Origin of the sequence: Rhizobium gallicum bv. gallicum R602sp, assembly GCF_000816845.1 — a bacterium.
Taxonomy (GTDB): Bacteria; Pseudomonadota; Alphaproteobacteria; order Rhizobiales; family Rhizobiaceae; genus Rhizobium; species Rhizobium gallicum.
On sequence record NZ_CP006877.1, the window covers coordinates 295,742 to 517,517 of the forward strand.

At 60.1% G+C, this 221,776-nt stretch carries 225 protein-coding genes, 1 tRNA gene and 6 pseudogenes (2 of these 232 cut by a window edge); 88 read left to right on the forward strand and 144 right to left on the reverse strand.

The window, feature by feature from the left end:
* The 3 genes in view from ybaK to RGR602_RS01480 are tightly spaced (at most 1 nt apart) and all read right to left on the reverse strand, a layout consistent with a single transcriptional unit that may run on beyond the window.
* Nucleotides 1–110, reverse strand: partial view of a Cys-tRNA(Pro) deacylase gene (gene ybaK / locus RGR602_RS01470; RefSeq protein ID WP_039843626.1) — the start only. It extends 364 nt beyond the left edge of the window; the window shows 110 of its 474 coding nt (coding positions 1–110); it begins with the start codon at nt 108–110; the stop codon falls past the left edge of the window.
* Between the two features lies 1 nt (nt 111).
* The gene (locus RGR602_RS01475) at nt 112–462 is read right to left on the reverse strand and encodes an ArsC family reductase (protein ID WP_039843627.1); all 351 of its coding nucleotides are present in this window, start codon (nt 460–462) and stop codon (nt 112–114) included.
* 1 nt (nt 463) lies between these two features.
* A complete protein-coding gene (locus RGR602_RS01480; protein ID WP_039843628.1) occupies nt 464–1,525 on the reverse strand; it encodes a M14 family metallopeptidase in 1,062 nt (353 codons plus the stop codon).
* Nucleotides 1,526–1,909: 384 nt separating this feature from the next.
* Between RGR602_RS01480 and RGR602_RS01485 the strand changes: the two genes are divergently transcribed.
* Nucleotides 1,910–2,473 (forward strand): methylated-DNA--[protein]-cysteine S-methyltransferase, encoded by a 564-nt coding sequence (locus tag RGR602_RS01485; RefSeq protein ID WP_039846582.1) that lies wholly within the window; start codon nt 1,910–1,912, stop codon nt 2,471–2,473.
* Between the two features lie 102 nt (nt 2,474–2,575).
* Here the strand turns inward: RGR602_RS01485 and RGR602_RS39340 are convergent, their stop codons facing one another.
* The 3 genes from RGR602_RS39340 to RGR602_RS01505 all read right to left on the reverse strand — a co-directional run bounded on the left by RGR602_RS39340 (nt 2,576) and on the right by RGR602_RS01505 (nt 4,350).
* A complete protein-coding gene (locus RGR602_RS39340; RefSeq protein WP_323808233.1) occupies nt 2,576–2,755 on the reverse strand; it encodes a hypothetical protein in 180 nt (59 codons plus the stop codon).
* 659 nt (nt 2,756–3,414) lie between these two features.
* A complete protein-coding gene (locus RGR602_RS01500) occupies nt 3,415–3,873 on the reverse strand; it encodes a nuclear transport factor 2 family protein (protein WP_039843629.1) in 459 nt (152 codons plus the stop codon).
* Between the two features lie 114 nt (nt 3,874–3,987).
* A complete protein-coding gene (locus tag RGR602_RS01505; RefSeq protein WP_052451470.1) occupies nt 3,988–4,350 on the reverse strand; it encodes a hypothetical protein in 363 nt (120 codons plus the stop codon).
* A gap of 79 nt (nt 4,351–4,429) precedes the next feature.
* Here RGR602_RS01505 and RGR602_RS01510 point away from each other — a divergent pair, with 79 nt between their 5' ends.
* From RGR602_RS01510 to RGR602_RS01525, 4 genes are all read left to right on the forward strand, one after another.
* Complete coding sequence (locus tag RGR602_RS01510) at nt 4,430–5,008, forward strand: TetR/AcrR family transcriptional regulator (RefSeq protein WP_039843630.1); 579 nt, start codon at nt 4,430–4,432, stop codon at nt 5,006–5,008.
* A gap of 47 nt (nt 5,009–5,055) precedes the next feature.
* Nucleotides 5,056–6,360 carry a beta-ketoacyl-ACP synthase II gene (gene fabF, locus RGR602_RS01515; RefSeq protein WP_039843631.1) on the forward strand — a complete coding sequence of 435 codons (1,305 nt, stop codon included), beginning with the start codon at nt 5,056–5,058 and terminating at the stop codon, nt 6,358–6,360.
* A gap of 459 nt (nt 6,361–6,819) precedes the next feature.
* On the forward strand, nt 6,820–7,515 hold the full coding sequence (locus tag RGR602_RS01520; protein ID WP_039843632.1) for an RNA polymerase sigma factor: 696 nt from the start codon (nt 6,820–6,822) through the stop codon (nt 7,513–7,515).
* Nucleotides 7,516–7,675: 160 nt separating this feature from the next.
* Nucleotides 7,676–8,539 (forward strand): ferritin-like domain-containing protein, encoded by an 864-nt coding sequence (locus RGR602_RS01525; RefSeq protein WP_039843633.1) that lies wholly within the window; start codon nt 7,676–7,678, stop codon nt 8,537–8,539.
* Nucleotides 8,540–8,691: 152 nt separating this feature from the next.
* On the opposite strand, the pseudogene RGR602_RS01530 reads toward RGR602_RS01525, so the two are convergent.
* From RGR602_RS01530 to RGR602_RS01600, 14 genes and pseudogenes are all read right to left on the reverse strand, one after another.
* Nucleotides 8,692–9,560 (reverse strand): annotated as a pseudogene (locus RGR602_RS01530) (nucleotidyl transferase AbiEii/AbiGii toxin family protein).
* Nucleotides 9,553–10,158 (reverse strand): type IV toxin-antitoxin system AbiEi family antitoxin domain-containing protein, encoded by a 606-nt coding sequence (locus tag RGR602_RS01535; RefSeq protein ID WP_039843634.1) that lies wholly within the window; start codon nt 10,156–10,158, stop codon nt 9,553–9,555. Before RGR602_RS01535 ends, RGR602_RS01530 begins: the two are co-directional and overlap by 8 nt.
* Before the next feature lie 722 nt (nt 10,159–10,880).
* Nucleotides 10,881–11,393 (reverse strand): GNAT family N-acetyltransferase, encoded by a 513-nt coding sequence (locus tag RGR602_RS01545; protein WP_039843636.1) that lies wholly within the window; start codon nt 11,391–11,393, stop codon nt 10,881–10,883.
* A 3-nt stretch (nt 11,394–11,396) separates the two neighbouring features.
* Entirely contained in the window at nt 11,397–11,699 is a 303-nt protein-coding gene (locus RGR602_RS01550) for a type II toxin-antitoxin system TacA family antitoxin (protein WP_039843637.1), read from the reverse strand.
* Nucleotides 11,700–12,219: 520 nt separating this feature from the next.
* Nucleotides 12,220–12,909 (reverse strand): annotated as a pseudogene (locus RGR602_RS01555) (tyrosine-type recombinase/integrase); the annotation flags it as partial.
* Between the two features lie 291 nt (nt 12,910–13,200).
* Complete coding sequence (gene guaA, locus RGR602_RS01560) at nt 13,201–14,763, reverse strand: glutamine-hydrolyzing GMP synthase (RefSeq protein ID WP_039843638.1); 1,563 nt, start codon at nt 14,761–14,763, stop codon at nt 13,201–13,203.
* A gap of 94 nt (nt 14,764–14,857) precedes the next feature.
* A complete protein-coding gene (locus tag RGR602_RS01565; protein ID WP_039843639.1) occupies nt 14,858–15,496 on the reverse strand; it encodes a 5'-methylthioadenosine/S-adenosylhomocysteine nucleosidase in 639 nt (212 codons plus the stop codon).
* Nucleotides 15,493–15,942: a PaaI family thioesterase gene (locus tag RGR602_RS01570; protein WP_039846585.1), complete on the reverse strand. Its 450-nt coding sequence runs from the start codon at nt 15,940–15,942 to the stop codon at nt 15,493–15,495. The genes RGR602_RS01565 and RGR602_RS01570 overlap by 4 nt, the downstream gene beginning before the upstream one ends.
* 131 nt (nt 15,943–16,073) lie before the next feature.
* On the reverse strand, nt 16,074–17,165 hold the full coding sequence (locus RGR602_RS01575; RefSeq protein ID WP_039843640.1) for a DUF1513 domain-containing protein: 1,092 nt from the start codon (nt 17,163–17,165) through the stop codon (nt 16,074–16,076).
* Nucleotides 17,166–17,169: 4 nt separating this feature from the next.
* Nucleotides 17,170–18,267, reverse strand: coding sequence for an imelysin family protein (locus tag RGR602_RS01580; protein WP_039843641.1), 1,098 nt, complete (start codon nt 18,265–18,267; stop codon nt 17,170–17,172).
* On the reverse strand, nt 18,267–19,805 hold the full coding sequence (locus tag RGR602_RS01585; RefSeq protein ID WP_039843642.1) for a di-heme oxidoreductase family protein: 1,539 nt from the start codon (nt 19,803–19,805) through the stop codon (nt 18,267–18,269). The genes RGR602_RS01580 and RGR602_RS01585 overlap by 1 nt, the downstream gene beginning before the upstream one ends.
* A 46-nt stretch (nt 19,806–19,851) precedes the next feature.
* On the reverse strand, nt 19,852–21,123 hold the full coding sequence (locus tag RGR602_RS01590; protein WP_039843643.1) for an imelysin family protein: 1,272 nt from the start codon (nt 21,121–21,123) through the stop codon (nt 19,852–19,854).
* 229 nt (nt 21,124–21,352) lie between these two features.
* On the reverse strand, nt 21,353–22,642 hold the full coding sequence (locus RGR602_RS01595; protein ID WP_039843644.1) for an RsmB/NOP family class I SAM-dependent RNA methyltransferase: 1,290 nt from the start codon (nt 22,640–22,642) through the stop codon (nt 21,353–21,355).
* 144 nt (nt 22,643–22,786) lie between these two features.
* Entirely contained in the window at nt 22,787–23,098 is a 312-nt protein-coding gene (locus tag RGR602_RS01600; RefSeq protein WP_223843996.1) for a septal ring lytic transglycosylase RlpA family protein, read from the reverse strand.
* Between RGR602_RS01600 and RGR602_RS38005 the strand changes: the two genes are divergently transcribed.
* Nucleotides 22,998–23,297 carry a hypothetical protein gene (locus tag RGR602_RS38005; RefSeq protein WP_223844033.1) on the forward strand — a complete coding sequence of 100 codons (300 nt, stop codon included), beginning with the start codon at nt 22,998–23,000 and terminating at the stop codon, nt 23,295–23,297. The two genes, RGR602_RS01600 and RGR602_RS38005, sit on opposite strands and share 101 nt — an antisense overlap.
* Before the next feature lie 256 nt (nt 23,298–23,553).
* Here the strand turns inward: RGR602_RS38005 and RGR602_RS01605 are convergent, their stop codons facing one another.
* The 3 genes from RGR602_RS01605 to RGR602_RS01615 are packed head-to-tail and all read right to left on the reverse strand — an operon-like array spanning nt 23,554 to nt 26,288.
* Complete coding sequence (locus tag RGR602_RS01605; protein ID WP_039843646.1) at nt 23,554–24,426, reverse strand: SDR family oxidoreductase; 873 nt, start codon at nt 24,424–24,426, stop codon at nt 23,554–23,556.
* A complete protein-coding gene (gene queG / locus RGR602_RS01610; protein ID WP_039843647.1) occupies nt 24,426–25,583 on the reverse strand; it encodes a tRNA epoxyqueuosine(34) reductase QueG in 1,158 nt (385 codons plus the stop codon). Before queG ends, RGR602_RS01605 begins: the two co-directional genes overlap by 1 nt.
* A 12-nt stretch (nt 25,584–25,595) precedes the next feature.
* The gene (locus RGR602_RS01615) at nt 25,596–26,288 is read right to left on the reverse strand and encodes a glutathione S-transferase family protein (protein WP_022713395.1); all 693 of its coding nucleotides are present in this window, start codon (nt 26,286–26,288) and stop codon (nt 25,596–25,598) included.
* Nucleotides 26,289–26,437: 149 nt separating this feature from the next.
* Here RGR602_RS01615 and RGR602_RS01620 point away from each other — a divergent pair, with 149 nt between their 5' ends.
* A complete protein-coding gene (locus RGR602_RS01620) occupies nt 26,438–27,238 on the forward strand; it encodes an undecaprenyl-diphosphate phosphatase (RefSeq protein WP_039843648.1) in 801 nt (266 codons plus the stop codon).
* 51 nt (nt 27,239–27,289) lie between these two features.
* On the opposite strand, the gene RGR602_RS36830 is transcribed toward RGR602_RS01620, so the two are convergent.
* The 7 genes from RGR602_RS36830 to dnaN all read right to left on the reverse strand — a co-directional run bounded on the left by RGR602_RS36830 (nt 27,290) and on the right by dnaN (nt 32,295).
* On the reverse strand, nt 27,290–27,442 hold the full coding sequence (locus RGR602_RS36830) for a hypothetical protein (protein WP_027510599.1): 153 nt from the start codon (nt 27,440–27,442) through the stop codon (nt 27,290–27,292).
* Between the two features lie 279 nt (nt 27,443–27,721).
* Nucleotides 27,722–28,702, reverse strand: a complete 981-nt coding sequence (locus RGR602_RS01630; protein ID WP_039846586.1) for a complex I NDUFA9 subunit family protein — start codon at nt 28,700–28,702, stop codon at nt 27,722–27,724.
* A gap of 111 nt (nt 28,703–28,813) precedes the next feature.
* Nucleotides 28,814–29,101: a DUF1330 domain-containing protein gene (locus RGR602_RS01635; RefSeq protein WP_039843649.1), complete on the reverse strand. Its 288-nt coding sequence runs from the start codon at nt 29,099–29,101 to the stop codon at nt 28,814–28,816.
* Nucleotides 29,102–29,181: 80 nt separating this feature from the next.
* The gene (gene pyrF, locus RGR602_RS01640; RefSeq protein WP_039843650.1) at nt 29,182–29,874 is read right to left on the reverse strand and encodes an orotidine-5'-phosphate decarboxylase; all 693 of its coding nucleotides are present in this window, start codon (nt 29,872–29,874) and stop codon (nt 29,182–29,184) included.
* Between the two features lies 1 nt (nt 29,875).
* Complete coding sequence (locus RGR602_RS01645; RefSeq protein ID WP_039843651.1) at nt 29,876–30,463, reverse strand: histidine phosphatase family protein; 588 nt, start codon at nt 30,461–30,463, stop codon at nt 29,876–29,878.
* Between the two features lies 1 nt (nt 30,464).
* The gene (pmtA, locus tag RGR602_RS01650) at nt 30,465–31,058 is read right to left on the reverse strand and encodes a phospholipid N-methyltransferase PmtA (RefSeq protein ID WP_039843652.1); all 594 of its coding nucleotides are present in this window, start codon (nt 31,056–31,058) and stop codon (nt 30,465–30,467) included.
* A 118-nt stretch (nt 31,059–31,176) separates the two neighbouring features.
* The gene (gene dnaN, locus RGR602_RS01655) at nt 31,177–32,295 is read right to left on the reverse strand and encodes a DNA polymerase III subunit beta (protein WP_039843653.1); all 1,119 of its coding nucleotides are present in this window, start codon (nt 32,293–32,295) and stop codon (nt 31,177–31,179) included.
* A 243-nt stretch (nt 32,296–32,538) separates the two neighbouring features.
* On the opposite strand from dnaN, the gene rsmI reads away from it, so the two are divergent.
* The 4 genes from rsmI to RGR602_RS39345 all read left to right on the forward strand — a co-directional run bounded on the left by rsmI (nt 32,539) and on the right by RGR602_RS39345 (nt 36,300).
* A complete protein-coding gene (gene rsmI / locus RGR602_RS01660) occupies nt 32,539–33,459 on the forward strand; it encodes a 16S rRNA (cytidine(1402)-2'-O)-methyltransferase (protein ID WP_039843654.1) in 921 nt (306 codons plus the stop codon).
* 390 nt (nt 33,460–33,849) lie between these two features.
* Entirely contained in the window at nt 33,850–34,353 is a 504-nt protein-coding gene (locus RGR602_RS01665) for a cupin domain-containing protein (protein ID WP_039843655.1), read from the forward strand.
* A gap of 94 nt (nt 34,354–34,447) precedes the next feature.
* On the forward strand, nt 34,448–35,395 hold the full coding sequence (gene gshB, locus RGR602_RS01670; protein ID WP_039843656.1) for a glutathione synthase: 948 nt from the start codon (nt 34,448–34,450) through the stop codon (nt 35,393–35,395).
* Nucleotides 35,396–35,886: 491 nt separating this feature from the next.
* The gene (locus RGR602_RS39345) at nt 35,887–36,300 is read left to right on the forward strand and encodes a hypothetical protein (RefSeq protein WP_318299793.1); all 414 of its coding nucleotides are present in this window, start codon (nt 35,887–35,889) and stop codon (nt 36,298–36,300) included.
* 228 nt (nt 36,301–36,528) lie between these two features.
* Here the strand turns inward: RGR602_RS39345 and cysK are convergent, their stop codons facing one another.
* Together cysK and RGR602_RS01685 are read right to left on the reverse strand one after the other, a co-directional pair.
* Nucleotides 36,529–37,491: a cysteine synthase A gene (gene cysK / locus RGR602_RS01680; RefSeq protein WP_039843657.1), complete on the reverse strand. Its 963-nt coding sequence runs from the start codon at nt 37,489–37,491 to the stop codon at nt 36,529–36,531.
* Nucleotides 37,492–37,624: 133 nt separating this feature from the next.
* A complete protein-coding gene (locus RGR602_RS01685) occupies nt 37,625–38,242 on the reverse strand; it encodes a LysE family translocator (protein ID WP_039843658.1) in 618 nt (205 codons plus the stop codon).
* A gap of 102 nt (nt 38,243–38,344) precedes the next feature.
* Here RGR602_RS01685 and RGR602_RS01690 point away from each other — a divergent pair, with 102 nt between their 5' ends.
* Nucleotides 38,345–38,905, forward strand: a complete 561-nt coding sequence (locus tag RGR602_RS01690) for a cysteine hydrolase family protein (RefSeq protein ID WP_039843659.1) — start codon at nt 38,345–38,347, stop codon at nt 38,903–38,905.
* Here RGR602_RS01690 and RGR602_RS01695 read toward each other — a convergent pair.
* Nucleotides 38,892–39,788 carry a DMT family transporter gene (locus RGR602_RS01695; protein WP_039843660.1) on the reverse strand — a complete coding sequence of 299 codons (897 nt, stop codon included), beginning with the start codon at nt 39,786–39,788 and terminating at the stop codon, nt 38,892–38,894. The genes RGR602_RS01690 and RGR602_RS01695 overlap by 14 nt on opposite strands.
* 107 nt (nt 39,789–39,895) lie before the next feature.
* Here RGR602_RS01695 and RGR602_RS01700 point away from each other — a divergent pair, with 107 nt between their 5' ends.
* Nucleotides 39,896–40,360 carry an Lrp/AsnC family transcriptional regulator gene (locus RGR602_RS01700; RefSeq protein WP_407692036.1) on the forward strand — a complete coding sequence of 155 codons (465 nt, stop codon included), beginning with the start codon at nt 39,896–39,898 and terminating at the stop codon, nt 40,358–40,360.
* Nucleotides 40,361–40,385: 25 nt separating this feature from the next.
* On the opposite strand, the gene RGR602_RS01705 is transcribed toward RGR602_RS01700, so the two are convergent.
* Complete coding sequence (locus RGR602_RS01705) at nt 40,386–41,285, reverse strand: GNAT family N-acetyltransferase (RefSeq protein ID WP_039843662.1); 900 nt, start codon at nt 41,283–41,285, stop codon at nt 40,386–40,388.
* Complete coding sequence (gene dut / locus RGR602_RS01710; RefSeq protein ID WP_039843663.1) at nt 41,282–41,752, reverse strand: dUTP diphosphatase; 471 nt, start codon at nt 41,750–41,752, stop codon at nt 41,282–41,284. Before dut ends, RGR602_RS01705 begins: the two co-directional genes overlap by 4 nt.
* A 90-nt stretch (nt 41,753–41,842) precedes the next feature.
* On the opposite strand from dut, the gene RGR602_RS01715 reads away from it, so the two are divergent.
* Entirely contained in the window at nt 41,843–43,426 is a 1,584-nt protein-coding gene (locus tag RGR602_RS01715) for a peptide chain release factor 3 (protein WP_039843664.1), read from the forward strand.
* Nucleotides 43,427–43,433: 7 nt separating this feature from the next.
* Here RGR602_RS01715 and RGR602_RS01720 read toward each other — a convergent pair whose 3' ends face one another.
* Entirely contained in the window at nt 43,434–43,820 is a 387-nt protein-coding gene (locus tag RGR602_RS01720; RefSeq protein WP_039843665.1) for a RidA family protein, read from the reverse strand.
* An 83-nt stretch (nt 43,821–43,903) separates the two neighbouring features.
* Between RGR602_RS01720 and RGR602_RS01725 the strand changes: the two genes are divergently transcribed.
* The gene (locus RGR602_RS01725; RefSeq protein ID WP_039843666.1) at nt 43,904–44,431 is read left to right on the forward strand and encodes an Lrp/AsnC family transcriptional regulator; all 528 of its coding nucleotides are present in this window, start codon (nt 43,904–43,906) and stop codon (nt 44,429–44,431) included.
* Here RGR602_RS01725 and RGR602_RS01730 read toward each other — a convergent pair whose 3' ends face one another.
* A complete protein-coding gene (locus tag RGR602_RS01730; RefSeq protein ID WP_039843667.1) occupies nt 44,432–45,370 on the reverse strand; it encodes a threonine/serine dehydratase in 939 nt (312 codons plus the stop codon).
* Between the two features lie 50 nt (nt 45,371–45,420).
* Here RGR602_RS01730 and RGR602_RS01735 point away from each other — a divergent pair, with 50 nt between their 5' ends.
* Nucleotides 45,421–45,723 carry an ArsR/SmtB family transcription factor gene (locus RGR602_RS01735; RefSeq protein WP_039843668.1) on the forward strand — a complete coding sequence of 101 codons (303 nt, stop codon included), beginning with the start codon at nt 45,421–45,423 and terminating at the stop codon, nt 45,721–45,723.
* Nucleotides 45,724–45,732: 9 nt separating this feature from the next.
* Here the strand turns inward: RGR602_RS01735 and RGR602_RS01740 are convergent, their stop codons facing one another.
* Nucleotides 45,733–46,629, reverse strand: coding sequence for a LysR substrate-binding domain-containing protein (locus RGR602_RS01740; protein WP_039843669.1), 897 nt, complete (start codon nt 46,627–46,629; stop codon nt 45,733–45,735).
* 113 nt (nt 46,630–46,742) lie between these two features.
* On the opposite strand from RGR602_RS01740, the gene RGR602_RS01745 reads away from it, so the two are divergent.
* Nucleotides 46,743–47,450, forward strand: coding sequence for a glutathione S-transferase family protein (locus RGR602_RS01745; RefSeq protein ID WP_039843670.1), 708 nt, complete (start codon nt 46,743–46,745; stop codon nt 47,448–47,450).
* Between the two features lie 25 nt (nt 47,451–47,475).
* Here RGR602_RS01745 and betC read toward each other — a convergent pair whose 3' ends face one another.
* On the reverse strand, nt 47,476–48,990 hold the full coding sequence (betC, locus tag RGR602_RS01750) for a choline-sulfatase (RefSeq protein ID WP_039843671.1): 1,515 nt from the start codon (nt 48,988–48,990) through the stop codon (nt 47,476–47,478).
* A 297-nt stretch (nt 48,991–49,287) separates the two neighbouring features.
* Here betC and RGR602_RS01760 point away from each other — a divergent pair, with 297 nt between their 5' ends.
* Complete coding sequence (locus tag RGR602_RS01760) at nt 49,288–50,208, forward strand: choline sulfate utilization transcriptional regulator (RefSeq protein ID WP_039843673.1); 921 nt, start codon at nt 49,288–49,290, stop codon at nt 50,206–50,208.
* Here the strand turns inward: RGR602_RS01760 and otsA are convergent.
* The 6 genes from otsA to RGR602_RS01790 all read right to left on the reverse strand — a co-directional run bounded on the left by otsA (nt 50,189) and on the right by RGR602_RS01790 (nt 56,410).
* Nucleotides 50,189–51,562 (reverse strand): alpha,alpha-trehalose-phosphate synthase (UDP-forming), encoded by a 1,374-nt coding sequence (gene otsA, locus RGR602_RS01765; RefSeq protein ID WP_039843674.1) that lies wholly within the window; start codon nt 51,560–51,562, stop codon nt 50,189–50,191. The genes RGR602_RS01760 and otsA overlap by 20 nt on opposite strands.
* Before the next feature lie 45 nt (nt 51,563–51,607).
* Complete coding sequence (gene otsB / locus RGR602_RS01770) at nt 51,608–52,405, reverse strand: trehalose-phosphatase (protein ID WP_039843675.1); 798 nt, start codon at nt 52,403–52,405, stop codon at nt 51,608–51,610.
* Between the two features lie 37 nt (nt 52,406–52,442).
* Nucleotides 52,443–52,844: a GFA family protein gene (locus RGR602_RS01775; protein WP_039843676.1), complete on the reverse strand. Its 402-nt coding sequence runs from the start codon at nt 52,842–52,844 to the stop codon at nt 52,443–52,445.
* Nucleotides 52,845–52,851: 7 nt separating this feature from the next.
* Nucleotides 52,852–54,348 carry a S10 family peptidase gene (locus tag RGR602_RS01780; RefSeq protein ID WP_039843677.1) on the reverse strand — a complete coding sequence of 499 codons (1,497 nt, stop codon included), beginning with the start codon at nt 54,346–54,348 and terminating at the stop codon, nt 52,852–52,854.
* Nucleotides 54,349–54,446: 98 nt separating this feature from the next.
* On the reverse strand, nt 54,447–55,736 hold the full coding sequence (locus RGR602_RS01785; RefSeq protein WP_039843678.1) for a CynX/NimT family MFS transporter: 1,290 nt from the start codon (nt 55,734–55,736) through the stop codon (nt 54,447–54,449).
* Nucleotides 55,733–56,410, reverse strand: a complete 678-nt coding sequence (locus RGR602_RS01790; RefSeq protein ID WP_039843679.1) for a FadR/GntR family transcriptional regulator — start codon at nt 56,408–56,410, stop codon at nt 55,733–55,735. The genes RGR602_RS01785 and RGR602_RS01790 overlap by 4 nt, the downstream gene beginning before the upstream one ends.
* A gap of 519 nt (nt 56,411–56,929) precedes the next feature.
* Between RGR602_RS01790 and RGR602_RS01795 the strand changes: the two genes are divergently transcribed.
* Nucleotides 56,930–57,739, forward strand: a complete 810-nt coding sequence (locus RGR602_RS01795; protein ID WP_039843680.1) for a class II glutamine amidotransferase — start codon at nt 56,930–56,932, stop codon at nt 57,737–57,739.
* On the opposite strand, the gene coaBC is transcribed toward RGR602_RS01795, so the two are convergent.
* Together coaBC and RGR602_RS01805 are read right to left on the reverse strand one after the other, a co-directional pair.
* Complete coding sequence (coaBC, locus tag RGR602_RS01800; RefSeq protein ID WP_039843681.1) at nt 57,726–58,937, reverse strand: bifunctional phosphopantothenoylcysteine decarboxylase/phosphopantothenate--cysteine ligase CoaBC; 1,212 nt, start codon at nt 58,935–58,937, stop codon at nt 57,726–57,728. The genes RGR602_RS01795 and coaBC overlap by 14 nt on opposite strands.
* A gap of 233 nt (nt 58,938–59,170) precedes the next feature.
* Nucleotides 59,171–59,935 (reverse strand): SDR family oxidoreductase, encoded by a 765-nt coding sequence (locus RGR602_RS01805; protein WP_039843682.1) that lies wholly within the window; start codon nt 59,933–59,935, stop codon nt 59,171–59,173.
* Between the two features lie 124 nt (nt 59,936–60,059).
* Between RGR602_RS01805 and RGR602_RS01810 the strand changes: the two genes are divergently transcribed.
* Entirely contained in the window at nt 60,060–60,965 is a 906-nt protein-coding gene (locus RGR602_RS01810; RefSeq protein WP_039843683.1) for a LysR family transcriptional regulator, read from the forward strand.
* A 1-nt stretch (nt 60,966) separates the two neighbouring features.
* Here the strand turns inward: RGR602_RS01810 and RGR602_RS01815 are convergent, their stop codons facing one another.
* Complete coding sequence (locus RGR602_RS01815) at nt 60,967–61,839, reverse strand: LysR family transcriptional regulator (RefSeq protein WP_039843684.1); 873 nt, start codon at nt 61,837–61,839, stop codon at nt 60,967–60,969.
* A 113-nt stretch (nt 61,840–61,952) separates the two neighbouring features.
* Here RGR602_RS01815 and RGR602_RS01820 point away from each other — a divergent pair, with 113 nt between their 5' ends.
* Together RGR602_RS01820 and RGR602_RS01825 are read left to right on the forward strand one after the other, a co-directional pair.
* A complete protein-coding gene (locus RGR602_RS01820; protein ID WP_052451472.1) occupies nt 61,953–63,191 on the forward strand; it encodes an MFS transporter in 1,239 nt (412 codons plus the stop codon).
* Entirely contained in the window at nt 63,188–63,571 is a 384-nt protein-coding gene (locus RGR602_RS01825) for a VOC family protein (RefSeq protein WP_039843685.1), read from the forward strand. Before RGR602_RS01820 ends, RGR602_RS01825 begins: the two co-directional genes overlap by 4 nt.
* A 34-nt stretch (nt 63,572–63,605) precedes the next feature.
* On the opposite strand, the gene RGR602_RS01830 is transcribed toward RGR602_RS01825, so the two are convergent.
* The 8 genes from RGR602_RS01830 to ubiE form a co-directional block, all read right to left on the reverse strand.
* Nucleotides 63,606–65,267, reverse strand: coding sequence for a urocanate hydratase (locus tag RGR602_RS01830; RefSeq protein ID WP_039843686.1), 1,662 nt, complete (start codon nt 65,265–65,267; stop codon nt 63,606–63,608).
* Between the two features lie 13 nt (nt 65,268–65,280).
* A complete protein-coding gene (locus RGR602_RS01835) occupies nt 65,281–65,625 on the reverse strand; it encodes a TfoX/Sxy family protein (protein WP_039843687.1) in 345 nt (114 codons plus the stop codon).
* Nucleotides 65,626–65,629: 4 nt separating this feature from the next.
* Entirely contained in the window at nt 65,630–66,727 is a 1,098-nt protein-coding gene (locus RGR602_RS01840; RefSeq protein ID WP_039843688.1) for a DUF917 domain-containing protein, read from the reverse strand.
* Nucleotides 66,708–67,988, reverse strand: a complete 1,281-nt coding sequence (locus RGR602_RS01845; protein WP_039843689.1) for a Zn-dependent hydrolase — start codon at nt 67,986–67,988, stop codon at nt 66,708–66,710. The genes RGR602_RS01840 and RGR602_RS01845 overlap by 20 nt, the downstream gene beginning before the upstream one ends.
* Nucleotides 67,985–69,367: a dihydroorotase gene (locus RGR602_RS01850; RefSeq protein WP_039843690.1), complete on the reverse strand. Its 1,383-nt coding sequence runs from the start codon at nt 69,365–69,367 to the stop codon at nt 67,985–67,987. The genes RGR602_RS01845 and RGR602_RS01850 overlap by 4 nt, the downstream gene beginning before the upstream one ends.
* A gap of 27 nt (nt 69,368–69,394) precedes the next feature.
* Complete coding sequence (locus RGR602_RS01855) at nt 69,395–70,978, reverse strand: aromatic amino acid lyase (protein WP_039843691.1); 1,584 nt, start codon at nt 70,976–70,978, stop codon at nt 69,395–69,397.
* Between the two features lie 95 nt (nt 70,979–71,073).
* Nucleotides 71,074–72,648: a 2-polyprenylphenol 6-hydroxylase gene (gene ubiB / locus RGR602_RS01860; RefSeq protein ID WP_039843692.1), complete on the reverse strand. Its 1,575-nt coding sequence runs from the start codon at nt 72,646–72,648 to the stop codon at nt 71,074–71,076.
* A 5-nt stretch (nt 72,649–72,653) separates the two neighbouring features.
* Nucleotides 72,654–73,430: a bifunctional demethylmenaquinone methyltransferase/2-methoxy-6-polyprenyl-1,4-benzoquinol methylase UbiE gene (gene ubiE / locus RGR602_RS01865; protein WP_039843693.1), complete on the reverse strand. Its 777-nt coding sequence runs from the start codon at nt 73,428–73,430 to the stop codon at nt 72,654–72,656.
* A gap of 151 nt (nt 73,431–73,581) precedes the next feature.
* Between ubiE and mutM the strand changes: the two genes are divergently transcribed.
* From mutM to RGR602_RS01895, 6 genes and pseudogenes are all read left to right on the forward strand, one after another.
* Nucleotides 73,582–74,472, forward strand: a complete 891-nt coding sequence (mutM, locus tag RGR602_RS01870; RefSeq protein ID WP_039843694.1) for a bifunctional DNA-formamidopyrimidine glycosylase/DNA-(apurinic or apyrimidinic site) lyase — start codon at nt 73,582–73,584, stop codon at nt 74,470–74,472.
* 139 nt (nt 74,473–74,611) lie between these two features.
* Nucleotides 74,612–74,857 (forward strand): annotated as a pseudogene (locus RGR602_RS35255) (IS110 family transposase); the annotation flags it as partial.
* 242 nt (nt 74,858–75,099) lie between these two features.
* Nucleotides 75,100–75,873 carry an enoyl-CoA hydratase gene (locus RGR602_RS01880; protein WP_039843696.1) on the forward strand — a complete coding sequence of 258 codons (774 nt, stop codon included), beginning with the start codon at nt 75,100–75,102 and terminating at the stop codon, nt 75,871–75,873.
* Nucleotides 75,874–76,066: 193 nt separating this feature from the next.
* Nucleotides 76,067–76,345, forward strand: a complete 279-nt coding sequence (rpsT, locus tag RGR602_RS01885; RefSeq protein WP_039843697.1) for a 30S ribosomal protein S20 — start codon at nt 76,067–76,069, stop codon at nt 76,343–76,345.
* 870 nt (nt 76,346–77,215) lie between these two features.
* Nucleotides 77,216–78,769 carry a chromosomal replication initiator protein DnaA gene (gene dnaA, locus RGR602_RS01890; RefSeq protein WP_039846589.1) on the forward strand — a complete coding sequence of 518 codons (1,554 nt, stop codon included), beginning with the start codon at nt 77,216–77,218 and terminating at the stop codon, nt 78,767–78,769.
* Nucleotides 78,770–78,892: 123 nt separating this feature from the next.
* Entirely contained in the window at nt 78,893–79,975 is a 1,083-nt protein-coding gene (locus RGR602_RS01895) for a saccharopine dehydrogenase family protein (RefSeq protein WP_039843698.1), read from the forward strand.
* On the opposite strand, the gene RGR602_RS01900 is transcribed toward RGR602_RS01895, so the two are convergent.
* The 4 genes from RGR602_RS01900 to gcvA form a co-directional block, all read right to left on the reverse strand.
* Nucleotides 79,972–81,093: an ABC transporter substrate-binding protein gene (locus RGR602_RS01900; protein WP_039843699.1), complete on the reverse strand. Its 1,122-nt coding sequence runs from the start codon at nt 81,091–81,093 to the stop codon at nt 79,972–79,974. The two genes, RGR602_RS01895 and RGR602_RS01900, sit on opposite strands and share 4 nt — an antisense overlap.
* Nucleotides 81,090–81,845 carry a siderophore-iron reductase FhuF gene (fhuF, locus tag RGR602_RS01905; RefSeq protein WP_039843700.1) on the reverse strand — a complete coding sequence of 252 codons (756 nt, stop codon included), beginning with the start codon at nt 81,843–81,845 and terminating at the stop codon, nt 81,090–81,092. The genes RGR602_RS01900 and fhuF overlap by 4 nt, the downstream gene beginning before the upstream one ends.
* A 4-nt stretch (nt 81,846–81,849) precedes the next feature.
* Nucleotides 81,850–84,036, reverse strand: a complete 2,187-nt coding sequence (locus tag RGR602_RS01910; RefSeq protein WP_082046588.1) for a TonB-dependent siderophore receptor — start codon at nt 84,034–84,036, stop codon at nt 81,850–81,852.
* Nucleotides 84,037–84,166: 130 nt separating this feature from the next.
* The gene (gene gcvA / locus RGR602_RS01915) at nt 84,167–85,051 is read right to left on the reverse strand and encodes a transcriptional regulator GcvA (RefSeq protein WP_039843701.1); all 885 of its coding nucleotides are present in this window, start codon (nt 85,049–85,051) and stop codon (nt 84,167–84,169) included.
* Nucleotides 85,052–85,262: 211 nt separating this feature from the next.
* Here gcvA and RGR602_RS01920 point away from each other — a divergent pair, with 211 nt between their 5' ends.
* Complete coding sequence (locus RGR602_RS01920) at nt 85,263–86,177, forward strand: DMT family transporter (protein WP_039843702.1); 915 nt, start codon at nt 85,263–85,265, stop codon at nt 86,175–86,177.
* Between the two features lie 3 nt (nt 86,178–86,180).
* Here the strand turns inward: RGR602_RS01920 and hemW are convergent, their stop codons facing one another.
* The 4 genes from hemW to rph are packed head-to-tail and all read right to left on the reverse strand — an operon-like array spanning nt 86,181 to nt 89,178.
* Complete coding sequence (gene hemW / locus RGR602_RS01925; protein WP_039843703.1) at nt 86,181–87,383, reverse strand: radical SAM family heme chaperone HemW; 1,203 nt, start codon at nt 87,381–87,383, stop codon at nt 86,181–86,183.
* 9 nt (nt 87,384–87,392) lie between these two features.
* On the reverse strand, nt 87,393–88,037 hold the full coding sequence (gene rdgB, locus RGR602_RS01930; RefSeq protein WP_039843704.1) for an RdgB/HAM1 family non-canonical purine NTP pyrophosphatase: 645 nt from the start codon (nt 88,035–88,037) through the stop codon (nt 87,393–87,395).
* A gap of 8 nt (nt 88,038–88,045) precedes the next feature.
* Nucleotides 88,046–88,462 carry a VOC family protein gene (locus tag RGR602_RS01935; protein ID WP_039843705.1) on the reverse strand — a complete coding sequence of 139 codons (417 nt, stop codon included), beginning with the start codon at nt 88,460–88,462 and terminating at the stop codon, nt 88,046–88,048.
* On the reverse strand, nt 88,459–89,178 hold the full coding sequence (gene rph, locus RGR602_RS01940) for a ribonuclease PH (protein ID WP_028739408.1): 720 nt from the start codon (nt 89,176–89,178) through the stop codon (nt 88,459–88,461). Before rph ends, RGR602_RS01935 begins: the two co-directional genes overlap by 4 nt.
* 184 nt (nt 89,179–89,362) lie before the next feature.
* On the opposite strand from rph, the gene hrcA reads away from it, so the two are divergent.
* Nucleotides 89,363–90,451, forward strand: coding sequence for a heat-inducible transcriptional repressor HrcA (gene hrcA / locus RGR602_RS01945; RefSeq protein WP_039846591.1), 1,089 nt, complete (start codon nt 89,363–89,365; stop codon nt 90,449–90,451).
* 101 nt (nt 90,452–90,552) lie between these two features.
* Nucleotides 90,553–91,185, forward strand: coding sequence for a nucleotide exchange factor GrpE (grpE, locus tag RGR602_RS01950; RefSeq protein ID WP_039843706.1), 633 nt, complete (start codon nt 90,553–90,555; stop codon nt 91,183–91,185).
* 37 nt (nt 91,186–91,222) lie between these two features.
* Here grpE and RGR602_RS01955 read toward each other — a convergent pair whose 3' ends face one another.
* Nucleotides 91,223–92,167, reverse strand: a complete 945-nt coding sequence (locus RGR602_RS01955; RefSeq protein ID WP_039843707.1) for a nucleoside hydrolase — start codon at nt 92,165–92,167, stop codon at nt 91,223–91,225.
* Between the two features lie 270 nt (nt 92,168–92,437).
* On the opposite strand from RGR602_RS01955, the gene RGR602_RS01960 reads away from it, so the two are divergent.
* Complete coding sequence (locus tag RGR602_RS01960; RefSeq protein WP_039843708.1) at nt 92,438–92,863, forward strand: Hsp20 family protein; 426 nt, start codon at nt 92,438–92,440, stop codon at nt 92,861–92,863.
* Between the two features lie 47 nt (nt 92,864–92,910).
* On the forward strand, nt 92,911–93,168 hold the full coding sequence (locus RGR602_RS01965; RefSeq protein WP_022713464.1) for a BQ00720 family protein: 258 nt from the start codon (nt 92,911–92,913) through the stop codon (nt 93,166–93,168).
* Between the two features lie 10 nt (nt 93,169–93,178).
* On the opposite strand, the gene trmB is transcribed toward RGR602_RS01965, so the two are convergent.
* The 16 genes from trmB to RGR602_RS02045 all read right to left on the reverse strand — a co-directional run bounded on the left by trmB (nt 93,179) and on the right by RGR602_RS02045 (nt 107,160).
* A complete protein-coding gene (gene trmB, locus RGR602_RS01970; RefSeq protein WP_039843709.1) occupies nt 93,179–93,880 on the reverse strand; it encodes a tRNA (guanine(46)-N(7))-methyltransferase TrmB in 702 nt (233 codons plus the stop codon).
* Nucleotides 93,877–95,130 carry a methionine adenosyltransferase gene (gene metK, locus RGR602_RS01975; RefSeq protein ID WP_039843710.1) on the reverse strand — a complete coding sequence of 418 codons (1,254 nt, stop codon included), beginning with the start codon at nt 95,128–95,130 and terminating at the stop codon, nt 93,877–93,879. The genes trmB and metK overlap by 4 nt, the downstream gene beginning before the upstream one ends.
* A gap of 183 nt (nt 95,131–95,313) precedes the next feature.
* Entirely contained in the window at nt 95,314–95,733 is a 420-nt protein-coding gene (locus RGR602_RS01980) for a helix-turn-helix domain-containing protein (protein WP_022713467.1), read from the reverse strand.
* 150 nt (nt 95,734–95,883) lie between these two features.
* Nucleotides 95,884–97,488 (reverse strand): apolipoprotein N-acyltransferase, encoded by a 1,605-nt coding sequence (gene lnt, locus RGR602_RS01985; RefSeq protein WP_039843711.1) that lies wholly within the window; start codon nt 97,486–97,488, stop codon nt 95,884–95,886.
* 78 nt (nt 97,489–97,566) lie between these two features.
* Nucleotides 97,567–98,700, reverse strand: a complete 1,134-nt coding sequence (locus RGR602_RS01990; RefSeq protein WP_039843712.1) for a hemolysin family protein — start codon at nt 98,698–98,700, stop codon at nt 97,567–97,569.
* Complete coding sequence (gene ybeY, locus RGR602_RS01995) at nt 98,697–99,212, reverse strand: rRNA maturation RNase YbeY (protein WP_039843713.1); 516 nt, start codon at nt 99,210–99,212, stop codon at nt 98,697–98,699. The genes RGR602_RS01990 and ybeY overlap by 4 nt, the downstream gene beginning before the upstream one ends.
* Complete coding sequence (locus RGR602_RS02000; RefSeq protein ID WP_039843714.1) at nt 99,212–100,264, reverse strand: PhoH family protein; 1,053 nt, start codon at nt 100,262–100,264, stop codon at nt 99,212–99,214. Before RGR602_RS02000 ends, ybeY begins: the two co-directional genes overlap by 1 nt.
* 18 nt (nt 100,265–100,282) lie before the next feature.
* Nucleotides 100,283–101,704: a tRNA (N6-isopentenyl adenosine(37)-C2)-methylthiotransferase MiaB gene (miaB, locus tag RGR602_RS02005; protein ID WP_039843715.1), complete on the reverse strand. Its 1,422-nt coding sequence runs from the start codon at nt 101,702–101,704 to the stop codon at nt 100,283–100,285.
* 49 nt (nt 101,705–101,753) lie between these two features.
* Nucleotides 101,754–102,551, reverse strand: a complete 798-nt coding sequence (locus RGR602_RS02010) for a lysophospholipid acyltransferase family protein (protein WP_039843716.1) — start codon at nt 102,549–102,551, stop codon at nt 101,754–101,756.
* A 30-nt stretch (nt 102,552–102,581) separates the two neighbouring features.
* Complete coding sequence (locus tag RGR602_RS02015) at nt 102,582–103,010, reverse strand: Fur family transcriptional regulator (RefSeq protein ID WP_022713474.1); 429 nt, start codon at nt 103,008–103,010, stop codon at nt 102,582–102,584.
* Between the two features lie 37 nt (nt 103,011–103,047).
* Entirely contained in the window at nt 103,048–103,542 is a 495-nt protein-coding gene (locus RGR602_RS02020) for a GNAT family N-acetyltransferase (RefSeq protein WP_039843717.1), read from the reverse strand.
* 2 nt (nt 103,543–103,544) lie between these two features.
* Nucleotides 103,545–104,204 (reverse strand): tRNA (adenosine(37)-N6)-threonylcarbamoyltransferase complex dimerization subunit type 1 TsaB, encoded by a 660-nt coding sequence (gene tsaB, locus RGR602_RS02025; protein WP_039843718.1) that lies wholly within the window; start codon nt 104,202–104,204, stop codon nt 103,545–103,547.
* Nucleotides 104,205–104,281: 77 nt separating this feature from the next.
* Complete coding sequence (locus tag RGR602_RS02030) at nt 104,282–104,848, reverse strand: NifU family protein (protein ID WP_022713477.1); 567 nt, start codon at nt 104,846–104,848, stop codon at nt 104,282–104,284.
* A gap of 127 nt (nt 104,849–104,975) precedes the next feature.
* Nucleotides 104,976–105,467, reverse strand: a complete 492-nt coding sequence (locus RGR602_RS02035) for a universal stress protein (protein ID WP_039843719.1) — start codon at nt 105,465–105,467, stop codon at nt 104,976–104,978.
* Nucleotides 105,468–105,601: 134 nt separating this feature from the next.
* On the reverse strand, nt 105,602–106,666 hold the full coding sequence (trpS, locus tag RGR602_RS02040; RefSeq protein ID WP_039843720.1) for a tryptophan--tRNA ligase: 1,065 nt from the start codon (nt 106,664–106,666) through the stop codon (nt 105,602–105,604).
* A gap of 89 nt (nt 106,667–106,755) precedes the next feature.
* Nucleotides 106,756–107,160: a VOC family protein gene (locus tag RGR602_RS02045; RefSeq protein WP_039843721.1), complete on the reverse strand. Its 405-nt coding sequence runs from the start codon at nt 107,158–107,160 to the stop codon at nt 106,756–106,758.
* Between the two features lie 384 nt (nt 107,161–107,544).
* Here RGR602_RS02045 and RGR602_RS02050 point away from each other — a divergent pair, with 384 nt between their 5' ends.
* Entirely contained in the window at nt 107,545–107,970 is a 426-nt protein-coding gene (locus RGR602_RS02050; RefSeq protein ID WP_039843722.1) for a YcbK family protein, read from the forward strand.
* Between the two features lie 15 nt (nt 107,971–107,985).
* On the opposite strand, the gene murJ is transcribed toward RGR602_RS02050, so the two are convergent.
* From murJ to mutS, 4 genes are all read right to left on the reverse strand, one after another.
* Nucleotides 107,986–109,566, reverse strand: coding sequence for a murein biosynthesis integral membrane protein MurJ (gene murJ / locus RGR602_RS02055; protein WP_039843723.1), 1,581 nt, complete (start codon nt 109,564–109,566; stop codon nt 107,986–107,988).
* Nucleotides 109,563–112,460, reverse strand: a complete 2,898-nt coding sequence (locus RGR602_RS02060; RefSeq protein WP_039843724.1) for a [protein-PII] uridylyltransferase — start codon at nt 112,458–112,460, stop codon at nt 109,563–109,565. The genes murJ and RGR602_RS02060 overlap by 4 nt, the downstream gene beginning before the upstream one ends.
* A gap of 111 nt (nt 112,461–112,571) precedes the next feature.
* Complete coding sequence (locus RGR602_RS02065; RefSeq protein ID WP_039843725.1) at nt 112,572–112,847, reverse strand: hypothetical protein; 276 nt, start codon at nt 112,845–112,847, stop codon at nt 112,572–112,574.
* Between the two features lie 9 nt (nt 112,848–112,856).
* Nucleotides 112,857–115,583 (reverse strand): DNA mismatch repair protein MutS, encoded by a 2,727-nt coding sequence (gene mutS, locus RGR602_RS02070; RefSeq protein ID WP_039843726.1) that lies wholly within the window; start codon nt 115,581–115,583, stop codon nt 112,857–112,859.
* Nucleotides 115,584–115,694: 111 nt separating this feature from the next.
* Here mutS and RGR602_RS02075 point away from each other — a divergent pair, with 111 nt between their 5' ends.
* Nucleotides 115,695–117,977 (forward strand): NADP-dependent malic enzyme, encoded by a 2,283-nt coding sequence (locus RGR602_RS02075; RefSeq protein ID WP_039843727.1) that lies wholly within the window; start codon nt 115,695–115,697, stop codon nt 117,975–117,977.
* A gap of 263 nt (nt 117,978–118,240) precedes the next feature.
* On the opposite strand, the gene RGR602_RS02080 is transcribed toward RGR602_RS02075, so the two are convergent.
* From RGR602_RS02080 to RGR602_RS02100, 5 genes are all read right to left on the reverse strand, one after another.
* Nucleotides 118,241–119,119: a GNAT family N-acetyltransferase gene (locus RGR602_RS02080; RefSeq protein ID WP_170250177.1), complete on the reverse strand. Its 879-nt coding sequence runs from the start codon at nt 119,117–119,119 to the stop codon at nt 118,241–118,243.
* A 99-nt stretch (nt 119,120–119,218) separates the two neighbouring features.
* Entirely contained in the window at nt 119,219–121,453 is a 2,235-nt protein-coding gene (locus tag RGR602_RS02085) for a hybrid sensor histidine kinase/response regulator (protein ID WP_039843729.1), read from the reverse strand.
* Nucleotides 121,454–121,508: 55 nt separating this feature from the next.
* Nucleotides 121,509–122,012, reverse strand: coding sequence for a signal peptidase II (gene lspA / locus RGR602_RS02090; protein ID WP_039843730.1), 504 nt, complete (start codon nt 122,010–122,012; stop codon nt 121,509–121,511).
* Nucleotides 122,009–122,869, reverse strand: a complete 861-nt coding sequence (locus tag RGR602_RS02095) for a TrmH family RNA methyltransferase (protein WP_039843731.1) — start codon at nt 122,867–122,869, stop codon at nt 122,009–122,011. Before RGR602_RS02095 ends, lspA begins: the two co-directional genes overlap by 4 nt.
* Complete coding sequence (locus tag RGR602_RS02100) at nt 122,866–123,963, reverse strand: class I SAM-dependent rRNA methyltransferase (RefSeq protein WP_039843732.1); 1,098 nt, start codon at nt 123,961–123,963, stop codon at nt 122,866–122,868. The genes RGR602_RS02095 and RGR602_RS02100 overlap by 4 nt, the downstream gene beginning before the upstream one ends.
* Before the next feature lie 116 nt (nt 123,964–124,079).
* On the opposite strand from RGR602_RS02100, the gene RGR602_RS02105 reads away from it, so the two are divergent.
* Nucleotides 124,080–124,532: an SRPBCC family protein gene (locus RGR602_RS02105; protein WP_039843733.1), complete on the forward strand. Its 453-nt coding sequence runs from the start codon at nt 124,080–124,082 to the stop codon at nt 124,530–124,532.
* A 44-nt stretch (nt 124,533–124,576) separates the two neighbouring features.
* On the forward strand, nt 124,577–125,011 hold the full coding sequence (locus RGR602_RS02110; protein WP_039843734.1) for a GNAT family N-acetyltransferase: 435 nt from the start codon (nt 124,577–124,579) through the stop codon (nt 125,009–125,011).
* Nucleotides 125,012–125,018: 7 nt separating this feature from the next.
* Here RGR602_RS02110 and RGR602_RS02115 read toward each other — a convergent pair whose 3' ends face one another.
* From RGR602_RS02115 to sppA, 3 genes are all read right to left on the reverse strand, one after another.
* On the reverse strand, nt 125,019–125,351 hold the full coding sequence (locus tag RGR602_RS02115) for a LapA family protein (RefSeq protein WP_039843735.1): 333 nt from the start codon (nt 125,349–125,351) through the stop codon (nt 125,019–125,021).
* 111 nt (nt 125,352–125,462) lie between these two features.
* Nucleotides 125,463–125,762, reverse strand: a complete 300-nt coding sequence (locus tag RGR602_RS02120; protein WP_039843736.1) for an integration host factor subunit beta — start codon at nt 125,760–125,762, stop codon at nt 125,463–125,465.
* A 29-nt stretch (nt 125,763–125,791) separates the two neighbouring features.
* Nucleotides 125,792–126,742 carry a signal peptide peptidase SppA gene (sppA, locus tag RGR602_RS02125; protein WP_039846592.1) on the reverse strand — a complete coding sequence of 317 codons (951 nt, stop codon included), beginning with the start codon at nt 126,740–126,742 and terminating at the stop codon, nt 125,792–125,794.
* Nucleotides 126,743–126,961: 219 nt separating this feature from the next.
* Between sppA and lptC the strand changes: the two genes are divergently transcribed.
* The 6 genes from lptC to ptsN all read left to right on the forward strand — a co-directional run bounded on the left by lptC (nt 126,962) and on the right by ptsN (nt 132,130).
* Nucleotides 126,962–127,627 carry an LPS export ABC transporter periplasmic protein LptC gene (lptC, locus tag RGR602_RS02130; protein ID WP_039843737.1) on the forward strand — a complete coding sequence of 222 codons (666 nt, stop codon included), beginning with the start codon at nt 126,962–126,964 and terminating at the stop codon, nt 127,625–127,627.
* A 14-nt stretch (nt 127,628–127,641) separates the two neighbouring features.
* The gene (locus tag RGR602_RS02135; protein WP_039843738.1) at nt 127,642–128,247 is read left to right on the forward strand and encodes an LptA/OstA family protein; all 606 of its coding nucleotides are present in this window, start codon (nt 127,642–127,644) and stop codon (nt 128,245–128,247) included.
* Nucleotides 128,248–128,286: 39 nt separating this feature from the next.
* On the forward strand, nt 128,287–129,075 hold the full coding sequence (gene lptB, locus RGR602_RS02140; RefSeq protein WP_039843739.1) for an LPS export ABC transporter ATP-binding protein: 789 nt from the start codon (nt 128,287–128,289) through the stop codon (nt 129,073–129,075).
* A 156-nt stretch (nt 129,076–129,231) separates the two neighbouring features.
* A complete protein-coding gene (rpoN, locus tag RGR602_RS02145; protein WP_039843740.1) occupies nt 129,232–130,767 on the forward strand; it encodes an RNA polymerase factor sigma-54 in 1,536 nt (511 codons plus the stop codon).
* Nucleotides 130,768–131,022: 255 nt separating this feature from the next.
* The gene (gene hpf, locus RGR602_RS02150; protein WP_039843741.1) at nt 131,023–131,595 is read left to right on the forward strand and encodes a ribosome hibernation-promoting factor, HPF/YfiA family; all 573 of its coding nucleotides are present in this window, start codon (nt 131,023–131,025) and stop codon (nt 131,593–131,595) included.
* Between the two features lie 70 nt (nt 131,596–131,665).
* A complete protein-coding gene (gene ptsN / locus RGR602_RS02155; RefSeq protein ID WP_022713502.1) occupies nt 131,666–132,130 on the forward strand; it encodes a PTS IIA-like nitrogen regulatory protein PtsN in 465 nt (154 codons plus the stop codon).
* A 135-nt stretch (nt 132,131–132,265) separates the two neighbouring features.
* On the opposite strand, the gene RGR602_RS02160 is transcribed toward ptsN, so the two are convergent.
* Nucleotides 132,266–133,165 carry a ribokinase gene (locus RGR602_RS02160; protein ID WP_039843742.1) on the reverse strand — a complete coding sequence of 300 codons (900 nt, stop codon included), beginning with the start codon at nt 133,163–133,165 and terminating at the stop codon, nt 132,266–132,268.
* 50 nt (nt 133,166–133,215) lie between these two features.
* The gene (locus RGR602_RS02165; protein ID WP_039843743.1) at nt 133,216–134,439 is read right to left on the reverse strand and encodes a DNA recombination protein RmuC; all 1,224 of its coding nucleotides are present in this window, start codon (nt 134,437–134,439) and stop codon (nt 133,216–133,218) included.
* A gap of 207 nt (nt 134,440–134,646) precedes the next feature.
* On the opposite strand from RGR602_RS02165, the pseudogene RGR602_RS35265 reads away from it, so the two are divergent.
* The 6 genes and pseudogenes from RGR602_RS35265 to truA all read left to right on the forward strand — a co-directional run.
* Nucleotides 134,647–135,139 (forward strand): annotated as a pseudogene (locus RGR602_RS35265) (protoglobin domain-containing protein); the annotation flags it as partial.
* An 89-nt stretch (nt 135,140–135,228) separates the two neighbouring features.
* Nucleotides 135,229–135,747 (forward strand): peptide deformylase, encoded by a 519-nt coding sequence (gene def, locus RGR602_RS02180; RefSeq protein WP_039843746.1) that lies wholly within the window; start codon nt 135,229–135,231, stop codon nt 135,745–135,747.
* Between the two features lie 61 nt (nt 135,748–135,808).
* Nucleotides 135,809–136,096 carry a hypothetical protein gene (locus RGR602_RS02185; protein WP_039843747.1) on the forward strand — a complete coding sequence of 96 codons (288 nt, stop codon included), beginning with the start codon at nt 135,809–135,811 and terminating at the stop codon, nt 136,094–136,096.
* Nucleotides 136,093–136,504 (forward strand): annotated as a pseudogene (locus RGR602_RS02190) (PIN domain-containing protein). The gene RGR602_RS02185 and the pseudogene RGR602_RS02190 overlap by 4 nt, the downstream one beginning before the upstream one ends.
* 23 nt (nt 136,505–136,527) lie before the next feature.
* Nucleotides 136,528–137,463 (forward strand): methionyl-tRNA formyltransferase, encoded by a 936-nt coding sequence (fmt, locus tag RGR602_RS02195; protein WP_039843748.1) that lies wholly within the window; start codon nt 136,528–136,530, stop codon nt 137,461–137,463.
* Nucleotides 137,463–138,266: a tRNA pseudouridine(38-40) synthase TruA gene (truA, locus tag RGR602_RS02200; RefSeq protein ID WP_039843749.1), complete on the forward strand. Its 804-nt coding sequence runs from the start codon at nt 137,463–137,465 to the stop codon at nt 138,264–138,266. Before fmt ends, truA begins: the two co-directional genes overlap by 1 nt.
* Before the next feature lie 24 nt (nt 138,267–138,290).
* Here the strand turns inward: truA and RGR602_RS02205 are convergent, their stop codons facing one another.
* From RGR602_RS02205 to dapD, 3 genes are all read right to left on the reverse strand, one after another.
* The gene (locus RGR602_RS02205; RefSeq protein ID WP_039843750.1) at nt 138,291–138,887 is read right to left on the reverse strand and encodes a hypothetical protein; all 597 of its coding nucleotides are present in this window, start codon (nt 138,885–138,887) and stop codon (nt 138,291–138,293) included.
* Nucleotides 138,874–140,067 (reverse strand): succinyl-diaminopimelate desuccinylase, encoded by a 1,194-nt coding sequence (gene dapE, locus RGR602_RS02210; protein WP_039843751.1) that lies wholly within the window; start codon nt 140,065–140,067, stop codon nt 138,874–138,876. Before dapE ends, RGR602_RS02205 begins: the two co-directional genes overlap by 14 nt.
* A gap of 111 nt (nt 140,068–140,178) precedes the next feature.
* Complete coding sequence (dapD, locus tag RGR602_RS02215; protein ID WP_039843752.1) at nt 140,179–141,039, reverse strand: 2,3,4,5-tetrahydropyridine-2,6-dicarboxylate N-succinyltransferase; 861 nt, start codon at nt 141,037–141,039, stop codon at nt 140,179–140,181.
* A gap of 192 nt (nt 141,040–141,231) precedes the next feature.
* Between dapD and RGR602_RS02220 the strand changes: the two genes are divergently transcribed.
* Entirely contained in the window at nt 141,232–142,098 is an 867-nt protein-coding gene (locus RGR602_RS02220; RefSeq protein WP_039843753.1) for an LOG family protein, read from the forward strand.
* Nucleotides 142,099–142,304: 206 nt separating this feature from the next.
* Here RGR602_RS02220 and RGR602_RS02225 read toward each other — a convergent pair whose 3' ends face one another.
* On the reverse strand, nt 142,305–143,012 hold the full coding sequence (locus tag RGR602_RS02225; protein ID WP_039846593.1) for a pyrimidine 5'-nucleotidase: 708 nt from the start codon (nt 143,010–143,012) through the stop codon (nt 142,305–142,307).
* Nucleotides 143,013–143,109: 97 nt separating this feature from the next.
* Between RGR602_RS02225 and RGR602_RS02230 the strand changes: the two genes are divergently transcribed.
* Entirely contained in the window at nt 143,110–144,174 is a 1,065-nt protein-coding gene (locus RGR602_RS02230; protein WP_039843754.1) for a bifunctional transcriptional activator/DNA repair enzyme AdaA, read from the forward strand.
* 12 nt (nt 144,175–144,186) lie between these two features.
* A complete protein-coding gene (locus RGR602_RS02235) occupies nt 144,187–144,966 on the forward strand; it encodes an isocitrate lyase/PEP mutase family protein (protein ID WP_039843755.1) in 780 nt (259 codons plus the stop codon).
* Nucleotide 144,967: 1 nt separating this feature from the next.
* On the opposite strand, the gene argB is transcribed toward RGR602_RS02235, so the two are convergent.
* On the reverse strand, nt 144,968–145,855 hold the full coding sequence (gene argB / locus RGR602_RS02240; RefSeq protein WP_039843756.1) for an acetylglutamate kinase: 888 nt from the start codon (nt 145,853–145,855) through the stop codon (nt 144,968–144,970).
* A gap of 145 nt (nt 145,856–146,000) precedes the next feature.
* Between argB and RGR602_RS02245 the strand changes: the two genes are divergently transcribed.
* The 3 genes from RGR602_RS02245 to RGR602_RS02255 all read left to right on the forward strand — a co-directional run bounded on the left by RGR602_RS02245 (nt 146,001) and on the right by RGR602_RS02255 (nt 147,925).
* A complete protein-coding gene (locus RGR602_RS02245) occupies nt 146,001–146,540 on the forward strand; it encodes a sigma-70 family RNA polymerase sigma factor (protein ID WP_039846594.1) in 540 nt (179 codons plus the stop codon).
* Entirely contained in the window at nt 146,537–147,259 is a 723-nt protein-coding gene (locus tag RGR602_RS02250; protein WP_039843757.1) for an anti-sigma factor, read from the forward strand. Before RGR602_RS02245 ends, RGR602_RS02250 begins: the two co-directional genes overlap by 4 nt.
* Nucleotides 147,260–147,367: 108 nt before the next feature.
* Nucleotides 147,368–147,925, forward strand: coding sequence for a fasciclin domain-containing protein (locus RGR602_RS02255; protein ID WP_039846595.1), 558 nt, complete (start codon nt 147,368–147,370; stop codon nt 147,923–147,925).
* 47 nt (nt 147,926–147,972) lie between these two features.
* Here RGR602_RS02255 and yihA read toward each other — a convergent pair whose 3' ends face one another.
* The 4 genes from yihA to rpmH all read right to left on the reverse strand — a co-directional run bounded on the left by yihA (nt 147,973) and on the right by rpmH (nt 151,116).
* On the reverse strand, nt 147,973–148,629 hold the full coding sequence (gene yihA, locus RGR602_RS02260; RefSeq protein WP_022713523.1) for a ribosome biogenesis GTP-binding protein YihA/YsxC: 657 nt from the start codon (nt 148,627–148,629) through the stop codon (nt 147,973–147,975).
* A gap of 142 nt (nt 148,630–148,771) precedes the next feature.
* Nucleotides 148,772–150,562, reverse strand: coding sequence for a membrane protein insertase YidC (gene yidC, locus RGR602_RS02265; RefSeq protein WP_039846596.1), 1,791 nt, complete (start codon nt 150,560–150,562; stop codon nt 148,772–148,774).
* Nucleotides 150,562–150,960, reverse strand: coding sequence for a ribonuclease P protein component (gene rnpA / locus RGR602_RS02270; protein WP_039843758.1), 399 nt, complete (start codon nt 150,958–150,960; stop codon nt 150,562–150,564). Before rnpA ends, yidC begins: the two co-directional genes overlap by 1 nt.
* 21 nt (nt 150,961–150,981) lie before the next feature.
* Nucleotides 150,982–151,116 carry a 50S ribosomal protein L34 gene (gene rpmH, locus RGR602_RS02275; RefSeq protein ID WP_016552555.1) on the reverse strand — a complete coding sequence of 45 codons (135 nt, stop codon included), beginning with the start codon at nt 151,114–151,116 and terminating at the stop codon, nt 150,982–150,984.
* Nucleotides 151,117–151,568: 452 nt separating this feature from the next.
* On the opposite strand from rpmH, the gene RGR602_RS02280 reads away from it, so the two are divergent.
* From RGR602_RS02280 to RGR602_RS02290, 3 genes are all read left to right on the forward strand, one after another.
* A complete protein-coding gene (locus tag RGR602_RS02280) occupies nt 151,569–153,566 on the forward strand; it encodes a methyl-accepting chemotaxis protein (RefSeq protein WP_039843759.1) in 1,998 nt (665 codons plus the stop codon).
* 144 nt (nt 153,567–153,710) lie between these two features.
* A complete protein-coding gene (locus RGR602_RS02285; protein ID WP_039843760.1) occupies nt 153,711–155,213 on the forward strand; it encodes an ATP-binding protein in 1,503 nt (500 codons plus the stop codon).
* A gap of 122 nt (nt 155,214–155,335) precedes the next feature.
* Nucleotides 155,336–155,412 (forward strand) — tRNA-Arg (locus tag RGR602_RS02290).
* Nucleotides 155,413–155,788: 376 nt separating this feature from the next.
* Here RGR602_RS02290 and RGR602_RS02295 read toward each other — a convergent pair.
* The 9 genes from RGR602_RS02295 to tssI all read right to left on the reverse strand — a co-directional run bounded on the left by RGR602_RS02295 (nt 155,789) and on the right by tssI (nt 163,074).
* Entirely contained in the window at nt 155,789–156,064 is a 276-nt protein-coding gene (locus tag RGR602_RS02295; RefSeq protein WP_039843761.1) for a UvrD-helicase domain-containing protein, read from the reverse strand.
* Between the two features lie 128 nt (nt 156,065–156,192).
* The gene (locus tag RGR602_RS02300; protein WP_039843762.1) at nt 156,193–156,732 is read right to left on the reverse strand and encodes a hypothetical protein; all 540 of its coding nucleotides are present in this window, start codon (nt 156,730–156,732) and stop codon (nt 156,193–156,195) included.
* Between the two features lie 120 nt (nt 156,733–156,852).
* Entirely contained in the window at nt 156,853–157,305 is a 453-nt protein-coding gene (locus tag RGR602_RS02305; RefSeq protein ID WP_039843763.1) for a hypothetical protein, read from the reverse strand.
* Between the two features lie 3 nt (nt 157,306–157,308).
* Nucleotides 157,309–157,704 carry a hypothetical protein gene (locus RGR602_RS02310; protein WP_223843966.1) on the reverse strand — a complete coding sequence of 132 codons (396 nt, stop codon included), beginning with the start codon at nt 157,702–157,704 and terminating at the stop codon, nt 157,309–157,311.
* Between the two features lie 110 nt (nt 157,705–157,814).
* Nucleotides 157,815–159,074, reverse strand: a complete 1,260-nt coding sequence (locus tag RGR602_RS02315) for a hypothetical protein (protein WP_170250750.1) — start codon at nt 159,072–159,074, stop codon at nt 157,815–157,817.
* Nucleotides 159,026–159,391: a PAAR domain-containing protein gene (locus RGR602_RS02320; RefSeq protein WP_039843765.1), complete on the reverse strand. Its 366-nt coding sequence runs from the start codon at nt 159,389–159,391 to the stop codon at nt 159,026–159,028. The genes RGR602_RS02315 and RGR602_RS02320 overlap by 49 nt, the downstream gene beginning before the upstream one ends.
* 56 nt (nt 159,392–159,447) lie before the next feature.
* Nucleotides 159,448–160,302, reverse strand: a complete 855-nt coding sequence (locus RGR602_RS02325; protein WP_039843766.1) for a hypothetical protein — start codon at nt 160,300–160,302, stop codon at nt 159,448–159,450.
* Nucleotides 160,299–160,829, reverse strand: coding sequence for a hypothetical protein (locus tag RGR602_RS02330; RefSeq protein ID WP_133937175.1), 531 nt, complete (start codon nt 160,827–160,829; stop codon nt 160,299–160,301). Before RGR602_RS02330 ends, RGR602_RS02325 begins: the two co-directional genes overlap by 4 nt.
* 103 nt (nt 160,830–160,932) lie before the next feature.
* Nucleotides 160,933–163,074: a type VI secretion system tip protein TssI/VgrG gene (gene tssI / locus RGR602_RS02335; RefSeq protein WP_039843768.1), complete on the reverse strand. Its 2,142-nt coding sequence runs from the start codon at nt 163,072–163,074 to the stop codon at nt 160,933–160,935.
* A 344-nt stretch (nt 163,075–163,418) separates the two neighbouring features.
* Between tssI and RGR602_RS34805 the strand changes: the two genes are divergently transcribed.
* Nucleotides 163,419–163,859 carry a hypothetical protein gene (locus RGR602_RS34805; RefSeq protein WP_052451473.1) on the forward strand — a complete coding sequence of 147 codons (441 nt, stop codon included), beginning with the start codon at nt 163,419–163,421 and terminating at the stop codon, nt 163,857–163,859.
* A 47-nt stretch (nt 163,860–163,906) separates the two neighbouring features.
* On the opposite strand, the gene RGR602_RS02345 is transcribed toward RGR602_RS34805, so the two are convergent.
* Nucleotides 163,907–164,602, reverse strand: coding sequence for a TetR/AcrR family transcriptional regulator (locus tag RGR602_RS02345; RefSeq protein ID WP_039843769.1), 696 nt, complete (start codon nt 164,600–164,602; stop codon nt 163,907–163,909).
* A gap of 196 nt (nt 164,603–164,798) precedes the next feature.
* Here RGR602_RS02345 and RGR602_RS02350 point away from each other — a divergent pair, with 196 nt between their 5' ends.
* Nucleotides 164,799–165,284 (forward strand): RidA family protein, encoded by a 486-nt coding sequence (locus RGR602_RS02350; RefSeq protein ID WP_039843770.1) that lies wholly within the window; start codon nt 164,799–164,801, stop codon nt 165,282–165,284.
* Between the two features lie 266 nt (nt 165,285–165,550).
* Here RGR602_RS02350 and RGR602_RS02355 read toward each other — a convergent pair whose 3' ends face one another.
* Nucleotides 165,551–166,021 carry an aminoacyl-tRNA deacylase gene (locus RGR602_RS02355; RefSeq protein ID WP_039843771.1) on the reverse strand — a complete coding sequence of 157 codons (471 nt, stop codon included), beginning with the start codon at nt 166,019–166,021 and terminating at the stop codon, nt 165,551–165,553.
* A gap of 211 nt (nt 166,022–166,232) precedes the next feature.
* Here RGR602_RS02355 and RGR602_RS02360 point away from each other — a divergent pair, with 211 nt between their 5' ends.
* From RGR602_RS02360 to RGR602_RS02390, 7 genes are all read left to right on the forward strand, one after another.
* Nucleotides 166,233–166,547, forward strand: coding sequence for a hypothetical protein (locus tag RGR602_RS02360; protein ID WP_039843772.1), 315 nt, complete (start codon nt 166,233–166,235; stop codon nt 166,545–166,547).
* Between the two features lie 272 nt (nt 166,548–166,819).
* Entirely contained in the window at nt 166,820–167,482 is a 663-nt protein-coding gene (locus RGR602_RS02365) for a class I SAM-dependent methyltransferase (RefSeq protein ID WP_039843773.1), read from the forward strand.
* Nucleotides 167,483–167,497: 15 nt separating this feature from the next.
* The gene (locus RGR602_RS02370) at nt 167,498–168,133 is read left to right on the forward strand and encodes a TetR family transcriptional regulator (protein WP_039843774.1); all 636 of its coding nucleotides are present in this window, start codon (nt 167,498–167,500) and stop codon (nt 168,131–168,133) included.
* Between the two features lie 436 nt (nt 168,134–168,569).
* The gene (locus RGR602_RS02375; RefSeq protein ID WP_170250239.1) at nt 168,570–169,823 is read left to right on the forward strand and encodes an alpha/beta hydrolase; all 1,254 of its coding nucleotides are present in this window, start codon (nt 168,570–168,572) and stop codon (nt 169,821–169,823) included.
* An 81-nt stretch (nt 169,824–169,904) separates the two neighbouring features.
* Nucleotides 169,905–171,155 (forward strand): NAD(P)/FAD-dependent oxidoreductase, encoded by a 1,251-nt coding sequence (locus RGR602_RS02380; RefSeq protein WP_039843776.1) that lies wholly within the window; start codon nt 169,905–169,907, stop codon nt 171,153–171,155.
* A 9-nt stretch (nt 171,156–171,164) separates the two neighbouring features.
* Complete coding sequence (locus RGR602_RS02385) at nt 171,165–171,875, forward strand: SDR family oxidoreductase (RefSeq protein WP_039843777.1); 711 nt, start codon at nt 171,165–171,167, stop codon at nt 171,873–171,875.
* A 12-nt stretch (nt 171,876–171,887) separates the two neighbouring features.
* A complete protein-coding gene (locus RGR602_RS02390) occupies nt 171,888–172,925 on the forward strand; it encodes a proline racemase family protein (RefSeq protein ID WP_039843778.1) in 1,038 nt (345 codons plus the stop codon).
* Between the two features lie 3 nt (nt 172,926–172,928).
* Here RGR602_RS02390 and RGR602_RS02395 read toward each other — a convergent pair whose 3' ends face one another.
* Both RGR602_RS02395 and RGR602_RS02400 read right to left on the reverse strand, forming a co-directional pair.
* The gene (locus tag RGR602_RS02395; protein ID WP_039843779.1) at nt 172,929–173,405 is read right to left on the reverse strand and encodes an RbsD/FucU family protein; all 477 of its coding nucleotides are present in this window, start codon (nt 173,403–173,405) and stop codon (nt 172,929–172,931) included.
* Nucleotides 173,389–174,636, reverse strand: coding sequence for an ROK family transcriptional regulator (locus RGR602_RS02400; RefSeq protein WP_039843780.1), 1,248 nt, complete (start codon nt 174,634–174,636; stop codon nt 173,389–173,391). The genes RGR602_RS02395 and RGR602_RS02400 overlap by 17 nt, the downstream gene beginning before the upstream one ends.
* Nucleotides 174,637–174,874: 238 nt before the next feature.
* Here RGR602_RS02400 and RGR602_RS02405 point away from each other — a divergent pair, with 238 nt between their 5' ends.
* The 6 genes and pseudogenes from RGR602_RS02405 to RGR602_RS38015 all read left to right on the forward strand — a co-directional run.
* On the forward strand, nt 174,875–175,894 hold the full coding sequence (locus RGR602_RS02405; RefSeq protein WP_039843781.1) for a sugar ABC transporter substrate-binding protein: 1,020 nt from the start codon (nt 174,875–174,877) through the stop codon (nt 175,892–175,894).
* A gap of 154 nt (nt 175,895–176,048) precedes the next feature.
* A complete protein-coding gene (locus tag RGR602_RS02410; RefSeq protein WP_039843782.1) occupies nt 176,049–177,113 on the forward strand; it encodes an ABC transporter permease in 1,065 nt (354 codons plus the stop codon).
* 2 nt (nt 177,114–177,115) lie between these two features.
* On the forward strand, nt 177,116–177,898 hold the full coding sequence (locus RGR602_RS02415) for an ATP-binding cassette domain-containing protein (protein ID WP_039843783.1): 783 nt from the start codon (nt 177,116–177,118) through the stop codon (nt 177,896–177,898).
* Entirely contained in the window at nt 177,895–178,521 is a 627-nt protein-coding gene (locus RGR602_RS02420; RefSeq protein ID WP_039843784.1) for a nucleoside triphosphate hydrolase, read from the forward strand. The genes RGR602_RS02415 and RGR602_RS02420 overlap by 4 nt, the downstream gene beginning before the upstream one ends.
* Nucleotides 178,522–178,614: 93 nt before the next feature.
* Entirely contained in the window at nt 178,615–179,658 is a 1,044-nt protein-coding gene (gene pyrC, locus RGR602_RS02425; RefSeq protein ID WP_039843785.1) for a dihydroorotase, read from the forward strand.
* A gap of 11 nt (nt 179,659–179,669) precedes the next feature.
* Nucleotides 179,670–179,834 (forward strand): annotated as a pseudogene (locus RGR602_RS38015) (glyoxalase superfamily protein); the annotation flags it as partial.
* A 36-nt stretch (nt 179,835–179,870) separates the two neighbouring features.
* Here the strand turns inward: RGR602_RS38015 and RGR602_RS02435 are convergent.
* Both RGR602_RS02435 and RGR602_RS02440 read right to left on the reverse strand, forming a co-directional pair.
* The gene (locus RGR602_RS02435) at nt 179,871–180,353 is read right to left on the reverse strand and encodes an anthrone oxygenase family protein (RefSeq protein ID WP_039843786.1); all 483 of its coding nucleotides are present in this window, start codon (nt 180,351–180,353) and stop codon (nt 179,871–179,873) included.
* Between the two features lie 2 nt (nt 180,354–180,355).
* Nucleotides 180,356–181,180 carry an NmrA family NAD(P)-binding protein gene (locus RGR602_RS02440; protein ID WP_039843787.1) on the reverse strand — a complete coding sequence of 275 codons (825 nt, stop codon included), beginning with the start codon at nt 181,178–181,180 and terminating at the stop codon, nt 180,356–180,358.
* Between the two features lie 96 nt (nt 181,181–181,276).
* Between RGR602_RS02440 and RGR602_RS02445 the strand changes: the two genes are divergently transcribed.
* Entirely contained in the window at nt 181,277–181,942 is a 666-nt protein-coding gene (locus RGR602_RS02445; RefSeq protein ID WP_039843788.1) for a TetR/AcrR family transcriptional regulator, read from the forward strand.
* Here RGR602_RS02445 and RGR602_RS02450 read toward each other — a convergent pair.
* The gene (locus RGR602_RS02450; protein ID WP_039843789.1) at nt 181,939–183,210 is read right to left on the reverse strand and encodes an MgtC/SapB family protein; all 1,272 of its coding nucleotides are present in this window, start codon (nt 183,208–183,210) and stop codon (nt 181,939–181,941) included. The genes RGR602_RS02445 and RGR602_RS02450 overlap by 4 nt on opposite strands.
* Nucleotides 183,211–183,364: 154 nt before the next feature.
* On the opposite strand from RGR602_RS02450, the gene RGR602_RS02455 reads away from it, so the two are divergent.
* On the forward strand, nt 183,365–184,054 hold the full coding sequence (locus RGR602_RS02455; protein WP_039846599.1) for an orotate phosphoribosyltransferase: 690 nt from the start codon (nt 183,365–183,367) through the stop codon (nt 184,052–184,054).
* A 91-nt stretch (nt 184,055–184,145) separates the two neighbouring features.
* Entirely contained in the window at nt 184,146–185,072 is a 927-nt protein-coding gene (locus RGR602_RS02460; RefSeq protein ID WP_039843790.1) for a carbohydrate kinase family protein, read from the forward strand.
* Nucleotide 185,073: 1 nt separating this feature from the next.
* Here the strand turns inward: RGR602_RS02460 and RGR602_RS02465 are convergent, their stop codons facing one another.
* Nucleotides 185,074–185,877 carry an alpha/beta fold hydrolase gene (locus RGR602_RS02465; RefSeq protein ID WP_039843791.1) on the reverse strand — a complete coding sequence of 268 codons (804 nt, stop codon included), beginning with the start codon at nt 185,875–185,877 and terminating at the stop codon, nt 185,074–185,076.
* A 375-nt stretch (nt 185,878–186,252) separates the two neighbouring features.
* Here RGR602_RS02465 and RGR602_RS02470 point away from each other — a divergent pair, with 375 nt between their 5' ends.
* Nucleotides 186,253–187,266, forward strand: coding sequence for a PQQ-dependent sugar dehydrogenase (locus tag RGR602_RS02470; RefSeq protein WP_052451475.1), 1,014 nt, complete (start codon nt 186,253–186,255; stop codon nt 187,264–187,266).
* 309 nt (nt 187,267–187,575) lie between these two features.
* On the opposite strand, the gene pgi is transcribed toward RGR602_RS02470, so the two are convergent.
* Nucleotides 187,576–189,201: a glucose-6-phosphate isomerase gene (gene pgi, locus RGR602_RS02475; RefSeq protein ID WP_039843792.1), complete on the reverse strand. Its 1,626-nt coding sequence runs from the start codon at nt 189,199–189,201 to the stop codon at nt 187,576–187,578.
* A gap of 138 nt (nt 189,202–189,339) precedes the next feature.
* Nucleotides 189,340–191,040 (reverse strand): long-chain fatty acid--CoA ligase, encoded by a 1,701-nt coding sequence (locus RGR602_RS02480; RefSeq protein ID WP_039843793.1) that lies wholly within the window; start codon nt 191,038–191,040, stop codon nt 189,340–189,342.
* Between the two features lie 230 nt (nt 191,041–191,270).
* Here RGR602_RS02480 and RGR602_RS02485 point away from each other — a divergent pair, with 230 nt between their 5' ends.
* The gene (locus tag RGR602_RS02485) at nt 191,271–191,663 is read left to right on the forward strand and encodes a PRC-barrel domain-containing protein (protein WP_039843794.1); all 393 of its coding nucleotides are present in this window, start codon (nt 191,271–191,273) and stop codon (nt 191,661–191,663) included.
* A gap of 58 nt (nt 191,664–191,721) precedes the next feature.
* On the opposite strand, the gene RGR602_RS02490 is transcribed toward RGR602_RS02485, so the two are convergent.
* The 7 genes from RGR602_RS02490 to RGR602_RS36840 all read right to left on the reverse strand — a co-directional run bounded on the left by RGR602_RS02490 (nt 191,722) and on the right by RGR602_RS36840 (nt 198,820).
* Nucleotides 191,722–194,169 carry a glycoside hydrolase family 2 protein gene (locus tag RGR602_RS02490; RefSeq protein ID WP_039843795.1) on the reverse strand — a complete coding sequence of 816 codons (2,448 nt, stop codon included), beginning with the start codon at nt 194,167–194,169 and terminating at the stop codon, nt 191,722–191,724.
* A gap of 10 nt (nt 194,170–194,179) precedes the next feature.
* Nucleotides 194,180–194,575, reverse strand: a complete 396-nt coding sequence (locus RGR602_RS02495) for a VOC family protein (protein WP_039843796.1) — start codon at nt 194,573–194,575, stop codon at nt 194,180–194,182.
* Nucleotides 194,576–194,622: 47 nt separating this feature from the next.
* Entirely contained in the window at nt 194,623–195,372 is a 750-nt protein-coding gene (locus RGR602_RS02500) for an ABC transporter permease (RefSeq protein WP_039843797.1), read from the reverse strand.
* Nucleotides 195,369–196,313, reverse strand: a complete 945-nt coding sequence (locus RGR602_RS02505) for an ABC transporter ATP-binding protein (protein ID WP_039843798.1) — start codon at nt 196,311–196,313, stop codon at nt 195,369–195,371. Before RGR602_RS02505 ends, RGR602_RS02500 begins: the two co-directional genes overlap by 4 nt.
* Nucleotides 196,310–197,476, reverse strand: coding sequence for an ABC transporter permease (locus tag RGR602_RS02510; protein ID WP_039843799.1), 1,167 nt, complete (start codon nt 197,474–197,476; stop codon nt 196,310–196,312). Before RGR602_RS02510 ends, RGR602_RS02505 begins: the two co-directional genes overlap by 4 nt.
* A 61-nt stretch (nt 197,477–197,537) precedes the next feature.
* Entirely contained in the window at nt 197,538–198,446 is a 909-nt protein-coding gene (osmF, locus tag RGR602_RS02515; protein ID WP_039843800.1) for a glycine betaine ABC transporter substrate-binding protein OsmF, read from the reverse strand.
* Between the two features lie 197 nt (nt 198,447–198,643).
* Nucleotides 198,644–198,820 (reverse strand): hypothetical protein, encoded by a 177-nt coding sequence (locus RGR602_RS36840; protein ID WP_223843967.1) that lies wholly within the window; start codon nt 198,818–198,820, stop codon nt 198,644–198,646.
* Nucleotides 198,821–198,860: 40 nt separating this feature from the next.
* On the opposite strand from RGR602_RS36840, the gene RGR602_RS02520 reads away from it, so the two are divergent.
* Complete coding sequence (locus tag RGR602_RS02520) at nt 198,861–200,102, forward strand: LysR family transcriptional regulator (RefSeq protein ID WP_039843801.1); 1,242 nt, start codon at nt 198,861–198,863, stop codon at nt 200,100–200,102.
* A 4-nt stretch (nt 200,103–200,106) separates the two neighbouring features.
* Nucleotides 200,107–200,826: a copper homeostasis protein CutC gene (locus RGR602_RS02525; RefSeq protein WP_039843802.1), complete on the forward strand. Its 720-nt coding sequence runs from the start codon at nt 200,107–200,109 to the stop codon at nt 200,824–200,826.
* On the opposite strand, the gene RGR602_RS02530 is transcribed toward RGR602_RS02525, so the two are convergent.
* From RGR602_RS02530 to RGR602_RS02560, 7 genes are all read right to left on the reverse strand, one after another.
* Nucleotides 200,823–201,842, reverse strand: coding sequence for a zinc-binding alcohol dehydrogenase family protein (locus RGR602_RS02530; protein ID WP_039843803.1), 1,020 nt, complete (start codon nt 201,840–201,842; stop codon nt 200,823–200,825). The two genes, RGR602_RS02525 and RGR602_RS02530, sit on opposite strands and share 4 nt — an antisense overlap.
* Nucleotides 201,843–201,909: 67 nt before the next feature.
* A complete protein-coding gene (locus RGR602_RS02535) occupies nt 201,910–202,884 on the reverse strand; it encodes an ABC transporter permease (RefSeq protein ID WP_039843804.1) in 975 nt (324 codons plus the stop codon).
* 27 nt (nt 202,885–202,911) lie between these two features.
* Nucleotides 202,912–204,462, reverse strand: coding sequence for a sugar ABC transporter ATP-binding protein (locus tag RGR602_RS02540; RefSeq protein WP_039843805.1), 1,551 nt, complete (start codon nt 204,460–204,462; stop codon nt 202,912–202,914).
* Between the two features lie 121 nt (nt 204,463–204,583).
* Nucleotides 204,584–205,570 (reverse strand): ABC transporter substrate-binding protein, encoded by a 987-nt coding sequence (locus tag RGR602_RS02545; RefSeq protein ID WP_039843806.1) that lies wholly within the window; start codon nt 205,568–205,570, stop codon nt 204,584–204,586.
* A 208-nt stretch (nt 205,571–205,778) separates the two neighbouring features.
* Complete coding sequence (locus tag RGR602_RS02550; protein WP_039843807.1) at nt 205,779–206,225, reverse strand: RbsD/FucU family protein; 447 nt, start codon at nt 206,223–206,225, stop codon at nt 205,779–205,781.
* 10 nt (nt 206,226–206,235) lie between these two features.
* Nucleotides 206,236–207,255, reverse strand: coding sequence for an aldo/keto reductase (locus RGR602_RS02555; protein WP_039843808.1), 1,020 nt, complete (start codon nt 207,253–207,255; stop codon nt 206,236–206,238).
* Nucleotides 207,256–207,284: 29 nt separating this feature from the next.
* Nucleotides 207,285–208,787, reverse strand: coding sequence for a UxaA family hydrolase (locus tag RGR602_RS02560; protein ID WP_039843809.1), 1,503 nt, complete (start codon nt 208,785–208,787; stop codon nt 207,285–207,287).
* 232 nt (nt 208,788–209,019) lie between these two features.
* On the opposite strand from RGR602_RS02560, the gene RGR602_RS02565 reads away from it, so the two are divergent.
* Nucleotides 209,020–209,925 (forward strand): GntR family transcriptional regulator, encoded by a 906-nt coding sequence (locus tag RGR602_RS02565; RefSeq protein WP_039843810.1) that lies wholly within the window; start codon nt 209,020–209,022, stop codon nt 209,923–209,925.
* Nucleotides 209,926–209,948: 23 nt separating this feature from the next.
* Here the strand turns inward: RGR602_RS02565 and RGR602_RS02570 are convergent, their stop codons facing one another.
* Nucleotides 209,949–210,707: an SDR family NAD(P)-dependent oxidoreductase gene (locus RGR602_RS02570; protein WP_039843811.1), complete on the reverse strand. Its 759-nt coding sequence runs from the start codon at nt 210,705–210,707 to the stop codon at nt 209,949–209,951.
* Between the two features lie 272 nt (nt 210,708–210,979).
* On the opposite strand from RGR602_RS02570, the gene RGR602_RS02575 reads away from it, so the two are divergent.
* From RGR602_RS02575 to RGR602_RS02595, 6 genes are all read left to right on the forward strand, one after another.
* The gene (locus tag RGR602_RS02575; RefSeq protein WP_039843812.1) at nt 210,980–211,567 is read left to right on the forward strand and encodes a L,D-transpeptidase; all 588 of its coding nucleotides are present in this window, start codon (nt 210,980–210,982) and stop codon (nt 211,565–211,567) included.
* 169 nt (nt 211,568–211,736) lie between these two features.
* Nucleotides 211,737–211,874, forward strand: coding sequence for an ABC transporter (locus tag RGR602_RS38020; RefSeq protein ID WP_074060058.1), 138 nt, complete (start codon nt 211,737–211,739; stop codon nt 211,872–211,874).
* A gap of 154 nt (nt 211,875–212,028) precedes the next feature.
* Nucleotides 212,029–212,610, forward strand: a complete 582-nt coding sequence (locus tag RGR602_RS02580) for a hypothetical protein (protein ID WP_039843813.1) — start codon at nt 212,029–212,031, stop codon at nt 212,608–212,610.
* Between the two features lie 76 nt (nt 212,611–212,686).
* Entirely contained in the window at nt 212,687–213,274 is a 588-nt protein-coding gene (locus RGR602_RS02585; protein WP_039843814.1) for a protein-S-isoprenylcysteine O-methyltransferase, read from the forward strand.
* Between the two features lie 9 nt (nt 213,275–213,283).
* Entirely contained in the window at nt 213,284–214,072 is a 789-nt protein-coding gene (locus RGR602_RS02590; RefSeq protein ID WP_039846600.1) for a hypothetical protein, read from the forward strand.
* Entirely contained in the window at nt 214,069–214,950 is an 882-nt protein-coding gene (locus tag RGR602_RS02595) for an SDR family NAD(P)-dependent oxidoreductase (RefSeq protein WP_039843815.1), read from the forward strand. The genes RGR602_RS02590 and RGR602_RS02595 overlap by 4 nt, the downstream gene beginning before the upstream one ends.
* Before the next feature lie 201 nt (nt 214,951–215,151).
* On the opposite strand, the gene RGR602_RS02600 is transcribed toward RGR602_RS02595, so the two are convergent.
* Nucleotides 215,152–215,673: a hypothetical protein gene (locus RGR602_RS02600; protein WP_039843816.1), complete on the reverse strand. Its 522-nt coding sequence runs from the start codon at nt 215,671–215,673 to the stop codon at nt 215,152–215,154.
* A 288-nt stretch (nt 215,674–215,961) separates the two neighbouring features.
* On the opposite strand from RGR602_RS02600, the gene RGR602_RS02605 reads away from it, so the two are divergent.
* Nucleotides 215,962–216,483 carry a tetratricopeptide repeat protein gene (locus tag RGR602_RS02605; protein ID WP_039843817.1) on the forward strand — a complete coding sequence of 174 codons (522 nt, stop codon included), beginning with the start codon at nt 215,962–215,964 and terminating at the stop codon, nt 216,481–216,483.
* A gap of 128 nt (nt 216,484–216,611) precedes the next feature.
* On the opposite strand, the gene RGR602_RS02610 is transcribed toward RGR602_RS02605, so the two are convergent.
* From RGR602_RS02610 to RGR602_RS02630, 5 genes are all read right to left on the reverse strand, one after another.
* A complete protein-coding gene (locus tag RGR602_RS02610; protein WP_039843818.1) occupies nt 216,612–217,190 on the reverse strand; it encodes a hypothetical protein in 579 nt (192 codons plus the stop codon).
* Between the two features lie 63 nt (nt 217,191–217,253).
* A complete protein-coding gene (locus RGR602_RS02615) occupies nt 217,254–218,558 on the reverse strand; it encodes an ATP-binding protein (RefSeq protein ID WP_039843819.1) in 1,305 nt (434 codons plus the stop codon).
* A gap of 16 nt (nt 218,559–218,574) precedes the next feature.
* A complete protein-coding gene (locus RGR602_RS02620; protein ID WP_039843820.1) occupies nt 218,575–219,519 on the reverse strand; it encodes a type II secretion system F family protein in 945 nt (314 codons plus the stop codon).
* A 7-nt stretch (nt 219,520–219,526) separates the two neighbouring features.
* Nucleotides 219,527–220,480 (reverse strand): type II secretion system F family protein, encoded by a 954-nt coding sequence (locus RGR602_RS02625; RefSeq protein WP_039843821.1) that lies wholly within the window; start codon nt 220,478–220,480, stop codon nt 219,527–219,529.
* Nucleotides 220,477–221,776, reverse strand: the 3' portion of a protein-coding gene (locus RGR602_RS02630; RefSeq protein WP_039843822.1) for a CpaF family protein. 155 nt of this gene lie beyond the right edge of the window; 1,300 of the gene's 1,455 nt are visible here — the last part of the coding sequence; its start codon lies off the right edge, out of view; its stop codon occupies nt 220,477–220,479. Before RGR602_RS02630 ends, RGR602_RS02625 begins: the two co-directional genes overlap by 4 nt.

The following is a 221,776-nucleotide window of genomic DNA, read 5'->3' on the forward strand; positions in this document are numbered from 1 at the left end:
GCGGCCTGGAGGCCGACGCGTTCGGCATTCGGATCATAGTCGTAGCTATGCACCGTGAAATTGACACCGGCTTTGGCAAGAACCTGCGTGGCGCGCGTCGTCTTGGACATTTTATTTTTCGAACTCCGCCCCGTAGCTCTCGGGCTTGAAGCCGACCAGCAGCTTGCCGCCTGCTTCCAGAACCGGCCGCTTGATCATCGACGGCTGGTCGAGCATCAGGGCGATCGCCTTTTCCCGGGTGAGGTTTTTTCGGTCGGCGTCCGGCAGCTTGCGGAAGGTGGTTCCGGCGCGGTTGAGTACGGTTTCCCATCCGGCTCTGTCGACCCATTGCTGCAGATGGACGCGGTCGATACCCATGGCCTTGTAGTCGTGAAAAACATAGGCAACGCCATGCTCTTCCAGCCAGGCGCGCGCCTTCTTCATCGTGTCGCAGTTCTTGATACCATAAATGATGGCGGTCATATTAATCCTCGAGGGTTCCGGCTTTGCGCACGACGCTGCTGGGCTGGCTGCAGGCGATCTTCATCAGGTTCGCCTGCCGGCGTACTAGGCGGTCTGAAACGCAGGTGACGACAAGGCCCGCTTGCGGTGCGCGAACTTGGATGCTGCCGTCCGCCATGCCGGGACGCGTGATGATCGTTGCCAGCAGATCGCCTTCGGCGACCATTTCACCGATGCTGCGATGAAAGAGGACCGTGCCGGACTCCGGCGAGCGGATCATCTCGATATTGTCAAGCGGCACGGCTGGACCGGCGAACGTGCTTGGCAATACCCTCTCGTCTCTGATGACCTTGCGTGCAGTGAGGAAGCGCCATAGCCCTTCTGCATCCGCTTTGGCCATATCCGGATAGACATCGCGTTTGCCGCGAAGTTCCAAGGTGACGGAAAGCTTGCCGGGCAGACGGGTGCGCTTTTCGCCAGGCACTTCATATTTCCAGGCAAAGCTGATTGCCTCCTCGAAGGCCGAGCTCTCGCCATCGGAAAGGAGCACCGCGTCCATCGCCAGGGCGGCGGCAAGGTCGCTCGCCTCCGGCCAGAAGGCCTCGTCGATGTAGGCATATTGCAGGGATTCGTCGTCGCAATGCAGATCGAGCACGAGATCGGCGCCAAGCGCCATATGCATCAGCTGCCGCTTTAGCCGGTCGATTGCCGGGCAACGATCGAGATCGTCGATCAGGTTGCCGCGGTCCCGCAGAGAAATCAGCGGGAAATCCCGGTTGAAATTGGTCCGCGAGCCGAGATCGAAACGGCCCTGAAGCTCGCCGAAATGCGACTGTGCTGCACCAATCGGATTGGCCTGGGGTACGATTGTGATGTCGCCCGCAATGCTGTCGGCACTTTCTGCATCACGCAGCGTCCCGCAGAGAAAATGCAGAAGTGCTGTGCCCGGGAGTTCGTCGGCATGGAGCGCCGCCTGGATATAAACCTTCGGTGCGGCGGGGTCGTTACCCTTGAACCGATAAACCGGCAGACGCCACTCGATGCCGGGTGTGTCGCCCGGAATGATGATCTCGGAAATGTCCACGCTACGTCACTCCGCAAATTCTCTTTAACGGAGCTTTATGCGAGTCCGGCGGGCAAGTGCAAGGCGGCAGATGACGCACTTCGTTTGAAGCAAGAACCGTTGCGCCATTTTCCTGGTATCCGATCAGTCGCCACTGGCCGATATGCTCATGTTCGCTTTCACCGGCAGGCGGTCAGGAGATCGCAGCGCTGAGCAGGGCCATTCAACCGCATCGCCACGCCGGAGTTCCAAGTCTTGCGGGCCGAAGCTAAAACGCACGAACAAAATTAGAACATTTGATCTTGGCCAGGGCTGTGCGAACTGGCAAACTGTTGCAAGAAACGGGTGGAATTCGAGGTCCGGCCGTACGATTTTAGGATGCAAGCGAAGCACGGAGGCGATGTCATGGCTGAGAAAGCGCACCAATATCTGATCTTCGAAACAGTTGGTGGTTTCTGCGGAATTGCCTGGAACGAGATCGGCATCACACGTTTCCAGCTGCCAACAAAAGCCGCTGACGCGACGGAGCGACTTCTGCTGCGCCGCCTTCCGGCAGCCGAATCCGGTACACCGACGCCTGAGGTTGCCGAGGCGATCGCTGCGGTAAAGCGTTACTTCAACGGCAAAGAAACAGATTTTTCAGGCGTAAAGCTCGACCTTGAGGGGCAGGATGCCTTCTTCCAGAGCATCTATGCTGCTGCGCGCCGCGTCGGCTGGGGCCGAACGACCACCTACGGCGCGTTGGCGAAGGAACTTGGCGCCGGCCCGGAAGCGGCGAAGGACGTGGGTCAGGCGATGGCAAAGAATCCGGTTGCCCTCATCATCCCGTGCCACCGGGTGCTCGCCGCAGGTGGCAAGATCGGCGGGTTTTCGGCGCCGGGCGGCTCGAATTCCAAGCTCAGGATGCTGGAACTGGAAGGCGTTCGACTTGCGCCGCCGCAGCCGGCGCAGCAATCCCTGGGATTTTGAAGATCACGCCGTCGTCGTCGACCGGCTGCGTGCAATTGGCATGGAAAGTCTCGGCGATGGCCCTCGGGCTGTTCTCGCCGTATCCCACCAACGGGACGGCGATCAGGTTTCGTACAGCACCGCACCGTTTGGGATGAAGCGGTCGCGATGCTCGGATAGGTTCAGCCGGTAGGGGGTCTTTGGCGCGTAGCGCGTCAGTAGGATCTGAAAGTCGGTGCGCTCTGCGCGAGACCGATCCAGCAGCCGGGCGCGCACCGATGGCCGTGCGTTTTCTGAGTTCACGCGCAGTCGCTTCGACATAGGGTCCCATGGTCGACCAGAGCCTGGGCTATTTCGCGTATGTCCAGAGGTCGTCGCTTGTGATCTCGCGCCGCCGGAGCCACTCCATCGCACCGTCGAGGCTGACTTTCGTCCGATAGCGGAAGTAAATCGACGATCGAACGCCGGATTCGTGATCTCAACGCCCTCGATGGGATGCCGTTCGACGCCCTCGCTGAGAGCGGCCCCCCTCGAGGCGTACGAACTGGATAGGCGGATAATCGATCTTGGGGCGCTAGGAGTGCGGTCGATCGCCATCCACACAGGCGAGGGCATCTGCAGCGTCAGTTCGTGATATTGGAGCGCCGAGGCCAGGCATATCAAGGCCTTTGGAACCACAGCCGCATCAGCGAGCGCATCGGCCGCCTCAATCTGAGTGTCCAGGAGTTGATACAGCCCGGTGATCGCGCTCCGTCGCCCTACGCACATTAACCGAAGACCCGGCCGGAGGCTCGCCATCGCTGGATCATGTGACGCCGGTTTTCAACACATTGCCACGCCCCACCCGAGCGGATTCATTATCAGAGAAGTACCGTCAGCGAGGCATTCTTTTGCGGTCGCGCAAACGGGCGCTGCGGTATCTATCCTCCTCTCAACACACAGGGTGTAGGGCTGCGCTTCTGCTAGCTTACGATCTGTTCGGCGACCGCTTCTTCGAGGCCAGCTGCCGCTTGGGCGGCAAGACCGCCGGCCGCTGCTTGTGAATCGTAAAATTCCTCGAGTGCATAGACTCTGCCCCACCGCAGGGTGAACACGTGCAGACCACGGTTGACATACGACGCGTCGCCGTTGAGCAGCGTTGCTTTGCCGTCCCACTGGGCAAACACGGTGGTATGCCACGGCCAGCCCTTCACCCAGATGTGGTTGACCGTGAGATGGAGCGTGGGCAGGACACGGCCCAGGCGCTCAAACCAGCGGCGCACGGCTTCTTTCCCGTGGCGTTCACCACCAAGCGCGTGGGCGCCGGAAACGCGGTGATGGACATGCGGCGCGAGTGCTTTCATCGCCGCATCCCAGCGATGGCTGTTGACGTGGTCGAAGCTCTGCCGGATCGATTTCTCGACAAAATAACTGTATAGCATTTGATCTTTCCTCCAGACTTGTTCGATGGCGTGATCGAAGACACCCGCGTGGCGAGCCGCGCCGACGCAAGAGCCCGCGGCCGGCAGCAGCCAGGCTGCGGTCTTAACGTCGGGTCAACGCATTGTCGCGTCGGCCCGCAGATGCGTGTCAGTCTCGGTCGAGACCGTCACCTCCTTGCCGGACCTTGAGAACGCGTAAAGCGAGTGCTGATGGCCTGGCATGGAAAATGCCACGGAGGCGCCGTCGGCGAGGCCCATGACGACCCGCAGCGGATCGCCCCCGGTCTTCGGCGCGAAGGTGGCGGTGACCTCCAGCAGGTCGCCGTCGACCGGGATGTAGTAGACCACCATGTCGAGGTGTCGCTCGTTAAGGCTGCCGCCTTCGATCGGGCGTCCGACGGTTGCTTCCTCGGCAAAAGCCGGGGTTGCAAGAAACAGCCCGGCCAGGAGCGATGCGCTCAGCGTTTTGCGGATCATCTCATATCTCCTTTTTAGATTGCGTTCGACCTCTATATAGGGTATAGATTACGAATGCAATCTAAAAAAGGAGATGACGATGCGCGTAAGTCGCAGTCAGGCCGCGGAAAACCGCGAAACCGTGATCAATGTCGCAAGTCGCCTCTTTCGGGAGCGAGGCTTTGACGGCATCGGCCTTAAGGATCTGATGAAGGGTGCCGGACTGACCCAAGGCGCCTTTTACAAGCAGTTCGTATCAAAGGAGGACCTGGCTGCGCAGGCGTCCAGGCGAGCGATGGAGAGCGCCACCCACCGATGGTCGGCCGCGACTGCGGCTAAAGACGAGGATCCGCTTGGCGCGGTGATCGCGTTCTATCTCAGTATGGACCATCGCGGAGAAAAGATGGACGGCTGCCCGATCGTGGCGCTCGGTTCGGATGCCGCCAGACAAGGCATGGACGTGAAAGCTTCGTTCGAAGCCGGGATTAAGGAGCATCTCGAGATCCTCGGCCGTTTCATTGCCGAGACCCATGGCGAGGATGCCGATGGCAAGGCCATGGCCATTCTTGCGACGATGGTCGGTGCGCTGATGTTATCGCGCGTCGTCAACGATCCCGACCTCGCGCGGGGCTTTTTGGATGCGGCGACCCATCAGATTAACCAAGCAGCCGGCGCCTGAACGGCATGGCAGCGCTGGCGGCGCACCCAAACTGAAAGGAAAAACAGATGCGACGGATTGTTGTTACGGGCATGGGAGCGGTCACGCCCCTTGCTGCCGATGTTGAAGCGTCCTGGTCGCGTCTCCTGGCCGGCCACTCGGGCATCCGGAGGCTTCCGGACGACGTAGTGGGCGACCTCCCTGCAAAGGTCGGAGGGGTGGTTTCGTCCCTCGAAGAAGACCCCGAAGCCGGCTTCGATCCGAATACGGTCCTGGCGCCGAAGGATCAGCGCAAGGTGGACCGGTTCATTCTCTTTGGGCTCACGGCTGCACAAGAGGCGCTTGCCCAAGCAAGATGGGCGCCCGTCTCGGAAGCGGATCGCTTGCGCACGGCCACGATCATCGCGTCCGGCATCGGCGGGTTTCCCGCCATCACCGAGGCGGTGCGCACGGTTGACCTGCGCGGTGTCCGCCGCCTGTCGCCGTTTACGATACCGTCTTTCCTGGTGAATCTCGCGGCGGGCCACATCTCGATCCGCCATAGCTTCAAAGGCCCACTGGGCGCGCCGGTGACGGCGTGCGCGGCCGGCATTCAGGCGATCGGCGATGCGGCCCGTCTTATCCGCGCCAATGAGGCCGACATCGCCGTGTGCGGTGGCACCGAAGCGTGCATGAACATCGTCAGCCTCGGTGGCTTTGCTGCCGCACGCTCTCTTTCCACTGGCTTCAATGACACGCCGGCCGAGGCCTCACGACCTTTCGACATGGCGCGGGACGGCTTTGTCATGGGGGAAGGAGCCGGCATCCTGGTCATCGAGGAATTGAGCCACGCGCTTGCCCGCGGTGCCAAACCGCTCGCCGAGCTCGTCGGCTACGGCACGACGGCGGATGCTCATCACGTCACCTCCGGTCCCACCGACGGCGAAGGGGCGCGCCGTGCCATGGAGATCGCGATTGCCCAAGCAGGGATTTCGCCGCGCGAGGTTCGTCATCTCAATGCGCATGCGACCTCCACGCCAGTAGGAGATCTTGGGGAAATCGCGGCGATAAAGAGGGTATTCGGGCGCGATTTCGCGATAGCTGTCAGTGCAACGAAATCGGCGACCGGACACCTGCTCGGCGCCGCCGGCGGGCTTGGTGCTATCTTCGCGATCCTGGCGCTCAGGGACCAGGTGGCGCCGCCGACACTCAATCTGAGCGCCCCGGATCCAGCCGCCGAAGGGATCGACTTCGTCGCAAGCCAAGCTCGGCCAATGGGGATGGATTACGCGATCTCCAGTGGCTTTGGCTTCGGAGGGGTCAACGCGAGTGCGCTGTTCCGACGCTGGACGAACGAGCTGACCGGCGCGAGCACCGGACGGGCCGGTGATTGAAATCCGGCCTCCAAACGTTCCTGTTTTTCCAACACCAGATCTACGGCCGGCGGGCCGAGCGACAGTCTTGAAACGCAAACCAGCCAAAATAAAGAAGTGATATCCGTGAATAAGACCAATCTTGGGATCGCCCTGGCGACGGGGCATCCACCGGCATCGGGCACGCAAAGGCCGAGGCCCTGCAGAGCGTCGGCTTTCGCGCGTTCGGAATGGCGATAGATTGGCCCTGCACGTCGTCCATCGGCAAGATAAGGCTGCCGCCTTTTCCAGTGTTCTTCATCACCGGAGCTTCATCTCGACGCCGGAACGTGAGAAACGAGCTTTGGCCCTTCCGTTGATGGAATCCTGCTGAACCGCTGTCGCGCCGCCGCTGGGTCCGCTAGAGTTCCAAGTCCCTACCAGGCAGATCGAAACCCTGAAACGCTAATCTCATAGTAAGCTGATGCATCTGGAGCGCCTATGATGAAGCCGACCCGGTCGCCCGTGGCAGTGAGGATCGAGGACCTCGACGACGCGAGGCTGGTTGAACACGCGCGACAGTGTGACCCCGCCGCATTTTGGGTGATCATCAAGCGTCACAATCAGCGGCTTCACCGGGTCGCCCGTGCCGTCCTGAATGACGACACCGAGGCGGAGGACGTACTTCAGGAGACCTATATCCACGCCTTCACCCATCTGGCCGAATTCCGCGCGGAGGCGCGGCTCTCGACCTGGCTCACCCGGATTGCGCTGAACGAGGCCCTGGGACGCCGCCGAAAAAGGCGACCTACCGTGGACGTAAAAGCCCTCGAAGGCATGGTCGCTCCGTTCAGTGCCCACAAGCCTGATCCCGAAGAGGCGGCCGCTCTCGCTGAAATCCGCAGCCTCCTGGAGCGAGCCGTCGGTGGCTTGCCAGAGCCCTTTCGCATCGTCTTTGTCATGCGGGACGTCGAGGAAATGAGCATTGAGGAAACGGCTGTTCTTTTGGCACTACGACCTCGGACAGTGAGCACCCGTCTTTATCGCGCGCGCCGACTGCTCCGCGAGGCCCTGCGGGACAAGCTCGCCACCGTGTTCACAGATACGTTTCTCTTCGCAGGCGACCGTTGTGACCGCCTCGCGCAATCAGTCCTCGATCGGCTCGCCATCCGCCTGGTTCGAAAGGATACTCATTAGTTGAGCGCGGCGACTGAGCGCACGCAGTCGCCGTCCACACCGAGATTGCGCCCGGGGACCCGGGAATATTTTGGCGGCCCGGACCATCTAATCGTTAGGCAAAAGCATTCGGCGCCGCGGTGCTGACAGCGGTGTTGATCAACAAATATAGGAGACCACCATGCAGGACGCACTTCACCTATCCCGGCGTCAGTCGCTTCAGGGACTTGTCGTACTCGGTGCCGGAGCGGCACTCGGCGGAATCGTGCGGCCTTCTCCGGTATGGGCACAGGACATATCGGACGAGGACATTTTCCGCTTTGCGCTCAACCTTGAGTATATGGAGGCCGAATACTACCTCCGCGGCACCACCGGGAAAGGCATCGACGCAGCCGATGCCGGTTCGAAACCCGGCGACGTCGTTGGCGGAAAGCAAGTCTCTTTCGAGACGCCCGCCATCGGCGAATTCATGCAGGAAGTCGCCGAAAACGAACTCGCGCATGTCCGCTTCTACCGCAAAACGCTCGGAACCAACGCCGTTGACCGGCCGGCCATCGATTTCGACGCAGGGTTCAAGGCCGTCGCGGAAGCGGCCGGTCTCGGTGCAGACTTCGATCCCTTCGGCAATGAAACGAACTTCGTTCTCGGCGGGATGCTGTTCGAGGATGTCGGCGTTACCGCCTATGCAGGAGCAGCGACAGTCCTGAAAGACAAGGACTTCCTCGCCGCCGCCGCAGGAATTCTGGCGGTCGAGGCGTATCACATGGGAATGGCCCGATCGACGCTGTACCGGAAGGGAGAGGAAGCCTGGAAGGCCGCGAACGCCGTTTCCGATGCCCGCGACAAGATCGACGGCTCGGAAGACGACGACCAGGGCATCCAGGTGGACGGGAAAGCCAACATCGTGCCGTCGACGCCGGACGCAATCGCCTTCACCAGAACGCCGCGAGAGGTGCTCCGGATCGTCTACCTCACCGACAAGGACGGAGTGAGCAAGGGCGGCTTTTATCCGGAAGGGATGAACGGCACGCTCAAAAGCACCTGAGCCAGCGTCTGGCCCGAACGTCAGGCTCGATACGCGTCCCGGGCAATGATATCTGGCGCGATCGGGCCTGGAAGATGTTGATGGGGCGTGTATCCGCCTCAACGCGACCGCCTTTTCCGTGCCCCACAGCCCAGCACTTGAAATCAAGCCGCTCATCGGCCCATCCTCGATGCTGAGGCGGCATGCGGCGTCAGGAATTCGGCTGGTTCTCTCACGACATCGGCGAGCTCGCCCGGATTGTGCGCAACGTCCGCAACGAAGGCGCGCCATTGCCGCTGCTTTTGTTCATCTGTTGCGAAGGCCGGCGTCAGCGCATCCGGCAGGTCATGAGGTATCCCTGTCCCGCGCCGCGCGAAGGTGGCGGCAATTGCCCGTGGCAGCCTGTCATGATCGAAAGCGAACGACCGGCTGAGAATCCAGATGTCGTAGAAGTCCTTCATCCGGCTGTTGGCGCGCCCCAGCGCCACCATCGCCTGAAACTTCTCGGCAATGACGGTTTCACGCGCATAGCCCCTCAGCCGGGGCATTGGGAAGTCCAGCATCGAAGGATAGTCCAGTTCTTCGGCACCAGGCTCCAGTGCATCGCCAAAGCCGATGTCGATCGTCAGGCCGATCCGGGCGCCGCTGATCGAGGCCGTCGTCCGCAGCCTGAGCCCCCCATATTCCAACTCCTCGCGAATGCGGTCGACGCGGAGCGCGTCGGCGTCGAACTCCACGCCATCGCCGGAATCCTGCGCCAAGATCTCCCGAAATGTCGCCAGCATCGGCTCAGCGCTCGGATCGCCGAAGCCCAGCAGATCAAGGTCGCGCGTGCCGCGGTGCGGATCATCGAACCAGCTCATCATTAGCATCGCGCCCTTTAGCACGAAGCCCTCGGCATGACGTGAACGGCTGAGTCAAAATAGCAGCCGCTCAAGAGCGAAACGGGTCAGAATCAGGTCGAAGCTCTGGCCACTTGCCTTGGCGAGTTGCAGCAGGCGTGCGCGCACCGAGGCGCCGATGTCCTGATCTCCTTAGCCATTGGCAGTCAGCGCCTCGATGTACGGCCGGATCACGGTGGAGACACCACCACGCTCGGCCTGCCTGACAATTTCGCCTGCCGTGGCTTTGCGCTGGCGAAGCGCTTCCTGAAGGCCCTCGATCGCCACCGACAGGCCGATCTTGTTGCGATATCGGAAGCAATCCGCAATTGTTTTGACGATCCCAAAGACCTTTACGGGAACACCCTCGACGACATGGGTCTCTACACCTTCATTGAGCAGTCTTTCGGTGAAACGCACGATCCGAATAGGCGTGCTGTCGGGCTTCGGGGACCAGTCCTTCTGACCCACGGCGAGCCAAACCTGGCTTGGAAGCTGATCGGTCAGACCGTGGAATGCCAGGGCCGAAACGAGGCAAACGACGCCCTTGGGAACCCGTTTGGCGGCCTCAGCCAGACTATGATTGGCGTCGAGGGGCGCATCGGAAAGTTGATAAAGCCCTCGCGCGAGTCGAAGCACTTCGCCATCGTGTTCCATGCGGCTCACGGTGGCGGCTGTTACGCCCGCCGCACGCAGTTCTGCCAAGCGCGAGATTCCGCGCGCGGTCAGCACGGCGTGGACGATCTGGCGTTGGGACATAGGTGACACGATACGGAAACTCGTAATATAGGATCTATTATCCGAGGATTTGTATCACTACCCATGTGGAGGGGCAAGGTACCAGCTCGAAGAGGCCACCACTCTAGCTCTAGGCTCAAAGCAACCATTCGGTAACGCGGCCCGTCGCTGCGGACACGTCCGATCTCGCTTCTCCGCGATGACCGGCACCGGCGGCGCGCCGTCACTCTGGCCGAGGCGATCGATGTCTGCGACGGCCGCTGACTCGAAGCTACCGGCATCCTGCTTGCCCGCCAGTGCCCCGGCTGCACCAAGGGAGTCCTGTGCGTTAACCGCGCCTCTGCGTTCAGGGCCGGAACACGCCACGGAGCACCACCAACCAGAGCCTGAGCGCAGCCGGGCAATACCCGATAAGTGGGAAGAGATGGTTTCGGCCATCTCTCCCCCCCCGCGACCGCCGCCTGCACATGGCAGGGCCGCGCGCTCGCAGGGCGGCAAATAGCCGCCATTGTTCCAGAACCCTGACCATCGGGAGCTGCCTCCTTTTAAACCGCCGCCGCGAAGCGATTTATGGCTTTGCGTAACAACCGGCCCACATCTCGCGGGAATGCAGCAATAGCCTTGCGCCGCTCGAGAATGGCGATCCTGACGTAAGGTCGCCAGGTCTTCGCAGTCTCAAACGACCGAATGTTCTCTTTTGCCGCGCCGCGCCCATCCCAAAATGCAATTTCCTTCCCCATTTCTTATTTGAAGAGCTGTTCGATGTCCGCCATCGGCCGGAACAGCTTCATTGGCTGGTCGGGAAACGGCAAAAAGCTTTCACGCTCGTAGAAGCGGCGCGCATTTTCATCCTTGGCGTCTACGACCACCGCGAAGGACGCGATCTCGCTCCTGACGGCCCGAAAGAGGGCATCCGCCAGCAGAAACCGGCCATAGCCCTTGCCTTGGTGGCGTCGGTCGATCGCAAGTCGACCGAGAAGAGTCGCTGGAACGAGCGGATAGCGCGGCAGTTTCCGCACTGCCTTTTCCGGCAGATCCCCGAGATTCACTGCCGTCGACGAAAGGGTGTAGTAGCCAGCGACCGCACCGTCCGACAGCACCAGCACGAAAGGCGCGGCCATGTTCTTGCGGGCATCCTGACCCGCCTGAACCCGGAAATACCGGTCAAGCGGCTCGACGCCACTTTCAAACGCAGACCTGTCGTGCTGAGCACCGAGGATCTCGACCCACGGGGCTTCTCCGATGTCGCCCGCCACCCGTCAGACGCCGGTCGTTTGGCGATAGCGACGCACCGTGTCACGCAGACGATCATTGACCGGCTGCGGGTTGAGTAATGCTTCTACGAAGGTCTCGCTGTCACGGACCGAGAGGTCCAGACGCTGATGTTCTTCGATTGCCCGGCGGGCGGCCTCCTGGACGCTGGACAACACAAAATCAGTCACCGTCCGGCCCTGGAGGGCCGCGGCGCGCTCAATAAGGCTTTTCTGGTCGGCTGTCACGCGCGTCTCAAGACGCTCGCCACGGACCCGACCACGAGGCGGATGTACTGCAGATTGGACCATCGATATTCTCCTTTCCAGCAGATGTACGGCCATTGGCCGGGAAAATCAAGTAGAACGACCAATTGTGCAACAACCTGCTGCACCGTCAGGGGAGAGATGGTTTCGGCCATCTCTCCCCCGCGACCGCCGCCTGCGCATGGCAGGGCAGCGCGCTCGCAAGACGGCAGATAGCCGTCACCGCTCCAATGGTTCCCATCCGCCCCGCTCGCGTCGCAACCCGGCCATGCTCGCCGGCAGCCGCCCCCCTCTCTGCCGAGCGCTCACGCGCCCCCGGGAGGCATGTCGGGGACATGCCTCCGGCATTGAACCAAGGAAAGGATTGGAACAATGGCAAGGACAGCGAAGAAGGCGAAGGCCGTCACGGTCGAGACGGCTGAGGATGCGACGGTGAATAGGGAAATCCGCAGCGTCGGAGAAGCGACGGCGGACGTGGTGGTGGCATTGCCCGCGCCGGATGTAGCTAGCACGGCTGCGCAAGCCGCAAGCAGCACGGAAACGGAACCCGCAGCGGAAACCGTGGCCGCATTCCCAGACGGATCGTGGGAAGCGTTGCGACATGTTCGAGCTGCTTCAGCATCACCCGAATTTCAGACGGCGAAAGCGAGCGGTCCTTCGGCACAAAGGTTGCGATCGATGCTGGACCGACTTCGTCGGCCGGATTGGCAACCTTCTCGCCATGCAAGATGGCGAAGCCGTAAATCTGCTTCAGGATGTCTCGCACATGAATGGCCGTCGCCGGAGCACCGCGTTCAACGATGCCGCCGCAATATGCTCTCAGATCGTCTGGCGTGATCTCCGTCAGGAGACGATTGCGCCAGACAGGTAACAGCTCTCGTTCGAAGATAGAACGCCGCATAGCACGCGTGCTGTCCGCCATCGGGGCCGCAGTGAGCCACTTCTCCCCGAACTCTCCAAAACTCTTCGCCTCTTTCAGGCGACGCTTGTCGCGCTGCTTCTCGATCGCAGGCGACCGTCCTTCGGCAACGGCGCGCCTCGCGTCGATGCACTTCTCTCGAGCCCGGGCAAGCGAGATACCATCGCGCCCGTACCTGCCTAGATAGACAGTCTCCCGGCGGCCGTTGAGCCTGTAGTCCAAGCGAAATGAGATCGCTCCACTGGGCATGACGCGGACATACATGCCATCGCGCTCGGCGACTTTGTACACCTTCTCTTTTGGTTTCAATGCCTTGAGGGTCGCGTCCGTCAGCATCCCTACTGCCTCCTGAAAAGTACCGTCAGCACAAATCCAGGCTCAGCGACAGATATTGACCATTGCATTCAATGGCTTAATACGAAAAAAGTACCGTCACGAGCCTCATTGCCGCTGACGGTACTTTCATAAATGCGGCTAAACAATATGCCCAAGGCCCGTCAGACGGGCCGCCAGGCTCAAACTATACCCGTCGATAGCTGCCGATAGTTATTGAATGGATTTATTTTTGTTTTCAGTCACTTACGTCGTGCAGTGGCGCAAAATCGGCGGCGTTTGGATGGGCCTGAATCATTCCCACTCGATCGTGCCAGGCGGCTTCGAAGTCACGTCATAAACCACCCGATTGATACCGCGCACTTCGTTGATAATGCGGGTTGCGGCGCGGCCGAGGAACTCCATGTCATAGTGATAGAAATCCGCCGTCATGCCGTCGACCGAGGTGACGGCGCGAAGCGCGCAGACGAACTCGTAGGTGCGCCCGTCGCCCATGACGCCGACGGTCTGGACCGGAAGCAGCACCGCGAAGGCCTGCCAGATCGCATCGTAGAGACCTGCTTTATGGATTTCGTCGAGATAGATGGCATCGGCTTCGCGCAGGATGTCGAGCTTTTCGCGAGTGATGCCGCCCGGGCAGCGAATTGCGAGCCCCGGGCCCGGGAAGGGATGGCGGCCGATGAAGCTATCGCGCAGTCCGAGCTCCTTGCCGAGGGCGCGCACTTCGTCCTTGAAGAGCTCACGCAGCGGCTCGACGAGCTGCATGTTCATGCGCTCCGGCAAGCCGCCGACATTGTGGTGCGACTTGATGGTAACCGATGGGCCACCGGTGAAAGATACGCTTTCGATCACATCCGGATAGAGAGTGCCCTGGCCCAGGAAGTCGGCGCCGCCGAGCTTCTTGGCTTCTTCCTCGAAGGTCTCGATGAACAAGCGCCCGATGATCTTGCGCTTGGTCTCCGGATCGCTGACGCCTTCGAGCTCGCCGATGAACCTGTCCGAGGCATCGACATGCAGCAAGTGGAGATTGTAATGCTCGCGGAACATCGCAACGACGCTCGCTGCCTCGTCTTTGCGCATCAGGCCATGATCGACCAGGATGCAGGTGAGTTGATCGCCGACGGCTTCATGGATTAGGAGAGCTGCGACCGAGCTGTCGACGCCGCCCGAAAGCGCGCAAATGACGCGCTTGTCGCCGACCTGCTGGCGGATTTGCTCGACCGCCTTCTGGCGATAGGCCGACATCGACCAGTCGCCCTTGATACCAGCGATGTTGTGAATGAAGTTGCCGATAAGCTTCGCGCCATCCGGGGTATGCACGACTTCCGGATGGAATTGCACGCCGTAATAATTGCGCTTTTCGTCGGCGATGAAAGCATATGGTGCGTTGGAGGAGGTCGCGACGACCTCGAAGCCATCCGGCAGCGCCGTGACGCGGTCGCCGTGACTCATCCAGACCTGATGGCGCGAACCCTTCGACCACAGCCCTTCGAACAGTGGGCAGTCCTTGTCGACGTCCAGGAAAGCGCGGCCGAATTCGCGGTGATGGCCGCTCTCGACCTTGCCGCCGAGCTGCATGCACATCGTCTGCTGTCCGTAGCAGATACCGAAGACCGGCAGGCCGCTGTCGAAGATGATCTGCGGCGCGCGGGGCGAACCTTCATCGACCGTCGAAGCCGGGCTGCCGGACAGGATTACAGCCCTCGGCTGAAGGCGCTTGAAGCCCTCTTCGGCAGACTGGAAGGGAACGATCTCGCAGTACACACCCGCCTCGCGCACGCGGCGTGCGATCAGCTGGGTCACCTGGCTGCCGAAATCGACGATGAGAACGCTGTCGGGATGTGCTGTCTGGGTCATGGCGAGCCTTTAATGAAAAGCACCCGTCCTGGCAATCCAGGAAATCGGGCGAGCCGGGATTTTATTGTCCGGATTGTCCCTGCCTTAGAGGCTTTCAGAACCAGAAAACACCATCCTCGAGCGCTGTGAACAGGCCATCGACGGCATAGGAGAGCTTGCGATCGATCACGTGCAGATACTCGGTCCAGCCGGAAATATGCTGCAGTTCTTCAGCGCCGTCGGAGATTCCGCGCAGGCCGATCAACGGCAGCTTATAGCCCTGGCAGGCGCGCAGAATCGCGAATGTTTCCATGTCCACCATGTCGGCAGCGATATCCGAGTAGGCCGCCCCCGAAATGACGTTGCCACCGGTGGAAAGGCTGGCCTCAGGAATACCGGGAATGCGGAGCGGCAGATCGATGACCGCTGGAAGATCGAGGAAGGGTGTGTGTCCCTTCTCGAAACCAAGCGGCGACGCATCCATGTCGCGGTAGGAAACGGAAGAAACCTGATAGACTTCTGTCTGCTCAAGCGTCGCGGAACCAGCCGAGCCGAGAGAGACGACAAGCTGCGGCAGGTCGTCGGCATGATCGAGGCGGGAAAGCGTCTTCGTCATCGCGACCGCCGCCTCGACTGGACCGACGCCCGTCATCAGCGGTTCGAAACGGGAGCGCAGGAAGGGGCCATATTCGGCTTCCGCCGCCATGACGAAGAGGATGGACTTGCCGGCGATCGGCTTCAGTTCGAATTTCATCCCGTAATTCCCTCTCTGCCGCGAACGACCATCATCGTTCCCGTCATGGAGGCGATCAGCTTGGCCGGTCCGTCGCCGATCGCATAGCCGCGCCCGTCGGCGACGATGATATTGGAGCCTGGTTTGGTGATCTCGCCGCGAAACAGGAAGCGCTCGCCGCGCCCAGGCGACATCAGGTTGACCTTGAATTCGATCGTCAGGATCGAGGCATCGGCGTTGATGACACTGTAGGCGGCAAAGCCGCAGGCGCTGTCGAGAGCTGCCGAAATGATGCCGGCGTGAAGAATGCCATGCTGTTGCGTGAGCTTGACGTCGAAGGGAAGTTCGATCTCCACCACGCCGTGCTCGACGCGCGTCAGCTCGGCGCCGATCGTTTCCATCGCCGCCTGGCGGGCAAAATTCTGACGGATCCGTTCGCGGAAGTCGCCGTTGTTCCTAACGCTCATGCATTTGTCCCCTTGCGACCGCGAAAGTGGCACGGCGCGCCGGTTTCGACAAGGATGAAAGGGAAGCACTTTCCGATATGCGATCGAGCCGAGTGCCGCAAAGACGGTCCGCAGCAAGCACTGGCTGAAGATCAAGCGCGCTCCCGGGCAATCCTGACGATATGCTGATCCCATGCCACACTGCTGCGCGTCGCAAGGAACGCACCGTCATAGGAAGAGACCGCAAATCCATGTTGGGCGGGTGCGATGCCGGCAGCGTCGGGGATGATGTCTTCGGCCAAGACCTTGCCGGAGTTGGCGTCGATGATCGCCGATGCACCCTTCGGCGACGTCACGCCGACCAGGGCGTCCTTGCGGTTGACGGCAATGGCACCGACATAGTTGCCGAGCTGGCGGGTCGTTTTCTCCGGCAGATCGATGAAGGTTACTTCCTCGCCTTTGGCGAAGTGGCCGACGAGCGGCGGCAGGTCGTGACGGTGGCCCTCGTACTGGCATGCAAACCACACGCGGCCATCGGCGTCGATATCGACGTGACGGGTCGAGACCTGCGACCATTGCCGCGGCAGCACATGTTTTTCGACGAGCGTGCCATTGGACGCATCGATCAGCGTCAGCGATGGCTGCATGTTGCTAAGGTTGAGCTTCGTGCGGCCGAAATCCGGATGGGTCTCGATGCCACCATTGGCGATGACAAGCCAGCGGCCGTCATCGGAGACGGTCATATCGTGCGGGCCGACCCCGTAGGTCTGGAACTCGCCGATGCGGGCGAAGCGGTTTGTCACGTCGTAAAGACCGATCATGCCGCGATTGCCGTCAAAATCGTTCTCACTGGCATAAAGCAACCGGCCGTCCGGCGAAAACGTACCGTGTCCGTAGAAGTGGCGGCCTTCGGCGGAGGTGATAACGACCGGCTCACCCCTGTTCCAGGGATCGAAGATCATTGCGTAGGTGCCGGGACGGCGAGCGAAGGCGACGGTCTTGCCGGTGGTTGGGCTGAAGGCCATGCCGTGGGCACGAGCGGGCAGGGCGACCTGATCGACGATTTCGCCGCGTTCGGTCACGGTCGCGACCGCGAAGGAGCCGTCGGCAGCGCGGATGCCCGAGGCATAAACCGCGTCCGCGCGCTCAAGTGCCTGCAGCCCGCGCGGCTGCAATGCGGCGATAAAGCTGAGGCCTGCTGCCTTGACGAAACTGCGCCGGTCGATCGCAGCGCTCCGCCACATCGGCTCAGTCCCCGTCGGAGAAGGAGAAGCCGGCCGAAAGGCCGATCGCGCCGCCATATTCGTCGCTGATGCGGGTGATCAATTCACGGCTCGTCGCCAGAAATGCGTCGAGCTTGGCTTTCTCCGCATCGCTGGTTGCCACGTCGATATCCGGATTGAGCTTCGGGACGGTATCAAGCAGGGTCTTGAAGTTCGCCTCGATTGCATCAGCAACGGGCTTCTTGTCGGCAGGCAGAAGTTCCGCCATTCCGGCCTTCTGCCAGAGCGTACGCAGTCCCTCGAGGTTTGCCGTCATCGATTTCCAGGTGTTTTTCGAGCGCCAGTAGATAGCCATGCGCGGGCGCGGAGCCGTGTCATCCCGGCCTTTGTAAAACAGCTCCAGCCGCTGATCGCGGACGGTTTCGACGCCGTGGACAAGAATACCGAGAAGCGCGGTCACCGCTTCCTTGTTATCCATGAAATCTTCGCTTTGGGGACCGGGACGTTTCCAGCTTGCCTGCACGCCGTCCGGCTTTTCCCAAGCCGCAACGACTTCGCCTGCCTCGCGCTGGATATTGCCCGCGACAGCAGCGCCGTATTGGCAGCGGAACCCGTTCTTTTGTTTGAGGAGATCGTCTGAGCCGTTGCCGTAAAGCACGTATTCAAGCGCCGTCAGACCCTGCAAGGCGACACTTTTTTCCCCGATCGCGTCGACCGTTGCATCCTTCGGGTCGGCCTTGGCGAGCAGTGCCTGTACCTGTCTAAGGCCGACGCCCTTTCGATCTGGGAAGAAGAGGATGTGTTCGAAGAGATTGTCGTGCATCACCGGGCCGGTTTGCACGATCTCGATGATCGACCAATAGCGGATCGTATCGTCGAAAGCAGATTTGGCCTTATCTAAAGTCTGCTGTGTGCCACCGTCGCAGAGGTCCTTCATCGCCGTCGTCAAGCGTGCGGTAGACTGTTGCATGTTGCGGTAGCCTGGACGGATCACCTCGTCGACGGCCCGCGCCATCACGCCAGGCACCGCTTCCTCGTTCAGCCCCGTCGGCGTCGACGCAGTCTGTGCAATTGCCGATGACACGAGCATGAATGAAAGCACGAGAGGTTGCCAAAGGCGCATTACAGGGACTCCAGGAATCTGATCAGGGCCTCTCTATCGTCTTTCGGCAGAGAGGAGAATGCATCGCGGGCTTTCTCGGCTTCGCCACCGTGCCAGAGGATCGCTTCGGTAAGGTTTCTGGCGCGGCCGTCGTGGAGGAAAAAGCTGTGTCCGCTGACAGTCCGGGTCAGTCCTATACCCCATAGCGTCGGCGTGCGCCATTCACGTCCGCTTGCGTGGCCTACTTGCTGGCCATCGGCAAGACCTTCGCCCATATCGTGCAGCAAGAAATCCGAATAAGGCCAGATAAGCTGAAAGGACTGAGCGTTTTCGGCAGCATCCCTACGTGTGACGAATTTGGGTACGTGGCAGGATATGCAGCCGGACTGATAGAAAAGTTCCTTACCCCTCAGCGTCTCGGGGAAGCTTGCCTTTCGCCGCGCCGGTACGGCTAGATTGGCCGAATAGAAGGTCACGAGATCGAGGACAGGCCCGGGTGCCTCTTCATTGCCCAGGCGCTTTTGAATGCCGGTCGGCATTTTTTGGCATTTTAACTCGGCCTGCATGCAATCCCCATGTGCATCCGGCCGGTCGGGCGTCGATATGCCGATGTCGCTGGAGAAGGCGGCAGCGCTCTGGTCGCGCACAGTTGCATTCTGTGCCTTCCACCCGAAGCGGCCAAGGGTGACCGCGCCTGTGCTATGATCACGCACGATGGCAGCCTTGCCTGAAATGCGGTTACCATCTTTGTCGTTGGGGTCGGCATGCGCGAGGATGTCGGCGGCTGGAATGGCTTCGATGAGGCCGAGCCCGATCATCGCCGGGGCGACGCGCGGCGATATCGTCGTCGATGGATCGAGCGGGCCGTAGGCAAGATCCTTCACTTCGTAGGTCGGCGCGCGCAATGAGACTGTTTCTCCGCCGGCAAGCGTAACGGTCTTTTCCGCATAGCGAATGGCCATCTTCCCTTCGGCGGCGAGGCCGGGCACGGCAAGGTCCTGCAACTGATGACCATAAGTAGGGTCCGGGAAATTGACGGCGCTCGCATTTGCGATCGTCGCTCCTTCTTCCGGTGTCGCCGCTGCTCGTCCAAGGCGAAAGAACATCGATGTGGCGCTGACGCCGCCTTCCGGTGGCCTGCCGCGTCCGTCGTTGACGTGGCAGCTCATGCAGGAGCGCGCATTGAAGAGCGGCCCGAGGCCATCCGACGCCTGTGTCGAGGATGGCGCGGAAACCCAGAGCTTCTTGAAGAGTGCATTGCCGAGCTTGAAGTTCTGCTCTTCCTCGAAGGGGATGTTTGCCGAGATATGCGAGAAGGAATCCTGCGTAACCGGATCGACCGATGTGGCGGCACCCGCCTGCATCGCCTCGTATGGCTCGGCTTTGGAAAAATCACTAGCCGGGCGCGTCACGGCCTCGACGCGCTTCAAATCGGCATCGGAAAGATCGGTGCGTTTGGTCGGGAGATTAAAACCGGCGGCAAAGGCCACCGGAAGGCCGGCAAGCGTGGCGCAGAAAGCAGCGCAGAGAAAAACGCGACGAGCCGGATTATGGATCATTTCAGAGTTCGGGCCGCTTGAGTTTGGAAGCGGCCCGCCTTTTTGCTTATTGGAAGACAGCGTCAGGCTTATCCAAGCTGTCGGAACCTTCAAGCTGAACCGTGCCAACATCGAGTGCGGCGATAACACGCTGGATCGACTTTGTTTGGTCAACGAGACCGTCGACAGCGGCTTGAACGGCGGCGTTGCCGTCCTTGTTGCCTTCGGCGATCATCTGATCGTACTTCTCGACCGTCTCGCCGCGTTTTGCCATGGCGTGCATTGCATCAAGCGTCGTCTTCAGCTTGCCCGCGACTTCGGTATCGAGTGCCTTGTCTTTCGCGGCAACGAGATCGTGCAGCGACGGGCCGGTCAGCTTCGTTCCATCGACGCGGGTATATTCCCCGGTGTAAGCGGCGGCGATGCCGATCGCATCGTTGAGATGCGAGTTATAGGTGTTGTCGGAGAAGCAATCATGCTCCTCTTCCGGATCGTGCAGCAACAAGCCGAGCTTCATGCGCTCGCCGGCGAGTTCGCCGTAGGAAAGCGAGCCCATGCCGGTCAGAATCGCGACGAGACCCGCCTTCGGATCGGCTTCGACGTTCTTCGTCGCAGCACCGTCAGCCACCCAATTGTCGGTCATTTCCTGCAGGTCGGAGACCAGCAGCGTGGAAACCGACTTCAGATATTGGGCGCGGCGATCGCAATTGCCATGCGTGCAATTCTTGAGGTCGTAATCGGTTGCCGGGCGGCTGCCTGCTCCCGGACCGGTGCCGTTCAGGTCCTGGCCCCAGAGGAGGAATTCGATGGCATGGTAGCCGGTCGCGACATTGGCTTCGACGCCGCCTGCTTCCTGCAGCGTGCCGGACAGGAACTCCGGCGTCAGCTTGGAAGCGTCGATATCCTTGCCGTCGATCTTGATCGTCTTGTTGGCGATGACGTTTGCAACATAGAGCGCGTTCTCGTCGCTCTCCGCGCCGTAGGAGGCATCGACATAATCGATCAGGCCTTCATCGAGCGGCCAAGCGTTGACCTTGCCTTCCCAGTCATCGACGATCGGATTGCCGAAGCGGTAGACTTCCGTCTGCTGATAAGGAACACGGGCCGCAAGCCACGCATCCTTGGCAGCCTTCAGCGTCTCGTCGTTCGGCGTTTTCAGGAAGGCGTCAATCGCCTTGTCGAGCGCCTTTGCGGTGATCAGTGAGTCCTCGTATTTCGCATGCGCCACTTCGGCATAATGCTTCACGACGGCCGCAGCATCGGTGTCGGCGAGAGCCGGGCTGGATAGGGGTGCTATCGCCAGCGCCAAAGCTGCGCAGAAATTCTTGTTGAGCTTCATGATCCTCTCCTATGACGGATATCCGTCTGAAATCGCCCGAATCTCTTCGCGCAAAAGAAAACCAGTGTCAAACACTCTAGTTTGGAATGATTTTAAGAATGGAACTTGTTTAAAAACGCCAGTTCAGAAAGGACTTTACTTGGAAAAGGGCGGAAAATTGAACTGGTAGCGTGCAATTGTTCGACTTCTGATCTGGAGGTCCGGCGCAGGCGCCGTCACATCAGGCGTCTTAAGCTTTACGCCGCATCCGGCAGAAGAAGAAGCCGTCCGTATCGGTCGATGCCGGTGTCAGCGTAACCGTTTCACCATCCGACGAACGCGGGCGCGGTGCATTCTTGCCGAAAAGCTCATCCCAGGCAGTCAGGGCGCTTTCGATGGAGAATGCCGGATTTTCGGCGGCGAAGCGTCGGACCTGTTGTTCATTCTCCTGCGGGAGCACGGAACAGGTGACGTAGATCAGCTCGCCGCCTGGGCGCACGAAGGCGCTCGCCTGCTTCAAAGCATCCTGTTGCTGGCTCGTGCGCTCGTCGAGGTTCTTTGCCGTCAGCCGCCATTTGGTATCGGGGCGGCGGCGCCACGTGCCCGTGCCCGTGCAGGGGGCGTCGACTAGCACCTTGTCGCAGCGAGCGCGCAGGCTCGAAAGCGCCTTTGCATCGTCATGCACTTGAACATTGCGCGTACCGGCGCGCTTCAGGCGTTCGATGATCGGCGCAAGGCGTTTGCGGTCGGCGTCATAGGCATGGATCTGGCCTTTGTTGTGCATCGCTGGCGCCATGGCAAGCGTCTTGCCGCCGCCTCCGGCGCAATAGTCGAGCACCTGTTCTCCATCCTTCGGCAACACCAGATCGGCAACGATCTGCGATCCCTCGTCCTGAACTTCGAACCAGCCTTTTTGAAAGGCAAGCTCGGCTGTGACGTTCGGAAGCCGTGAGGCGCCTTCGCCGGCGGCAATCCGGATGCCATATCGCGCGATCTTCGCTTCATGAGCGCCGGCTCTTTCAAGCGCTTTGACCGCCTTTTCGCGGCTGGCCTTCAAAATATTGGCACGCAGGTCGAGCGTCGGGCGGGAGGCGAGCGCCTGTGCTTCGGCAAGCCAGCTATCGCCGAATGCCGTCTCGAAGGAGGGTTGCACCCACTCGGGAATATCACCTTGGACGTGGACAGGCGCGGAGGAAAGAGCCCGGCTCTGGAAGGCTGTAAGCGCTGCATCGGGCAGCGAAGGCGGCGCGAACCTATCGTCGGAGAGTTCAGCGGCAAGCGCTTCCGGCGTGAAACCCCACTGTCGGAACATGACGGCATAGGCGATCGCCAGCGGGCTGTCGTCGTCCATCAGAAACCCGTGCGAAAGCCGCATGCGCAGCGCATCATAAACGATGTTGCCGATTGCAGCACGATCGCCAGAGCCGGCGAAACGATGCGCAAGGCCCCAATCCTTCAGCGCGTCGGCGACAGGTCTCTTGCGCTGATCGATATCAGCAAGAACCGAAATCGCCCCCTCGAGGCGGCCGCCCAAACGCATTCACGAAACTCCTGTTGCCACGGACGTGTGCACTATCCGCGGGAAGCGTGACTGACGCTGCGGATAATTTCACAAGTCTCAACCGCGTGGTAGCCGCGATTGACGGCAAGAGCAAGCGCCGTCCGGCGCAGGTAGCGGACGCCTTTAGCTGGCGGCGACGACTTCGTAGCAAACCTTGGCGGTACCGGAGCGGACCATGCCGATGTTCTGTGCGGCCGCGCGCGAAAGGTCGAGAACACGGCCGCGGATGAACGGGCCACGGTCATTGACGCGAACAATAACGCTGCGGCCATTGTTGCGGTTGGTGACTCTAAGCTTGGTGCCGAAGCGGAGCGAGCGGTGAGCGGCAGTCAAAATGGCAGGATTCATACGTTCGCCGGAAGCGGTTTTGGAATGCAGTGCGTACCACGAAGCACCACCACATCCGGCTGCAGCAAATCCTTCGGCAGGCAGCATGAAAGAACAAGCTGCAATAGCTACGGTACTAATTATAGAACGGCCGATATTCTTCAAAACGGATTACCCCTCAACTATTGAACTTGCGCCTTTACGGGCGGCGGGGCTTAAATCCGGCGAAAAGTGGCAAAAAAGTGCCGCCGATTATCACGGAATGTTACAGTATGTAATATTTGTGAATCTTATGAATTCGACTTGAAAAAGTGCAGTTGTCGAGAAAGTGGAAAAAAGATAAGAGAATCAGGTAAAATTAGAACGATTTTTTCTGCCGCAGCGCCCCGACCTGCTATGTTGCGAAAGTAACAAAAATAATTTTCCGATCTTGCCACAATTGATGCCTCATTTGCGCAAATTTAGAGGCCGTTAACCATAATACGGAGCGAAATTCAGATCGCGAGAATGCCAAAGTAGGAATTTTCTACTCATTTCGAATGCATCGGAATGGCCTGTTCGAGTTAACCGCGCCACCGTCCGCTCTGCCACAATTGCGCAAGCGACATCGGGTAATTCGGGAAGGAAAAGGTGTAGCCCGCGGCTTTCAATTTGGCGTTCGAGACACGTTTGTTCTCGCCGTAGAAGGAGCGTGCCATCGGCGTCAGCTCGGCGGTTTCGAAGGGCTGTTCAGCAGGCGGCTCGACATCCATCAACCTCGCTGCTTCGACAATGACATCCTGCGGCGGGCCGGGCAGATCATCCGTCACGTTATATATACCGCCAAGGCACCGGTCTGAGAGGTAGCGCGCCGACGCGCCGATATCCTCAACGCGGATGCGATTAAAAACCTGATCCTTCTTGATCAGGCGGCGGGCCGTGCCCCGGTTTAGATTGACGAAAGCATTCCGGCCCGGGCCGTAGATGCCCGCCAGCCGCAGTACGGCGGCCGGAATACCGAGGTCCTTGCCGAGCGCCAGCCACGCATCCTCTGCCTCGAGCCTTTCCTTCGATCGCCCGGAGACAGGAACGCAGACGGTCTCTTCGCTAACCCACTCACCCTTGTGGTCGCCGTAAACGCCAACGGTGGAAAGATAGCCGATCCACTGAAGCGCCGGCATCATCTTGCCGAGCTGGCCGCCTGCGAGATTGATCAACGGGTCTCCGACTTCCCGCGGCGCGATCGATTGGACGAGGTGTGTGACGCTTTCCATAGCGCCAAGCAAGGCGTCGCTGATTATCTCGCCGTCGAAAATGAAGGCGTCGATCCCTTGGCTGCGGAGGAGCTCTGCCTTGTCGGCCGATCTGGTAGTGCCGGAAATGCGGGCGCTTCCGGCTGAGAAAGCCTTGGCAATCGCGGTGCCGGAATAACCGCAGCCGAAAATCATCACATGCATCACACCACTCCCGCCAATTGCCATTCCGCAAGTACGCCGACATCAGTCTCATCCGGCCGTTGTGCCGCAAAGACGGCAAATTCGCCAGGCTCCATCAATCGCGAAAGCGCCCAGATTGCCATGCCGCGAACTACCGGAGAAGCGTCGGTGGCCAGCCATCGGCATTGATCGGCGAGGCTGCGATCACCGGAATTGCCGGCGGCGATCAATACATTGCGGATAAAGCGGGCTCTGCCGATGCGCTTGACCGGCGAGCCGCTGAAAAAAATCCGGAAAGCCGCGTCGTCCAGCGTCAGGAGAAAGGCGATCGACGGCTCTTTCAGGTCGTCGCGCGCCTGCAACTTCATTTCGGATGCCGAGACGGCAAACTTGTTCCACGGACAGGCGGCAAGGCAGTCGTCGCAACCATAGATCCGGTTGCCGATCAGCGGCCGGAATTCGAGATCGATCGGACCTTTGTGCTCGATCGTCAGGTACGAGATGCAGCGCCGGGCGTCGATCTGATAGGGCGCCGGGAATGCATTGGTCGGACAGGAATCGAGGCAGGCGCGGCAAGAGCCGCAGTGATCGATCTCAGCGTCGTCTATATTGAGATCGGCTGTCGTGAACATCGAGCCGAGAAAGAGCCAGGAGCCGTGGCTGCGGCTGACCAGATTGGTATGCTTGCCTTGCCAGCCGAGACCTGCTGCTGCGGCGAGCGGCTTTTCCATCACCGGTGCAGTGTCGACAAAAACTTTTACGTCGGCCCCGGCCCGTGCTGCAAAGCGGGTCGCGATCTCCTTGAGCCGTCCCTTGATGACGTCGTGATAGTCGCGATTGCGCGCATAGACGGAGATTGCCGCCTTGTCCGGCTTTTCAAGAATATAGCGTGGGTCTTCCCCCGGGCCGTAATTGAGGCCGAAGACGACGATGGATTTCACATCGCTCCACAGCGTGCGAGGATCGCCGCGGCGATCGCGCGTTTCAGCCATCCATTCCATCGTGCCGTGACGTCCGGCATCGATGAACTCGCCAAGCCGTTCCTTTGCTTCGGGTATCGAATCGGGCCGCGTGATACGACAGAGCTCAAAGCCGAACGTTGCCGCCTGGGCGCGAACAAAGGCGGTCAAATTGTCGCGGCGCTTGCGTTCTTTATCGTCTGCTATGCGTTCGGGCATCGAAAGCCCTCGTCAGAAATCCAGGTCTGCGTAGTGAGAGACCGGTGTCAGTCCACGCACCCGCTCTGTCAGCAGCGGGCGGAAGGACGGCCGTGATTTCATGCGCTGATACCAATCCTTGGCGATCGGCGATTCCGTCCAGTCGATCTCGCCCAGATAGTCGAGGATCGATAGCGAAGCGGCCGCAGCGAGGTCGGCATAGCTCATGCGATCTCCTGCCAGCCATTGCCGCGAACCGGCAAGCCAGGTCAGGTATTTCATATGCTGGCGGATGTTGGCGCGCGCCGTGCGCAGGATCTTCGAATCCGGTGCTCCGCCGCCCTGATCTGCGCTCATCTGCAGTTTATACACGCGCTCGCGCGCCAGGGGCCGCGTTACATCCGTCTCCATCTTCTGCATGAACCACTCACCGAGGCGGCGGATTTCCGCGCGTTGGAAGGGATCTTCCGCGAGAAGACGCCGGTCGCGCTTCAGCACCCCGTGCGTTTCATCGAGATATTCCGAAATGACAGTCGCGCCGCAAAGAGCGCGCATGCTGTCGTCCACGTAGACCGGCAAGGTACCGGCAGGATTGAGCGCCAGAAAATCGCGCCGCTTTTCCCAGGTCTGCTCTTCAATGAGATCTGCCTGAAAGCCATACTCGCTCAAAATCAGCCGGACGAAGCGTGAAGCGGATGACATAGGATGATGATAAAGCGTCGGCATCGATACCCGAATCGTTGATTTCTCGCGGCATGCTCTGGTGCACTCAAGTTCATAGCGCCCTAGTCATGACTCATTCGTTGCAGCTATAGGAGCTTGGCCCCTTCAATACAAGCAAATCGGGCCTGGCCCCGCCTCACAAGGGATAAAACATGGCTGATATCTTTAGTGCACTCATTCTAGGCCTTATTGAAGGCCTTACTGAATTCATACCGGTTTCCTCGACGGCCCATGTCCTGCTCGCAGGACATTTCCTGGGCTTTCGGTCGCCGGGCAATACATTTGTCGTTCTCATCCAGCTCGGCGCGATCCTTGCGATTCTTCTCGTCTATTTCAAGCGGCTGCTGAGCCTGGCGCTTGCGTTGCCCCGCAGCGCGCGGGCGCGGCATTTCGTCCTTGCCGTACTCTTCGGTTTTCTGCCTGCAGCCGTTATCGGCGCAATTGCGCACGACTTTATCAAGAACGTGCTCTTCGAAACGCCGATGCTGATCTGCGTCGTCCTCATCCTTGGCGGCCTGGTTCTCCTTGCCGTCGACAAGATCCAGTTCAAGCCGAAGTATCATGATGTGACGGAGTTTTCCTTGCCGATGGCGCTGAAGATAGGGTTCTTCCAGTGCCTGGCAATGATCCCGGGAACATCCCGCTCGGGCGCCACGATCGTGGGCGCGTTGCTGATGGGCGCCGACAAGCGCTCTGCAGCCGAATTCTCGTTCTTTCTCGCCATGCCGACGATGGTCGGCGCCTTTGCTTTGGATTTATACGAGAACCGCAATATGCTGAGCTTCGATGACGGCATGCTCATCGTCATCGGCTTCGTGGCGGCTTTCGTCTCGGCGCTCCTCGTTGTCCGAGCGCTGCTCGATTTCGTCTCGATCCGGGGCTACGCGCCCTTCGCCTGGTGGCGAATCTTCATTGGCGCGGCAGGCCTGATCGGCTTGACGTTGTTCGGCTGATTTTCAGATATTCGACATCCGGGGCGGCTCCGGAAAGAGCCGGCCCTTGCCTCAGTGGTTGAGAGAGGCTGTGGAGCAGGGATCGATGCCATAAGCCGGCGCGCAGCCGCCCTTCACCGCTGCGACCGAGCCGGGCGCAATGAAGGATCCTGCGAGGATAACCAGTGCCGCACACGCAAAAAGAAGCGCGATTGACTTGCCCATCGAATAAAGCCTTTCAAGTCGATTTGGCGCGCCGCAAATGACGCTGAGTCCGTTTCAGGACGCGCGGGGTGTGTAGTCAGTGGAATGGCAAATAGCAATAAACGTTGCTGCTAAATGTGGCGTTAATTTCACTAAATTTCTAATGCGTCTTTTATGCAACGCCGTTCCGGCTCGGCGCTATAGAAAGCACGCGAAACTTGCCCCGTTGCCTGAAAGAAGCAAAAAGAAAAACGCCGTCTGTGAGCAAACACAGCGGCGTTCAACCAATGCGATAATTTCTCAGGCTGCTTTTCCCGAACCCGTGTACTGACCATGCGGGCGGTAACGCACCAGGTACGATGGCAGTACGGACGTCAGCATTGTCGGCGTGACGCCCAAAGCCTTCAACGTGAGGCCATCCGTTTCGGCCTTCGTTGAAACGACATTGTCGCGCTTCAGCAGGCGAACCTGGTCGGCCGTGATCGGGGGCTTAACGAAGGGAACGAGCGAAGCGACGCTGCCGATCAGCGATGCGATGCTGAAAGGAATGGAAACCAGCCGGTTTTTGCGGGCGGTGATCTTCAGCATGACCTGAAGACATTCGCGGAAGGTGAGCACTTCCGGACCGCCGAGTTCATAGATCGTCCCGCCCGCAGCCTTGCCCTCGACGGCGCGTGCCACGGCTTCTGCCACGTCCTCTACGTAGACCGGCTGCAGCTTCGTCTTGCCGCCACCGATGAGGGGAAGCACTGGCGAAAGGCGAGCCATCTCCGCAAATTTGTTGAAGAAGCCGTCTTCCGGCCCGAAAACGATCGACGGACGGAAGATTATGGCATCCTTCTTCGTCGAAAGGATTGCCGCCTCCGCGCGGCCCTTGGTGCGGGCATAGCTGGAATCCGAATTGGCGTCGGCGCCGATTGCCGAAATATGGATGAGCTTCGCGCCGGATGCCCGGGTGGCTTCCGCCACGGCGCGCGCACCGAATTCCTGCACCGCATCGAAGGTGTTGCGGCCGGCCTCAAAGAGCACGCCGACACAATTGATGACGAAGTCGGCACCCTCGACGGCGCGATCGATCGAAGTGCGGTAGCGCAGGTTCGCTTGGACAAAAGAAATCTGGCCGACATTGCCGAGCGGCTGCAGAAAACCTGCGAGATCCGGCCGCCGCACCGCGACGCGGATGCGATAGCCGCGCTTTGCGAGGGCGCGCACGATATGCCTGCCGAGAAAGCCAGAACCTCCGAACACGGTCACGAGCGGCGGCAGGTTGGCAAGGGTCATGGCAGGCTCCTCGAAGGCTTGGATGGACGCGTTGATCGGCACTCGTATTAGCCGAAACACGGCGCGACGGAAAGGTCCATCTTGCCTGAGCTTCGCAGGTGCAAAGAGTGCTCAGACGCCTTCTACAACCACCATTTCCGCGTCGGCGACTTCCTGGCGGATCTTGGCGGCAATCTGGTATTCCGGGGAGTTGTAGCAATCGACCGCGGCCTGCATGGACGGGAATTCGATGACGACGTTTCGGGCTCGCGATTTACCTTCAAGTTCGGTGATTGCACCGCCGCGGGCGAGGAAGTTTGCGCCGTATTTTTCAAAGGCCGGCTTAGCTGCCGCAACGTAATCCTTGTAACGCTCGGGCTCGCGCACATCGACGCGTGCGATCCAGTATCCTTTTGCCATGGTTTTCTCTTCCTGTTGACGGTTGTCCACGTCATCCAAATCGCTGATATGTTCACCTCAGCCGCGTCCGTCGCAAAGCGTCAGAGCGCGGCTTCCATCTCTGCAAGAATGGCGCGTGCCGCTTCCTTCGGATCGGGCGCCTTGACGATCGGGCGGGCGACGACGAGGTGGCTTGAGCCGGCCTTCAGCGCATCGGCGGGGGTCATGACACGCTTCTGATCACCCCTTTCACTACCTGCCGGGCGGATGCCGGGGGTGACGATTGCCATTCCAGGTCCGACGATTTTCCGAACGGCGGCGGATTCTTCCGCGGAGCAGACGACGCCGCCCATCCCGGCGAGCAGCGCCTGTTCGGCGCGACGCAGCACCAGGGTATGCGGGTCGTATTCGTACCCAGCGGCGATCAGATCCTGTTCGTCCATCGAGGTAAGGACGGTCACGCCGAGCAGGCAGAGTTCGGAACCCTTTGCCGCTTCGACGGCAGCCTTCATCGCCTTGGGATAGGCATGTAGCGTCAGCATGGACATACCCATCTTCACGATGTTCTCGACGCCGGAAGCGACCGTGTTGTCGATATCGAGCAGCTTCATGTCGAGGAAGATCTTCTTGCCGCTCTGTGCGAGATCGCGTGCGAATTCCAGACCGCCGGCGAAGACGAGCTGATAGCCGATCTTGAAGAAGACAATGTCGTCGCCGAGCGTCGAGACGATCTGTTCCGCCTCGCCAAGTGTCGGAACATCCAGCCCGACGATCAGCCGCTCGCGTGCGTTCATCTCACATCAGTCCCTGCCAGTTTTCCATGGGCGTCCAGTCGCATGATAAGCGCCGGTCTGCAAGGCTGAAACAATAGAGATTGCCGCCGCCGGGCGGCTGATCGCGATCGCGCGCGATGACGCGGCTCTCAATATGGCATTTCAAGAGCGTGCCGACCCCGCCATGCCCGACAAAGGCGATCGGCTCGTTCGGATCGTGATCGGCGAGAACCGCTTCGACGGCCGAAACGATGCGCTGCTGAGCATCGGCGGCGCGCTCCCAGCCTCTGAAACTCTCTAGCGGATGCGCGAAGAACCAGTCGGCAGCTTTCTCGAATTCCGGAGGTGGCAGGAAGCCCGTTGCGGACCGGTCGTTCTCATGCATGCCATGTCGGATCTCGATTGCCACGCCTGCCGTCGCAGCCAGTATTTCCGCAGTCTCGATGGCCTTCGTCTCGTCGCTGGAAATAATACGGCGCAGTTTCCTCGCCCAGCGGCTTTCAGCCGCCTTGCGTGCGCGAGCCTCGCCGATCTCGGATAAACCCCATTTGGGCACCGCGACGTTCGGATCGATTCTCACTTGCGGGTGGGTGATATACAGCCCGTACATATCAGCTGCGTCGGTAGATCCAGAGCTGGGCCGGAGGGATATTGCGGACGATGAAATCGAAATGCTGGATGTGGTAGCGCTCCGGCCGCGCGATGATCGGCGAGACCGGACCATAGGAAATCTGCACGACCGGCCTGCCTGCCGGAATACGGTCGAGCAGGCTTTCCAGAAGCGCAATTCGCGCCTGCATCGGGAAATTCAGCAGCGGCACGGCCGAAACGACGGAATCGAACGTCTGATCCTTGAGGTCGCCGAGCGTCTTGTCGAGGGCGAAGGCGTCGCCATTGATGAAGCGGACACTGGGGTAAAGGCGGACGAGATGCTCGTAAAAATCCGTCGAATATTCGATGGCGACGAGATTTTCCGGCTTCACGCCGCGCCCGAGGATTGCCTTGGTGATCGCGCCGGTGCCGGGACCGAGTTCAAGAACCGGGAGGCCGGAATTCAGGTGGATGACGCTTGCCATCTTGCGGGCGGTGATCGAGGAGGTGGGAACGATGGAGCCGACAGTTTTCGGCCCCTGCATCATGCCCTTGAAGAAACGGATCTCTTCATCGAACTTCTTGCCGAGCCGTTCTTTCAGCCGCAACGCCATGCCGTCCTCCACCAATAATATACCAAAACCGCTAGCTATCTATTTGCCATCCTCTGGCGCAAAAACAAGCCCAAACGTCGCAATCGGCAAACTTTACCGCGGCAAATGCGACGTGCGTTTACACGCGCATCGGCATCAGAACGTAAAGTGCATCATCGCCGGCGGTATCGCGAATGAGCGTCGGCGAGCCTGCATCGGCAAGCAGAAAAATCGCCTGATCGCCGGAAAGCTGGGCCGTGATATCGAGCAGATATTTGGCATTGAAACCGATTTCCATGGAATCCGTGTCGTAACCGACGGCAACTTCTTCCGTCGCGCTGCCAGAATCCGGATTGTTGACGGTGAGCAGAAGCTGGCCGTCTGAAAGTGCGAGCTTCACGGCGCGACCGCGCTCGGAAGAAATCGTCGAAACGCGGTCGACAGCCTGGGCGAATGTCGTGCAATCGACGCGCATTTCCTTGTCGTTGCCGGTGGGGATCACACGCTGGTAGTCTGGAAATGTGCCATCGATGAGCTTGGAGGTCATGACGATCGAGTCGATGCCGAGGCGGATTTTGGCGTCTGAGACTTCGACGGTGACCATCGCATCGGGATTGTCGACGAGCTTTTGCAGTTCACCGACCGTCTTGCGCGGAATGATGATGCCAGGCATGCCTTCGGAGCCGGAGGGCGCCTTCACGTCGGCACGCGCGAGGCGGTGGCCGTCGGTCGCTACCGCGCGCAGCTTCAAGTCGCCGTCGCTTTCGATCGTGTGGAAAAATATGCCGTTTAGATAGTAGCGCGTTTCTTCGGTCGAGATCGCAAACTGCGTGCGGTCGATCAGCATCTTGAGATCGGCTGCCTTCAGCTTGAAGGAATGCGTGAACGTGCCGGCGGTCAGATCGGGGAAATCGGATTCCGGCAGGCACTGCAGCGAGAATTTCGAGCGGCCGGACTGGACAGCCATCGAGCCGCCGTCCGTCGATGTTGCCAAAAGAACTTCCGAACCATCCGGCAGTTTGCGCACAATGTCGTAAAGGAGATGCGCCGGAACCGTTGTGGCGCCGCCCTGCTCGACATTGGCAGGCGTGGCTTCGGTCACTTCGAGATCAAGGTCGGTCGCCTTCATGTCGAGGTTCTGGCCATCGGCGCGCAGCATGATATTGGACAGGATCGGGATCGTGTTGCGACGTTCGACCACCCGGTGAACGTGGTTCAGCGACTTCAAAAGGTTTGACCGCTCAATAGTTATACGCATGGGATGCTACCGCTTTCGACCGTTACTGCCCCAGCGCGCAAAACGCGCCGGAAGATGCTGTCCGGCTCCGGGCCGGAGGAGTGGACAGGCAAAATGGCAGAACTTTGCTGACGAATGCAAGGGGTGCGAGACGCAGCAGCGCTGCAATTGCCGTTTTCCGGGACAATGCGCACAGAAATCCGAACACTTGCTGCGGGCCAAACCCCCGCGCATAAAGGCAGAGAGCCAAAGGAGCCATCGAAATTGAATAATGAGGAAACAGCGGGCGAGGGCGGCAGGCAGCGCGGCTATCGCTTGCACAATGTCGCCATCCCGGCCCGCCCGCTGGAAGCGGCGCTTTATCTTGTCGCTACGCCGATCGGCAATCTGGGCGATATCACGTTGCGGGCACTGGAAACGCTGGCGGGTGCCGACGTGCTCGCCTGCGAGGATACGCGCGTGACCCGCGTTCTGCTCGACCGATACGGCATTCAGAACCGGCCCTTTGCCTATCATGAGCACAACGCCGATGAGGCGGGTCCGCGATTGCTGCAGGCTCTGGAGGCGGGAAGGTCTGTTGCACTTGTCTCCGATGCCGGGACGCCGCTTGTCTCTGACCCCGGCTATCGCCTTGCACAGTCGGCGATCGAAGCAGGTTACCGTGTCGTGCCCATTCCGGGAGCATCGGCGCCGCTCGCCGCGCTTGTCGGCTCGGGCCTGCCGAACGACGCCTTTTTGTTTGCGGGGTTCCTCCCGGCGAAGGACAAGGCGCGGCGCGACCGGCTGGCGGAATTTGTCGCCGCTCCAGCGACGCTCCTCTTCTTTGAATCGCCTCACCGGATCGGCGCGACGCTGGCTGCCGCGGCCGACGTGCTCGGGCCCACCCGTAGGGCGTCCGTTTGCCGCGAACTGACGAAGACATATGAGGAGTTCCGGCGCGGCACGCTCGCGGAGCTTGCCGCGCATTATGCTGAAAACGCCAATGTGAAGGGCGAGATCGTGCTCGTCGTCGGCCCACCGGAAGAGCGGCCGGCGGACGAAGCGGATGTAGGGGCCATCCTTGCCGACCTTGCGACTTCCATGTCGACGGCAAAGGCAGCCGCCGAAGCAGCACGCGTCACCGGATTGCCGCGCAAGGAACTCTACCAGCGCTTGCTTGATATGAAGGCGAAGGACGGGCGGTAGCTAGGACAATTAGCCGGCAAAAGATGGATTGGCCGTGTCTTTCCGGCGCTGTGACGCCGGCATTCGTACCGAGGATCTGCGGTTGGCAGGTTCAATATGTCGAAGAACACCGCTCGTAGCAGCTCGTGCATGGCCTTTCGGGCGAACAGCCACTGACGGCGGCCGTCTCCCGGAAACGGCGCTGGCATTGGAACTGCGTTTCGTAATCACGCCGTAAAAGCTGTATTTCTTCGCCCATGATACCGGCAAGCGCATCGGTGCCGGTGCTGCGATCACTGCTCATCATCCGGCACTCTGAATGGACTGCTAAAATTTTAGCGGCCGCTTGAACGCCTCCGTTACGACTCTCTGCTATTCCGCAATGATTGGGGTAGCAAATTTGGGGGTCTAATGGCCATGAAGCTCATGCTCGCAAGCGCAGTCGCAATGGCCGCGCGTTCGCTGCCGTACGCGGTCGCGCCAACACGCGGCAGGAATTTCGTCGCACACTCCAGCGACCACCTGCCGATGAAATCGACGCCGATCAATCCTGACTGGATCGTCGATGGCAACCCGCAGGCGCGCACGGCCGAACATTCCCGCGGTCATGACGACGCATCGCTCACGGCGATCTGGGATTGCACAGCCGGCGAGTTCCGCTGGTTCTTCGGCTGGGACGAGACGGTGATGATCCTCGAAGGCGAGGTGCACGTCACCGCCGAAGACGGAACGGAACGCACGCTGCGCGCCGGCGACGTTGCGTTCTTCGCGGGCGGCACATGGGCGAACTGGCGGGTTGACAACTACGTCCGGAAGGTCGCTTTTCTGCGCAAGCCCTTCCCCAGGCCTGTGGCAATCCTCTACCGGCTTCGCAACCTTTTGCGCAGCAGCGGCCAGCAGGGTCTCGCGGCCTGAAATCCTTGATGCCCACACCTGGAAGGTCCTGATTGGCCGTTGCGTTTGCTTTGCTTGCGACCTACATCTGTCCGGCACTCACTGAGGGACGGAAATGGCCAAGATCAAGAACGTAGCGGTCCAAATGGACCATGTCGCAGGCATCAACATTGCAGGCGATTCTACTTTCGCCATGGGTCTTGAGGCCCAAGCCCGGGGCTACGCGCTTTTCCATTATACGCCAGAGCGGCTGAGCCTCAGCGACGGCAAGCTTTACGCTTCCGTCGAACCGATGCTGCTGCGCGACGTGAAGGGCGATCATTTCGAGCTCGGTGCGCCCGAACGGGTCGATCTTTCGACCATGGATGTCGTGCTGCTCCGCCAGGATCCGCCCTTCGACATGGCCTACATCACCTCGACGCATCTCTTGGAACGCATTCACCCGAAGACGCTCGTTGTCAATGATCCGGCCTGGGTGCGCAATTCGCCGGAGAAGATCTTCGTCACCGAATTTGCCGATCTCATGCCGAAGACGCTGATCACCAAGGATGCGGCCGAGGTCCGCCGCTTCCGCGACGAGATGGGCGATATCATCTTGAAGCCGCTTTATGGAAACGGCGGTGCCGGCGTCTTCCACTCGACGAGGGACGACCGAAACCTGTCCTCGCTGCTCGAAATGTTCGGCCAGCTCTTCCGCGAACCCTTTATCGCCCAGCAGTATCTTCCCGATGTCCGCAAGGGCGACAAGCGCATCATTTTAGTTGACGGCGAGCCGGCAGGCGCGATCAACCGGGTTCCTGCCGACCACGACAGCCGCTCCAACATGCATGTCGGCGGTCGCGCGGAAGCGACCGAGCTCACGGCGCGTGAAAAGGAAATCTGCCAACGCATCGGCCCGGCGCTCAGGGAACGCGGCTTCCTGCTGGTCGGCATCGATGTGATCGGCGACTACATGACCGAAATCAACGTCACGTCGCCGACCGGGATACGCGAAGTCCGCAAGTTCGGCGGCGCTGATATCGCAAGCCTTCTCTGGGATGCGATTGAGCGTAAGCGCCCATAGGATGTTCCGGCTCCGGCTCGTGGCCCCCTTCGTCTACGCCCTACAACCCTTCGCAACCTGACTGCAGCTGAGACGTGAATTTGTTCCTTTATTGTGTTGCCGATCTCCGCTCGGCGAACTCAATCTGGACGGCACGATTGCACTCGTTGCCGGCGCGCCTCCGGCAGCAATCGGCGCAAATGCGGGGGAAGGGATTGATTTTCCCTGCCGATAGCGGCGGGCGCGGAAATGGTATTCATTGTGCTGAGGAGGTCGACACCTTTAAGGCTTGTCGGCGCAGGTGTGGCGAGCAATGCAGCGAGCCAAGCATCATTCGCAGTTTTGAAGAGATTTTATTGGTGTTTTTCAAACGGTTATCTTGAACCGTACGGCATATCGAAGCGGTGCCGGGGGGCGCCGCGCGTTCTGTATATTCGATGGGGTCTCGGGTATCTGCAACAAACACTCCGGGGTCGGCGTTTAGTGGTAATAAGGTAACCGAAGGCGAACCAATGCCCTACAAGCGGTACGGCTTAGAGGAGAACTCCGACGGCACTTGGCGTGTCATCGACTACCGCGAAGGAAAGGCTGCGGAAACGGACGGAGCGATTCTCGATCGGTTGCCGCACGATACCGCGAGCAACCTTGAATTTATCCTTAACGCCCAAGAGAAGGGAACCGAGACGCGGAAGGGGAAGAGGAAAGCCAAGGCCTCGCCACGCCCAAAGGAACACCTCATGGCAACGGTGCGGTATAGCCATCGCAAGAACCTAAACATCTACTGGACGGTAGTCGATGCAGTCACCGGACAGGCGGTCGTTATCGATGGGGTGGTCATGGATATGCTCTCCGAGGAGGATGCCGAGGAGTTGGTCGAGCGGCTGAACCGCAAGGATGAGGAAGGGAAACCGTTTAGTCGTCCTTAAGTCGGCCCCTGAATGGCTGCTGTAACGGGTCGATCATGCTCCACTCAACGATGCCGAACGGATGCCGGCGGTCCGCACTGCTGCGCCACGCCGCGGAGAAGATGCGGTTTTCGAGCCTGCGGCTATCACCGTACTCAAGGTGGCGCGGTCCGATCTTATCGCCGGCGAACGGCGTCGGCCTGACGAAGGAAGGGGCGGCGCCGAAGCACCCCGATTTCAGCCGGAAGTTCAGTTTCCGAGACCCTCAAAGAGGGCAGTCGAAAGATAGCGCTCGGCGAAGGATGGGATGATGACGACGATGTTCTTGCCGTCATTTTCCTCGCGGCTGCCGATCTTGATTGCCGCCGCCAGTGCCGCGCCTGAGGAAATGCCGACCGGAACGCCTTCAAGCCTGGCGACAAGACGCGCCGTTTCCATCGCCTGCGCGCTGTTGATGGTGACGACTTCATCATAAATCTTCGTATCGAGGATCGCCGGGGCAAAACCGGCGCCGATGCCCTGGATCTTGTGCGGCCCCGGCTGGCCGCCGGAAAGAACCGGAGATTCCTCGGGCTCCACGGCGATTACCCTGATGCCCGGCTTCTTCGACTTCAGAACCTGGCCGGCACCGGTAATCGTGCCGCCGGTGCCGATGCCGGAAACGAGGATGTCGACGGCACCTTCCGTATCGTTCCAGATTTCCTCGGCCGTTGTCTTGCGGTGGATTTCCGGGTTTGCCGGATTCTCGAACTGTTGCGGGATGATGGCGTCGGGAAGCGTTGCGGCAAGTTCTTCCGCCTTGGCGATTGCGCCCTTCATCCCCCGCGGCCCCTCGGTCAATACGAGTTCGGCGCCGAGCAGCGCCAACATCTTGCGTCGCTCGACCGACATGGTTTCCGGCATGGTGAGAATCAGCTTGTAGCCCTTGGCGGCGGCGGCAAAAGCGAGCGCGATGCCGGTATTGCCGGAGGTCGGCTCGATGAGCGTCGTCCTGCCAGGGGAAATTTTGCCTTGCGCTTCGAGGCTCTCGATCATCGCGACGCCGATGCGGTCCTTGACGGAAGCAATCGGATTGAAGAATTCGAGCTTGGCGAGCAGGTTGGCCTTCACGCCCTTTTCCTTGGCCAGCTTATCGAGGCGGACGATCGGCGTATCGCCGATGGTTTCCGTGATCGACGAGTAGATGCGGCCGCGGCCCGGTTTTCTCGACATGGTGCGCTCCCTTCATGATTGTTGGGCGAGAGAATAGGGTCAAAGGCCCAAGCAGGCCAGAGGGGCTTGATCCACGGAAGGGTCGTCCGGGAGAAAAAATCCTTTGAAAACGGTGCTTTGCCGAATGATTTTTTCAGGCTGCGCGTGCAGCGATAAAGGCTGCGGTTCCGGCCAGGATGCTCGCCGCAACCCGGTTGACCGCTTGCAGCGCGCGCGGCTGTTTCAGCATCGTGCGGGCGCGCGACGCAAGCAGCATGTAAGGGATCAAAACCAAAAGCAGCACAACGAAGGTTGCGACTAAAAGTATGCCATATTCTCGAGGGCCGATGTGGTTGATGTCGATTAGTGTCGGCACGAGGGCGACGTAAAAGAGCATCGTCTTCGGGTTGCCGAGCGTCACCAGAAGGCCGGACAGGAAGGATATGCCGATGCTGCTTGATCTGCGCGCGGTAATATCCTGCGGCAAAAGACCTGCCGTCCAGAGCTTGTAGGCAATGTAGCAGAGGTAAAGCACGCCGGCGAATTTGATGAGGAGGAATATTCCGGTGAAGGTCTGCGCCACGAATGCAAGGCCGAGGATCACCGCCGTCAGGTACGTGATGTCGCCGAGAACAAGGCCGAGACCCATGAAGAAGGTCTCGCGAAAATTCGAGCCGAGCGCGCGGGCAACGATCGCGGTGATGCCGGGTCCGGGAATGATCGCAGCGATAAAAAGGGCGCCGCTATAGGCAAGCAGGGCTGCAACGGTCATCTTTGCTCTCCTCAGAGCTTCTCTTACTGATGCTACGGCCCGCTTTCAAGATGAAGTCACACGCTCGAATCAGATAGAAGTGCGCCGAAGGGGAGAAAGCCGATGACAACCGGACTGCTGCTGATCGATGTTCAGAATGCTATCTTGAAAGGCCTCGGAAGCACCAGGCGCCAGCCTTTGATCGACAAGACGCTGGACGAAACGGTGGCGCGTCTCGCAGAGGTTCTCCAAAGGGCCCGCGCGGTGAATGCACCGGTCGTCATCGTCCAGCATGACGGACACGCATCCCACCGTCTTGCGGAAGGCAGCGAAGGCTGGCAGTTGCGCGACGAGATTGCGCCTCAAGATCGCGAGGTCGTCGTTCACAAGCGCAGCTGCGACTCGTTCTTCGAAACCGATCTCCAAGCGCGCCTCAGGGAGAACGGCATCACCAGGCTGGTGGTCGGCGGCTGCATGACCCAGTTCTGCGTCGATACCACCGCGCGGCGCGCCGTTTCGCTCGGCTACGATGTGACGCTGATGTCCGATGGACATATGACGGCCGACATGGGCGAACTCCGCTTCGAACAGATCATTGCCCACCACAACGCCGTGCTCGACGAGTTCGATGCCGGCAGCCATGAAATCCGGCTTGCACAGGCAGCGGCGATCAATTTCGGATAGGTCGCAGCCAACGCCCGGGCGTCCAGCCGAGATTCATTCCCGCTGCCGCAACAAGGATGATTGCCGCACCGAGGATCTGCAATGGCTGCAGTGCGCGACCAAAAGCGAGGCCGTCCACCGCGATCGCAACGATCGGGTAAATGAAGGAAAGTGCGCCGGTGAGATGTGTCGGCAGCTTCTGGATTGCGCCGTAGAGCAGTACATACATCAGGCCGGTATGGACGACGCCCATCGCCACAAGAATGCACCACGATCCGGCCGTTGTAGGCAGGTCCGAAAAGTCGGTCACGGGCGCCAGCATGAGAATGCCGGTCGAAACCTGAATGAGTGCGATCAGGTGCGGCGGCGTGCCCTTCAGCCACTTTGCGGCAAGTGCCGCCAGCGCATAGAAGAAGGCCGCCCCAAGTGCCAGCGCAATACCCAGCCCGTAGCTGCCTGAAATGCCGCCGGCATCAGGTTTGGCTTCGATAATCGCCACCATGCCGGCAAAGGCGAGCGCCAGCCAAAAGAGTTTCGCCAAAGTGATCTTCTCGCCGAGGAATGCGGCGCCGAGCGCCAGAAGCATGAAGGGTTGGGTATTGTAGACGGTGGTCGCGATCGAGATCGATGCGTGCGAATAGGAGGCGAAAAGCAGCAGCCAGTTCGCCACGATGGCGATCCCGCCGAGCACGGCGATGCCAAAGGTTCTCGGCGAGAGAATGCCGGGCCTCAAGAATCCGAGGGCGCCGCAGATGACAAGAAGGCTCGCAGCCCCAAACAGGCAACGCCAGAAAACAACTCCGCTCACAGGCTGGCCGGACATGACGACGAACCAGCCGATCGTCCCCGAAATTACCATTGCCGCCGTCATCTCAACCGTGCCTTTGCCTATATCGTTCTGCATCGCGATCTCCTTTTGTGCTTTAGAGATTATTGTGTTTGGATGCCAATCTCTATAATCTGCAATGCGCGATAATCGAATTTCTCCTAATAATGAAAGGTAAACTCGTATTGACGGCTAACGAAGCATCTCGCCTGGACAGCATCGACCAGCGTCTCCTCGATGCGCTGGCGCAGAACGCGCGCATCTCGCTAAAAGAGCTGGCGCAGGTGGCCAACCTCTCCTCGCCAAGCGCGGCGGAACGGTTGCGAAGGCTGGAGGAGCGCGGCATCGTCACGGCCTTCACGATCGATATCGATCCGGCTGCGCTCGGCTATCCGCTACAGGCAATCGTCCGCGTCCGGCCGTTGCCGGGACAGTTGCATGTCGTCGAGCGCATCATCCAGGAGACACCGGAATTCATCGAATGCGACAAGGTAACCGGCGACGATTGCTTTATCGCCCGCCTCGTCGTCCGCTCGATGGGAGAACTCGACGGTATTCTGGACAAGGTGGCCGAAAGGGCTGAGACCAACACCTCGATGATCAAGGCTTCCCCCGTCAAACGGCGCCTGCCGCCGCTTTCGAGCCGCTGAATGGATGCCTCGCGAACCGTTCTGTCTAGAAGTCCGCCATCGGCGAGAGCATCGCCGGCGACGCGGGCGCGAGATCGGTCGTACTGCGGACCATGAAGGCCGTTCCGCTGTCGAAGGCGAGAGCCTCTCCGCGCCAGTCAAGCTTGTCCGGCGAAAAGAAGACGTCGACCTGTTCGGGCCCCTCGCCGAGCCTGCCGAGGATGACGGCAAGCGGCGGAATTTCCGTAGCGACGACGTCGAGCAGGCCGAAGCGGCCAGACTTCCCGGCTTTCCACGCGATGACGGCTTTCTCCGCGTCGAGCCAGCTCAAACGAACCTCGGGATCGAGTTGGGTATTTATGAGAAACATTGCCGCACTGCCCGAAACGGCCAGCACATCCGAAACCGGTGTCCGCGTCTTCAGCGCCTCCTGCAGCAAAGCGAGATCCGCCTTATTCAATGGATCGAGCTCTCGGGCAGGTTTTCCCGCGGAATATGGTTTCGGTGCTGCCCCGCAATAGCGGTGCATCGGCAGGCTGCGGAAGCCGTAAGGTTCGTAGAGCAAAGGCTTGTCGGTATAGAGCACGATAGCCTCGAACTGCCGACTCTCGCACCATTCAAGCGCCTTACACGTCACGTCGCGGTAAAGCCCGCGTCCGCGCCATGGCGGGCGAACGGCGCCGGATTGGAAGGCGGCCGCGTTGATCTGCCGGCCGTTGACGACGAGCGGCATGGCAAAGGCGGATAGATTGGCGGCAAGCGTGTTGCCGGCGGCAAACCAGCCGAAAGGCATGCTTGTCGGATCCGGGCCGCCGAGCTGCTGCAGCGGCCCGATATCGATGCCGAATGTATCGCCGAGGAGAGAGACGAGCGCTGCCCATGCTGCCCGATCGTCGAAATAGTCCTGACGAAAGGTCAGCCCGGCACTATCGAACGACTTGCTCAAACGCCGGTCGAGCCGAAGCCGCCGGCGCCGCGTGCCGTAGCGCTGCTTTCGGTGATCTCTGCAACGCGCACCTGAGTGACCGGCGCGATCACCATCTGCGCGATGCGCATGCCGCGCGTGATTTCGAACGCGGCATCGCCGAGATTGACGAGCAGCACCTTCACTTCGCCGCGATAGTCGCTGTCGATCGTGCCGGGAGTGTTGAGGCAGGTGATGCCGTGCTTGAAAGCGAGGCCGGAACGGGGCCGGACTTGCGCTTCGTAGCCATCCGGAATTTCGAAGATGAAGCCGGTCGGCACCAGCGCGCGCTTGCCGGGCGCGAGCGTCATCGGCTCGTTATCGGCAACGGCCGCCCGAAGGTCCATGCCCGCAGCACCGCTCGTCTCATAAGAGGGCAGGTCAAGACCTTCGCCATTGGGCAAACGGACAAGGTTGAGCTGCGGACGCATGTCGTTGTGAATGGTCATGCGACATTACTTTGCGCCGGGAGGCCCAAGGTCAATTGCATTGGCGGGCTTTAATCGCTAGATACGCCGCAATTCCACAGGATTCACATCATGGCCGAAAGTCTCGCCGAGGCGGTTTCTCGCCGCCGCACATTCGCTATTATCGCGCACCCGGATGCGGGCAAAACCACGCTCACCGAAAAGCTGCTTCTTTTCGGCGGCGCAATTCAGCTCGCCGGTGAAGTCAAGGCGAAGAAGGATCGCATCCAGACCCGGTCGGACTGGATGAAGATCGAGCGCGAGCGCGGCATCTCTGTGGTGACCTCCGTCATGACCTTCGAATATGACGACAACGTCTTCAACATTCTCGACACGCCCGGCCACGAAGACTTCGCGGACGATACCTATCGCACGCTGACAGCTGTCGACGCCGCCGTCATGGTGATCGACGCCGCCAAAGGCATCGAGCCGCGTACGCTGAAGCTCTTCGAAGTCTGCCGCATGCGCGATATCCCGATCATCACCTTCATCAACAAGATGGACCGCGAAAGCCGCGATCCGTTCGAGATCCTGGATGAGGTGGAGGAGAAACTGGCGCTCGACACCGCGCCGATTACCTGGCCAATCGGCCGCTCCAAAACTTTCTGTGGCTCATATCACCTGGCCACGAACACTGTGCGCGGTTCAGATACGGAAGTGGAAGCAACGCCGGTCAACGGACCTCAGAGCGTCGCTGATCGGTTGCCGGAAAACGAGCGGGTTGCCTTCATCGACGAGACGGAACTGGCGATGGAGGCTTGCCGTCCCTTCGACCGCAAGGCTTTCCTCGAGGGTCACATGACGCCGGTCTTCTTTGGCTCGGCGCTCCGCAATTACGGTGTCCGCGATCTCATCAACGCACTCGGTGAATTCGCCCCGCCGCCGCGCGACCAGGTAGCCGATACCCGCAAGGTGCATGCAAGCGAAGACAAGATGACGGCCTTCGTTTTCAAGATCCAGGCCAATATGGACCCCAACCACCGCGACCGCATTGCCTTCGCCCGCATCTGCTCCGGCAAGCTGGAACGCGGCATGAAGGCACGTCTTGCGCGCACGGGCAAGCAACTGGGTCTCACAGCGCCGCAGTTCTTCTTTGCCTCGCAAAGACAGCTCGCCGATACCGCCTATGCGGGCGACGTCGTCGGTATTCCGAACCACGGCACGCTGCGCATCGGCGATACGCTGACGGAAGGCGAAGCGCTGGTGTTCCAGGGCGTGCCTAACTTCTCGCCGGAAATTCTCCGTCGTGTCCGTCTTGAAGACGCGATGAAGGCGAAGAAGCTGAAGGAGGCCCTGCAGCAGATGGCCGAAGAAGGGGTCGTCCAGCTCTTTTCGCCGGAAGACGGTTCGCCGGCGATCGTCGGCGTTGTCGGTGCCCTGCAGCTCGATGTGTTGAAGGAGCGCCTGCAGGCGGAGTACGGCCTGCCGGTCTCTTTCGAAATGTCGCGCTTCTCCGTCTGCCGCTGGGTATCGGCCGAGCAGCCGGCGGAACTCGAAAAGTTCTTGACGGTCAAACGCGGGGATATCGCCCGCGATCTCGACGGCGACCCGGTGTTCCTGGCGCAGGACAGCTTCTCGCTGCGCTACGAGGCGGAGCGCTATCCGGCAATCAAGATGGTCGCAATCAAGGAGTATCACGTCGCCAAAGCGGCGTGATTTCCAATTACGCGGCGGCGATAATCTCGATTTCGACCAGCCAGTCCTCCCGCAGCGTTTCGACGACGATGGCTGTTGTCGGCACCCGACGCGCTCCGAGCGCCGCCACCCGCGCATTCTGGTTTGCCTCGGCAAAGGATGCATCGCGCAGATAGCTGGTCAGCCGCACGATGTTGTCTGCGGTCATTTGTGCCTCTGCCAAAATTCGCCTGAGGTTCGACCAGATCAGTTGGAGTTGGGAGTCTAGATCGACGCCGGCTGCACCAGCCTCATCAAGGCCCATCGTTCCGCTAACGAAGACAAGACGGTCAGGCTGGCGCACCTCCATGGCATGCACGTAGTCTGACGTGGCGGCGTAGATGCCGTCGTGGGGATTGCGCACGATCATTTCCATTTTCTGCTCCTGTGTAATTACATATGGCTTTGCAGCAATTTTGCCGAATAAAGTTCGGCCGGAAAATGCAGGAGTAGGAAGGGATGGAAAATACAGACGGCATTCGGCAAAAGCGGCGGGAAGGCGCCTGCCTCGATCCGTTCGACCGAAAGATATTAGCAGCTCTCGCCGCCGATGCGGGTCAGAGCTACGCCGTGCTGGGAGAAAAGGTAGGGCTTTCTCCGCCGGCGGTGCACGAACGGGTCAAGCGGCTGAAGCGGTCCGGTGTCATTCGGGATGTGGTCGCCCGGCTTGATGGCACAGCAGTCGGCAAGCCGCTGTTGGCCTTCGTGCATGTGGAGGCGGCGGGTTGGGGAAAGAGCGAACGGCTGCTGCAGATCAGCCGGTTTCCGGAGGTGGAGGAGATGCACTCGGTCGCCGGGGATACCAGCATGATCCTCAAGGTGCGGTTGGAAAATCCGCAAGCGCTCGAATTTCTCCTCGGCCAGATTCATTCCGTCCCGGGCGTCAGCGGCACGCGCAGCTACGTAGCGCTTTCCACGTATCTCGAGCGGCCGGTACAGGCGCAAGTCACGGCCGGGTGGCCCTCTGTGCCGTTGCCGCCGGAATAGTCAGTCGAATTTCACGGCCCCCGTGTTGGCGCCGCAGACCAAGACACAGACGCGTTCATTGCGTACCGGAACATATTTGCCGGAAAGCACCGCTGCGAATGCCGCCGCACCTCCGGGCTCGGCAACGACCCTCGCCCCTTCCCATAGGGCTTTCTGAGCAGCAAGGATTTCGTCGTCCGTTACCAGCACCGGCGGCTGCACGAATTGCTGCGCGAGAGGAAACATCAGTTCACCAACCCGTTTCGGGGCGAGCGAATCTGCCGCAATGCCACCTGCCGGAGCATCCACTGGTTTACCCGCCCTGAAGGCCTCGTAGAGGGTGGGCGCTCCATCGGATTCCACGGCGACGATCTTCACCCGGCCGCGAAACCAGGCGGCGATGCCGCCGACCAATCCGCCGCCGCCGACTGCGACCAGCAATGTGGTGATGTCCGGTATGTCCTCCTCGATTTCCTTGCCGAGCGTTCCTTGACCGAGCAGCGTCTCCGCCTGGTCATAGGCATGTATGGCAAGCGCGCCGCTTGCCTGCTCATGGGTCTCGCTCGCCGCGAGCGCATCGGCGTAACGCTCGCCGCCGATGACCAGATTGGCGCCGTAGGCGCGGATTTTCTCCGCCTTGGCAGGCGAGGTAACGCTCGGCACGAAGATGGTGGCCGGCACGCCAAGCCGCGATGCGGCATAGGCAACGGCTGCGCCGTGGTTGCCGCCGGAGGCTGCCACGATGCCGGCTGTGGGCACCTGCCGCGTAAGGAGGTGGGAAAAGGCGCCGCGTGCCTTGAAGGAGCCGGAATGTTGCAGGTATTCGAGCTTGAGATCGACCTTGAGCGGCGCTCCGCCGAAATCCTCGATGTCGACGCACATCACGGGTGTGCGACGGATATGGGGGCGGATCAGCCCTTCGATTTCGGCAATGCGTTCGGCAGAAAGGGCGATCGGCATGCAGGCTCTCCACGGATTGACAATATTTCGTTACTTGGCAAAATGACGAAATGCAAGATGTTGATATTCTGAAAGCCCTCGCCAATGAACGACGCTTCGTCATTCTCGAATGGTTGAAAGAGCCGCGGGAGCATTTCTTGCCTCAGGTGGATGGCGACCTGGAAGACGACGGTGTCTGCGCCGTGCTCATCGCCGAAAAGCTGGGCATAACTCCGGCAACGCTTAGCGAACATATGCGTATATTGGTGCAGGCGGAGCTGGTACACGCAAAACGTATAAAGCAATGGATCTTCTACCGGCGCAATGAAGACCGCATCGCGGCGCTGAAGCAGGGGCTTTTCGCACGCATATGATCGGTGGGGTCACTCCTGACCCAGCCGCTCGCTTATGAACTCCACCACGGCGCGCACTGATGGCAGTTGACCGCGTCGATGCGGGAGGAGAGCCGTTGTCGTGATATTGCCCGCCGTCCATTCTGGCAGGATACGGATCAATCGCCCTTGCCCTATGGCCTCTCGGCAGACGGAAGTCGGAAGAATGGTGATTCCCATTCCCGCCGCCGCGGCTCTTAGCAGGACGAAAGGTTCGTCGGCCGCCATCACCGGCGGTGGCTTGACCAGCGTTTCGTCTCCTGTGGCGGAAAAAAGCCGCCAGGCCGTCTCGGTGAGGCTGGGCATGACGGCAGCATGCGCCACGAGATCCTCCGGCCCTTGTGGAGCTCCGTGCCTGTCGACATAGGATGGCGCGGCGACCAGCAGAAATTCATGCTCTGCCAATTTACGCTGCACGAGGCTTGAATCGGCAAGCGGCAGCTGATGGCTGCGTACTGCGATATCGAAGCCCTCTTGTACGATATCGACGAAGCGATCGGTGACATGCAGAAAGACTTTAAGCTTCGGATATCGGAGCGCCAGGTCCGGCAGATGCTCGGCCAGCATGAACTGCGAGGTCGGCACCGAGGCCGTGATGCGCACGGTGCCGCTCGGCTCGGCGAGACGCGACCGGACAATGCTCTCCGCCATCTCCGCTTCGATGACGGACGCCTGCGCGTGCTCGAAGAAGTCGCGTCCCAAATCCGTAAGGGAAAAGCTGCGCGAGGTGCGCTGGATCAGTCGCGCGCCCAGCTTCGCCTCCAGTTCCGCAACCCGCTTGCTCACCGTCGATTTGGGAACGCCGAGGCGCCGTCCAGCAGCGGTGAAGCTGCCGCCTTCGACTGCGTGAACGAAAAGGTTGAGGTCGTTGAGGTTAAAGGAGCGCAATTCAATCTTCCAGATTTATAGACTTTGATGTGCATTTTGAGCAGCTGTTCGGCAATCGTCCACAAAACGATATTCTTGTCGTGAAATCAGTTCAATCCCGAAAGGAACGACGAATGTCTCCGATTTTGTTTTACGGCGTGCCGGAAGGCTGCTCTCTTGCCTCCATTGTCGCACTCGAATGGTCAGGCGAGCCCTATCATCTGTGCCGCATCGAGATGCCGGAGGTCGTCTCGAGCGAAGACTATGGGCGGATCAACGCGATCGGCGAAACACCTTCGCTCATGCTTGGCGATGGCCGTGTCATCAGCGAGAGCATGGCAATCCTCAACCACATCGCTTCCGGCCACATCCGCAAGGGTCTCGGCTTTCAACAGGGCAGCGCCGAGTTTGATAGGTTGAACCAGATGCTCGCCTATCTCAATACCAGCTTTTTCAACGCCTTCAGCCCGCTCTGGTACACGATCGAGCATGAGCTGGAGCCGGATGCCAGGAAGGCGCTGACCGCTTATGGCGTTGCCAAGGTCGAGAAGGTCCATAGGGAACTCGAGCAACTTCTTGCCGGCCGCAAGTGGCTGCTTGGCAAAGCACCCAGCCTTGCTGATGCCTATTTCGCCGGCATCGCACGTTGGAACGATTTCCACAATGTCGTGGATCGCAAGCAATTCCCGGCACTGAACAGCCTCTATGAGAGGCTGCAGGAAAATCAAGCCGTGCGCTTTGCCCTGGCGATCGAACACGAAGAACCGGCTGAAAGCACAGGTGGCTTTCGTGGCCATGTCACGCTGGAAGACGCGATAGGCTATCTGAAGCACGCAGCCTGATTTCCTGCAAAATTATCCGCGCGGGTCATTCCCCGCGCGGATATCGCTGGTTCTCTTCCAGAACGTTAAGGTCCATGTGGTTGCGCATATAGCGCTCCGAGGCCTTCTGCAGCGGCTGGTAGTCCCAGGGATAATAGGCGCCATTGCGCAGCGCTGCATAAACGACCCAGCGGCGTGCCTGGCTTTCGCGCACGGATTGGTCGTATTGTGCGAGGTTCCAGCGTCTATTTGCCTGTTCGGTCAATGCCTTGAGCGTCGCGGTATGGGCCGGGTCGGTAGCGAGGTTCTTGAGCTCGTGCGGATCGGCATCGAGGTCGAAGAGCATCGGCGGGTCTTTTTCGCAGAGCGACAGCTTGTAGCGCCTGTCGCGCAGGCACACGAGCGGCGCGATCGACCCTTCCGCAGCATATTCCATCGGCACCGGGCCACGACTGCCGGTGCCCATGGCGAGGGGGGCCAGATCCTCGCCGTCGGTCCATTTCTCGAGCGAGCTTATGTCGAGACCGGCAAGTCCGGCCAGCGTTGGCGTCACGTCCAGCGTTGAAACCGGCTGATCTATTCGTGTTGCCTTCCAGCCGGGTGCGGCAATCATCAGCGGTACCCGCGCCGAACCGTCGAAGAAGCACATCTTGAACCACAGCCCGCGTTCGCCGAGCATGTCGCCGTGGTCGGAGACAAACAGGATGATGGTGTTTTGCGCCATCCGTCCGCGCTCGAGCACGTCGAGGATCTCGCCGATTTTCTCGTCCACATAAGAGATGCTGGCGAAGTAGCCCCTTCGCGCGCGGCGGATGTGTTCGGGCGTAATGTCGAAAGCCTTGTAGTCGCAAGCCTCGAGCAGGCGCTGCGAATGCGGATCGAGCTCATCGAACGGGATTGGTCCGACCGTAGGGTCGAGCGCCGGGCAGTCTTCGTAGAGATCAAAGAATTTCCGCCGTGCCACGTAAGGGTCGTGCGGGTGCGTGAAGCTGACGGTCAGACACCATGGACGCTCGTCCTGCCGGCGCGAAAGATCGTAGAGTTTGCGGGTCGCGTGGTAGGCGACCTCGTCGTCATATTCCATTTGGTTGGTGATTTCGGCGGCGCCGGCGCCGGTGACCGAACCAAGGTTGTGATACCACCAGTCGATGCGCTCGCCGGGTTTCGTATAGTCGGGCGTCCAGCCGAAATCGGCGGGATAGATATCGGTCGTCAGCCGCTCTTCGAAGCCGTGAAGTTGATCTGGCCCGACGAAATGCATCTTGCCGCAAAGCGCTGTCTGATATCCGGTGGCCCGCAGATGGTGCGCGTAAGTCGGGATGTCGGAGGCAAATTCCGCGGCATTGTCATAGACGCGTGTCCGGCTGGGGAGCTGGCCCGACATGAAGGAGGCTCGCGCCGGAGCGCAGAGCGGGCTTGCCGTATAGGTGTTGGCAAAACGCACGGAACGCTCCGCCAATGCCTTCAGATGCGGCGCGTGAAGAAATTCGGCCGGTCCGTCCGGAAACAGCGTTCCGTTGAACTGGTCGACCATGAGGATGAGGATATTCGGGCGCGCCATGTGTCGTTTGTTCCTGGATATTAGAGGCCGAGCGAGCTTTTCGCCGTATCGGCAGCAGGCTTCCCGTCGAGCGTGGTGAGGCCGGAGAGCCACGGATCGATGGCCTTTGGATTTGCCTTTTGCCATGCAGCTTGAAGCGGCACCGCAGGGGAGGAAGAAGAGGAAGCTGGCAGAGAACCGGTTCGTGGGCGAATTCTTTCCATTGCAGTTCCCTTGTTATTCGAGCAATTTATTGAACATCAGGTTAGTTCCCCTTGTGAAGCAGGCTTTTTTCAATGGGTGATCAAAGGATTTCTTATGGCAGAGCGACCAATTGACCTTGGATGGGTTCGCGTCTTTGCCGCGGTGGGGAAAATGGGCAGTCTCTCGTCTGCGGCCGGAACTCTCGGCCTGACCCAGCCTGCTGTCAGCTATCAGATCCGCCGCCTGGAAGAGCACATGGGCGTCAGCCTGCTTCAGCGGCAGCACCGCGGTGTCGAATTGACGTCGGAAGGCCGCAGGCTTTTCGACGTCACCTCTCGTACGGTTGACGATATCGACATGTTGGTGCGCAGTTTTCGCAGCCAATCCGAACGTCCGGCGATCAGGCTGAGGACGGATTACGCCTTCTCATCGCTCTGGCTGATCCCACGTATGCATACCTTCCGCCTCCTTTATCCCGAAATGGATATCCAGATCGTCGCGACGCAGCGCATGGAGCACGGCCCTCCGGATGGCGACATTGCCGTCGTCTTCGGAACGCGGGACGACTTCGGCAGCAACGCGACGCTCCTTCTGCCGGAAAAGGTCGTCCCGATTTGCACCCAAGGTTTTCTGGATCGAAACGGCCCCTTCTTCGATCCGTTCGAGATTGCCAGGGCGCGTCTTCTGCATCTCGATACGCGCGCACCCTCGCCGTGGTTCGATTGGAAGAGCTACCTCGCCGAGCTCGGCATCAATCGTGATGCGGCCGTAGGGCAGGGCGAGCTCAGTTTCAACACATATTCGCTTGTCGTGCAGGCGGCGATCGGCGAGCAGGGGCTGGCGATCGGCTGGATGGGTCTGGTGGATTCGCTGCTTGCGTCACGTATGCTGGTTACAGCCGGACCGATGTTGGAGGCCACGGACCGTGGCTACTGGCTTGTGCCGCCCAAAGCGCAGAGCGCGGAGACCGATCGGCTTGCCGCCTGGCTGATCTCCGAGGCCGGCATAGACGCGCTCAAGGAGCAAGATCTTTGAGGAAATCCCGGCACCAGCGCGAAACATCGTGTTCGAGCAAATGGTCCATCATCATCTGCCAGCGCTCCTTCCGCTCTTCCAGCGGCATGCTGAGCGCCCTCGCCATCGCGTTTGCCGTACCCTCGATGTCGTAGGGGTTGACCAGCAGGGAGCCTTTGAGCTCGCGGGCAGCACCGGCAAAGCGCGAAAGCACGAGCACGCCCGGATCGTCCGGGTTTTGTGCGGCCACATATTCCTTGGCGACAAGGTTCATCCCGTCCCGCAGCGGCGTCACCAAGCCGACTTTGCCGAGCCGGTAGAGCCCCGCGAGAATGTGGCGTCCCACGGAGCGGTTGATATAGCGTATCGGCACCCAATCGACGGCGCTAAGAGCGCCATTCACCCTGCCGGCTTGCTCGGCCACGGTGCGTTGCATGGCTTCGTATTCAGGCACTTCGGAGCGGGACTTCGGAGTGATCTGCAGATAGGTGACACGCCCTTGCTGTGCCGGGTTGGCCAGGATGAAGCGCTCGAAAGCGTCGATGCGCTGCGTGATTCCCTTGGAATAATCTAGGCGGTCGACGCCGATGATCAGGCTGCGGCCTTCGATGCTTAGGCGCGCTTTTTTGACCATGCTGTTGGTCGCGGCCCTTTGGGCGAATTCGGCAAAGGCTGCAGTCTCGATGCTGATCGCATAGGCGCCGCCCTTGAAAGTCCGTCCGTGGGAGCTGTAGCGGCCTTCGCCGAGTTCGTCGCCGATGCCTTCACGTCTGAGACAGCCGGCGAAATTCTCAAGGTCGTGATCCGTCTGAAAACCGACAACATCGTAGTGCGAGAGGCCGCGCATGATCTGCTCGTGAACCGGCATTGTGAAGAGCACGTCCGCAGGCGGCCATGGAATATGGAGGAAGAAGCCGATGCGGTTCTTCAGGCCCATTTGACGCAGTTCCGCGGCGAGCGGGATCAGGTGGTAGTCGTGCACCCAGATGAGGTCATCGGGTTCGATCAGGGGTGCCAGCCGATGGGCGAAAAAACGGTTGACGCGGAAATAGCCGGCCATCTCCTTGCGGCCGTATTCCGCGAGATCCAGACGGTAGTGGCAGATCGGCCAGAGAACGCGGTTGGCAAAGCCGTGATAGTATTCTTCGACATCTGTATCGGTCAGATCCGTCAGTGCATAGGTGATGTTGCCTTGCTCCAGCCGTGCAAGCGGCTGCGGCTCATGCTCGCCGCTCGACTTTCCCGACCAGCCCATCCAAATGCCGCCGCGCTCTTCAAGGGCTGCCTTCAGGGCGACCGCCAGCCCGCCGGCGGGCGCAATGCCGCCCTTGTCGGGAACGGGCACGCGATTGGAAACAATGACGAGACGGCTCATGCCAGTTCCTTCCATGCAATGAAATACGTCGGGGCGCTCAAATCATCACGAGGCCAATGTCTCAATGATGCCGCGCAGGGCTTCGGCAGAGGGGATGGAGCCGCGCGCTTCGCTCGCAGGCGAAAGCGGCCCGACGCGGATCGAATGGCCGCCAAGCCGGTTGACCGTGCGAAACATCGCTTCGTCGGTCACGTCGTCCCCGATGGCAATGGCGCGTCTGCCGGCAAAGACCGGATGTGCGAGAAAGGCTTCGACCGCGTTGCCCTTGTCGGCGCTGGCCGGACGGATTTCGATCACCATCTTGCCGTGCTGGATCGTCCAGTTCGGTCCGGCTCGACGAAGCGCCTGTTCCATCAATGGTTCGAGTTCGAGCTCCCTGTCCGGCGCAAGCCGATAATGTGCGGCGACCGCCGCTCCCTTATCCTCGATCAGAACCCCCGCCCAACCGGCAGTCTCCGCGATGAGATCCGCCTTCAGCGTCTCGAATTGCGCTGTTACTTCGGCTTTGCGCACGCTTCCGTCCGGGTCGCGCCGCTCGGCACCGTGAAGTCCGGCGATCGGAAAGTGGAACGGCGAAAAAAGCTGGTCGGCATAGTCGAGCCCCCGGCCGGTCACGAGGGCCAGAGCACCTGCGAGCCTTGTCGCCAATGCATCGAGATTTGCAGGCAGCGACGGTGGAACGACGATGTCGTCCGGCGTATCGGCTAACTCGAGCAGGGTCCCGTCGATATCCATGAAAAGAGCCCATTTTTCCGGCTCGGCGGAGAGAACAGCGAGAATAGAGTCTTCCCCTGAAACCGCATCCGGTTTCGAGGCGCTGAGAGACTGCTTCTGGTATGACATGAGGCTCTATCTATGTCAGGCCCCGCTTCAGGCAACCCTAACTTTCCGTTTCGAAGCGCGGCAGGGCTTCGATATTGCCGGTCCAGGGCAGCGCAGAGCTGCACCAGATCTGCTTGCGCGGCGACAGCTCGGCCCGCTCATTGATGGTGCCGACGCGGATGCCGACGAAGGCGTTGTCCTGTCCGATGCGATAGAGATGCGAGCCGCAATCCGGGCAGAAGAATTGCCGGCTGATTGCTCCGCTTTCGCCATGCTTGACATAGGTTTTCGGCGTACCGCGGAGAAGCCGGAAATCCTCCTGTCGCGCAACCGTGCTGACGCGATAGGCCGTCCCCGTCAGCCGCTGGCAATCCGTGCAATGACAGATGCTGACGCGCTGCGGATCGATCTCGGCCTCATAGGCAATCGCGCCGCAATGGCATCCCCCGGAAACGTGCATCGGCTCCTCATTCGGCGATCTGCGCCGCCGGATGCTGGCCATAGAAGGCCTTGGCATCAGCGGTGAAAGCGGCCCGCGCCTGCGCATTTGTGTAGAACATATGGCCGCCGCGATAGACGTCCAGGGTTACACGGCCTTGGGTGAGGCTTTCAGGCAGATGGTCCACGACATAGCGGCTGACCCCATAGGGCGTGACGATATCGCTATATCCATGTGCGATCAGCAAATGAAAGCTTGGATTGGAACCCAGTAGCTCGCGGATGTCGTCCGTAATGCTCGCCTGCAGCCGTGATCCGCTGCCGTGTCCACCGCCCCATTCCCACTGACGGCTGACGTCGCTTTCGAGCAGCGTATAGGTCATCTCGGTCCTGAAGCCGAGTTCGTTGCGTGCGTAATCGGCAAAAGCGCCACCATAAGCGCGGGTAAATCCGTCGAGGACCGCATCATCGCCACGGTCGGAGTCTGACTCCGGATAAGGGTCTGGCGTTGCGAACGAGGCATCGTAGGGGCTCATCACCTCGCCCTGCTGCTTGGCGGAATTCTTGGCAAAGGCATTGCCCAGGAAGCCGCGGTTTCGGGTGACGACGTCTTGGGGAATGCCGGTCATCGTCGAGACCTTGCCATAGAATGCCTTCGCAGCGTCCCCCGCCGGTGCTGGTCCGGCCAAGGTCGTCAGATATTCGCCGAGCGCGAACTTCTCCGCGTCTCTTTGCGCTTCTTCGTCGAAGGTCTTGCGGCGCTCGGCTTCAGCGGCGGCGAGGGACGGAAACTCCAGAGCAGCCCCAAGCGCAAACCGGTCTGCATTGAACATCAGCTGGCCCTCAAGCAAGGGCGAGAGCATGACCGCGCCGGCGATGATGATGCCTTGGCTTTGCCGAAGGGCAGCGGCGACCTTGGCGGCACGGAAACCGCCATAGCTTTCGCCGAGAAGATATTTTGGTGAGCCAGAGCGATTGTTGTGCGCGACATAAAGCGCGATCGCCTTTGCAATGCTCTGCGCATCGGCGTTGACGCTGTAATAGTTCGAAGCGTCGTCGGCCTTCGCCGTGCGGCTCCATCCTGTGCCGATCGGATCGATCAGCACGAGATCGGTGAAATCGAGCCAGCTCTGCGGATTGTCGACGAGCTTCGCATTTGCGCCGTCCCGGGCCTGGGGACCGAAATCCAATATGCGCGGCCCGACGAGCCCAAGGTGCAAAAATGCGGAAGCCGCGCCCGGACCGCCGTTGAAAGCGAAGGTGATCGGCCGGTTGGCCGCACCCTCCTTGGCGGTATAGGCGGTGTAGAATATCGCACCGGTGCGAGCGCCGTCCTGCCCGAAGAGATCGAGCGTGCCCGCGCTCGCCGTATAGGCCAGCCTGCGCCCGGCGATGTTCTGTTCATGCTGGGTCACGGAATCGGGGGGCAACAGTTTTAAGACGCCGGGCCGCTCCTGGGCATTCGAGACAGCAGGTGCAGCGAGAGCCAGCAGCGCGAACAGGATGGCGGCAGATCGGAACGACACTCTTTCCTCCTGGGCGATGGAACGCGATCGTAGATAGCGTAACATCTGCCATCTAGCAGAGGTATCAAGAGATGGTGATGGGCAGGTGAGGAGAGCGCTTACGTCTTCTGGGTCGTGCGCGCATGGACGTGGAGTGCACGTCCTGCATTCCAGCCGTTGATCGCGGCTCCAAATCCGAGCAGAACGAAGAGTACTGCGGACCAGGCAAAGCTTCCGGTCGTGCCGCGAATGAGCCCGACGATCAGCGGACCGACAGCGGCCAGCAGATAGCCGACACATTGCGCCATGCCGGATAGGTGAGCGGCGACATGCGGATCGCGCGAGCGCAGCACGATCGTCGTCATTGCCACTGCAATCAGGCCGCCTTGTCCCATTCCCTGCAGCACTGCCCAAAGCCAGACCGTCGAAAGCGGCGCGAAGAGCAGGCCAAGCAGGGCCACCACGGCAATGACGCACAGCGCAGCGTTGATCAGCCGCTGGTCTTTGCCGCGTACGGCAATGTGCGGTGCCACGAGGCAGGCGGCGGCCTGCACCATGACTGATACCGAAACGATGGCGCCGGCAGTCACACCGTCGAGGCCGCGCTCGCGCAGGATCGGCACGAGCCAGCCGAAGACGCAATAGGCGAGCGCTGACTGAAGGCCCATGAAAAGGGTGACCTGCCAGGCAAGCCGGTCCCGCCAGAGGCCCTCGACCCTGAAGCCGCTTCGCCGCGTCTGCGCCGGTATCCTTAGAACCTGCGGAAGCCAGATCAAGGCGACGACGAAAGCGGGCAATGCCCAGGCGGCAAGAGCGCCCTCCAGCGATCCGTCGAGTGCGTGCTCGATCGGCAGTGTGAAACCGGCAGCGCTCGCTGCGCCGGCGCAGAGCGCCATCGTATAGCATCCGGTCATCAGCGCTGTGCGGTCGGCGAAGTCGCGCTTGACCAGGCCAGGAAGCAGGACGTTTCCGACGGCGATACAAGCGCCAGCAAGCGCGGTTCCGAAAAACAGAAGCGGAACCGAGGATAGCCCGCGCATGGCCGTGCCGAGTGCCAGCAGCACGAGCACGCCGAGGAGCGTTCGCTCGGCACCCAATCGCTGTGCCAGCTTTGGCGCGAGCGGCGAAAAAGCGCCCAGGCAAACGACGGGAAGCGTGGTCAACAGGCTCGCGCCGAGGGCCGAAAGGCCAAGCCCCGCGCGAATTTCCGGCAGCAGCGCGGATGCGCTGGAGAACACGGGGCGAAGGTTGAAGGCGATGAGTACGAGGCTGACACCGAGAATGATACGGCTTGCCACTGCCGACTGTGCCGGTGCTTGGGGTGCGGGAATACTGTCCGCCTCGGCATCGATCAACTGCTCGTCGATGGCCTCGAGTGGATCGGCTGCATCAGAAATGGAGGAGGTCACGAGAGAATCATCCGTTCAAGGGCTGCAATGACCGGCTTCATGAAGCGGCGCACGGCGGCATCCGCCTTCGCGGGGAGACCGGTCTCGATGGCATCGATGATATCGGCGTGCGCTTTCGCGTCGGGCTCGGGAATATCCTGCCCGAGCGTTGCCTCGATGGTTTCGGCAATCGAGGCCGAGAAGAAGTCATAGATCTCGATCATCGCCCGGTTACCGGAGGCAGCGATGATCGCTTTGTGAAAGGCAAGATCGCGCTCGACGAAGGCCGCCTTGTCGCCCCCTTCGTATTTGCCGCGCTTGGCCAGGAGGTCGCGCAGCAGAGTTATAATTTCGGGCGTCTGCCGCAGCGAGGCGAGGCGGGCTGCCTCGACGTCCAGGGCGCAGCGCGCTTCGAACTGGTCGCGCAGGCTTGCCCGCCTCGCCATCGTCAGTGGTCGACTGGCATCCCTCGTCGAAAGGACGTAGGTGCCAGAGCCTTGTCGCGTTTCGAGCAGGCCCTGAGAGACAAGCACGCGCACGGCCTCGCGGATCGTGCCCCGGCTAACTGCCAGCGCGGCGGAAAGAGCGGCTTCGTTCGGCAGCTTGGCGCCGACACTCCATCGCTTCGCGAGGATTTCGCCGCGGATCGCTTCAATCGCCGTCTCGGCCAGATTTGTCTTGTAGAGCGGTTGCATGGCATATTCATAAAGTCATCAGATGATTCTATGAATATGCCATGGCTCGGTCGTGGTCAAAGAAATTCTGCAAAATAAAAAAGGGCCGCCTCAGCGACCCTTTCCATGAGTTTGGCCTGTAGCTGGCCTGGACCGTCAAGGCGGCCCCAGGAAGGCGGGGATTAGAGCGAGGGCTGCCTCGCTTTCGTCACCTCTCCCATGCCCGTTACGAGGTCCGAAATCTCATTAGACATTGGATCACCTTCCTTTCGTTCTGTTGCTGATGCTTAAAAGGTAAGGAAAAATTTCGACGATGCAAGAGAAATCCTTGCGATGTCCGCTGTGACACAGCCAAGAGACAATGTTCACAAAAGAAGATGCGTGCTCAACGAATGTGATCGCCTGGCGTGTTTGAAACTCGCATGCCGCCTTGCAAAATTTGCAATCGTTAAGTTTTTATTCACCATCGCGCTCGACAATTAATCGGGCATTTCCAACCAGTCCCGTCGCCGGGACGGCGGGTTACGGAGTCAGAAAAGCATGTGTCGCTGGGCAGCCTATCGTGGAGACCCCCTCTATCTCGAGGAGCTGGTTTCCTCGCCCGCCCACTCGCTCATCGAGCAATCCCATTGCGCCACCCGCGCCAAGACCGCAACGAACGGCGATGGCTTCGGGATTGCCTGGTACGGCGACCGGCCGGAGCCCGGCCGCTACCGCGATATCCTTCCCGCATGGTCCGACTGCAATCTGAAGAGCCTGGCGCGCCAAATCCGCTCGCCGCTTTTCCTGGCCCATGTGCGCGCATCCACCGGCGGCGGTACACGGCGCGACAATTGCCATCCGTTCACGCATGGGAATTGGTCTTTCATGCACAACGGCCAGGTCGGCGGCTTCGAGCGCCTGCGCCGTTCCATGGAGGCGATGCTCGATGACGAGCTCTTCAGTGTCCGCAGTGGCACGACCGATTCCGAGCTGATGTTCCTGATCGCCCTGCAATTCGGTTTGTGCCGGGCGCCGCTTACTGCGATGGCGGAGATGGTGAGCTTCGTCGAAGGGCTTGCTGAAGACATCCTGGGCCACGCCCATGTGCGTTTCACCGCCGCGTTTTCCGACGGTCGGTCGCTCTACGGCATTCGTTATGCGACAGATCGAAAGGCGCCGACACTTTATGCCTCACCGATGCGCCAGGGACATTGCCTTGTTTCCGAGCCGTTGAACGACGACATCGATGCCTGGGCCGAGATACCGGACGGCAGCGCCGTCACGATTGGCGAGAACGGCATCGAGGTCGTGGCCTTCAAGCCGGAAAAGCGTACAAGCGCAGCGGCGGGTCTCGCTATCCCTGCCTGAAGCGTTCGGCAATCAGCGCCGCCAGCTTTTCCGCAACCTCTTCCTTGCCGAGATCGGGCCATTGCTCGACGCCGCTTCGGCTGATCAGCTTCACGCTGTTGCGCGTGCCGCCCATGACGCCCGTCGCCGGCGAGACATCGTTCGCAACGATCAGGTCGGCACCCTTGCGCTCGAGCTTCGCCTTGGCGTTGTTTTCGACATCCTGCGTCTCGGCCGCAAAGCCGATCACCAGCGTCGGCCGCATCGTGTGGTGGCCGACCGCCTTCAGGATGTCGGGGTTTTCGGTCAGCGCCAGCGTCGGGATGGATTCGCCCGGATGCTTCTTGATCTTCTGATCGGCGGCCGAGGCCACGCGCCAGTCGGCTACGGCTGCCACCATGACGGCAATATCGGCCGGCAGCGCAGCGAGGACCGCATCGCGCATTTCTTCGGCGCGCTCGACATGGATCGTCCTGACGCCGACGGGATCGGCAATTGACACCGGTCCGCAGATGAGTGCGACATCCGCACCGAGCTTCGCAAGTGCTGCGGCAATCGCATGCCCCTGCCTGCCGGAAGAACGATTGGCGATGTAGCGGACGGGGTCGATTGGTTCGTGGGTCGGTCCCGAGGTGACGATCGCCATGCGTCCGGCAAGCGGCTTCGGCCCATCGTCAAGTAACGCTTCGGCGGCGAAAACGATCTCCAGCGGTTCAGCCATGCGGCCGATGCCGGCCTCCTTGCTCTCGGCCATCTCGCCTGTCATCGGGCCGACGAAACGGATGCCGTCACCCTTCAGGACGTCGAAATTCCGTTTCGTCGCCGCGTGCGACCACATCTTGGGGTTCATCGCCGGCGCGGCAAGAACCGGCCGGTCCGTCGCGAGCAAAACGGTCGAGGCCAGGTCATCTGCGAAACCATTTGCCATCTTGGCCATCAGATCGGCCGTTGCTGGCGCGATCAGAACGAGGTCGCAGTCGCGAGCAAGCCGGATATGGCCCACATCCTGTTCGTCCTGCCTCGAAAAGAGGTCGGTGAACACGTGGTCTGCAGCAAGAGCGCCGACAGCAAGCGGCGTCACGAATTCCTGCGCGCCCTTCGTCATCACCGGACGCACCGAAGCACCGCACTCGCGCAGGCGCCGGATCAGATCGAGGCTCTTATAGGCGGCGATGCCGCCGGAAATGATGAGGAGGATGCGTTTGCCGCTGAGAGCCATGGCCTTCTATCCGTCGCCTTGTTGACCACTACCGACCCTAAGCCTTTGGCGGATAACATGCAATCACCACGGCGCTCCTATAAGGCCCATCACTAGCGATCAGAAAAGGCGCTGTTGAAAAGATCGAGACATTCACCCAGCCGATGGCGCCGTCGATCAAGATCAGCTGTATGGCGAGCAGCGGCCGGACGACGGAGCGGTCGGCGAAGTTGGCGACGATGATCGCGTTTTGGCTACGTGCGCGTGATTGATGCGCCGCCGTCGAGCAGCGAAGCCGTGCCTGTTACGAAGCTCGAGTCGTCGGAGGCGAGATAGAGGACGGAGCGGGCGATCTCTTTTGGCGTTGCGACGCGCTTCAGTGCGTGCAGGTTGGTCACAAAGCCCTGCTTGTCTGGCGTATCGTTCATCTCGCGATACATGTCGGTATCGACTGCACCGGGCAAGATGGCATTGACGCGGACATTCTGCGGGCCGAATTCGGCGGCAAGCGCCTGCGTCAGGCCGACCAGGCCGGACTTGCTGGCGGCATAGGCGGCGACGCCCGGGAAAGCGAAGCTGTAGCCGACGAATGTGGACGTGAAGATCACCGAACCGCCGCCGTTTTTCGCCATTTCCGCGATCTGGTGTTTGGCGGCGAGGAATGAGGCGGTGAGGTTGACCGCCAGAGCTTCGCTGAAGCCTGCCTCGGAAACGCCCGTGCTCGGACCAGCTTCGCCGAGCATGCCGGCGTTGTTGAAGGCAATGTCAAACTTGCCGTAATTTTCGATTGCGGCAGCGACGAGTGCCTTCTGATAGTCTTCCGAGCGCACGTCGCCAGCGACAGCAACGGCTTCGCCGCCGGCCTCCTTGATTTCCGCGGCGAGGCTGTCGAGTTCTGCCTGGCGGCGGGCGCCGACGACGACCTTGGCGCCTTCCGCGGCGAAAAGCTTTGCCGTCGAGCGGCCGATGCCGGAGCTTGCGCCGGTGACGACTGCGACTTTGTTGTTCAAGCGATTCATTGTTCCATCTCCTGGTTGGCAGGGGACAGCGTCTCCGGCCCTGTTCGATGCGTTGAAGATGGCATCTTCCATGCGTTCGGATTAGTCTCCATATGATGGAACTCGAATTCGGAAATGCCGAACGATGATCAAGATCGAAGGGATAGCGGCTTTCGTCGCAGTGGTGGAATCAGGTTCCGTGAGCGAGGCTGCCAGACGCCTGCGCATGTCGAAATCCGTTGTCAGCGAAAGACTGGCGGATCTGGAAAAGACACTCGGCGGCATGCTGCTTCACCGCACGACACGCAAGCTTACGCTGACGCAGGACGGCACGGCCTTTATGGAGCGTGCGCTTCGGATCGTGCATGAGATAGAAGAGGCCGCAGCCGATATGGCCGAGCGCCGCGGTACGCTCGCCGGTCCCTTGCGTATTGCAGCACCTGTCACCTTCGGTCGCATGCATCTTGGTCCGGCCCTCTATCCGTTTTTGGCACGGCATCCCGAAATCGCGCTGACGCTCGACATCGATGACCGCCGTGTGGACGCTTCGTCGGAAGGCTATGACGCCATCATCCGCCATGGGCCGATCGCCGATTCCCGCCTAGTGGCCTGGAAGCTCTCGCGCAGCCGCCGTCTGCTGACGGCTTCGCCAGCCTATCTCGACCGCCACGGGACGCCGGCGACATTATCCGATCTCGATGATCATCGAGGCCTCTTCTACACCAATCGCGGCATCGCGGACTGGCGCTTCCAGACCCCGACGGGTGCAATCGTCGTGCGTGCGAAGCTGGCGATGGGTATCAACAATGGCGACATGCTTCGCGATGCGGCAATTGCAGGTCTCGGGATCGCGCTGCTGCCGAGCTTCATTGCAGGTCCGGCAATCCGCGAAGGCAGACTCGTCGAGATTGATGTCGGTTACAGGCCAGAAGCGGAGTCCGTCTACATGGCCCATCCGCAAGGCCGCAACCCTTCCGCCAAACTCCGCGCCATAGCCGATCACCTGAAAAAAGCCTTCGGCGATCCGCCTTATTGGGATCCTGCAGGCTAAGTCAAAGCAGGCTCATCAGATTTTCCGTCACCGGCGAGCGCTGCGACTTCAAGACCGCTAGCGCCAGCCGCGCGACCGCAGGCGGCCCGTCGATCGGCCGGTAGGCGACGCCATCAAGCCTGATCTGTGCGATCGATGCCGGAACGATCGACACGCCGAGCTCTGCCGCAACCAGATTGACGACAGAGGAAATCTGCGGTGCTTCCTGTGTCACCGTCAGTTCGAAACCCGCCTTCCTGCAGGCGAGCACGACATCGTCGAAGAGGCTGAGGCCAACCAGCCGCGGAAAGAGAATGAACGGCTCATTTGACAGCAGTGCCAGGGACAGGCGTTCGTGCTTCGAAAGCGGATGGTTTGCGGGCAGGGCGACCACCATCGGTTCGTCATCGAGACGTTTCAGGCGCACGCCCGGCGGATCGTCGAGGCTCGGGCGCATGAAGGTCGCATCCAACTCGCCGCGATTGAGTTTTTCCATCAGTGCCAACGTATTCATCTCCGTCAGAGACAGCCGCACGTCCGGCCACTGCGCGCGAAACCGCCTGATCGTGGCGCTGACAACCGGATTGAACGCGGAGGAGGCCGTAAAGCCGAGCGCCAGCTTGCCCGTCTCGCCGCGATCGGCTCGCTGGGCGGCAAGTTTCGCCTTCTCGGCAGAAGCAAGTGACGCCTTGGCTTCGCCGAGAAACGCCTCGCCCGCCGCCGTCAATTCCGCGCCATGCGGCACCCGATGAAACAAGGCCGCGCCGATTTCCGCTTCGAGATCGCGGATCTGCTGGCTGAGCGGGGGTTGGCCGATGCCGAGTTTCACCGCGGCCCGCGTAAAATTGCCTTCCTCCGCGACCGCCAGAAAATAGCGGATATGCCGAAGCTCCATGCGGTATCTCCAAAACCTATCGAAAACATCAGTTCCATATATTGGACAGCTTATGCCCTTCTGACTAGATCAATGGAGAAAAGGCTTGAGCCATGCACAAGACTGCAGCCAGAATGAGCGATATTTCCCCGATCGAAACACCGGCGGCATCCCCGGCGAAAGAATACCTGCAGCGTGGCACGGCTTCTTACCGACGTGCCAGTCTTGCACTCTTCCTTTCAGGCTTTTCCACCTTCTCGCTGCTTTATTGTGTCCAGCCGCTGTTGCCGATCTTTGCGGACGAATTCTCCGTCAGCCCCGCGGAAAGCTCGCTTTCGCTTTCGCTGTCGACCGGCTTCCTCGCCATTGCCATTATATGCGCAGCCGCCATCTCGGAAGGTCTTGGACGCCGTAGCCTGATGTCGATCTCGCTCGTTGGTGCGGCGGTACTGACGATTGCAGCGGCCTTTGCGCCGGACTGGCACCTGCTGCTTGTCATCCGTGCCCTCCAGGGCTTTGTCCTTGGCGGCGTCCCGGCCGTTGCGATGGCGTATCTCGCCGAAGAAATCGACCCGCGCGGCCTTGGCGCTACAATGGGACTTTATGTCGGCGGCACTGCCTTCGGCGGCATGTCCGGCCGGGTGCTGACCGGAATCTTCGCGGAATACCTGACCTGGCGGCCGGCGATGTTTCTGATCGGCGCGATCGGCTTGGCTGCGGCAGCCGGCTTCATTGCGCTGCTGCCCGCCTCGCGCAATTTTATCCGCCGCCCGGGCTTCGATCCGAAGTTTCATCTGAAAGCCTGGCTCGCGCATATGCGCAATCCGGCGCTGCCGTTCATTTTCGCCATTGCCTTTCTGGCGATGGGCTCCTTCGTCACCATCTACAACTATGCCGGTTTCCGGCTTGTCGCAGCACCCTATGAGCTGACGCAGACCGAACTCGGCTTGATCTTCACCGTCTATCTCTTCGGCATCGGCGCCTCTTCGGTCGGTGGCATACTGGGTGATCGCTTCGGCCACTTCGCTGTCCTGCTGACGGGAATTGCAATTACCGCCGTTGGCAGCGCCCTGACGCTTTGCGCCTTCCTGCCGGTCATCATTTTCGGCGTTGTCGTGCTCACCAGCGGCTTCTTCATGAGCCATTCGATCGCAAGCGGCCTCGTCGGGAAGCTTGCCAGAGACACGAAGGGACACGCCTCGTCGCTCTATATGCTTGGCTATTACGTCGGTTCGAGCGTCGTGGGCTCGGCAGGCGGCTGGTTCTTCGCAATCGAAGGCTGGACGGCGGTCGTCTTCTTCACGCTCGCCCTGCTGGCCCTCGCCTTTGCGGCGGCCTGCGCCGCACGCAGCCTTTCGAGGAGAAAATTTTGATCCGCATCAGCCATCTCGATCACCTTGTCCTGACCGTCGCCGATATCGAGGCGACGTGCGAGTTCTACCGCCAAGTCCTCGGCATGTCGGTGGAAACATTCGCCCAAGGCCGCAAGGCGCTGAAATTCGGCAATCAGAAGATCAACCTTCACCAGGCCGGGCGCGAATTCGATCCCAAAGCCAACCAACCGGTACCTGGTTCGGCCGATCTCTGCTTTATCGCCGAAACAGCACTCGCCGAGGTCATCGCGCATCTGGAAGACGCAGATGTTGCAATCGAGGAAGGGCCCGTCGAACGCGCCGGCGCCAACGGCACTATCTGCTCCATCTATTTCCGCGATCCGGACGGCAATCTCATCGAGGTCTCCAATCCCATCTGAGGGATCCCCAGGCAAAGGCGCTCGGTCTTAAGTGCTAACTCAATCGAATATACGGCACATCCTTGTTTTGCACTTCGTCCAGCGCCTCCTCGTATCCGGCATCCGCATACCGCATGACGCCGAGCGCCGTGTCGTTGGTAAGCGCATGATCGAGCCGCTCGTCGCCGGCCTCGGTGCCGTCGGCAACGACAGTCACGCCGCAGCTCGTCATGTAGCCGGCATAGCCGCCTCCGCCGGAATGGACGACGACGAGGTCAGCCATCGAGGAGCAGAGCATCATCGCATCGATCAGCGGCCAGTCGGCAATCGCATCGGAGCCATCCTTCATGCGCTCGGTCATGATGTTTGGATGCGCCATGGCGCCGGCATCGAGATGGTCGCGGGAGAAGGCGACAGGACCGTTCAGCTCTCCGCTTGCGACCAATTCGTTGACGCGACGGGCAAGCGCCGTGCGCTCGCCGTGGCCCAGCCAGGCAATGCGCGCCGGCAGGCCCTCGAAAGGCACATGCTCGCGGGCAAGCCGGATCCAGTTGGTGATGATCTTGTTATCCGGAAACATTTCGAGCAGCAGATCGTCGATCCTTGCAATGTCGCTTGCTTCTCCAGACAGCGCCATCCAGCGGAAGGGACCGATAGCGCGGGCGAAGAGCGGGCGCAAATAGGCTTCGGTGAAGATCGGAATGTCGAAGGCATTGGCAACGCCGCCTTCTTTCGCTTGTGTGCGGATCAGGTTGCCGTTGTCGAAGACTTCGGAGCCCTTCTTCTGGAACTCCAGCATCGCCGTCACATGCTGGACGATCGAGGCGCGGCTTGCCGCCATCAACTGGCCCTGGCCGTCGTCGCGAAGTGCCTTGACCTGGGCAAGGCTCATGCCCTTCGGAACATAGCCGTAGACGAGATCGTGTGCCGAGGTCTGATCCGTCACGATATCGGGCACGATGCCGCGCCGGACGATCTCTGGGTAAACCTCGGCCGCATTGCCGACGAGGCCGACGGAGAGTGCGCGCCTTTCCTTCACGGCCGTGTCGATCATTTGCAGCGCGGCATCGAGATCAGGTGCAATCTCCTGCAGATAGCCGATTTGCTGGCGCTTCTTTGCTCGCTCCTGATCGATATCGATGCAGAGGATTGCAGCTCCCGCCATGCGGCCAGCCAGCGGTTGAGCCCCTCCCATGCCGCCGAGACCGGCGGTGAGCACGAAGCGGCCGAAGAGGTCGCCGCCGAAACGCCGCTCGGCAATGCGCATGAAGATTTCGTACGTTCCCTGGATGACGCCCTGGCTGCCGATATACTGCCAGGCGCCTGCCGTGAGCCCGCCCCAGCAGATCAGCCCCTTGCGCTGCAATTCGTAGAAGACCTCGGCCTTCGCCCACTGTCCGACGATATTGCAGTTCGCCATGATGACGAGCGGCGCCTTGGCGTGTGTCTTTACCAGGCCGATCGGCTTGCCGGACTGGATCAGCAGCGTCTGGTCCTCTTCCATCTCGGTCAGCGCCTTGACGATGCCCTTGTGCGCCGCCCAGTTGCGCGCCGCCTTGCCGAGCGCAGCATAAACCACGAGGTTGTCCGGGTCTTCGCCGACGGCAAGCACGTTTTCGAGGAGGCGCAGCAGCGCCTCTTGCCGCCACCCCTTGGCCCGCAATTCCGGCCCGCCAGGAATCGGGAATTTCGGATGACGTGGATTGGGCTTCGGCATGGGATGTCCTTCCTCAAGTCCTGTCTTGGTATTTCACCTGCAGCGTTTGCACATAGCCGAGTGCGGCATCGAGCAGACGCTTGCGCAGCGCATTCTCGCCATAGACACGGGCGTCCGCGCGAACCCAGCCCTGCATCGCCCGTCCGCCCGAGATCATCTGGACGACGCCTGGCAGTTCCAGCGCCCAGCCGTCATTGCTTTTGCCGAGCCGGACGAGCATGCCATCTTCTCGCGCACCGCAAAGAAGGTTGCCGTTCAGCAGAAAGGCCAAGCCGCCGAACATCGCCTTTTCGCTGAGGCCGGGCAGGCCGCCGAGCTCTTCCCTCAGCAGTTCCTCAAGGCCAGCATCTCGCGCCATGGCGTCAGGCCCTTGCCGCCAGGGCGTAGCGCGCAATCTCGATACCCATCGCTTTTTCCACGGGCGGATAAACGGTCGGATCGAGCACGCCTGCGGAAAGCGGTATGATCTCCATCGGCACATGCAGGATGAAGACATGCATACCCTCCTTGAGCTGGCCGACGCTGAGCGGCTCACCGTGCGGCGAAAGCGTCGTGATGACCGAGGGAAACGTTGCCATGCGCGCCCCATCGGCGTCGTCGACAGCCATGTACTCGTTCATCACATGCATCGTCACGGCTCTGGCGCCGGAGCCGACTCCGATCTTGCCGATATCGAAGGCTTCTTTGGTGTAGACGACGTCCTTCTTGGCAATTACGCCTTCTGCGAGGATGCTGCCGCCGGTTGTCTTGCAGATCGCATCGATGACGGCCGGTCCGCCCTTCTTTTCCGCCGCAATGATGGCTTCGCCGAGGGCAAGCGCCATCGAGATGCCGCCGAGTGCTGCATGCTTGCGCACGTAGGATGCCCGCACCGGATTGCGGCAGCTGGCAATGAAGCCGCCCGACTGGTCGGAGGCAGCGCGGAGGATCGGCGAAATCTTCGCGGTCGCACCCTTCACCACAAGCTCGATGTAGCGGTTGTCCGCGCGGTTTCCGCCGACCGCCGTCTGGATCATCTGCTCCCGTGAGCCCGCCATGCCGATCGAGCCCATGTCGCCGGTCGGATGTGCTCGGATATCACCGACAGCATCGACAACCTTGGTGCCGAGAATTGCCGAGGGCAGCCAGCCGTTCAACGTCGAGGATTTACCGTTCTGCCCGATGATAAGCCCGGAAAGCCGTTCGCCAAGCTCGTTCTGCAATAGCTGCACGGCCTTCACATAGTCGATGCCTTGCATTTCCCAGGGTGTCGTGGAAGCCGGCGCGCCGATTGCCGCTGCTGTCGCGATCCAGTCGTCGTCCTTCAATTCATCGACGGAAACGAGCTCCGGCTTGCCGATGCTGACCGCAGCATACCCGAGCATCCTGCCGTGATCGGCCCAGCCGCCGCCGCCCGCTGCATAGACCGAGCCGCCCTTGACCGCCGCCTCGACGTCTTTCTCAACGAGTATGCGCCCCATCCTCAGCCTCCCCTACCAGCGTCCTGTCCATCTCGCGCACAGCCTCGAAAAGCACGGCAGCGCCGAGTGCGATGTCGTCATTTTCTGCCCATTCGTCGGCCGAGTGGCTGCGTCCTTCCCTGCATGGCACGAAGATCATCGCGGCCGGCGCGACCTTGGCGATCCATGCGGTATCGTGCCCTGCACCGGACGCCATGCGTCGATGTTCGGCACCGACGGTTTCACAGGCATTTTCCAGCGTCCTCAGCACGCTGGGATCACCGGGCGTCGGATAGTTGTCGGATACGCGACTGGGTGCATTGATCATGACGCCGTGGGCGATCGCAAGCGTGATGACATGCGCATCAAGCCACTCGCAGAAGGCTTCCATGTCGCTGCGAATTTCCGCGCGTCCGTCGATGAGCAGAACCACCTTGGAAGGCACGACGTTGGCCGCATTCGGCTCGATCCGGAATTCGCCGACGGTCGCAGCGAAATGACCCGGCGTCTTCGCAAGCTCCGCTGCCGCATTGCGGATATCGAGCACCAGTTGCGAGGCCGCCACCAGCGCATCCGCGCGGGCATCCATCGGCGTCGTACCGGCATGGTCCGCCCGGCCCTCGACGCTGACTTCAATCCGGGTGATGCCCGCAATCGCCGTCACGATGCCGATATCCTTCTTCTCGTTCTCAAGCACCGGCCCTTGCTCGATATGCAGCTCGAGGAAGCCTTTGAGGTCCGGACGCCGCTGCGCGAGAAGCGTCGCCGGATCGCCGCCGACACCGGAGATGCCTTTTGCCAGATCGCGGTCGCCGCTCTTACGCGAAAGCCAGGCTTCGGGAAGTTGCCCAGTCATGCCGCGGCTGCCGACGCATGAAACGCCGAAGATGCTCACCTCTTCTGCGAGGAAATCGACGATTTCCAGGTCATGCTCCAGTGTGATCGCCTGGTCCTTGAGCGCGCGCGCGACTTCCAGCGCCGAGATCACACCGGCGATACCATCAAAGCGTCCGCCGTCCGGCACCGTATCGGAATGCGAGCCGACCATAATCGTGCCAAGACCTGGGTTCGTCCCTGCACTGCGTCCGATCAGATTGCCGGCGGCATCGATCCGCGTTTCCAGCCCGGCCGCCTTCATACGTGCTTCGATATAGGCGCGGCCTTCAAGAAAGAGCGGCGAGAAAGCCCGGCGTGTCCATGGATGATCGGGTTCGGTGATCTTCGCCAGCGCAGCGATATCCTCGGCGATGCGATCGGCGTTGACGGGCAGGTTGCGGTTCATGCAGCTCCTCCGGAAATGATCTGACGCGGCCAAGGGCGGACGAATTTTCCCGTGCCGGGCTCTGCAAGCACCTTCATGCCATCGGTTATCTGGCTGCCGCGCAGATATGCCGCCGAAATCGTCCATGGCAGACGGATGCCGTTATAGGGGCTCCAGCCGACGACATTGTTGCCGTTCGCGGCAGCATCATAGACGGTTTCGCGCGGTTCTAGCACGACGATGTCGGCATCCTTGCCGGGCGTCAGCGCGCCCTTGATGTGGTCGAGGCGGAAATGTTTCGCCGGATTTTCCGCCATCAGCTTCGCAGCCCATGTGAGCGGGATGCCTCGTTCGAGCGCTCCCTTGACGAACAACGGCACCATGACCTCGAGCCCGGGCACCCCGGAGGCATTTGCCAGCATATCCGGATTGGTCTTGCGGTTTTCCGACCAGCTTACATGATCGGTCGAAACCAGCCAGACGTTGCCTTCCGCCACTTTCCGCCACAGCGTTTCCACCTCGGCCCGCGGCCGGATGGGCGGATTGATCTTTGCTTTGCCGCCGAGGCGCCGCACATCGTTTTCCTCGTCAAGCGTCAGGTAGTGAATGCAGCATTCGACCGTCGCCTCGAACCCGTCGCGGCGATAGGCGCGCGCGATGTCGTAGCCGCGGCCGAGCGAGCAATGAACAACATGCGCCGGGCAGCCCGTATGGGCCCCGGTCTCGAAGATCGTGTGCATGGCGAGCAGCTCTGTGATCGGCGGACGCGAGAGACCGTGCGCACGCCAGTCCGTCACGCCGCTTGCCTTGACCTTCTCCATGTAGGTGCGCACTGCCTCGTCGTCTTCGTTGTGCACACCGGCCGTCAGCCCGGTCGGCGTGATCGCCGCAAAGCATTCGTCGAGAAGGGCGGGCGGGATGCGCGGGAAACGCTTGGGATCGGTCCCGAAGGTCGAGAATTTGAAGGCGGCGACGCCGGCATCCGCCATTTCGCGGATTCGGGCCGCACCTTCTTGCGGATTGACCGTGCCGTAGAGCGCGAAATCGACGCGCGCCTGAGGGCTCGCGTGATCGATCTTCTTCTTCACCGCGTCGGCCGAGCAGACGAGATTGCCTTCGTCATAGGGCATGTCGACGATCGTCGTTACGCCGCCAGCCGCCGCCGAACGCGTCGACCAGATGAAGTCCTCCTGATCCTTCTGGGAGAGCGAATGCACTTGCGCATCGATCGCACCCGGCAGGACCAGCGCCTTGCCGAGCAGATGCCGCTCCCTGGCCGCAGGCGGCACGCCGATGCCGACCTCGGCGATCTTGCCATTGCGGGCTGCAACATAACCCTCTTGGAGGATGCGCTCCGGCAGCACGACGGTACCCTGCAGAACGAGGTCGAAATCAGCCATGCTGTTCCTCCGTATCCGGTTCAAAAGTCAGATGACGAGGGCGTCCTGCGTCAGTCTCCGTTCGATGCGCTCGAGCGAGCCGAGCGCGAAGAAGTCGTCGAATGCGGCGATCGGCACCTGCTCGATCAGCTTCGAAGCGAATTCGTCGGATCCGAGTTCTTCCTCAATCGCTTCAACCTCGGCCGAAAGCGGCCGGTCTACGGTGTAGAAATCGGCGTGCTTGCGCACGACGTCGTAGATCATGCCCGCAACGCCCTCGGGCCGGTCGCCGAGAATGTCGGCCGCCTGTGCTGCCAGCAGAGCCTCGAGGGCAGCAAGACGCTTCAGCGCCTGCATTTGCCGCTCGAAGCGCTCTATGACCAGCGGCAGGAAAGCCGCTTCGTCCTCAAGCCCCGCCGCAACCACCAGCGACTGGGCGGATACCGGGTTGGACATGGAAAGCACGCGTGAAAAGATCTCGCCGGCAAGCTTGATGATCGGGCCGAAACCAGTTGCGATTCGGCCTGGCGGCACGAGGTTCACCGGTAGGTCGCGCCGCTGTCCGTTGCCGAGCAGGACACAGCGGTTGAAGGCGTTGCGCGCCGCATGCGCCATGCACAGTGCCGCCGATTCCAGCAGGATCGTCACGTCGAGGGGCAGCGAACCGCCCGACGTCATCACCCGGCCCTCGACTACAACCGGGTTGTCGTCAGAGCGGCCGGTGGCAGCAAGGATCTTGTGACCGGTCGATAGCAGGTTCTCGATCACGGCGCCGAAGACCTGCGCGATCATGCGAAGACTGAGCGGATCCTGCACGTGGGTCGCGACCGGCCATTCCCAGGCGTCCGAGGCATTGCATAGCCACGAGCCGATCAGCGCTTCCCGCGGGGTGCCGACATGGCGCACCGCCCGCCAGGGGTCGCGGGAAGCGCCAAGCGCGCCGGCCGCCATCATGCCGGTTGCGAGCAGAACGCGGATCGAAGCCGCCGCATTGCGCGTTGCCTCGGCGGCGGCTGCAAAGCTCACAGCATTGATGCTGAGCGAAGCGAGGCTGTCGCGGGGCGCCATGGTGACCGGTTCCAGCCCCGCTGCCCTGAAGGCATCGGCCGCTTGCATGCGCTTGCCGCGATAGACGGCCTCGCCGACGCCGGTCAGAACCGCACCGATCTGTCCCATGAGGCCGATATCGGCGCAACCGATCGAGCCCGTGCGCCGCACGAGCGGGATGAGGTCGGCCCTCAGCAGCCGCAGGTAGGTTTCTATGAGTTCCGGCGTACACCCGACCTGGCCCGTCAGCGCGGTATTGACGCGGATGGCCATGGCATTTCGCACGACAGCACTGGAAAATGGTGTGCCGGTGCCGAAGTGATGGGCCCGCACGAGGCCGAGGTTGAAGGTGTCGAGTTCCTCCGCCGACCATTCGACATCCTTCATCGCGCCGACGCCGGTGGTGGAGCCGTAAACGGGAATGCCAGCCTGGATCGCTTCTTCGACGACGGAACGTGCGATCTCCACGCGTGCCATGCCTGTCGCCGAAGCAGAAAGCGCCACCCTGCCGGAGCCTATCCTCACCATCTCGGCAAAGCCGAATGGTTGGCCGGAAAGTTCGATGCCGGGGCGTTCATGCTTCATCTGCAGGTCTCCTTGGATGCGAGACTAAGCGAGCACTGCGCATTATGAGATATCCCAAATGCCGAACACAGCATGTAATTGTTTGGGTCTGAGCCTCAGCTCAACATCCAGGCTATATAGAGAAGCGTCAACGCGATAATCCAGAGCGCCAGGCGGCCGGACCGGCTGTAGCGGGCCTCGGATTTGCCGATCGCGTCTGCCGTTTCGGCGTCAAAGCGCAGTCCATGCTCGCTCATATGCAGCAGCTGATGATGGAATTTCTCGGTCTGGGCAGCGATTTCCGGAACGGCTTCCGCAAGCTTCACGGCAGCCTTCAGTCCATCTTTGAGATCGGTGACGACCCGCTTCGGACCGAGATTGTTGCGGATCCAGTCGCCGACGACGGGCTCCGATGCCTTCCACATGTTGAAACGCGGGTTCAGCATGCGCGATACGCCTTCGACGACCACCATGGTCTTTTGCAGCATGACCAGTTCGGGCCGGGTCTGCATGTCGAAAAGTTCAGTCACCTCGAAGAGCAGCGTCAACAGCTTGCCCATCGAGATCGTTTCAGCAGGCTGGCCGTGGATCGGCTCGCCGATCGCCCGGATTGCCTGCGCGAAGCTTTCAACATTGTGATGGCCCGGCACATAGCCTGCTTCGAAATGGACCTCGGCAACACGCACATAGTCGCGCGTAATGAAACCATAAAGGATCTCGGCGAGGAAGCGCCGTTCCTTCTTTCCGAGCCGGCCGACGATTCCCATGTCGACGGCGACGATCATGCCGCCTGAATCGACGAAGAGATTGCCGGGATGCATGTCGGCATGGAAGAAGCCGTCGCGCAGCGTGTGGCGCAGGAACGATTGGATGAGGACATCGGCAAGCGTGTTGAGATTGTGCCCGGCAGCGCGCAACCCCTCGACATCGGACATCTTGACGCCGTCGATCCACTCCATGGTGATGACGTCGCGGCCGGTGCGTTCCCAATCCACCTTCGGAACGCGAAAGCCTGGATCCTGTCCCGTGTTTTCGGCGATCTCCGAAAGTGCAGCCGCCTCAAGCCGGAGGTCCATTTCGACTTTGGTCGACTGCTCGAGCGTTTTCGTTACTTCGACCGGCCTCAGCCGCCGGCTCGAGGGCATGAAGCGCTCCTGCATACCGGCGACGAGATACATTGCCTCGATGTCATGGGCGAAACGCTGCCGTACGCCGGGGCGCACCACCTTGACGGCGACCTTCCTGCGACCATTTGGGGTATTCACCTCTGCAGGATGCACCTGCGCGATAGAGGCTGCGGCAATCGGATCGTCGAAAGTCGCATAAAGCTCTTCCATCGGGCGACCGAGTGAGCCTTCGATACTCGCCTTTGCCGCCGCAATCGGGAAGAAGGCCATCCGGTCCTGAAGCTGCGAAAGGTCGTCGGCGAATTCGACGCCGACGACGTCCGGCCTGGTCGCTAGAAACTGACCGATCTTCACATAGGAAGGTCCGAGCCGCTCGACTGCCTGGGCCAGCCGATCGCTGCGTTTCTTGGCTTTTGCGCGGCTGCGCGCAAGCAGGCCGACAAAGGATTTGGCAAGGCTCACGGCAGGCGGCAAGCCTTCCGAAGGCAGCGCCGAAACAACGCCCTCGCGCACCAAAATCCAGCCGACCCGCACGAGCCGAAAATATGCTCCGAAAGCACTCATTTAGATCAAAGCTTCCAGCCCGAGTGCAGGGCCGCGATGCCGCCGGTGTAGCTGGTGTAGGTCACGCGCGAAAAGCCGGCCTTACGGATCATTTCCGCGAAATTCTCCTGGTTCGGGAACTTGCGGATGGATTCGACAAGATACTGATAGGGCTCGCCGTCGCCGGTTATCGCCTTGCCGAACCTGGGAATGGCATTGAAGGACCAGGCCTCGTAAACCTTGTCCAGAAGCGGCATGTCCACTTCCGAAAATTCCAGCACGAGCAGCCGGCCGCCGCGCTTGAGCACGCGATAAGCTTGCGAGAGCGCCACGTCGATGTGCGGCACATTGCGGATGCCGAAGGCGATCGTATAGGCATCGAAGGTGCCGGCCTCAAAGGGCAGGTCCTCGGCATTGGCCTCGATGAAGGTGAGATTGTCGGAGAGTCTCTTCTTGTCCGCCCGCTCGGCGCCGACGCCGAGCATGGAGCCGTTGATGTCGAGCACGGTCGCATGCGCCATGCGGTTGGATGCTTCGACGATACGGAAGGCAATATCGCCCGTGCCCCCCGCAACATCCAGCACCTTGTAGCCCGGTTCCTTGCGCGGATTAAGCGCCGCGACCATCGCATCCTTCCAGGCGCGGTGCATGCCCATCGACATCACATCGTTCATGATATCGTAGCGTCTGGCGACCTTGTGGAAGACGTCGTTGACGAGACCCTGCTTCTCGCCACTCGGCACCTCGCGGAAGCCGTAGGATGTTTCCATGCCGCCATTGGCGGAAGTACGGCTTTGTGACATCGGACTACTCCGTTACTCGAAATCGGTACGGCGACCATAGCGAAAGGCCGCTTGAGACGCTATCTGTGCAGGCGGGTAATACCCGCGGCCTACTGGCGCTATAACCCACATCGTCCGCAGTTGAAACACGTTTAAATACAGATGGGTTAAGATGCCGGAATTGCCAGAAGTCGAAACGGTGAAGCGTGGTCTTTCGCCCGCCATGGAGGGCGCGCGCATCGAGCGGCTGGAGCTTCGCCGCGGCGATCTGCGCTTTCCCTTTCCGGAAAATTTCGAAGACGAGGTTTCGGGCCGCACCATTATCGGGCTTGGCCGCCGCGCCAAATACCTGCTGATCGACCTCGACAGCGGCAAGACCATCATTTCCCATCTCGGCATGTCCGGCTCCTTCCGCATCGAGCAGGGGCCAGTCAGCCAAACGCCAGGCGATTTTCGCTACAAGCGGTCGAAGGACGAGAAGCATGACCATGCGATCTTCCATCTGGAAGGCCAAGGTGGTGAGCGCCGCGTCATATATAATGATCCACGCCGCTTCGGATTCATGGATATCGCCGATCGCTCAGAGCTTCAGAACAATGCTTTCCTTTTCGGCCTCGGGCCGGAGCCGACCGGCAACGAACTGAGTGCCGCCTATCTGGCAGACCGCTTTGCGGGAAAGGCACAGCCCCTGAAGGGCGCCCTTCTCGACCAGAAAAACGTTGCTGGTCTCGGCAATATATATGTGTGCGAGGCGCTCTGGCGCGCGCACCTGATGCCGGTACGCGCTGCGAAAACCCTGGTCACCAAAACCGGAAAGCCGAAGGAGCAGCTTAGTCTTCTCGTCGCGTCTATCCGCAGCGTCATCGCCGATGCGATCAAGGCCGGTGGCTCGTCACTTCGCGACCATATCCAGACCGATGGCTCGCTCGGCTATTTCCAGCATTCCTTCTCGGTCTATGACCGCGAAAGTCTGCCTTGCCGCACACCGGGCTGCGGCGGTACGGTCTCGCGCATCGTACAGGCAGGACGTTCCACCTTCTATTGCCCGGACTGCCAGAAATAGGGAGGCGGCATGAAAGAGGCCGCGCCCGCTGAGAGAACGGATTACTGAGATGCAGTCGATGATCGAGGGACAGTCACGCTTCCAGCCTTTCGGCTTATCCTATTGGGGTTTCGAAGATCTCAATAAGGGAGTTGGAAGCATGGCTGCCTCTTATGAATACCATATCGGGGTCGACTACCACAAATCCTACAGCCACCTTGTGGTCCAGGACAGTAGCAGTAAGACGCTGCGCTCCGGTCGGGTGAAGAACGATCGCCAGTCGCTCGGCGGGTCTCTCGAACGCTACCGCGAGAACTCGCATGCGGTTGTCGAGGCGACCCGCAAAGCACTATGGAAGGCGCGTCGACGACATCCCGGTTGTCCTGATGATTGTTTAGCGAGCCCGGCAGGTCTCTGCTGCGCTCTTTAGGGAGAATGGGAAACCGGGAGCCGAACGCCACTCTGTGAGCGAAGCCACAGGCAAGGTCACGCCTTGGAGAATGGTTCAAGAACCGAACGGCAGATGCCTGTCGTTAAGAAAGAGATTTGCTCGATCGGCGAAAACGCCGGTCAAACCACAACGGAACCCAAGGAAAAGCCGCCAAATGGTGGTGTTTTGCCCCTTGCGTTCTTTCATTGGAGACAAGCATGGCCTATGAAACGGTGATCGTCGAAACCCGCGGCAATGTCGGCCTGATTACGCTGAACCGGCCGCAGGCACTGAACGCGCTGAATTCCACGGTGCTGAAGGAATTGAAGCAGGCCTTTGCAGATTTCCACGACAACGAGGCGATCGGTGCAATCGTTCTGACCGGATCCGAACGCGCTTTCGCAGCCGGCGCCGATATCAAGGAAATGCAGCCGCTGCAGTTTGCCGATATGTATAAGGCCGAATTCATCAGCGGCTGGGACGAGATTGCCAAGGCCCGCAAGCCGGTGATCGCTGCCGTCAGCGGCTTCGCACTCGGGGGCGGCTGCGAATTGGCCATGATGTGCGACTTTATCATAGCGTCGGACACTGCAAAATTCGGTCAGCCTGAAATCACGCTCGGCGTCATCCCCGGCATGGGCGGCTCGCAGCGCTTGACGCGTATGGTAGGCAAGTCGAAGGCTATGGATATGGTGCTGACCGGCCGAATGATGGATGCGGCCGAAGCCGAGCGTGCTGGGCTCGTTTCGCGTGTGGTCGCGCCCGAGCGGCTGCTCGACGAAGCGCTGGCGGCGGCCGACAAGATTGCGTCGCTGTCGCAGCCTTCGGTGCTGATGGCCAAGGAGGCGGTCAATCGCGCGCTGGAAACCACGCTGGAGGAGGGCTTGCGTTTCGAGCGCCGTCTGTTCCACAGCCTTTTCGCAACGGAAGATCAGAAGGAAGGCATGGCGGCCTTCATCGAGAAACGCAAACCGGCCTTTAAACACCGCTGATCTTCATTCCACGGAGAAAGGCGGCGTTTCCTTGAAAATGCGCGTTGACGCGGGCCGGCTTTAGAGTTATATGCCCGCCCACGGTTCGGGAAGCCGATCAGGTTTTCCGTTTATGCTCCCGCATTGCTGAAGATTGTGGCCGCAGGGCCCGCGGTGATGGCGGAGTTTGTTCGAATTCTTGAGAGAGGCATCCATGGCCAATACAACTTCGGCGAAAAAAGCGACCCGCAAGATCGCCCGCCGTACCGACGTCAACAAGGCTCGTCGCTCGCGCGTTCGCACTTTCGTTCGCCAGGTCGAAGAGGCACTTGCAGCTGGTGATGCTGCCAAGGCAAAGGAAGCCTTCCTCGCAGCGCAGCCGGAACTCGCGCGCGCCGCAAGCAAGGGCGTCGTCCACGCCAACACGGCATCCCGCAAGATCTCGCGCCTCGCTGCCCGTGTGAAGGCTCTGTCGGCGCCTGCGACCGCATAATCTTTCGTTAACAAATTGATCGTTATGATTAGCCCGGTAATCAAGCCGGGCTTTTTCGATTCCGACGATCATCTCCGGATTGGCTAATTTGGCGACTGCTTCGTGTCACTGGGGTGACATGAAAAATTGTTTAAAAACAAATAGTTGCGCAAGGACGTTTCCAGCTTGGGCGACTCTTCTGCGTTCCGGCAGGCTTAGTTGTGAGTCAAGCGGATTTTTATTTTTTTTCTTTCAATGCGTGTCCAAAATACCCACTTCGGGAATCTCCTTGATTCTCCTGCGATTCTTTTTTGACATTAGCGTGACGCCCAAAAACGGGCCCCGGAGTCAATGGTCGCTTCTTAATTTTGCGTAAAATTCATCATTGATCTCGGCAACCGATCCTGCCTAAATGACTTCCAGCAAAGGGCGCGGATATCACCTGCAAAGGCTCAGTCTAAACTGCCACACCGGCAGGGCGATGAGTTTGTGTCATTTGTCACGGAGTAGTTATCTCTCCGTTTTTTTCAAGCACTTGAGCTATTTGCGCCGGGACCGTGGCTGGTCACGGAACGAAGATGCTTTGTGCGCTCGGCGGCTCCATGTTCAAGGGAGCTGAAGGGGATGGGGACAGTAAAATTTGCGTTCGGGCAGGCTGGTCGGAAAACGAGGTCCGGTGGCCGGCTTGGCGCGGCGAACATGACGGAGGCCGCATGAAGGCGGTATCCGCCACGGTTGTCTGCGCCGGTCTCGCTTTGCGGGACAGTGTTTGTGTGAACCGGCATGCATGATGGTCCATGAAAGGGCCGCCGGCATGCCACAACGGGGAAAATTGATCGGGCGGCTGTTTGACTGATGTCGCCCGGTGAAATGAATTTGGAAGGCGGCATGATGCAAATGAATTCATTGACGACGGGTGCTCTTGATAATGGGGATAAGGCACCGCAGGCGTTTGGCTCTATTTGCCCGGATGCGGCGGGGGAAAAAGGAGACATGAAGCATGGCATACTTTTCGAGCGTGTTGGTGCGCGTCTGAAGGCCCAGGTCGGCCCGGATGTTTATGCAAGCTGGTTCGCACGTCTGAAGCTGCATTCGGTTTCAAAGAGCGTCGTGCGTCTTTCGGTTCCCACCACATTTCTCAAGTCGTGGATCAACAACCGTTATCTTGATCTCATCACCAGCCTTTTCCGGCAGGAAGATGCTGAAATCCTGAAGGTGGAAATTCTCGTCCGTACGGCAACGCGTCCCGGCATGAAGCCGGTGGATGAGGCAGCTTCCCAAGAGCCGGCATCACCGGTTACGCCAATGCGTCGCCCTCTTGCTGCTCAGCCAGCTGGTCAGGCGGTTCAACAGGCCGTTTCGGCCGCCGCTGCCGCCCGTCCCGCGACGGTCGGCCAGCCGCTGTTCGGTTCGCCGCTCGACTCGCGCTTCACCTTCGACACCTTCGTTGAAGGCAGCTCGAACCGCGTTGCGCTTGCTGCGGCAAAAACAATTGCCGAAGCAGGGCAGGGCGCAGTGCGCTTCAACCCGCTCTTCATTCATTCGAATGTCGGTCTCGGCAAGTCCCACCTTCTGCAGGCGATCGCCAACGCAGCGGTTCAAAATCCGCGGGCGCTGCGTGTCGTTTATCTGACGGCCGAATACTTCATGTGGCGTTTTGCAACGGCGATCCGGGACAACGATGCGCTGACGCTGAAGGACTCGCTCCGCAATATCGACCTTCTGATCATCGATGACATGCAGTTCCTGCAGGGCAAGATGATCCAGCACGAGTTCTGCCATCTGCTGAACATGCTGCTCGACAGCGCCAAGCAGGTGGTGGTTGCGGCCGATCGCGCGCCTTGGGAGTTGGAATCGCTCGATCCGCGGGTACGGTCCCGTCTGCAGGGCGGTGTGGCGATCGAGCTTGATGCGCCGGACTACGAGATGCGCCTCGAGATCTTGAAGCGCCGCCTGGCTGCGGCCCGTCTGGAAGATCCATCTGTGGAAATCCCGGCCGAACTGCTCTCGCATGTTGCCCGCAGCGTAACGGCAAGCGGCCGCGAACTCGAAGGCGCCTTCAATCAGCTGATCTTCCGGCGCTCCTTCGAGCCGAACCTGTCGATCGAGCGGGTCGACGAACTGCTGGCCCATCTGGTCGGCTCCGGCGAGCCGCGCCGCGTGCGTATCGAAGATATCCAGCGCATCGTCGCACGCCACTACAATGTGTCCCGCCAGGAGCTGGTTTCGAACCGCCGCACGCGCGTCATCGTCAAGCCGCGTCAGATCGCCATGTATCTGTCGAAAACGCTGACGCCGCGCTCCTTCCCGGAAATCGGCCGCCGCTTCGGTGGGCGCGACCATACGACAGTGCTGCATGCGGTGCGCAAGATCGAGGAGCTGATTTCGGGAGACACCAAGCTTTCGCACGAGATCGAACTTCTGAAGCGCCTGATCAACGAATGATCGGCGACCGTCCACCTGAAATTTGCGGCCGGAAGCAATTCCGGCCGTTTTCTTTTATGCGTTCTTTTCTATACAGCCTCAAGAAGTGAGCGCCGCGGCTTCGACGGCGCTGGGAGGGTAAAGATGAGTTTTAAGAGGATCGCCGTTCTCGGACTTGGTAAGGTCGGACGGCTTGCGGCAACGCTTTTGCATGAGGGCGGCTTCGAAGTTGCGGGCGCGGATGCGCAATTGCCGCAGGCCGAAGTGCCGTTCGCGTGCCGCGTCGGCGATGTTTCCAACGCGGCCTTCGTGACGGAGCTGCTATCGGGTGTGGAAGCAGTGCTCTCCTGCCTGCCATACCATCTCAATATCGAGCTTGCGCGGGCCGCCCACGTGGCAGGCATCCATTATTTCGACCTGACGGAAGACGTTCCGACCACCAATTTGATCATCGAACTCTCGAAGACGTCGCGTGGCCTGATGGCGCCCCAATGCGGCCTGGCGCCGGGCTTTGTCGGCATCGTTGGTACAAGCCTTGCCGATGGGTTCGACCGCTGCCGCTCGATCCGCATGCGTGTCGGTGCTTTGCCGCAGAACCCGACGGGCTTGTTGGGCTATGCCTTCAACTGGTCGCCGGAAGGCGTCGTCAACGAATATCTGAACGATTGCGAAGTCATCGAAGGCGGTGTGCGCAAGTTCGTCTCGCCGATGGAATGGCATGAGACGATCTATGTCGAGGGCGTCAAGCTTGAAGCCTTCACCACGTCGGGCGGGCTCGGCACGATGTGCGATACGCTGCACGGCAAGGTCGACAATCTCGACTACAAGACGATGCGCTATCCGGGCCATATGGACCTGATGAATTTCTTCTTCCATGAGCTGCTGATGCGGGAGCAGCGAAAACTCGCCGGCGAAATCCTGACCAATGCCAAGCCACCCGTCGACGACGACGTGGTCTATGTCCATGTCGCGGCCGAAGGCACGCAAGCAGGAAGCCTGCGCCGCAAGGAGTTCGTGCGCGCTTATTATCCGATCGAGATTGCCGGCGCGCGCCGCACGGCGATCGCCTGGACGACCTCGGCATCCGTCGTCGCCGTCATCGAAATGGTCCGCGACGGCCTGCTGCCGGCAACTGGCTTCCTGCATCAGGAGCACATCCCGCTCGATGTGTTCCTGCAGACGCCAACCGGAAGCCTGTTCAAGGCGAGCGCCTCAAGTCGCCATTAGCTCTTGAGGCTCGTCCAATAGGCGCCTTCGAAAGGCACCGCGGCAAAACGCTCGTTGATCTCGGCAAGACTTTTTGCCGGATCGACGTCGTCGAAAAGTTCGGGCCTGACCCAGGTTGCCACCGCTTCGGCTGCCAGAATGTTCAGCGGCACGGCATTGAAGAAATTCCACATACCGTGCACTTTGCCTTCGCGAACGGCCTTCAGCGGCGCAAGTGCCGGCATCTTTACCGTTTCGCCGAGCGAGCGCTGGGCTTCTGATGGATCGACGCCGGGACCGATGGAAAAGGCCGTATAGGTGCCGCCGGGTGATCCGGTAGCAATGTAGATATCAGGCTCGGCTGCGAGGATATATTCCGCAGTCACCTGTCCGCCCTGGGGTGGAAGGTTCTTGTCGGCGGCGTTGCGGCCGCCTGAAAGCGTTATCAGTTCTCCGAGCCCGGTGCGGCCGATTGCCCAGCTTCCGCGGACATCGCTTGGAAAGGCATCCATCAGTACGAGAGGGCCGGTGTCCCTCGGCGCCTTGGCTTTGATGCGCTCAAGCCGCGTCTCGAAGAACCTGGCGAAATCTTCGGCTTGCTCATTGCGCTCGAAAATCCGGCCGAGAAGGCGCATGTCGCGCGGCGTGGTCTTCAGCGGGTCGCGATTGAAATCGACAACAACGACCGGCACACCGACGGAGTCGAGATACTGTATCGCACGCTGGCCGAGTTCGCTGTCGGCCTGCCACATCGCCATGATCGCAAGGTCGGCATTGAGCGAGAGCGCCGCCTCGAAGGACAGCCCGTCCGCCTGGCCGTTGCCGACGAAAGGCACGTTCTCGATTGCCGGAAATTTCTTTCGAAAGGCCTCATAGATAAAGGGATTGTCCCCCTTCATGTCATTTGCCCACCCGGCGAGCATGCTGACGGGATCGGGAAGGATCAGCGACAGGGCGACAAGATTGAATCCCGTCCCAAGGATGACGGCTTCCGGCTTTTTCCTGATCGTCACCTTGCGGCCGATCGCATCCGTGATGGTGAGCGGCCACGCGGATTGCGCTTTTGCAACATGCGGAGCACAAAGAACGACGGAAGCCACAGCGAGCAGATTTCGCCGTGTCGTGAGAAACGCGGTCATTGCGGGTTCCTCTGGCTTGGCAATGCGCAGAGTTTGCCGCAGCTTGGAATTCCAGGAAGCATGTATCGAAGGCAGCAGACCTTGCGCCGTGCGACCTGCTCACCCTCTTCATCCAGATAGCTGACGCAGCCGCAAAACGGGTTTACGCCGCCATCCGGCAGGTGGCCGCGCACAAAGAGCGGAAGGTCGGGGCCGTCTGATGGCTCTCCTCCGGTCAGGCGCAATGCATAATCGATATAGACGGCAGCGTTGTTCCAGCAAAGCTTCGCCGAGATGCCGCAGGCCTTCAGCCGCATGACGGCCTCGCCAAGGTGGGTTTCAAGCAGGGGGCCCACGGCCGTGAAACCTTCGGTCTCGACCCCGCTTTCGATCGTGCCGGCATGGGGAACGCCGAAGGCGCGCGGCAGGCCGTTATCCTCCAATGCGATCGTCATCTCTTCGAATCCGACCGGAAGGGCCTGGCCGCCCAGGCGCCGGGCGAGCAAGTAGGGGATCGAAAGCCCGGAAAAATAATAGAGCGACCACATGGAAACCACGGCGCGCCGGTCGCTGCCGCCGGATATTTCCGCATAGCGATCAATCGCGCGCTGAAAGCCTCCGTCCCGGAAAAAAGCAGGCAGTGGCACGCCGCCGGCAAGCTCCTTGCTGATCATCATCTTGTCTCGGCACCAGGCGTGCTCGCCGGAAAAGGCGGGCGATAGGCCAAGCAGCCCGTCCTTAACTGTCATCTCCCGATGCGAGGCACTGGCCATCGGCCTACCAAGTGTAGCGCAGGGTGCCGATCACCGAGCGGCCCTGGTCGCGGTAGCAGAAGCCTGCCGAGCAGACGGGCTCGCGGCGATCGAGTAAATTGGTGGCGTTCACCTGCAGGCTCAGACCGTCGTACTTCTTGTCGAGTGCAGCAAAGTCGTAGCTGACTGCTGCATCGAAAAGCACGCGGGCGCCGTTTTCCGTCGTGTTTTCGTCATTGCCGTAGCTCTTGCCGATGTAGCGGGCGCCGAAGCCGAAGCCCATTCCATAGACGGGGCTGCTTTCCTGGAATTTGTAGTTGGCCCAGAGCGATGCCATATGCTTTGGCACGGAGGAAACATAGTTGCCGACAGTGCCCGTCGGGCCTTCGAGGATCTTGGCGTCCGTAAAGGTATAGGACGCGACCAGCGACAGGCCGTTGTCGAGGCTCGTGTTGGCCTCGATCTCGAGGCCACGGGAACGAATCTTGCCCCGCTGGACCTGAATGTTTTCTGGGCCGCTCGGCAGATTCACAACCTCGTAGTAAAGGCTGTTTTTCTGATCGATATTGAACAGGGCGGCAGAAAGCATCGTATTGCTGTCCGGCAATAGGTATTTGACGCCAATTTCTTCCTGTTCACTCTCGGTCGGTTTGAACGGGGCGTTGGTCTCCCTGTTGATACCGGCATTCGGCGCAAAAGCGGTCGAGTAGCTGACATAGGGCACGAGGCCGAAGTCGGTCTCGTAGCTCAGACCGATTCGCCCGGAAAATTCGTTGTCCTTTTGAGAGACGGTGTCCACGGTGTCGGCAACGAGATCGGTATTTTCCGTATCAGTCCAAACCCAGTCGTAGCGCCCGCCGAGCGTCAGCAGCCAGGCGTCATAGCGCATCTGGTCCTGCAGGTAGGTGCCGGCCTGCCACTGGTCCTGAACGGTGCGGGTCTGGAAGTCGATGTGCGGGACTGAAGCGCCTGCGTTCGGATTGTTGGTATCAAGCGGCGGCGAGACGCCGCGGCCGTCGAGCGAACGCCAACGAAGCCGGGTCAAGTCGAGGCCGGCAAGCAGCGTATGGTCGATATCTCCCGTCTCGAATTTCGCCTCGAGCTGGTTGTCGATAACAAAGGCCGTCAGGCGTTCGTCAAACGTGCCGGCGCTGCGATCCAAAAGTGTTGGATCGACCGCATTCGGTGCGTAGGCAAAGGCCCAATCGGTGTCGATGTTCAATGTCGAGAAGCGTGCATTCTGGCGGAAGACGAAGGTGTCGTTGAGCCTGTGTTCGAACTCATAGCCGATGCGGCCCTGGTTCTGAACAGAATCGTTGAATGCAGGGTTACCCGCGAAGTAGTCCGTTACTTCGCCGGTGACCGGGTCGTTGTAATAAGCGGCCGTGCCACCCGTCTTCGTGCGCGAATATTCGCCGAGGATGGTAAGCTTCGTGTCCTCGTCCGGCTTCCATGTGAAAGCCGGCGCGATATAGACGCGGTCATCCGGAACGCTGATCTGCTCGGTATTGGCGTCACGATAGAGGCCGGTGAGGCGATAATAGAAGGGATCGCGGTCGTTGACAGGGCCGGAGAAATCAAACTGGCTCTGGTAGCGCTGCTGCGTGCCGTATTGCAACTGGAGTTCATGATAGGGGTCCTCCGTCGGGCGCTTGGTGATCAGGTTGTAGAGACCACCGGCGCCGGAGGCGCCATAGAGAGCCGACGAGGGGCCGCGCAGGATCGAAACACCCTCAAGGCCGTAGGGTTCGGTCTTGAAGAGGGAAGAGCCTGCGCCGGGTTGGCGCAGGTTGTCGCGAAAAACGCCCGTATAGGTGACGTCGAAGCCGCGCACCGTGAAGCTGTCGAAGCGTGGGTCGAAACCATAAGCACCCACGCGCGTGCCTGGCGTGTAGGCGATCGTATCGAGCAGCGTTTGGGGGTTGCGATCCTTGAGTTGCTGTTCCGTCACGGACGAGATCGACTGCGGCGTCTCGATGAAAGGCGTGTCGGTCTTTGCGCCGGTGGCGCTGCTCTTGCCGACATAGCCGTCCGCCTGGATGACACCGCCGCTTCCGCCCTTGACGACGATCTCCTGCAGCACAGTCGCGCCATCGTCGGGCTGGTTTTCGGTGACGGTATCCTGCGCAGCGGCGGGAAGGAAAAGATGGGCCATGGCGGCGCCCGTCAATGCGGCTGCCCGCAGCGATCTGGCAAAAACGTGTACTTTCATCAGCTTACAACTCTCGGCGGTCGACATCAATTATTCATGAGTGTAATAGTCAACAATAAGCCGGATGAAAACCTTTTTATGAGTAGTTCTCTCCACTTTTTTGGGGAAGAGCGGAGCGACCGCGAGCTCGTCAGCTCTTTACTTCCGAAAGCAGCCAACGCCGGAAGGCCGCGACGGCCGGGCGTTCGAGTGCGGCGCCCGGATAGACGAGATGAAAGGCGAGGCGGCTCGCAACACCGAGCGGGAAGGGAGCGACCACAGCGCCTTCGGCGAGTTCCTTCTTTAGAAATGACCGCCGCATCAATGCAAAACCGAGACCAGCCTTCATAGCTTCGTAGGCGCCATTGCCATGCATGAAGATCGGGCCGCGCGAGGCGTCGACCTTCGTCGCCCCTGCTGCCTCCAGCCAGAGCTTCCAGTCGTGCCGGTAAACATCATGGATCAACTGGAAGCCGGCGAGCGTGTCTGGAGAGGGATGGTCTCCAAGCTGCGCTGCCAGCCGCGGGGTGCAGACCGGCACCAGCTCATCATCCACGAGCCGCTCGCTGACAAGGCCGTCATAGCCGCCCAGCCCGTGGCGTATGGCCAGATCGATGCCGTCGCGTTTAAAGTCGAGCACGCGATGCGAGGCACTGATGCGCACGTCGATCTCCGGATGGATCTCCTCGAAACGCGCGAGCCGCGGAACCAGCCAATAGGTCGCGAAGCCTGCCGTGCAGGTGACGTTCAGTACCGAGCCGCGTGCCCGCGCTGCAATCGCGGCCGTCGCCTCTCTCATCAGCCGGAAGGCGGTCTGCAGCGTGGCGAAGTAATCAGCGCCCTCGACTGTAAGGGCGAGCGCCCGCGTTTTCCGCTCAAAAAGCCGTACGCCGAGTTGGGCTTCCAGATCGCGGATCTGCAGGCTCACGGCGCCGGGCGTCACATGCAGCTCCTTGGCGGCCAGCGTCATGCTCAAATGCCGTGCGGCAGCTTCGAAAGCCCGCAGGGCCGAAAGGGATGGCAGAAATTCGCTCATGATTTAGTTCAGCTAAAGCATATGCCGAGAAAGACTCGTTTGCCGGAATGGAATTATAGAAATAATATCAGAATGAAAGCGAGCATTAAACAAAATCGTGATGAGATATTCATCGAGCACAAATCGTAGCTGGCAGAAACTGGTGCGCAAGAAACGGGTGGCGAAATCATCCGCCGTATCGTAAGCCCGCGAACAACGAAGGGAGACAGACATGCAGAAACAAATGGGCTTGGCCGAATGGAGTATGCTGTTGGTCCTGTCCCTCCTTTGGGGCGGCTCCTTCCTCTTCAACGGTATTCTAGTCAAGGCACTGCCGCCATTTACGATCGTCACGGGCCGCGTGCTGCTGGCGGCGCTCGCGCTCAATATCATCGTGCGGCTCATGGGTCATACGATGCCGCGCGACGGCAGGAGCTGGGTCGCCTTCTTCGGAATGGGTGTGCTGAACAATATGATCCCCTTCTGCCTCATCGTCTGGGGCCAGACTCACATTGCAAGCGGCCTTGCCTCGATCCTGAATGCCACAACGCCGCTCTTTACGGTCGTTGTTGCCCATATCCTGACCACCGACGAGAAGATGAGCGGTCATCGCCTGATCGGTGTGCTCATCGGCTTTGCCGGCGTGGCTTATATGATCGGCTTCGATGTGCTTCACGATCTCGGCTCGAATATCCTGGCGCAGCTCGCGGTCCTCGGAGCTGCGATCTCCTATTCCTTCGCCGGCATCTGGGGCCGCCGTTTCCGGGCGATGAGCATGCCGCCGCTGCTGCCAGCCGCAGGCCAGGTCACGGCCTCCACCATCTTGATGCTGCCGATTGCGCTGATTGTTGACCGTCCATGGGCATTGCCCGCTCCTGGTATCGAAACCTGGCTGGCGCTGCTCGGCCTCGCACTTCTTTCGACCGCCATCGCCTATGTGCTTTTCTTCCGGGTTCTCGCAACGGCGGGCGCGACGAACCTGGCGCTGGTGACCTTCCTCATTCCCGTCAGCGCCATTCTGTTGGGTACGATCATCCTTGGCGAGCAGTTGCAGGCAAAACACCTGATCGGCATGGCGACGATCGCGGTCGGCCTTGCGGCGATCGACGGGCGGTTGATGTCGCTTAGGAAAAGCCGGGCAGCCTGAGGCTCAGCAGGCGAGATCGGCGACGACCGAATCGAGGATCAGCATGCCCGAGGGCGTGCAGCGAAGGCGGGAATTGCCGATCCGCTCGATGAAGCCGTGCTCCAGCAGAAATTCTTCACGCTTCGGATCCGGATCCCGGCCGGAAAGCTGCTGCCAGCGGGCAAGATCGACGCCTTCCTTCAGCCGCAGCCCCATGAGGAGCAATTCGTCCGCCTGCTCGTCATAGCCGAGCCGTTCCTGCTCCACAATGCCATGCCCGTCGCGCTCGACAAGCTCGAGCCAGGTCTCCGGCTTGCGCTCGGTCGCGGTTGCGATCTTCTCAGGCCCTCGCGTCAGGCGGCCGTGTGCGCCGGGGCCGATCCCGGCATAGTCGCCGTAGCGCCAGTAGGTGAGGTTATGGCGGCTCTCGGCGCCGGGCCGGGCATGGTTGGAAACCTCATAGGCCGGCATGCCCTCACGCGCCATGATCTCCTGAGTCGCCTCGTAGAGGATCGCCGATTGGTCGCCATCCGGCACGATCAGTTTTCCGGCCTTGTGCAGGCCGTAGAACGGCGTGCCCTCCTCGATCGTCAGCTGGTAGAGCGAAAGGTGATCGACCGCATATGAGATCGCTTCCTTCAGCTCCTTCTCCCATTCCCCGACGGTCTGGCCGGGGCGGGCATAGATCAGGTCGAAAGACATGCGCGGGAAGATGTCGCGCGCCAGCTTGATGGCTTTCAGTGCATCGGCCACGTCATGCAGGCGGCCGAGGAATCTCAGATCCCGGTCATTCAGCGCCTGAACGCCGAGCGACACGCGATTGACGCCTGCGGCGCGATAGCCGCGGAAGCGCTCGGCCTCCACGCTCGAAGGATTGGCCTCCATCGTGATCTCGATGCCGTTCGGCACATGCCAGTGCTTGGATATACCGTCGAGAATGGCCGAAACCGTTGCTGGATGCATGAGCGACGGCGTGCCGCCGCCAAGGAAAATGCTCGTCACCGTCTTCGGTCCGCTCATCCGGCGAACGGCAGCCATCTCCTTCAGGAACGCAGCGGCGAACCGCTCCTGGTCGACCGGCTGATGACGGACATGGCTGTTGAAGTCGCAATAGGGGCACTTCGCCGCGCAGAAGGGCCAATGCACATAGACGCCGAAACCGGGCTCGCCGGTATCGGGCAGAAGCATCGCATCGCGCGTCAAGCTTGGTGTATCGAGAATCTCCACGAACCGACCCTACGCTTCCAGGCAGGTTTCGACAAAGCGTTTGAATGCGCGCGCCCGATGCGACAGGGCTTGCGGCTTGCCAATGTTCCAGCCGTGCTTTTCCTCGGCACTCATCTCGCCGAAGGTGATGTCGTAACCTTCCGGTTGGAAGACCGGATCGTAACCGAAACCCTGGGTGCCGCGCGGCGGCCAGACGACGGTACCTTCCACCTCGCCGCGAAAAAGCTCCGTATGCCCGTCTGGCCAGGCGAGGCAGAGCACGCTGACGAAGCGCGCGCGCCGTTGTTCCGGCTTGGTGGCTCCGGCTTTGTCCAGCGCCTGTTGCACCTTTTCCATCCCGATCGCAAAGTCGCGCGTGCCGTCTGCGGTCTCGGCCCAGTTGGCCGTATAGACACCCGGATCGCCACCGAGCGCATCGATCACCAATCCCGAATCGTCGGAAAGCGCCGGCATCCCTGCTGCTTTGGCAGAGGCGAGAGCCTTGATCGTCGCGTTTTCCTCGAAGGTTGTGCCCGTTTCGTCAGGCTCGATGAAGTTGAGGTCCGCTGCCGATTTGGCGGTAAAGCCGAGCGGTCCGATCAGTTCCTGGATCTCGCGGATCTTGCCGGCGTTGTGGCTGGCGACGACGATCGTCTTCGTTTCAAGCGTGCGCATGGTCGGTCCTATTCAATGCCCCAGATTCTGGCTTCGGCGCATTCGAGGCTGTTTCCCGCGGGATCGCGGAAATAGATCGAGCGGCCGCCGTTCGGCCAGTGGACTTCGGATTCGATTTCGATGCCCGCGGCTTTGAGCTTCACCGCCATGGCATCGATGTTCTTACCAGACACCCGGAAACATGCGTGGCCCTGACCTTTCGTGCCGTGGGGCGGTACCTGCAGGGCATCGGCCGCTGGCGGTTTCACCGTTTCATCGGGGTTGAAGATCAACAGCACGCCTTGCCCGCAGCGGAAGAATACATGCCGGTTTGCGGCGCGCGTGATCTTGGCAAGGCCGAGCACGCCTTCGTAGAAGGCCTCGGCCTTGTCGAGATCCTTCGCATAAAGCGCGGTCTCCAGCATGCCTTCCAGCAGGGCAGTCATCCGGCGATGGCCTGTTTCTGCATGTCGACGAGCTCCACGATGCCGGTTTTCGCCAGTGTCATCAGCGCCGCAAATTCCCCGTCCGTGAACGGCGTGCCTTCGGCGGTTCCCTGAATTTCAACGATGCCGCCGGCACCCGTCATGACGAAATTCGCATCGGTTTCGGCCGAGGAATCTTCGAGATAATCGAGGTCGATCACCGGCTGGCTGGCGAAGATGCCGCAGGAAATCGCAGCGACATGATCCTTGAGCACGCGCTCGACCTTGATCATGTTGCGGGTTTCCATCCACTTCAGGCAGTCGTAGAGCGCAATCCAGGCTCCCGTAATGGAGGCCGTGCGCGTACCGCCGTCAGCCTGAATGACGTCGCAGTCGAGCGTGATCTGGCGCTCGCCCAGTTCCTTGAGATCGACGACGGCACGAAGGGAGCGGCCGATCAGGCGCTGGATTTCCTGTGTGCGCCCGCCCTGCTTGCCGGCCGCGGCCTCGCGTTTCATGCGCTCGCCGGTTGCCCGCGGCAGCATGCCATATTCGGCCGTGACCCAGCCCTTTCCAGTATTGCGCAGCCAAGGTGGCGTCTTGTCTTCCAGGCTTGCGGTACAGAGCACATGCGTATCGCCGAATTTGACGAGGCAGGAACCTTCCGCATGCTTTGAAAAATTGCGCTCGAAAGTGACTTTGCGCATCTGGTCGGTTTTTCTGCCTGAAGGCCGCATTGTGATCTCCTGAAGCACGACGCCGAAAACCGTAAAGCGGTTCTCGCAAAACATCATGCATGCTTGAATGGTGTCGACCGCTTCTACGATTGGCCGCAGCCATTTGCAAATTCCCTTTTGCTACGAGGGCGAGAACGGCTATATTTTAGGGATCGTCATCAGCAGCGCAGGTCTAAGGAAGTTCATGGGGTTCAGGTCGACGTCGGTTTCGGATGCCGTTGCTGCGCTGGATGAACGCTCCAAGGAAATCTTCCGCCGCATCGTTGAAGGCTATCTGGAAAGTGGCGAGCCGCTCGGCTCGCGCAATCTCTCCCGCATCCTGCCCATGTCGCTATCGCCCGCGTCGGTGCGCAACGTGATGAGCGACCTGGAGGAGTTGGGCCTGATCTACTCGCCGCATGTCAGCGCCGGACGCCTGCCGACGCAGGGCGGCCTTCGCTTCTTCGTCGATGCCTTCATGCAGGTCGGCGACCTTTCCGCCGAGGACCGTGCGAATATCGACCGCCAGGTCCGCCCCGAAAGCCGCGACAATCCGGTTGAATCGATGATGAACGAGGCAAGCCGGATGCTGTCGGGCATTTCGCGCGGCGCAGGGCTTGTCATCACCTCAAAGAGCGATCCGGTTCTCAGACACGTCGAATTCATCCGCCTGGAGCCCACCAAGGCGTTGGCAGTGCTCGTCGGCGATCACGATCAGGTCGAAAACCGCATTATCGAATTGCCGGCAGGTGTTACGTCGTCGCAGCTGACGGAGGCCGCGAATTTCCTCAATGCCCATATGTCTGGCCAGACATTGCCGGAATTGCGCAAGCAGCTCAGTCGCCTGAAGGAGAACGTCCGCCACGAGCTCGACGCGTTGTCCCGGGATCTCGTCGAGCGCGGTATCGCGGTGTGGTCTGGCGATGCGGACGAAGGCAAGCCGCCGCAGCTTATTATTCGAGGCCGATCCAATCTGCTCGATGGCCTGGCAGGCGCGGAAGACCTCGATCGTCTCCGCATGCTCTTCGACGATCTCGAAAAGAAGGACAGCCTGATCGAGCTGCTGAACCTTGCCGAAACCGGTCCGGGCGTGCGCATCTTCATCGGTTCTGAGAACAAGCTCTTTTCGCTTTCCGGCTCCTCGCTGATTGTTGCGCCCTATCGCGACGATGACGACCGCATTGTCGGCGCCGTCGGCGTCATCGGCCCGACACGGCTCAATTATTCACGCATTGTGCCGATGGTGGATTACACCGCCCAGCTGATCTCCCGGCTTGCGCGCGGCACGCTGTAAAAAACCCGGAATTTTTTCTTCTTTGTCACGCAGACTTGATTTTTTGCGGTCAAAGCTCGATATCGGGCGCATCCCAAGAGAACCCATTACCGGAGACCGTCATGACTGACGAAACGACGAAAAACGGATCTGACGCTGCCGCGGCTGAAGCCGCAGACGACGTTGCCGCAAACGTCGAGAACGAAACCACGGTGGAAGCGCCGCGCCAACCGGATCCGCTTGAAGTGCTCAAGGCTGAAAATTCCGAGCTGCGCGACCGCTATCTGCGCCTTGCCGCCGAAATGGACAATCTGCGCCGCCGCACGGAGCGCGACGTGAAGGATGCAAAGTCCTACTCGGTCGCGGGCTTTGCGCGCGATATGCTTGCCGTTTCGGACAATCTGCGCCGCGCGCTCGATGCCATCCCCGCCGAGGCGAAGGAAGCGGGCGAGACAGGCCTCAACACGTTGATCGAAGGTGTCGAGATGACGGAGCGCTCCATGCTCTCGGCGCTGGAGCGCCACGGCGTCCGCAAGTTGGATCCGATCGGCCAGAAGTTCGATCCGAACTTCCACCAGGCGATGTTCGAGGTTCCCAATGCCGAAGTGGCGAATAACACGGTCGTCCAGGTCGTTCAGGCAGGCTTCACGATCGGCGAGCGTGTTCTTCGTCCCGCAATGGTCGGCGTGGCCAAAGGCGGCCCGAAGGCAGCAGATGCAGACCTCAACACAGCGTTCACCGAAAAGGACGCCTGATCTTCTTTTCAGGCGCCTTTCATAATCAGTCCGAAAATCAGATGCGGGCGAAGCGCTCGATCATGAGATCGAAGAAGCCGTCCGCATCCACATAGCGCATCACCTTGGCATTGCGCTTGCGGTCGGTCACATGCCACCAGTCGACCACCGTCATGCCAACGGTCAGCTCCGACTTCACCTCGATCTCGACATTGCAGTCACGGCCCTTGAAGAGTTCGGGCTTCAGTAGGTAGGCGACGACCGCCGGATCGTGCAGAGGCCCACCGTCCGAACCATACTTCTCGACATCGAAGCGCTCGAAGAATTCCAGCATTTCGACCATTGCTTTGGCCGGTGCCGTGCCGAGATCGGCCATGCGTTTGACGCGATCCTTCCGTGTCAGCAACTGATGTGTCACGTCGAGCGGCATCATCACGATCGCTATGCCGGAACGAAAAACGATGTCGGCTGCTTCCGGATCGACATAGATGTTGAATTCGGCGGCGGGCGTTATGTTGCCGCCCTCGAAGAAGCCGCCTCCCATCATCACCAGTTCACGGATGCGCGGAATGATGTCCGGCGCCTTTTGCAAGGCCATGGCGATATTGGTAAGCGGTCCCAGCGTGCAGAGTGTCACCGTGCCTTCCGGCTCGCCGCGAAGCGTCTCGATGATGAAGTCGACCGCGTGCTGTGCCTGCAGCGGCATCGTCGGCTCATCGAGCTCCGGTCCATCGAGGCCGGTCTTTCCGTGCACGTGCTCGGCCGTGACCAGCTTGCGCGCGATTGGCGCGTCGGCGCCTGCGAAAACCTTCGTGCCGGGTCGTGCGCAGAGCTCGCAGACGATGCGCGCGTTGCGGCTCGTGTAGGAGAGCGGCACGTTGCCTGCGACGGTCGTGACGCCGAGCACCTCCAGCTCTTCGGGGCTGCCGAAGGCAAGCATGATGGCCGCTGCATCGTCCTGGCCGGGGTCGGTGTCGATGATGATCTTTCTGGGGGTCGCCATTGCGTTGCTCCGTCTCAAGGTGCACGTCGTCGTGGCAGGCACCATTCGTTTATTTTTCCGTCGCAGATCGGCGCAGCCGCTGCGCTCGACGATGTGATGCGAGCCGCCATGATTTTTGTCAAGCAACGGCCCCAATCCAACCGTCTTAAATTCATGTGACTGCGATGCGCCGCATATGTCTTGCGCGAAAGGCACACGCTTCCCATATTAACGGCGTCCGGATGCTACGCTTAGGTCCGGGAAGGTCGCTTGGATCAAGGACTTTGAAAGATGAGCCGCATGACACCTTTCGCCAGCCCGCTGCTTTTGGGCTTCGACGCCATGGAAAAGACGCTTGAACGCATTTCCAAGGCAAGCGACGGTTACCCACCCTATAATATCGAACGTATCGCCCCCGACCAGGGAGCGCCTGAGCGCCTGCGCATCACGGTTGCCGTCGCCGGTTTCGGCGAAGACGAGCTGGACGTTACGACGGAAGAGAATCAATTGTTGATCCGCGGCCGCCAGGTCGAGCATGGCGAGCATGAATATCTCTATCGCGGTATTGCTGCGCGCCAGTTCCAGCGAACCTTCGTGCTGGCAGACGGCATGCAGGTTTTGGGCGCCAGCCTCAAGAATGGATTGCTTGCCGTCGATCTCGTTCGTCCGGAACCGGCGCGCATGGTGAAGAAAATTAACATTTCGGTCTCACAGTAGGACAACGGCCCATTCGGCTGTTGGTCCCTTCTCCCGGAGGTACAGGAATGTTGATGAAAGAAGCGAATTCTCACCTGACCAAGTCCGAACTTGCCGGTATCGGCAACGGCGAGGTCGCCTATATCCGCAAAATGCGCAACGACGAGGTCTCGAAGTGCTTTCCCGAAGCACCGGATATCGATCCGAGCGTGGACCTTTGGGCCCTCTTCGGCGCAGACGGAACGCCGATCCTGCTCACGGACAATCGCTCCAGCACCTTCTTCAAGGCGGCTGAAGACGAATTGAAGACGGTCAGCCTGCACTAAAGATGCAGGCTTAGACCCTTTTGAATGTCAGATAGGCGGAGGACCTGCCCTCGCGCCGGGCCTTGGCCTCGTAGCGTGTGCTCGGCCAGCCCTCATAGGGCGTCAGCCAGTCGGCAGCGTCTTGCGCAAGCCAGTCGAAGCCGCCGTGATCGCGGCACTTCAAAAGCGTCCAATTCACGTAGGTATCGATGTCCGAGGCGAAGCAGAAGAGCCCGCCCGGCTTCAGCACGCGATGGAAACGGTCGAGATTGGTCTTGGAAACGAAACGCCGTTTCCAATGCTTCCGTTTTGGCCAGGGATCGGGATAGAGCAGATCGATGTGATCCAGGCAGCCGTTCGGTAACCAGTCGAGCAGTTGCGTTGCATCGTCATCATAGACGCGGATATTCTTTGCACCCTTCGTCTCGATGCTTGCCAGCAGTTTCTGCATGGAATTGATGAAGGGTTCGATGCCGATGAATCCGGTCGAGGGCATTTCCAGCGCACGGTGGATCAGATGTTCGCCACCGCCGAAGCCGATTTCCAGGCGCAGCCGTTCAGCCGGAACCGGGAAGAGGTTTTTCAGTGGCTCCGGTGGAGCCGCTGAAAGGTCGATGAGGAATGCCGGGAGCAGGGTGTTCAGTCTTTCCGCCTGATGTTCGCGGAGAGCCTTCCCCTTGCGGCGACCGAAGAATGCCTCGGTCGCGCGCCCCCGACGCTCCATATCCGTCATGCTGCTTCCCGGAGCTTCACGGTTTCCTTCAGCGCCTTGACGAGGTCGGTGCGCTCCCATGAGAACGAACCGTCACGGCCTGCCTTCCGGCCGAAGTGGCCGTAGGCCGAGGTCTTGGCGTAGATCGGCTTGTTGAGGTCGAGGTGACGGCGGATGCCGGTCGGCGACAGATCCATGTTCTTGCGGATCGCCGCCTCGACTTGGTCTTCCGTCACAGCCTTGCCGGTGCCGTGCAGGTCGACATAGATCGACAGCGGCTGAGCAACGCCGATCGCATAGGAAAGCTGGATCGTGCAGCGGTCGGCGAGGCCTGCGGCAACCACGTTCTTCGCAAGATAGCGGGCAGCATAGGCCGCCGAGCGGTCGACCTTGGTCGTATCCTTGCCGGAAAACGCACCGCCGCCGTGCGGAGCTGCACCGCCGTAGGTATCGACGATGATCTTGCGGCCGGTGAGACCAGCATCGCCGTCCGGACCGCCGATGACGAACTTGCCGGTCGGGTTGATGTACCAGTTGCAATCCTTGGCGATCGGCAGATCGCCCAGCGCTTCGCGGATGTAGGGCTCGACGACGGCGCGAACCTTCTTGGAATCCCAGCTCTCATCGAGATGCTGGGTCGACAAAACGATCGAGGTCACCTCGGCCGGCTTGCCATCGATGTAGCGCACGGTCACCTGGCTCTTGGCGTCCGGGCCGAGCTTGGCAACATCGCCGTCGCCCTTCTTGCGGGCTGCGGCAAGCAGCTGCAGGATCTTGTGGGAATAATAGATCGGCGCCGGCATGAGGTCCGGCGTTTCCTTGCAGGCGTAGCCGAACATGATGCCCTGGTCGCCGGCGCCTTCGTCACCTTGCTGGTCGGAGGCGTTGTCGACGCCCTGAGCGATATCGGCGGACTGCGAGTGCAGCAACACGTCGATCTTCGCCTTCTTCCAGTGGAAGCCGTCCTGCTCGTAGCCGATGTCCTTGATAGCGCGGCGGGCGGCAGCCTTGAATTTCGACGGGTTGATGACGTCCTTGCCGTCCTTGCCCTTTTTCATCAGGCTCGGCGGCAGACGGACTTCACCGGCGATGACGACGCGGTTCGTCGTTGCCAGGGTCTCGCAGGCAATGCGCACGCCCCAGGGGTTGACGCCGGTCTTGGCCGCTTCACGATAGACCAGATCCACGATCTCGTCCGAGATGCGGTCACACACCTTGTCCGGGTGACCTTCGGCGACTGACTCACTGGTGAAAAGATAATTCGCGCGCATTTCGGGATTCCCCTCAAAGAACAAAAGCCGTTAGTTGGTACTCATTCCCCGTTCGAAAAACAAGCACAGAAGGACATAAATATATCTTTATATCTACCGCGAAATGATAAATTTTGCCCTTAAAACGCAAAAAAGGTGGCCTTTAGACCACCTTTTAAAAATGGGAGCCTCAAGGGAATCGGATCAGTCCGTGTCGGCCTCGGCGGCCAGTGCTTTGACAAGCTCCACGACCTTGCGGCGAACTTTCGGGTCGGAAATCTTCACGAACGCCCGGTTGAGCTGGAGCCCCTCCGAGGAAGAGAGGAAATCAACGACATAATTTGAGCTCGACGCTTCTGCCATGCCGGTCAATCCACCGGTGTGATCGCCCGGGGCGTCCTCGAAGAAAAAGGAAACCGGGACGTTGAGAATACTCGAGATGTTCTGCAGGCGGCTCGCACCGACGCGGTTCGTGCCCTTTTCATATTTCTGGATCTGCTGGAAGGTAATGCCGAGACTCTCGCCCAGCTTCTCCTGGCTCATACCAAGCATCGTACGGCGAAGCCGAATGCGGCTGCCAACGTGTATGTCGATCGGGTTAGGCTTCTTCTTGTTTTCAATCATGGTCGTGCCCTAGCAAAGAATTTCAACCTGGTTAAACCGGCAGTGCCCAGACCCATCCGTAACGCCACGTTGTAAGCGGCGCAAACCCTATCATCAAGCATACGTTAACAACGCCGATCGCCACCACTATGCAATTTTAGGGGTTTTCGGTCAATTCGGCTTGAAAATAAAACCAAAGCGGGAAATCGACGCAATCAAAATCAATAACGTTTCAGTCAACCAGAAGTAAGCTTGCTGTGAAAACAAGTTCCCGGATGCGCTGCCGAATCCCTCAAGGGTTGCGTCTATGAACCCTCTCTCATTGAGGGCGAGCCCTGCAACAATCTGCCCGCGCGCATTCACGATCGCCGAGATGCCGTTGTTGGCGTCACGAATCAGGGGCAAACCGGTTTCCACAGCGCGCACCCGCGCTTGCTGGAAGTGCTGATAAGGACCGGGCGTATTGCCGAACCACGCGTCGTTCGTGATGTTCAAGATCGCACCGGCATCGGCGATGTCGCCGGTCATCTCGTCGGCAAAGATGATCTCGTAACAGACCAGAGGATAGAGTTTCAGCCCCGTCGGCAGCTCCAGGAGATGGCGCGTTGCCGCGGCAGAGAATCCGCCCGGCATTTCGACGATATTGCGGATGCCGAAATCGTCGAGGATATTCTCGAACGGCACGTATTCGCCGAATGGAACGAGATGCACCTTGTCGGAAGCCGCGACGATCTGGCCGCGTCCATCGAACGCGTAGATCGAATTGTAGTAGCGCACCGGGTTTCCCGGCCCCATCTCTTCGGCCCGCACGGCGCCCGCAATCAGAATCTGATTATCGGCGAGCGTATCGGCGATCCGGGTAAGAGCATCCTGGTTGTCGGTGAGGATGAAAGGGATCGAGGTCTCCGGCCAGACGATGATGTCCGGCTTCTTTCCGCCGTCCAGCGGCGCTTCGGCCGAGAGCTTCAAATGCATCTCGAAGATGGCCGAGCGGTCGGCGTTGCTGTCGAGCTTGGCCGCCTGATCGATCATCGGCTGCACGAGCCGGATCACCGGCCGTTTCTCCTGCGGCAGCGTGGGAGCTTCCGGCGCGAGATAAAGCACATAGCCGCCGTAGCCGACATGAGCTGCAAAAAGCAGCGCGGCCAGCCCCACACCCGCCGTCGCACCCTGCCGCGTCCCAAGAAGAGCGGGTGCGGCGAAGACGAAGACGGCAAGCGCAGTCACGCCCGTGGTGCCGACGACGTGGGCGGACTGCATCATCAGCGGCATCGGCATGATGCCGTAGCCGACCGCATTCCATGGAAAGCCCGTGAATGTGACGCTGCGCAACCACTCGAAGAGGCCGAAGCTTGCGGCAAGTGCTGCAATGCGGCCTAACCCGTCCGACCAGAAGATGCGGGCGACAGCCGCCGCAAGGCCATAATAGATCGACAGCACTGCCGGCAGGCCAAAGATTGCCAGCGGCAGCGCCCAGGCAAACTCTTCCGAGTCAATCATCAGCGCATGGCCAAGCCACCAGAGGCCTGCGACGAAATAGCCGAAGCCAAAGAGCCACCCGATCGCGAAGGAGGGCCACAGTCGGCCGAGGACGCTTGCCTCGGGGGAGGCGGCTGCGCCATCGATCAGCCAGACAAGGAGTGTGAATGAGAGGAACATCGCGGCAAAAAAGCCGATCGGCGGAAGTGCCAGAACGGCAAATGCGCCGGCCAGGACTGCCAGCAATGCTCGTTTGAAACCCCAGACCAGGATGACCCTGTCCGCAAGCCGCTCCATGCGCACTCCAATCAAGCCGCGAATCAACCCGGTCCGCAGTCTTTCAAAAAAGCGGCGCTTTGTCGTGCCGTGCGAAAATCAGTTCGACGTGGATTCGGCGGTCCGGTCGTCAGTTGTCTCAGCACCGGTCGCACTGTCGCCGTCCGCCTTGACACGGCGGCGGATCGCCTGACGCTTGCGGGTGATGCGCACGCGCTTGATGCGGCGCGGATCGGCCTCGAGAATGTGGAATTCGAAATCCGGCAGCGCCTGGACCACTTCGCCTCGAACCGGGATGCGGCCGAGGGCGGAGAAGATGAGACCGCCGAGCGTATCGACCTCGTCCACCTGCTCGCTGATGTCGAAATCCGGACCGATCGCCTCTGCAATCTCTTCCAGTTCGACGCGGGCATCCGCCACAAAGACGTCTTCGGAAATGCGCTTGAACATGACTTCTTCGTCGTCATGCTCGTCGTCGATGTCGCCGACGACCATCTCGACGATGTCCTCATGTGAAGCAAGGCCGTCGGTACCGCCATATTCATCGATGACGAGCGCCATCTGCGTACGGTTCACCTGCATGCGGCGAAGCAGATCGGATGCCAGCATCGATGGCGGCACGAAGAGGATCTTGCGGATGATGCCGGCCTCGGCGAGCGTCTTTTGGAGGTCGACGCGGGCGAGATCGAAATTCGGCTTTGCCGAACGCACCGGCTTTTGAATGTTCTCTGTAGCGATCTCGACAAGTGGCTTGGCAGTCTTGGAGCCTGTCCGGCGCTTGTTGCGTGCCTGCTTTGCGACATAGGAAAGCAGGTCGCGGATGTGCACCATGCCGCGCGGATCGTCGAGCGTATCGGCATATACGGGCATGCGCGAGCGCCCGGATTCCTCGAAGAGGATCATCAATTCGCCGATGGTGATGTTCTGGTCGACCGCCTCGATATCGGCGCGCGGGACCATGACGTCGGCGACACGCACTTCGCGGAAACGCAGGATGTTGTGGAGCATCGCCCGCTCGTCGGGCGAAAAGGCATCGTCGCCAGTATCGTTCGTCATAAGTGCGTCGGCGAGATCTTCGCGGATGCGCGAACCCTGCTGGGGGCGGAGAATGCGGGCGGCACGCGCCCAGAATGATCGTCCTGAATGCCTGCTACTACTGCCCGCCTCATCTGAGGAGGAGGATTGATCGGCGTCCTTGGTTTCCGCCGCCGGTTTCGTTGTAAAGTCGCTCATGGTTCCATTTTAAGGTCTTGACCCTCGTATGGGTCAGATAGGCCGAGTACTGCCAAAATGCGAGTCTCCAACCCCTCCATAATTTCGGCTTCGTCGTTATTCATATGGTCGTAGCCGAAGAGATGCAAGAAACCATGCACCATCAGATGCGATAGATGCTCCTCGAACGATTTTTCGAGCTCCCGCGCTTCCCGTTCGACGGTCTCCCTGGCGATGATGATATCACCAAGCATCGGACCTGGCATCTCTCCCGGCGCTATCGGAAAGGCAGGGAAGGAAAGGACATTGGTAGCCTTGTCTTTTTTGCGCCATTCGGCGTTGATGGCGCGCATGGCCTCGTCATCCGTGAAGACGAGTGAAAGCTCCGTCGCCGTCTTGGGAAACCTCTGCCTCTCATCTTTTTCGAGAACCTCCGCTGCCGCTTTCAGCACGCGTTCGGCCAAAGCCTGAAGTTCATTCTCCGAGGGCCAGTCGCCCTCCTCGATGCTGACCTGGAAATCGATTTCGGCCATCAGACCCGCGGTCCGGCGTCTTCCGGCCGCGTCGTATAGGTGGCGTCATAGGCCCTTACGATCCGTCCGACCAGCGGATGGCGCACGACATCGACATCCTTGAAGCGGATCGTCGAGATCCCTTCCACCCCGTCGAGCAGATGCAGTGCTTCGACAAGTCCGGACTTCACGCCGCGCGGCAAATCGATCTGGCTCGGGTCGCCGGTGATGATCATGCGCGAATTCTCGCCGAGACGCGTAAGAAACATCTTCATCTGCATCGATGTCGTGTTCTGTGCCTCGTCGAGGATGATGGCCGCGTTCGACAGGGTGCGCCCGCGCATGAAGGCGAGCGGCGCGATCTCAATGACGCCGGCCGTGATTGCGCGCTCGACCTTGTCTCCGGGGATCATGTCGTAGAGCGCATCATAGAGCGGCCGCAGATAGGGATCGACCTTCTCCTTCATGTCGCCCGGCAGGAAGCCGAGGCGCTCGCCGGCTTCGACGGCTGGCCGCGAAAGGATGATCTTCTCGACGGCGCCGCGTTCCAGCATCTGGGCCGCATGCGCGACGGCGAGATAGGTCTTGCCCGTGCCGGCTGGGCCGACGCCGAAGACCAGTTCGGCGCGCTCCATGGCGCGTATATAGGCATCTTGCGTCGGCGTGCGCGCAACGATCGTCTTCTTGCGTGTCGAGATCTGCGCCATGGTCAGCTTGGCTTTTTTCTCCATGGTCGGCAGGCTCAACTGATCGTCGGCGGCAACCGCCATGCGGATTGCGCCTTCCACGTCGGATCGTTCCACGCTGCCGCCTTTCTGGAGCTTTTCATAGAGGTAGTCCAGCGTGCGCCGGGCTTGGTTGGTGGCGACGACGTCACCGGTGATAACGACGGAATTACCGCGCGCACGCGCATCGATATGCAGCCGCTCTTCGAGAAGCTTCAGGTTCTGATCGAATTGACCAAATAGCTCGCTGGCGAACCGGTTGTTCTCGAACGTCAGGACGAAGTGATTGGCGTCGCTCGCAATGCGTGGGTGGCGCGGTGAAGAAGAAACCAATTCTTGTCCGTTCAAGCGGTCGAGCTCCCTAGGTTAAACCCCAGCCTCTGCAAACTCGGCAAACAGGCTGTTCGTTCCGGTTCCGGTGATTCGCACTTTGATAATGTCACCGATTTGCGATGCTTTTGCATCAACATTCACCGACTGAAGCCAGGGAGAACGGCCGATAAGCTGTCCTGGCATGCGGCCGGGCTTTTCAAGCAACAAATCGATCTCCTTGCCGATGCAGGATTCGTTGAATCCCTGCGTCTGCTTGAGGAGAAGCGCCTGCAGGCGCTCGAGCCGTTCTGCCTTGATCTCTTCCGGCACCTGGTCCTTCAGTTCCGCCCCGGGCGTACCCGGCCGCGTCGAATATTTGAAGGAGAAAGCCTGCGCATAGCCAACCTCCCCCACCAGACGCAGTGTAGCTTCAAAATCCTCGTCTGTCTCCCCAGGAAAACCAACGATGAAGTCGCCCGAAAGCGCAATATCGGGGCGGGCTGCGCGGATGCGCTCGATCAACGTCATATATTCGCCTGCCGTATGGCGCCGGTTCATGGCTTTCAGGATGCGGTCCGAGCCCGCCTGCACCGGCAGGTGCAAGTAGGGCATCAGCGCCCGCAGATCGCGATGCGCCTCGATCAGGCGGTCGTCCATGTCGCGCGGATGGCTGGTGGTGTAACGAAGCCGCGCAAGTCCCGGAATTTCAGCAAGGCGATAGAGTAAATCGCCAAGGCTCCATTCTTCGCCATTGGCCCCGGCGCCGTGCCACGCGTTGACGTTCTGGCCGAGCAATGTGATCTCGCGCACTCCGCCTTCGACAAGTTTTTGCGCCTCTTCGACAATCTGGCTGACGGGCCGGGAGATCTCCGAACCACGCGTGTAAGGCACGACGCAGAAGGTACAGAACTTGTCGCAGCCTTCCTGCACCGTCAGGAACGAGGTCACGCCGCGCGAGCGGATCTTCTTGCTTTCGGCAATCGGCAGATGCTCGAATTTATCTTCCAGTGCATATTCCGTATCGACGACGCGATGGCCCTGCTTGGCGCGCCGCAGCGCGTCCGGCAGGCGGTGATAGGTCTGCGGGCCGATGACGACATCGACGGCAGGCGCGCGGCGGAGGATTTCTTCGCCTTCGGCCTGGGCAACGCAGCCGGTCACGCCGATCATCATCTCGCGCCCGTCGGCGGCTTTCTTCTTTTTCATCTCGCGCAAACGACCGAGCGCCGAATAGACCTTTTCGGCCGCCTTTTCGCGGATATGGCAGGTATTCAGCAGAACGAGATCAGCCTCATCCATGTTCTCCGTCTGCTCGTAACCGTCGCGGGCGAGTGCATCGCTCATGCGCGTCGAGTCGTAGACGTTCATCTGGCAGCCATAGGTCTTGATGAAAACCTTGCGGCTGTTGCTGCCATCGCGAAGGTCCTCGCTGGGGATGGTCTCCGGGGCCGGAAGAAGGGCGCTGTCTTGGGTCATGGCGGGCTATTTAGTGGTTTTTTGCCCTCTAGAAAATCGAAATCTTCCCTCAAGAGATATCGCGGCCGCGCAGGCGGCTGTGGAGCATTGCACGGATACGCCGTGCGATGGTGGCGCTGACGTCCTTCCGGTTCGAATCGGAACGGTATTCGATCGCCTCGCCGAAGGAGACTTCGGCATCGAGCGCTGCGCATTTCACGACGTCAACCAGATGCGGTACGAGTTCCACGTCGCCTGGCCAGCCGGCCAGCGGGCGGTGATAGCGGCCCATCGCAACGCCGTGCGCCTTTGTATAGGCAATCGCAACCGGCTGCACGAGGACGGAACCGTTCGGCGAGTGCGGCACAGCCATGGCGGCCGCTCCAAACAGCGAGGATTTGACTTCCAAAAGGCGATTGCCATCCGAGGTCGTGCCTTCGGGAAAGAGCACGATGATCTCGCCGTCCGCCATGCGGGCTGCGATCTCGCTTGCCTGATTGCCGGTCTTCCGCTTCTCTTCACGGACGATGAAGACGCTTTTCTGCAGCCGGGCAAGCAGGCCGAAGATGGGCCAGTCGCGCACTTCGATCTTGGCGATGAAGGCGACATCGGCAACCGAGGACAGGACCATGATATCCATCCACGATGCATGATTAACGCATAGCATCAGCGGTCGGCGCCCCTCAAGCTTGCCGTGGACCTTTACGCGAATGCCGAGGGCGTGGCAGGCAGCGCGGTGCCATAGGCGCGGTAGAATGCGGCGAAGCTTCCAGTCGAAATGGAGGCCGAGAAGCTGGAGGGGCATCAGCAGCATGCTGGCGGCAGCGACGACGACCGCGGCATAGGCGATGCGCAGCCAGACGATCAACGCGAACTCCTTGCGGCTGCGGTCATCGGCTCAGCGTTCGTCTTTCTTCAGCGGAATGCCGTAAAGCTCCAGCCGATGATCGACAAGCTGGAAGCCATGCTCACGGGCAATGCGCTCCTGCAGCGCTTCAATCTCCGGCGAGCGGAATTCGATGACCACGCCGTTCTTCAGGTCTATCAGGTGGTCGTGATGTTCTTCCGGCACCGTTTCATAGCGCGAGCGGCCGTCGCGGAAATCATGGCGGGCGATGATGCCGGCATCCTCAAAAAGCTTGACGGTCCGATAGACGGTGGAAATCGAAATCTTCGCGTCGACCTTCGCGGAGCGGCGATACAGTTCCTCGACATCCGGGTGATCTGCCGACTCTTCCAGGATGCGGGCGATCACACGGCGCTGTTCGGTCATTCGCATGCCGCGCTCGGTGCAAAGCTCCTCAAGGGTCTTGGCTGCGTCGGTCATTGGCGGCCTTCATTCCAGATTCCAATTCTCAACGGAACTAGCGAAGAACGCGCTTCATGACAAGCGCCGTGGAAACGGTGCCGTTCGCGTCCTTGTAGTATCCGCGGCGCTCGCCGATTTTCTCGAAGCCGAGCTTGTGGTAGAGGCCGAGGGCGGCGGCATTGCCGTCGTCGACTTCCAGGAACATGCTCTCACCCCCGCGCAGCTTGGCTTCACGCATTGCTGCCTGCATGAGCCGCCAGCCGAGGCCGGCACGGGCAACCTTCGCCTGTACGGCGATCGACAGGATTTCCGCTTCGCCTGCGACCTGGCGCGCAAGCACGAAGCCCGGCAGCGGTTTTTTCAAGAAAGCGTTGGTCTGGTGCGCAACGAAGCCGAAGACATTGTCCTGGCTGAGCAGGCTGTGGAATTCACCGTCACCCCAGGGGCGGGCAAATCGTTCGCCATGCAGCGCAGCGACCGCGCGGCAGTCGTCGCTGCCCATCGCGATGATCTCGAATTCGGGTTTCAGAGTGAGATAGGATTCCAGCATGGTCACACTCGCGCGATCGCGAACCCGGCCTGCGGTTTGGCGTCGGGTCCGCGCAGATAAAGGGGCTTCGGCTTTCCTGAACCGGGATCTGCGGCTGCACCGAGGCGTGCCACGATGGAAATTGGAAACTTATTGGCGTGTTCGCTCGTCGCGCCCGGCTTCAGCAGCGGCGCGGCCGAGCCTGTGATCTCGCCGGCAAAGGACGCCGCAATCGTTTTCGCCTCCTCGATCGTCACTGCGCGAGGTTCATCGAGCGCCGGGCCGTCTTCGGAATAAGTCTGGAGATAGATTTCGCCGCGTTTGGCGTCCATGGCGGCAAGAACGGGCCGGCCGGGTGTCTTTTTGCGCTGGGCGGCGGCCATAGTCTCCAGCGTCGTGATGCCGACAGTGGGGATGTTGAGCGCAAGGCCGAAGCCACGAGCTGCCGCGACGCCGACGCGGATGCCGGTAAAGGAGCCAGGACCGATCGTGACGGCAATGCGTTCGACCATCGCGAGTTTCATATCCGCCTGTTTGAGCACGCGGTCGACGATTCCCATCAAATGCTCTGCATGGCCCTTACCGATCAGGTCGGATGCCTCCCCCAGCACCGTATCCCTGCCGCTGTCGTAGAGAGCGGCAGCGCAATCTACACCAGCCGTGTCGAGCGCCAGAACAATCATGCCATCAATTTCCGAATAAAAGCCTACCACAAATTCAGCCGGTGCAATGCCGAGCCGGCCGAATTTTGGACAAATCGTCAGGCGGCGATGACTTCCTGCACTTCGGGAACGAAATGACGAAGCAGGTTCTGGACGCCATGCTTCAGTGTTGCCGTGGACGAGGGGCAGCCGGAACAGGAGCCCTTCATGTTAAGGTAGACCTTGCCATCTTTGAAGCCGCGGAACGTGATGTCGCCGCCATCTTGGGCAACCGCCGGGCGAACGCGGGTTTCAAGTAGCTCCTTGATGGTGAGCACGATGGTCTCGTCGGCCTCATCGAAGAATTCACCGCCGGCATCGAGCTCTTCCGAAAGCACGGAGGCATCACCCATGACCGGCTTCCCGGACATGAAGTGTTCCATGATGGAGCCAAGGATGGCGGGCTTCAGGTGCTGCCACTCCTGGTTCTCCTTGGAGACAGAAATGAAGTCATAGCCGAAATAGACACCGGTTACGCCCGGGATTTCAAAAAGGCGCGCAGCAAGCGGCGACGCCTGGGCTTCCTCGGCGCTGCGGAACTCGGCCGTGCCGGTCTCCATCACCACCTTGCCCGGCAGGAACTTCTGTGTGGCCGGATTCGGTGTGGCTTCGGTCTGAATGAACATTTCGCTCTCCATGCGGGCCAGGTCGTCGCTCAGGCCGTCTTTAGAATTCTTCAAAAGAAAATAAGCCGATTGGCGGCGCTAATCAAGAGACAAAGACTCCAGAAATAGCCGCATTCTGCATCACGCCTTAGGCCAGCGCATCCAGTTCTTCGTTCGTCAGCGTGTCAGGCAGCACGGTGACGGGGATCGGAAAAGCCGCGGCTTTTCCCACAACGGACGACACCAGCGGTCCCGGTCCTTCCTTGGCGGAGCTTGCGGCCAGCACCAGGATCGCGATGTCGCGGTCTTCTTCGATCACCGCATTGATTTCCTCGACCGCACTTCCCTCGCGGATAACGATTTCCGGCTCGATGCCGATCGTTTCGCGGACCACCTGTGCCGATTTGGCGACAACGGCCTCGGCCTCCTCACGGGCTTCGGCCCGCATGATCTCCTCGACGCCCAGCCATTGCTGAAAATCGCCCTCGGGAATCACGTAGACAAGCACCAGCCCGCCATTGGAATTCTTGGCGCGCCGGCCGGCATAATGCACAGCGCTCTGGCATTCAGGTGTGCCATCGATCACCGCCATGAATTTGCGGCGATGCCCTTCGAGCCGTGAGAGTCGCTTTGATACCATGGCGCGGACTCTGACACCCTAACCGGGAAATTTGCAAGCCCCCGTCACCGTGGCCCTCGCGGGTCTTCGCAGGATAATACACCAGCAGGTGAACACAGATGTTAACGCACGGGAGCTCGCCGTCAGCGGCATGCCTAGTAGAGGAAGCCGATGATGTCACGGACATCCTTCATGGTCGCTTCGGCGCGCGCCCGAGCACGCTCTCCGCCATTGCGCAGGATTGCGTCGATATGGCTCGTATCGTCCATCAGACGGCGCATTTCGCCGGTGATCGGCGAGAGCACCTGAACGGCGAGGTCGACCAGCGCCGGCTTGAAGACGGAGAACTGTTGGCCGCCGAATTCGGCAAGTACCTCAGTCTTCGTCTTGTCGGCAAGAGCCGCATAGATGCCGACGAGATTGTCGGCTTCCGGGCGGCCCTTCAGGCCCTCGACCTCGCTCGGCAAGCCGTCCGGATCGGTCTTCGCCTTGCGGATCTTCTTCGAGATGGCTTCCTCGTCATCCAGCAGATTGATGCGCGAGAGATCGGACGGATCGGATTTCGACATCTTCTTCGTGCCGTCGCGCAGCGACATCACGCGCGGAGCAGGGCCTTCGATCAACGGTTCGACCATCGGAAAATAGGCGTGCACCGGCTCGTCGCCGACGGTAATGTCGATGCCGCGGCCGGCACGGCGAATGTGTTCCTGATAATCAAGGTTGAACTTCATCGCGATATCGCGGGCGAGTTCAAGATGCTGTTTCTGGTCGTCACCGACCGGAACATGCGTGCCGCGATAGACGAGGATGTCGGCCGCCATCAGGCTCGGATAGGCAAGCAGGCCGAGGGAAGCATTTTCGCGGTCCTTGCCGGCCTTGTCCTTGAACTGCGTCATGCGGTTCATCCAGCCGATGCGGGCAACGCAATTGAAGATCCAGGCGAGCTCGGCATGCTGCGGCACGGCCGACTGGTTGAAGACGATATGCTTTTTTGGATCGATGCCGGAGGCGATAAAGGCTGCGGCGATTGAGCGGATCTGGCCCGGCAGGTCGTCGTGCACGAGCTGCGCCGTGAGGGAGTGCAGGTCGACGACGCAATAGATGCAATCGTTGCCTTCCTGCAGTGCCACGAACTTGCGGATCGCGCCGAGATAGTTGCCGAGATGGAGATTGCCGGTCGGCTGAACGCCAGAAAATACGAGCTCTTTGAATTCGGTCACGTTGTCCTCGATCAGGCTGGTGGAGGGCCCCAGGGCTCAGTCGCCCATGTTGCTAACGCGGCGGCTTATGCACGCGCTCCGTGCTGCAATCAAGAGGCGGTCGGTGCGGCATGCCGGATCAGGTCAAAAGTATTGCCGTAAGGATCGGAAAATACGGCCACCGTGCCGTAAATCTCACGCCGGGGCTGTTCCAAAAAGCGCACGCCCCTGGCCAGCATGGCGGCATGATCTCGCGCAAAATCATCGGTCTTCAAAAAGAACCCGACGCGGCCGCCGGTTTGATTTCCGATCGCCGCTTTCTGTGTCTCGTTGACTGCTTTGGCAAGGAGGAACGCCGCTCCGTCCCCACCCTTCGGTTTGACCACCACCCAGCGCTTGCCCTCCGGCCGCACTTCGTCCTGCAGGCAGTCGAAGCCAAGCGCTCCGCAATAAAAGGCCTTTGCACGATCGTAGTCGTCGACGAGGAGAGTGACCAGGAAGAGGGATTGGGACATTTGCAAGCCTCCAGTTGCCGGGGTTTGTTGATCTGTCGCGGTGTCGTGGGGCAGGTGCAAGCGCCGTGCGAAAGGATTGGCATCTTTTTATTGCCCCAATCTCCAGCGTTTAAAGGCCGCTATTTCGCATTATGCATTCCGTTCTTAAGTTTCACAGCCCTTCTAATACAAGCTTGGTGCAAGGCCTTGTTTTTCATCGAAAGGTAGAGAGTAATTTATACTCAATTTGAGTTATAACTTTTATATAGAGTCCAGCAATATGAGGATGATTCACTTTTCGCGTAAGTATAAAATTTCACAAATTGGCCATTTTTTGAATGAACGTTCTCGGCGCCAATCCGAGCCCGGCGAAAGACCAGCCGCGCTCTACCTGGAGGGGACGTCATGCATACGATTTTATCACTCGTTCTTGCTGGCTTGTTCGCTTTGTCCTGTTACGCCGAGGCAGGCGCGCAGAATGCTAAAAAACCCCCAGTAAGACTTCTTAAACACACCACGTCACAGCCCTATACCGTTCAGACCGTCAGCGTCAAAGTCGGCTGCTTCCCGCCGAAACTGAGAGCCATTCTCGCGCATATCGCCGCCAAGACCGGCCGAACACCGATGGTCACGTCCGGTCTTCGGCATTCCGGACGTGCGCATTCTCAGCATCGCCATTGCAACGCCGCCGACATTCGCGTGCCGGGCTTATCGGAACGGACGATCGTCGCGGCAGCGCAGACGGCGCCGGGTATCGGCGGTATCGGGCGCTACTGCAACGGCATCGTCCACGTCGATATCGGGCCGAAGCGGCGCTGGCGCCATTGCTGATAACCAGGCTGCGGTTCAGCCCTCGGCTTTGGGCGCAGGCTTCCGGTTGAGGTTTCGCCGGATCATGCCGAGGTCGGCGCCGCCGATCAAAAAGGCGGTCGCGAAATAGACGATCATCGAAATGGCGATCAAAAGGCCGAGCGTACCGACCTTGGTCGCCAGGTGGGCACTGGAAGCGAGCCAGGGTTCCCAGCGATGCTGCAGGAAGACGATGACACCGCTCATCACGGATGCCGAAACAACGAGCAGAGCTGCCCGACGAGCGAGCGCCCATTCCCAGGCCAGATGGCCGCGGCGAAGCAGCGTTGCGAAAAGCAGAACCGTGCTGATCCAGCCGGCGGTTGCTTCAGCCACTGCAATGCCCGGTGCGCCAAGATAGGGAAAAAGCGTCAGAGCCGTGGCGCAGTTGACGCCGACAGCAACGGCTGAAAAGCGCATCGGCGTCTTGGTATCCTCGCGGGCGTAGAAGCCCGGCTGCAGCGCCTTGATGAGCACGAAGGCCGGCAGGCCGATGCCGTAGATCGCGAGGATCGAGCCGACAAGCGCTGTGTTCTGCTGATCGAAGGCGCCACGTTCGTAAAGCACGCGGATGATCTCGTCAGCGAGGACCCAAAGGGCGAAGGCGGCGGGGATCGTCAGGAACAGCACGAATTCGATCGAGCGGTTCTGCAGGTTCCCGGCTTCGCGCAGATTGCCGCCCTTCAGTGCACGGGCAAGCTCCGGCAACAATACGACACCGACGGCAACGCCAACGACGCCGAGCGGCAGCTGGTAGATGCGATCCGCATATTGCAGGGCGGCGATCGCACCATCGCGGGACGAGGCGATCGCCTGGCCGATCAGCTGGTTGATCTGTGTGATGCCGCCTGTGACAGCGGCGGGGACTGCGAGGATCAGCAGCCGCTTGACGTTCGGCGTCATTCGCGGGAAGCGAAAGCCAATGCTCATGCCTGCGTGGAGGACGCCGACATAGACGACGGCGAGCTGCAGGATACCAGCGGCCAGTACGCCCCAGGAGAGATACCAGGCGGTCGCGAGCGGGTCTGCGCCAGAATAGAGCGCGTAGGCGAGCGCACCAATCATCACGACATTGAGGAAAATGGGCGCGACCGCTGCGGCGAAGAAGTGGTGCAGCGAATTCAGCATGCCGCTCATCATCGCCGTCAGCGACATGCACATGAGATAGGGGAACATCACTGCCGCCATGCGGATGGTGATTGAGAACTTATCCGGATCGTCGGCAAAGCCCGGCGCGATGATGAAGCGTACGAGCAGCGGCATGCAAAGTTCCATCACGATGGTGATGAGCAGCAGCACCGAAAAAAGCACTCCGAAAACCTCTTCGGAAAACCGCTTTGCTCCTTCCGTGCCGTTCGCTTCGATCTCTTTGGCGAAGAGCGGCACGAAGGCTGCGTTGAAGGCGCCTTCGGCAAACAGCCGGCGGAAGAGGTTGGGAAAGCGGAAGGCCGCGTAGAAGACGTCAGCCATGGAGCCGGTGCCGAGGGCGGCCGCCATCAACGTCTCGCGGGCAAAGCCGAAGATGCGGCTGCCGAGGGTTGCGCCGCCGACGGTGGCGAATTTCTTGACGAGGCTCATGCCGGCGGCCCGGCTTTCTTTTCGCCCGGCTGCGATGTCCGCGCGGAGGCGGCGGGCGCGATGATGCCGGACGGCATGCGCTCGCGAAGCTCATCTTCTTCGCCGGCCATCACCGCCTTCAGCCGGGCGGTGATATTGGCCCGCTTGGTGTCGCTGGAAATTTTCTGGCCGACGAGGTCTGTGACATAGAAGGTGTCTATGACCTTTTCGCCAAAGGTGGTGATGCGGGCTGACTGGATGTCGAGCGAAAGATCAGAAAGCATCGCGGTGATTTCCGAAAGCAGGCCGGTGCGGTCAAGGCATTCGACTTCGATGACGGTGAACTTGTTCGATAGGTTGTTGGTGATGTTGACCGAAGGCGGAATGACGAAGGCCTTGCTCCTCTTGCGGTTCTTCGTGCGCGTGGCGATGACTTCCGGCAGCCGCTTGTGGCCCGACAGTACGTCTTCGATCATGCGCCCGATCGTGCCGGCGCGGCGAAGCTCGTCCGCATCATCCTGGAATTCGCGGCTGACATGGATCGTATCCAGCGCGCGCCCGTCCGACGTCGTGAAAATCTGCGCATCGACAATGTTGGCTCCTGCTGCAGCACATGCACCGGCAATAACGGCGAGCAGGCGCGGGTGGTCTGGCGAGAGCACGGTGATTTCGGTGATCGCGTGGAAACTGTCCGTTCGCACGGTTGTCGCGAGCGCCTGGCCGTTCTTGTCCGCCTGGCGGATGAAATCGGCGTGACGGACTTGGTCTTCCAGCGGCACGGAAAGCAGGTAAGGCTGGTAGTGCAGCTTGCTGTAGGTCTTGCGATCCTTCTGGCTCCAATCGGAAAGCGCGTTGAACAGCGCTTCGGCCGCGGAATTGGCGCGCTCCTTGCGCGAGACCTCCGAAAAGCCGCCGGCAAGCAGCAGTTCGGTCTCGTAATAGAGCGTCCTCAGCAGCTGGCCCTTCCAGCCGTTCCAGACGCCGGGGCCGACGGCGCGGATGTCGCAGATCGTCAGGACCAGCAGCATCTTCAGGCGATCGAGCGATTGAACGCGATCGGCGAAGTCGGTAATCGTCTTGCGGTCGGTGAGATCGCGGGTCTGGGCAACCATCGACATCGTCAGATGCTCCTCTATCAGCCAGACGACGAGTTCCGTCTGCTTCTGCGACAGGCCGAAGCGGGAGCAGAGTTTGCGGGCGACGCGGGCGCCGGCGATCGAATGGTCTTCCTGGCGGCCCTTGGCGATGTCGTGGAGAAGGACTGCGACATAAAGCGCCTCCCGGTCTTCGATCCCCGGCATCAGCTTGTTGGCGAGTGGATGCAGGTCGTCGGCCTTGCCCTTGTCGATTTCCGAGAGCACGTCGACGGTACGGATCAGATGCTCATCCACTGTATAGTGGTGGTACATGTTGAACTGCATCATCGCGACGATCTTGCCGAATTCCGGAATGAAGCGGCCAAGTACGCCTGCTTCGTTCATGCGGCGCAAAATGAGCGCCGGGTCGCCGTTGGAGGTGAGGATCGACATGAAGAGGCGGTTCGCCTCGTCGTTTTCGCGCAGGTTGTTGTCGATGAGGTTGAGCGATCGGGTGACCCGCTTCAGAGCATCGGGATGGAACTCGAGGCCATTGATATCGGCAACGTGGAAGAGGCGAATGATGCTGACGGGATCGTGCTTGAACACGTCCGGGCTGGCGAGCGCGATGCGACCGCGATCCTCCATGAATTCGGTGCTGCCGGCGATCTTGCGGCTGCGATGGGCAAAACGGCTGATCACCCCGGTGAGCCCGGGCGTCGATTTTGCCTGCTGGTCTTCGAGAGCCGCGCAGAGGATGCGCGTCAGGTCGCCGACGTCCTTTGCCACCAGGAAGTAGTGCTTCATGAAGCGCTCGACGGCCGAAAGGCCGGGGCGCGAGTGATATCCGAGCGCTTCGGCAATCTCCCGCTGGATGTCGAAAGAAAGCCGTTCCTCCGCCTTGCCGGTCAGAAAGTGCATGTGGCAGCGCACCGCCCAGAGGAAATCGTCGGCCTTCTCGAACACGCGGTACTCATGCTTGGAGAGAACGCCGAGAGCTACGAGTTCGGCCGTGTCGCGGACGTGATAGTAGTATTTCGAGATCCAGAAGAGCGTGTGGAGATCGCGCAGCCCGCCCTTGCCCTCCTTGACGTTGGGTTCGACGAGGTAGCGTGTGTCGCCTGCCTTGCGGTGGCGTTCATCGCGTTCGGCAAGTTTGGCGGCGATAAATTCCGGTCCTGTGCCGGTCACGATCTCCTTGTCGAAGCGGGTCTCAAGCTCCGTTGCAAGCGATTTCAGGCCGCAGATGTAGCGCATCTCGAGGATCGCCGTGCGGATCGTCATGTCGGACCTGGAGAGCGCCATGCACTCCTCGATCGTCCTTGTCGCGTGGCCGACCTTGAAGCCCATATCCCAAAGGACATAGAGCATGAACTCGACAGCCTTGTGCGTCTCCTCTGCTGGTCTTGGCTGAAAGAGGAAGAGCAGGTCGATGTCGGAGCCCGGCGCCAGCGTATCGCGGCCGTAGCCGCCGACCGCCGTCACGGCGAACTTGTCCTTCTGCTGCGGGAACATATGTGCGCTGACGAACTCGTAGAGTACCGTGATGATCTGGTCCTGCAGCCAGGAGATGCGCCGGGCGCAGCCAAGTCCGCTGCCATCGGCAGATAGAAGCTCGCAGGCCTTTTGGCGCCCGTCGCTGCTTGCCTTTTTGAGCATGGCAAGCAGGTCGGAGCGCATGACGTCCGGCCGGGTCTTGTTGGCTTCGGCAACGGCGTCGCAGAGTCTTTGCAACAGGGCCGTGTCGAGAATTTCTGAGAAATCGATCTCACTCATCGTCGCCATGCGCGGAGCGGCTTCCTGTTCGCGCGGTGCGACCGCGTCTCGTTTCGTCTGCATGCGCTATAGCCTCTTTACCCCGCGTTTGACACGGGCCTTCATACTGCAAGAACCCTTAATTTTGGCGAAAAGGTGGTTGCCTTCCACTTGCGGAGGCGAAGACGAACAGCTTTAAGCCGCGCCTTGCATATTCACCGAATAAAGGACTTTGCGCGCCTCGCTGGTAATCTCCTCCAGCGTCGGCCTGTCGCATTCGCGGTAGCCCGCTTTGGCAATGGCCGCCGCAAGGTCGCAGATGATGGCGCAGGATTGAGTGATTTCGAGCAGGCCGACTGGCGAGTTCCAGCTGCGCGGATTACCGTGCTCGTCGGCGTTACGCAGCGCTTCGAGCACGGTGAACATATCGGCGAGGCGCTGTGTTTCACGGACAAGGCTGCGCATGAACATTTAGGCTTCCTACTTCAACTGCTTCTTGAGACCGTAAAGCGCCTCGAGCGCCTCGCGCGGCGTCATGTCGTCGAGGCTCATTCCCTTCAACGCTTCCTCGATCTTGGACGGTCCTCGATTGGCATCCTCGCGCCGAACCGCGACTTGAAACAGCGGCAGATCGTCGATCAGTTGGCTTGCCGGGTTCTTGCGGTCGGCATCTTCCAGGCGCGTCAGCACGTCGCGGGCGCGTGCGACGACAGACGCTGGCAGGCCGGCGAGCCTGGCCACCTGGATGCCATACGAACGGTCCGCCGCACCCGGTCCCACTTCGTGCAGGAAGATGACGTCGCCGTCCCATTCCTTGACGCGCATGGTGGCGTTGGATAGTCGCGCAAGCTTTTCCGACAGCACCGTCAGTTCGTGGAAATGCGTGGCGAAGAGACCGCGGCATCGGTTTGCCTCATGCAGATGTTCCACGGCCGCCCAGGCAATCGAAAGGCCGTCGAAGGTCGCAGTGCCGCGGCCGATCTCATCGAGGATGACGAGAGAGCGGTCGGTCGCCTGGTTGAGGATCGCGGCTGTCTCGACCATCTCGACCATGAAGGTCGAGCGCCCTCGTGCCAGGTCGTCCGAGGCGCCGACGCGGGAGAAGAGGCGGTCGACGATGCCGATGTGAGCGGAGGTCGCGGGCACGAAGGAGCCCATCTGCGCCAGGATAGCGATCAACGCGTTCTGGCGCAGGAATGTCGACTTACCGCCCATATTCGGACCGGTCAGCAGCCAGATCGCCCCATCTTTGCCGTCCGCCACAGGCGAGAGATCGCAATTATTGGCAACAAACGGACCCGAGGACTGACGCCGCAGCGCCTGTTCGACAACGGGATGGCGCCCGCCTTCGATTGTGAACATTTTCGAGGCATCGACGAGCGGGCGGCAATAGGCCTGTTCCTCCGCCAAAAGCGCAAGGGCGGCAGCAACGTCGATGATGGCAAGCGCTCGGGCGCCGGCCTTGATCGCCTCGGCTTCAGCGACGACGGCGGCCGTCATCCGGTCGAAGGCTTCGAGCTCGATCTGCAACGCGCGGTCCGCCGCGTTTGCGATCCGGCTTTCCAGGTCGGCAAGCTCGGTCGTCGTAAAGCGCATGGCATTCGCCATCGTCTGGCGATGGATGAAGCGGGCTTTGGCCTCCGGCGCATCCGTCATCGGCCCGGCATTGCCGGCCGTCACTTCGATGAAATAGCCGAGGATATTGTTGTGCTTGATCTTCAAAGACCTGATGCCGGTCTCGTCGGCATACTGGAGCTGCAATCCGGCGATCACCCGGCGCGACTGATCGCGAAGCGCCCGCACTTCATCGAGATCGGCATTGGCGCCGTCCCGCAGGAAGCCCCCGTCGCGCTTCAACAGCGGCAGTTCGTCGGCGAGCATCTCCGCAAGCAGAGATTGGAGAGCTGTAGGCAAGGCCTGCAACCCGGAAAGGGCCGCATCGAGTTCTTGCGGCAAAAGCGCATTGCCGAGCAGCTTTGCAAGATCGGAAGCAGCGCCAAGTCCTTGCCGGATCGCCCAGAGATCGCGCGGGCCGCCGCGGTCGAGCGCAAGGCGGGAGAGTGCGCGTGGCATGTCCGGCACGTGCTTCAGCGCGTCGCGCAGGTCGCCGCAAAGCCTGGGCTCCTCGATCAGGAAACCGATCGAATCCAGCCGCTCGTTGATGCGGGCGGGATCGGTCAGCGGGGACATCAGCCGTTCTGCGAGAAGGCGGGCTCCTCCACCGGTGACCGTCCGGTCGATTGCTTTCAGCAGTGAGCCGTTGCGGTCGCCGGACAGCGTGCGGGCGAGCTCCAGATTGGCGCGGGTCGCGGGATCTATGAAGAGCGTCGAGGCGCCGCTCTCGCGCTCCGGTTTGCCAAGCGCCGGGCGTTCGGCGATCTGTGTCTTCTCGACATAGGCAACAGCCGCCGCCGCTGCCGCAAGCTCGGCGCGGGAGAAAGTGCCGAATCCGTCGAGCGTCGAAACGCCGAAATAGCGCGCGATGCGGTTTTCTGCTGTCGCACTGTCGAAAAGCACGGAGGGCTGTGGCACGGCCGTGCGGCCAAGCACGTCGAAGACCGGCTTCAGCTCGGGATCGTGAAACATCGTATCCGGCAGGATCAGTTCGCGGGGATCGATGCGCAAGATGTCGGCAAGCAGCCGTGATGTCTCAGTTTCGGCCAGCCGGAAGACGCCGGTAGAGATGTCGATCCAGGCCAGCGCCATCAGCGGTTCGGACGCGCCTCTCACCCGGGTAAGCGCCATTAGATAGTTCGATTCAGAGGGTGATAGCAGCTTTTCTTCGGTGATGGTTCCCGGCGTGACAAGGCGGATGACGTCGCGTTTGACGACGGATTTCGAGCCCCGCTTCCTCGCCTCCGCCGGGTCTTCCACCTGTTCGCAGACGGCGACCCGGAAGCCCAGTCCAATCAGCTTCTGCAGGTAATCGTCTGCCGCATGCACGGGAACGCCGCACATCGGGATATCTTGCCCCATGTGCTGACCGCGCTTCGTGAGCGTAATGCCGAGCGCACGCGAGGCTTCCAGGGCGTCTTCGAAGAACAATTCGTAGAAATCGCCCATTCGATAGAAGAGCAGCGAGTCGGGATTGTTCGCCTTGATCTCGATGAATTGCTCCATCATCGGCGTGGCCGAGGCACGGCTTTCCTCCGTGGATAGCTCGGCAGCCGAAAAGGCTTCGTTCCTGGCGTCTATTCGTTGGTTCACGGAGTAGCAATTTTCCAAAAAAACAGGTGCCAACCCTAGCCGCCCGCCGCTATAGATGACAACCGCCATTGAGGAAGAGCAAGGCGTCACCCACAGGACGTTGGAGGAAGAATGCCCGATATCGAAAAGAAGCCGCAGCCGGTGACGTCCGTTACCGACAATGAAGCGCTCGAGTTTCATGCCATGGGGCGGCCCGGGAAGCTGGAAATCAACCCGACGAAACCGATGGCGACGCAGCGTGATCTGTCGCTGGCCTATTCGCCGGGCGTCGCGGTGCCGGTAAAGGCCATCGCCGCCGATCCGGGCACTGCCTACGACTACACAACGCGCGGCAATATGGTGGCTGTCATCTCCAACGGCACAGCAATTTTGGGCCTCGGCAACCTCGGCGCCTTGGCATCCAAGCCGGTGATGGAAGGCAAATCCGTCCTCTTCAAGCGCTTTGCCGATGTCGATTCCATCGACCTTGAGGTCGACACGGAAAACGTCGACGAGTTCATCAACTGTGTGCGTTTCCTTGGCCCGTCTTTCGGCGGCATCAATCTGGAGGACATCAAAGCGCCAGACTGCTTCATCATCGAGCAGCGTCTGCGCGAGCTGATGGATATTCCGGTCTTTCACGACGACCAGCACGGCACGGCGATCATTGCAACGGCCGGCCTCATCAATGCCTTGGAGCTGACGGGACGTGACCTGAAGACGACGAAACTCGTCTGCAACGGCGCAGGAGCTGCCGCCATCGCCTGTGTCGAGCTCATCAAGTCGATGGGTTTTACGCCTGAAAACATCACCCTTGTCGACACCAAGGGCGTAATCTATCAGGGCCGCACCGAGGGCATGAACCAGTGGAAATCGGCACACGCGGTAAAGACAAAGGCCCGCACGCTGGCCGATGCGATGAAGGGTGCCGACGTCGTGTTCGGTCTGTCGCAGAAGGGTGCCTTTTCGGAAGAGATGATTCGTTCGATGGCCGACCGGCCGATCATCTTTGCGATGGCAAACCCCGATCCGGAAATCACGCCGGAGGAAGTCGCGCGCATCCGCGATGATGCCATTATGGCGACAGGGCGATCGGACTACCCGAATCAGGTGAATAACGTTCTCGGCTTTCCCTATATCTTCCGCGGCGCGCTCGACGTGCGGGCAACCACGATCAACGACGCGATGAAGATTGCCGCCGTCAAGGCGCTTGCCAATCTGGCCCGCGAGGATGTACCCGATGACGTCGTTGCCGCTTATCAGGGCAACCGCCCCCGCTTTGGCGCGCAATATATCATTCCTGTGCCCTTCGATCCGCGCCTCATTTCGGCAATCCCGGCTGCCGTGGCGCAGGCTGCGATCGAAACTGGCGTTGCCCGCAAGGTGATCACCGACATGGACGGCTATCGCCGCGAGCTATCGGCAAGGCGTGATCCGATCGCTTCGACGCTTGCGAGCCTCTACGAGCGGGTTCGGCGCCGTCCGAAACGGATGGTTTTTGCCGAGGCGGAAGAAGAGCAGGTCATGCGCGCGGCGATGTCTTATGCCAACCAGCAGCTCGGCACGGCAATCCTTCTTGGCCGCGAAGATCTGATCAGGGCGACGGCGGAGCGGGCCGGGATCGACCTCAACCGGCCGGGCCTCGAGATCGTCAATGCACGCATCTCGACCCGCATTGAGGCTTACACCGACTACCTCTATGCCCGGCTGCAGCGGAAAGGCTATCTGCACCGCGATGCACAGCGCCTGATCCACAACGATCGTAATCATTTCGCCGCGACGATGGTGGCGCTTGGCGATGCAGATGGCATGGTGACCGGCATCACGCGCAATTATTCGACGGCGCTGGAGGACGTGCGGCGCTGCATCGACGAGAAGCCGGGCCACCGTGTCATCGGCGTGTCGCTGGTGATTGTCCGCGGCCGCGCGGTCTTTGTCGCAGATACCGCGGTTCACGATATGCCTACTGCCGAGGAGCTGGCCGATATCGCCGAAGAAGCGGCAGGCCTTGCGCGCCGCATGGGCTATCAGCCGCGCGTTGCCCTGCTCGCCTATTCCACCTTCGGTCATCCTTCGGGCGAACGTTCCGAGCGCGTGCGCGAAGCCGTGAAGATCCTTGACAAGCGCCGCGTCGATTTCGAGTATGATGGCGAAATGGCAGCCGACGTGGCGCTGAACCGAAAGGTGATGGAGCAGTACCCGTTCTGCCGCTTGTCGGCTCCCGCCAACGTGCTGGTCATGCCGGCCTTCCACTCCGCTTCGATCTCGACGAAGATGCTGCAGGAACTCGGTGGCTCGACGGTCATCGGCCCGATCCTTGTCGGCCTCGACAAAGCCGTTCAGATCACCTCGATGGGCGCCAAGGACTCCGACATCGTCAACATGGCGGCGATCGCGGCTTATTCGGCGGGCTAGCAGTCAGGCGCAAGCGCTTCATCTGCCTGCCAGTCCCTTTTTCCCGCCGGAAAGAAGGGACTGGCGGCGCTGCTTGTGCGTCTCTTGAATTTCGCCGAGGGGATGCGGCGAATCTCCCCTTCGCCCCCCAATGGGAAAGAAGGCCGGAGGGGTCGGATGAGGCGGCGGCACGGCAGGACATCAGAGATAGCGCGTGGCTCGCTACCATCTGCTTCAGCCGGACGAATTACCTGTTTGCGCTGCAAAGTCGATCTTCTGGAAGATCAGCTCGCGAAACGGCCGGCGTCAGCGCCGTAGTAATTCAAATAGCGATCCGAGATGCTCGCGATCGGCAGCACGATCAGCACGTCCGTCGTATTGAACGCATGGTCCACCACCGCGGTGGAGCCGACCATGGCGCCGAGGCGAAGGTAGCCTTTGATCAGCGGCGGAAGGGCCATCAGCGCCTTCTTCGGGTTGACGGCCTCCTTCGGCATCAGATCCATGCTGCGCGCTTGGCCGGGCAGAGCGCCGACCGCCCATTCGCCCTTGGCAAGGACCGTGTGGTGCAGGAAGGAAAGTGCCAGCGCGTGGCTCTCCGGATGCACACCCGGGAAGGAGGCGCAGCCGAACATGGCGCTCATGCCGTGCTTCAAGGCATAGGCCCAATTGCCCTGCCAGAGAAGTTCGACCGTGCGCTTCGTGCGGTATTCCGGCAGCACGCAGGAGCGGCCGAGCTCCATGAAGCGCTTGTCTGGATGACGCGCGAGAAGCTCGTCGATCGCGAATTCGGAAGCCGAGTAAAAACCGCCATTTACCATCGCCACGTCCTGGCGCAGCAGGCGGTAGGTTCCGACGATCTGGTCTTCGCTATCACCTTCGATCGAGCGGTCGAGGACGAGAAGGTGATCGCAGAATGCATCGTAAGCGTCGAAGTCGCGTTCGCGGCGCATGGCCTCTGGCGGAAGCTGCGCCTGCATTTCCTGAACGAAAACGCGGTAGCGCACATGCTGCGCAGCATCGATCTCGCGAGCAGTGCGGGCAAGGCGGGTCTCCAGGTTGCCGATGCGGCCCAAGACGTCGCCTTCCTTCGGCGCGACGGCTGCTGCAGGCCGGGAAACCTCCGGCGTTGTGTCGCGATTAAGGATGTCGATGGACATGATGATTCTCCCGTTGCCGGCTCATGGCGTGTCATAAAACACTTCTGTACGACAGGAAAGTGACATGGATTTTACGGAAAAACGACGCCTATGTCACGCTGCTCAGAGCGCTTCGGCTCGGCGGGCGGAAAGGGCTGCGACGGCATGGACTTCCGTCAGTAGCCGGATTGGGTCGACAGGTTTCAGCATCACGCGGTTTGCACCGGCAAGCAGGACCTGGCGGCGCGACTCGTCGCGTTTGTCGGCAGTCAGCACGATGACCGGCACCGCAACGAGCTGCAGCCGCCGTTCGTGACCGCGCAGCCGGCCAATCATTTCAACACCTTCGCCGCCCGGCATCGTGAGATCGCTGATGATGATGTCGGGGCGCATGCTGCCTTCGGCAAGTGCGCAATCCAGCAACGTCTCGAAGTCTTCGACATGGTGAACCTTATGTCCGCCCTTCTCCAGCACAGCGCGGACAAGCATCGCGTTGATCGGGTCGTCTTCTCCCAGAAGGATATTCATCCCGCCTGGTATATTCGCTTCGGGAATGGCGGCGGTAAAGCCCGGCTGGTTGTCGTTCAGCGCATCGCGCTTTTCCATGCCGCGCATGCGTCCGCGAAGCACGTCGATCAGCGACTGTTCGCGAAGAGGCCGAATAAGCCAGGCATCGAAGAGATCAAGCGGATGGGCGTTGCGCTCTTCCGGATTGACGAGCAGGGTCTTGCGCAGGCCAAGCGCGGCAATTTCGGCGCGGTCGGCAAGATGCTCCGTAAACTGCGCGGACATGCGATGATCGACGATGATATCCGTCGGGCGATGGTCAATGCCGGCAATGTGGAGAAGCGTCTCCCGGGCTTTTTCGCCGTCGGCCACCAGATGGCAATCGCCGCCGAGAGCGACGATGGTCTCGGCGATTGCGGCGCGGGCTGCACCGGCCGGGGCAAGAAGCACGACGATATTGCCGGAAAGGAGCGATTTGCGGCTGCCGCGAGCCTCTAGCGGAATGTTTGCAGGAAAGCGAATCGTGAATTCGCTGCCCTTGCCCTTTTCGCCGGAAACCGTCAGAGAACCGCCGAACTCGCGCATGATGCGGGCGGAGATGGTGAGCCCGAGCCCGGTGCCGCCGCTTTTTTCCGTCATGCTTCCTCCCTGTTCGAATTCGCCGAAGATTCGGGCGTGCTCCTCCGCTGTCATCCCTGGGCCGGTGTCCGTCACCGTTATCATGAGGTCGTCGTCGCGCAAGGATACGCGGATGAAGACGCCGCCCACCTGGGTGAACTTCACCGCATTGCCGATGACGTTGAAAAGCACCTGACGCAGCCGCGCCGGATCGAAACTCATGAATTCCGGCACGTCGGAAGAGACCGTCGCACCGATCTCGATGCCCTTTTCGTGGGCACGGTGTGCCAGCATTTCGACGACGCTTTCCAGCAGCTGGCGCAGCGATTCGGTGCGCGGACGAAGCTGGAAGCGGCCGACTTCGATTGTGGAGAAATCGAGGAGGTCTTCGACGAGTTGGGCGAGCGCATGGCCTGACTGGCGAATGCCGTCGATATAGTTCTGCTGCTCCTGGGTCATCTGCGCCTGGCTAAGCAGATGAGTCATCCCGAGAATGCCTGATAGTGGCGTTCGGATTTCATGGCTGACGGTCGCAAGCAAGCGGGATTTGGCTGCACTGTTGTACTCGGCCTTTTGGCGTGCCTCCTCGCGCGCCTGCGCTGCAAGGCGCTCGGCGGTCACGTCACGGGCGACGCTCTGGAGCAGCAGACGGCCATTCGACGGATCGCGGGTGACGACGTCATGCCAGGCGAAGATGCGCTGGCCTTCCGGCGTCGAGATCTCGACATCGAAGCGATATGGCTCGGCGCCAGGGCGGAAGGCGATGCCCAGTTGTTCGCAAGTCTGTCCCTCCGGCTTCAGCCGGCCCGTCAGGCGGCGAAAAGTGGCATTGGCGCCGATGATCCGCCGGTCAATGGTACGGGTAACGGTGATGTCGCCGAGGGCGTCATGAACATTGGCGAAAAGTTCGGCAGCATCGCATGCCTGCGGCTGGTTGCCGGTCCGCTGGCGCAGCTTCATCAGCAATACATGACCGAGAAGTGCTGCGGCAAGGATTGCAAGGCCGGCGGAAAGTAGCAAAGGTCCGCCCGCTTGCCCGAGTGCAAGGAATGCGGCCGCAGCAAAGAGGCCAAGGCCGCCGAGCCAGTAAAAGAGCAGGGTGCGCAGCGGATGCTTTTGCTTTGCTGCCGGCGCCAGCGGCACAATCTCGTCCGCCGGCCGCAGGTCATGCGGCTTGGCGGCCGCGCCGAATGCGGCGGCGAGACGTTCCTGCAATTGAGCCAGACTGTGCATAATTGCTGGCTAGCATACGCGCCGTTCCGAATGCCTTCAGGAAAAGCCTAAGATTTTAGCTTTCCGTCTTTTTCGGCTGCAAAAGCTCATCGAGAATGACGCAACCGGCGCCCACCGTGATGAAGCTGTCGGCGAGATTGAAGACGGCGAAGGACCAACTTTCGGTGTGGAAGAGAATGTAGTCGATGACGTGGCCGTAGAGGAAACGGTCGATCAAATTGCCGAGCGCACCGGCAATGATCAGCGCAAATCCGCTGTGTGCTATCCAGCGGTCCTTCGAGGTGCGATGCCAGAGCCAGATGACGAAGGCCACGATGACGATCCGCATGCCGACGATGAACCAGCCGTCCATGCCCGACAGCATCGAAAAGGCGACGCCGAGATTGTAAGTGCGGTAGAGCGCCAGCATCGGGATCATCGGCACGGCTTCCTGCAATGGCAGATAGCGATCGACTGCGATCTTGACGATCTGGTCGATAGCGACCGCGACGAGAATGAAGATCAGGATTGGCAGCGGGCGCGACAGAAGCGCCGGACGGTCAAGCGTCTTTTCGGTCATTTGCCCTCGGAAAGCGAAAGGAGGTGGCGCCGCGCTTCGAAAAGCATCACGGCACTTGCAACGGCGAGATTGAGGGAGTCCGCACGACCCTGCTGCGGGATGCGTGCAAGTGCGTCGGCTTCCTTGGCCAACTGGTCCGGCAGCCCGGACTGCTCGTTGCCCATGAGGAGAACGACCGGCCTCTTCTTGTAATCGATCGTGCGGTAATCGACCGAACCTGCAAGGTGCGTGGCGACGACGGCCACGCCGGCAGATTTCTTCCAGCCGATGAATTCCTCCGGCGTTGCCTTGGCAACGGGCACGGCGAACACGGAGCCCATCGTGGCGCGCACCGTTTCAAGGGAGAAGGGGTCGGTCGTTTCCCCGACGAGGATGACGCCGGAGGCGCCTGCGGCATCCGCCGTGCGGATGATTGTGCCGAGATTACCGGGATCGCGTACCCGATCGAGCGCGATCCAGGTCTCTCCGTCTTTCGGACGGATGTCCTTCAGCGGCTTCCAGCGGCTTTCGAAAATGCCGACCACCATCTGCGGGTTGTCACGCCGCGTGATCGAGGAAATGATCTTTTCGCTGACTTCGAGGACCAGGCCGCCGGAGGCCACGGTTTTCGCCGCCATCTGCTCGACCAGCGGCTTGCCCTTGGCCGCCTTGGCATAGACCAGCGTGCGGATCGCCCAGCCGAGCTCGATCGCGTCGATGACCAGCTTCAGGCCCTCGGCCATGAAGGTGCCGCTCTCTTCGCGCGACTTCTTGTTGGTCAGCGCCTTGATGTCCTTGATGATCGGATTGGCGAGCGACGTGACCTCTTTCATATGTCCCACCTTGTGGGGGCCATGGCCCCGATGTTCATGGCTCATTTCGGCACCCAGCGGGAGAAGAGGGAGGTCGATAGCGCGCGGCCCCGCGTCTTGCCGTCAAGGCCCGCCTCGCGGATCACGAGCTCGCCGGATTCGACCACACCGCCTGCGCCGCGCATCGTCTCGCGCATCAATTCGTGCATCGAATAGAAGCTTGCACGGATCGAATAGGCAGTCAGCACCAGCCCAAGCGCCTGAGGCGACAGGATCTCGCGGCAGACATCGAGCATCAATGGCAGGTGTTCGAAGAGATGCCAGACTTCGCCGTTCGGGCCACGGCCGAATTTCGGCGGATCGGTAAGGATGATGTCATAGGTATTGCCGCGGCGCTCCTCACGGAGGATGAACTTCATCGCGTCTTCGCAGATCCAGCGGATCGGCAGTTTCTCCAAGCGGCCGAGCGCCTGATTTTCACGCGCCCAACCGATTGCCTTCTTGGAGGCGTCGACATGGGTGACTTCCGCACCGGCCTGCGCCGCGACCAACGTCGCGACACCTGTATAGCCGAAAAGATTTAGGACCTTCAGCGGACGGCCGGCAGCCTCGACCTGCTCTTTCATCCAGCTCCAGTGGACGATCTGTTCCGGAAACACGCCGACATGGCGGAAAGAGGTAAAGCGCCCATAAAAATCGACGCCCAGAAGATTGAGCGGCCAGGCCTCGCCGAGCGCCTCCTTCGGAAATCGCCAGCGGCCGGTGCCTTCCTCGTCCGTATCGCCGGTAAAGATCGCATCGACCTTTTCCCAGGCATGAGATGCCAGCGACGGCTGCCAGAGCGCCTGACCCTCGGGACGGACGATGCGATAGGGGCCATATTGTTCGAGCTTCAGGCCGGTACCGCTGTCGATGAGGTGAAAGTCGCCTGCGCCGAGGGATTCCAGAATGACAGGAACGCGCTCATGAGGACGCTCGCCCGTGCGCTCCTTTAGCGGCCGCTCGCTTGCAGCAGGCGCAGTCGCCTCTCGCACGGTCTCGCGCGCGGCCACAGGTTTGACCGCTTTTGGCGGGTGGCTCGAGCGTTCGTCATTGTGGCGATTGCCGGGGGAGCCGGCAGATTGCGCCTTATGGCCCGGCCGGCGCTCTTTCTGTCTCAACGTGATTTCCGCGTCTCAAGTTTGATAGAGCCCGTGCAAATAGCATCCCCAGTCACCTTGGCAAAGTGCTTTCCCGCTGTGATAAGTTTAGAGAATTGAAACGGGAGGATTTCGATATGGACATGACCGGCGAGGAACGCATCAATGCGTCGCGCGATGCGGTGTGGGTAGCCTTGAACGATCCAGAAGTCTTGAAGCGATGCATCCCCGGCTGTCAAAGCCTTGAGATGAGGTCGCCAACCGAGCTTACGGCGGTCGTCAAGGTCAAGATCGGACCGGTCTCGGCGACCTTCAACGGTGAGGTGACCCTGACAAATGTCAACGCGCCGCAGAGCTATACGATTTCGGGTGAGGGCAAGGGCGGCGTTGCAGGCTTTGCCAAGGGCGGGGCCGACGTCACCTTGAGGGCGGAAGGTGCAGAGACAGTGCTGCAATATGCCGCAAAGGCACAGGTCGGCGGCAAGCTTGCCCAGCTTGGAGCGCGTCTGGTGAATTCGACATCGCAAAAGCTTGCGCAGCAATTCTTTGCAGATTTCAATGCTGTCGTCAGCGAAAAGGCCGCGGAATAGTCTATTGGCTTGGCACAGTCTTTGGCCTCTTCTAAATCGCATCCATGAATTACACAGTCAGAAATTCCCGCCCTTCGGACAATGGGCAGCTCGGCGACATTTATCTCAACGAGCGCAGGCAGACCTTCACCTGGGTCGATCCCGGCAAGTTCAGCCATGAGGATTTTCTCGCCCATTCGCAGGGTGAAATTGTCTGGATTGCCGAAGCGCCTGATGGCGAGATCGCCGGTTTCATGACGCTATGGGCCGCAGATGATTTCATCCACATGCTCTACATCCGCAAGGAATGGCAGGGCAGGGGCGTCGGTACAGCGCTGCTGAAGGCTCTGCCGGAGTGGCCGCGCCGTAAATACCGGTTGAAGTGCCTGATCAACAACAGAAACGCCAAGACATTCTATGCCGGCCGCGGTTTCGTGGTCACCGGTAGCGGCACGTCGGCTGAAGGCGACTACGAGGAACTGAGCTTTATTCCTGCCTGACGGTCGATCAGCGGGCCGGCAATTGACCGGCGATCTCTTCGGCGCGGGTCTTGTGCCGGTCCGCTTCGCTGTGCCAGCGAACGGCCTCCTTCGCCTCGATTTTCGCGCGCTTGCGGTGTTTGCCCTGTGTGAGCCATGTGGCGGCCGATCCGATCAGCATGCCGACAATCAGCGCGATGAAGATGAAAACGAAGAACGGCGCAGCAACCGCGAGAACCTGATCTTCGGGCCGGAAGGGGTTGAATGCCAGCGTCACGCTCTGCCGGTTGGCAACGCAGAAGGTGATGAGAATGATGCCGAGCGGCAACAAAATCAAAAGGTTGATGATCTTCTTCGCCATCCGTGGCCTCCGCGCGTGGTTGCGCCGCTTCGATACGGCGCATGACTGCTCACGAAAATAGAATGGTACGCGCGAGGTTCAAGCGCGATTTCGACGCAGTCCGGATGAAGTTCAATCGTCGTGGTCGGCCTGGCCGGGGTTCAGCCGTTCGCGCAACTCCTTGCCGGTCTTGAAGAAGGGCACCCACTTCTCCTCGACGAATACGGTGTCGCCGGTGCGCGGATTGCGACCGGAGCGCGAAGGGCGGTTCTTGACGGAAAATGCACCGAAGCCGCGAAGCTCGACGCGGTTGCCCGCTGCGAGCGCATCGGTGATCTCGTCGAGAACCGCGTTGACGATATTCTCGACATCCCGGTGATAAAGATGCGGGTTGCGCGCGGCAACGATCTGCACCAATTCCGACTTGATCACGGTCGCCCCCTTAAATTATTGATTTCTTATCAATCGCGGCCAACCTGCCAAACTGAAACGAGCCCGTCAAGGAGCAACTTTTGTGGCAGAATGCCCTCGATGTCCTGGCTCTTCACGAGATCGCCATAGCCGAACAGAACTGCGAGCTTCGAAACAGCCCCTGCGAGAAGAAAAGGCGTATTGCTCTTCTTGTCCCAATCCACGACCGGAAGATCCTTGCCGACGTCCCTCCCGGCGAGATAGTCCCGGATTTCCGTGTCGCCGCCGACCCGGTCGATGAGCTTGGCCTTCGCCGCTTGGCGGCCGGTGAAAATCGTGCCGTCGGCGAGCTTCAGCACCTCGTCGCGCGGCAGCTTGCGGCGGTCGACAACCAAGTCGACGAACCAGGCGTAGCTGTCCATGACCATATTGTTGATCATGGTTTTGGCTTCCTCACTGGCAGCATGGAAAGGCGATGGCTCTGCCTTCAGCGGCGACGACTTGATCTCCTGCAGCGAGACGCCGAGCTTGTCGAGCAGCGGTTGGATCTGCGGATACTGAAAGATCACGCCGATCGATCCGGTGAGCGAACTTTCTCCGGCAATGATCGTATCGCCCGCGGCAGCAATCATATAGCCCGCGGAAGCGGCAAGCGTCCGGATATCGGAGACGACGGGCTTCTTCGCCGCAATCGCCCGGATCGCTTTGAATATTTTTTCGCCGCCAAAGGTCGTGCCGCCCGGCGAAGAAATGGAGACGATGACGCCTTTGACGCGGTCGTTTTCTTCGATCTTCTTCAGCCTCTCGAGCAACTCGTCGTCGTCGGTTATGAGCCCGGAAATTGTCACATGGGCGATGTGCGGCCGCTGCGTGGCGATGTCGCCTGCGACGAATTGGTAAAGAGCAAAGCCGAGCGCGACCAAGAGCACCACCGCCGCAATACGCCAGAAGCCGAGTTTGCGGCGAAGCCTGCGGCGATCCGCGATCGTCGAACTGTCCATAAGGTCCTCCAGAGCCGGCGCGCCGGCTTCATGCAACATGGCATCAGATAAGGCGGCATTCCTTCTTCGGAAATGCCGATTTACCTCGTTTTCATGCCTTATTTGCTAGTTGCAGAAAAAAATCCATATTGGCAAGCTAGTGTAATAATGCGAAACGATCTGTGATCGGTCGATGTAGTCCCTATATAGGGTTGCCGATCAACAGACACGGACATGTTAATGCTCAACACATTGAACAGCAGCGGGAAGCCTGCCTTTGCCAGGCCTGGAGGGAGCGCCTATGCGGCTGCCCTGTTCCATTCTGCACGTGTCCGCCGCCTGAAGATATTGCTGCCTGTCGCTGCCGTCATCATTTCGCTTGCCTTCATTGCAGTCTCGATGGTCCGGGCTTACCTGCCCGAGAATCTCAAGATCGAGGGTGCCAAGATCGAAAACGGCAAGATCGTCATGGAAAAGCCGGCGATCGCCGGGCGCAATGCCGACGGCATCAACTATTCGATGCTTGCTGAGCGCGCGTTGCAAGACATCAAGAATCCGAACCTTATCACGCTCGAAACGATCAAGGCTGCGGTGCCGGTCAACGATGATCTGATCGCCCGCGTTGAGGCTGCCACGGCCGATTATGACCGATCCACGGACAACCTTGCGCTGAGGGACCCGTTCACGATTTTGCTGAGCAACGGTCTGACGGCGAAATTCCAATCTGCCAAGCTCGATATCAAGGGCGGCAAGATGACGACAGATGATCCTATCGAGATTCAAAAAGACGGCGCTTCGATTGTTGCGCAGTCGCTCAAGATGACGGATAAGGGGCGCGTGATCACATTCGAGGGGAATGTTCGCATGAATGTCGATCCATCCGTCATCCGTAAACAGGGCACCTAACAGCCGGGTCACTCATGACAATAGATTGTCACTTTTCACTTCGTAAGTCTGGCATAACACTTGGCGGCAGCGCCCTGGGGCTTTTACTGATGGCAGGGGCGGCCTTTGCGCAGGCGACGACCAGCCAGATGGATGGCCTGAAGCTCGACAGCAATCAACCGATCCAGATCGAAAGCGACAAGCTCGAGATTCACGATCAGGACCACAAGGCCGACTTCACCGGCAATGTGAAGGTCGTTCAGGGGAAGACGACCCTGCAGGCCGGTCACATGACGGTCTTTTACAAGGCACAGGGCGGCGACGCCCAACCCAACGGCGCAAAGGCCGACGCCGGAGCGGCGTCCATCTCATCGGGCAATGCCGACATCGACCGTATCATCGTCACCGATAAGGTTTTCCTGAGTTCCGGCACGCAGACAGCGACCGCCGACAACGGCTCCTTCGACATGGCCCAACAGCTCTTCGTCCTGAAGGGTGAAAAGGTTGTGCTGTCGGATGGGCCGAACGTCTTCACGGGCTGCCAGCTTACGGTTCATATGCAGACCGGACAGGCGCAACTGGATAGCTGCGGGGGGCGCGTCCAGATTCAGCTTGATCCGAAATCCCAGAAAAAGAACTGAGACCGGCCGCCCGACGTGAAATTATTCTCGCTTTCAACCATGTTCGGCCGGGCCGGGCCGCAATCTGCCGCGGACTCTGCCGCCGGCGGAGACAAAAGCCGTTACCACGGCACGCTGATTGCACGCGGCCTGACGAAGACCTATAGCACGCGGCGTGTCGTCAATGGCGTTTCGCTGGTTGTCAGGCGCGGCGAAGCTGTCGGCCTTCTGGGTCCAAACGGTGCCGGCAAGACGACCTGTTTTTACATGATCACCGGCCTCGTGCCGGTGGACGAAGGCACAATCGAGATCGACGGCAACGACGTAACGACGATGCCGATGTATCGCCGGTCGCGCCTCGGCGTCGGATACCTGCCGCAAGAGGCCTCGATCTTCCGCGGCCTGACGGTCGAAGAGAATATCCGCGCCGTGCTCGAAGTGCACGAGAAGGACAAGACCGAGCGGGAAAAGAAGCTCGATGAGCTTCTGGAGGAATTCCATATCTCCAAGCTGCGAAAATCGGCGGCGGTCGCATTGTCGGGCGGTGAGCGCCGGCGTCTGGAAATCGCTCGCGCGCTCGCAACCGATCCGACCTTCATGCTGCTTGACGAGCCATTTGCGGGCGTCGATCCGATTTCGGTCGCTGACATCCAGAACCTCGTCCACCATCTGACTGCGCGCGGCATCGGCGTTTTGATCACCGATCACAATGTGCGCGAGACGCTCGGCCTCATCGATCGGGCCTATATCATCCATGCCGGCGAAGTGCTGACGCATGGGCGCGCGAACGACATCGTCAACAATCCGGAAGTGCGACGGCTCTATCTTGGCGATAAATTCAGCCTTTGATAGGATCGAAGGCGACGGAAATTCACCTTCCTGTCATACTTGCGCTTGACCAAATAGAATAAAAAAGCAATTTTTGGGCCAAGTTGGATTTCCGCGGCCCGAACTCTGCTCGATCGCGGTTTCCCGGAGGAATTGAACGGGAGTTTCGCGTCCGCTATGGCCCTGTCTGCCAATCTTTTCCTGCGACAGAACCAGTCCCTGGTGATGACGCCGCAACTGATGCAATCCATCCAGTTGCTGCAGATGACGCATTTCGAGCTTGTCCAGTTTATTGCGCAGGAAGTCGAGAAGAACCCATTGCTCGAATTTCCGTCAGATGACGCGGAAACGGGCAGTGATAACGATGCACAGGATGAGCCGTACGGGCGTCAGGCCGACGAGGATGACCGCACCGAGGCGCTTTCCGGGGACTGCTATGACAACGGCAATGACGGCAGCGCCAGCCGGCTGAGCGAAGAGCTGGACGTCAATTATGCAAATGTCTTCCAGGATGACGGGGTCCCGCCACGGGCCGATGCGCCGGAGCTGATCAGCCAGTGGAAGTCGATGCCGGGGGGCGGCGACGGAGAGAATTACGATCTCGATGATTTTGTTGCAGGCCAGGTCTCGCTCAGGGATCACCTTGCGCAGCAGATTCCATTCATCCTGCCGGATGCGGGAGACCGGCTGATCGCGCAGCAGTTGATCGACCAGCTCGACGAGGCGGGTTACCTGCAGAGCGACCCTGCCGACATCGGCGAAAGACTAGGTAGCGATCCTGCGGCCGCGGAACGTGTTCTTGGCGAATTGCAGACCCTTGATCCGCCTGGGGTTTTTGCTCGCAGCCTGGCCGAATGCCTGTCGATCCAGCTGAAGCAGAAAGACCGCTTCGATCCCGCCATGCAGGCCCTCGTTTCCAACCTCGAATTGCTGGCACGGCGCGACTTCGCGACGCTCAAGCGGCTTTGCGGCGTGGACGAGGAAGACCTGCTTGATATGCTCGCAGAGATTCGCCAGCTGAACCCGAAACCCGGCAGCTGCTTTGAAACCAGCGTTTGCGAAGCGATCATGCCGGATGTCGTCGTACGTTCGTCACCAGATGGGAGCTGGCTGGTGGAGTTGAACCCTGATACGCTCCCGCGCGTGCTCGTCAATCAGTCCTATTTCGCCCATGTTACAAAGAACGGCGGCGACTACACGTTCCTGTCTGAATGCCTTCAGAGCGCCAACTGGCTCACCCGCAGCCTCGATCAGCGTGCGAAGACGATCATGAAGGTCGCAAGCGAGATTGTCCGCCAGCAGGATGCCTTCCTGATGCATGGCGTCGATCACCTGCGCCCGCTGAATCTGAAGACGGTTGCCGATGCCATCAAGATGCACGAGTCGACCGTCAGCCGCGTCACCTCAAACAAGTACATTCTGACCCCACGCGGCCTTTTTGAACTCAAATATTTCTTCACGGTGTCGATCAGCGCGGTGGAGGGCGGCGATAGTCATTCGGCTGAGGCCGTTCGCCACAGGATACGCTCCCTGATCATGCAGGAAAGTACGGATGCGGTCCTCTCCGACGATGATATTGTCGACATGCTGAAGAAGGATGGCATTGATCTGGCTCGCCGTACGGTCGCAAAATACCGCGAGGCGATGAATATCGCGTCCTCCGTCCAGCGGCGGCGCGAGAAGCGGGCATTGGCGAAGGTTGCGGGCTTTTGACAGTCGAGCTAAATCAACCCTTGCCTGCATATCCTAATCAGCGCGGCGGCACACCCGTTGACATTTCGGCAGTCTGCCGCTAGAAGCCCGCCGCAACTGGCGCTGCAAACAGCGTTTGGACTTATCCCCATCATCCTCAGGGCGATTGAAGCACACGACTTAAGCCGATATTGCTTGAGTTTGCGTGAAGTGCTTGGATGAGGTCTGGCCTTGGCGTAAACTGGTACCGCAAACCACTATAAGAAGGGAAACTCCATGAGTGTGCGTGTATCCGGTAAACATATGGAAATTGGGGACTCGTTCCGTCAAAGGATCGAGGACCAAATGGACATGGCCATCACGAAATACTTCGACGGGGGATATTCCGGTCAGGTGATTGTGGAGAAATCGAGTTCGCGGTTCTCTGCGGATTGCAAGCTCCATCTTGATAGCGGGGTGGTGCTGCATGCGGCAGGTGAAGCGATGGACCCGCAGCTTGCATTCGATGCCGCTTCGGAGCGCATCGAAAAGCGTCTCCGCCGCTACAAGCGCAAGCTCAAAGATCATCATGCCGGAAACCATCTGAATGGTACGGAAGTCGCCTATACGGTCATGGACGCTGTCCCGGATCATGAAGACGAGGTCCCCGACGATTTCGCACCGGTAATTGTTGCCGAGAGCACGAAGCAGTTGAAGACCATGTCCGTTGCGACCGCCGTCATGGCGCTCGATATGACGGATGAGCCACTGCTTTTGTTCCGCAGTCCGGGCACGGAAAATTTGAACATCGTTTACCGCAGGCATGACGGTAATATTGGCTGGATCGACGCCGCCAATATCAAGAGCTGACATCCGGGCGATGAGCGGTAGCCACGCCGCTCTCCCAATCATCCGGTTTCGGCGACAGAAGGAAAAAGAAATGGCATTGGCAGATCTGCTGCACCAAGATGCGATCATTCCCGCCCTAAAGGTAAATTCGAAGAAACAGTTGCTTCAGGAATTGGCGGCAAAGGCCTCCAAGATCACCGGCCTTTCCGAGCGGGAAATTTTCGACGTCGTTCTGCAGCGCGAGCGTCTCGGCTCGACGGGCGTCGGCAATGGCATCGCCATTCCGCACGGCAAGCTCGCAAGCGTCCGCTCGATTGTCGGCGTCTTCGCACGGCTGGAAAGTCCGGTCGATTTCGAAGCGCTGGACGACCAGCCGGTCGACCTGGTGTTTCTGCTTCTCGCCCCGGAAGGGGCGGGTGCCGACCATCTTAAGGCGTTGTCGCGCATTGCCCGCGTGCTTCGCGATCACGATCTCGTCGCGAAGCTGCGTGCCACAGATTCCGCATCGGCGATCTACGCTTTCCTCAATGAAGAGCAAGCATCGAACGCTGCCTGAGCCGCAGACGATCATCTAAAATGAAAAGAGGCGCCCGGTTGTCGGACGCCTCTTTTCATGTGTGAAGACTTGTGCCTCAAAACTCTTCCCAGTTGTCCTGAACAACGGCGGCCGAACCGTGCGACTGTTGTGAGGCTATATCTTGTTTGCGACTTCGGCGGACAAGGGAATGGATGGCTGTGCTCCGGCCTTGAGGCAGGCAAGCGAGCCGGCGACGGCGGCCCGGCGGAGCGAAGCCTCGAAATCGAAGCCTTCATCGAGGCTTGCGGCAAAGTAGCCGCAGAATGTATCGCCCGCCCCGACGGTATCCACCGGCTCGATCTTCAGTCCTTTCGCTCGTGTAACGACGCCATCCCGGATTGCGATCACGCCGTCGGCGCCGAGCGTCACGATCAAGGTCTGCCCAGTCTCTCCGTGCAGGCGCCTCAACGCCGTTTCGCGATCGGCCGGGTTCATGTTGTCCTGGCCAGCAAGGCGCTCGAACTCCGTCTCGTTGGCGATGACGATATCGGCGAGACGTCCAAGCCGCGGGGCGTCGGCAATGAGCGGGGCGAGGTTGAGGACGGTCGTGACGCCCTTGACCTTGGCTGCGGCCAGCGCACGCTCGACTGCCGGTGCAGGCACCTCGAACTGCAGCATCAGGGTATCGCCCTTGCTCATGGCGCCGATCGCCGCATCGGCATCCTCGGCCGCGATGGTCCCGTTTGCGCCCGGCACGACGGCGATCATGTTCTCGCCGTCTCCACCAACAAGGATCAGCGCCGTACCGGTGGGGCCATCAACACGCTTGACGCCTGCAAGGTTGATGCCCGCCTGATCGAGAAGCGCCAGCGCCGGTGCAGCGAATTCATCCTTGCCGACTGCGCCCACCATATGGACCACGCAGCCGGCGCGTCGCGCGGCTAATGCCTGGTTGGCTCCCTTGCCGCCCGCCGCCGTGGCAAAGCCGTTTCCGGCCACCGTTTCGCCGGGCTTTGGCAGGCGATCGGTCGTGGCGATGAGGTCCATGTTGATGGAGCCGAAAACTGTGATCATAAAGGGTGTCCTGTCATGCTTCTCATGGCGACGGACACTGCCCGATGGGTTCACTCTTCGTCAACCACCCTGAGTTTGAGAAGGCCGGTGCGGCTTTCGACCGACTTCGCCGGAGGTCCGCTTTCACGTTCCTCCTTGAGCGCCTCTGCGCCCTCGAATTCCAGCGCTTCGATTTTTGCGCCGCGTTTGGAGAGTTTGTCAGTGGACGTGATGATCTGATCAACATCCCGCTGTGCCTGGGAAAAATGCGTCTGGAGTTTGCGCACGCGTTCATCGAGCCGCCCGAGATCATCCATCAGGATCGCGACCTCGCCCTGGATGACGTGCGCCTGCGCCTGCATGCGCTGATCCTTCAATACGGCCTGGATGACCTGGATCGACAGCATCAGCAGCGAAGGCGAAACAATGACGATGCGGGAACGATGCGCTTTCTGGACGACCGGCTCGAAATTCTCATGAATTTCAGCGAAGATCGATTCCGAAGGAACGAAGAGAAAAGCCGTATCCTGCGTCTCACCCTGGATAAGATACTTCTCCGATATATCGCGGACATGGATTTCCATATCGCGGCGGAATTGCTGCGAGGCAAGCTTGGTTGCGTCCTGCGTGCCCGCGTCGCGAATGGCATTCCAGGCTTCGAGAGGAAACTTGGCATCGATGACGAGCGGCGGTGCACCGTTCGGCATGCGCACGGTGCAGTCCGGCCGCGATCCGTTTGAAAGCGTTTGCTGGAAAGCATAGGTGCCCATCGGCAGACCGTCGGCGACGATGGTCTCCATACGCGACTGGCCGAAGGCGCCGCGCGTTTGCTTGTTGGAGAGGATAGCCTGAAGCCCGACGACATCCTTCGCCAGCGTCTGGATATTGTTTTGAGCGACATCGATGACAGCGAGCCGCTCCTGCAGGCGCTGAAGGTTCTCATGCGTCGATTTCGTCTGTTCGCTGATCGTCGTGCTGACACGCTGCGACATTCCGTCGAGGCGCTGACCGATTGCCTGGTTGAGTTCGGCCTGACGCGTCCCGAAGACCTCAGCCATGGTCGAAATGCGTCCCTGCATCTCGGCCTGAATCTTCAGGAGCTCGGCCATGCGGGCATCGGCTTGCGCGGCCCGGATCGCTGCCTCCTCATCCTGTTCGCGCCGCAGGTTGCTGTTCCTGACCAGTAGGAACATGAGCACCACGACAACAAGAGCGACAGCGCCACCGGCAAGCGCGAGGATGGTCGGGCTGAGCCCGGCGATCGAAATTGTCAGCGATTCGGTAACATTGTTCATTCGCGCACAATAACAAACCCGCCGGCGATGGCTAGATCAAAACGTGAACAGATCCACAGCGCGATTTCGTGGGCAAAGTGCTAAGGCACTGCGGCACGAAGCTCCTGAAGATCGCCGTCCGATCTTAACGAATAGTCAACTATATTTTCGAATTGTCGTTTCTGAGAAGACTTCTATCGCACCATGCGCCAGGACAGAAATCAGAGTATGACCGCTCAGCAATTCGAAAACGCACTCAAGCAGCGCCTTGATTTCATCGGACTCGACAGCGAGGGGAGAAAGACGATACGCGAACTGCGTCCGGTCATCGGCGAACTGATCGGCGGCGCGCTGGACAAGTTTTATGGCAAGATCGCCAGGACGCCCGCAGTGGCCGGCTCCTTTTCCGACAAGACGCGTGTCGGCCACGCCAAGAAACGCCAGGAGGGTCACTGGGCGAACCTTGCCTGCGGCAATTTCGACGAGAGCTTCGTGAACGGCGTCACCGCCGTCGGCAGGGCGCATGCCCGCACTGGCCTTGAACCGCGCTGGTATCGGCGGTTATGCGATCGTCATGGCAGAACTTGTCAAAGGCGTCATGGAAAAGCAGTGGCCGTCACGGTTCGGCCATCAAAACGGCAAGGCGCTTGCCGAGAAGCTCGCCTCGGTCATCAAGGCCCCTATGCTCGACATGGTCTATTCAATTTCTGTCTATCTCGATGCCGCAAATTCGGCAGGGCTGCGCAAAAAAGCACTTTCCGGAGTTTCAGGATAATTCCCTAGCTGGAAAAGATAGGTTATGGGATCGCGATGACCATCAAGCCACTTATCATTCTTCCAGACCCCGTCCTCCGCCAGGTTTCCAAACCGATCGAGCGGGTCGATGCCGATCTCAAGCGTCTTGCCGACGATATGCTGGAAACGATGTATGACGCACCGGGCATTGGCCTGGCGGCAATCCAGGTCGGCGTGCCGCGCCGGATACTGGTGATCGACGTTTCGCGGGAGGGCGAGGAAAAGCAGCCGCAGGTCTTTATCAATCCGAAGATCGTCAAATCTTCCGACGAGCGATCGGTCTACGAAGAGGGCTGCCTTTCCATTCCGGACTATTATGCCGAGGTCGAGCGTCCGGCGACCGTCAGCGTCGAATATCTCGACCGTGACGGCAAGGAGCACACCGTTGAGGCCGACGGCCTCCTCGCCACTTGCCTTCAGCACGAGATCGACCATCTGAACGGCGTACTCTTCATCGATTATATATCGCGGCTGAAGCGGGAAATGGTGATCAAGAAGTTCACGAAGGCGGCGAAGTCGGCGAAGGCGCTCTGAGTTGCGTTGAACTATGGACGCAGCGCGCCTGATATCGCTGATTTCGTAAGGGAGGTGCCGTATGGGCGGTCTTCTGATCCGGGATATTTCCGATGCGAAACGGAACATCGCCGTGCGTGCCGAGCGAAGGGGTGGCAGCCTTTCCGACGAAGCCAGGCGCCTTGTGCAAAAAGGCATGATCGCCGAAGGATCTGTTGCAAATGATGACGATCTAACGGCATGGGACAGTCTGCGTTCGATCCTCGGGCCGGACAACGACGACGAGGCCGAGGTGTTCGCGAAAATCATGGAAGAGATTGAAGCGGACCGAAAGCGCAATTTCGGCCGACCAATCGAGGACTTCGAGTGATCGTCCTTGATGCAAATATCATTTCGGAGGTAGCAAAGCCTGCTCCAAGCGAGCGCGTCAAAGCATGGATGACAAGGCAGCTAAAATCTGACCTTTATCCCTGCGAAGTTGTAACGACAGAGCAGTACCCTGCCAAGCGTTTCTGGCTCCGAACGAAATCAAAGCGTTACATCGACAAATTCGCCAGGTGTTTGTCGCTTACCGAGCAATGTACTCGCCCTTGATCACCATACCGCGATTGCAACGGGCGTCTATGGGCAAAGCGTGAGAGCATGGGGCGACCGATCGATCCAGGACGCTATGATCGCCGCCACCTGCCTGGGTTTCGGCGCGACGCTGGCGACACGCGACATAAAAGATTTCGAAGGGCTTGATCTCAAGCTCGTAAACCCGTTTGAAGACGGCTGATTAAAAAAACCAGGCGAGAGAAAATGTCGTTTCGCATCATTTTCATGGGAACGCCGGAGTTCTCGGTTCCGACCCTGCGCACGCTGGTGGATGCGGGGCATCAGATTGTTGCGGTCTATACGCAGCCGCCGCGGCCGGGCGGACGGCGCGGTCTCGACCTGCAGAAGTCGCCGGTGCATCAGGCCGCCGAACTGCTCGGCCTGCCCGTCTTCACGCCGGTCAATTTCAAGGAGCCGGAAGAACGGGAGCGCTTCCGGGCGCTCAACGCGGATGTGGCGGTTGTCGTTGCCTATGGACTGCTGCTGCCGGAGGCGATTTTGAACGGAACGCGCAACGGCTGCTACAATGGCCATGCCTCGCTGCTGCCGCGCTGGCGCGGCGCAGCACCCATCCAAAGAGCGATCATGGCAGGCGACAAAAAGTCCGGCATGATGGTGATGAAGATGGACAAGGGGCTGGATACCGGTCCCGTCGCGTTGACCCGCGAGGTCGAGATCGGCCCGAACATGACGGCCGGCGAGTTGCACGACAAACTGATGCATGTCGGCGCCAAGGCGATCGGCGAAGCGATGGTAAAGCTCGAAATGGGTGACCTGCCGCTGACGCCGCAGCCGCAACAGGGCGTCCTTTATGCCGCAAAGATCGACAAGAGCGAGACGCGGATCGATTTCGGCAAGGATGCAAGGGACGTTCACAATCATATCCGCGGACTTTCGCCGTTTCCGGGCGCTTGGGTCGAAGTCGAGATTGGCCGCAAGCCGGAGCGGGTAAAGGTGCTGGGTTCGGAGCTTGCGGACGGGCACGGTCCGGCCGGCGAAGTGCTGAGCGATGAGCTGGTTATCGCCTGCGCATCCGGAGCGGTTCGGCTGACCAGATTGCAGAAGGCCGGCGGCAAGCCGCTTGCGGCGGCGGACTTCCTGCGCGGCACGCCGCTTGCGCACGGCACGAGACTCGCCTGATGCCGCGCTACCGGATGACCGTCGAATATGACGGCGGACCCTATGTCGGCTGGCAGCGTCAGGAAAACGGTCCCTCCGTGCAGGGGGCGATCGAAGCTGCGATCCTGTCGTTAAGCGGCGAGACCGTGTCGATCCGTGGCGCCGGGCGCACCGATTCCGGCGTGCATGCGATGGGTCAAGTGATCCATGCCGATCTTTCAAAGGAATGGCCGGTGTTCAAGCTGCAGAACGCGCTGAATGCGCATCTGAGGCTGGCGGGCGAGCGCGTGTCCATTTTGGAGGTGGAGGTGGTTGGCGAGTTCTTCGATGCCCGGTTTTCCGCCGAGCGGCGGCACTATGTCTACCGCATCATCAACCGCCGGGCGCCGCTGGCGCTCGAGGCGGGCAAGGCCTGGTGGGTACCGAAGGTGCTTAATCATGAGGTGATGCATCAGGCCGCCCAGATCCTCGTCGGCAGGCATGACTTTTCCACCTTCCGTTCCGCGCATTGCCAGGCAAACAGCCCGGTCCGCACACTCGACCGGCTCGACGTGACGCGGAACGGCGAGCTCATCGAAATCCGCGCAACGGCACAGAGTTTCCTGCACAATCAGATCCGCTCCTTTGCCGGAACGCTGAAGCTTGCAGGAGAAGGAAAATGGACGCCGGAGGATGTGCGTGCTGCGCTTGAGGCGCGTAACCGCAAGGCCTGCGGTCCAGTTGCTCCGCCCGAAGGACTTTATTTCATGCAGGTCGATTATCCGGCAGTGATCACCGATCGGCGCAAGCGGACGCAAGTGAATGGCGATGACGATCTGTCATGACCCCGCCCATGCCAGACCGTTGATCTAAACCGGATAAATGCCGAGGAAGCGCTGGAGATATTCGGCGAGGATCATGGTCGGCACCAGCAGTGCCAGCGTCAGCGCCCCGGCCATCAGCCCGTGGCCGTGAAAGATCATCCGCAAAATCCTTGCAAGCATGAAGACCTGCGCCATCATGAAGACCAGAAGCAGGATCGACACGACGCTGATGGCGCCGGGAATGAAGAAGACCAGCGCCAGCAGCAGGCCGTTGATGTAGGAAAGCGGCACGCCGAGCCAGTTGATGCTGACGACAACGGCAGCAAAGCGATCACCCATGCGAAAGGCAAACAGCAACAGTCCTGCAAACACCAGCGGCACGAACCAATTGGCGATTTCGACCAGGCCCAAACGGAAATAGAAGGGAAGGCCGACTTCGACATGCGGCGGCATCGACTGCAGGAAGGCCTGACGCCACCAGAGCCACGAAATGCCCATCGGTGGCAGGCACCAGGCCATCGCCCAGAAGGAGCGGTTGACGCCGCGGTCCGACATATCGAGAAACCGGAAGCCCCGCGTGTCCATGCGGATCAGCAGCCACAAACCGGACAGATAGTATTGAACCTCCCTAAGCCCCGGCATTTGCGAACCATCGCTCGATGAAGGTTTCGTAGATCTGCGTCAGGGTTTCGAGATCGGAAACAGCAACGCGTTCGTCGACCATGTGCATGGTCTGTCCGACGAGCCCGAATTCGACGACCGGGCAATAGTCTTTGATGAAACGCGCGTCCGACGTGCCGCCGGTGGTCGAAAGCTTCGGCGCCTTGCCGGCAATGCTCTCGACGGCAGAGGAAAGTGATGCAATCAGTGCGTTGTTGCGGGTGAGGAAGACATGGCTCGGACGATCGGCCCAGGCAATGTCATATCTTACCGCCTCGCGGCCCGGGCGCAGGGTGCCATTCTTGGCGGCCGCTTCAAGACGGCGGAGGATTTCCGCCTGCAGCGTGTCGACCGTCCAGGTGTCGTTGAAGCGGATGTTGAAGCTTGCCGCGGCCTTCGCCGGAATGACGTTGGTGGTCGGATTGCCGACATCGATGGTCGTCACCTCGAGGTTCGACGGCTGGAAATTTTCAGTTCCTTTGTCGAATGGGGGATGCATCAGCGCGCTCGTGAGCTGCAGCATGCCGCGCACCGGATTATCCGCCAGATGCGGATAGGCGGCGTGACCCTGAACACCGTGGACAGTGATCCTGCCGGAGAGCGAACCGCGGCGGCCGATCTTGATCATGTCGCCGAGCGCATCCGGATTGGTCGGCTCGCCGACGAGGCAGGCATCCCAACGCTCGCCGCGTTGTGCCGCCCATTGCAGGAGCTTGATCGTGCCGTTGATGGCGGGGCCTTCCTCGTCGCCGGTGATCAGCAAGGAAATCGAGCCCTTCGGATTGCCGTGTCTTTCGACGTACCGGGAGACGGCTGCCACGAAGCATGCAATGCCGCCCTTCATGTCGACCGCACCACGACCGAAGAGTTCGCCGCCTGAAATTTCCGCAGCGAAGGGGGGATGCGTCCAGGCGGCTTCGTCGCCAACCGGCACGACGTCCGTGTGTCCCGCAAACATCAGGTGCGGGCCATCACTGCCCAGACGGGCGTAGAGGTTTTCGATGTCGGGCGTGCCGGCTTCCGTCGCCTTCACCTTGTCCACCTTAAAGCCCAGCGGCGAAAGCATGGCGTCGAGCGCAGAAAGTGCGCCGCCTTCGGCAGGCGTCACGGAGGGGCAGCGGATGAGCGTCTGGAGATTGGCGACGGGATCGGTGGCGGTCATGAGGGTCGAATTATCCGGCGGGAATGGCAAAGACATGGCAAGGCGGCGAACCGCCTCGCTGAAATGAACGCCGCTTGTTTACCGGATCGGAATCCGGCTGTCACTGAAAGCTTAGTCGCGCAGCAATTCATTGATGCCGGTCTTCGAGCGGGTCTGCTCGTCGACGCGCTTGACGATGACGGCGCAATAGAGATGCGGTGCCGGTTGGCCGTTTGCCATGGTCTTGTTGCCGCTCGACATCGAACCGGCAACGACAACGGAGTAGGGCGGCACTTCGCCATACATGACGTCGCCGGTGGCGCGATCGACGATCTTGGTTGACTTGCCGATATAGACGCCCATGCCGAGAACTGAACCCTCGCGGATGATGCAGCCTTCGACGACTTCCGAGCGGGCGCCGATGAAGCAGTTGTCTTCGATGATCGTCGGGCCGGCCTGCATCGGTTCCAGCACGCCGCCGATGCCGACGCCGCCGGAAAGATGCACATGCTTGCCGATCTGTGCGCAGGAGCCGACCGTCGCCCAGGTGTCGACCATCGTGCCTTCACCGACATAAGCACCGAGATTGACGAAGGAAGGCATCAGCACGACGTTCTTGGCGATATAGGCCGAGCGGCGGACGACGCAGTTCGGAACGGCCCGGAAGCCCGCGGCGCGATACTGGTTCTCGCCCCAGCCTTCGAACTTGGAAGGCACCTTGTCCCACCAGGTGGAATTGCCGGAGCCGCCCTTGACGACTTCCATGTCGTTCAGGCGGAAGGAAAGCAGTACGGCTTTCTTGAGCCACTGGTTGACCGTCCAGACGCCATCGGCGCCGCGCTCGGCGACGCGAGCCTTGCCGCCGTCGAGAAGCTCGAGCGCTGCTTCCACGGCTTCGCGAACTTCGCCTTTCGTCGACGCGTTCACGTTGTCGCGGTTGTCGAAGGCAGCTTCGAGGGTCTTTTCGAGGGATGCGAGATCGGTGGCGCTCATGAGAATTCCTTAAACTTCGAGCTTTATCCTGAAGACTAGGAAGTCTCCGGGAATTGTGATCGGCGGGATGCGATCTGCTCTATCGCATGAGCGGCTAAAATGGAATGATTTTTCGAACGAGATCGTTTCTGTATTCAAGGCGTTATAGACAGACCCGGCAGTGTTGCCGGCATTTTTGAAGGGCATTCTGAAATGGCGAAGGGAAAAAACGGCAAGCTCAGGCGCAAGGACGGAGTCTGGGCTCCGCTGAAGTCGAGCGAGATTGACAGGCATCGCGCACTCGCCGTGCCGAAGACGCCGCAAACGCTTTCGCCTTCCTATCGCCTGGCCTATTCCGACGGCGACTTTCTCTGCCGCGAGGAACTGCGGCCGATCCGTCTCCAGCTTGAACTTTTGAAGGTCGAGATGATGTTGACGGAACGTGGCATCAAATCCACCGTCGTCATGTTCGGCGGCGCGCGTATTCCTGCCCCCGGTCAGAGCGCATGGGCAGCCCGCAACGACATGCAGCGCGCCAATCTGGAGGCGGCGTCCATCTATTATGACGAAGCGCGCAAGTTCGCCCGGCTCTGCTCGAAATATTCCGCTGGTTTCGATTTCCATGAATATGTGATCGTCACCGGCGGCGGCCCGGGCGTCATGGAGGCGGGCAACCGCGGAGCAGCCGATGAAGGCGCGCCCTCGATCGGCCTCAATATCGTGCTGCCTCACGAGCAGGCCCCGAACGCCTATGTGACGCCGGAGCTCAGCTTCAACTTCCATTACTTCGCGATCCGCAAGATGCATTTCATGGTACGCGCGAAAGCGATTGCGGTGTTCCCGGGCGGCTTTGGAACCCTCGACGAATTCTTCGAATGCCTGACGTTGATCCAGACGGGACGCATGGAAAAGATGCCGCTCATTCTCTTCGGCGAGAAGTTCTGGCGAAGCATCGTCAATTTCGACGCACTTGCCGAATTCGGGACGATCGCGCCTGACGACGTGAAGCTGATCAGCTTCGTCGATACGGCAGCTGCCGCCTGGAAGATCATCCAGGATTTCTATGAGCATCAGGAATAGAAAACCGGCCGCGATGTGCGACAGGCCCCACCTGCGGTAAGTCCTTGCTTACATGGACGGCCGATTGGGCATGTCATCGATCGAGATCGCGCCGTCCTTGTTGCGATCCATGCGGATGAAAAACTCTGGGCTCGCGCTCGGAAGGTAAAACCGATGCGTCAATCTGACCAATTATACATCGGCAAGCTGAATGAAATCTTCGTAATCTAGTCCACGACCCTTGCCAGAAACGCAGCCAGATCATCGGTGACGAAATCGATATGGTCCTCGTCGCCGCTCGTTTGTTCCCACCATTCGACGACGGTTTCCTCAAGATTGTTCGGCACGAGCAGCACAGTCTGCATGCCGAGTGCCTTTGGAACCACAAGGTTGCGCGGCAGGTCCTCGAACATGGCCGCCTTGCCGGTTTCCACTCGTTTCAGTGCCATGAACTTGTCATAGGTAACCTGCGCCGGCTTCGGCACGAATTCGGCGGCGACGATGTCGAAGATGTCGTCGAAATGTTCGAGAATGCCGAGGGCACCGGCCGTCATTTCGGCATGTTTGACGCTGCCGTTGGTGAAGATGAACTTGCGGCCCGGAAGTGCCTTGATCGCCGCACCCAATTCGGGCTGAGCCGTGAGGCTCGAATAGTCGATGGCATGGGCCTTTTCCAGAAATTCGTTCGGGTCGACGCCGTGATGGATCATCAGACCCTGCAGCGTCGTGCCGTGCTCGAGATAATATTGCTTCTGCAGCTTGCGCGCCTCGTCCCGCTCCATCTGGAGAAGCGCCGAGACATAGGCCGTCATGTTTTTGTCGATCTGCGCGAAGAGATTGACGTGATGCGGATAAAGCGTGTTGTCGAGGTCGAAGACCCATTCGGTCACGTGCGCAAAATCGGCTTTGGTCGGAGTGCGATCTATCTTGGTCATGGCGGCGTTATGGCATGGGCCAAGGAAATTGCCGAACAAAAAAATAGACGCCCGATTTTCGACGGACGGAAAAGCCAAGGGATGATAAAAGGCTCTCATGCTTTTCGATCTTCCCAATGAAGACACGCTTTATGATGCGCTGATCGCCCGCAGCTCCGATTACGAGGGGCTTGCTTATGTCTGCGTGAGAACGACGGGCGTCTTCTGCCGGTTGACCTGCCCCGCCCGCAAGCCGAAACGGGAGAATACGCTGTTCTACGATTCCATCGCCACCTGCATGCAGTCCGGCTTCCGGCCCTGCCGGCGCTGCAAGCCGCTGGAACAGGCGGGCAAGGAACCGATCGTCGACGAACTGCTGGAAGCGCTCGACTGCGCTCCGGCGACGCGTTGGACCGAGGATGATCTGGTCCGCAGGGGTTACGATCCATCCACCGTGCGGCGCGCTTTCAAACGATCGCTGGGCATGACTTTCCTAGACATCGCCCGCTACCGCCGACTCGGCGAGGCAGCAAGGCAGCTTGCGAGCGGCGCCCGCGTGATCGATGTCCAGCTCGATGCAGGTTACGAGTCGGGCAGCGGGTTTCGCGCCGCATTTCAGCGGTTGATCGGCAAGGCGCCTGCCATGTCGCAGAACCGCGAGCTGCTCTTCGCAGACTGGTTTGAAACGCCGCTCGGGCCGATGGTCGCGGTTGCCGATCAGACGCATCTGCATCTTCTGGAGTTCCACGATCGGAAGGCGCTTCAGGCTGAGCTGGAAAACCTGCAGCGCAAGACACGCTCCTCGGTTGCCGCCGGGAGAACGCCTGCGATCGAACAGATCGATGCCGAGCTGCGAGCCTATTTCGACGGCCAGTCCGCGAACTTCAAAACCCCTTTGGCGCTCGGCAACAGTACCGCCTTCGAGCGGGTGGTCTGGGCGAAGCTTCGGGAAATTCCTGTCGGAGAAAGACGCGCTTATGGTGATCTGGCCAGGGAAATGGAAAACCCGCAGCTGGTGCGCGCGGTCGGCCGCGCCAACGGCGCAAACCAGCTTGCCATCGTCATCCCCTGCCATCGCGTGGTCGGCGCAGACGGATCACTGACCGGTTATGGTGGCGGGCTCTGGCGCAAGCAATGGCTATTGAAGCACGAAGGAAAAATGCGGCCCAAAGGGGCTGTTTGAGGAGGACGTTCCATGAACCAGGCGCAAAAGGCGAAGGCGTTCGGCGCATTGCATCAGAAGGGCAATCCGGTCGTCCTCTATAATATCTGGGATGCTGGCACGGGGAAGGCTGTCAGCGACGCAGGTGCCAAGGCACTGGCGACCGGCAGCTGGTCGGTTGCTGCGGCGCAAGGCTATGCGGACGGCGAAAAAATCCCGCTGGAAGCGCTTGTCGCTACCGTGCGGTCGATCACTGCGGCCAACGACTTGCCTCTCTCCGTCGATTTCGAGGGCGCCTATTCGACCGAGAAAGCGGGAACCGCTGCCAACGCCGCCAGGCTGATTGATGCAGGCGCCGTCGGCATCAATTTCGAGGACCAGGTGGTTGGCGGCAGCGGGCTGCATCCGATCGATGAGCAGGCCGCACGCATCCGCGCCATACGCGAGATGACCGAGGCTAAGGGCATTCCGTTCTTCATCAATGCCCGCACCGACCTGTTCCTCAAGTTCTCCGATCCCGACCGGCATGTTCTGCTGGTGGATGAGGCGATCGAGCGGGCAGCCGCCTATGCAGAGGCTGGCGCCAGCGGCTTTTTTGCGCCGGGATTGTCGAACCAGGACCTGATCCGTCGAATGTGCGAAGCGGTTAGGCTGCCGGTCAACATCATGATGCGGCAAGGCGTGCCGGATGTGAAGACCTTGGCAAAGCTCGGCGTCGGCCGTGTCAGTTATGGGCCGGGACCCTACCGCGCAATGATGGAAAAGCTGAAGGAGGCAGCCGAGGCGGTCTTCGCCGCCGCGGGCCAAGCTTGAATCACGGAACGATCAGCGTTCCGGCGCCGTGTTCGGTGAAGATTTCGAGCAGCACGGAATGGGCCGTCTTGCCGTTCAGGATGACGACGCCCTGGACGCCGGCCTTGATCGCGTCGATGCAGGTTTCGACCTTCGGGATCATGCCGCCGGAAATCGTGCCGTCGGCGATCAGCGCGTGTGCCTGCGAAACCGAGAGCTCCTTGATGAGGTTGCCCTGCTTGTCGAGCACGCCTGGAACGTCCGTCAGGAAGAGCAGGCGCGTGGCATTCAGTGCGCCGGCGATAGCGCCTGCGAAGGTGTCGGCATTGATGTTGTAGGTCGCGCCGTCGCGGCCGGGCGCGACCGGGGCGATGACCGGGATCATTTCCGAACGGGCGAGCAGGTCGAGCAGCGTACGGTCGACTTCGACGACCTCGCCGACGAAGCCGAGATCGAGCACGCGCTCGATGTTCGAATCCGGGTCCTTGATCTTCTTTTGCGCCTTTTCGGCAAAGACCATGTTGCCGTCCTTGCCGCAAAGCCCGATCGCCCATTCGCCCGTCTGGTTGATGAGTGCCACGATCTCCTTGTTGATGGAGCCGGCAAGCACCATCTCGACGATCTCGACTGTCTTGGCGTCGGTGACGCGAAGACCGCCTTCGAACTTCGATTCGATACCCATCTTCGTCAACATCGCGCCGATCTGTGGTCCGCCGCCGTGGACGACGATCGGATTGACGCCGGATTGCTTCAAAAGCGCAATGTCGCTGGCGAAAGCCTTGCCGAGCTCGGGATTGCCCATAGCATGGCCGCCGTATTTGACGACTATCGTCTTGTTCTCGTAACGCTGCATGAAAGGCAGCGCCTGTGCGAGAAGGCGTGCTTGGGTTTCGCTTTCGGACTGGTTCATGGCATACCCCGCAGAATAGATCGCGGCCTTTTATCTCAAGTTCTTGACAGATGGAATAATGCCATGCGCATTAGTTGCTGTGCCTCTTGTCAATTTGAGCCGGCCGCCGTTTATTGGCATCGTGTCAAGACAGATGGGCCGCGGCATGACGAGCGAGGAAATCGCGCAATTGATTGGCCGCATCGCCATGGCCGACCGGAAGGCTTTCGCCGATCTCTACAAGGCGACGAGCCCGAAACTCTTCTCCATATGCCTGCGTATCCTGAACGATCGTATTGAAGCCGAGGAGGCGTTGCAGGAGGTTTATACAAAGATCTGGCAGCGTTCCGGGGCATACGTGGCCGACCAGGGTACGCCGTCCTCCTGGCTCGCGGCGATTGCCCGCAACCAGGCGATCGATACGTTGCGGGCGCGAAAGCCTGTCGCCGACGAGTTGAACGGTGAATACGATCTTCCCGATCCTGGCCTCGACCCGGAAAAGCAGGCCGTGCTGTCTGATGAAGGAAGGCGGATTGACACCTGCATGGAAGAGTTGGAAGCTGATCGGGCGCAGGCGGTGAAGAAAGCCTATGTCGAAGGACTGAGCTATCAGGAACTTGCCGATCAGTTTGGCGTTCCGCTGAACACCATGCGGACATGGCTGCGGCGCAGCCTTTTGAAGCTGAGAGAGTGCATGGAGCGATGACATCGCCGGATCAAAGCAAGGGAGGCCGCTCCCGTGATGAAGTGCTCGCCGGCGAGTACGTGCTTGGTGTTCTTTCGTTTCAGGATCGCCGGGTGGTCGAGGAGCGCATGCGCCGGGACCGCCAGTTTGCCGCAATCGTCAGCCGCTGGGAAACGAACCTCTCTGCTTTCAACGACGAGTATGAAGTGGCCGCGAGCCCGGGCCGGGAGACCTTCAAGCAGATCGAGGCACGCCTTTTCGGCGAACCGGAGCTTTCGCGGTCCTTTTCGCGCGGCCTTTGGAATTCCGCCGTCTTCTGGCGCTCTCTGACCTTCGCTTCGCTGGTCGTCGCGATCGGAGCCATTGTTTTCGCCTCCGGCAACGTTCCACCGCCGAAAGGCCAATCGCTACTGGTTGCCGAATTGTCGTCCGCCGACAGGCAGGTCAATCTGCTTGCCTCTTACGACGTCCAAAGCGGCCGCGTCCGCATCGTTCCTGTTGCGGCGGGCGGGACTGAGAAAAAATCACTGGAGCTCTGGCTGGTGCCGGGAAGCGGCAATCCAAAATCGCTCGGCATTTTCCAGTCGGATGAAGATGGCGAGCTTGTCATTCCTGCCGACCTGCGCGGCGGCATTGCCGACGGTACGACGCTCGCCGTCAGCCTCGAGCCTTTTGGCGGTTCGACGACCGGCGCCCCGACAGGACCGGTTGTCGCCAGTGGCACCACGCATCGCCGCTAAAATATTGTCTCCTCTGAAACTCTTTTCGCATCCCCTCGTACATCTCGGTGTCCGGGCGGGCCGAGGCATTCCGCACGCGAACCGGCGCCGGACGTGAGGAGGATGATCATGATGAAGCGAGCTTTGCGCACCATTGCGCTCGCCACTGCCGTATCCACAATCGCTTTTGCTGTGCAGGCCGCCAACCCCATTGTGGGTGGCGCTCCGATGTTCCCGACGAGGAACATCATCGACAATGCCGTCAACTCGAAGGACCACACCACGCTGGTCGCGGCTGTGAAGGCAGGCGGGCTTGTCGGCACGCTCGAAGGCAAAGGTCCGTTCACGGTTTTCGCACCGACGAACGAGGCTTTCGCCGCCCTGCCGAAGGGCACGGTCGAGACGCTTCTCAAGCCGGAAAACAAGGCCGCGCTCGTCAAGGTACTGACCTGCCACATGGTTGCAGCAGATACGATGGCGACGGCCGTTGCCAAAATGATCAAGGACGATGGCGGCGAGCACGACATCAAGACAGTGGGCGGCTGCGTGCTGAAAGCCAAGGAAAGCATGGGCAAGATCACGCTGACCGATGAAATGGGAGGCACGGCACGTGTGACGATCGCCGACGTCAAGCAGTCGAACGGCGTAATCCATGTCGTCGACAAGGTGCTTCTGCCCAAGACGTGATGGAGGATCCAAGGGCGAAGGAGGGGGGCGCCTGCGGGCGCCTCCCTTCAATTCCAGTTCTTGATCTCGACCGTTTCGGCAATGGCTTGGCGCAACTCATCCAATCCCTCGCTCTTCTCGGAAGAGGTGGCAATCACGAATGGGAAGGCCGCCGGACGCTTTTTGATCTTCTCCGCCGTTTCTGCGAGCAGCTTGGCGACCGCGGGCGGCTTGATCTTGTCGGTTTTGGTGAGAACGATCTGGTAGGAAACGGCGGCCTTGTCGAGCAGGCTCAGAACGTCATCGTCGTTCTTCTTGATTCCATGGCGGCTGTCGATAAGCACGTAGACGCGCTTCAGCGTAGCGCGGCCGCGCAGATAATCGAACACGAGTTTCGTCCAGGCGTCGACCTGGTCTTTCGGCGCCTGCGCATAACCGTAGCCTGGCATATCGACGAGCGCCATCGGCGGCAGGTCGCCACCCTCGCCGGAATAACCCTCGGGAACGAAGTAGTTCAGCTCCTGCGTCCGGCCCGGCGTATTCGAGGTACGCGCCAGTCCCTTGTGTCCGACAAGCGCATTGATGAGCGACGACTTGCCGACATTCGAGCGTCCGGCGAATGCCACTTCCAGCGGCCCTTCCGGTGGCAGGAACTTCATGGAAGGCACGCCGCGGATGAAGATCCACGGCCGCCCGAAGAGTGGCTTTTCGTTGTTTTGCGTCATTCCGCTTTTCCAGCGCGTCCTAATCCATTGCGCATAAGGGATTCAGGTTTCGCATGATTTTGTCAACCAACGGTCCCGATGGGCCCTCATTGAAAACAGGTTGCCGAAAAGAAAAAGCCCCGCCGAAGCGAGGCTTCCTCATTCATTTCGATGGCGCCGGTTTTCGCCGGAACAAGCCCTTGAGATTGTCGAAGAGCTCGATCTTCACACCGTGGCGGCGCATGATTACCCCCTGCTGAATAACGGAGAGCGTATTGTTCCAAGCCCAGTAGATGACGAGGCCGGCCGGGAAGCTTGCCAGCATGAAGGTAAAGACCAGCGGCATCCAGTTGAAGATCATCGCCTGCGTTGGGTCGGGGGGCGTCGGGTTCATGCGCATCTGCACGAACATCGTCACACCCATTATCAGCGGCCATACGCCGAGATGGAGCAGGGCGGGCGCTTCGAAGGGGAGCAAGCCGAAGAGGTTGACGATCGTGGTCGGATCGGGGGCCGAGAGGTCCTGAATCCAGCCGAAGAACGGCGCATGCCGCATTTCGATCGTGATGTAGATGACCTTGTAGAGCGCGAAGAAGACCGGAATCTGCAAGGCGATCGGCCAGCAGCCGGCAATCGGATTGATCTTCTCTTCCTTGTAGAGCTGCATCATCGCCTGCTGCAGGCCCATTCGGTCGTCGCCGAATTTGGCTTTGAGCTCTTCCATCTTCGGCTGCACGCGCTTCATGTTCGCCATCGAAGCGTACTGCTTGCTGGCGAGCGGGAAGAACAGCCCCTTGACGACGATCGTCGTCAACAGGATCGCGACGCCGAAATTGCCGAAGTAGCGGAAGAAGAAATCCATCAGCTTGAACATCGGCTTGGTGATGAAATAGAACCAGCCCCAGTCGATCAGGCGGTCGAAGCGCGGGATCTGGTAGGACGCCTCGTAGCCGTCGATGACCGGAACTTCCTTGGCTCCGGCAAAGACGAGGTTCTTGAGTTCGATCGACTGTCCGGGAGCAACCGTTACGGCGTCTTCCTTATAGTCGGCCTGATAGCGCGGCTGGCCATCGGTGAAATGCGAGAAGCGAGCCTCATACGCCGATTTCTGCGGCGGCACGATCGTTGCGGCCCAGTACTTGTCGGTGATGCCAAGCCAGCCGCCGGTGGACTTGGCTGGCGTGACGGCTTCCTCCTCGACGGCAGAGTACTTGCTCTCGACCAGGCCGTCGCCGATGACGCCGATGAAGCCCTCGTGCAGGACGTAGACGGAGGGCGTCGTCGGCTTGTTGTAGCGGGTAACGCGCCCGTAGGACGAAATGGAAGCCGGAGTGCTTCCGCTGTTCGTCACCTTGTCCGTGACGGTGAACATGTAGCGGTCGTCGACCGAAATCGTACGCGCAAAGGTCAGGCCCTTGTCATTGGTATAGGTCAGCGTCACCGGTGACTTGTCGGTGAGCTTGGCGCCTTCCGGCGCCGTCCATACGGTCGACGGACCGGGAACCGTTCCGGTCTGGTCACTGCCGATATAGCCGAGTTCGGTGAAGTAGCCGTCCTTGGTGTCAGCCGGCGAGAAAAGCGTAATGATCGGGCTGCTCTTGTCGACCGTCTCGTGATAACCTTTGAGCTTCAGGTCGTCGAGGCGGGCACCTGCCAGGTTGACGGAGCCAGAGAGCGCTTCCGTGTCGATGGCGATGCGCGGCGCCTTTGCAAGCGCTTCCTCGCGCGTTGCGGTCGCTGCAGGCTGGCCGGTCGGCGCGGCGCCACTTGTGTGCGGTGCGGGCTGGCCGCCTGCAGCAGGAGCCTGTGTCTGCTCGCTCTGCTGCTGCGCTTTCTGGGCTTCCTGCGCCTTGCGCTGAGCCTCGATGCGCGGGTTCATGTAAAGAAACTGCCAGCCAAGAACGATCAGCACCGAGAGAGCGATCGCAATGAAATAATTGCGGTTGTTTTGCATCATACGTTCCTGGGGCGTCCGTCGGAGGATCGCCTGTGTTTCGGCTTGTTTTCGACGCGTGCCTTAAGCTCCGCGCTCAATTCCTTGAAGGATGCCGTCAGGCAGTCTCTTCGCGCGACAACCACATAGTCGTGTCCGGGCTGCATTGCAAACCCCACATGAAGTCGCACCGCCTCTTTGAGGCGGCGGCGCATGCGGTTCCGTTCGACCGCGTTGCCATGTTTTTTTGTGACGGTGAAGCCGACGCGGGCTTCGGTTTCGGGCTCTTTCCGGTCGAGAACCTCGAGCAGGAAGAGGCCACCCTTGCGCTTTTCGCCGTTGCGGACAGCAAGAAACTGCGGGCGGCTTTTCAACCGCCCTGCAGTGTTTTTTTCAGTGGTCGTCAATTCGCCCGCCATCTGTTATCGGGCACTCCGGCCTTAGGCCGAAAGACGCTTGCGGCCACGCGCGCGGCGGGCAACGATGACCTTGCGGCCGCCCTTGGTAGCCATACGCGCACGGAAACCGTGGCGGCGCTTGCGGACAAGCTTCGATGGTTGGTAGGTACGCTTCATTTATTTAAACACCGCGGAGTGCGGCCCTTCTTGAATTTGCATATTGCAAGGAGCGTTGTTTTTCGAACGGGCGAGGCCAAAGACCGAAGTGACCGAACGTGCGGCGGCTTATACGGATGAAGCCTCAAGAAGTCAATTATCGCCCGGTGATTCATCGGCCAGCCGTTTTAGGACTGTAAAAATTCGCATTATGGTATTAACTATTGCGCCCAACACGGCGACAGGTTGAATTTTGCCGGTTTTGCCTTGATGGGCATGCCATCGGTGATGTTTTTACTCAGGTTTATGCAATTTATGCGAATAACGCCGTCGATGGCGGATAATATGGGTAATTTTTTGGAGTACTAAACCATCGCATTCGAAATGTAACATTAAGACATTTAGCCGATCTTCATTCTATCGGCTGGGAATTTGCTTTCCAGACTGTCGTTAGTCCCTCAGGAGGCATTCCGTTGAAAATCCGCGGCAAGATCAATTTGCTCGTTTCCGTTATGGCAGCTGTCGCCCTTGTTATTGGTGCAACCGCCCTTGTTGCCATGAACGAGTACAACAACAAATTCAGCGCCTATAAGAGTGCCTCACAGCGTGCCTATGCTGGCGAGCGGCTCAACCGCTTCGTGACGGCGACAGTTATGGAAGCCCGCGGCATCTACGCGGCGAAGGAAATCAAGGATACCGGCAACTTCGCCAAGGGACTGATGGCGAATCTCGATGAGATCGACAAGGTCATCGCCGGATGGACGCCGCTCGTTCCCGAGAGCCAGAAGGAAAGCTTCGCAAAGCTCGTCGAGCGAGCCAAGGAATTCCGCACCTTCCGCACCGAAACGGTCCGTCTCGGCACTGAAGTCGGACCGGCAGCCGCCAACACCCAAGGCAACAATGAAGCCAACCGCGCGAACCGAAAGGCCTTCCAGGCCGAGATCGATGCGATCGTAAAGACCGACAAGGCCGAGCTGCAGGCCGTCGATGCCGAGATCGAAGCCTTCCGTGCTTCGCTGTTCTGGCTCGTGCTTGCCATTGCCGGCGTCGGCATTTCGACAGGCGTCGGTATGGGCGTTTACATCGGCACCAATCATCTCAGTCGTCCGATCAAGCGCGTAACGACCGCCATCAATGAAGTCGCCAACGGCAATTTCGACGCGGATGTGCCCTATGCCGGCCGTAAGGACGAGATCGGCGAGATGGCTGCCGCCGTCGCCGTCTTCAAGGAAAACGGCTTGGCCATCAAGCGCCTGCATGCGCAGGAAGCGGCCATGCGCACCAAGAGCGACGACCTGCAGTCGAGCATGTCTGTGGTGGTCGCTGCCGCGGCTGCTGGTGATTTCAGCCGCCGTATCGAGAAGGACTATGAGGACGAGAATCTCAATCAGTTCGCAGGCAATATCAACACGCTGCTTTCGAGCGTCGATGCCGGCGTCGGCGAAACCCGCCGCGTCATTGCAAGTCTTGCGGATGGCGATCTGACACAGACCATGCGCGGCGACTTCCAGGGTGCCTTCGCCGAGTTGCAGCAGAACGTCAACAACACGTTCCAGACGCTGCAGACGACCATGCTCGAGATCCGCGAGACCACCGAAGCGATCAACGGCAACACCAACGAGCTCCGCGTTGCCAGTGACGATCTCTCCAGGCGCACGGAACAGCAGGCGGCGGCCCTCGAGCAGACCTCCGCAGCCCTCGACGAGATCACGGCCGTCGTGCAGAACTCGACGGAACGGGCGCAGGAAGCCAGCATCATGGTCTCGGAAGCGAAGGATGATGCCGGCCGCTCCGGCGTCGTCGTCCGCAACGCGGTCGATGCCATGGGCCGCATCGAGCAGGCATCGCGCGAAATCAGCCAGATCATCAACGTAATCGACGAGATTGCTTTCCAGACCAACCTTCTCGCACTGAACGCCGGCGTCGAGGCGGCACGCGCCGGGGAAGCAGGCAAGGGCTTTGCCGTCGTCGCGCAGGAGGTTCGCGAGCTCGCCCAGCGCTCGGCAACGGCCGCAAAGGACATCAAGGCGCTCATCACCAAGTCCGGCGATGAGGTTCACGTCGGTGTGAAGCTGGTGCAGGCAACCGGCGAGGCGCTTGGCGAGATCGAAACCCGCGTCATCGCGATCAACGATCATATTCACTCGATCGCGACGGCGGCCAAGGAGCAATCGACCGGCCTCAAGGAGGTCAACACCGCCATAAACCAGATGGACCAGGTGACGCAGCAGAATGCGGCGATGGTCGAGGAAACCTCGGCTGCGACCCACAAGCTCTCCGTAGAAGCCGACGGTCTCGTCAACCTTATTGCCCATTTCAGGATTTCGAATGCTGCTGCAGCGCCGCTCGCCGTTGCCCGCCGCGAAGAACACCGCCCGGTTGCCTCCCCGGCGCGCCGCGTGATGAAGACCGTCTCGCGGGCCTTCAACGGCAACGCGGCGGTTGCCGCGCAGAATTGGGAAGAATTCTGAGTATCGTCGACAGTCGGAAAACGCCGCCTGCGGGCGGCGTTTTCTTTTGTGACGGCTTGCCGTCGCTCGCGAAGATTTGAAAGCGCACTTCGATCGGCTATTATAGAAGTCTCGGTTCAGGCGCTTAGCCGATCGGAAATGACGATGCCGGAGCAACAGCAAGGCGGAAATTCGACTGTCGACGTTGCGGCGGACGGCGCAAATGGCCGTCCGGCGGGTGCATTCGGCGGCCTGTCGGGCAAGCTGCTTTGGCTGACCGTCCTCTTCATCATGCTCGCCGAAGTGCTGATCTTCTTCCCTTCCATCGCGAGCATGCGCATCCGCTGGCTGGAGGACAAGCTGAACACGGCTGCTGCCGCCGCCATCGTTATCGATGGCCTGCAGCCCGTCGAACTCCCGTACGCTTTGCAGAAGGAAACATTGGCGGCGACCGGCACGAAGGCGATCGTTCTTCGCAAGGAAGGCACCTCCAGGCTTCTGGCGATGAGCAGCATGCCGACATCCGTCGATGAGCAGTATGACCTGACCAAGGCCACGCCGATCAGTTCCATGCGAGACGCGCTGGATACGCTGCTTTTTGGCGGCAACCGCATCATCCGTGTTTACGGCCCGGTCGGCGAGACGAACATGGGCGTCGAAGTGCTGATGAAGGAAAAGCCGTTGCGCACGGCGATGCTCGTCTATGCACGCAATGTTCTGCTCCTCTCCGTGCTGATCTCGCTGTTTACCGCGACGCTGATTTTCTTCGTGATTAACCGCATCCTGATCCGCCCGATCCGCAGGCTGACGGGCAACATGCAGCAATTTTCAGCCGATCCGGAAAACCCGCAGCACGTTTTCGTGGGCGATGGCGGGCGCGATGAACTGGCGGTCGCGGGACGGCGTCTGACGGCGATGCAGATGGAACTGCAAAAGACGCTGAAGCAGCAGAAGAATCTTGCGGCACTTGGCCTTGCGGTCTCAAAAATCAATCATGACATGCGCAACATCCTTGCCTCGGCGCAGCTGATGTCGGACCGTCTCGTAGATGTCGATGATCCGATGGTTAAGAGCTTCGCACCGAAGCTGCTGCGCACGATCGATCGCGCCGTCGGCTATACGACGGAAGTGCTCTCCTTTGGTCAGGCAAGCGAATCGGCGCCGCGCCGCCGGCGGGTCAGGCTCTACGATCTGACGCAGGACGTGCGGGATATGCTGGCGATAGATCCGCAGAGCGGCGTTGAGTTTGCCGAGCAGATGCCGCCGGACATAGAGGTCGATGCCGACAGCGAGCAGCTCTTCCGCGTGATTCACAATCTCTGCCGGAACGCGTTGCAGGCGTTGACCGGCGAAACTGCCCCCGACGGCGTCAAACGCATCACTGTGTCGGCGCAGCGCGTCGGTAGCGTCGTCAGCATCATCGTTGATGATACAGGGCCAGGCATGCCGATGAAGGCCCGGCAGAATCTCTTTGCCGCCTTCCGCGGTTCGGCCCGCAGCGGCGGCACAGGCCTCGGACTTACGATCGCGCGCGAACTGGTCCTTGCGCATGGCGGCACGATCGCCCTCGTCGAAAAGCCCGCGGCGGGCACGCAGTTCCGCATCGAAATCCCCGACCGGCCGGTTTCGCTGGAGGACTATCGTTCGCGCACCCAGGCGGAAAAGTGATGCAAATTCCGCAACTCAGCCATCTGCAGCCAAAGTCGTGATTTTTTTCGAATTGCTATTGCATTCGCCCAAAGGACGCTTTAGAGGATCGCCCACGCAAGCGGCACGACCGCTTTTGGCACGCACCCGTAGCTCAGCTGGATAGAGCACCAGACTACGAATCTGGGGGTCAGGAGTTCGAATCTCTTCGGGTGCGCCATTCATTTCAATTACTTAGGTCATGTCAGACGTATCCTGGGGGCATAAGCTTTCTCGGGATGTAATGGCCCCGTAATGAGCTTTGCTCTTATGACGGTCCCTGACCTAATGATAATCTTCCAAGACATCAGATATCCAGACAGGGAAAGGTCCCGCCTAAAGAACCCATATTGCACGAGTGCAACGAGTTAGGACAAAGGATAATCCTCTCTGCCCTGCCTGTCGGAACGAAGTTCCTCGAAGGTTCTTCGAACCGATTGGCCCACTGTGGAGCCTTTAATTCGTCTGCCAGCACCCTTTTACGAGCGAGGGGGGTATCACCGCACTTCGTTTCGGCGAAGGGGTAGCAGGGGGGCCGCGTCCCCCTCCCGATGGCTTCATATTGCTTCGGTGATCAGAATATCACGCAGCAGCATTTTAAACTCTGCATCATCGCTCGCATGGTCGGCTAGCACTGGCACCGTTCCCTCAACTTCGCGAATGATCCTGTTACCAAGTGCGTGAAACGTCATAGCGTCCACCGCTACGCCCGCCCGCTCTTCAATGCGCGCCGCCATCTCTGAGGCCGCGTCTCTTCCATAGGCCAGGAGCAGGATGTCATCCGGTTTGCGGATGCCGCGTGCGATCAGATAGGCAGCCTTTGCCACGATCACGCTGGTTTTGCCCGAACCGGCCCCGCAAGGACTAGAGTGGCGTCTTCATCCGTTACCACGGCGAGGCGCTGTTCGGGCGTCAGCGGATTTTTCTCGATCGTATCGAAAAAGCCTTCATCTCGGCCAAGTCAGATGGCCGCGCGGCGGGCCTGCTCGGGTGCTGCCTGGAACGCGCGGACGGTGTCGATACGCTTTTGCTGATCATCGGGCAGGATGCCTTCAGGGATCGTGGCGGGCAGTGAATCGAGGGCCGCAGTCGCGCGTGTAAGGTAAGGGGCGAGAAGACAGGCAGCAGGATAACGGCGCGGCTGGTCGAGACGGCTTACAGCGTCGGACAGGACGGTCAGCTCATCTTTAACCGCTTCGCATTGCCGGAGGATATGTACGCGGAAGGCCGCGTTGGCCGAGGATATGAACCCGGCCGCATCATGTGTGGTGACGCCAGCAAGGCTGGCGACCCGTCCGCCTGCGAGGGCACGGCTATCGTGGTGAAGCCCAAAGTGCTGGTAGCCTGGCGGGGCCTGCCCATGCGGAGAAGGGCCCTGGTCGTGGCCGCCAAGAAAGTTGATCCCTGAGGCGGTCTGCTCCGCGGCCCATGACGCATGGCCCAGGGAGCGCAGAAATGCCCCCGGCCAAGCGCGTCTTTTGAGCCGCTGCGGTGATCCCATCTTTAGGCGCCTCCGCTTGCAATCAGCGCCTTCCGGGCAGCACCAAATGCATCCTGCAGCGCCTCGAAATTTTGTTCTAATCCGGTCTTCACGCGACTGCATCGAGTAGAGGTAAAGGAACTACAAGCCGATCGTGTACTCGTTTTCAATTCGCCTTAGAACCTCTACGGTCTTGTCAGACAGACCAGGACTTTGAAGATACTCCTCGAATGTGAATCCAAATATGCCGCTGTCCATAACGCGTTTTACGAGGTCGGAGTGTCCGAACATCAGCATATACTCGTGTTCTTCGGGCGCCCAGAAATAGAGGTCGATATCAACGAACTTTATCAGTAGATTTTTATGTGACTCATCGTAGGTCCGTACAAGGGCCGAGCGGAGATTGTCAGGTCCGAAATACTCCGGATCGTGCCCGTATTCGAACGACCAGAACTCTATTTTTTCACCTTCAAGAAGCTTCGTGGTCTTGACGATTTCTTCTTCACTTGGAAATTCGGGCAGAACACGGCAGGTATAACCGAGGCGCTTGAGCTCTTCTGCGTCGAGTTGCGATTTGGCGGAAATCAACTTCATTTGTCAGGCTCCCGGACCGTTGTTGTACCGGATTTCTGTCTGCCGGCCATTCGGATTTCTGATTTGCAGCGTCGGACGTCCATCGCTGCTGCCGGGGCGAACCGTGATCTTGCTGCCATCTTCGAGGGTGCCAGTGCGCCCCGGACCGTATTGCGTGTCGATCGGCCGAGAATTGTCTGGTTCGAGCGAGTCAAAATCCTTGTCGGCTTCACTCATGCCGCCGTCTTTCTCGCCGTGCTTCGTTTTGCCTTTGGTTTTCTGCTCGACGCCAGCCTCGTCCTCAAGTTCGTCCCGGCGTTTCTTTTGTCGTTCCTCTTTTGCCTTCGCGCAATCGCCTGTGCACTCTGATTGGTCGCTGTTGTTCAGCATATCATCGGCATTATCATCCGCTTCAGACATATTTTGACTGATGATGTAGGCACCACCAATCGTAACGACGGCAAGAAGACCATAGGCGACCCAGCCGGGAGGTCCGCCTGCAAGGAGAGGCGCTCCCGCAACGAGTGTCGTCATGAAGCAGCTCCCCCTGTTTGAGCCGCAGCTTGTATCGATCTGAACAGTAAGCGAACCTTTTCGTCGGCATCTGTGAGACCAGCGCTTCGCATGTATTCGATAACGCCAGGTTGCGCTGTCAACCGACCGTTCGTAATAGCCTGCAGATAACACCACCGCCCAAGGTCGGCCTCGGCGCGTACACCAAACGACCGTGCCTCAGTGATATGTTTTGCTATCCATCGATCGCGGCTCTCTGCGTCGAGATGGTCCAATTGTTTGTGCGCCGTGCAATCAAGATACCCTGAGATGCGCTGATGGGATTTCACGTCTCGCATCTGAGAGACAATCCGCAAATTATCATCTGAGAGCGTAAGGGGACCCTTTGGCGCATCAGGCGAGCCATTTGCTTTTCTGCCTCTTTTGATGCCGCCGCCCCAGAATTCGTCAGGCGCGAACATGATCTGATCTGCCGGACCGAGCAATCTTGCAATCTGATGCTCGTCAAGGGTTGGGAGGACTTGGATCAGCGCATTGGCGTCGGCGTGGCGGAAGATGGCCAGTTCGCAGCGATCGCCGGCGTCCCTTGCCAGTGCCTCGTCGTCGCCGGCCGCGCCGAGCTCCTGCACGTTGTTACCATCGAGATCATCATGCCTTTTCGGAATTCGCACCCGGTTAATGCCTCGAAGGTGCCGATAAAGAACGTCGCCCGCCAGATCCTTGTCGCCGATCCAAAAGACCATCCCTGGCTTGCCGTCGCCGATTTTCAAGACCTCATGCAGGTTGCGGATAGCCAGCGAATTCCCCAAGCCCCCGGCGTCGGGCAATACTCCACCGGCCGTCGGATCACCGGCGTTCAGTGCATCGACCATTTGCGCGGATAGCGCTGCAGAACGGGCCTCGAGTTCTTCAGCGGAGAGTTCTTCGCCGCTAACTCCATTGTCATCGACTTCGGCTTTGCTCTGGGGAGTGCCAAGCAGAGAAAGATAGGGATCGATGAACCATGGGCCGCCGAGGATGATGGCATAGTCCCCACCTGCGTAGCGGTAAAGCGGACGATGGGAGACACCAGCTTGTTTCAGACGAGCCGGAAGATCATCGAACTGAGCACCATCCATAACGGCAAAGATGCGCCGTTCGGGGTGGGTCGCGATCTCCTCAACTATCTCGAGGAACTTCTGACCGACGCTGGAAAGCGCGATGTCTTCCTGGTGCTCGGATGCCACCGCTATCCCCGCACCATCGGCATCGACCGCGCTGCCATGGACTTCTGACAAGCCGATCCGCCGCCGCCGTCGTCTCCGATGTAGACGTTGGATGAACCGGTCTGCGCCTGACCTCCACAATCGATCGCATCACTGATCCGGCCGGCCGGCTTGCCGTTGATGAAGACGGATGCCGAGCCGGCGGCGAGCTTGCGTCCATGCGCGGGCTCTGGGCACACGGGGCAGCCATGCGACACGTAGGCATCGCCAACACGCATCAGCGGCTTGTCGTTGACGAATACGCTAGGACTGCCCCCAGTCGCCAAAGTTGGCGGGAAATGGCACGAATGGCCGGAGCCGATATCACCTCTGCGATGTGCTTTTGGCATGATTGCTCCATTGTGGAGAGTAAGGTTCCTGAAAACAAACGTTGGCAACGGTCGGGTCAAGGCATGGAGCTTCCCTGTCGTCCCCTGACCCATACAACATCATTGTCGAGCCACCACCTGCGGACTCGCCCGCCCCGCGCGTCCCGTCTCTCATGCATCTGGTTCCAGCTTTCGCGACTAGACGGCTTGACGCCGCCCTCATCAAACAAATCCACCGGACCACCCACATGTGTGGCGTAGTCAAGTGCAAAGTAAGCTTCTAGAGCGGATCCGAATGCGTCACTGGGGAAGTCTACCCTGCCGGAGGAGCATGCCATGGCAATACGTCTATTTCCGGCAAGCTGCCCCGTTGCAGAGCCGACCCTTCGATGGGTCACCAGGAACAACGGGTTTTGGGAAATGTCGAGCAAGAAACTTTCCGCATTCGGAAATCCGTCTCCGACCATGCGGCAGCTAAACGTCATTTTCTGCGCTGCGCGATCTACGTGGATGTCGACTGAATTCGTCACATCCAGTTCTGGTACGACGCCGCTATAGAACTCGCGGCCTCCTTCGGTCTGGGAGCCCGGCAGAGCGAAATTTTGGCCCCGATAGGAAAGAAAGACCTGTGCGTGCTGATCGCCGTCTGGCCGATACGGGTCGACTTGGCCCCGCACTTCCGCTTGGGGTTGTTTTTTTGGATCGCTATAGTCCTCGTACGTTCCGATATAACGATTGCTGCTCGGGTCTGAGATCGCTCGTCTTCCCACGACTTTGGCTTGCGTGAGATAAATCTCGACCGACTGTTTGATCCTGGCGGTGACACCTAAGCTGGTACTGAAATTCCGATTGTCGCCCTCAAAGAACAGTCCGCCCGCACCAAAGTTCTCCAGCGGATGGAAGGATCGCGTCCACAGGGTAAGTTTGCTCATTTCTGCAAATCCTTCGACGCGTCGCAAACGAGAACCAATTCGTAGTTCCGGCAATCGTACCGCGACTGCAGCGAGCCGATATTAATAACTGACTCTACGATTCGGCTGTCCGCCTCGGTCACGTCTTTCCCGACGATGTGAATATGGAGGGCAGAACCGACCTTTATGATCTGGCCCGTCGAAGGATCCAACTCCTCCCCCTCGCTGCCGGTACCGATGTGCTTGGTCTTAAGCATATCCCAGGGAAACGTGGAGCCTCGCGCCGGCGCGAAACGGAACTTGTATGTGCCTCCTTCCGGATAATCGAATTGGACAATGCTCACCTTGTCCGAAATGATTGCTCCAAGTCGCAAGCCATCAGGTGGCAAGGGTTTGTTCGACTTCAGGTAAGGATCGCTTGCGGCAGGGTTTTCCCTTCCTTCCTGCGACTTCCAGTCGATGGCAGCGATCATGCGAGGAACGATGATAACCGTGCCGCCGCCACCAAGTATCGGCGGCTCAAGATAGATCGTCAGGTCTGAGAGCATTTCCATATCCTTCCCATGCGCACGAAGATGAGCGCCAGCCGAGACGAGAGCAAGAAGCAGAAATAGTGCTAGGCAGCGGAACCTTCCCATACGACCAGGGCCTCTACGAATTGAGATCGATGCGTGATGCCTTCAGGTCTATATGCTCCTCTTCTTCGACGATTAGTTTCACGCCTTTGATTGTTATTTTGCCATCGGGCTGCATGACGATCTCGGATTTGCCGCAGCGAAAATGAATTTCGCCATGCGCATCGATCATCTTCTTCCTTGCAACGACCTCTCGATAATCCATGCCGGATGAGACAAACAGAGCGCCTGCCACGTTGGTAGTGTAATTCGCACCGACGGTTGCGACATAAACGCCGCTGACAGTCAGATTGAAGACTGCCGAAGTGCTCATATTGATCGAGTTTGCCGCATCTATGCTCAGGTTCCCCCGCCCGAGACCCTCATTCAGTGAGTTGCTCAGAAAGTAGCCGGCCGGTCGCAAACCAAAGACATCACGACGCGCTTCGCCGCTGACGAGATTGCCTAAACTTCCAGTGCCTACATTGATGGACAAGTTCTGGGCGATATTTTGCGTGCTCGAGCGCTCCACCTCGGTCAATGACATCCCGCCAACCGAAATGATCCTGTTGGCATCCACGCGCTCAGTTGAATGGTTTTCGACTTTTGTCGTCATATCCCTCTGCGCATGCAGATAGATTTCTTCGCGCCCATTCTCATCCTCAAAGCTTAGCTCGTTGAAGCCCTGCCCCTTGTGGGTCTGGGTGCGGAAGATGCTCTTGGTCTTATTGGCCGGCAGATCGTAAGGCACGGCATTGGCCGGATTGGGCACGACACCGGTCACCAGCGGCCGATCCGGATCGCCGTCTACGAAGGCGACCATCACTTCCATGCCGATGCGCGGGATGATCTGACCGCCCCAGGTGGAGCCCGCCCAGCTCTGCGCCACCCGCACCCAGCAGGTGTCGGATCCGTCCTTCTTCGCCCTGCGATCCCAAGGGAACCACACCTTGATGCGGCCATACTGGTCCGGATGGATCTCCTCTCCCTGTGGTCCCGCGACGATCGCCACCTGGGTGCCTTCGATCCTCGGCCGCTTCGTTGCCCGATGCGGCGTCATTGGCACGCGTGAGGGCACCGCCTCGAAGCTATTCTTGTATTCCGGCTCGTTGGAATTCGTCTCGTAGGAACGGTCGACAACCGTGTGCACCGCCTTGACGATCACATGCTCTTCATAGACGTGGTCGGGATGGGCCACTTCATAGGGTGTGAAACGGCGGCCGGTTTCGATGACGCGGGATGTCGAGGCGCCGAACACCCGGTCATGATCGGCTTCACTTGCTTGCATCCTCAGCTTTTCCGCCCGCTCGGCTTCCGCAACAGTCGAGATGCGGGCCGGGTATTCGTAAAGCTCGCGCTTGACCGCCTCCGGCATCTGCACGAGCGACGGCGTCATCGTGCCGGGCACCATCCGCGGCGTCTCGAAATTCCAGTCTGCTCCGGCCCTTTGTCCCGGCACATAGGAATAGCGCCGGCTCCAGTCATTGATATGGTTCCGGTCTGATGAGCCCTGCGCCAGCCGGACCTTGGCCTCACCCTGCGCCGAGGCTGACGGACCAAGCCAACCCGCCACACTGTCAGCGACCTGCAGCTTGTGCTTGCCGTCCTCATGGCTGAACCAGTAAAACAGTCCATCTTCCTCGAAGCGCCGCGTGAGATAGGCAAGATCGGTCTCGTTCCATTGAACCGAATAATGCTGCGGCGGTGGGCGGGTAATCACGCCGGAGACGTCTGGCGCCGGAATACCATGTTCGGAAAAAAGCGTCTCAACGATATCAATCGCGGTCTTGTCCATCCAGATGCGGCAGTCGGAGCGGCGCGAAAGCAGCCACATCTGCGGTCTGAGCACCATGGAATAGGAACGCAGGCCACGGGTGATCGGCGGCCCCTCGTTGAGCTCCGTCACCAAGCCGTTGAAAGGTCGGCGCACCGCGCTGCCGTCTTCGTCGTCACCCTGCTGCACTTCGACTGATACATCCATCAATCGGCCGATCAGTTCTTCCGGCCTGACGGTCGGCTTCTTGGCACGCGCAGAGACGCGGATCTCAAAGAGCGACGACACTCCCTCCTCGATCGTCACCCGTTCGGCCAGCAACTGATCTTGCCCGAGCGGCGAGACGATCTTCAGGATGCGGCTCGCCTGGATGAAATCGGCGGCAGAGGAAATGCCATTGTCCATGAAGCCCCCACACTTCTTAATTAGGAAAGGCGCCGGCCAGAACGGACTGGCGCAGAAAAATGCACGTCATGCTTGCACGGATAAAATAGGTACTAGGGCCCGGTGGTCAAGCTATGGATCGCCTTAAGAAAGCGAACAGGCCAACGCCTATCGCGATGGCTCTGATCTCAGCGCTGCCGCCGGCGACCAATCACGAGCAGGTGCAAAACAAATCACAGCGGCATATCCGGTGTCCGGCGTATCGAGACGCAAGAAGGGGATGCCTGGCAAGCCACGCTGATGACCCGAGAGGGACGGAAGCGGGAAAGCTTCTCTGTCGCCAAATACGGAGAAGGGCCGCCAAATTGCTCGCCATCGTTCAACGAGGTAAACGGCTGAAGGACTTCGCCGTCAAGCATCTTGCCTATTCTCACCACGCCGAAGCGGTTGGAAGGCAGTATTTTGCCGACCAGCTGGTGCCGCGAGCGTGTCCATCCGGAGGTCAACTCACCGAGGACGAAATCCAGTCGCGTCTGCAAGGCATCAACGCCCATTTCAACTCCTTGCGTCCGCCGCGTTTAAGGATCCGCATCATGGACGGCCAGGGCAACAGCCTTCTTGACTCGGGTCGCTTAGATCCCGGCCAAGGCTTCAACGTGCTCGTCTTTGTGTCGAGAGAACTGATCTACAGGCAAATGGGAATTTGGCAGACCGCCTTCTGCGACACGGATATCGCGCTGAAGCGGCTGTGTCATGACTGTACGTCGGACCGCCTCGAAGGAGGCCCTTCCGGCCGACTCAGCTGATAATACCCTTGCCCTACGATTCATGGATTCATTTTGCGCAACGTCTATTATTTTGGAGAGAGGCCATCGAGCAGGAAGCCGAGGCCTTTGCTGAAAGCACCATCCCAATCGTCATCCAACAGCAGGCGGGAGCGTTCGATTGTTGGGTAGCATTCGCTGAAATGTTCAAGGCGTTGCTGAGCGGCGGCCCTATCGTCATGCGAGAGGTCGAAGCTCGCCCGGGTGATGGTGGCGCCCATCACATAGTTCCAGAGCGACCATATCGCGACGTTCAGATCTGCGTCCGTCACGCCGGCCCTGGACAAGGTCTTGCTCAGCAGTTCCAGGCGACTGAGGATGTTCGGGCCGAGCGCCCGACGTGGCAACAGCGATGCGGACCACGGATGGCGGAGCATGCTGGCGCGCCAGTCTTCGAGCATATGAACGACTTCTCCGCGCCAGTCTTGATACTGAACTATCTGCGGCGGTCCGCGATATTCGAGCACCGAGTCGAGCGCCAGATCAAAGACATCCTCTTTGTTATCGACGTGCCAATATAGGCTCATCACGCCCGAGCCGAGGCGATCTGCCAGCCGACGCATCGTCAAACCGTCGATTCCTTGAGCGTCCAAAAGTTCTACCGCGGTCGCCACGATACGTTCCCGAGAGAGAGGCGGTTCACTGCCCGGCTCCTGCACGGGCTGGGGCCACTCACTAATCCTGTGAGACCGTTTGCTCCGGGATCCGCTACGTTTGGCTGCCATCTGTCTTCCTTGCTCCTTTAAACGTCGATGTAAGCCGACAATACGACGAATGTCGATCCTGACCGATTGACTCGTACGTCGTACGATGCGATGCAGTCGTACGACGTACGAGCAAATCGTATGGAGCGCTGGGTTAAGTTCAATCCTGCCGGCCGCGAGATACGTTGCTCGCAATCCGCAGAGCCAAGAGAAAATCATGTCACAGGCAATCAAGCGTCTGCTTATCGGAGGGCTAATCATCATGACCATGGGAACCACTGCGACGACGGCGAATGAGAATGATCCCAGGCTGACCATCGTCAATCCACAAAACCTTTACGACCCGACGCCGAATGGCTACAGCACGGCGGTGATTGTTCCCCACGGAGCCCGGGTGGCCTACATCTCCGGACAGGGCGGCCAAGACAGCACGGGAGCCTTATCGCCCGACTTCGCTATCCAGGTTCAGCAGGCCTACGCAAATTTGCGCACCGCCCTCGATGCGCTCGGTGCCAGGCCGAACCAGGTTGTCAAGCTCACGGTCTTCGTGGTCGATCACGATATGTCCAAGCTTGAGGTGTTGACCAAGAGCGTCAAGGAATTGTTCGGCGAGGCGCTGCCGGCGCAGACTCTGATTCCCGTGCCCAAACTTGCAATTGACCCCATGCTCTTCGAGGTGGAAGCCGTGGTCGTGCTTCACTAGCGGGCGAGCTGCTGGCCCCGATCCCTCAAATTTTAACAGGTCGAGAGCGCCGCCGCCGGCGCTTCACAATCACGAGGGGCGCGCCCGTCAGGAAAGAAGGTGAAGGATGACTTCCAAGAGCGACGATCAGGAAGCCTTCGCGTGGGTGCGGTTGCCTGGCTCAACAGAACCGGTAGTGGCTGACCGCGCGCGAAGGAACGGCCGTGGCCTTACCGCCACAACCAACTCCGTCGGCTGCTAAAAGGCGCGGCCCGGGATCGTGACGTCTACGGCAGGTGGCTGAAGCGGGCGATCTGCGCATCTTTCATGAGGCTGCGAAAATTAGGCCCACTGACATGCACGAGTGTCTTGTGGTCACCACCTTCGAAATAGACGTCGCTCGCGTCGCCGAGGCTTTCGTCGAGGATCACTGGCACATCGTAGGCGGGTCCAATGGGTGGTACCGCGCCAATGTCGCAATCCGAAAAAAGCGAGCTAACCTCTTCCTCCGAGGCGAGGCCAAGACGTCTGTTCATCAGATCCTGCAATGTGGAGAGCTCGATCCGGTGTGTGCTCGGAACAACGGCTAGGACATACCCCGTTTCGTGATGTACGACCACGGATTTGGCCAGCCTGCTACCCGGAATATGCGCAGCTTGCGCCGACTGGCTGGTTGTTGCTGTGCGGTGATGAGCAACAGTGTCGTAAGCGATACCCTCACCGGCGATATAGTCCTGAAGTTTTCCCGCGATCGTCATCGTAGGCACTCCCTATGTTTGCCTGGGATGCATAAGGGACATTTTCCTCTCATCATCCGGGAAGTCAACGGCGATTGGGCGGTCGCAGGTGTAAGCGGTTGGGAGACCATATTTTTACGGCCGTCGATCAACTTGCTTAGCTTCGCGCAATCTTGTGCATGTATCTGCGTTCTGCGCCGCGATGGTGCGGAGCGGGGCGCGGGAGAGAAATATGAATGCGAGAACCCAGGTTATGATTTCGATGGTAGCGGTCGCGGGCATTCTTGTCGGATGTGTCACCTATGCCGACAAGCCGGTTCTCTATCCCGTTGGCAGCCCGGTCAATCCGCCATTCGTTGCCCACGTCATGTGCATCGGTGAAGCCAATGCGATGTATGGCGAAGCGATGCAGCAATATAAACTGCGTGCACAGATGATTGGCGATTACGACAGCGCCGAAGCGGAAGCGCTCTCGCGCGGCGCTGCGCGCAGGCAGTATGACGCCTGCGCGTCGTCCGAAGGCTATCGCGCGGTCTACGATCGATAGGGCAGTCTGAAACGCTCTGTTTGACAGTAGGAGAACTGCTCGCTGGCCGGTGGCAGCATGCCTGCGACCGTCAAAAAATCCGGCCCGTACAGCGTTGCACTAAGTGCAAATATGCAATAGATATAAAAGTGCAATAATTGAAAGGATAGATCCCATTCAATTGGGATGTATGACCGGACACGCTGCGCGGGCGGATGGCGTCTTGGAATTGCCGATCTGGCGGCAATGCCTTGCGGGTAGTGACGTTGCATTTCAAAAGTGGGACAACCAACATGACCGCAGACATTGCATGCTCGGATTTCCTGCATTTCTTCCGCTCCTGGATCAGCAATCCACTTCGCGTCGCTGCAATTGCTCCCTCCGGGGTTTCGCTCGCCAAGCTGATGACGAAGGAAATCGCGGCGCTTGATGGGCCGATCATTGAACTGGGCCCCGGTACGGGGGTTTTCACGCGGGCGCTGCTTGCGCGCGGCCTCAAAGAGGCGGATTTGACGTTGATCGAATATGGCCCCGAATTCATCGATGGCCTCAAGGCACGCTTTCCGTCAGCCCGTGTCCTGCAGATGGATGCGGGGCATTTGGCACACGTCGGAATCTTCCAAGGCGAGCCAGTCGGGGCGGTGGTCAGCGGCTTGCCGCTGCTTTCGATGTCGCCGCGCAAGATCACCGCCATTCTCGCCGGCGCCTTTGCCTACATGCGGCCTGGGGGTGCGTTTTACCAATTCACTTACGGCCCACGCTGCCCTGTGCCGCGGCCAATCCTCGACCGGATGGGACTCAAGGCAAGGCATATCGGCGGCACGATGCGGAACCTGCCTCCTGCCGCAGTCTACAGAATTTCGCGCCGCAAGCCGCTTGAGCTCTCGCGGGAGCGCTTCAAATATCGTAGCAGGGAAGCGGAGATGGAAACGGCCGCAGGAGAGACTGGCGGCTGATGCAATCGGACGCAAATGGCTGAAACGAAACAGACCAGCGCCGCTGAAGGGCGCCGCGAGCGCAAGCGGCGCCAGACGCGCGAGCGCATTGAGCAGGCGGCGATGACGCTGTTTCTCGAACGCGGCTTTGATGCAACGACGATCGAGGACATCACGGATTCCGCCGACGTCTCGAAACGCAGCTTTTTCGATTATTTCCCCTCCAAGGAAGAGGTCGTCTTCGCCTGGCAGGATTCCTTTGCCGACCGGCTGATGGCTACCATCGCCGCAAGGCCAAAGAACGAGTCGCCCCTGAAGGTCGTTGAAGAAGCAATCGTGGAAACCGTCGCCGCTTCCGCCGATGAACGTGGGCTCGCCCTTGGTGAACTCATCCGTCGCACGCCCGTGCTGAAAGCGCGCGATCAGATGAAATATGCGAAACTTGAGCAGAAGCTGACCGAAGCATTGGTCGCAAGAGGCGGCGAAGGAAAGGAAGTCCGGGCGCGCATGCGGCTTCTCTCTGCGATTGTCATCGGTGCATTGCGTGTCGGCGGCGAGCGCTGGCAGGAACGTCCGCCAGAAGGCCCCCTCGAGGCCTTTGCGAGGGAGCTTTTTGCGGATCTTTGGAAGATGCTGGCGGATTTTGGCGACCAAGCGAAAATTCGGCGGTAGGCAATCGCGCTTTTCCGGATGATTTTTTAACCAGCTGATCAAAATTGCTGCAAAATGAGGCGCCTTCGCAAGATTGCGCGTCGAGCCATGCATGAGACGCATTGCTGCGTTGCGGTAATAACCCTATTCTCGATGAAATCAATCGGGTACTTATAGCTTCGTAAGCAGCGCACTCCTCCTCCCAGCGCTCTTACGCAGACTGGTAACACTCCTCCTCCCAGTTGCCAGTCAGGATCAAGAGCCCGGTGCACCTCCTCCCGCGCCGGGCTCTTTTCTATTTCAGCCCTGAAACCGGTCTGCCCATCTGTTGCGAGGCTAACGGCTGCGTGCCTTATTTGACTCCCCTTGCCCCCGCGGCGTATCTGAGCACCAGAGCCGTAGAGCGTTCAGCCAGGCGTCGATGTTGGAGTAGGGGATGTTTGACGGATCGGGGGCCATGCGGAAGATGCTTGCGAGCCTGACGCTTGCTGCCTTCCTGTTATCGGCCTGCGGCGGACGGCACATCGGCGTGATGACGCCGGTAGGATCCGTGCAGCCGGGCACGTCGAAAGTCGATCTTCTCGTCGCAACCACGCGCGCGCAGGACAAGGATCCCGCCGTCCTCTTTTCCGGCGAGCGCGGCACCGGCCTGATGGTCAATGCGGTCAACGTTTCGATACCGCCGGATGCCAATCGCAAGATCGGTCAGGTGCAATGGCCGAAGCGCCTGCCGGCAGATCCGCTTCGCGATTTTGTTACCGTGTCCGTCGATCCGCTGGAAGGAGAGCGGGCGGGCGAGGTCTGGCTGAAGAGCCATATGCCGAAGAGCCGCCGCGTGCTGGTCTTCGTCCATGGCTTCAACAATCTCTACGAGGATTCCGTTTACCGCTTCGCACAGATAGTTCACGATTCGCATGCGGACGTGGCGCCGGTGGTCTTCACCTGGCCGTCGCGCGGAAGCATCTTCGACTATAACTACGACAAGGAAAGCACGAATTATTCCCGCGATGCGCTGGAAGAGCTGCTGCGCCGCGCCGCCCAGAACCCGGCAGTCAGCGATATCACCATCATGGCGCATTCCATGGGCACTTGGCTAACCGTTGAGGCGCTACGCCAGATGGCGATCCGGGACGGGCATGTTGCAAGCAAGATCAACAACGTCATCCTTGCCTCACCCGATCTCGACGTTGATGTTTTCGGGCGGCAATTCGTAAGCCTCGGCGAGGAGAGACCGCACTTTACCATCTTCGTTTCACGCGACGACCGGGCGCTGGCGCTTTCGCGGCGCATTTCCGGCAATGTCGATCGCCTCGGCCAGATCGATCCTTCGGCGGAGCCCTATCGCAGCAAGCTCGAGGCGGCGGGCATAACCGTCCTCGATCTCACCAAGCTCAAGGGCGGCGACAGGCTGAACCACGGCAAATTCGCCGAAAGCCCGGAAGTCGTGAAGCTGATCGGCGACCGGCTGATCGCCGGCCAGACGATCACCGATTCGCAGGTCGGTCTTGGCGAAGCGGTTGGTGCGGTCGCGATCGGTGCCGCGCAGACGGTCGGCAGCGCGGCCAGCGTTGCCGTCAGCACCCCGATCGCGATTTTCGATCCGCGCACGCGCCGCAACTATGATGCCCAGTTGAAGCGCTTCGGCCAGTCGGTGGAAAATACCGCGGGCTCGGTCGGCGATTCGGTCGGTGCCGGTTTGCCGACACAATAAAATTCCTCATAGGCATTCATCTCATTCTGATATATCACAATGCAAGTCGTACCGGTAAAGCCTTGCCTTGATGGATGATATATGACGAATGAGAGGAAGCAGACCGTCGCCGTTGTCGGCGCAGGCGTAATCGGCGCATCGATCGCCTTCGAAATGCAGCAACGCGGTTTTCAGGTGACGCTGATCGACAAGGGCGAGCCGGGCCGTGGCGCATCCTACGGGAATATGGCGAGCATCGCGCTCGATTTCACCGCCGGTTCTGGACCGGCGACCTGGAAGAAAATTCCCCGCTGGCTGATGGATCCCGAGGGACCGGTCTGGCTGCGTCCGTCTTACGCACCCAAGATGCTTCCATGGTTCCTGCGTTTCATCGCTGCCGGCCGTCCGTCCCGTCTGCGCGGGATCGAAGATGCAGGCATGAACCTGACCCGACGGGCGCTAGGCGATTTCCGGACCATGCTTTCTGCAATCGGCGCACCGGAACTCATGACAGAGGAGGGTTGCCTTGCCATCTATGAGACGGAAGCTGAATTCGCCGCCGACCGCGGCCATATCGAGTTAATGCAGCGCTATGGCTTCGATTTCGAGATATTGAACAGCGGCGTGATCCGCCATTACGAGCCGGAACTTTCGCCCTCGATCGCGAAGGCCGTGCTTTTGCCGGACAACAAATCGATCCGTGATCCCTACCAGTTGGTGATCAAGCTTGCGGGCGCCGCTCAGGCGGCGGGCGCGCGCCTCGTTTCAGGTGTCGTGCGCAATATCGAACGCAAACCGGCGGGCGATGCTGTTGTGCTGCTTAAGGAAGGCGGCCGCATCGAGGTCAACTCCGTGGTACTGGCAGCCGGTGTGCATACGCGCGAGCTTGCAGCAAAGCTTGGCGAGCCGATCCCGCTGGAGACCGAGCGTGGCTATCACACGCAGATCATGAAGCCCGGCATCTCGATGCGCTATTCGGTCATCTGGCCGCATCGGGCTTTCATGGTGACGCCGACGGCCGGCGGCATTCGCGTCGGCGGCAACGTCGAGCTGGCGGGTCTTGACGCGCCGCCGGATTTCCGCCGACCGCGATTGCTCGTGCGCCATGCGCAGCGTGCGCTGCCCGGTTTGAAGATCGAAGAGGCAACCGAATGGATGGGCCATCGCCCGGCGCTGCCGGATACGATCCCGATCATCTCGCCTTCATCGAAGATACCGGGGGTGTGGTATGCAACCGGCCACGGCCATCTCGGCCTGACGCTTTCGGCGACGACAGCGCAGCTGATCGCCGATATGGTGATGGGGCGCAAACCCACGGTCGACATGACCCCCTTCCGCATAACCCGATATTAGGAGGAACCGATGTCCGATAGCACGAAGCCCGTAGCGCTGATTACCGGTGGCGGCCGTGGCATGGGCGAGGCGATTGCCCGCGAACTGGACGCGCAGGGCTATCGTCTGGCGCTGATGTCTCCCTCCGAAAGCTGCGAGAAGCTGGCCTTCGAGCTTGGCGGCGTTGCCTCGCGCGGCGTGGCGGAGAAGGCCGAAGACATCCAGGCGATTTTCGACCTGACGATGAAGACCTATGGCCGCATCGACGCTGTCGTGAACCACACGGGTCATCCGCCGAAGGGCGACCTCCTGGATATCACCGATGAGATGTGGGCGCTCGGTTCCGACATGATGATCCTATCGCTGGTGCGCATGGCCCGCCTCGTGACGCCCGTCATGCTCAAGCAGGGCAAGGGCGCTTTGGTAAATATCACGACCTTCGCCGCTTATGAACCGTCACTGATCTTCCCCGTTTCCTGCACCTATCGCGCGGCGGCAGGCGCCTTCACCAAGCTTTATTCGGATCGCTATGCTGCGGATAATATCCGCATGAACTGCATCCTGCCCGGTTATATCGACAGCCTTAACCACAAGCCGGAAACCGCTGACAAGATCCCGATGAAGCGCATCGGCCATATGGAAGAAATCGCAAAGACCGCAGCTTTCCTGCTTTCCGACGGCGCGGGCTACATCACGGGTCAGAATATCCGCGTCGATGGCGGCGTCACGCGTCACGTTTGATAGGAGTATGAAATGAGGTGGAAGCGTACCATCCAGCTTCTGGACGTTCACTGCGAAGGCGAGATCGGCAAGGTCGCGATTGGCGGTCTGCCGAAAATCCCCGGCGAGACCGTTGCCGCGCAGCTTCACTGGTTGAACACCGACCCCAAGGGCACCGAGCTTCGCCGTTTCCTCTGCCTCGAGCCGCGCGGGGCGCCGATCGGGTCCGTCAATCTGCTCTTGCCCGCCAAGCATCCCGATGCCGATGCAGCCTTCGTCATTCTGCAGCCGGATCAGGCGCATGCGAGTTCGGGCTCGAATTCGATTTGCGTCACCACCGCGCTGCTCGAATCCGGCATCGTCGAAATGAAGGAACCTGAAACGGTCGTTACCCTGGAGACTGCGGCCGGTCTGGTAAAGGCGCTGGCAACCTGCCGCGATGGCCGCTGCGAGAAGGTGCAGCTCACCATGGTTCCGGCTTTCGTCCATCAACTGGACGTCGAGATCCAAACGCCGCATTGGGGAAAGGTCAAAGCGGACATCTGCTATGGCGGCATCTTCTATGCACTGATCGATGTCCGCCAGATCAACCTGACGATTGAGAAGACCAATGCCGCAGGCCTCGTTCAGGCAGGCATGATCCTCAAGGAGATCATCAATCGCGACATCCCGGTCGTACATCCGGAAATTCCAGCCATCTCCGGTGTTGCCTATGTGATGTTCCGCGATACCGAGCCGGATGGCGCGGTGCGCACCTGCACGACCATGTGGCCTGGCCGTGCCGACCGCTCACCCTGCGGCACCGGCAGCTCGGCGAACCTGACTGCGCTCCATGCACGCGGCAGGGCCAAGGTGGGCGATATCTTCAGGTCACGCTCGATCATCGGCTCGGAATTCGAGGTTGGCTTGCAAGCGGTGACCGAAGTCGCAGGCCGCCTGGCCATCATCCCGACGATCACCGGTCGCGGTTTCACCTTCGGCCTGTCTCAGGTGGCGCTCGACCCCTTCGATCCGCATCCGGACGGCTTTGCGCTGACGGATGTCTGGGGGCCGCAGGCGGGCGAGATTTAAGAGCTAATAGTCGAAAGGCTCGACCTCGGCCTTGGCACCTTCGCCGGCAGCCTTCGGGTAGACGACGCCCTTGCGCAAGATGATATTGGCGTAGAGACGCGGCTCGCTTGTCTGAATGACGGCGTGGGCCGCGCGAACGCGGTTATAGAAATCCTGGCCGACGAGCGGCGTCACCTGGCGATGCGGCTCGTGCTTGGCGCAGCAGTCGATCATTTCCTCGTGCACGGGATCGAGCTTGTCGCGCTCTGCCTTGACGGTCGAGCGGAAGATCGCTTCCGGCACGAAATCGTCGATCGGCAGCACGCTCAAAACCGCGTTGAGCACCGGTACGACGCCGTGGCCGTCGAGGCGGATCAGGCGCCGCCCATGTTCGACACCCGGATAATTGCCGTCGACGATGGCGATCTCGTCGCCGTGGCCCATCTCGCGCAGCGTCGAAAGCAGTTGCGGACTTAAGAGCGGATCAAGTCCCTTCAGCATTTTCGATCTCCTTGAAAAGCACATTCTGGTCGGTCAGATAGCGCGCAAAGATCGGCAGGCTCGCGCCACCGATCGCGCGCGCTTGCGCCCCCACCACACCTTCGATGATCTCTGGCATCACAACACCCTGCAGGTCGAGTTTCGCGGCCTCGCGGATCGTTGCGCTTACGATACGCTTGCGCACCCAGCCGGGGAAGCCGCCGTCGATGACGGCCGCGCTGAAATCGATGATCGAGGCAGCGGCAACGATCGCCTGCGCCAAGGCTTTCGCGGTGTCCTGGATCCAGGTCTCCATCGGCGCGCCGAAATCCACCCAGTCGTCGGCGGAATACCAGAGCGGCTGAGGGTCGATGCCTTTGTCGCGCAGCATGTTTTCGAGCACGAAGATCGAGGCAATATCGAGAAGCTGGCGGTTTTCGCCGTTCTTGTCGCGTACCGGAAGCGGCCCGATCGCGCCGGCAGTGCCTGTTCGGCCGGAGAAGATCGCCGAGTTGAGGACGATGCCGCCGCCGATAAACGAGCCTATGAAAAGGTAGACGAAATCCGGGTAGGATGGGCCGACGCCGAAGACGAGTTCAGCGCCGCAGGCGCTGGTCGCATCGTTTTGCAGATAGACCGGATGTGAAACGCGCGCGGCAACTTCGGCCTGCAGGTCGAACCCGCGCCAGACTTCCATTGTGCCCTCCGGCGCACCGACCTCGTCTGCCCAGTTCCAAAGCTCGAAGGGCGCGGCAATGCCGATGCCTGCGATCCGGCTCCGTTGTCTCTCGTCGAGTATGCTTTCAAGCTCCCGGATGCCGGAAATGATGAAGGCGAGAATTTCGTCGGGTTGGGGATAGGCATATGTCCGGTGCAACTGCATTCGGATGCGCCCGACGAAATCCATCAAAACCAGATCGGCGCTGCGCCGGCCCATCTTTACGCCGAAGGAATAGACGGCATCGGGATTGAGGTGCATTGGGATTGATGGCTGTCCGACGCGGCCGCGAACGGGTTCGCCTCTTGAAAGCACCCCCTCCCTCTCCAGTTCCCTCATGATGACGGAAACGGTTTGAGCAGAAAGGCCGCTGCGGCGTGCGATGTCGGCCTTCGAAAGCGAGCCGTAGAGGCGCACCAGCGAAAGGACCAACCGCTCGTTATAAGCGCGCACCCTGACCTGGTTCGCGCCGCCCGCCGGATTCAGAATTGGTGGTGTGCCCGGCGCGTGCGTCGGACCGTCCAAGGACGACATTGGCCACTCCTCCCGTTCATTGGCCTATGCCTGATTTGTGATCAACATGCCACATGGAATTAATAATTCAATTGGATTTATTTATTGACAAGCGAATTTCTTTTCGTTCTTAATTGCGATCGTCAACAATGTGGGACGGCTTTGGAGGAGGCCTTTGACTGAATCTGCGGTGTCGTCCCGTATCTCAAATTCCGGTTCTGCCATGCGGGCGTTCCGGCTAATCTCTGGGAGGAGTTTCATGAAGAAATCAGTTCTGGCTTTCGGCGCGCTTGCACTCGGCGTTGCTTTTTCCGCTCCGGCCATGGCCGCGGATGTTTCCGCCTGCCTGATCACCAAGACGGACACCAATCCGTTCTTCGTCAAGATGAAGGAAGGCGCAACGGCCAAGGCGAAGGAGCTCGGCGTTACACTGAAGTCCTACGCCGGCAAGATCGACGGCGACAGCGAAAGCCAGGTTGCTGCTATCGAAAGCTGCATTGCCGATGGCGCGAAGGGCATTCTGATCACTGCATCCGATACCAAGGGCATCGTTTCGTCGGTCAAGAAAGCGCGCGACGCTGGCCTGCTGGTCATCGCGCTCGACACGCCGCTCGATCCGGCTGATGCCGCTGACGCGACCTTTGCGACCGACAACCTGCTCGCCGGAAAGCTGATCGGCCAGTGGGCCAAGGAAACGCTCGGCGACAAGGCAAAGGACGCCAAGATCGGCTTCCTCGATCTACTCCCCTCGCAACCTTCCGTCGACGTTCTGCGTGACCAGGGCTTCATGATGGGATTCGGCATCGACACTAAGGACCCGAACAAGATCGGCGATGAGGACGATCCGCGCATCGTCGGTCATGATGTGACCAACGGCAACGAAGAAGGCGGCCGCAAGGCCATGGAAAACCTTCTCCAGAAGGATCCGAGCATTAACGTGATCCACACGATCAACGAGCCGGCCGCTGTTGGTGCCTATCAGGCGCTGAAGGCTGTCGGAATGGAGAGCAATGTGCTGATCGTGTCGGTTGACGGTGGTTGCCCGGGCGTCCAGTCGGTCAAGGACGGCGTCATCGGCGCCACCTCGCAGCAGTACCCGCTAATGATGGCGGCTCTCGGCGTCGAGGCGATCAAGAAGTTCGCCGATAGCGGTGAAAAACCGAAGCCGACCGAGGGCAAGTCCTTCTTCGATACCGGCGTTTCGCTCGTCACTGACAAGCCGGTTTCCGGCGTCGAGTCGATCGATACCAAGGTTGGCACCGACAAGTGCTGGGGCTGAGCCTGGCTATCTAGCCACAACGACGGCCGGGGCTCGATCCTCGGCCGTTTTCGACAGACGATAAGCTCTTGCCTCAAGGACCGGCATGCGAAGACCGGAGCAAGATGGGCAATAGCTTCCGCGCGCGGTTCGGCGCGAAAGCGGAGGAGAAAATATGACTGGATCACAGGAATTCGAACGGGTTCTTGATGGCAGCGACAAGAATGTCGCGTCGTTCGAACACCAGGACATCTCGTTTCTGAAGCGTGCGCAGCACTTCCTACACTCGACGCCGGCAGCGGTGCCGCTGATCGTGCTGGTGCTGGCGATCATCATTTTCGGCATGGCGATTGGTGGGCGGTTCTTCTCGTCCTACACGCTCACGCTCATTCTGCAGCAGATCGCCATCGTCGGCATCCTCGGCGCGGCCCAGACGCTGGTCATCCTGACCGCCGGCATCGATCTTTCGATCGGCGTCATCATGGTCATTTCCGCCGTCGTCATGGGCAACTGTGCCATCACCTACGGAATTCCAACGCCTATAGCCGTCATCCTGGGCATGCTGGTCGGCGGCCTATGCGGCTTGCTCAACGGTTTTCTCGTCGCCTACATGAAGCTGCCGCCGTTCATCGTGACGCTCGGCACGTGGAATATCGTTATGGCGACGAATTTCATCTACTCGGCAAACGAGACGATCCGCGATGCGGACGTGGATGCGCAGGCGCCACTGCTCCATTTCTTCGCGCTCAGTTTCAAGGTCGGCAATGCGGTCTTGACGCTCGGCGTCATCGCCATGGTGCTGCTGGTGCTCGGGCTCTGGTATGTTCTCAACCACACGGCCTGGGGCAGGCACGTCTATGCGGTGGGCGATGATCCGGAGGCGGCAAAGCTCTCCGGCATCCAAACCAAGAGCGTGCTGCTCACGGTCTATGCAATCTCGGGCGTCATCGCAGCCTTTGCAGCCTGGGTATCGATCGGCCGCAACGGCTCCATCTCGCCGTCTTCAGCGGTCACCGATTATAACCTGCAGGCGATCACCGCGACCGTGATCGGCGGTATCTCGCTCTTTGGCGGCCGCGGTTCCATCCTCGGTACCCTGTTCGGCGCGATGATCGTCGGCGTCGTGTCCATGGGCCTCAACATGCTCGGGGCCGACCCTCAGTGGAAAGTCCTGCTGACCGGCGTGCTCATCATCGCCGCTGTCGCAATCGACCAGTGGATCAGAAAGGTTTCGGTGTAATCATGGCTGTTGAACCCATCCTTACCGCCCGCGGCCTCGTGAAGCGCTACGGACGCGTCACCGCGCTCGACAACGCAGACTTCGACCTTTATCCCGGCGAAATTCTCGCCGTCATCGGCGACAACGGCGCCGGCAAGTCGTCGCTCATCAAGGCGATTTCCGGTGCAGTTACTCCCGACGAGGGCGAGATCACGCTGGAGGGCAAGCCGGTCCACTTCAAGTCGCCGATGGAGGCGCGTGAGGCGGGCATTGAGACCGTCTATCAGAACCTTGCGCTTTCTCCTGCCTTGTCGATTGCCGACAACATGTTTCTTGGCCGTGAGATCAGGAGGCCGGGCGTGCTCGGCAGTTGGTTCCGCATGCTCGATCGGCCGGCGATGGAAAAACGCGCCCGAACGAAGCTCACGGAATTGGGTTTGATGACGATCCAGAACATCAATCAGGCGGTCGAAACGCTCTCCGGTGGCCAGCGCCAGGGTGTGGCGGTTGCGCGCGCGGCCGCTTTCGGCTCCAAGGTTGTCATCATGGATGAGCCGACAGCCGCACTCGGAGTGAAGGAAAGCCGTCGCGTGCTGGAACTGATCCTCGACGTGCGTTCCCGCGGCTTGCCGATCGTGCTCATTTCGCACAACATGCCGCATGTCTTCGAAGTCGCGGACCGTATCCACATCCACCGGCTCGGCCGCCGCCTGACGGTCATCAATCCGAAGGAATATACCATGTCGGACGCCGTGGCATTCATGACCGGCGCCAAGACGGTCCCCACGGATCCGGTTCCCGCATGAGCGTAACCATCGAGGAAATCGCCGGCGAGGTGGCCACCCGCGCCGGCGACACCAAGCGCTTCCTGATCGCCATCGCCGGTCCGCCCGGCGCCGGCAAGTCGACCATGGCCGATAATCTCGCCGATGCGCTGAGAGCGCGGGGAGAAACCGCGGAAGTGCTGCCGATGGACGGCTTTCACATGGACAACGCAGTTCTGAGCGAGCGCGGTTTACTCGCCCGCAAGGGCGTGCCGGAAAGCTTCGACGTTCGCGGTTTTCTGGACATTATCCGCGCCGTGCGTCCAGCCGACCAGGAGGTGCTGATACCGGTCTTCGACCGGTTGCGCGAGATCGCCATCGCATCTGCCCGCGTCGTCTCGCCAGAGCATCGCTTCATCATCGTCGAGGGCAATTACCTTCTGCTCAGCCAGGGCAAGTGGGCGCAGCTTGAGGGTATCTTCGACTACTCCATCATGCTTGCGCCGCCGATCGAGGTGCTGGAAGAGCGGCTATTAGCCCGTTGGCGCGGCTACGGGCTGACGGAAGAGCAGGCGAGTGCCAAGGTGTATGGCAATGACCTGCCGAATGGCAGGCTCATCCTGGAAAACCGCCGCCGCGCGGACGTGACGCTTGAGATCGCCTGACAATTGAAGCGGCAAAATGTTTGCCATGAGCCGTGCCGGGATGATAATGCGCGGGGCGGAACTTTGAAGGCCGCCCTGCCGGAGTTATAGCGCATGCAGTCCATCACCATCCGCCGCCCTGACGACTGGCACTTGCATCTGCGCGATGGCGCGATGCTTGTAGGTGTGATCGGCGATACCAGCCGCAACTTCGCCCGCGCCATCATCATGCCGAACCTCGTGCCGCCGGTCGTGACGACGGCGGACGCGAAAGCCTATCGCGCGCGGATCATCGAGGCATTGCCGAGCGGCGATCGCTTCGAGCCGTTGATGACGCTCTACCTCACGGAGCATACGAGCGCCGACGATGTCGAGGAAGGCAAGAAAAGCGGCCTGATCACGGCGGTGAAACTTTATCCGGCGGGTGCGACCACCAATTCCCATAGCGGTGTGCGCGACATGGAAAAGGCCATGCCGGTGCTGGAGCGCATGGCGAAGATCGGTCTGCCGCTTTGCGTGCATGGTGAAGTCACGACACCTGAGGTCGATATCTTCGACCGTGAGGCGGTATTCATCGAAACGGTGCTCGATCCCCTGCGCGAGCGCCTGCCGGAGCTCAAAGTCACGATGGAGCACGTAACGACGGCAGACGGCATCGACTACATCAAGTCGTCGAAAGCCAATCTCGCAGGCTCCATTACGACACACCACCTGATCATCAACCGCAATGCTATCCTGGTCGGCGGCGTCCGGCCGCATTATTACTGCCTGCCGGTCGCCAAGCGCGAAACCCACCGCCTGGCGCTGCGTGTGGCCGCTGTGAGCGGCGACAAGCGCTTCTTCCTAGGCACTGATTCGGCACCGCATATCGATCCGCTGAAAGAGTGCGCCTGTGGCTGCGCTGGCATCTATTCCTCGATCAATACGATGAGTTGCCTTGCCCACGTCTTCGAGCAGGAGGGCGCGCTCGACAAGCTCGAAGCCTTCGTCTCTCTGAACGGTCCGGCCTGGTACGGCCTTTCGCCGAACGAAGAGCGCGTCACGCTGGTGAAGCGCGACGTCCCCGTGTCATATCCGACGAAGATCGAAACCGGTGCCGGAACGGTGACGGTATTCGATCCCATGTTCCCGCTGCACTGGGACGTCGAACGCTCTTGATCGGCCCATTCAATTTTGCCTTTGTGCCGGTGAGCGGTGTTCGCGCCTTCCAGGCGGAACTCGTCGACAACAATTATCGCTACATGAAGCCGGGCGTCCAAGAGGCGCCGTGGGGGCTCGAGATGCAGGCCGTCGACCCCTTCAACAGCCGCATCACCTTCTGCGAAAGATGCTGAAAGGCGGGTGGGAGGATCAACGTCCTTTCGCTTCCATCAAAGGATCATCAGGGCTCGGACGAAGGCAACTGCGGAAAGCAGGGACGCGATCGTGCGGACGTGATTCCACCAGGTCCAATCCTTCACATAGGTATTCCAGACGCTGACGGCTTGCGCGCCATTACCGCTGACCTTTGCCAGCGCATCATTCATCGGCACGTTGAAGACGATAGTTGAGACAAAGGATGCGACGACATAGAGCCCGGCACCAGCCAACATCCAAATGCCTGCGACTCCCCGCCAGTCAATGACGGCCAGGACGGCGATCAGGACGGACAGGATGGCGGTTGGAATGAAGACGAGCATGAACGGCGAGCGCACGATCGTGACGTTGATCGAATTCATCGCCGCGATGCCCTGCTCCGGCGGAATGCGGGAAAAGGCGGTCATGATGAAGGTCGAGAAGGCAAAGAAGATGCCGGCGACAAGGCCGCTGCCGATTGCGGCGGCGACGAGCGCGACGGTGAGAATTATTCCCATGTTCATGTTCCCCAGATGCCGGTCTCCGCGGTTTCGCGGGCATATTGGCTGAAGTTTTTCGGCGGCCGCCCGAGGATTTCCGCAACACCGTTCATGACGCGCGAGTTGCGGCCGTCGAGAACCTTGCCGAAGAGCTCCTCAAGAAGATCGATCGTTTCTGTCGGCAGGTCGGCCGAAGAGAGTCCGCCCTTGAAGTCTTCCATGGAAACCTGGCGGTAGCGGATCGCCCGGCCGGTCGCCGTCGCGATCTCCGATACCGCATCCCGGAAGGTAAGCGCGCTTGGCCCGGTCAATTCGTAGATTTTGCCGAGGTGACGCTGATCGAGGAGCGCGGTAACGGCAGCATCGGCGATATCGTCGGCATCGGTGAAGGGCTCCTTGACCTCACCTGCGGGCAGGATGAGTTCTCCCGCGGCGATCGAACCCTTAAACGCGCCTTCGCTGAAGTTCTGGCAGAACCAGGATGCTCGCAGGATCGTGTAGCCGATGCCGGCGGCCTTGAGCATCTCTTCGCTGCGCTCGGCACCGTCTTCACCGCGGCCGGAAAGCAGGACGATATGCCGCAAACCGCAATCGACGGCCGTCTTCGCTAAGGCGCCGATTGCAACGGCCGCCCAGGCGACGGCGAGATCGGGCTGAAAGGTGACGTATGCGCTGGTTGCGCCCTCAAGTGCCGCGGGCCAGGTCGCTCTATTCTCCCAATCAAAGGGGCGTGTGCTGGAGCGCGAAGCGAAGCGCGACCTGATTCCGCGCTCTTTGAGCCGGGAAGCGACGCGCCCGCCTGTTTTTCCCGCGCCGCCGACGAGGATGATTTCGGAATTCTGCATTTAACTGCTCCTCCCACAAAACAAGAGAAAATCTCTTATTTGCATAATGAGATAAACTCTCTTATTTTGTCCGTCAATAGAAAAATGGAGGGCCGAATGGCGGAATGGACCGTGGTCAGGCGTAAAAGAGAATTGCAATCGGCCGGTCAACCTCGACGCATCCCGCGCCAGCAGAGGGGTCGGGAACGCTTCGAGAAGATCTTGTCAGTGGCAGTGGAACTGATCGAAAAAAACGGCAGCGACGCCCTGAGGATGAGCGAAATCGTTGAAAAGGCCGAGCTTTCCTTCGGCGCTCTCTACCAGTATTTCCCCGACAAGAGCTCCATCATCCGGACGCTTGCCGAACGCTTCAACGAGCAGGGCAGGCACTGCGTAGAGGAAGAGCTGGCCAAGGTGACGAGCACCGAAACGCTGCAGCAGGCGCTCTGCAACATCGTCGATCAGTATTGCGATTTCTTCCGCAGAGAACCGGTCATGCGCGACATCTGGCATGCGACCCAGGCCGACAAGCTGCTGCAGCAGGTCGATGCCGAGGATATGGAATTCCACTCGAAAAGACTGTTCGAGGTCTTGGAAAAACTGTGGCCGGAGCGCGAAAAAGGCCAATTGCTGGCGATTGCGCGGCTGACGATGCATTTGCTTGCAGCAGCCGTGCGCTATTCGATCTCGCTCAGCGAACAGGAGGGGCGGACTGCGATCGCGCTCTACAAGAGAATGCTGCCGGTCGATATCGGCCGGCTTCTCGACAACCCGCCGTGTTAGTGAGGCATGAAGCTGCGGAGCATGAAATAGGCGATGCCTCCCATGGCAACCGCGACTGCCGACGCCAAACCCAAGGCGACACCATACTCCCGCGTACCGGCGGTGAAGGCCAGCACCGCCTTTGTCATGACATTGACGGCGACCGCGATCAGGATGACGTCGGCGGCGGTTTTGACATTGATCGCCGTGCCCATAAGGCGCGCCGTCGAAAGTGTGATGGCGTCCACATCGACCAGCCCGGAGATCGCGGCCACGGCGTAAAGCGCCGACGCGCCGATATAGTCGATTGCCATCTTCGATATCAGGCTGATCAACCCAAGCAGCGCGGCGAAAGAGAAGACCATGCGAAGTTCGAACGGGTTCTTCAGCTCAATTTCCGGCACCTCTCTCGCGGAGCCGGAACGCCAGACCCAGAAGAAGCCGGCAATCAGAAAGCCGATGATCGCCGGGATCAGGCCGGCTGCAAGCGGAGCAAGCAAGTCGAATGACAAGGCGCTGCCGATGACAAGAACACGGGCAAAGGACAAGGCGCCGGCAACAGCCGCTCCGGCCGCCAGATGTGTCGAACCCTGAGGCGCCTGCTTGGAGTAACGGGCGAACGAGAGCGTCAGCGCAGTGGAGGAAACCAATCCCCCGGCTGCACCTGCAAGCAGAATGCCCCGATTCGTGCCCGTCAGCTTGATGGCGAGATAGCCGGCAAAGGAAAGTGCTGCGATGGTAATTGTCAGCACCCAAAGGGAGAAAGGGTTGAGCGCGCCCCAAGGGTCGAGTGGCCTGTCGGGAAGCAACGGAAGAGCAACCACGGTCATGGCAAGCAGCACCAGCGCAGAGCGAAGTTCCGGCCAGGTCATACCTCTCAGAAAGCCATGCAGGCTGTGGCGCGCCGCAAGAATTATGGTCATCACGACGCCGCTTGCAGCCGCAGTCACGATGTCACCGACAGCGGCGAGAACGCCAAGCCCGAAAACCGCAAGCGCAGCCACGACCGAGGTGATGCTGTAGTCTTCGTCTTCCTGGGTCTCCAGCCAATTCCCGGCAACATAGACGAGGCCAAGCAGTGCCGCGATCGTGGCCGGCAGGAAGGGGCCGATCAGCGAATGCAGCGTCCCGGCTATTCCGCCGAGAAAACCAGTGAGGGCGAATGTGCGGATACCTGCTGTCCTGCCGCCCGCCCGGACGTCGCGCTCCTGCCAGCCCCGCTCGACGCCGACAAGCAGGCCAATCGCAAGCGCCACACCGAGACGCTGAAAGATTTCGATATGTTCCATGATCTTACGATATTCCTGTCATGCCCTTGCACAATCAGAAATGTTTGAAAGAGTTGACGCATTCGTTGCTATTCTTGATGCCGGACCCTCGCAGTTCTGGAATCTTTTCGCGCTTGCTGCTATTGCCGCATGGATTTATGCGAAGGAGAGAGCGATGATCCACACGACATTTCCCGACCGCGCCATCATGGCCGAACTGGTGGCGAAGATGCTCTGGGAGATCAGGGCGGTCCATTTCAACGCCGCCCAGCCCTACAAGCTCTCCTCCGGCATGGCGAGTCCGGTCTATATCGATTGCCGCAAGCTGCTCTCGTTCCCGCGAATCCGTTCCACGGTGATGGATTTCGCCGCAGGCGTCGTCCTTCGTGACGCCGGTTTCGAGCAGTTCGATTGCATTGCCGGCGGCGAGACGGCGGGGATTCCCTTCGCCGCGTTGCTTGCCGATCGTCTCGGCCTGCCGATGATCTATGTGCGCAAACAGCCGAAGGGCCATGGCCGCAATGCGCAGATCGAGGGCAATATGCCGGAAGGTTCGCGCGTCCTTGTCATCGAAGATCTGACGACGGCCGGCGGCAGCATGTTCAAGTTCATCGATGCCATCCGCGCGGCTGGCGGCATTGTTGATCACGGCATTGCACTCTTCTACTACGGTATCTTTGACGAAGGCGCGCTGCGCTTTGCTGATGGGAAGGTGAAGCTGCATTACATCGCTACCTGGCGTGACGTTCTGGCTGTTGCGAAAGCGCAGGAGCTTTTCGACGAGAAGACGCTCAGCGAAGTGGAAGCCTTCCTCGACGCGCCGCTCGCCTGGTCGGGCCGCAACGGCGGCGTTTCGTCGCTTTAAGGCCAGATAGGCAAAGTGCGGCTTTGCTTTTGCCACGAAATTATCTAATCGATTTGAAGACCGAAATTCACCGATACGTTGGGAGGCCGGAATGATTTTGTGCTGTGGCGAAGCGTTGATCGACATGCTGCCGCGGGAGACGACTCTCGGCGAGAAGAGCTTCGCGCCCTATGCCGGCGGAGCGATCTTCAACACGGCGATTGCGCTCGGCAGGCTCGGCGTTCCGACGTCCTTCTTTACCGGCATCGCCGATGACATGATGGGCGATATCCTGCGCGAGACGCTGGTCGCCAGCAATGTCGATTTCAGCCTTTGCGCCATATCGCCCCGCCCGTCGACGCTCGCATTCGTTAAACTGGTGAAAGGTCAGGCGACTTATGCCTTCTACGATGAAGGCACGGCCGGCCGCATGATCACCACAGACGACCTTCCGGTCCTCGCAGACGATTGTGAGGCGCTACATTTCGGCGCCATCAGCCTGATCCCCAGTCCCTGCGGCGAGACGTACGAGACGCTACTCGATCGAGAAGCCGGAAAGCGCGTCATCTCGCTCGATCCGAACATCCGCCCCGGCTTCATCAAGAACAAGGAAGCCCACATGGCGCGCATCAAGCGCATGGTGGCGAAATCCGATATCGTCAAGTTTTCCGACGAGGATCTCGAATGGTTTGGCCTTGAAGGCAGCCATGACGATCTGGCGGCCCACTGGCTGAAGCATGGCGCCAAGCTCGTCGTCATCACCAAGGGCGCGGAAGGCGCGTCGGGCTACACCAAGGATCGCAAGGTCGTTGTGCCGAGCCAGCGCGTCACCGTGGTCGACACGGTTGGTGCGGGCGATACATTCGATGCGGGCATCCTCGCTTCGCTGAAGATGGACAATCTGCTGACCAAGGCGCAGGTTGCCTCCCTCAACGAAAAGGCGCTGCACAACGCTCTGTCGCTTGGAGCAAAGGCCGCGGCCGTCACCGTTTCGCGCGCCGGCGCCAATCCGCCCTGGGCGCACGAAATCGGCCTTTGAGCTACGCAAGCCGATCAAGAAAGCCGAGTACCTCGCGATTGAAGTGCTCGGGCCGCTGCAATGGCGCGAAGTGGCTGACCTCGGGCAGCAGGATGAGCTCCGCATCTGGGATGTTGCGCGCGAGATAGTCGGCATGCTCGGGTTTGATGAATTCGTCGCGCTCACCCAGCACGACCGCGACTGGCACCTTGATCCGCGCGAGATCGCTCGCTGTGTAGTTGGGCTCGGTCGCCATCATCCTGCTGACGTCCTGAACAAAGGCATCGAACTGATCGGGTGTTGCCGATAGTGCCTGATAGTCCTTCCGGTGTCGGCTGAAGCAGCGATCGATGACGGGTGTCGCGACAAACTCTTTCGTGCCGCTCGGATCCATATTGCACGCGAAGAAGAAGACACCACAGACGCGGTCCGGATGCTGATCGGCAAGGATGAGTGCCGTGCAGGCGCCATCACTCCAGCCGACGAGCGCTGCTTTGGCGAGCTCTAAATGATCCATGATTGCCAGAACGTCCGTCGCCATCAACTCGTACTCATATGGCTGGCTATAGCGCGTGCTGCGGCCATGCCCACGGCTGTCGATGACCACAACCTTCCGGCCGGACTCGATCAATGCCGGCACTTGGTAGCCCCAATTGCCGCTGTTACCAAGCCCGCCATGCAGCAGGATCACCGCAGGGCCGTTCCCGTAAGTCGCGTAAAAGATTTTGGCACCGTCATGCTCGATGAAACCTGCGGCTGCCGCCGTCGGCAGCGGTGGCGCGCCTTCTGCCTCAAAAATCTTGAGCTCGTCATCCGTCACATTCATCCGGCTCTCCCTTCCTGGTACAGACGATCAGATGTGGCGCGTTTCGACAGCTTCAAATGAAAATCACAGATCCCACCCGATATCTTGAGGCACGATCCGAGAGCGTCGGGATCGTCGAACGTCAGACGATGTGTCAAAGGGAGAATTAGGCGGTAAGATAAGACAAGCAATCTAAAGGGCAAACTTCCTTTCCAAGCTGGCCCCTGACGTTCTCGTCGGCGCAACAGGCAGCTCTAGAGCGCTTCGCCACGCCCGCGGCCGAGCCGCCCATCAACCCAGTAGATCACTTCGCCGTGAGGCCTGGACTCCGTCTTGAAACGAAATTAAGCCGCTCCAATTCCTTCCGGCAATTCAGCTTGTATTCGGAGGGCGCCGATGAACGTCTTTTCCCCTAAAGCCGGATTTCTCTCTGCTAGAATTGGATTTCTCGCGCTCGCCTCCGTCGCGACTGTCGCCTCCGGCGTGGCCTTTGGCCCGGCGCGGGCCGAGCTGCTCGCACGTGTTCCGGCGGCGCGCGAAATGGCGGTTTGCGGCGACATATTGTTCGTTGGAACCAAAGGTTCCTCGGTCTATGCCGTGCCATTGTCCGGCGGTCGCGCCCGGCCGGTCGCTTCGGGATTCTCCGCTCCCAACGGGGTCGCATGTTCCCGTGGTCGTTTGTTCGTTGCTTCGAGGAACAGCGTAACCGCGTTCAACATCGGGCGTGGGGGCGCTCTGAGCGGTAGGCGTGATATTCGTCGAGACTTGCCGAATTCGGGAGCTCACAGTTTTCGCTATATCGCCGTCGGTCCCGATTCCCGGCTCTATGTCTCGTTGGGATCGCCCTGCAACATTTGCTTGCCGCGCGGGCTGCAAGGCACGATCGTCAGCATGGACCAGGACGGGTCAGACCTTCGACGAGTGGCCTGGGGTGTGCGCAATTCGGTCGGCTTCGACTGGCGAGGCGGCACGATGTTCTTTACCGACAACGGCGCCGACCGCATGGGCGACGATATCCCACCAGACGAGCTGAACGCGCTGCGGCCCGGCGGCTTTTACGGCTTTCCCTTTTTCGGAGGCCAGGTTCGGCTCAAAGGGTTCGAGGACGCGCCGCCGCCCGCGCGGCAGATTTCGCCCGTCTTCAACTTTCAGGCGCATGTCGCAACCTTGGGAATCCATTTCTTCCGCAGCCTCGGCGGCGACGCCCTGGTTGCCGAGCACGGCAGTTGGGACAGGTCTGTTCCGGTCGGCCGTCAGGTAGTGCGGGTGCGCTTCCAAGGGGCGCGCCCCGTCTCGGCGACGACTTTCGCCAGAGGCGTCGGACGGCCCGTGGACGTCAAGGAAGCGCCGGACGGTTCCGTCCTAATATCCGACGACGCCGGAGGCGCGATTTACGTCCTCCGGCGGTGACGTCCGAGGGTTCTTCGAGGAACTCGCTTCAGGTTAACGGCATGGTTGGTCGGATGAGCGTTTCGAGGTAGGTAGTCGGATTCAGGATTGGCGAGCTTGCCGCGAACTGCGAGACGCTGCGAGAGCCTACCGACACCGGTTGCGCATTGCGCCTTATGCGACGCTGAACGATGGTCCGTTCGGTGAACATGTTCTCTTTCCGTGTTTCGAATAACGCCGGGCCTGCTATCGAGATACCTCCCCACATCCGCTGGGACGAGGATCCGACAGCCATTGTTAAGGGGCGTAACCCGAAGGATCCGAGGGATCTTACGTGGCAAGCTTCGCCAATGCTGCAACAAGCCCTTGGGTCGAGCTATCGTGTCCTGCCGCGCTCTCCGTGCCTTCAATGACCGGCAGCAGGCCGGTCGCCAGTTCCTTGCCGAGCTCGACCCCCCACTGGTCGAAGGAGTTGATGCGGAAGAGCACGCCTTCTACGAATACGCGATGTTCGTAGAGCGCAATCAGGCGGCCGAGCGCATAGGGTGTCAGCTTGTCATAAACGAAGGTTATCGATGGCCGGTTGCCGGTGAAGACCCGGTGCGGCGCGATGAAATCGGCCTTCTTGTCGTCCATCCCCTTGGCCGTGAGCTGCGCTTTGGCTTCCTCGAAAGTCCGGCCCTTCATGAGCGCTTCGGACTGTGCCAGGCAATTGGCCATCAGCAAATGATGCTGGTGGCGCAGTTCCGGCTCGAAGGCGTTGGCGGCGATCATGAATTCACCGGGAATAATGCTCGTTCCCTGGTGGATGAGTTGGAAGAATGCGTGCTGGCCGTTGGTCCCAGGCTCGCCCCAGACAACCGGGCCGGAATTGCTCTCGACCGGGGTGCCGTCGATCGTCACGCCCTTGCCGTTGGATTCCATGTCGAGCTGCTGCAGGTAGGCCGGGAAACGCGAGAGGCGCTGGTCGTAGGGCAGGATCGCACGGGTGGGATAACCCAGCACATTGCGATGGTAAAAGCCGATGAGGCCGAGCAGCATCGGCAGGTTTTCGGTAACCGGAGCCTTACGGAAATGGTTGTCCATTGCATGCGCACCGTCGAGGAACTTGCCGAAGTTCTCCGATCCGATCGCGATCATCAGCGGAAGGCCGATGGCCGACCAGATGGAATAGCGGCCACCGACCCAATCCCAGAAGCCGAAGACGCGTTCGCTCGCGATGCCGAAGGCGGCGACCTTGTCGAGCGCCGTCGAAACGGCCGCGAAATGGTGCTGCACCGCAGCCTCACCCAGCGCCTTGGCGATGAAGTTGCGCGCCGTCTGCGCATTGGTCATCGTCTCGATCGTCGTGAAGGTCTTCGAGGCAATGATGAAGAGCGTCGTTTCCGGCTGAACCTGCTTCAGGATGTCGGCGATATGGGCGCCGTCGATGTTGGAGACGAAATGCGCGCGCGGGCCATCATGGAAGGGCGCGAGCGCCAGGGTCGCCATGACCGGGCCGAGGTCCGAGCCGCCGATCCCGATATTGATGACGTCGGTGATCTGCTTGCCCGTCGCGCCCTTCAGCGCGCCGGAGCGGATGCCGTCGGCGAACTTGCCCATGGCGGTGAGAACACCGTTGACATCCGGCATCACATCCTTGCCGTCGACCAGCACCGCCGTATTGGAGCGGTTGCGAAGCGCAGTGTGTAGAACGGCGCGATCTTCTGTGAAGTTGATCGCCTTGCCAGAAAACATTTCCTCGCGCTTCTTCTCCACACCGCCTTCTCCTGCGAGCTTGACAAGAAGCGCCAGGATTTCGTCGTTCACGGCGGTCTTTGAATAGTCCATCAAAAGGTCGTCGAGCGAGGCGGTGAAGCGCGAGAAGCGCTGCGGATCGGCGGCGAAGGCGTCGCGGATATCGGTTGCCTTCGTGGCGGCCGCAGTGCTCTTCAGCTGTTCGACGATGACATTCATGGGAGGCTCCTTGAAGGCGGAAAGGGTTGCGGAAACTATTCGCTTTGTAGGGCGTAAATCAAGTTCAGCCACCGCCGGAATGCAAAAAAGCCACCCGCGCGCAGGCGGATGGCTTCAAATTCCATGCGGGTGTTAAAATCAGCCGCGCAGGTCCTTGCGCAGAATCTTGCCGACCGGCGATTTCGGCAATTCGGTGCGGAATTCGATATGGCGGGGACGCTTGTAGTTGGTGAGGTTGGCGGCACAATGGGCCCTCACATCGGCCTCGGTCAGCGCCAGGTCCTTCCGCACCACGAAGAGTTTCACCGCTTCGCCGGAATGGCCATCCGGCACGCCGATCGCGGCGGCCTCGATGATGCCCGGGTGCATGGCGGCGACTTCCTCGATCTCGTTTGGATAGACGTTGAAACCGGAAACCAGGATCATGTCCTTCTTGCGGTCAACGATCTTGGTGTAGCCGCGCTCGTCCATGAAGCCCATGTCGCCACTGCGGAAAAAGCCGTCTGCCGTCATCACCTTCGCGGTCTCCTCCGGCTTCTGCCAGTAGCCGGCCATCACCTGCGGACCGCGGATGCAGATCTCGCCGATCTCGCCGAGCGGCAGGGAATTACCGTTTTCATCGCGGATGTCGATCTCGGTAGAGGGGAGAGGCAAGCCGATCGAGGCGGTGAATTCCGGTGAATCGAAGCGGTTGGCGGTTGCGACCGGCGAGGTCTCGGAAAGGCCGTAGCCCTCGGTGATATGCGAGCCCGTCATCTTCAGCCAGCGCTCGGCGACCGGCCGCTGCACCGCCATGCCGCCGCCGAGCGACATGATGAGCGAGGAGAAATCGAGCTTGGCGAAGTCGGCATTGTTCATCAGCGCGTTGAACAGCGTGTTAAGGCCGGGGAAGATATGGACGTTCGACTTGCCGAATTCTTTGACAAAGCCCGGAATGTCGCGCGGATTGGCGATCAGAATGTTGTGCGCGCCGAGAGACATGCCCATCAGCGAATTCACCGTCAGCGCGAAGATGTGATAAAGCGGCAGTGCGCACATGAAGTTGAGCACGTCCGGCTGCTTCTTGAGCTCGAAAGCGGATTTCAGCCAAAGCTGCAGCTGCCGTTTGTTGGCAAGCAGGTTCTGATGTGTCAGCACCGCACCCTTGGCTACACCTGTGGTGCCGCCGGTATATTGAAGGAAGGCGATATCGCTGCCATTAATGGCCGGCGGTTGCAGCGGTTTGCGCGCACCTTCGCCCAAGATCTGTTTGAATGTCTTGTGCTGCGGGATCGACCACGAGGGGACCAGCTTCTTCACCTTGCGGACGACGAAATTGACGATCAGTCCCTTTGGACCCAGCAATTCGCCAAGCGAAGTCACCACCACATGGCGCACATCGGTCTTTGCCAGCACCTGTTCGACCGTGCGGGCGAAGTTCTCCAGTACGAAGATCGCCTTGGCGCCTGAATCGCGCAGCTGGTGTTCCAGTTCGCGCGGCGTATAGAGTGGATTGACATTCACGACGACCAGGCCGGCGCGCAGGATGCCGTAGACCGCGATAGGGTTCTGCAGCACATTCGGCATCATCACGGCGACCCGATCGCCTTTCTGAAGACCGATGCTCTGGAGCCAGGCTGCGACCTTGCGCGTCTGCTCTCCGAGCTCCCGATAGGTGAGCGTCTTGCCCATGCTCGAAAAGGCAACGCGGGTTGCATAGGTCGTGCAGGATTTGTCCAGCAGGTCCGCCAGCGAACCATGTTCCGGCGGCGGCAGTTCGGCCGGAACGATCGCGGGATAGGCGGCAAGCCAAGGCTTTTGCCGCTTCGAGCCACCTGGATGGACGGAAATGCTGCTCATCGTGTCTCTCTCCCCTATCCGGCAACGGATGCCGGTCTGCGGCTGCCGGTCGGATGATCCTCCATCCTCCGAAGGGCAGCTTATGCCAATGCTTGAACCGTTCAAGCTGGATTAGAGGTACACTAACTTTGACGTAAACGTCAACGCGCTTCCGCGCTCCGGTAACCTGGGAACTTTTGAGTCCGAAGACGCGTTGTATTTCCATGACTGACAGGTGAGGAGAAGCAGAAATGCTCAATGAAGAGGGTGATGTCAACCGCCGCGATCCCGATGTAAAGGATACTCCGTCGCTGATTGCAAGTGACCGCGTTGAAGGCACTCGTGTCTATGGCGCCGATGGCAAGCACATCGGCTCGATCGAGCGCCTGATCATCGGAAAGCAGGACGGCCGCGTGGCCTATGCCGTGATGAGCTTTGGCGGCTTCCTGGGTATCGGCAACGACCACTATCCGCTGCCCTGGGAAAAGCTGAACTACGACACGCAGCTTGACGGATACCGTATCGATCTCACGAAGGAGGAGATCGAAAACGCGCCGAGCTACGCGGACGATGACGACAACTGGTACAACGATAACAGCCGCCGGATCTATGACTACTACGGCGTGCCACCTTACTGGATGTAACGTCGTTCGCGCGAACGAGCCGGAAAGGGCCCCGCGGCTGGCGGGGCCTTTTTGGTGTCTACCAAAGGAGATCGTTGGCCGAGCGAAGAACCACGCCCGGGACGATATCGTCCGAAGAGATTGGCCTCTTCGTGTTAAGTGTGAAAACGTGGCTCTCGCCCGGCAGCAGGGTGACAAGCATGGAACCTGCCACTGCAGTCGGATCGAGCCGGTCGGCCATCAGGCAAATATCCTTCAGAAAGCTTCTGGCCGTGACCTCCACCTCGCATCCGTCGACAACACGGGTAACTGCGACCTCGAACTGCGGCCTCGGCAGCTTCAAGTGGACATCCTCGACGAAATAGTGGAAGGCGCGTTTGTCGAGCATCTCTACGACGACCACCTCGTCATCAGCCGCAGCTGGAGTGGCGATGTCGTCCGGCAGGATAAATTCCTTGGATTCGAACCTGTCGCAGAGCAGTCGCCAGAATTCGAATTCGGCAAGTACCGTCCCGTCGAGCTTCACGCGTCTGCCGCTGATTTTCGACCGCCAGAAAAGCGTCCGCTCGTTGACTGCTATGGCGGCGAGCTTGTCTCCCCGCGGCTGGATCGTCAGCAGGCGCGGATCGAAAGCCTGTTGCAGGGCGTACCAGAGTGGCTTGCGCCGCCCCGCGGAATCGAGTGCGGACCAGGAGGTTACCGGCCAGCAATCGTTGAACTGCCAAACGACTGCACCTTTGCAGATGCTGCGATGCGAGCGCATATGCTCGACGGCGAAGCGGATCGCGCGCGCCTGGTTCAACTGTGTGGCAAAATGCCAGTCGGCCATCGTCTTCGGTATGGGCAAATGGCCGGCAAGGCCGCGGATCAGCCGCTCGTTGCCATGTGTCGCCTTTTGATGATGGAAGACGCCATGTGATTGCGGTGTCAGCGGATTGTCATGCACGTTTTCTTCGAGCGTCGCCCAACTCGGCGGCGCCTGCCAGCCGAATTCGGAGCAAAAGCGCGGGATGTAGTTGCGATAAACCTCGTAGCCGACGTCGTTCCACACATCCCAGATATGCTTGCAACCGTGTTCATCCGCATTGGGCGCGATATCCATCGTGCCGGAATAGGGACTACCGGGATAATAGGGCCGGTCGGGGTCGAGTTCGGCGCACAGCTTCGGGAGCAGATCGAGATAATAGCCAAGCCCCCAGGTAACGCCCTCCTTGATGATCGGCCGCCAGCCCCACTCGTCGAAGCCCCAGATATTCTCGTTATTGCCATTCCAGACGATGAGCGAAGCATGTGACATCAGCCGGACGACATTGTCACGTACCTCGGCTTCCACTTCGCTACGAAGCGGCTCTTCCTCCGGATAGGCAGCACAGGCAAAAAGAAAGTCTTGCCAGACCAGCATTCCGGCGCGATCGCAAGCCTCGTAGAATCCATCGCGCTCGAAAATGCCGCCGCCCCAGACGCGCAGCATATTGATGTTTGCTGCCTTCGCCTCGGCGATGCGCGAGACATAGCCGTGCGAAGTCACACGCGAGGGAAAGCAATCGTCGGGAATCCAGTTCGCGCCGCAGATGAAAAGCGGCACCTCGTTGACGATGAAAGTGAAGGCCGAGCCATGTGCGTCCGGCGCAGTATCCAGCCGGACGGAGCGAAAGCCGATTTCCTTGGAATAGCTATCGCGTAAGTCATCGTTTACGCTATCGCGCAACTCGATCTTCAGCGGATAGAGTGGCTGGGCGCCGAGATGATGCGGCCACCAAAGCTGCGGCGATGGAACGCGGATGTCGAAGCTGACCTCTCCGGCACCTTCCGCGATCTCGACCGCATGAAATACGCCCGCAATCTCGGCGTCGATCCTGCAGGCACCCGATGCGCCATGCTGCGTCAGCTTGGCATGGACCTTCACCAGGCCATCGCCACCTGCAAGCGTCGCCGATACCCGCGTCTCGAGGAGCCGTGCCCGATCCCAGCTTTCCAGTCGCACCGGCTTCCAAATCCCCGCAGTCACCAAGGTCGGTCCCCAGTCCCAGCCGAAATTGCAGGCCATCTTGCGCATCAGGTTGCCAGGCCCCGGATAATTGTTGGGCCGGTAGCCGTAACGCTTTTCCATCTCCGCACCGTGGGCATAGGCGGAATGGAAGGTGACGCTGAGTTCGTTGACGCCGGCCTTCAGCAAAGCTGAAACATCGAAGCGGTAGGTGCGATGCTGGTTGAAGGTTCGCGCCACCTCCTCGCCGTTCAATCGGATCGTCGCGATTGTATCCAACCCGTCGAAAACCAGCTCATGAACTTTGCGTTCATCAGGGGCGGCTTCGAAGCTGCAGCGATAAGTCCATTCCGTTTTGCCGATCCAGTCGCTGCTGATCTCGTTGACGTCGAGATAGGGGTCCGGGATCAGCCGGTTTGCCAGAAGGTCGAGATGCACGCAACCGGGAACGGCTGCGGGAATGAATTCGGGCAGTCCAAGACGCCCTGTATCGTTGCAGGAGAGCGTCCAGCCGCTGAGAAGTTCGGCTCTTTCGATCATGGGAGTGCTCTTAACGGAAACGACCGTGACGCTGCAGAACTTCGATCTTGTAGCCGTCGGGATCGGTGATGAAGAAGAAGAGGCCGAAGAGCTTGCCGTCGCGGTTGAGCTCGACAAGCTTGCCGGGATTGAGGCCGGCTTTCGTCAATCGCTCGTGTTCGACGGCGACCTCATCGACCGAAACGGCGAGGTGACCATAGCCGTTGCCGAGGTCATAGGATGCGGTACGGCCCTTGTTGATCGTCAGCTCCAGCTCGAATCCGGTCTCGGCATTGCTCATATAGATCAGCGTGAAGGTCTCGAAATCGACCCGATCGGCGACTGTCAGCCCCAAGACCTTGCTATAGAAATCGACGGAGCGCGCTTCGTCGAGTACGCGGATCATGGAGTGGATCATCTTTGCCAAGGCGGCCTCCCATTGCCGGTATTGCGGCAGCCTTGGTAGCTTTCCCGCTATGCGGGGCGCAAGCCTATTCTTTGCGTGATCGCGCTTTCGATGAGGCCCATTGCATCGTAGATCAGCACGGCCATCAGGCCGACGATGAGACCGCCTTGCAGGATGAAGGCTGTATTGTCGGAGATCAGGCCGGCGATGATGACCTCGCCAAGGCCTTTTGCCGCAACCGTCGAGCCGATCGTCGCCGTGCCGATATTGATGACGGTCGCGACCTTTAGTCCCTCAAGAATGAGCGGAAGCGCAAGCGGCAGTTCAACGCGCAAAAGCCGCTGTATCGCATCCATCCCCATGCCGTCAGCGGCATCAAGAACAGACGGCGAAACCTGACGCAATCCGGAGACGGTATTCTCGAAGATCGGCAGCAGGCCATAGAGAAAGAGAGCGATCAGCGTCGGAGCGGCGCCGAAGCCTGTGGCCGGAACGGCAAGCGCCAGCACGGCGACTGGCGGGAAGGTCTGCCCGGCATTGGCGATCGCGCGTGAGAGCGGCAGGAAATCCTCGCCGCTTTTCCGCGTCACGAAGACGCCCGCCAGAACCGCCAGAATGGCGCTGCCGACGATCGAGAAGACCACCAGCTCCAGGTGGCCGAAGGCAAGCGATGGCAGGCTGTTTTGCGTGTAGACCGGCGGCGCGTTGTTGCTGGTCAGCGGCACCAGTATGAAGGAAAGCCACTCGGTCCTGAAAAGCAGGATCAGCAGTAGCCCCAGCGCTGCGAAACGAAAGAGGTTGGCGACGACAAGCTTCATGCCTTGCGGCCCAGTTCGAGAAGCCGCGTCATGGAGATCGAGCCGACCGGAGCCCTGTCGGCATCTTGTACAGCTGCTTCCTCGACCCCTTGCCAGATCATTTCCGCGAGAGCGTCCCGAAGGCTGATCGATTGCGGCAGTGCGTAAGGCAGCCCTGTCTTGGCGGGCGCCATGCTTGCCTTGAGCGGCAGCAACGACATCAGTTTCAAGGCCCTGTCGGAGGTACCGGTCAACTGTTGCACGAAGGGGTCGGCCGGGTCGGTCAGTATCTTTTCCGGCGTCGAGCATTGCAGCAGCCTGCCCTCGCTCATGACGGCGATCTGGTTGCCGAGGTGGAAGGCCTCGTCCATGTCGTGGGTCACGAGAATGACGGTCGTGCCGAACTGCTTCTGGATCGCCAGGAGATCGTCCTGCGCCTTTCCGCGGATAACTGGATCGAGCGCACCGAAAGGTTCGTCCATCAGCAGCAGCTCCGGTTCGGCGGCGAGCGCGCGGGCCACACCGACGCGTTGCTGCTGACCGCCGGAAAGCTGATGGGGGTATTTTTCGGCAAAACTTGCCGGATCGAGATTGAAGAGACCGAGGAGCTCGTCGACGCGCCCGGCGGTGCGCGCTGCGTCCCAGCCCAGCAGTTCCGGTACGGTTGCGATATTCTGCGCCACGGTCCGGTGCGGAAAGAGTCCGTGACCCTGGATTGCGTAGCCGATCTTGCGGCGCAGGTCTGTTGCCGGCACGTCCATGACATTCTGCCCGGCGACGAAGATCTGCCCTTCGGTGATCGGGACCAGCCGATTGATCATCCGCATCAGCGTCGATTTGCCCGAACCGGACGTGCCGACGATGACGGTGATCGAACCCTTCTCGACGCTCATCGAGACACCATCGACGACGGCTGCAGCGCCATAGCGTTTGGTGACGTTCCTGATCTCGATCATGGTCATGCGGCCGATCCCCGTATGCTGTCTATGACCGCATCGAGGATGACGGCCGATGAAAAGGCGAAGAAGACGGTCGGCACGGCACCGAGCATGACGAGATCCATGGCGGTCTGCCCGAGCCCCTGGAAAATGAAGATGCCGAACCCGCCGCCGCCGATGAGCGCTGCAATCGTCACGAGGCCGATCGCCTGTACGAGCACGATGCGGATGCCGGTGAGAATGACCGGAAAGGCAAGCGGCATATCGATGCCGGTCAGGATTTGCCGGCGCGTCAGTCCCATGCCGGCGGCGGCATCCCGCACTGAAGGATCAACGCCCTCAAGACCGACGACCGTATTGGCTACGATCGGCAGCAAGGAATAGAGCACGAGCGCGATCAGCGCCGGCGCCGTGCCAATCCCGCGGATGCCGAGGTCGGCTGCGAGCGGCACATGCGTTGCGATATAGCCGAGCGGCAGCATAAGGATGCCGAAGAGCGCAAGGCTCGGGATGGTCTGGATCAGGCTGAGGCCCTGCAGCACGGCGGCTCGCAGCTTCGGTACCCAGAAACAGAAGATGCCGAGCGGCAAGCCGACGACGATCGCGATCGCAAGCGAACCGAGGGCGAGCAGCGAATGGGCGACCGCCTCGGACCAGAATTGAGCAGACCGCGTTGCGAACTCCTTCATGATCGACAGGCTGTCGAGCAAGCCGGAAGAAAGGCAACCAGCCAAGAGCGCAGTGTAGCCGATCAGCGCGGCGACCCGCATCCACGGCGTCAGACGGACCTTGACGAGCGCATCCGAAATGATGAGACCGACGACGGCAAACAGCACCCAGAAACCGCCTCCCGGCGTCATGCGCGCCGCATTGCTGTTGGGTGGAGTAAAGGCCGCGGCCACGAGACCGATCGCCGCGACAAGTGCTGCCAGCCCAAGCGTTGCTATCGCAAGCCGCAACGGGGCGCTCTTTGCAAAGAGTGTAGCAAATGCGGTGGCGACCAGCAGAATGGCGAGAATGATGATGGAAGGATGGTCGAGAAGCTGCGTAAGCAGCATCGGCTTGCCGGAGGCAATGCGGTTTGCCTTCACATAGATGAAGGGCAAAAGGGCCGCGGCGATGCTGCCGGCAGCCACGAGAACCAAGCCGAGCCGATCCAATTTGCGGACCGCTAAGGTTTCTTCCATCGATCCATCCTGTCTGGAAAGCAGCCGCTCCGCCCTGCAATGAGGGCGGAGCGTAAGAAGATTACTTCAGGAAGCCCTTTTCCTTCAGATAGGTTTCGGCAACAGACTTTGCCGGCTCGCCCTCGACCTGGATCCTGGCGTTCAGCTTTCGCAGTTCGTCTGCCGTCAGGCTCTTGAAGATCGGAGCGAGGATTTCCTCGATCTTCGGGTTCGCCTTCAGCACGTCCTCGCGGATAATCGCGGTCGGCGCATAGACCTGCTGCACGCTCTTATCGTCTTCAAGGACGGTAAGTTCGGCCGCTTCGATTGCGCCGTCGGTGCCATAGACCATGGCGGTGTTGACGCCGTTCGTCTGGTCGGCGGCGGCCTTGATCGTCGCTGCCGTATCGCCGCCGGAAAGGACGACCATCTGGTCGGGTTTGAGTTGGAAGCCGTAGGTGGTCTGGAAGGCAGGAAGCGCACCGGCCGAGTTCACGAACTCGGCGGAAGCTGCAAGCTTTGCATCGCCGCCACCGGCCACCCATTTGCCGAAATCGGACATGGTCTTGAGGTTGTTCGGACCGGCGACATCGTTGCGAATGCCGAGCGCCCAGGTGTTGTTGGCAGGCGAGGGGGCCAGCCAGACGATCTTGTTGGCATCGTAGTCGAGCTTCTTGGCCATCTCGTAGCCCTGCTCGAGATTCTTCCAGGCTGCATCATCGGCCTTGTTGAAGAAGAAGCCGGCATTACCGGTATATTCCGGATAGATATCGATTTCGCCGGCCGTTATCGCCTTGCGCACGACCGGCGTCGCTCCCAGTGCGATGCGGTCCTGCGTCTTGATGCCGTTGGCTTCCAGCGCCAGCGCAATGACGTTGCCGAGCAGCGTGCCTTCCGTATCGATCTTCGACGAGACGACGACGTCGGCAGCATGGGCCGCACCCGCCGCAAAAGCGGAAAGTGAGACGGCAAGCGCAAGTTTCTTGAACATGGAGTGTCCCCTTGGTTACACCGTTTGACCGTCGCGAGGGCCCGGCGGGAACCTTCGCGCATGAAATCCGCCGGCCAAAGCGCATAAGCGATCATGCCGGACATACGAGCATCATGGAAATAGTGTGCGCTCTCGAAAAATCGATGCAACCCCTCTCCAGTATCTGCAGTCGCGACGCGATTATGGCCGTGAAAGCATCACCGCGCGCCAAACTGCATTTCCTTTTGCAAGGCCGCGGCGGTTTGTTTTTGTCCCCTTGCGTGTTTCCGCAATCCTCCGGTGCTCTTATCGGCTGTGCTGCCGCGCCCGGATTTGTTCTCGAAACGACGATAGCCCGGCAATTCCGGAACAGGGATATCTTTTTTCGTGAACACATCATATCGTCCGGTTTTTCAGTCACTTCCGGAGAATGCCTTGCATCTCGGTGCCCTTTTTGTCGCCAGCCACGTTCTCTCCTCGGGTTCGGTTCGAGAAACCGCACGGCGCTTCTCGCTCGCGGCCTCCACGGTATCGGCGTCGGTCAGCAACCTTGAGAGTGAGCTTGCGATCAAGTTGACCAAGCGCAGTTCCGGTGAACTTGTCAAACTGATCGCGAGCGGCAAGGTGCGTGACGCGCTGCGGCCCATCATGCACGCGGTCGAGCAGCTTTATGAAATCGCCGGTGAACGCGCCGAAGCCTTCGAACGCTGGGCATCGCGCATTCCGATCAAGCTCGTGACGATCGAGCGCTTTCTGGAGGTCGCGGATCAGGGCAGCATCAATCGTGCCGCCCGGCGTCTTCAGCTTGGCCAGCCGCAACTTTCATTGCAGATCGCCAATCTTGAGAAGTTCGTCGGTCATCAGCTTCTCGAACGTCAGGCGCAGGGCTCGACGCTGACCGAGAAGGGAAGGCGGGTCTACGGAATCTTTTCGGTGGTGAGCCAGGCCTGGAACGATCTCAAATCAACGGCCGACGAACGCTATCGGCGTGTGGCGCGTTCGCTGCGTATCGGATCGATCATTCCGACGGGTGCGGAAAGTTGGGTTGCGCGCTGCCTGGGCGCTCTGGTGGCCGATTGGAATGCGGGGCACAGCAAGAACGCGATTTCGCTGATCTCCATGACCGCCGATGATCTGCGGGAAGCCCTCAGATCTGGCCGCATCGACGTGGCGATCCTGGATTCGGTGTTCGAGCTGGAAAGCTTCGGACATCGCGAACTCCTCCGCACCGATCTGGTGGCGATCGCGCCGCCGGCAAGTACGGGGCAGACTGTCGCCGATCTGGTGGCCGAGCATCCCATCTGTACGCCGAGCGAGCGAACTGGCCTGGGCGATGCCGCGACCGCACTGAGCCGCGAGCGGACCGTAAGCCGCCGCTTTCGCAACCAGGATATCATGGCGGCCGATTCACTGCCGGTGATCGTCGATCTCGTCGCGAACCACGGCTATATCTCTTTCCTCGGACGCGTCAGCGCGTTGCCGATCGCCGATCGCGTCCGTATTGTCGAACTCGCCGAACACATCCCGATTTCCTATCATGTCGCCTTCAATCATCGGAAAGCATCGGCGGACGCCTGCGCCATGATTGCTGCAGTCGTGGACAAGATCATCTCGGAGCCTGTCGCGAAGACCGGCTGCTGTCGCCTAAAGAGGCTGTCGGCGAATGAAGGAGATTAGAAAGATGCCGGCTTTGCTGGAAGTGTGCGTGGACAGCCCGAAAGGCCTTGCTGCCGCAATCGAAGGCGGCGCGGACCGTATCGAACTTTGCTCGGCGCTCGAACTGGGCGGCCTGACGCCGGTCGCAGGTCTCATGAAAGCCGCAGCCTCGGCGCCGATCCCGGTCTACGCGATGATCCGTCCGCATTCCGGGCCCTTCATCTTCGATGCAGCGGACGAGGATGCAATGATGGCGGATATCGATGCCGTCCGCGCTTTTGGCCTCGCCGGCGTTGTCATCGGCGCCAACCGATCCGACGGAACACTGGACATGCCGCTCATCCACCGCTTGAAAAAGCATGCTGCCGGTCTGGGCTCTACGTTGCATCGCGCCTTCGACCTCGCGCCAGATGCCGATGTTGCGCTAGAGCAGGCCATCGGGCTTGGCTGCGAGCGCATCCTCAGCTCCGGCTGCGCGCCGAAAGCGATGGATGGTCTCGAAACGCTGAAGCGTATCTCCGCAAAAGCCGACGGCCGGATTTCGATCATGCCCGGCAGCGGCGTGCGCTGCGGCAATGTCGCGCAAATTCTGCGCGTGACAGGCGCCCGGGAGGTCCATGGCTCGTGCAGTTCGCCGGCGAACATCGATCCGAGCGCCGTCTCTTTCGGTTTTGCGGCACCGGCCACCAATCAGACCGATGTCGCGGTCGTCCGCCAGATGCGTCAGGCGATAGACGCGGCTTAGGCGGCCACCTTGATGACGGCCTTGATGAGGCCGGTCTTTTGATGCGTCCAGAGGGGGAGGTCGCGCGGCGCGTCGGCAAGTGTCGTGCGGTGCGTGATCAGCTTGTCGACCGGCACGAGACCTTTGGCGATCGAATCCGCGACATGCACGAAGTCGGCGCGCGTCGCATTGCGGCTGCCGATGACCGTCATTTCGCGCTTGTGGAATTCCGGGTCGGAAAAGCGGATGTCGTCCTTCACAACGCTAACCAGCACCAGTGCGCCGCCATGCGCCACGAAACTGAAAGCCTTCTCCATCGAAGGACCGTAACCCGTTGCGTCGAAGACGACATCGAAGCCGTCGCCGGCCGTCTTCGCCTTCAAGGCTTCGGCCGTTTCGTCATTGGCGACAATGCCGGAGACGAAGCCGAATCGCTCCGAAGCCATCTGCAACCGTTCGGTACTGGTGTCGAGCAGTGTCACGTCATGCCCGGCAATCCGTGAGAAGATTGCAGCCCCAAGCCCGATCGGACCTGCACCGATGACCAGCGATCGCGAGGCGGCGGGCGCCATCGAACGCCGGACGGCGTGTGCGCCGATCGCCAGGAACTCGACGGTTGCTGCCGCCTCGAGGCTCAAGCCTTTCGCGGCATAGAGATTGCCGGCCGGAACGGTGATCTCTTCGCAGAACGCTCCATCGGTGTGGACGCCGAGCACCTTGATATTCGTGCAGCAGTTCGGTTTGTCTTGCCGGCAGGCAACGCAATTGCCGCAAGAAAGGTACGGATTGACGATCACTGGCGTTCCGGCAGTCATCGTAACACCGTCACCCGCCTCGAGCACGGTTGCAGAGATTTCGTGGCCCATGACGCGCGGATATTCGAGGAAGGGGTGTTTGCCTTCGAAGATGTGATAATCCGTGCCGCAAATGCCGACGTGGCTGACGGCAAGCCGGACCCAGCCGGGGGCAGGGGTTCCGGGGGAGGGGTGATCGACCATTTCGAGCACGCCGGGCGTCTGGCAAAGCACTGCTTTCATGATGTGTCTCGCATTCAGAACATGAAGAAGCCGGTCGCGGGACCGGCTTCACGATGTTTCTTCGATCTCACTGGCTCCGGCGGCGGCGCAACTGATCGAAATAGACGATCACGATGATCAGCAGACCGGTGATGATACGCTGCCAGAATGAGTTGACGTTCAAGAGGTTCGCGCCGTTGTTGATCGTGGCCAGGATGAAGGCGCCGATCAGCGGACCATGGACCGAGCCGATCGCACCGAAAAGGCTGGTCCCGCCGATAACGGAAGAGGCGATCGCCTGCAGTTCCCAACCGTCGGCCTGGGTCGCGTTGCCGATCGCGATGCGCGAGGCAAGCAGCACGCCGACAAAGGCGGCGAAGGTCGCTGAGAGAATATAGGCGAGATAGATCATGCCGTCGACGCGCACACCGGAAAGGCGGGCAGCTTCGCGGTTGGATCCGACCGCGAAGAGATAGCGTCCCCACCGGCTCAGATGCAGGAAGACGAAGGACGGAACCGCGACGAGTATGACCATCCAGAAGAGGCTCGGCACGCCGAGAAAGTTGGCGCGGGCGAAGTTCGTGAAGGGCTCATTGACGATATTGATCGTCGATCCATTGGTGATGAGCAGCCCGATACCGCGCAACGAGGTCAGCGTGGCCAATGTGATGATGAACGGTGGCAGACCCATCTTGACGATGCCGAAACCGTGAAAGGCTCCGATCCCGACCCCGATCAGCAGGGTGATGAGAATGGAGGCCCATACCGGAACCCCAGCCTGCAGAAGCCACGCGAGGATGACACCGGCAAAGCCGACGATGGCGCCGACGGATAGGTCGATGCCGGCCGTAATGATAACGAAGGTCTGGCCGAGCGCCAGGATTGCCGTCATCGCGCCCTGCCGCAGCAGGTTCGAAATATTGAGCGGCGTCCAGAAGCTGACGGTGACGATGCCGAGAAGGATCCAGAGGAAGAGAAGCAATCCGATCAGGGTCAGGCTGAACAGGATGTTCACTTTTCGGCGCGGCGGCGGGGCGACGATTTCCGTGGGGGTTACAGTCATTGGTTCTCTCCCTCTTATTCTTTTAACTCAGACGCCGATCGCTTCGCCGAGCACTTCTTCATGCGTCGCCGCGTGGTAGTCGTGGCTTGCGACCAACTGGCCGCGGCGGAAAACGTGCAGCCGGTCAGCAAGCTCGTAGACTTCCGGCAGGTAGGACGAGATCAGGATGATGCCTGCGCCTTCCTTCAGAAGCTTGGCAAACAGCCGGTAGATTTCCGCCTTTGTGCCGACATCGACACCCACCGTTGGCTCGTCGAAGATGAACAGGCGTGCGCCGTGGCTGAGCCATTTGCCGATGACGACCTTTTGCTGGTTGCCGCCGGACATGCTGGACGCAAGCACACGGCGGCTCGGGGTCTTGATTGAAAGATTACGAATCTGCCGGTCGGAATTCTCCGATTCCTCGCTGTGGCTGATGACCGGGCCTTTGCTCAGCCTCTTGAAGACCGGCAAGTTGATGTTGAGACTGATAGACAGGTTGAGGCAGAGCCCCTGATCGCGGCGGCTCTCGGGCGCAAGCGCGATCCCGAGCTCCATCGCCGTGCGTTCGTTCTTGATAGCGACCTGCTTGCCCATCCAGCGGACTTCGCCGGCAGTCGTCTTTTCACGGCCGTAGAGGCCGAGTGCGAATTCGCTGCGTCCTGCCCCGATCAGGCCGTAAAGCCCGACGATCTGGCCGGCCTTCACGGTCAGCGATACGTTCTCGAAACCGGGCCCCGAAAGCCCGCGCACATCAAGGATCGTTTCGCCGATCGGAATTTCTTCCTTGTGATAGATCTGTTCGATCGAGCGGTTGATCATCAATGCGATCAACTCCGCCTCGTTCGTCTCGCCGATCGCGCGCGTGCCGACATGGATGCCGTCGCGCAGCACCGAGACGCGGTCGGCAAGTTCGAAAACTTCTTCCATGCGGTGGCTGATGTAGACGATCGTTACGCCTTCGCCCTGCAGGCGACGGATGAGCTTGAAGAGTTGTGCAGATTCCTGTCGGGTAAGATAAGCGGTCGGCTCGTCGAAGATGAGAAACTGCGTACCGCGCATAGCTGCGCGTGCCGTTGCAACGAGCTGCTGCTGGCCGATGGTGAGCTCACTCAGCAGGACATTTGCCGGCAGGCCGAAGCCGAGATCGTCGAGGACGGCCTGTGCCATCTTGACCATCTGCTTCTTTCGCATGAGGCCGTACTGGTTGACTTCGTCGCCGAGAAAGAGATTGGCCGCAACCGTCAGGTGGGGGCAGAGCACCACCTCCTGGTGGACGGCGTTGATGCCGCGCGCGATCGCCTCGTTCGGCGTCGCAAGTGCAACGGGATGGCCGCACCAGAAAACTTCCCCGGCGGTTCGACTGATCACACCGGTCAACAGCTTAATGAGGGTTGATTTGCCCGCACCGTTTTCGCCGACTATCGCGTGAATTTCGCCGGCCAGAAAGGTCATCGTCGCAGGCTTTAGCGCTTGGACATAGCCATAATTCTTCTGCAATGCCCTGAGCTCGAGGATCGGTGAGCCCGCAGGAATGCGGTTTGCCTCTTTCAGTGTCGCGCTGTCGTCGTGGCGATGACTGACCTCTTCCAGGCTCATGGACGTCTCCTCCTCACGAATTGCTGTCTCCTCCACCAGCGATCCGCGCCCCTCGGGCAAACGATAACACAGGTGAAGAAAAGGCTGCGCGGAATTTCTCGCGCGCAGCCTTGGCTCGTGTTTACTGGATCTTCGGATTGATCAGCGCTTCGATCTTCGGGTCGCTCATATTCGCCTTGGTGACGAGGTTTGCGCCGGTGTCGACGTTTTCTTCGACCTTCTCGCCCTTCGAAACCGCAAGCGCGGTCTTTATGCCGTCATAACCCATGCGATAGGGATCCTGCACGACGAGACCCGCCAGCGAACCTTCCTTCAGGAAGCCGACGGTCTTTTCGTCGCTGTCGAAGGCGATGACCTTGATCTTGTCGCCGAGCTTGTTTTCAGCGATCGCTTGGCCAACACCCTGCCCCAGGATCAGGTTGGAGGCAAAAACCCCGACGAGATTCGGGTTGGCGGTGATCAGGTCGGTCATCATGTTGAGGCCGGTCGTTGCCTGGCCGTCACCGTATTTGTCGGCAATGACCTTCAGGCCGGGATACTTGGTCTTCACCTGATCCAGGAAGCCTTCGCGGCGCTGCTCGAGTGAGCCGACGCCCGGAAGATTGGTGAGGATCACAACTTCACCCTCTTCCTTGCCCGTCATTTCCTTGATGGCTGCGGCCAGACCGTCAGCTGCAATACGGCCGCCCTGAACGTTGTCCGTCGTCAGGAACGACTTGAAGGCCTTGGAATCGGCACCAGAGTCGATACCGATGATCGGAACCGATTTGGCCGCTTCGTCGATCGGCTTTCCGAGTGCCTTGAATTCGGTCGGCGAAATGACGACGGCAGCGGGTTTGCCGGCGACGGCGTTTTCAAGAATGCTGATCTGGCCATTGATGTCGGATTCGGCCTGCGCGCCAAGTTCCGGGACGTTGACGCCGAGATCCTTGCCGGCCTTGCGGGCGCCGGCGAGCACGATCTGCCAGTAGAAGGACGTCGTATCCTTGACGATGATCGGGATCGTCACGTCGGCTGCGAAGGATGGGACCGGCATTGCAGTTGCGATGACGGCGGCGCCCGCGAGGGCCGTGAAGGCTCGGCGAGACAGAATGGATTTCATGCGCATGTGGGTTCTCCTCTCAAGGTGCGTTCTCCTCCAAGAAACCAGACCGCTGAACGCAGGCGGACGATTTTTATCTATAAAAAACATTTGCCGAAGGAAACTAGCCGAGACCTTTCCAAATTGCAAGTGGCTAAAGGCCGGCTGCGGCTGTTTCGACTATACTCTCAAGCTCCTGTTTTTAAATAAATTAAACTGCATTCTAAAACAAATATCAGCCGCGATAGATTTCATGCGGATGCACGACGCCTTTCTTCAGAATAAGGTTTCCGTACAGCCGGAATTCGGTCGTCGCGACGATATAAGCCGCCTTCCTGGCGTGCTCGTAGAATGCGAAGCGTTCAAGCTGCGCGATCCGGAAATCGCCCGCCCGCCTGCTCACAATCTCCTGGAATTCGGCGCAAACCTCCGGCATGGCGCCGGGATTGCCGACGACCTCCATGCGCCATGCCGTTTCCGGAACGAACGTGTCCAGCGGCATATGTGTCAGGATCGCTTCGGCCATCTCGGTCGCCGTTACGCCATCGGCACGAATGACATCCGGTCCCATGGTGCTCGAGGGAAAGTTGGCGTCCGCGATGACAATGTCGTCGCCGTGCCCCATGCACGCTATGGCGCGCAGAAGATCCGGGCTGAGGACGGGATGAATTCCTTTGAGCATCGTCTGGTCCTTAAACGCGCACCGCGTGTTCGCCGAGCGGCGGCGCGACGAGTGTTAGGTGGTCGAATTCAGGGAAGATCGTGTCGGGTAGCGCGGGCTCGAAGAGCTCCATGTTGCGCTTGAGGCTGGATGCCTTTGCCGTACCGATCAGCACGGAAGAAACGGCTGGCTCGCGGAGCGGGAATTGCAGCGCCGGGGCCGCGAGCACAACGCCGTGGCGTTTGGCGATGTCTTCCATCGCGCCCACCTTGGCAAGCACGTGCGGTGTCGCGGGCATGTAGTCGAAATGCGAGCCCGGCACTGGACCGGTCGCAAGGATGCCGGAGTTGAAGACGCCGCCGACTACCAGAGATGTGCCTTTCTTGCGGCAGAGCGGCAGGAGCTCCGCCACGGCGGAGCGATCGAGCAAGGTATAGCGCCCGGCCATGAGGATGGCGTCGATGTCGGCGTTGCGCATGACATCGAGACAGACTGGAACCTCGTTGACGCCCAGGCCGAAAGCCTTGATCGCGCCCGATGACTTCAGCTCTTCCAGCGCCTTGATGCCGGAGTTGAGAAATTTTTTCAGGTGGACGGCATTCTTTTCGGCACCGTGCGTGTAGGTGCCGATGTCGTGGACATAGAGAATATCGACGCGATTGAGCCCCAGCCGCGCATAGCTGAAATCGACCGATCGCATGATGCCGTCATAGGAATAGTCGTAATCGGCATCGAAGGAGAGCGGGTCGACATAGCTGTAGTCCGGCACCGTACCTGTCGGCACGGGCCGCAAAAGCCGGCCAACCTTGGTCGAGAGCACGTATTCGCTCTCGGGCTTTGCCCTCAGGAAATCGCCCACGTGGCGCTCGGCAAGGCCGAGGCCGTACCAGGGGGCTACGTCGAAATAGCGGATGCCGCTCGCCCAAGCAGCTTCCAGCGTTTCCATTGCCTGTTCGCGCGGGCAGGCACGGTAAAGGCCACCCAGGGCCGCGGCACCGAAACTGATTTCGGTGACCTTGAGTTCCGTCTTGCCGATTTTCCTCGTCTTCATCTTCCCTCCCCGTGAAGAGCCGATCTCTGTTAGAGCGTTGCCCCCAGATGCCACGGTACAAATTCGTTGTCGCCGTAGCCGAACTCCTCGCTTTTCGTCTTCTTGCCGGAAGCCGTATCGATGATCAGGTCGAAAATTTCGCGCCCCTTGCCGCTGATCGTCGCATCGCCGGTGGCGATCGTGCCGCAATCGATATCCATGTCCTCTTCCATCGAAGCATAGAGCGCCGAATTGCTGGAGAGCTTGATCGAGGGCGCGGGACGACAGCCGAAACAGCTGCCGCGGCCGGTTGTGAAGGCGATCATGTTTGCGCCGCCTGCAACCTGCCCCGTTGCGGAAACCGGGTCGTATCCGGGCGTATCCATAAAAACGAGTCCCGGTGCAGTCACGCGTTCGGCATAGCTGTAGACCGCCGTTAGCGGAGACCGGCCACCCTTGGCGACGGCACCGAGCGATTTTTCAAGAATGGTCGTCAATCCGCCGCGCTTGTTGCCGGGTGAGGGGTTGTTGTCGAGCGAGGCACCATGCAGCCCGACATATTTCTCCCACCAGGCGATCTTGTCGTCGAGCTTGCTGGCCACGTCCTCGTTGATCGCGCGGCTGCGCAGCAGATGCTCAGCGCCGTAGATTTCCGAGGTTTCGGAAAGGATTGCCGTACCGCCGGCTGCGGCCAGAAGATCGGCTGCGACGCCGAGCGCCGGATTGGCAGTAATACCCGAAAAGCCGTCCGACCCACCGCATTGCAGGCCGATGATGATCTCGCTGATGGGGATCGACGTGCGCCGCTCCCTACCGACATCGGCGGCGATCTCCCGGAGCATCCCCATGGCGCGTTCGACGGCCCGCCGCGAGCCGCCGGCATCCTGAATGTTGAAGTGCCGCTTGGCATTGCCGGCACCGCTTTGGCCGTAGAGCGTCAGCTGGTTTACTTCGCAGCCAAGTCCGATCATCAGCACGCCACCGAAATTGACATGGCGCGTGTAGCCCGCAAGCGTGCGGTGAAGGACCGAAATGCCGTCACCCGTCGAGCTCATGCCACAGCCCTGGTCATGCACGATCGGCACGAAGCCGTCGATGCCCTCGTAATACGGCAGGATAGTGCGATTGGCCTCGTCTGCAATCGCGCGGCAGACGGTGGTGGAACAGTTCACGCTGGCGATGATGCCGATATAGTTGCGGGTCGCCGCCCGGCCATCCGCACGGCGGTAACCCATGAAGGTACGCGCGCGGTCTTCCGCGGTCGCCGCTTCCGGCGCGGAATTCGCAGTTGCCGCCAGACGGTCGTTCTCGAAATGCAGGTTATGGCTGTGGATATGATCGCCGGCCTTCACCTCGGCAGTCGTGCGGCCGATCGCCTGGCCATATTTCACCACCGGTGTGCCGATCGGGATGTCGGCGATCGCAACCTTGTGGCCAGGTTCGATTTTTTGCCGGGTCCTTATACCTGCGACGGTCGCTCCGGCTTCGATCGCTGCTGTTGCGACGGCGACGTTATCTCCAGCAGAAAGGATGAGCCAAGGCAGTTTGTCCAATTGTCTTCTCCCTGAGGAATGCGCCCGCTGCATCGGCAAAATGCGCATTGATTTTGTTTTTTATCTACAATAAACATTTTCAAGTCAACGGGAATATTGTTCCTTTGGTCAAGGGAGGCAAACGGCCGCAGATGGCCAGGAAATAGGATAAAGGTCGCAGTCGATTAGCTCCTGCGCGCTTTAAACTTCGCAGGTTGCAAAGTTTAAAGGCACGAGGAAAGAGCGGGGTAACATGGCAAGGCAGAATACGGTCTTCAAGGAAGCCTATAACAGGTATGCTGCTGCTCTGCGCCCGGATGCCGCCTTGCCTTCCGAACCCGAAATCGCCGCGCAGCTCGGCATCAGCCGCAGCACGGCCCGCGCGATTTTGACCCGCCTGAACGACGAAGGCATCATCCGGTGGAACAAGCGCCAGAAGATCGTGCTGCGCGTTCCCACCGAAAACGACCTCTTTCCGTCCGAAGAGACGGATTCGCTGCACGACATCATCGAGCGCAGCTTCATGCAGCGCATTCTGTCGGACGATGCCGCGCCCGGCATGCAGATCAACGAGCTGGAACTGGCTCGTGAGATCGGCACCGGCACGACCAGCGTGCGCGAATTTCTCATCCGCTTCTCGCGCTTCGGCCTCATCGAAAAGCGGCCGAACAGCCACTGGATCCTGAAAGGCTTCACCCGCGAATTTGCACTGGAACTCGCGGACGTCCGCGAAATGTTCGAGCTCCATTCGGCCACCGAATTCGGCAAGCTGCCGCCCGAAAGCGAAGCCTGGGCGGCGCTGGCCGAAATCAAGGCCGAGCATCATGCGATGCTCAACGATTTCGATGCGCGCTACAAGGAATTCTCAGCTCTTGACGAGCGCTTCCATCTCCTGATCCACGGCGCCGCGAAAAACCGGTTTATCGCGGACTTCTACGATGCGATCGCGATCATCTTCCACTATCACTACCAATGGAACAAGGCGTTCGCCCGCCAGCGCAACGGACGCGCCATTCACGAACATCTCGACTATATCGCGGCACTGGAATCGCGCGATCAGGCGGCAATCGACTTCTCGTGCCGCCTGCACCTGCGTTCTGCACGCCAGACCCTTCTTCAGTCGCTGCCGCAGAATCCTGCCGAGCCGCCTCCAGCTTAGGCAGGCGCAGTCGGCGCGTGGATCTAATGGGCGGTATAGGCACCGTCCACGAGATGGTAGCTTCCAGTGATGAAGCTTGCTTGTTCGGACAGGAGGAAGCACACGAGGGCTGCGACCTCCTCCGGCCTGCCTCGCCTGCCCATCGGCTGAAGCGCTTCCATGCGCCGGCTTCCCGCTATCGCCAGATGCTCGGTCAAAAGCGGCGTTTCGATCCAGCCGGGGCCGACGGCATTGATGCGGATGCCCAGTCTCGCATATTCGATTGCGGCAACCTTGGTCAGGCCGACAACCCCGTGCTTGGCGGCTGTATAGGCTGCTGTAAATGGCAATCCAACCGAACCGAGGGCGGAAGACATGTTGACGATGGCCCCTCCGCCGCGTTGCAGCATGGCGGCAATTTCATGCTTCATGCAGTAGAAGACGCCGTTCAGGTTGACGTTCATCAGGTTGTGCCAATTGTCGAGCGGGTAGTCTGCTGTCGCCTTTCGGGGGCCGTCTATGCCTGCATTGTTAACCGCCAGATGCAGACCGCCGCATGTCTCGACAGCGTAGGCGATCAGCTTTTCCACAGCCCCGGCATCCGTGACATCGACCGCAAAGTCCCGCGCCCGCCCACCTTTTGAACGGATCTCCGCGGCAAGGTTGCGTGCGGCCTCAGCATCGAGATCGGCAATGACAACCTCTGCTCCCTCGTCAGCGAGCTGCCGGCAAATGGCTGCACCTATACCGGACCCTCCGCCGGTTACGAGCGCGACTTTCCCCGTGAAGTCAGGCTTCGTCATCAAGTCCCTCCTCATTATCCCTGCTACTAATCGAGCAGAGGCATGCCATTGATGCAAGACCTTTCATAACCGCAAGCAACGCGCCCGCTCGTTCTGCGAGCCCTTCACCAACCATGCGCCCTCCCGGCAGCGCCTCGGCCTTGAAGGACGGCAGCGCAGGTTCAAGGCGAACGACAGCGTTTGCACCTTTCACCTTTTACGCGAGGCTTGGCCGGTTGGCGCCGGGATGTTAAGAGGAAGAATAGGGTCGATCGATTGCTTAGCAGGTAGAGATGGAAAAAAAACACGTTGCGCGCCGGGGGCTCCTGCTGGGCAGTCTGGCGTTGATGGTATCTGGTTGCGCTTCAACGACGGGATGGCAGGTGGGGTCGATGTTTTCGTCGACGCCGCGAATCAGCTCTCGCTACCGGCGGCGGCGCGTGCCGTATGACGGAAGCGAGCCGCCTGGGACGATCGTGGTCAACACCTACGAGCGTTACCTTTATCTGGTGGAAGGCGGCGGCGAGGCCCTGCGCTATGGCGTTGCAGTCGGCGAAGAGGGCCTGACGCTCAAGGGAAGGGCGACCATCGGGCGGAAGGCGGAATGGCCCTCGTGGATGCCCACAGCCAGCATGATACGGCGCAAGCCGCACCTGGCGCAGTATGCGGGCGGTGTTTCGGGCGGACCCCACAATCCACTGGGTGCCGCTGCCCTTTATCTCTACAGGGGCGGACAGGACACCCTGTTTCGGCTGCATGGAACGAACGAGCCGTGGTTGATAGGGCAGGCGGTTTCCAATGGATGCATCCGCTTGACCAATGAGGACATCGTCGACCTCTACAGCAGGGCTCCGGTGGGAACGCCAGTATTGGTCATATGATGCTTACATTTTGCATCGATAACGCCACGGTCTGTTAGGCATTATGAGGCGCCCGGGGCCGCGCAGAGGCAAGGTGTGTCCTTTCTGCACTTGGCTTAGGCGTATTTTGCGGCTATTAGTAGAAGCGTTGCCTTCGATAACCTATTCCGTGCTAAGGAGAGGACTACTGATGAGCAGAATTCTGATCATGTGCCTAGTTGCGTTGTTTTCCGTTGCAAGCCTGAGCGCTTGCGGGTCGATCGGTAAGGGCAAGGGGAAGGCCCCGCCGCCCGTAGCGGAAACGGCACCGGCACCGGTATATAAGTAGCAACTAACTGTTGCTGAATGGGAGGGGGCATTCGTGGCCCTTCCCCACATCGTGCAGTCCGGGCTGGACCTGCCTTACAGCTTGCAGCGCAAAGATTGGCGTCAAGCGGGGCATGTGTCGATGCTCACTCGATACCGGGAGATGAAGTGTAGCGATGACGCTTGCAAAGGGCCGTCTATCACTTGTAATTCTATTCGCTCTCGCGCTCACATCATGCCAGACAGAAGACAAGCCACCGCAACCGCGATTCGTTTCGGATGCGCGAGGGGAGTCTGTTGGCGAATCATCCCAAAAAAGAGATGGCCAGTACTTTATCGAATTCCGCTCGCGCTACGCGCTGAGCTACGGCCACACCTACGTGATTTTCGGGCGGTTGAACAAAGCTGGCGGGATGGTCAATCCGGAGGTCGCGGGGCTTGCTCCTGCGACCAATGAAACAGCCCCCTATGTTCTCGGCCACTTCGTGCCCGTGCCGGCCGAAACCGGGGCCAGTGACGGCGACCTGGAGGAGGCCTACAGGTCGGCAAGCTGGCGCGTCCTGCTCACTCCATCGGAATACAACGAAACCGTTGCCTTCATACGCAAGCTTAAGGCAAAAACAAAGTTTTGGCAGGCTTCGGTTTATAACTGTAACGCTTTCGTAGCAGAAATCGCTCGCTCGATGGGCTATAAGGCGCCCAGCATCTGGCTCCGCCCGCAACAATTCGTGACGCAGCTTCGAGAAATGAATACCTAAATGCGAGGCGCGCAGCTGCTATACCGCTTCTCCATCCAGTCGGTTGCAGGACGCAGAAGGGCTCTGGAGACTTAAATTGAGCATAGCTGTTGTCGGCAAGATCCTGTGGGTGCTCGGCGTCGTTGCCTGGTATATCATCCGCTATCCCTTCGAGCGCCGCGCCAAGCGCGTGCGTGTCGTCAGTCACCGCCGTTCTCGTACCGAGACGATCGGGCTTGCGTCGGCGCTGCTCGGACTTGCGATCGTGCCGGGGTTCTATGTCGCCACCGGCATGCCGCAAGCAGCCGATTATCCGGCCCGCGCCTGGGCGGTTGCCCTCGGGGTGGTGCTCTTTGCCGCCGCCATGTGGGTCTTTCGCAGAACCCACAAGGAACTCGGCCGCAACTGGTCCATCACGTTGGAGATTCGCGACCAGCATCAGCTGATTTGCAGCGGCCCCTACGCTTTCGTTCGCCATCCCATGTACACGTCTTTCCTGCTGATGGGCCTCGGCCAGGCCTTTCTGCTGTCGAACTGGATCGTGGGGCTTGCTGGTCTGATCGGCTTCGCAATCCTCTTTTTTCTCCGGGTGGACAAGGAAGAGCGTATGATGCTGGAAATTTTCGGCGCGCAATATCGCGCCTATATGGACAGGACCAAGCGAATTATTCCCTATCTTTATTAAGGAGGCATGATGCGAGGCCGGACCATCAAGCTTTCGGCGGCACGGCGCCTTGTCGGGGATCTGATGCGGTTCTCGATCGGAGTGCCGCGGGTCACTGTGCAGCGGCAGATGAACCTCGGCCCGCTTCAGAAGGCCAGAATGGCGCAGTCAAGCAGGCCCTCCTGGACCATACTCTTCTTGAAGGGATACGCGCTTCTCTCGAAGGAGATACCGGAGCTTAGGCGCGCTTACATCAAGTTCCCGAGAGCTCAGCTCTATGAATATCCGCAAAGCGTAGCCTCGATTGCCCACGAGCGCGAATATGACGGCGAGCGGGTCGTCTTGCTGAGCTTGATCAAGGCCCCCGAGCGGCGGCCGATCGCCGAACTCGAGGCCTTGATTCAGGCGGCGCGCTCGCGCCCGGTCCTAAAAATCAAGGAGTTCCGGCGTGCATTGAAGTTTGCCCGTGCGCCGGCGCCCTTGAGGTGGCTGTTGATGTGGCTCGGGCTGAATATCGGGCGGCAGCGTGCCCGCCGGTTCGGCACTTTCCAGCTATCGGTCTATTCCGGTCTCGGGGCAGAGTCACTCAACCCCCTTTCGCCTTTGACCACGCTCTTCAATTACGGCCCGATCTCGGCAGATGGATCGGTCACGGTCCGGATCCACTACGATCACAGGGTCATGGACGGCGCCAATGTCGCACGGGCGCTGGAGCGGTTCGAGAAGATATTGAACGGCGAGGTCGCCAGCGAAGTAAAGTGCATCGCCCCACAGGGTGCTGCCGCTCTCGATACGGGGGCTTCAGGGACGGCAATATGATCATGCAGAGTGAGTTTCGTCCGTCCGCCGTGGTGGTCGGTGCGTCGCGCGGAATCGGCAGGGCAATAGCCAAGGTCGCCGCCCGGGAGCATGGGGCCGTCGTTGTGCTTGTTGCGCGCTCGCCTGAAGGTCTGGCTGCTGCCGCGGCGGAGGTGCGGGCGGCGGGCGGCGAGGCATTCACGCTGGAATTGGATCTCCTTGTGGCCGATGCCTCGGCGCGTTTGCAGGACTTCCTGTCTGCAAACGGTTTGTTCTGCGATGTGCTGGTCAACAGCGCCGGATACGGGCTGCGCGGTTCGGCAACGCTCCTTCCGGTCGAGGACCAGCTTGGCATTATCGATCTCAACATACGAGCCCTCAGCGACCTGACTCTCCGCTTCCTGCCGGGAATGGCAGCGCGCGGGCGTGGCGGCGTGCTCAATCTCGGTTCCATAGCCGGGTTCACGCCGGGGCCGAATATGGCCCTGTATTATGCGAGCAAAGCCTTCGTGCGCTTCTTTTCGGAAGCGCTTCATCAGGAATTGCGCCGCACGGGCGTGACCGTCACATGCGTTGCGCCGGGACCGGTGTCGACCGAGTTCCTCGAAAAATCCGGAGCCGGCCGAGCACAGCTTTTCAAGATATTACCGAAGCTCGATTCGGACTATGTGGCCGAACGGGCCTGGCGGGGCTTCAAATCCGGCCGCCGCCTTGTAGTCCCCGGCATTTCGGCCAAGCTTGTCGCCCTGGCGGCGGCCCTGCTGCCGTCGGCCGCAACACTTCCCCTGATCGGCCGCCTGCAGCGCCGCAGCAGCGATCCCTGCCCCTGCGGTTCAGGCAAGACCTTCAAGGAATGCCGCCGCCTTGGCCATCGCGCGGTGACGACGGCAGGCCCCTGAGGGGCAAGCTCAAGGCGAGCGAAAGCACGCAACTGGTCACTGCGCATAGAGCAGCAACACCAAGAGCGGACAAACGCTGCCAAGCCGCCCCCTCGCGAATTCCATCAGGCGCACGCAAAACAGCGAGAAACAGAGCCTTACCGCGAAGAAATGCAGACGCTGAATGGGCAAACGGCGCGGGCATGAGGCATCAAATTGCGCTCAATCCGCCTGTCCTTCACGCGACCGATATGTGCGCCCGAGGATCCTCAAGTGGCAGCAGATACAAGCCGACAGCACGAGGACAAATAGCAAGGTTCCGAGCGGTGAATAAGATAGCGGCAGGAAAGACCAGTCGCCCCGCAGCAATTGCGGCAATGAGAAGCTGGAAATGCCGGCGTGCGCCACGGCCGCCCGCCCCATGGTCAGGCCGGTCGCGATCAGCGCGACATGCGCATGAATGAAACCTGACCGCAGGTATCGCTGAGGCTGCAAGGCAAGTTGAATACCGAAGAGGGACGCAAGTATCAGCAGTGCGAAAGCGATCCAGATTCCCACTCCAGGTACCGCAAAAAGCAGGTAGATGGGCTCACGCATGATTGGAAGGATCGTCATATAAAGCCACCAGGCGGAGGCGCTCGAGGGAGAATATTCCAAGAGCAGCATGCTGATGAGGAAGACCGACGCTGTCGCATAAGCCAAGGATGGCCCCAGTCGCACCAGCGTGAGTAGAGCGGTCCGCATATGACAATTCGTCCTTTGGCTTACGGTCACGTGATGACCGACAGGAACAATATAGGTGACGTTCGATTAATTTTTACTCTACGAAACACAATCCGCGAAGCGCGTCTTTTGAATCCTGCGCATCCAAAAACTGGCTCATTTTGCCTCACAACCGGCTGCGCAATTGTCGCTATTTTGCGACTGGTTCCCTAAATTATTGAGTTATTAGCTTTTTTTCAAGAAGATTTCTCGTGGACACATCCGAATGCTTGGCTAGGATGCCTGAAAAATCGGGGGATCAAATTGCAGATGTTGCAGGTTAGAGCTCAGATCAGCTGCATTGCATTCCTGCTTGCGAGCGGAGCGGTCCTGGTCGGATGCCAGTCGTCCGGCCTAGATAGCCTGGCTGCCTACGGCGATAGCGCAAAGACCATCGAGGATGATTCGGCCGTCGCCTTTTACAAGAACGACGAACTGATCACCACTGGCAAGCTGCAGTTCCAGGAAAAGAACTACGGAAAATCATACGCCATTTACAAGCGCGCGGTTAACGTCTTTCCCGAAGATCCTGCCGCCTGGCTCGGCTTTGCCGCCTCTGCGGACATGGTCGGCCGCTTCGATACTTCCGACCGCGCTTACCGGGAACTCGCAAGGATGATCGGCAAGACGCCGGTCTACTACAACAACATCGGGTACTCGCACCTCTTGCGTGGCGACCTTCCCAATGCCAGGCGGTACTTTCTGAAAGCCTACGAACTCGATCCCGCAAACGAGGTGACTGCCCGGAACCTCGAATTGTTGAAGAACAGCACGAAATTCGCACAACGGTGATAGGCTTTCGCCAATCCGGGCTCCCAGTCGACACTCCGTCGACAGACTGGCATCGTTGCCAAACCGGCAAGTACAACCACGATCTGCATCGCCGGGGTCTGCATCGTTGATTTCGGTTGGGTCGCCGCTTACTGCACCTTCCGGAGTATGAGCTTCCCTTCCGGTGAGACCGTTCGCTCGTAGCGAGGCAGGTTGTCGACCGAAACACCCTGAGCATCGATGGACGTTAAACTTCCATCCGGGCTCTGATTTCCAGCCGGCGGGGCAGCGGTTGATGGCGCGAAAAACTGGGTCGGTTCCTTGCCAGGCGCACTCAGTACCAAAGCTCCGCTAGCGCGCGAAGCAAACGAACCGGAGCGCATCCGTTCATTCATGATGGAAATCGTCTTTTGCAAGCTTTCAGTCTGCTGGCGGATGACTGCCACGTCATCAGCCTTTGCATTTCCTGCAAAAATGCGCCCCTGCTTGTCTACCTGTGCCTTCAGTCCATCGATCGACCTCTTGAGCGCGACAATCGTCTCGCGGCTCTCGCGCAGATCCCCTGCGTTCTTGGCAGTATAGATCAGAATGCCTGCGTTGATCGGCAAAAGCATCACGACCATGGCGATGAGCGGCCCGTTTCTCGGGTGCCTCTGCTCTCCGGTCGTTCGCACAACGCGCTGCCTTGCCTCGTCCACTTCGGCGTCGAGATTCGGGATGCTGGTCATTCGCTTTTCTCCCCGCTCGTCATCAGGTCATTGTTTCAGGTATTCCTCAATAACGCTGGCAACTCATTCCAGAGCAAACACCCCTTCCCAGGCCCGTTCCAGCATATCGAGAGAGGCGACCTTAGGCATCCCATTGAATTCGCAGTAAGACCCGACGAAGTCGAGAAGATACTTCGGATGATAGCAGGATGCCAGCATGGCGCCGTGGTACTTGCGATCATAAAAAACGTTCAGATCGATACCACTGAGATCTATCGCCGCGCCGCCGGCATACGACTTGAAAATCTGGATATATTCGTCGCGCGACGGGTTGTTCACGAAGATCTTGTACTTCAGGCGCCTCAGGCCAGCCTCGTCGGAAAGGTCCTTCGGGGCGATATTCGTCGAAAAGACGACCAGCTCGTCGAATGGCACCTTGAACTTCTTGCCGGTGTGCAGCGTCAAAAAGTCGTATCCGCGCTCAAGCGGCACGATCCAGCGATTGATAAGCGCTTGCGGCGCCACCTGCTGGCGCCCGAAGTCGTCGATGATGAAGACGCCACCGGTTGCCTTCAGATGCACCGGCGCTTCGTAGACATTTGGTCCTTCGTTGAAGGTGAGATCGAGCAGGTCGAGGGTTAATTCCCCGCCGGTCTTGACCACAGGACGACGGCATTCGATCCATCGCTGATCGGCCTTCGGATAGGGTTTTGCGTCGGCCCCGGCTACGGGTTGATGCACAGCTTCGTCAAAGAAGCTGATGACATGGCCGCCAACCTCGATGGCATGGGGCACAAAGATCGTTTGGCGAAACAGTTGCGACGTGCGCTCAGCAATGCTCGTCTTTCCGTTTCCGGGCGGTCCGTAAAGCAGGATGGAGAGACCCGAGTTCATCGCCGGACCGAGTTTTTCGACCAGCGAATCTGAAAGCACCAGCCCTTCAAGGCTCTCGATCAGCCGCTCTGGGGTCACGCGCTCGTCATGGATGGATTGCAAACCCACTTGGCGGCAAAAAGCGTCCAACGATACCGGCGCCGGCCCGACATACTGGGATTGACGCGACGCCGCGCGGGCATATTCGAAGCCATTGGTGGAAAGCGTATAGCGAATATCGGATCTCACATCCTCACCGGCCAGGCCACGAGCCTCCAGGAATGCGAGCTTCACAAGTTCCTTGATCAGGATATTGGCCAGCACTTTCGGCAATTTCATGCGATCGGCCAGGTGAGATGCCGTGATTGTATCCTGCTCGGCCGCACATTTTGCCGCCAGCCTGAGCAGGAACGACGGTTCCAGGCCAGTCTCCTCTAGGCTTGCCGGAGCCATCGGCATCCGTGGATCGAGGGGTACTACGACATCTTGACGATTCTGTTCGGGCGAATACTGCATACGGACCTCGCTTGGTTCAGCCGCCGGGTTTCAAGCCGACGAGAATACTGACGACACGGATGACAATGGGCACGAGTACGATGATCAGGCTCACCGGAAACAGGAAGGCTCCGAGCGGCAGCAGCATTTTGATCGGCAGGGCGTTGGCCTTTTCCTCGGCCCGTACGACGCGAAGATCGCGCATTTCCTTGCTGTAGACCCGCAGCGTCTGCGTAACGCTCGTTCCGAGTTCCTCCGATTGGCGGAACAGTACCGAAAGCGCCCGCGCCTCATCTATCCGCAATCGTGTCGCAAGATTGGCCAATGCATCGCGCAAGCGGCGCCCGCCGCGCACTTCCAGCATCATGATCGAGAGATGCAGGCCGAAGTCCTGCTGCTTGTCGACGAATTCCCGGGCAACGCGGTTGGCCGCCGCCTCAATGCTCATCCCCGCATCGAGGCAGACGATCAGCATGTCCATGAAGTCGGGAAAGAGCCGGCGATACTCCCGCTCCTTGGCGCCGCCGCGCCGGTCGATATAGATGTTGACTAGAATAAAGGTTACGCCGGCGGCAAACATGGCGATAACCAGGGTAGCGATCCGCGACATCTCGGGCACGAAGCGATTGAACGCCCAGACCGCCGCGACAAAGACGCCGATACAGATCAGCGCGCGAATCACCTGGAAGATGGTCACTGAGCTGGCATCGAAAAATCCCGCGCGGATCAGCCGGTTCTGGGTGGAGTTCTGATTCGTATCACGCCTGGTAATCTCGAAATAGCGACGAATCAGGCGGTTTTCCGCCTCGCCAAGATCGGCAATCGTCGTATCGCCAAGTTGGAATTCCCCACCTGCTGCCGTTGTGGCCTCCGACAGCCGCGCCCCGACCTCGCGCCGCCGAAAAACCAGTTCCGATGCCGCTGCTGCAAATATCAGCACTGAAAAGAAGACGATGAAGTAAATTCCATATTCACTCGACATGACGGCCTCAGTACTCGAAGTTGACCAGCTTGTAGAGAATGACATTCCCGACTGCCATGAGGGCCAGCAGCACGCACACCACGATGGTTCCGTGGCCGCTTTCCCAGAGGGGATCGAAGTAGGTCGGCGACAGCGCCTTGATCATCCCGTAGAGCAGAAACGGGTAGATCGACATGAAGATTGCCGTGATGCGCCCTTCCGAAGAGATTGCCTTGACCTTTGCCTTCAGCATCGTCCGGTCGCGCAGTGTCTTCGACAGGTTCTGCAGGATTTCGACCAGATTCCCGCCGGTTCCAGCCTGTACACTCAGCGATATTGCGAGCAGGTTTAGATCCTCGACGCCCACCCGGTCGGCCAGGTTGATGAGGGCGTCGTCGAGCGTCACACCATAGGTGAGTTCGTCCGAGAGGAGGCCGAACTCGCTACCGATCGGATCAGGCATTTCGCGCGCCACCAGAGCAATCGCCGCAGGCAGCGGGTGGCCGGCAGCCAGGCTGCGGTTGGCGACATCGAGCGCTTCGGGAAGCTTCAGTGCGAATTTTCGCATGCGTCTTGCCCGGGTGCGCCAGACGACGAGCACAGGGATGAGAAGGCAGATCAGGAGAAAGATTGGTACCCTGACCAGATTGCTCGGCACCAGAAACTGAACGACCAGCCATATTAAAGGTGCGCCGGCGATCGCGAAGAGGCCAAATCGTCTGGCATCGAACTTGATGCCGGACTGGACGTAGAACTGCCGCATTCGCTGCACCAACGGGATTTGCCGCCAGCTACTGTCGGCACCGCGCTCCTTCAACATGTCGCGATAGGTCTTACGATGATCGTCGCTGACATTGAGCAGGCTCAGCCGATGGTTTACAGCGCGGTGACGCTCGGACGTCCTGAAATAGCCGCGCACGATCGCTTCGACGGCAACGAGGGCCGCGATGAATACGGCCGCGTAAAGCAGGATCAGGTTCATGGTTCAACGGGCCCCGTCTGCAGCGGTCTGCCAGGCTCGAAGATCATCGCAGGGATCTCGATTCCGAGTTCGGCAAATTCCTCGATGAAGCGCGGCCGGATGCCCGTGGCGCGGAATTCCCCGCGGATCCGCCCGTCGTCATCGGTGCCGGTCTTCTTGAATCTCATGATCTCCTGCATCTGCACGACTTCACCCTCCATGCCGGTGATCTCGGAAATCGAGACGATCTTGCGGCTGCCGTCGCTCAAGCGCTGAACCTGCACGATAATCGTGATGGCGGACGAGATCTGCGAGCGAATGCTCAGCTGCGACATCGGCATCCCTGCCATGCCGACCATCTGTTCAAGCCGGCCGACGGCGTCGCGGGGCGTGTTGGCGTGAATGGTCGTCATCGACCCTTCGTGCCCGGTATTCATCGCCTGCAGCATGTCGAAGGCCTCGTCGCCGCGTACTTCGCCGACGATGATACGGTCCGGACGCATACGCAGCGCGTTTTTCAAAAGTTCGCGCTGACGAATTTCGTTGCGCCCGTCGAGCGTCGGCGGCCGAGTTTCCAGCCGGCCGACATGTGGTTGCTGCAACTGGAGTTCGGCCGCGTCCTCGATGGTGATCAGACGCTCCTTCGGAGAAATTTGCGACGAGAGCGCGTTGAGCAAGGTGGTTTTGCCAGAACCCGTGCCGCCCGAAATGACCATGGACACCTTGCCCCTGACTGCGGCGCTAAGAAGGATGCGCATCGCATTGGCCATGGCGCCATATTCCACGAGGCGCTCCATCGTCAGCGGCTTTCGGGTGAATTTTCTGATAGAAACGAGCGGTCCGTCGACCGAGATCGGCCTAATGGCGACGTTAACACGCGAGCCATCCTTGAGGCGTGCATCGACCATCGGAGTCGATTCGTCGACACGGCGGCCGACCGCCGAAACGATCTTGTTGATCACCCGCAGCAGATGGTCCTCGTCCTTGAAACGCACGGCGGTGCTTTCGAGCCTGCCGCCCCGCTCCACATAGACGCTGTCGTGGCCGTTGATGAGAATGTCGGCAATCGTGTCGTCGCTCAGTAGCGGCTCGATCGGTCCCAGCCCGAGCATCTCGTCGGTGATATCGCGGACCAGATCATTGATTTCCTTGGCATTGAGCGGAAAGTTGTTACGCCGGATATAGTCTTTGACCAGCGGCCTGATCTCAGTTGCAATCTCCTCGTTGTCGAGAGTGTCGAGAATGCCCAGGTTGATACGATCGAGAAGGTAGCGATGCAGATTGACCCGCTCCGACACCATGTCCGGCCCGAGCGAA

What these genes read in the sequence shown, in the direction of transcription:
- RGR602_RS01475 (WP_039843627.1), bottom strand. Translation starts at nt 462, where the DNA reads ATGACCGCCATCATTTATGGTATCAAGAACTGCGACACGATGAAGAAG.
- RGR602_RS01485 (WP_039846582.1), top strand. Translation starts at nt 1,910, where the DNA reads ATGGCTGAGAAAGCGCACCAATATCTGATCTTCGAAACAGTTGGTGGT.
- RGR602_RS01500 (WP_039843629.1), bottom strand. Translation starts at nt 3,873, where the DNA reads ATGCTATACAGTTATTTTGTCGAGAAATCGATCCGGCAGAGCTTCGAC.
- RGR602_RS01505 (WP_052451470.1), bottom strand. Translation starts at nt 4,350, where the DNA reads ATGATCCGCAAAACGCTGAGCGCATCGCTCCTGGCCGGGCTGTTTCTT.
- RGR602_RS01510 (WP_039843630.1), top strand. Translation starts at nt 4,430, where the DNA reads ATGCGCGTAAGTCGCAGTCAGGCCGCGGAAAACCGCGAAACCGTGATC.
- fabF (WP_039843631.1), top strand. Translation starts at nt 5,056, where the DNA reads ATGCGACGGATTGTTGTTACGGGCATGGGAGCGGTCACGCCCCTTGCT.
- RGR602_RS01520 (WP_039843632.1), top strand. Translation starts at nt 6,820, where the DNA reads ATGATGAAGCCGACCCGGTCGCCCGTGGCAGTGAGGATCGAGGACCTC.
- RGR602_RS01525 (WP_039843633.1), top strand. Translation starts at nt 7,676, where the DNA reads ATGCAGGACGCACTTCACCTATCCCGGCGTCAGTCGCTTCAGGGACTT.
- RGR602_RS01535 (WP_039843634.1), bottom strand. Translation starts at nt 10,158, where the DNA reads ATGTCCCAACGCCAGATCGTCCACGCCGTGCTGACCGCGCGCGGAATC.
- RGR602_RS01550 (WP_039843637.1), bottom strand. Translation starts at nt 11,699, where the DNA reads ATGGTCCAATCTGCAGTACATCCGCCTCGTGGTCGGGTCCGTGGCGAG.
- guaA (WP_039843638.1), bottom strand. Translation starts at nt 14,763, where the DNA reads ATGACCCAGACAGCACATCCCGACAGCGTTCTCATCGTCGATTTCGGC.
- RGR602_RS01565 (WP_039843639.1), bottom strand. Translation starts at nt 15,496, where the DNA reads ATGAAATTCGAACTGAAGCCGATCGCCGGCAAGTCCATCCTCTTCGTC.
- RGR602_RS01570 (WP_039846585.1), bottom strand. Translation starts at nt 15,942, where the DNA reads ATGAGCGTTAGGAACAACGGCGACTTCCGCGAACGGATCCGTCAGAAT.
- RGR602_RS01575 (WP_039843640.1), bottom strand. Translation starts at nt 17,165, where the DNA reads ATGTGGCGGAGCGCTGCGATCGACCGGCGCAGTTTCGTCAAGGCAGCA.
- RGR602_RS01580 (WP_039843641.1), bottom strand. Translation starts at nt 18,267, where the DNA reads ATGCGCCTTTGGCAACCTCTCGTGCTTTCATTCATGCTCGTGTCATCG.
- RGR602_RS01585 (WP_039843642.1), bottom strand. Translation starts at nt 19,805, where the DNA reads ATGATCCATAATCCGGCTCGTCGCGTTTTTCTCTGCGCTGCTTTCTGC.
- RGR602_RS01590 (WP_039843643.1), bottom strand. Translation starts at nt 21,123, where the DNA reads ATGAAGCTCAACAAGAATTTCTGCGCAGCTTTGGCGCTGGCGATAGCA.
- RGR602_RS01595 (WP_039843644.1), bottom strand. Translation starts at nt 22,642, where the DNA reads ATGCGTTTGGGCGGCCGCCTCGAGGGGGCGATTTCGGTTCTTGCTGAT.
- RGR602_RS38005 (WP_223844033.1), top strand. Translation starts at nt 22,998, where the DNA reads ATGGCAGGATTCATACGTTCGCCGGAAGCGGTTTTGGAATGCAGTGCG.
- RGR602_RS01600 (WP_223843996.1), bottom strand. Translation starts at nt 23,098, where the DNA reads ATGCTGCCTGCCGAAGGATTTGCTGCAGCCGGATGTGGTGGTGCTTCG.
- RGR602_RS01605 (WP_039843646.1), bottom strand. Translation starts at nt 24,426, where the DNA reads ATGCATGTGATGATTTTCGGCTGCGGTTATTCCGGCACCGCGATTGCC.
- queG (WP_039843647.1), bottom strand. Translation starts at nt 25,583, where the DNA reads ATGCCCGAACGCATAGCAGACGATAAAGAACGCAAGCGCCGCGACAAT.
- RGR602_RS01615 (WP_022713395.1), bottom strand. Translation starts at nt 26,288, where the DNA reads ATGCCGACGCTTTATCATCATCCTATGTCATCCGCTTCACGCTTCGTC.
- RGR602_RS01620 (WP_039843648.1), top strand. Translation starts at nt 26,438, where the DNA reads ATGGCTGATATCTTTAGTGCACTCATTCTAGGCCTTATTGAAGGCCTT.
- RGR602_RS36830 (WP_027510599.1), bottom strand. Translation starts at nt 27,442, where the DNA reads ATGGGCAAGTCAATCGCGCTTCTTTTTGCGTGTGCGGCACTGGTTATC.
- RGR602_RS01630 (WP_039846586.1), bottom strand. Translation starts at nt 28,702, where the DNA reads ATGACCCTTGCCAACCTGCCGCCGCTCGTGACCGTGTTCGGAGGTTCT.
- RGR602_RS01635 (WP_039843649.1), bottom strand. Translation starts at nt 29,101, where the DNA reads ATGGCAAAAGGATACTGGATCGCACGCGTCGATGTGCGCGAGCCCGAG.
- pyrF (WP_039843650.1), bottom strand. Translation starts at nt 29,874, where the DNA reads ATGAACGCACGCGAGCGGCTGATCGTCGGGCTGGATGTTCCGACACTT.
- RGR602_RS01645 (WP_039843651.1), bottom strand. Translation starts at nt 30,463, where the DNA reads ATGTACGGGCTGTATATCACCCACCCGCAAGTGAGAATCGATCCGAAC.
- pmtA (WP_039843652.1), bottom strand. Translation starts at nt 31,058, where the DNA reads ATGGCGTTGCGGCTGAAAGAACGGCTCGGCAAGAAGTTCGATGAAGAG.
- dnaN (WP_039843653.1), bottom strand. Translation starts at nt 32,295, where the DNA reads ATGCGTATAACTATTGAGCGGTCAAACCTTTTGAAGTCGCTGAACCAC.
- RGR602_RS01665 (WP_039843655.1), top strand. Translation starts at nt 33,850, where the DNA reads ATGGCCATGAAGCTCATGCTCGCAAGCGCAGTCGCAATGGCCGCGCGT.
- gshB (WP_039843656.1), top strand. Translation starts at nt 34,448, where the DNA reads ATGGCCAAGATCAAGAACGTAGCGGTCCAAATGGACCATGTCGCAGGC.
- RGR602_RS39345 (WP_318299793.1), top strand. Translation starts at nt 35,887, where the DNA reads ATGCCCTACAAGCGGTACGGCTTAGAGGAGAACTCCGACGGCACTTGG.
- cysK (WP_039843657.1), bottom strand. Translation starts at nt 37,491, where the DNA reads ATGTCGAGAAAACCGGGCCGCGGCCGCATCTACTCGTCGATCACGGAA.
- RGR602_RS01685 (WP_039843658.1), bottom strand. Translation starts at nt 38,242, where the DNA reads ATGACCGTTGCAGCCCTGCTTGCCTATAGCGGCGCCCTTTTTATCGCT.
- RGR602_RS01690 (WP_039843659.1), top strand. Translation starts at nt 38,345, where the DNA reads ATGACAACCGGACTGCTGCTGATCGATGTTCAGAATGCTATCTTGAAA.
- RGR602_RS01695 (WP_039843660.1), bottom strand. Translation starts at nt 39,788, where the DNA reads ATGCAGAACGATATAGGCAAAGGCACGGTTGAGATGACGGCGGCAATG.
- dut (WP_039843663.1), bottom strand. Translation starts at nt 41,752, where the DNA reads ATGACCATTCACAACGACATGCGTCCGCAGCTCAACCTTGTCCGTTTG.
- RGR602_RS01715 (WP_039843664.1), top strand. Translation starts at nt 41,843, where the DNA reads ATGGCCGAAAGTCTCGCCGAGGCGGTTTCTCGCCGCCGCACATTCGCT.
- RGR602_RS01720 (WP_039843665.1), bottom strand. Translation starts at nt 43,820, where the DNA reads ATGGAAATGATCGTGCGCAATCCCCACGACGGCATCTACGCCGCCACG.
- RGR602_RS01725 (WP_039843666.1), top strand. Translation starts at nt 43,904, where the DNA reads ATGGAAAATACAGACGGCATTCGGCAAAAGCGGCGGGAAGGCGCCTGC.
- RGR602_RS01730 (WP_039843667.1), bottom strand. Translation starts at nt 45,370, where the DNA reads ATGCCGATCGCCCTTTCTGCCGAACGCATTGCCGAAATCGAAGGGCTG.
- RGR602_RS01735 (WP_039843668.1), top strand. Translation starts at nt 45,421, where the DNA reads ATGCAAGATGTTGATATTCTGAAAGCCCTCGCCAATGAACGACGCTTC.
- RGR602_RS01745 (WP_039843670.1), top strand. Translation starts at nt 46,743, where the DNA reads ATGTCTCCGATTTTGTTTTACGGCGTGCCGGAAGGCTGCTCTCTTGCC.
- betC (WP_039843671.1), bottom strand. Translation starts at nt 48,990, where the DNA reads ATGGCGCGCCCGAATATCCTCATCCTCATGGTCGACCAGTTCAACGGA.
- RGR602_RS01760 (WP_039843673.1), top strand. Translation starts at nt 49,288, where the DNA reads ATGGCAGAGCGACCAATTGACCTTGGATGGGTTCGCGTCTTTGCCGCG.
- otsA (WP_039843674.1), bottom strand. Translation starts at nt 51,562, where the DNA reads ATGAGCCGTCTCGTCATTGTTTCCAATCGCGTGCCCGTTCCCGACAAG.
- otsB (WP_039843675.1), bottom strand. Translation starts at nt 52,405, where the DNA reads ATGTCATACCAGAAGCAGTCTCTCAGCGCCTCGAAACCGGATGCGGTT.
- RGR602_RS01775 (WP_039843676.1), bottom strand. Translation starts at nt 52,844, where the DNA reads ATGCACGTTTCCGGGGGATGCCATTGCGGCGCGATTGCCTATGAGGCC.
- RGR602_RS01790 (WP_039843679.1), bottom strand. Translation starts at nt 56,410, where the DNA reads ATGCAACCGCTCTACAAGACAAATCTGGCCGAGACGGCGATTGAAGCG.
- RGR602_RS01795 (WP_039843680.1), top strand. Translation starts at nt 56,930, where the DNA reads ATGTGTCGCTGGGCAGCCTATCGTGGAGACCCCCTCTATCTCGAGGAG.
- coaBC (WP_039843681.1), bottom strand. Translation starts at nt 58,937, where the DNA reads ATGGCTCTCAGCGGCAAACGCATCCTCCTCATCATTTCCGGCGGCATC.
- RGR602_RS01805 (WP_039843682.1), bottom strand. Translation starts at nt 59,935, where the DNA reads ATGAATCGCTTGAACAACAAAGTCGCAGTCGTCACCGGCGCAAGCTCC.
- RGR602_RS01810 (WP_039843683.1), top strand. Translation starts at nt 60,060, where the DNA reads ATGATCAAGATCGAAGGGATAGCGGCTTTCGTCGCAGTGGTGGAATCA.
- RGR602_RS01815 (WP_039843684.1), bottom strand. Translation starts at nt 61,839, where the DNA reads ATGGAGCTTCGGCATATCCGCTATTTTCTGGCGGTCGCGGAGGAAGGC.
- RGR602_RS01820 (WP_052451472.1), top strand. Translation starts at nt 61,953, where the DNA reads ATGAGCGATATTTCCCCGATCGAAACACCGGCGGCATCCCCGGCGAAA.
- RGR602_RS01830 (WP_039843686.1), bottom strand. Translation starts at nt 65,267, where the DNA reads ATGCCGAAGCCCAATCCACGTCATCCGAAATTCCCGATTCCTGGCGGG.
- RGR602_RS01835 (WP_039843687.1), bottom strand. Translation starts at nt 65,625, where the DNA reads ATGGCGCGAGATGCTGGCCTTGAGGAACTGCTGAGGGAAGAGCTCGGC.
- RGR602_RS01840 (WP_039843688.1), bottom strand. Translation starts at nt 66,727, where the DNA reads ATGGGGCGCATACTCGTTGAGAAAGACGTCGAGGCGGCGGTCAAGGGC.
- RGR602_RS01845 (WP_039843689.1), bottom strand. Translation starts at nt 67,988, where the DNA reads ATGAACCGCAACCTGCCCGTCAACGCCGATCGCATCGCCGAGGATATC.
- RGR602_RS01850 (WP_039843690.1), bottom strand. Translation starts at nt 69,367, where the DNA reads ATGGCTGATTTCGACCTCGTTCTGCAGGGTACCGTCGTGCTGCCGGAG.
- RGR602_RS01855 (WP_039843691.1), bottom strand. Translation starts at nt 70,978, where the DNA reads ATGAAGCATGAACGCCCCGGCATCGAACTTTCCGGCCAACCATTCGGC.
- ubiB (WP_039843692.1), bottom strand. Translation starts at nt 72,648, where the DNA reads ATGAGTGCTTTCGGAGCATATTTTCGGCTCGTGCGGGTCGGCTGGATT.
- ubiE (WP_039843693.1), bottom strand. Translation starts at nt 73,430, where the DNA reads ATGTCACAAAGCCGTACTTCCGCCAATGGCGGCATGGAAACATCCTAC.
- mutM (WP_039843694.1), top strand. Translation starts at nt 73,582, where the DNA reads ATGCCGGAATTGCCAGAAGTCGAAACGGTGAAGCGTGGTCTTTCGCCC.
- RGR602_RS01880 (WP_039843696.1), top strand. Translation starts at nt 75,100, where the DNA reads ATGGCCTATGAAACGGTGATCGTCGAAACCCGCGGCAATGTCGGCCTG.
- rpsT (WP_039843697.1), top strand. Translation starts at nt 76,067, where the DNA reads ATGGCCAATACAACTTCGGCGAAAAAAGCGACCCGCAAGATCGCCCGC.
- dnaA (WP_039846589.1), top strand. Translation starts at nt 77,216, where the DNA reads ATGCAAATGAATTCATTGACGACGGGTGCTCTTGATAATGGGGATAAG.
- RGR602_RS01895 (WP_039843698.1), top strand. Translation starts at nt 78,893, where the DNA reads ATGAGTTTTAAGAGGATCGCCGTTCTCGGACTTGGTAAGGTCGGACGG.
- RGR602_RS01900 (WP_039843699.1), bottom strand. Translation starts at nt 81,093, where the DNA reads ATGACCGCGTTTCTCACGACACGGCGAAATCTGCTCGCTGTGGCTTCC.
- fhuF (WP_039843700.1), bottom strand. Translation starts at nt 81,845, where the DNA reads ATGGCCAGTGCCTCGCATCGGGAGATGACAGTTAAGGACGGGCTGCTT.
- RGR602_RS01910 (WP_082046588.1), bottom strand. Translation starts at nt 84,036, where the DNA reads ATGAAAGTACACGTTTTTGCCAGATCGCTGCGGGCAGCCGCATTGACG.
- gcvA (WP_039843701.1), bottom strand. Translation starts at nt 85,051, where the DNA reads ATGAGCGAATTTCTGCCATCCCTTTCGGCCCTGCGGGCTTTCGAAGCT.
- RGR602_RS01920 (WP_039843702.1), top strand. Translation starts at nt 85,263, where the DNA reads ATGCAGAAACAAATGGGCTTGGCCGAATGGAGTATGCTGTTGGTCCTG.
- rdgB (WP_039843704.1), bottom strand. Translation starts at nt 88,037, where the DNA reads ATGCGCACGCTTGAAACGAAGACGATCGTCGTCGCCAGCCACAACGCC.
- RGR602_RS01935 (WP_039843705.1), bottom strand. Translation starts at nt 88,462, where the DNA reads ATGACTGCCCTGCTGGAAGGCATGCTGGAGACCGCGCTTTATGCGAAG.
- rph (WP_028739408.1), bottom strand. Translation starts at nt 89,178, where the DNA reads ATGCGGCCTTCAGGCAGAAAAACCGACCAGATGCGCAAAGTCACTTTC.
- hrcA (WP_039846591.1), top strand. Translation starts at nt 89,363, where the DNA reads ATGGGGTTCAGGTCGACGTCGGTTTCGGATGCCGTTGCTGCGCTGGAT.
- grpE (WP_039843706.1), top strand. Translation starts at nt 90,553, where the DNA reads ATGACTGACGAAACGACGAAAAACGGATCTGACGCTGCCGCGGCTGAA.
- RGR602_RS01955 (WP_039843707.1), bottom strand. Translation starts at nt 92,167, where the DNA reads ATGGCGACCCCCAGAAAGATCATCATCGACACCGACCCCGGCCAGGAC.
- RGR602_RS01960 (WP_039843708.1), top strand. Translation starts at nt 92,438, where the DNA reads ATGAGCCGCATGACACCTTTCGCCAGCCCGCTGCTTTTGGGCTTCGAC.
- RGR602_RS01965 (WP_022713464.1), top strand. Translation starts at nt 92,911, where the DNA reads ATGTTGATGAAAGAAGCGAATTCTCACCTGACCAAGTCCGAACTTGCC.
- trmB (WP_039843709.1), bottom strand. Translation starts at nt 93,880, where the DNA reads ATGACGGATATGGAGCGTCGGGGGCGCGCGACCGAGGCATTCTTCGGT.
- metK (WP_039843710.1), bottom strand. Translation starts at nt 95,130, where the DNA reads ATGCGCGCGAATTATCTTTTCACCAGTGAGTCAGTCGCCGAAGGTCAC.
- RGR602_RS01980 (WP_022713467.1), bottom strand. Translation starts at nt 95,733, where the DNA reads ATGATTGAAAACAAGAAGAAGCCTAACCCGATCGACATACACGTTGGC.
- lnt (WP_039843711.1), bottom strand. Translation starts at nt 97,488, where the DNA reads ATGGAGCGGCTTGCGGACAGGGTCATCCTGGTCTGGGGTTTCAAACGA.
- RGR602_RS01990 (WP_039843712.1), bottom strand. Translation starts at nt 98,700, where the DNA reads ATGAGCGACTTTACAACGAAACCGGCGGCGGAAACCAAGGACGCCGAT.
- ybeY (WP_039843713.1), bottom strand. Translation starts at nt 99,212, where the DNA reads ATGGCCGAAATCGATTTCCAGGTCAGCATCGAGGAGGGCGACTGGCCC.
- miaB (WP_039843715.1), bottom strand. Translation starts at nt 101,704, where the DNA reads ATGACCCAAGACAGCGCCCTTCTTCCGGCCCCGGAGACCATCCCCAGC.
- RGR602_RS02015 (WP_022713474.1), bottom strand. Translation starts at nt 103,010, where the DNA reads ATGACCGACGCAGCCAAGACCCTTGAGGAGCTTTGCACCGAGCGCGGC.
- RGR602_RS02020 (WP_039843717.1), bottom strand. Translation starts at nt 103,542, where the DNA reads ATGCTGGAATCCTATCTCACTCTGAAACCCGAATTCGAGATCATCGCG.
- tsaB (WP_039843718.1), bottom strand. Translation starts at nt 104,204, where the DNA reads ATGATTGTTCTGGCGCTCGACACGGCTGGTGTAGATTGCGCTGCCGCT.
- RGR602_RS02030 (WP_022713477.1), bottom strand. Translation starts at nt 104,848, where the DNA reads ATGTTCATTCAGACCGAAGCCACACCGAATCCGGCCACACAGAAGTTC.
- RGR602_RS02035 (WP_039843719.1), bottom strand. Translation starts at nt 105,467, where the DNA reads ATGGTATCAAAGCGACTCTCACGGCTCGAAGGGCATCGCCGCAAATTC.
- RGR602_RS02045 (WP_039843721.1), bottom strand. Translation starts at nt 107,160, where the DNA reads ATGTCCCAATCCCTCTTCCTGGTCACTCTCCTCGTCGACGACTACGAT.
- RGR602_RS02050 (WP_039843722.1), top strand. Translation starts at nt 107,545, where the DNA reads ATGCATACGATTTTATCACTCGTTCTTGCTGGCTTGTTCGCTTTGTCC.
- murJ (WP_039843723.1), bottom strand. Translation starts at nt 109,566, where the DNA reads ATGAGCCTCGTCAAGAAATTCGCCACCGTCGGCGGCGCAACCCTCGGC.
- RGR602_RS02060 (WP_039843724.1), bottom strand. Translation starts at nt 112,460, where the DNA reads ATGCAGACGAAACGAGACGCGGTCGCACCGCGCGAACAGGAAGCCGCT.
- RGR602_RS02065 (WP_039843725.1), bottom strand. Translation starts at nt 112,847, where the DNA reads ATGTTCATGCGCAGCCTTGTCCGTGAAACACAGCGCCTCGCCGATATG.
- RGR602_RS02075 (WP_039843727.1), top strand. Translation starts at nt 115,695, where the DNA reads ATGCCCGATATCGAAAAGAAGCCGCAGCCGGTGACGTCCGTTACCGAC.
- RGR602_RS02085 (WP_039843729.1), bottom strand. Translation starts at nt 121,453, where the DNA reads ATGCACAGTCTGGCTCAATTGCAGGAACGTCTCGCCGCCGCATTCGGC.
- lspA (WP_039843730.1), bottom strand. Translation starts at nt 122,012, where the DNA reads ATGACCGAAAAGACGCTTGACCGTCCGGCGCTTCTGTCGCGCCCGCTG.
- RGR602_RS02095 (WP_039843731.1), bottom strand. Translation starts at nt 122,869, where the DNA reads ATGAGCCATGAACATCGGGGCCATGGCCCCCACAAGGTGGGACATATG.
- RGR602_RS02105 (WP_039843733.1), top strand. Translation starts at nt 124,080, where the DNA reads ATGGACATGACCGGCGAGGAACGCATCAATGCGTCGCGCGATGCGGTG.
- RGR602_RS02110 (WP_039843734.1), top strand. Translation starts at nt 124,577, where the DNA reads ATGAATTACACAGTCAGAAATTCCCGCCCTTCGGACAATGGGCAGCTC.
- RGR602_RS02115 (WP_039843735.1), bottom strand. Translation starts at nt 125,351, where the DNA reads ATGGCGAAGAAGATCATCAACCTTTTGATTTTGTTGCCGCTCGGCATC.
- sppA (WP_039846592.1), bottom strand. Translation starts at nt 126,742, where the DNA reads ATGGACAGTTCGACGATCGCGGATCGCCGCAGGCTTCGCCGCAAACTC.
- lptC (WP_039843737.1), top strand. Translation starts at nt 126,962, where the DNA reads ATGCTCAACACATTGAACAGCAGCGGGAAGCCTGCCTTTGCCAGGCCT.
- RGR602_RS02135 (WP_039843738.1), top strand. Translation starts at nt 127,642, where the DNA reads ATGACAATAGATTGTCACTTTTCACTTCGTAAGTCTGGCATAACACTT.
- lptB (WP_039843739.1), top strand. Translation starts at nt 128,287, where the DNA reads ATGTTCGGCCGGGCCGGGCCGCAATCTGCCGCGGACTCTGCCGCCGGC.
- rpoN (WP_039843740.1), top strand. Translation starts at nt 129,232, where the DNA reads ATGGCCCTGTCTGCCAATCTTTTCCTGCGACAGAACCAGTCCCTGGTG.
- hpf (WP_039843741.1), top strand. Translation starts at nt 131,023, where the DNA reads ATGAGTGTGCGTGTATCCGGTAAACATATGGAAATTGGGGACTCGTTC.
- ptsN (WP_022713502.1), top strand. Translation starts at nt 131,666, where the DNA reads ATGGCATTGGCAGATCTGCTGCACCAAGATGCGATCATTCCCGCCCTA.
- RGR602_RS02160 (WP_039843742.1), bottom strand. Translation starts at nt 133,165, where the DNA reads ATGATCACAGTTTTCGGCTCCATCAACATGGACCTCATCGCCACGACC.
- RGR602_RS02165 (WP_039843743.1), bottom strand. Translation starts at nt 134,439, where the DNA reads ATGAACAATGTTACCGAATCGCTGACAATTTCGATCGCCGGGCTCAGC.
- def (WP_039843746.1), top strand. Translation starts at nt 135,229, where the DNA reads ATGACCATCAAGCCACTTATCATTCTTCCAGACCCCGTCCTCCGCCAG.
- RGR602_RS02185 (WP_039843747.1), top strand. Translation starts at nt 135,809, where the DNA reads ATGGGCGGTCTTCTGATCCGGGATATTTCCGATGCGAAACGGAACATC.
- fmt (WP_039843748.1), top strand. Translation starts at nt 136,528, where the DNA reads ATGTCGTTTCGCATCATTTTCATGGGAACGCCGGAGTTCTCGGTTCCG.
- truA (WP_039843749.1), top strand. Translation starts at nt 137,463, where the DNA reads ATGCCGCGCTACCGGATGACCGTCGAATATGACGGCGGACCCTATGTC.
- RGR602_RS02205 (WP_039843750.1), bottom strand. Translation starts at nt 138,887, where the DNA reads ATGCCGGGGCTTAGGGAGGTTCAATACTATCTGTCCGGTTTGTGGCTG.
- dapE (WP_039843751.1), bottom strand. Translation starts at nt 140,067, where the DNA reads ATGACCGCCACCGATCCCGTCGCCAATCTCCAGACGCTCATCCGCTGC.
- dapD (WP_039843752.1), bottom strand. Translation starts at nt 141,039, where the DNA reads ATGAGCGCCACCGATCTCGCATCCCTCGAAAAGACCCTCGAAGCTGCC.
- RGR602_RS02220 (WP_039843753.1), top strand. Translation starts at nt 141,232, where the DNA reads ATGGCGAAGGGAAAAAACGGCAAGCTCAGGCGCAAGGACGGAGTCTGG.
- RGR602_RS02225 (WP_039846593.1), bottom strand. Translation starts at nt 143,012, where the DNA reads ATGACCAAGATAGATCGCACTCCGACCAAAGCCGATTTTGCGCACGTG.
- RGR602_RS02230 (WP_039843754.1), top strand. Translation starts at nt 143,110, where the DNA reads ATGCTTTTCGATCTTCCCAATGAAGACACGCTTTATGATGCGCTGATC.
- RGR602_RS02235 (WP_039843755.1), top strand. Translation starts at nt 144,187, where the DNA reads ATGAACCAGGCGCAAAAGGCGAAGGCGTTCGGCGCATTGCATCAGAAG.
- argB (WP_039843756.1), bottom strand. Translation starts at nt 145,855, where the DNA reads ATGAACCAGTCCGAAAGCGAAACCCAAGCACGCCTTCTCGCACAGGCG.
- RGR602_RS02245 (WP_039846594.1), top strand. Translation starts at nt 146,001, where the DNA reads ATGACGAGCGAGGAAATCGCGCAATTGATTGGCCGCATCGCCATGGCC.
- RGR602_RS02250 (WP_039843757.1), top strand. Translation starts at nt 146,537, where the DNA reads ATGACATCGCCGGATCAAAGCAAGGGAGGCCGCTCCCGTGATGAAGTG.
- RGR602_RS02255 (WP_039846595.1), top strand. Translation starts at nt 147,368, where the DNA reads ATGATGAAGCGAGCTTTGCGCACCATTGCGCTCGCCACTGCCGTATCC.
- yihA (WP_022713523.1), bottom strand. Translation starts at nt 148,629, where the DNA reads ATGACGCAAAACAACGAAAAGCCACTCTTCGGGCGGCCGTGGATCTTC.
- yidC (WP_039846596.1), bottom strand. Translation starts at nt 150,562, where the DNA reads ATGCAAAACAACCGCAATTATTTCATTGCGATCGCTCTCTCGGTGCTG.
- rnpA (WP_039843758.1), bottom strand. Translation starts at nt 150,960, where the DNA reads ATGGCGGGCGAATTGACGACCACTGAAAAAAACACTGCAGGGCGGTTG.
- rpmH (WP_016552555.1), bottom strand. Translation starts at nt 151,116, where the DNA reads ATGAAGCGTACCTACCAACCATCGAAGCTTGTCCGCAAGCGCCGCCAC.
- RGR602_RS02285 (WP_039843760.1), top strand. Translation starts at nt 153,711, where the DNA reads ATGCCGGAGCAACAGCAAGGCGGAAATTCGACTGTCGACGTTGCGGCG.
- RGR602_RS02300 (WP_039843762.1), bottom strand. Translation starts at nt 156,732, where the DNA reads ATGGGATCACCGCAGCGGCTCAAAAGACGCGCTTGGCCGGGGGCATTT.
- RGR602_RS02305 (WP_039843763.1), bottom strand. Translation starts at nt 157,305, where the DNA reads ATGAAGTTGATTTCCGCCAAATCGCAACTCGACGCAGAAGAGCTCAAG.
- RGR602_RS02310 (WP_223843966.1), bottom strand. Translation starts at nt 157,704, where the DNA reads ATGTCTGAAGCGGATGATAATGCCGATGATATGCTGAACAACAGCGAC.
- RGR602_RS02320 (WP_039843765.1), bottom strand. Translation starts at nt 159,391, where the DNA reads ATGCCAAAAGCACATCGCAGAGGTGATATCGGCTCCGGCCATTCGTGC.
- RGR602_RS02325 (WP_039843766.1), bottom strand. Translation starts at nt 160,302, where the DNA reads ATGAGCAAACTTACCCTGTGGACGCGATCCTTCCATCCGCTGGAGAAC.
- RGR602_RS02330 (WP_133937175.1), bottom strand. Translation starts at nt 160,829, where the DNA reads ATGCTCTCAGACCTGACGATCTATCTTGAGCCGCCGATACTTGGTGGC.
- tssI (WP_039843768.1), bottom strand. Translation starts at nt 163,074, where the DNA reads ATGGACAATGGCATTTCCTCTGCCGCCGATTTCATCCAGGCGAGCCGC.
- RGR602_RS02345 (WP_039843769.1), bottom strand. Translation starts at nt 164,602, where the DNA reads ATGGCAGCCAAACGTAGCGGATCCCGGAGCAAACGGTCTCACAGGATT.
- RGR602_RS02350 (WP_039843770.1), top strand. Translation starts at nt 164,799, where the DNA reads ATGTCACAGGCAATCAAGCGTCTGCTTATCGGAGGGCTAATCATCATG.
- RGR602_RS02355 (WP_039843771.1), bottom strand. Translation starts at nt 166,021, where the DNA reads ATGACGATCGCGGGAAAACTTCAGGACTATATCGCCGGTGAGGGTATC.
- RGR602_RS02360 (WP_039843772.1), top strand. Translation starts at nt 166,233, where the DNA reads ATGAATGCGAGAACCCAGGTTATGATTTCGATGGTAGCGGTCGCGGGC.
- RGR602_RS02365 (WP_039843773.1), top strand. Translation starts at nt 166,820, where the DNA reads ATGACCGCAGACATTGCATGCTCGGATTTCCTGCATTTCTTCCGCTCC.
- RGR602_RS02370 (WP_039843774.1), top strand. Translation starts at nt 167,498, where the DNA reads ATGGCTGAAACGAAACAGACCAGCGCCGCTGAAGGGCGCCGCGAGCGC.
- RGR602_RS02375 (WP_170250239.1), top strand. Translation starts at nt 168,570, where the DNA reads ATGCGGAAGATGCTTGCGAGCCTGACGCTTGCTGCCTTCCTGTTATCG.
- RGR602_RS02380 (WP_039843776.1), top strand. Translation starts at nt 169,905, where the DNA reads ATGACGAATGAGAGGAAGCAGACCGTCGCCGTTGTCGGCGCAGGCGTA.
- RGR602_RS02385 (WP_039843777.1), top strand. Translation starts at nt 171,165, where the DNA reads ATGTCCGATAGCACGAAGCCCGTAGCGCTGATTACCGGTGGCGGCCGT.
- RGR602_RS02390 (WP_039843778.1), top strand. Translation starts at nt 171,888, where the DNA reads ATGAGGTGGAAGCGTACCATCCAGCTTCTGGACGTTCACTGCGAAGGC.
- RGR602_RS02395 (WP_039843779.1), bottom strand. Translation starts at nt 173,405, where the DNA reads ATGCTGAAGGGACTTGATCCGCTCTTAAGTCCGCAACTGCTTTCGACG.
- RGR602_RS02400 (WP_039843780.1), bottom strand. Translation starts at nt 174,636, where the DNA reads ATGTCGTCCTTGGACGGTCCGACGCACGCGCCGGGCACACCACCAATT.
- RGR602_RS02405 (WP_039843781.1), top strand. Translation starts at nt 174,875, where the DNA reads ATGAAGAAATCAGTTCTGGCTTTCGGCGCGCTTGCACTCGGCGTTGCT.
- RGR602_RS02410 (WP_039843782.1), top strand. Translation starts at nt 176,049, where the DNA reads ATGACTGGATCACAGGAATTCGAACGGGTTCTTGATGGCAGCGACAAG.
- RGR602_RS02415 (WP_039843783.1), top strand. Translation starts at nt 177,116, where the DNA reads ATGGCTGTTGAACCCATCCTTACCGCCCGCGGCCTCGTGAAGCGCTAC.
- RGR602_RS02420 (WP_039843784.1), top strand. Translation starts at nt 177,895, where the DNA reads ATGAGCGTAACCATCGAGGAAATCGCCGGCGAGGTGGCCACCCGCGCC.
- pyrC (WP_039843785.1), top strand. Translation starts at nt 178,615, where the DNA reads ATGCAGTCCATCACCATCCGCCGCCCTGACGACTGGCACTTGCATCTG.
- RGR602_RS02435 (WP_039843786.1), bottom strand. Translation starts at nt 180,353, where the DNA reads ATGGGAATAATTCTCACCGTCGCGCTCGTCGCCGCCGCAATCGGCAGC.
- RGR602_RS02440 (WP_039843787.1), bottom strand. Translation starts at nt 181,180, where the DNA reads ATGCAGAATTCCGAAATCATCCTCGTCGGCGGCGCGGGAAAAACAGGC.
- RGR602_RS02445 (WP_039843788.1), top strand. Translation starts at nt 181,277, where the DNA reads ATGGCGGAATGGACCGTGGTCAGGCGTAAAAGAGAATTGCAATCGGCC.
- RGR602_RS02450 (WP_039843789.1), bottom strand. Translation starts at nt 183,210, where the DNA reads ATGGAACATATCGAAATCTTTCAGCGTCTCGGTGTGGCGCTTGCGATT.
- RGR602_RS02455 (WP_039846599.1), top strand. Translation starts at nt 183,365, where the DNA reads ATGATCCACACGACATTTCCCGACCGCGCCATCATGGCCGAACTGGTG.
- RGR602_RS02460 (WP_039843790.1), top strand. Translation starts at nt 184,146, where the DNA reads ATGATTTTGTGCTGTGGCGAAGCGTTGATCGACATGCTGCCGCGGGAG.
- RGR602_RS02465 (WP_039843791.1), bottom strand. Translation starts at nt 185,877, where the DNA reads ATGAATGTGACGGATGACGAGCTCAAGATTTTTGAGGCAGAAGGCGCG.
- RGR602_RS02470 (WP_052451475.1), top strand. Translation starts at nt 186,253, where the DNA reads ATGAACGTCTTTTCCCCTAAAGCCGGATTTCTCTCTGCTAGAATTGGA.
- pgi (WP_039843792.1), bottom strand. Translation starts at nt 189,201, where the DNA reads ATGAATGTCATCGTCGAACAGCTGAAGAGCACTGCGGCCGCCACGAAG.
- RGR602_RS02480 (WP_039843793.1), bottom strand. Translation starts at nt 191,040, where the DNA reads ATGAGCAGCATTTCCGTCCATCCAGGTGGCTCGAAGCGGCAAAAGCCT.
- RGR602_RS02485 (WP_039843794.1), top strand. Translation starts at nt 191,271, where the DNA reads ATGCTCAATGAAGAGGGTGATGTCAACCGCCGCGATCCCGATGTAAAG.
- RGR602_RS02490 (WP_039843795.1), bottom strand. Translation starts at nt 194,169, where the DNA reads ATGATCGAAAGAGCCGAACTTCTCAGCGGCTGGACGCTCTCCTGCAAC.
- RGR602_RS02500 (WP_039843797.1), bottom strand. Translation starts at nt 195,372, where the DNA reads ATGAAGCTTGTCGTCGCCAACCTCTTTCGTTTCGCAGCGCTGGGGCTA.
- RGR602_RS02505 (WP_039843798.1), bottom strand. Translation starts at nt 196,313, where the DNA reads ATGACCATGATCGAGATCAGGAACGTCACCAAACGCTATGGCGCTGCA.
- RGR602_RS02510 (WP_039843799.1), bottom strand. Translation starts at nt 197,476, where the DNA reads ATGGAAGAAACCTTAGCGGTCCGCAAATTGGATCGGCTCGGCTTGGTT.
- osmF (WP_039843800.1), bottom strand. Translation starts at nt 198,446, where the DNA reads ATGTTCAAGAAACTTGCGCTTGCCGTCTCACTTTCCGCTTTTGCGGCG.
- RGR602_RS02525 (WP_039843802.1), top strand. Translation starts at nt 200,107, where the DNA reads ATGCCGGCTTTGCTGGAAGTGTGCGTGGACAGCCCGAAAGGCCTTGCT.
- RGR602_RS02530 (WP_039843803.1), bottom strand. Translation starts at nt 201,842, where the DNA reads ATGAAAGCAGTGCTTTGCCAGACGCCCGGCGTGCTCGAAATGGTCGAT.
- RGR602_RS02535 (WP_039843804.1), bottom strand. Translation starts at nt 202,884, where the DNA reads ATGACTGTAACCCCCACGGAAATCGTCGCCCCGCCGCCGCGCCGAAAA.
- RGR602_RS02540 (WP_039843805.1), bottom strand. Translation starts at nt 204,462, where the DNA reads ATGAGCCTGGAAGAGGTCAGTCATCGCCACGACGACAGCGCGACACTG.
- RGR602_RS02545 (WP_039843806.1), bottom strand. Translation starts at nt 205,570, where the DNA reads ATGCGCATGAAATCCATTCTGTCTCGCCGAGCCTTCACGGCCCTCGCG.
- RGR602_RS02550 (WP_039843807.1), bottom strand. Translation starts at nt 206,225, where the DNA reads ATGCTCAAAGGAATTCATCCCGTCCTCAGCCCGGATCTTCTGCGCGCC.
- RGR602_RS02555 (WP_039843808.1), bottom strand. Translation starts at nt 207,255, where the DNA reads ATGAAGACGAGGAAAATCGGCAAGACGGAACTCAAGGTCACCGAAATC.
- RGR602_RS02565 (WP_039843810.1), top strand. Translation starts at nt 209,020, where the DNA reads ATGGCAAGGCAGAATACGGTCTTCAAGGAAGCCTATAACAGGTATGCT.
- RGR602_RS02570 (WP_039843811.1), bottom strand. Translation starts at nt 210,707, where the DNA reads ATGACGAAGCCTGACTTCACGGGGAAAGTCGCGCTCGTAACCGGCGGA.
- RGR602_RS02575 (WP_039843812.1), top strand. Translation starts at nt 210,980, where the DNA reads ATGGAAAAAAAACACGTTGCGCGCCGGGGGCTCCTGCTGGGCAGTCTG.
- RGR602_RS38020 (WP_074060058.1), top strand. Translation starts at nt 211,737, where the DNA reads ATGAGCAGAATTCTGATCATGTGCCTAGTTGCGTTGTTTTCCGTTGCA.
- RGR602_RS02580 (WP_039843813.1), top strand. Translation starts at nt 212,029, where the DNA reads ATGACGCTTGCAAAGGGCCGTCTATCACTTGTAATTCTATTCGCTCTC.
- RGR602_RS02590 (WP_039846600.1), top strand. Translation starts at nt 213,284, where the DNA reads ATGCGAGGCCGGACCATCAAGCTTTCGGCGGCACGGCGCCTTGTCGGG.
- RGR602_RS02595 (WP_039843815.1), top strand. Translation starts at nt 214,069, where the DNA reads ATGATCATGCAGAGTGAGTTTCGTCCGTCCGCCGTGGTGGTCGGTGCG.
- RGR602_RS02600 (WP_039843816.1), bottom strand. Translation starts at nt 215,673, where the DNA reads ATGCGGACCGCTCTACTCACGCTGGTGCGACTGGGGCCATCCTTGGCT.
- RGR602_RS02605 (WP_039843817.1), top strand. Translation starts at nt 215,962, where the DNA reads ATGTTGCAGGTTAGAGCTCAGATCAGCTGCATTGCATTCCTGCTTGCG.
- RGR602_RS02610 (WP_039843818.1), bottom strand. Translation starts at nt 217,190, where the DNA reads ATGACCAGCATCCCGAATCTCGACGCCGAAGTGGACGAGGCAAGGCAG.
- RGR602_RS02615 (WP_039843819.1), bottom strand. Translation starts at nt 218,558, where the DNA reads ATGCAGTATTCGCCCGAACAGAATCGTCAAGATGTCGTAGTACCCCTC.
- RGR602_RS02620 (WP_039843820.1), bottom strand. Translation starts at nt 219,519, where the DNA reads ATGTCGAGTGAATATGGAATTTACTTCATCGTCTTCTTTTCAGTGCTG.
- RGR602_RS02625 (WP_039843821.1), bottom strand. Translation starts at nt 220,480, where the DNA reads ATGAACCTGATCCTGCTTTACGCGGCCGTATTCATCGCGGCCCTCGTT.